The 230,686-nt window shown below is 38.4% G+C and carries 235 protein-coding genes, 2 tRNA genes, 2 pseudogenes and 1 other annotated feature (1 of these 240 only partly in view); of the genes and pseudogenes, 190 read left to right on the top strand and 49 right to left on the bottom strand.

Annotated features, from left to right (window positions below; translation table 11 throughout):
• Positions 1 to 256 precede the first annotated feature (256 nt).
• Positions 257 to 1,279 carry a bacterial Ig-like domain-containing protein gene (locus tag DOK79_RS03680; protein ID WP_206854969.1) on the top strand — a complete coding sequence of 341 codons (1,023 nt, stop codon included), beginning with the start codon at positions 257 to 259 and terminating at the stop codon, positions 1,277 to 1,279.
• 430 nt (positions 1,280 to 1,709) lie between these two features.
• On the opposite strand, the gene DOK79_RS03675 is transcribed toward DOK79_RS03680, so the two are convergent.
• The 6 genes and pseudogenes from DOK79_RS03675 to DOK79_RS03650 form a co-directional block, all read right to left on the bottom strand.
• A complete protein-coding gene (locus tag DOK79_RS03675; RefSeq protein ID WP_206854966.1) occupies positions 1,710 to 1,805 on the bottom strand; it encodes a type I toxin-antitoxin system Fst family toxin in 96 nt (31 codons plus the stop codon).
• Between the two features lie 117 nt (positions 1,806 to 1,922).
• Positions 1,923 to 2,482, bottom strand: a pseudogene (locus DOK79_RS03670) (recombinase family protein).
• 47 nt (positions 2,483 to 2,529) lie between these two features.
• On the bottom strand, positions 2,530 to 3,258 hold the full coding sequence (locus DOK79_RS03665; RefSeq protein WP_206854962.1) for a LytR/AlgR family response regulator transcription factor: 729 nt from the start codon (positions 3,256 to 3,258) through the stop codon (positions 2,530 to 2,532).
• Positions 3,259 to 3,271: 13 nt separating this feature from the next.
• Positions 3,272 to 4,544, bottom strand: a pseudogene (locus tag DOK79_RS03660) (sensor histidine kinase).
• 161 nt (positions 4,545 to 4,705) lie between these two features.
• The gene (locus DOK79_RS03655; RefSeq protein ID WP_206854959.1) at positions 4,706 to 5,113 is read right to left on the bottom strand and encodes a type II toxin-antitoxin system death-on-curing family toxin; all 408 of its coding nucleotides are present in this window, start codon (positions 5,111 to 5,113) and stop codon (positions 4,706 to 4,708) included.
• Entirely contained in the window at positions 5,110 to 5,343 is a 234-nt protein-coding gene (locus tag DOK79_RS03650) for an addiction module antitoxin (RefSeq protein ID WP_206854956.1), read from the bottom strand. Before DOK79_RS03650 ends, DOK79_RS03655 begins: the two co-directional genes overlap by 4 nt.
• Positions 5,344 to 5,613: 270 nt before the next feature.
• Between DOK79_RS03650 and DOK79_RS03645 the strand changes: the two genes are divergently transcribed.
• From DOK79_RS03645 to DOK79_RS03630, 4 genes are all read left to right on the top strand, one after another.
• Entirely contained in the window at positions 5,614 to 5,802 is a 189-nt protein-coding gene (locus tag DOK79_RS03645) for a type II toxin-antitoxin system HicA family toxin (protein ID WP_206854954.1), read from the top strand.
• Positions 5,803 to 5,836: 34 nt separating this feature from the next.
• Positions 5,837 to 6,223: a type II toxin-antitoxin system HicB family antitoxin gene (locus DOK79_RS03640; RefSeq protein WP_206854952.1), complete on the top strand. Its 387-nt coding sequence runs from the start codon at positions 5,837 to 5,839 to the stop codon at positions 6,221 to 6,223.
• A 101-nt stretch (positions 6,224 to 6,324) separates the two neighbouring features.
• Positions 6,325 to 6,537, top strand: coding sequence for a type II toxin-antitoxin system PemI/MazE family antitoxin (mazE, locus tag DOK79_RS03635; protein WP_206854951.1), 213 nt, complete (start codon positions 6,325 to 6,327; stop codon positions 6,535 to 6,537).
• A gap of 262 nt (positions 6,538 to 6,799) precedes the next feature.
• Positions 6,800 to 8,731 carry an acyltransferase family protein gene (locus tag DOK79_RS03630; RefSeq protein WP_206854949.1) on the top strand — a complete coding sequence of 644 codons (1,932 nt, stop codon included), beginning with the start codon at positions 6,800 to 6,802 and terminating at the stop codon, positions 8,729 to 8,731.
• Between the two features lie 112 nt (positions 8,732 to 8,843).
• Here DOK79_RS03630 and DOK79_RS03625 read toward each other — a convergent pair whose 3' ends face one another.
• Positions 8,844 to 9,131: a GIY-YIG nuclease family protein gene (locus tag DOK79_RS03625; protein WP_206854947.1), complete on the bottom strand. Its 288-nt coding sequence runs from the start codon at positions 9,129 to 9,131 to the stop codon at positions 8,844 to 8,846.
• The gene (locus DOK79_RS03620) at positions 9,121 to 9,855 is read right to left on the bottom strand and encodes a tRNA1(Val) (adenine(37)-N6)-methyltransferase (protein ID WP_206854944.1); all 735 of its coding nucleotides are present in this window, start codon (positions 9,853 to 9,855) and stop codon (positions 9,121 to 9,123) included. Before DOK79_RS03620 ends, DOK79_RS03625 begins: the two co-directional genes overlap by 11 nt.
• 131 nt (positions 9,856 to 9,986) lie before the next feature.
• Here DOK79_RS03620 and DOK79_RS03615 point away from each other — a divergent pair, with 131 nt between their 5' ends.
• The 4 genes from DOK79_RS03615 to DOK79_RS03600 all read left to right on the top strand — a co-directional run bounded on the left by DOK79_RS03615 (position 9,987) and on the right by DOK79_RS03600 (position 18,249).
• Positions 9,987 to 10,622 (top strand): lysophospholipid acyltransferase family protein, encoded by a 636-nt coding sequence (locus DOK79_RS03615; protein WP_206854941.1) that lies wholly within the window; start codon positions 9,987 to 9,989, stop codon positions 10,620 to 10,622.
• 156 nt (positions 10,623 to 10,778) lie between these two features.
• Positions 10,779 to 11,897: an exonuclease SbcCD subunit D gene (locus DOK79_RS03610; RefSeq protein ID WP_206854939.1), complete on the top strand. Its 1,119-nt coding sequence runs from the start codon at positions 10,779 to 10,781 to the stop codon at positions 11,895 to 11,897.
• Between the two features lie 6 nt (positions 11,898 to 11,903).
• Positions 11,904 to 15,035: an AAA family ATPase gene (locus tag DOK79_RS03605; protein ID WP_206854937.1), complete on the top strand. Its 3,132-nt coding sequence runs from the start codon at positions 11,904 to 11,906 to the stop codon at positions 15,033 to 15,035.
• Between the two features lie 19 nt (positions 15,036 to 15,054).
• Positions 15,055 to 18,249 (top strand): DEAD/DEAH box helicase, encoded by a 3,195-nt coding sequence (locus DOK79_RS03600; RefSeq protein WP_206854936.1) that lies wholly within the window; start codon positions 15,055 to 15,057, stop codon positions 18,247 to 18,249.
• Positions 18,250 to 18,377: 128 nt separating this feature from the next.
• Here the strand turns inward: DOK79_RS03600 and DOK79_RS03595 are convergent, their stop codons facing one another.
• Positions 18,378 to 19,100, bottom strand: a complete 723-nt coding sequence (locus tag DOK79_RS03595) for an HAD family hydrolase (protein WP_206854934.1) — start codon at positions 19,098 to 19,100, stop codon at positions 18,378 to 18,380.
• Between the two features lie 753 nt (positions 19,101 to 19,853).
• Here DOK79_RS03595 and spxA point away from each other — a divergent pair.
• Both spxA and DOK79_RS03585 read left to right on the top strand, forming a co-directional pair.
• On the top strand, positions 19,854 to 20,252 hold the full coding sequence (gene spxA / locus DOK79_RS03590; protein WP_019723016.1) for a transcriptional regulator SpxA: 399 nt from the start codon (positions 19,854 to 19,856) through the stop codon (positions 20,250 to 20,252).
• A gap of 162 nt (positions 20,253 to 20,414) precedes the next feature.
• Positions 20,415 to 21,065 carry an adaptor protein MecA gene (locus DOK79_RS03585; RefSeq protein ID WP_206854932.1) on the top strand — a complete coding sequence of 217 codons (651 nt, stop codon included), beginning with the start codon at positions 20,415 to 20,417 and terminating at the stop codon, positions 21,063 to 21,065.
• 222 nt (positions 21,066 to 21,287) lie between these two features.
• Here DOK79_RS03585 and DOK79_RS03580 read toward each other — a convergent pair whose 3' ends face one another.
• Positions 21,288 to 22,454, bottom strand: a complete 1,167-nt coding sequence (locus tag DOK79_RS03580; RefSeq protein WP_206854930.1) for an SAM-dependent methyltransferase — start codon at positions 22,452 to 22,454, stop codon at positions 21,288 to 21,290.
• A gap of 181 nt (positions 22,455 to 22,635) precedes the next feature.
• Here DOK79_RS03580 and DOK79_RS03575 point away from each other — a divergent pair, with 181 nt between their 5' ends.
• The 9 genes from DOK79_RS03575 (at position 22,636) to DOK79_RS03535 (ending at position 34,745) form a co-directional block, all read left to right on the top strand.
• The gene (locus DOK79_RS03575; protein ID WP_206854928.1) at positions 22,636 to 23,631 is read left to right on the top strand and encodes a competence protein CoiA; all 996 of its coding nucleotides are present in this window, start codon (positions 22,636 to 22,638) and stop codon (positions 23,629 to 23,631) included.
• Positions 23,632 to 23,756: 125 nt separating this feature from the next.
• Positions 23,757 to 25,568 (top strand): oligoendopeptidase F, encoded by a 1,812-nt coding sequence (gene pepF, locus DOK79_RS03570; RefSeq protein ID WP_206854925.1) that lies wholly within the window; start codon positions 23,757 to 23,759, stop codon positions 25,566 to 25,568.
• A 548-nt stretch (positions 25,569 to 26,116) separates the two neighbouring features.
• The gene (locus tag DOK79_RS03565) at positions 26,117 to 27,148 is read left to right on the top strand and encodes a zinc-dependent alcohol dehydrogenase family protein (protein WP_206854922.1); all 1,032 of its coding nucleotides are present in this window, start codon (positions 26,117 to 26,119) and stop codon (positions 27,146 to 27,148) included.
• Between the two features lie 341 nt (positions 27,149 to 27,489).
• Positions 27,490 to 28,962, top strand: a complete 1,473-nt coding sequence (gene abc-f, locus DOK79_RS03560; RefSeq protein ID WP_206854919.1) for a ribosomal protection-like ABC-F family protein — start codon at positions 27,490 to 27,492, stop codon at positions 28,960 to 28,962.
• A gap of 251 nt (positions 28,963 to 29,213) precedes the next feature.
• Positions 29,214 to 31,253, top strand: a complete 2,040-nt coding sequence (locus DOK79_RS03555) for a BglG family transcription antiterminator (protein WP_206854917.1) — start codon at positions 29,214 to 29,216, stop codon at positions 31,251 to 31,253.
• On the top strand, positions 31,250 to 31,531 hold the full coding sequence (locus DOK79_RS03550) for a PTS sugar transporter subunit IIB (RefSeq protein WP_206854913.1): 282 nt from the start codon (positions 31,250 to 31,252) through the stop codon (positions 31,529 to 31,531). Before DOK79_RS03555 ends, DOK79_RS03550 begins: the two co-directional genes overlap by 4 nt.
• A gap of 28 nt (positions 31,532 to 31,559) precedes the next feature.
• Positions 31,560 to 32,924 (top strand): PTS ascorbate transporter subunit IIC, encoded by a 1,365-nt coding sequence (locus DOK79_RS03545; RefSeq protein ID WP_206854910.1) that lies wholly within the window; start codon positions 31,560 to 31,562, stop codon positions 32,922 to 32,924.
• A gap of 12 nt (positions 32,925 to 32,936) precedes the next feature.
• Complete coding sequence (locus DOK79_RS03540) at positions 32,937 to 33,794, top strand: transketolase (RefSeq protein WP_206854908.1); 858 nt, start codon at positions 32,937 to 32,939, stop codon at positions 33,792 to 33,794.
• A 3-nt stretch (positions 33,795 to 33,797) separates the two neighbouring features.
• On the top strand, positions 33,798 to 34,745 hold the full coding sequence (locus DOK79_RS03535) for a transketolase family protein (RefSeq protein WP_206854905.1): 948 nt from the start codon (positions 33,798 to 33,800) through the stop codon (positions 34,743 to 34,745).
• A gap of 227 nt (positions 34,746 to 34,972) precedes the next feature.
• Here DOK79_RS03535 and DOK79_RS03530 read toward each other — a convergent pair whose 3' ends face one another.
• Both DOK79_RS03530 and DOK79_RS03525 read right to left on the bottom strand, forming a co-directional pair.
• Entirely contained in the window at positions 34,973 to 35,638 is a 666-nt protein-coding gene (locus tag DOK79_RS03530) for a DsbA family protein (protein WP_206854902.1), read from the bottom strand.
• A 114-nt stretch (positions 35,639 to 35,752) separates the two neighbouring features.
• A complete protein-coding gene (locus DOK79_RS03525; protein ID WP_206854899.1) occupies positions 35,753 to 36,328 on the bottom strand; it encodes a CYTH domain-containing protein in 576 nt (191 codons plus the stop codon).
• 130 nt (positions 36,329 to 36,458) lie between these two features.
• Here DOK79_RS03525 and DOK79_RS03520 point away from each other — a divergent pair, with 130 nt between their 5' ends.
• Genes DOK79_RS03520 through mgtE form a run of 4 tightly spaced genes read left to right on the top strand, consistent with a single transcriptional unit; the run spans position 36,459 to position 40,219 of the window.
• Positions 36,459 to 37,163 (top strand): GTP pyrophosphokinase, encoded by a 705-nt coding sequence (locus DOK79_RS03520; RefSeq protein ID WP_206854896.1) that lies wholly within the window; start codon positions 36,459 to 36,461, stop codon positions 37,161 to 37,163.
• Positions 37,141 to 37,938, top strand: coding sequence for an NAD kinase (locus tag DOK79_RS03515; protein ID WP_206854893.1), 798 nt, complete (start codon positions 37,141 to 37,143; stop codon positions 37,936 to 37,938). The genes DOK79_RS03520 and DOK79_RS03515 overlap by 23 nt, the downstream gene beginning before the upstream one ends.
• A gap of 2 nt (positions 37,939 to 37,940) precedes the next feature.
• A complete protein-coding gene (locus DOK79_RS03510; protein WP_206854890.1) occupies positions 37,941 to 38,840 on the top strand; it encodes an RluA family pseudouridine synthase in 900 nt (299 codons plus the stop codon).
• A gap of 17 nt (positions 38,841 to 38,857) precedes the next feature.
• A complete protein-coding gene (gene mgtE / locus DOK79_RS03505; RefSeq protein WP_206854889.1) occupies positions 38,858 to 40,219 on the top strand; it encodes a magnesium transporter in 1,362 nt (453 codons plus the stop codon).
• 65 nt (positions 40,220 to 40,284) lie between these two features.
• Here the strand turns inward: mgtE and DOK79_RS03500 are convergent, their stop codons facing one another.
• Positions 40,285 to 40,926, bottom strand: a complete 642-nt coding sequence (locus DOK79_RS03500; RefSeq protein ID WP_206854886.1) for a copper homeostasis protein CutC — start codon at positions 40,924 to 40,926, stop codon at positions 40,285 to 40,287.
• 188 nt (positions 40,927 to 41,114) lie between these two features.
• Here DOK79_RS03500 and DOK79_RS03495 point away from each other — a divergent pair, with 188 nt between their 5' ends.
• From DOK79_RS03495 to DOK79_RS03480, 4 genes are all read left to right on the top strand, one after another.
• Positions 41,115 to 41,972: a methyltransferase domain-containing protein gene (locus tag DOK79_RS03495; protein ID WP_206854882.1), complete on the top strand. Its 858-nt coding sequence runs from the start codon at positions 41,115 to 41,117 to the stop codon at positions 41,970 to 41,972.
• A 229-nt stretch (positions 41,973 to 42,201) separates the two neighbouring features.
• Complete coding sequence (gene trmL, locus DOK79_RS03490; RefSeq protein ID WP_206854880.1) at positions 42,202 to 42,705, top strand: tRNA (uridine(34)/cytosine(34)/5-carboxymethylaminomethyluridine(34)-2'-O)-methyltransferase TrmL; 504 nt, start codon at positions 42,202 to 42,204, stop codon at positions 42,703 to 42,705.
• 326 nt (positions 42,706 to 43,031) lie between these two features.
• The gene (locus DOK79_RS03485; RefSeq protein ID WP_206854878.1) at positions 43,032 to 43,685 is read left to right on the top strand and encodes a histidine phosphatase family protein; all 654 of its coding nucleotides are present in this window, start codon (positions 43,032 to 43,034) and stop codon (positions 43,683 to 43,685) included.
• Positions 43,686 to 43,703: 18 nt separating this feature from the next.
• On the top strand, positions 43,704 to 46,256 hold the full coding sequence (locus tag DOK79_RS03480; RefSeq protein ID WP_206854876.1) for an ATP-dependent RecD-like DNA helicase: 2,553 nt from the start codon (positions 43,704 to 43,706) through the stop codon (positions 46,254 to 46,256).
• 104 nt (positions 46,257 to 46,360) lie between these two features.
• On the opposite strand, the gene DOK79_RS03475 is transcribed toward DOK79_RS03480, so the two are convergent.
• A complete protein-coding gene (locus DOK79_RS03475; RefSeq protein ID WP_206854873.1) occupies positions 46,361 to 47,365 on the bottom strand; it encodes a diacylglycerol/lipid kinase family protein in 1,005 nt (334 codons plus the stop codon).
• Between the two features lie 765 nt (positions 47,366 to 48,130).
• Between DOK79_RS03475 and DOK79_RS03470 the strand changes: the two genes are divergently transcribed.
• Positions 48,131 to 48,634 carry a QueT transporter family protein gene (locus tag DOK79_RS03470; protein ID WP_206854871.1) on the top strand — a complete coding sequence of 168 codons (504 nt, stop codon included), beginning with the start codon at positions 48,131 to 48,133 and terminating at the stop codon, positions 48,632 to 48,634.
• A 109-nt stretch (positions 48,635 to 48,743) separates the two neighbouring features.
• Here the strand turns inward: DOK79_RS03470 and cbpA are convergent, their stop codons facing one another.
• Entirely contained in the window at positions 48,744 to 49,388 is a 645-nt protein-coding gene (gene cbpA, locus DOK79_RS03465; protein ID WP_206854869.1) for a cyclic di-AMP binding protein CbpA, read from the bottom strand.
• A gap of 158 nt (positions 49,389 to 49,546) precedes the next feature.
• On the opposite strand from cbpA, the gene rpmG reads away from it, so the two are divergent.
• The 10 genes from rpmG to DOK79_RS03415 all read left to right on the top strand — a co-directional run bounded on the left by rpmG (position 49,547) and on the right by DOK79_RS03415 (position 58,778).
• Complete coding sequence (gene rpmG / locus DOK79_RS03460) at positions 49,547 to 49,699, top strand: 50S ribosomal protein L33 (protein WP_005878997.1); 153 nt, start codon at positions 49,547 to 49,549, stop codon at positions 49,697 to 49,699.
• A gap of 17 nt (positions 49,700 to 49,716) precedes the next feature.
• Entirely contained in the window at positions 49,717 to 49,887 is a 171-nt protein-coding gene (secE, locus tag DOK79_RS03455; protein ID WP_206854866.1) for a preprotein translocase subunit SecE, read from the top strand.
• Between the two features lie 100 nt (positions 49,888 to 49,987).
• On the top strand, positions 49,988 to 50,533 hold the full coding sequence (gene nusG, locus DOK79_RS03450; RefSeq protein WP_034687107.1) for a transcription termination/antitermination protein NusG: 546 nt from the start codon (positions 49,988 to 49,990) through the stop codon (positions 50,531 to 50,533).
• 79 nt (positions 50,534 to 50,612) lie between these two features.
• Complete coding sequence (locus tag DOK79_RS03445; RefSeq protein WP_206854863.1) at positions 50,613 to 51,503, top strand: alpha/beta fold hydrolase; 891 nt, start codon at positions 50,613 to 50,615, stop codon at positions 51,501 to 51,503.
• Between the two features lie 342 nt (positions 51,504 to 51,845).
• Positions 51,846 to 52,682, top strand: a complete 837-nt coding sequence (locus tag DOK79_RS03440) for an ABC transporter permease (RefSeq protein ID WP_206854860.1) — start codon at positions 51,846 to 51,848, stop codon at positions 52,680 to 52,682.
• Entirely contained in the window at positions 52,675 to 53,454 is a 780-nt protein-coding gene (locus tag DOK79_RS03435) for an ABC transporter permease (RefSeq protein WP_206854857.1), read from the top strand. Before DOK79_RS03440 ends, DOK79_RS03435 begins: the two co-directional genes overlap by 8 nt.
• A gap of 56 nt (positions 53,455 to 53,510) precedes the next feature.
• Positions 53,511 to 54,551 (top strand): ATP-binding cassette domain-containing protein, encoded by a 1,041-nt coding sequence (locus tag DOK79_RS03430; RefSeq protein WP_206854855.1) that lies wholly within the window; start codon positions 53,511 to 53,513, stop codon positions 54,549 to 54,551.
• A 22-nt stretch (positions 54,552 to 54,573) separates the two neighbouring features.
• On the top strand, positions 54,574 to 55,635 hold the full coding sequence (locus DOK79_RS03425) for an extracellular solute-binding protein (protein WP_206854853.1): 1,062 nt from the start codon (positions 54,574 to 54,576) through the stop codon (positions 55,633 to 55,635).
• Between the two features lie 111 nt (positions 55,636 to 55,746).
• Positions 55,747 to 57,471, top strand: a complete 1,725-nt coding sequence (locus DOK79_RS03420) for an adenine deaminase C-terminal domain-containing protein (RefSeq protein ID WP_206854850.1) — start codon at positions 55,747 to 55,749, stop codon at positions 57,469 to 57,471.
• Complete coding sequence (locus tag DOK79_RS03415; protein ID WP_206854847.1) at positions 57,468 to 58,778, top strand: amidohydrolase; 1,311 nt, start codon at positions 57,468 to 57,470, stop codon at positions 58,776 to 58,778. Before DOK79_RS03420 ends, DOK79_RS03415 begins: the two co-directional genes overlap by 4 nt.
• A gap of 116 nt (positions 58,779 to 58,894) precedes the next feature.
• Here the strand turns inward: DOK79_RS03415 and sdaAA are convergent, their stop codons facing one another.
• Both sdaAA and sdaAB read right to left on the bottom strand, forming a co-directional pair.
• A complete protein-coding gene (gene sdaAA, locus DOK79_RS03410; protein WP_206854844.1) occupies positions 58,895 to 59,767 on the bottom strand; it encodes an L-serine ammonia-lyase, iron-sulfur-dependent, subunit alpha in 873 nt (290 codons plus the stop codon).
• 15 nt (positions 59,768 to 59,782) lie between these two features.
• Positions 59,783 to 60,451: an L-serine ammonia-lyase, iron-sulfur-dependent subunit beta gene (sdaAB, locus tag DOK79_RS03405; protein WP_206854842.1), complete on the bottom strand. Its 669-nt coding sequence runs from the start codon at positions 60,449 to 60,451 to the stop codon at positions 59,783 to 59,785.
• Positions 60,452 to 60,766: 315 nt separating this feature from the next.
• On the opposite strand from sdaAB, the gene rplK reads away from it, so the two are divergent.
• From rplK to rplL, 4 genes are all read left to right on the top strand, one after another.
• A complete protein-coding gene (rplK, locus tag DOK79_RS03400; RefSeq protein WP_016624597.1) occupies positions 60,767 to 61,189 on the top strand; it encodes a 50S ribosomal protein L11 in 423 nt (140 codons plus the stop codon).
• Between the two features lie 104 nt (positions 61,190 to 61,293).
• Positions 61,294 to 61,983, top strand: a complete 690-nt coding sequence (gene rplA, locus DOK79_RS03395; RefSeq protein WP_206854840.1) for a 50S ribosomal protein L1 — start codon at positions 61,294 to 61,296, stop codon at positions 61,981 to 61,983.
• A gap of 79 nt (positions 61,984 to 62,062) precedes the next feature.
• Positions 62,063 to 62,188 (top strand) — a sequence feature (ribosomal protein L10 leader region).
• Between the two features lie 170 nt (positions 62,189 to 62,358).
• Positions 62,359 to 62,862, top strand: coding sequence for a 50S ribosomal protein L10 (rplJ, locus tag DOK79_RS03390; protein WP_206854838.1), 504 nt, complete (start codon positions 62,359 to 62,361; stop codon positions 62,860 to 62,862).
• A gap of 58 nt (positions 62,863 to 62,920) precedes the next feature.
• Positions 62,921 to 63,289: a 50S ribosomal protein L7/L12 gene (gene rplL, locus DOK79_RS03385; protein ID WP_010734285.1), complete on the top strand. Its 369-nt coding sequence runs from the start codon at positions 62,921 to 62,923 to the stop codon at positions 63,287 to 63,289.
• 88 nt (positions 63,290 to 63,377) lie between these two features.
• Here rplL and DOK79_RS03380 read toward each other — a convergent pair whose 3' ends face one another.
• Positions 63,378 to 63,578, bottom strand: a complete 201-nt coding sequence (locus DOK79_RS03380; RefSeq protein WP_422392097.1) for a tyrosine-type recombinase/integrase — start codon at positions 63,576 to 63,578, stop codon at positions 63,378 to 63,380.
• A gap of 181 nt (positions 63,579 to 63,759) precedes the next feature.
• Here DOK79_RS03380 and DOK79_RS03375 point away from each other — a divergent pair, with 181 nt between their 5' ends.
• From DOK79_RS03375 to DOK79_RS03345, 7 genes are all read left to right on the top strand, one after another.
• Positions 63,760 to 64,755 carry an Abi family protein gene (locus DOK79_RS03375; protein ID WP_206854836.1) on the top strand — a complete coding sequence of 332 codons (996 nt, stop codon included), beginning with the start codon at positions 63,760 to 63,762 and terminating at the stop codon, positions 64,753 to 64,755.
• Positions 64,756 to 64,953: 198 nt separating this feature from the next.
• On the top strand, positions 64,954 to 65,631 hold the full coding sequence (locus DOK79_RS03370; RefSeq protein ID WP_206854834.1) for a TVP38/TMEM64 family protein: 678 nt from the start codon (positions 64,954 to 64,956) through the stop codon (positions 65,629 to 65,631).
• An 80-nt stretch (positions 65,632 to 65,711) separates the two neighbouring features.
• Positions 65,712 to 66,905 carry an MFS transporter gene (locus DOK79_RS03365; protein ID WP_206854832.1) on the top strand — a complete coding sequence of 398 codons (1,194 nt, stop codon included), beginning with the start codon at positions 65,712 to 65,714 and terminating at the stop codon, positions 66,903 to 66,905.
• Positions 66,906 to 67,089: 184 nt separating this feature from the next.
• Complete coding sequence (locus DOK79_RS03360; RefSeq protein ID WP_206854829.1) at positions 67,090 to 68,322, top strand: Fic family protein; 1,233 nt, start codon at positions 67,090 to 67,092, stop codon at positions 68,320 to 68,322.
• 193 nt (positions 68,323 to 68,515) lie between these two features.
• Positions 68,516 to 69,217, top strand: a complete 702-nt coding sequence (nagB, locus tag DOK79_RS03355) for a glucosamine-6-phosphate deaminase (RefSeq protein ID WP_206854826.1) — start codon at positions 68,516 to 68,518, stop codon at positions 69,215 to 69,217.
• A gap of 146 nt (positions 69,218 to 69,363) precedes the next feature.
• A complete protein-coding gene (locus DOK79_RS03350) occupies positions 69,364 to 70,077 on the top strand; it encodes an MgtC/SapB family protein (protein ID WP_206854823.1) in 714 nt (237 codons plus the stop codon).
• A gap of 107 nt (positions 70,078 to 70,184) precedes the next feature.
• Positions 70,185 to 71,321: an AI-2E family transporter gene (locus DOK79_RS03345; protein WP_206854821.1), complete on the top strand. Its 1,137-nt coding sequence runs from the start codon at positions 70,185 to 70,187 to the stop codon at positions 71,319 to 71,321.
• Between the two features lie 71 nt (positions 71,322 to 71,392).
• Here DOK79_RS03345 and DOK79_RS03340 read toward each other — a convergent pair whose 3' ends face one another.
• The 3 genes from DOK79_RS03340 to DOK79_RS03330 all read right to left on the bottom strand — a co-directional run bounded on the left by DOK79_RS03340 (position 71,393) and on the right by DOK79_RS03330 (position 75,351).
• On the bottom strand, positions 71,393 to 73,183 hold the full coding sequence (locus DOK79_RS03340; RefSeq protein WP_206856507.1) for a glycoside hydrolase family 35 protein: 1,791 nt from the start codon (positions 73,181 to 73,183) through the stop codon (positions 71,393 to 71,395).
• Positions 73,184 to 73,195: 12 nt separating this feature from the next.
• Positions 73,196 to 74,359, bottom strand: coding sequence for a glycoside hydrolase family 88 protein (locus tag DOK79_RS03335; protein WP_206856504.1), 1,164 nt, complete (start codon positions 74,357 to 74,359; stop codon positions 73,196 to 73,198).
• Between the two features lie 284 nt (positions 74,360 to 74,643).
• The gene (locus tag DOK79_RS03330) at positions 74,644 to 75,351 is read right to left on the bottom strand and encodes a UTRA domain-containing protein (RefSeq protein ID WP_206856501.1); all 708 of its coding nucleotides are present in this window, start codon (positions 75,349 to 75,351) and stop codon (positions 74,644 to 74,646) included.
• A gap of 217 nt (positions 75,352 to 75,568) precedes the next feature.
• Here DOK79_RS03330 and DOK79_RS03325 point away from each other — a divergent pair, with 217 nt between their 5' ends.
• The 4 genes from DOK79_RS03325 to DOK79_RS03310 all read left to right on the top strand — a co-directional run bounded on the left by DOK79_RS03325 (position 75,569) and on the right by DOK79_RS03310 (position 81,257).
• On the top strand, positions 75,569 to 76,492 hold the full coding sequence (locus DOK79_RS03325; RefSeq protein WP_206856499.1) for a PTS mannose/fructose/sorbose transporter subunit IIAB: 924 nt from the start codon (positions 75,569 to 75,571) through the stop codon (positions 76,490 to 76,492).
• Between the two features lie 17 nt (positions 76,493 to 76,509).
• On the top strand, positions 76,510 to 77,307 hold the full coding sequence (locus tag DOK79_RS03320; protein ID WP_206856496.1) for a PTS mannose/fructose/sorbose/N-acetylgalactosamine transporter subunit IIC: 798 nt from the start codon (positions 76,510 to 76,512) through the stop codon (positions 77,305 to 77,307).
• Positions 77,300 to 78,100 (top strand): PTS system mannose/fructose/sorbose family transporter subunit IID, encoded by an 801-nt coding sequence (locus tag DOK79_RS03315; protein WP_206856494.1) that lies wholly within the window; start codon positions 77,300 to 77,302, stop codon positions 78,098 to 78,100. The genes DOK79_RS03320 and DOK79_RS03315 overlap by 8 nt, the downstream gene beginning before the upstream one ends.
• A 139-nt stretch (positions 78,101 to 78,239) precedes the next feature.
• Positions 78,240 to 81,257: a polysaccharide lyase 8 family protein gene (locus tag DOK79_RS03310; protein ID WP_206856492.1), complete on the top strand. Its 3,018-nt coding sequence runs from the start codon at positions 78,240 to 78,242 to the stop codon at positions 81,255 to 81,257.
• 822 nt (positions 81,258 to 82,079) lie between these two features.
• Here DOK79_RS03310 and DOK79_RS03305 read toward each other — a convergent pair.
• Positions 82,080 to 82,511, bottom strand: a complete 432-nt coding sequence (locus DOK79_RS03305) for a thioredoxin family protein (protein WP_206856490.1) — start codon at positions 82,509 to 82,511, stop codon at positions 82,080 to 82,082.
• Between the two features lie 31 nt (positions 82,512 to 82,542).
• Complete coding sequence (locus DOK79_RS03300; RefSeq protein WP_206856488.1) at positions 82,543 to 83,403, bottom strand: hypothetical protein; 861 nt, start codon at positions 83,401 to 83,403, stop codon at positions 82,543 to 82,545.
• A gap of 316 nt (positions 83,404 to 83,719) precedes the next feature.
• On the opposite strand from DOK79_RS03300, the gene DOK79_RS03295 reads away from it, so the two are divergent.
• On the top strand, positions 83,720 to 84,604 hold the full coding sequence (locus tag DOK79_RS03295; protein WP_206856486.1) for a helix-turn-helix domain-containing protein: 885 nt from the start codon (positions 83,720 to 83,722) through the stop codon (positions 84,602 to 84,604).
• 273 nt (positions 84,605 to 84,877) lie between these two features.
• Here DOK79_RS03295 and DOK79_RS03290 read toward each other — a convergent pair whose 3' ends face one another.
• Entirely contained in the window at positions 84,878 to 85,786 is a 909-nt protein-coding gene (locus DOK79_RS03290; protein ID WP_206856484.1) for a cation transporter, read from the bottom strand.
• Between the two features lie 170 nt (positions 85,787 to 85,956).
• Here DOK79_RS03290 and DOK79_RS03285 point away from each other — a divergent pair, with 170 nt between their 5' ends.
• Positions 85,957 to 86,589 carry an NAD(P)H-binding protein gene (locus tag DOK79_RS03285; RefSeq protein ID WP_206856481.1) on the top strand — a complete coding sequence of 211 codons (633 nt, stop codon included), beginning with the start codon at positions 85,957 to 85,959 and terminating at the stop codon, positions 86,587 to 86,589.
• A gap of 270 nt (positions 86,590 to 86,859) precedes the next feature.
• Here DOK79_RS03285 and DOK79_RS03280 read toward each other — a convergent pair whose 3' ends face one another.
• Positions 86,860 to 87,867 carry an NAD(P)-dependent oxidoreductase gene (locus DOK79_RS03280; RefSeq protein WP_206856479.1) on the bottom strand — a complete coding sequence of 336 codons (1,008 nt, stop codon included), beginning with the start codon at positions 87,865 to 87,867 and terminating at the stop codon, positions 86,860 to 86,862.
• A 40-nt stretch (positions 87,868 to 87,907) separates the two neighbouring features.
• Positions 87,908 to 88,936 (bottom strand): AEC family transporter, encoded by a 1,029-nt coding sequence (locus DOK79_RS03275; protein ID WP_206856477.1) that lies wholly within the window; start codon positions 88,934 to 88,936, stop codon positions 87,908 to 87,910.
• Between the two features lie 287 nt (positions 88,937 to 89,223).
• On the opposite strand from DOK79_RS03275, the gene DOK79_RS03270 reads away from it, so the two are divergent.
• From DOK79_RS03270 to DOK79_RS03260, 3 genes are read left to right on the top strand one after another with little or no spacing between them, the layout of a single operon-like run.
• On the top strand, positions 89,224 to 90,564 hold the full coding sequence (locus tag DOK79_RS03270; protein ID WP_206856475.1) for an aminotransferase class III-fold pyridoxal phosphate-dependent enzyme: 1,341 nt from the start codon (positions 89,224 to 89,226) through the stop codon (positions 90,562 to 90,564).
• A gap of 17 nt (positions 90,565 to 90,581) precedes the next feature.
• Positions 90,582 to 91,682, top strand: a complete 1,101-nt coding sequence (gene ald / locus DOK79_RS03265; protein WP_206856473.1) for an alanine dehydrogenase — start codon at positions 90,582 to 90,584, stop codon at positions 91,680 to 91,682.
• 29 nt (positions 91,683 to 91,711) lie between these two features.
• Positions 91,712 to 92,746 (top strand): dihydrodipicolinate reductase, encoded by a 1,035-nt coding sequence (locus tag DOK79_RS03260; protein WP_206856471.1) that lies wholly within the window; start codon positions 91,712 to 91,714, stop codon positions 92,744 to 92,746.
• Between the two features lie 74 nt (positions 92,747 to 92,820).
• Here DOK79_RS03260 and nrdF read toward each other — a convergent pair whose 3' ends face one another.
• The 3 genes from nrdF to nrdH all read right to left on the bottom strand — a co-directional run bounded on the left by nrdF (position 92,821) and on the right by nrdH (position 96,404).
• Positions 92,821 to 93,786, bottom strand: coding sequence for a class 1b ribonucleoside-diphosphate reductase subunit beta (gene nrdF / locus DOK79_RS03255; RefSeq protein WP_010734316.1), 966 nt, complete (start codon positions 93,784 to 93,786; stop codon positions 92,821 to 92,823).
• Between the two features lie 51 nt (positions 93,787 to 93,837).
• Complete coding sequence (gene nrdE / locus DOK79_RS03250; RefSeq protein WP_206856469.1) at positions 93,838 to 95,997, bottom strand: class 1b ribonucleoside-diphosphate reductase subunit alpha; 2,160 nt, start codon at positions 95,995 to 95,997, stop codon at positions 93,838 to 93,840.
• A gap of 182 nt (positions 95,998 to 96,179) precedes the next feature.
• Positions 96,180 to 96,404, bottom strand: a complete 225-nt coding sequence (gene nrdH / locus DOK79_RS03245; RefSeq protein WP_010734318.1) for a glutaredoxin-like protein NrdH — start codon at positions 96,402 to 96,404, stop codon at positions 96,180 to 96,182.
• 640 nt (positions 96,405 to 97,044) lie between these two features.
• Here nrdH and DOK79_RS03240 point away from each other — a divergent pair.
• From DOK79_RS03240 to DOK79_RS03225, 4 genes are all read left to right on the top strand, one after another.
• On the top strand, positions 97,045 to 97,860 hold the full coding sequence (locus tag DOK79_RS03240; RefSeq protein WP_206856467.1) for a GH25 family lysozyme: 816 nt from the start codon (positions 97,045 to 97,047) through the stop codon (positions 97,858 to 97,860).
• A 229-nt stretch (positions 97,861 to 98,089) separates the two neighbouring features.
• Positions 98,090 to 98,725 (top strand): GntR family transcriptional regulator, encoded by a 636-nt coding sequence (locus tag DOK79_RS03235; protein WP_206856463.1) that lies wholly within the window; start codon positions 98,090 to 98,092, stop codon positions 98,723 to 98,725.
• Between the two features lie 196 nt (positions 98,726 to 98,921).
• Positions 98,922 to 100,115: a quaternary amine ABC transporter ATP-binding protein gene (locus DOK79_RS03230; protein ID WP_206856460.1), complete on the top strand. Its 1,194-nt coding sequence runs from the start codon at positions 98,922 to 98,924 to the stop codon at positions 100,113 to 100,115.
• Complete coding sequence (locus tag DOK79_RS03225) at positions 100,108 to 101,838, top strand: ABC transporter permease/substrate binding protein (protein WP_206856457.1); 1,731 nt, start codon at positions 100,108 to 100,110, stop codon at positions 101,836 to 101,838. The genes DOK79_RS03230 and DOK79_RS03225 overlap by 8 nt, the downstream gene beginning before the upstream one ends.
• A gap of 72 nt (positions 101,839 to 101,910) precedes the next feature.
• On the opposite strand, the gene DOK79_RS03220 is transcribed toward DOK79_RS03225, so the two are convergent.
• Positions 101,911 to 102,909, bottom strand: coding sequence for an ROK family transcriptional regulator (locus DOK79_RS03220; RefSeq protein WP_206856454.1), 999 nt, complete (start codon positions 102,907 to 102,909; stop codon positions 101,911 to 101,913).
• A gap of 175 nt (positions 102,910 to 103,084) precedes the next feature.
• Between DOK79_RS03220 and DOK79_RS03215 the strand changes: the two genes are divergently transcribed.
• On the top strand, positions 103,085 to 103,888 hold the full coding sequence (locus tag DOK79_RS03215; protein ID WP_206856452.1) for a Cof-type HAD-IIB family hydrolase: 804 nt from the start codon (positions 103,085 to 103,087) through the stop codon (positions 103,886 to 103,888).
• 184 nt (positions 103,889 to 104,072) lie between these two features.
• Here DOK79_RS03215 and DOK79_RS03210 read toward each other — a convergent pair.
• Both DOK79_RS03210 and DOK79_RS03205 read right to left on the bottom strand, forming a co-directional pair.
• Positions 104,073 to 104,145 (bottom strand) — tRNA-Lys (locus DOK79_RS03210).
• Between the two features lie 346 nt (positions 104,146 to 104,491).
• The gene (locus DOK79_RS03205; protein ID WP_206859623.1) at positions 104,492 to 105,787 is read right to left on the bottom strand and encodes an ISL3 family transposase; all 1,296 of its coding nucleotides are present in this window, start codon (positions 105,785 to 105,787) and stop codon (positions 104,492 to 104,494) included.
• 258 nt (positions 105,788 to 106,045) lie between these two features.
• Here DOK79_RS03205 and DOK79_RS03200 point away from each other — a divergent pair, with 258 nt between their 5' ends.
• The 9 genes from DOK79_RS03200 (at position 106,046) to DOK79_RS03160 (ending at position 116,019) form a co-directional block, all read left to right on the top strand.
• Complete coding sequence (locus tag DOK79_RS03200) at positions 106,046 to 106,621, top strand: DUF1836 domain-containing protein (protein ID WP_206856911.1); 576 nt, start codon at positions 106,046 to 106,048, stop codon at positions 106,619 to 106,621.
• Positions 106,611 to 107,468 carry a DegV family protein gene (locus DOK79_RS03195; RefSeq protein WP_206856909.1) on the top strand — a complete coding sequence of 286 codons (858 nt, stop codon included), beginning with the start codon at positions 106,611 to 106,613 and terminating at the stop codon, positions 107,466 to 107,468. Before DOK79_RS03200 ends, DOK79_RS03195 begins: the two co-directional genes overlap by 11 nt.
• Positions 107,469 to 107,780: 312 nt before the next feature.
• Complete coding sequence (locus tag DOK79_RS03190; protein WP_206856907.1) at positions 107,781 to 108,851, top strand: hypothetical protein; 1,071 nt, start codon at positions 107,781 to 107,783, stop codon at positions 108,849 to 108,851.
• Positions 108,852 to 109,102: 251 nt separating this feature from the next.
• The gene (locus tag DOK79_RS03185) at positions 109,103 to 110,182 is read left to right on the top strand and encodes a DUF1002 domain-containing protein (RefSeq protein ID WP_206856906.1); all 1,080 of its coding nucleotides are present in this window, start codon (positions 109,103 to 109,105) and stop codon (positions 110,180 to 110,182) included.
• A 244-nt stretch (positions 110,183 to 110,426) separates the two neighbouring features.
• The gene (gene yycF, locus DOK79_RS03180) at positions 110,427 to 111,131 is read left to right on the top strand and encodes a response regulator YycF (RefSeq protein WP_206856905.1); all 705 of its coding nucleotides are present in this window, start codon (positions 110,427 to 110,429) and stop codon (positions 111,129 to 111,131) included.
• A gap of 4 nt (positions 111,132 to 111,135) precedes the next feature.
• Positions 111,136 to 112,977 (top strand): cell wall metabolism sensor histidine kinase WalK, encoded by a 1,842-nt coding sequence (gene walK, locus DOK79_RS03175; RefSeq protein WP_206856904.1) that lies wholly within the window; start codon positions 111,136 to 111,138, stop codon positions 112,975 to 112,977.
• Positions 112,974 to 114,281, top strand: a complete 1,308-nt coding sequence (locus tag DOK79_RS03170; protein ID WP_206856903.1) for a YycH family regulatory protein — start codon at positions 112,974 to 112,976, stop codon at positions 114,279 to 114,281. Before walK ends, DOK79_RS03170 begins: the two co-directional genes overlap by 4 nt.
• A 1-nt stretch (position 114,282) precedes the next feature.
• Positions 114,283 to 115,155, top strand: coding sequence for a two-component system regulatory protein YycI (locus DOK79_RS03165; protein ID WP_206856902.1), 873 nt, complete (start codon positions 114,283 to 114,285; stop codon positions 115,153 to 115,155).
• Positions 115,156 to 115,209: 54 nt separating this feature from the next.
• Positions 115,210 to 116,019, top strand: a complete 810-nt coding sequence (locus DOK79_RS03160) for an MBL fold metallo-hydrolase (protein WP_206856900.1) — start codon at positions 115,210 to 115,212, stop codon at positions 116,017 to 116,019.
• Between the two features lie 104 nt (positions 116,020 to 116,123).
• On the opposite strand, the gene DOK79_RS03155 is transcribed toward DOK79_RS03160, so the two are convergent.
• Positions 116,124 to 116,786, bottom strand: a complete 663-nt coding sequence (locus DOK79_RS03155; protein ID WP_206856898.1) for a CPBP family intramembrane glutamic endopeptidase — start codon at positions 116,784 to 116,786, stop codon at positions 116,124 to 116,126.
• 810 nt (positions 116,787 to 117,596) lie between these two features.
• On the opposite strand from DOK79_RS03155, the gene groES reads away from it, so the two are divergent.
• The 7 genes from groES to DOK79_RS03120 all read left to right on the top strand — a co-directional run bounded on the left by groES (position 117,597) and on the right by DOK79_RS03120 (position 123,766).
• Entirely contained in the window at positions 117,597 to 117,881 is a 285-nt protein-coding gene (groES, locus tag DOK79_RS03150) for a co-chaperone GroES (RefSeq protein ID WP_206856896.1), read from the top strand.
• A 36-nt stretch (positions 117,882 to 117,917) separates the two neighbouring features.
• The gene (groL, locus tag DOK79_RS03145; protein ID WP_206856895.1) at positions 117,918 to 119,543 is read left to right on the top strand and encodes a chaperonin GroEL; all 1,626 of its coding nucleotides are present in this window, start codon (positions 117,918 to 117,920) and stop codon (positions 119,541 to 119,543) included.
• Positions 119,544 to 119,760: 217 nt separating this feature from the next.
• The gene (locus DOK79_RS03140; protein WP_277989382.1) at positions 119,761 to 119,886 is read left to right on the top strand and encodes a hypothetical protein; all 126 of its coding nucleotides are present in this window, start codon (positions 119,761 to 119,763) and stop codon (positions 119,884 to 119,886) included.
• 326 nt (positions 119,887 to 120,212) lie between these two features.
• Positions 120,213 to 120,680 carry a type II TA system antitoxin MqsA family protein gene (locus tag DOK79_RS03135; RefSeq protein ID WP_339092899.1) on the top strand — a complete coding sequence of 156 codons (468 nt, stop codon included), beginning with the start codon at positions 120,213 to 120,215 and terminating at the stop codon, positions 120,678 to 120,680.
• A 397-nt stretch (positions 120,681 to 121,077) separates the two neighbouring features.
• Positions 121,078 to 122,484 carry a PTS sugar transporter subunit IIC gene (locus tag DOK79_RS03130; RefSeq protein WP_206856890.1) on the top strand — a complete coding sequence of 469 codons (1,407 nt, stop codon included), beginning with the start codon at positions 121,078 to 121,080 and terminating at the stop codon, positions 122,482 to 122,484.
• A gap of 72 nt (positions 122,485 to 122,556) precedes the next feature.
• On the top strand, positions 122,557 to 122,829 hold the full coding sequence (locus DOK79_RS03125; protein WP_206856888.1) for a hypothetical protein: 273 nt from the start codon (positions 122,557 to 122,559) through the stop codon (positions 122,827 to 122,829).
• A 16-nt stretch (positions 122,830 to 122,845) separates the two neighbouring features.
• A complete protein-coding gene (locus DOK79_RS03120) occupies positions 122,846 to 123,766 on the top strand; it encodes a LacI family DNA-binding transcriptional regulator (RefSeq protein WP_206856887.1) in 921 nt (306 codons plus the stop codon).
• 42 nt (positions 123,767 to 123,808) lie between these two features.
• Here the strand turns inward: DOK79_RS03120 and DOK79_RS03115 are convergent, their stop codons facing one another.
• Positions 123,809 to 124,561 (bottom strand): MerR family transcriptional regulator, encoded by a 753-nt coding sequence (locus DOK79_RS03115; protein WP_206856886.1) that lies wholly within the window; start codon positions 124,559 to 124,561, stop codon positions 123,809 to 123,811.
• Between the two features lie 184 nt (positions 124,562 to 124,745).
• On the opposite strand from DOK79_RS03115, the gene DOK79_RS03110 reads away from it, so the two are divergent.
• From DOK79_RS03110 to nadE, 3 genes are all read left to right on the top strand, one after another.
• Positions 124,746 to 125,105 carry a DUF1827 family protein gene (locus tag DOK79_RS03110; RefSeq protein ID WP_206856885.1) on the top strand — a complete coding sequence of 120 codons (360 nt, stop codon included), beginning with the start codon at positions 124,746 to 124,748 and terminating at the stop codon, positions 125,103 to 125,105.
• Between the two features lie 384 nt (positions 125,106 to 125,489).
• On the top strand, positions 125,490 to 126,962 hold the full coding sequence (locus tag DOK79_RS03105; protein ID WP_206856884.1) for a nicotinate phosphoribosyltransferase: 1,473 nt from the start codon (positions 125,490 to 125,492) through the stop codon (positions 126,960 to 126,962).
• Positions 126,963 to 126,974: 12 nt separating this feature from the next.
• Entirely contained in the window at positions 126,975 to 127,802 is an 828-nt protein-coding gene (gene nadE, locus DOK79_RS03100; RefSeq protein WP_206856883.1) for an ammonia-dependent NAD(+) synthetase, read from the top strand.
• Positions 127,803 to 128,029: 227 nt separating this feature from the next.
• Here the strand turns inward: nadE and DOK79_RS03095 are convergent, their stop codons facing one another.
• On the bottom strand, positions 128,030 to 128,920 hold the full coding sequence (locus DOK79_RS03095) for an ArsR/SmtB family transcription factor (protein ID WP_019723205.1): 891 nt from the start codon (positions 128,918 to 128,920) through the stop codon (positions 128,030 to 128,032).
• 204 nt (positions 128,921 to 129,124) lie between these two features.
• On the opposite strand from DOK79_RS03095, the gene DOK79_RS03090 reads away from it, so the two are divergent.
• The 9 genes from DOK79_RS03090 (at position 129,125) to DOK79_RS03050 (ending at position 140,313) form a co-directional block, all read left to right on the top strand.
• Positions 129,125 to 130,630, top strand: a complete 1,506-nt coding sequence (locus DOK79_RS03090; protein WP_206856876.1) for an alpha-N-arabinofuranosidase — start codon at positions 129,125 to 129,127, stop codon at positions 130,628 to 130,630.
• Positions 130,631 to 130,644: 14 nt separating this feature from the next.
• Positions 130,645 to 131,916 carry an ABC transporter substrate-binding protein gene (locus tag DOK79_RS03085; RefSeq protein ID WP_206856875.1) on the top strand — a complete coding sequence of 424 codons (1,272 nt, stop codon included), beginning with the start codon at positions 130,645 to 130,647 and terminating at the stop codon, positions 131,914 to 131,916.
• Between the two features lie 902 nt (positions 131,917 to 132,818).
• Positions 132,819 to 133,715 (top strand): carbohydrate ABC transporter permease, encoded by an 897-nt coding sequence (locus DOK79_RS03080; RefSeq protein ID WP_206856873.1) that lies wholly within the window; start codon positions 132,819 to 132,821, stop codon positions 133,713 to 133,715.
• A gap of 11 nt (positions 133,716 to 133,726) precedes the next feature.
• A complete protein-coding gene (locus DOK79_RS03075) occupies positions 133,727 to 134,590 on the top strand; it encodes a carbohydrate ABC transporter permease (RefSeq protein ID WP_206856872.1) in 864 nt (287 codons plus the stop codon).
• 4 nt (positions 134,591 to 134,594) lie between these two features.
• Positions 134,595 to 135,170, top strand: coding sequence for a DUF624 domain-containing protein (locus tag DOK79_RS03070; protein ID WP_206856871.1), 576 nt, complete (start codon positions 134,595 to 134,597; stop codon positions 135,168 to 135,170).
• Positions 135,167 to 136,699, top strand: coding sequence for an alpha-N-arabinofuranosidase (locus DOK79_RS03065; protein ID WP_206856870.1), 1,533 nt, complete (start codon positions 135,167 to 135,169; stop codon positions 136,697 to 136,699). The genes DOK79_RS03070 and DOK79_RS03065 overlap by 4 nt, the downstream gene beginning before the upstream one ends.
• On the top strand, positions 136,696 to 137,682 hold the full coding sequence (locus DOK79_RS03060) for a family 43 glycosylhydrolase (RefSeq protein ID WP_206856869.1): 987 nt from the start codon (positions 136,696 to 136,698) through the stop codon (positions 137,680 to 137,682). Before DOK79_RS03065 ends, DOK79_RS03060 begins: the two co-directional genes overlap by 4 nt.
• 247 nt (positions 137,683 to 137,929) lie before the next feature.
• Complete coding sequence (locus DOK79_RS03055; protein WP_206856868.1) at positions 137,930 to 139,786, top strand: LTA synthase family protein; 1,857 nt, start codon at positions 137,930 to 137,932, stop codon at positions 139,784 to 139,786.
• Between the two features lie 95 nt (positions 139,787 to 139,881).
• Positions 139,882 to 140,313 (top strand): hypothetical protein, encoded by a 432-nt coding sequence (locus DOK79_RS03050; RefSeq protein ID WP_206856913.1) that lies wholly within the window; start codon positions 139,882 to 139,884, stop codon positions 140,311 to 140,313.
• 60 nt (positions 140,314 to 140,373) lie between these two features.
• On the opposite strand, the gene DOK79_RS03045 is transcribed toward DOK79_RS03050, so the two are convergent.
• Entirely contained in the window at positions 140,374 to 141,528 is a 1,155-nt protein-coding gene (locus DOK79_RS03045) for an AI-2E family transporter (protein WP_206856867.1), read from the bottom strand.
• Positions 141,529 to 141,891 carry a PTS glucitol/sorbitol transporter subunit IIA gene (locus tag DOK79_RS03040; protein ID WP_206856866.1) on the bottom strand — a complete coding sequence of 121 codons (363 nt, stop codon included), beginning with the start codon at positions 141,889 to 141,891 and terminating at the stop codon, positions 141,529 to 141,531.
• Positions 141,892 to 142,028: 137 nt separating this feature from the next.
• Between DOK79_RS03040 and DOK79_RS03035 the strand changes: the two genes are divergently transcribed.
• From DOK79_RS03035 to DOK79_RS03025, 3 genes are all read left to right on the top strand, one after another.
• Positions 142,029 to 143,048, top strand: a complete 1,020-nt coding sequence (locus tag DOK79_RS03035; RefSeq protein WP_206856865.1) for a lactonase family protein — start codon at positions 142,029 to 142,031, stop codon at positions 143,046 to 143,048.
• Positions 143,049 to 143,059: 11 nt separating this feature from the next.
• Entirely contained in the window at positions 143,060 to 143,221 is a 162-nt protein-coding gene (locus DOK79_RS03030) for a hypothetical protein (protein WP_206856863.1), read from the top strand.
• 331 nt (positions 143,222 to 143,552) lie between these two features.
• Complete coding sequence (locus DOK79_RS03025; protein WP_206856861.1) at positions 143,553 to 143,846, top strand: bacteriocin immunity protein; 294 nt, start codon at positions 143,553 to 143,555, stop codon at positions 143,844 to 143,846.
• 122 nt (positions 143,847 to 143,968) lie between these two features.
• On the opposite strand, the gene DOK79_RS03020 is transcribed toward DOK79_RS03025, so the two are convergent.
• Entirely contained in the window at positions 143,969 to 144,589 is a 621-nt protein-coding gene (locus tag DOK79_RS03020) for an NAD(P)H-dependent oxidoreductase (protein WP_206855227.1), read from the bottom strand.
• Positions 144,590 to 144,705: 116 nt separating this feature from the next.
• Positions 144,706 to 145,014, bottom strand: a complete 309-nt coding sequence (locus DOK79_RS03015; RefSeq protein ID WP_206855230.1) for a rhodanese-like domain-containing protein — start codon at positions 145,012 to 145,014, stop codon at positions 144,706 to 144,708.
• A gap of 194 nt (positions 145,015 to 145,208) precedes the next feature.
• Here DOK79_RS03015 and DOK79_RS03010 point away from each other — a divergent pair, with 194 nt between their 5' ends.
• The 24 genes from DOK79_RS03010 (at position 145,209) to DOK79_RS02895 (ending at position 175,684) form a co-directional block, all read left to right on the top strand.
• Entirely contained in the window at positions 145,209 to 145,853 is a 645-nt protein-coding gene (locus DOK79_RS03010; protein WP_206855232.1) for a TetR/AcrR family transcriptional regulator, read from the top strand.
• A 15-nt stretch (positions 145,854 to 145,868) separates the two neighbouring features.
• The gene (locus DOK79_RS03005; RefSeq protein WP_206855234.1) at positions 145,869 to 147,596 is read left to right on the top strand and encodes an ABC transporter ATP-binding protein; all 1,728 of its coding nucleotides are present in this window, start codon (positions 145,869 to 145,871) and stop codon (positions 147,594 to 147,596) included.
• Entirely contained in the window at positions 147,593 to 149,470 is a 1,878-nt protein-coding gene (locus DOK79_RS03000; protein WP_206855235.1) for an ABC transporter ATP-binding protein, read from the top strand. Before DOK79_RS03005 ends, DOK79_RS03000 begins: the two co-directional genes overlap by 4 nt.
• Positions 149,471 to 149,711: 241 nt before the next feature.
• Positions 149,712 to 150,566: a VOC family protein gene (locus DOK79_RS02995; protein WP_206855237.1), complete on the top strand. Its 855-nt coding sequence runs from the start codon at positions 149,712 to 149,714 to the stop codon at positions 150,564 to 150,566.
• A 196-nt stretch (positions 150,567 to 150,762) separates the two neighbouring features.
• Complete coding sequence (locus DOK79_RS02990) at positions 150,763 to 151,782, top strand: serine hydrolase domain-containing protein (protein WP_206855239.1); 1,020 nt, start codon at positions 150,763 to 150,765, stop codon at positions 151,780 to 151,782.
• Positions 151,783 to 151,826: 44 nt separating this feature from the next.
• Entirely contained in the window at positions 151,827 to 152,783 is a 957-nt protein-coding gene (gene manA, locus DOK79_RS02985) for a mannose-6-phosphate isomerase, class I (protein ID WP_206855241.1), read from the top strand.
• A gap of 226 nt (positions 152,784 to 153,009) precedes the next feature.
• Positions 153,010 to 153,918 (top strand): ribokinase, encoded by a 909-nt coding sequence (rbsK, locus tag DOK79_RS02980; RefSeq protein WP_206855243.1) that lies wholly within the window; start codon positions 153,010 to 153,012, stop codon positions 153,916 to 153,918.
• 22 nt (positions 153,919 to 153,940) lie between these two features.
• On the top strand, positions 153,941 to 154,336 hold the full coding sequence (gene rbsD / locus DOK79_RS02975; protein ID WP_206855244.1) for a D-ribose pyranase: 396 nt from the start codon (positions 153,941 to 153,943) through the stop codon (positions 154,334 to 154,336).
• Positions 154,337 to 154,353: 17 nt separating this feature from the next.
• The gene (rbsU, locus tag DOK79_RS02970) at positions 154,354 to 155,241 is read left to right on the top strand and encodes a ribose/proton symporter RbsU (RefSeq protein WP_206855246.1); all 888 of its coding nucleotides are present in this window, start codon (positions 154,354 to 154,356) and stop codon (positions 155,239 to 155,241) included.
• 367 nt (positions 155,242 to 155,608) lie between these two features.
• The gene (locus DOK79_RS02965) at positions 155,609 to 157,270 is read left to right on the top strand and encodes a PTS transporter subunit EIIC (protein WP_206855328.1); all 1,662 of its coding nucleotides are present in this window, start codon (positions 155,609 to 155,611) and stop codon (positions 157,268 to 157,270) included.
• Positions 157,221 to 159,251, top strand: a complete 2,031-nt coding sequence (locus DOK79_RS02960; protein WP_206855248.1) for a BglG family transcription antiterminator — start codon at positions 157,221 to 157,223, stop codon at positions 159,249 to 159,251. The genes DOK79_RS02965 and DOK79_RS02960 overlap by 50 nt, the downstream gene beginning before the upstream one ends.
• Before the next feature lie 13 nt (positions 159,252 to 159,264).
• Complete coding sequence (locus DOK79_RS02955) at positions 159,265 to 159,708, top strand: PTS sugar transporter subunit IIA (RefSeq protein ID WP_206855250.1); 444 nt, start codon at positions 159,265 to 159,267, stop codon at positions 159,706 to 159,708.
• Between the two features lie 215 nt (positions 159,709 to 159,923).
• Positions 159,924 to 163,034, top strand: coding sequence for a SpaA isopeptide-forming pilin-related protein (locus DOK79_RS02950; protein ID WP_206855252.1), 3,111 nt, complete (start codon positions 159,924 to 159,926; stop codon positions 163,032 to 163,034).
• A gap of 5 nt (positions 163,035 to 163,039) precedes the next feature.
• Positions 163,040 to 164,677, top strand: coding sequence for an immunoglobulin-like domain-containing protein (locus DOK79_RS02945; RefSeq protein ID WP_206855254.1), 1,638 nt, complete (start codon positions 163,040 to 163,042; stop codon positions 164,675 to 164,677).
• Between the two features lie 10 nt (positions 164,678 to 164,687).
• Positions 164,688 to 164,891 carry a hypothetical protein gene (locus DOK79_RS02940; RefSeq protein WP_206855256.1) on the top strand — a complete coding sequence of 68 codons (204 nt, stop codon included), beginning with the start codon at positions 164,688 to 164,690 and terminating at the stop codon, positions 164,889 to 164,891.
• A gap of 14 nt (positions 164,892 to 164,905) precedes the next feature.
• Positions 164,906 to 165,739 (top strand): hypothetical protein, encoded by an 834-nt coding sequence (locus DOK79_RS02935; RefSeq protein ID WP_206855258.1) that lies wholly within the window; start codon positions 164,906 to 164,908, stop codon positions 165,737 to 165,739.
• Between the two features lie 20 nt (positions 165,740 to 165,759).
• Complete coding sequence (locus DOK79_RS02930) at positions 165,760 to 166,143, top strand: PrgI family protein (RefSeq protein WP_206855259.1); 384 nt, start codon at positions 165,760 to 165,762, stop codon at positions 166,141 to 166,143.
• Positions 166,127 to 168,529, top strand: a complete 2,403-nt coding sequence (locus DOK79_RS02925; RefSeq protein ID WP_422392096.1) for a VirB4-like conjugal transfer ATPase, CD1110 family — start codon at positions 166,127 to 166,129, stop codon at positions 168,527 to 168,529. The genes DOK79_RS02930 and DOK79_RS02925 overlap by 17 nt, the downstream gene beginning before the upstream one ends.
• Complete coding sequence (locus tag DOK79_RS02920) at positions 168,526 to 170,451, top strand: peptidoglycan amidohydrolase family protein (RefSeq protein WP_206855263.1); 1,926 nt, start codon at positions 168,526 to 168,528, stop codon at positions 170,449 to 170,451. The genes DOK79_RS02925 and DOK79_RS02920 overlap by 4 nt, the downstream gene beginning before the upstream one ends.
• Positions 170,448 to 170,984, top strand: coding sequence for a hypothetical protein (locus DOK79_RS02915; protein ID WP_206855265.1), 537 nt, complete (start codon positions 170,448 to 170,450; stop codon positions 170,982 to 170,984). The genes DOK79_RS02920 and DOK79_RS02915 overlap by 4 nt, the downstream gene beginning before the upstream one ends.
• Before the next feature lie 50 nt (positions 170,985 to 171,034).
• The gene (locus DOK79_RS02910; RefSeq protein WP_206855267.1) at positions 171,035 to 172,057 is read left to right on the top strand and encodes a hypothetical protein; all 1,023 of its coding nucleotides are present in this window, start codon (positions 171,035 to 171,037) and stop codon (positions 172,055 to 172,057) included.
• Positions 172,058 to 172,298: 241 nt separating this feature from the next.
• The gene (locus tag DOK79_RS02905; protein ID WP_206855270.1) at positions 172,299 to 174,068 is read left to right on the top strand and encodes a PTS mannitol transporter subunit IICBA; all 1,770 of its coding nucleotides are present in this window, start codon (positions 172,299 to 172,301) and stop codon (positions 174,066 to 174,068) included.
• 13 nt (positions 174,069 to 174,081) lie between these two features.
• The gene (locus DOK79_RS02900; RefSeq protein ID WP_206855271.1) at positions 174,082 to 174,519 is read left to right on the top strand and encodes a PTS sugar transporter subunit IIA; all 438 of its coding nucleotides are present in this window, start codon (positions 174,082 to 174,084) and stop codon (positions 174,517 to 174,519) included.
• Between the two features lie 13 nt (positions 174,520 to 174,532).
• Positions 174,533 to 175,684 carry a mannitol-1-phosphate 5-dehydrogenase gene (locus DOK79_RS02895; protein ID WP_206855274.1) on the top strand — a complete coding sequence of 384 codons (1,152 nt, stop codon included), beginning with the start codon at positions 174,533 to 174,535 and terminating at the stop codon, positions 175,682 to 175,684.
• Positions 175,685 to 175,803: 119 nt separating this feature from the next.
• Here DOK79_RS02895 and DOK79_RS02890 read toward each other — a convergent pair whose 3' ends face one another.
• The 3 genes from DOK79_RS02890 to DOK79_RS02880 all read right to left on the bottom strand — a co-directional run bounded on the left by DOK79_RS02890 (position 175,804) and on the right by DOK79_RS02880 (position 179,450).
• Positions 175,804 to 176,505 carry a type 1 glutamine amidotransferase gene (locus DOK79_RS02890; protein WP_206855277.1) on the bottom strand — a complete coding sequence of 234 codons (702 nt, stop codon included), beginning with the start codon at positions 176,503 to 176,505 and terminating at the stop codon, positions 175,804 to 175,806.
• Positions 176,498 to 177,850 carry a Mur ligase family protein gene (locus DOK79_RS02885; RefSeq protein WP_206855280.1) on the bottom strand — a complete coding sequence of 451 codons (1,353 nt, stop codon included), beginning with the start codon at positions 177,848 to 177,850 and terminating at the stop codon, positions 176,498 to 176,500. Before DOK79_RS02885 ends, DOK79_RS02890 begins: the two co-directional genes overlap by 8 nt.
• A gap of 199 nt (positions 177,851 to 178,049) precedes the next feature.
• Positions 178,050 to 179,450 carry a potassium transporter TrkG gene (locus DOK79_RS02880; protein WP_206855281.1) on the bottom strand — a complete coding sequence of 467 codons (1,401 nt, stop codon included), beginning with the start codon at positions 179,448 to 179,450 and terminating at the stop codon, positions 178,050 to 178,052.
• Positions 179,451 to 179,811: 361 nt separating this feature from the next.
• Between DOK79_RS02880 and DOK79_RS02875 the strand changes: the two genes are divergently transcribed.
• The 4 genes from DOK79_RS02875 (at position 179,812) to DOK79_RS02860 (ending at position 182,977) form a co-directional block, all read left to right on the top strand.
• Positions 179,812 to 180,279 (top strand): hypothetical protein, encoded by a 468-nt coding sequence (locus DOK79_RS02875; protein WP_206855284.1) that lies wholly within the window; start codon positions 179,812 to 179,814, stop codon positions 180,277 to 180,279.
• Positions 180,276 to 181,055 (top strand): DUF6681 family protein, encoded by a 780-nt coding sequence (locus DOK79_RS02870; RefSeq protein ID WP_206855286.1) that lies wholly within the window; start codon positions 180,276 to 180,278, stop codon positions 181,053 to 181,055. The genes DOK79_RS02875 and DOK79_RS02870 overlap by 4 nt, the downstream gene beginning before the upstream one ends.
• A 205-nt stretch (positions 181,056 to 181,260) precedes the next feature.
• The gene (gene lepB / locus DOK79_RS02865; protein WP_206855288.1) at positions 181,261 to 181,830 is read left to right on the top strand and encodes a signal peptidase I; all 570 of its coding nucleotides are present in this window, start codon (positions 181,261 to 181,263) and stop codon (positions 181,828 to 181,830) included.
• Between the two features lie 193 nt (positions 181,831 to 182,023).
• Positions 182,024 to 182,977, top strand: a complete 954-nt coding sequence (locus tag DOK79_RS02860; RefSeq protein WP_206855289.1) for a peptidylprolyl isomerase — start codon at positions 182,024 to 182,026, stop codon at positions 182,975 to 182,977.
• Positions 182,978 to 183,110: 133 nt separating this feature from the next.
• Here the strand turns inward: DOK79_RS02860 and DOK79_RS02855 are convergent, their stop codons facing one another.
• A complete protein-coding gene (locus DOK79_RS02855) occupies positions 183,111 to 183,710 on the bottom strand; it encodes a class I SAM-dependent methyltransferase (protein ID WP_206855291.1) in 600 nt (199 codons plus the stop codon).
• A gap of 178 nt (positions 183,711 to 183,888) precedes the next feature.
• Between DOK79_RS02855 and DOK79_RS02850 the strand changes: the two genes are divergently transcribed.
• The 7 genes from DOK79_RS02850 (at position 183,889) to upp (ending at position 191,032) form a co-directional block, all read left to right on the top strand.
• Positions 183,889 to 184,473 (top strand): thymidine kinase, encoded by a 585-nt coding sequence (locus tag DOK79_RS02850; RefSeq protein WP_206855292.1) that lies wholly within the window; start codon positions 183,889 to 183,891, stop codon positions 184,471 to 184,473.
• 2 nt (positions 184,474 to 184,475) lie between these two features.
• Positions 184,476 to 185,549 (top strand): peptide chain release factor 1, encoded by a 1,074-nt coding sequence (gene prfA, locus DOK79_RS02845; protein WP_206855294.1) that lies wholly within the window; start codon positions 184,476 to 184,478, stop codon positions 185,547 to 185,549.
• Positions 185,542 to 186,378 carry a peptide chain release factor N(5)-glutamine methyltransferase gene (prmC, locus tag DOK79_RS02840; protein ID WP_206855297.1) on the top strand — a complete coding sequence of 279 codons (837 nt, stop codon included), beginning with the start codon at positions 185,542 to 185,544 and terminating at the stop codon, positions 186,376 to 186,378. The genes prfA and prmC overlap by 8 nt, the downstream gene beginning before the upstream one ends.
• A 192-nt stretch (positions 186,379 to 186,570) precedes the next feature.
• Complete coding sequence (locus tag DOK79_RS02835) at positions 186,571 to 187,596, top strand: L-threonylcarbamoyladenylate synthase (RefSeq protein WP_206855299.1); 1,026 nt, start codon at positions 186,571 to 186,573, stop codon at positions 187,594 to 187,596.
• Positions 187,597 to 187,783: 187 nt separating this feature from the next.
• Positions 187,784 to 189,028 carry a serine hydroxymethyltransferase gene (gene glyA, locus DOK79_RS02830; RefSeq protein ID WP_206855301.1) on the top strand — a complete coding sequence of 415 codons (1,245 nt, stop codon included), beginning with the start codon at positions 187,784 to 187,786 and terminating at the stop codon, positions 189,026 to 189,028.
• A 215-nt stretch (positions 189,029 to 189,243) separates the two neighbouring features.
• Entirely contained in the window at positions 189,244 to 190,185 is a 942-nt protein-coding gene (locus tag DOK79_RS02825; protein WP_206855302.1) for an alpha/beta hydrolase, read from the top strand.
• Positions 190,186 to 190,402: 217 nt separating this feature from the next.
• Positions 190,403 to 191,032 carry a uracil phosphoribosyltransferase gene (gene upp, locus DOK79_RS02820; protein WP_010736621.1) on the top strand — a complete coding sequence of 210 codons (630 nt, stop codon included), beginning with the start codon at positions 190,403 to 190,405 and terminating at the stop codon, positions 191,030 to 191,032.
• Positions 191,033 to 191,124: 92 nt separating this feature from the next.
• On the opposite strand, the gene DOK79_RS02815 is transcribed toward upp, so the two are convergent.
• On the bottom strand, positions 191,125 to 191,367 hold the full coding sequence (locus DOK79_RS02815; protein ID WP_206855304.1) for a hypothetical protein: 243 nt from the start codon (positions 191,365 to 191,367) through the stop codon (positions 191,125 to 191,127).
• Between the two features lie 120 nt (positions 191,368 to 191,487).
• On the opposite strand from DOK79_RS02815, the gene DOK79_RS02810 reads away from it, so the two are divergent.
• A tRNA-Thr gene (locus tag DOK79_RS02810) sits at positions 191,488 to 191,560 on the top strand.
• 123 nt (positions 191,561 to 191,683) lie between these two features.
• On the opposite strand, the gene DOK79_RS02805 is transcribed toward DOK79_RS02810, so the two are convergent.
• From DOK79_RS02805 to DOK79_RS02790, 4 genes are all read right to left on the bottom strand, one after another.
• Positions 191,684 to 192,853, bottom strand: coding sequence for a tyrosine-type recombinase/integrase (locus tag DOK79_RS02805; RefSeq protein WP_206855306.1), 1,170 nt, complete (start codon positions 192,851 to 192,853; stop codon positions 191,684 to 191,686).
• A 102-nt stretch (positions 192,854 to 192,955) separates the two neighbouring features.
• Positions 192,956 to 193,555 carry a DUF4352 domain-containing protein gene (locus DOK79_RS02800; RefSeq protein ID WP_206855309.1) on the bottom strand — a complete coding sequence of 200 codons (600 nt, stop codon included), beginning with the start codon at positions 193,553 to 193,555 and terminating at the stop codon, positions 192,956 to 192,958.
• A 115-nt stretch (positions 193,556 to 193,670) separates the two neighbouring features.
• Entirely contained in the window at positions 193,671 to 194,444 is a 774-nt protein-coding gene (locus DOK79_RS02795) for a LysM peptidoglycan-binding domain-containing protein (protein WP_206855311.1), read from the bottom strand.
• A gap of 79 nt (positions 194,445 to 194,523) precedes the next feature.
• The gene (locus tag DOK79_RS02790; RefSeq protein ID WP_206855314.1) at positions 194,524 to 195,252 is read right to left on the bottom strand and encodes a helix-turn-helix domain-containing protein; all 729 of its coding nucleotides are present in this window, start codon (positions 195,250 to 195,252) and stop codon (positions 194,524 to 194,526) included.
• A gap of 156 nt (positions 195,253 to 195,408) precedes the next feature.
• Between DOK79_RS02790 and DOK79_RS02785 the strand changes: the two genes are divergently transcribed.
• From DOK79_RS02785 to DOK79_RS02635, 31 genes are all read left to right on the top strand, one after another.
• The gene (locus DOK79_RS02785; RefSeq protein ID WP_206855317.1) at positions 195,409 to 195,651 is read left to right on the top strand and encodes an XRE family transcriptional regulator; all 243 of its coding nucleotides are present in this window, start codon (positions 195,409 to 195,411) and stop codon (positions 195,649 to 195,651) included.
• A 15-nt stretch (positions 195,652 to 195,666) separates the two neighbouring features.
• Positions 195,667 to 196,413 carry a phage antirepressor KilAC domain-containing protein gene (locus DOK79_RS02780; protein WP_206855320.1) on the top strand — a complete coding sequence of 249 codons (747 nt, stop codon included), beginning with the start codon at positions 195,667 to 195,669 and terminating at the stop codon, positions 196,411 to 196,413.
• A gap of 15 nt (positions 196,414 to 196,428) precedes the next feature.
• A complete protein-coding gene (locus DOK79_RS02775; RefSeq protein ID WP_206855322.1) occupies positions 196,429 to 196,632 on the top strand; it encodes a hypothetical protein in 204 nt (67 codons plus the stop codon).
• A gap of 17 nt (positions 196,633 to 196,649) precedes the next feature.
• Complete coding sequence (locus DOK79_RS02770) at positions 196,650 to 196,886, top strand: helix-turn-helix domain-containing protein (protein WP_153830082.1); 237 nt, start codon at positions 196,650 to 196,652, stop codon at positions 196,884 to 196,886.
• Positions 196,883 to 197,299 carry a hypothetical protein gene (locus tag DOK79_RS02765; protein ID WP_206855324.1) on the top strand — a complete coding sequence of 139 codons (417 nt, stop codon included), beginning with the start codon at positions 196,883 to 196,885 and terminating at the stop codon, positions 197,297 to 197,299. Before DOK79_RS02770 ends, DOK79_RS02765 begins: the two co-directional genes overlap by 4 nt.
• A 69-nt stretch (positions 197,300 to 197,368) precedes the next feature.
• Positions 197,369 to 197,860 (top strand): hypothetical protein, encoded by a 492-nt coding sequence (locus DOK79_RS02760; RefSeq protein ID WP_242543254.1) that lies wholly within the window; start codon positions 197,369 to 197,371, stop codon positions 197,858 to 197,860.
• A gap of 140 nt (positions 197,861 to 198,000) precedes the next feature.
• Complete coding sequence (locus DOK79_RS02755) at positions 198,001 to 198,150, top strand: hypothetical protein (RefSeq protein WP_206855326.1); 150 nt, start codon at positions 198,001 to 198,003, stop codon at positions 198,148 to 198,150.
• A gap of 556 nt (positions 198,151 to 198,706) precedes the next feature.
• Positions 198,707 to 199,399: an ERF family protein gene (locus DOK79_RS02750; RefSeq protein WP_194179555.1), complete on the top strand. Its 693-nt coding sequence runs from the start codon at positions 198,707 to 198,709 to the stop codon at positions 199,397 to 199,399.
• A complete protein-coding gene (locus tag DOK79_RS02745; protein WP_206856915.1) occupies positions 199,400 to 200,284 on the top strand; it encodes a DUF1351 domain-containing protein in 885 nt (294 codons plus the stop codon).
• A 32-nt stretch (positions 200,285 to 200,316) separates the two neighbouring features.
• Positions 200,317 to 201,003 (top strand): putative HNHc nuclease, encoded by a 687-nt coding sequence (locus DOK79_RS02740; RefSeq protein WP_206856917.1) that lies wholly within the window; start codon positions 200,317 to 200,319, stop codon positions 201,001 to 201,003.
• A gap of 1 nt (position 201,004) precedes the next feature.
• Positions 201,005 to 201,499 carry a hypothetical protein gene (locus DOK79_RS02735; RefSeq protein WP_206856920.1) on the top strand — a complete coding sequence of 165 codons (495 nt, stop codon included), beginning with the start codon at positions 201,005 to 201,007 and terminating at the stop codon, positions 201,497 to 201,499.
• 2 nt (positions 201,500 to 201,501) lie between these two features.
• The gene (locus tag DOK79_RS02730) at positions 201,502 to 201,729 is read left to right on the top strand and encodes a hypothetical protein (RefSeq protein WP_206856921.1); all 228 of its coding nucleotides are present in this window, start codon (positions 201,502 to 201,504) and stop codon (positions 201,727 to 201,729) included.
• Positions 201,730 to 201,731: 2 nt separating this feature from the next.
• Complete coding sequence (locus DOK79_RS02725) at positions 201,732 to 202,499, top strand: helix-turn-helix domain-containing protein (RefSeq protein ID WP_242543300.1); 768 nt, start codon at positions 201,732 to 201,734, stop codon at positions 202,497 to 202,499.
• Between the two features lie 15 nt (positions 202,500 to 202,514).
• Positions 202,515 to 202,844 (top strand): hypothetical protein, encoded by a 330-nt coding sequence (locus DOK79_RS02720; protein ID WP_206856923.1) that lies wholly within the window; start codon positions 202,515 to 202,517, stop codon positions 202,842 to 202,844.
• Positions 202,845 to 203,039 (top strand): hypothetical protein, encoded by a 195-nt coding sequence (locus tag DOK79_RS02715; RefSeq protein ID WP_206856926.1) that lies wholly within the window; start codon positions 202,845 to 202,847, stop codon positions 203,037 to 203,039.
• Between the two features lie 67 nt (positions 203,040 to 203,106).
• Positions 203,107 to 203,238, top strand: coding sequence for a hypothetical protein (locus DOK79_RS02710; protein ID WP_271523763.1), 132 nt, complete (start codon positions 203,107 to 203,109; stop codon positions 203,236 to 203,238).
• A gap of 10 nt (positions 203,239 to 203,248) precedes the next feature.
• On the top strand, positions 203,249 to 203,563 hold the full coding sequence (locus tag DOK79_RS02705) for a hypothetical protein (RefSeq protein WP_206856934.1): 315 nt from the start codon (positions 203,249 to 203,251) through the stop codon (positions 203,561 to 203,563).
• Positions 203,556 to 203,864 carry a hypothetical protein gene (locus DOK79_RS02700; RefSeq protein WP_206856936.1) on the top strand — a complete coding sequence of 103 codons (309 nt, stop codon included), beginning with the start codon at positions 203,556 to 203,558 and terminating at the stop codon, positions 203,862 to 203,864. Before DOK79_RS02705 ends, DOK79_RS02700 begins: the two co-directional genes overlap by 8 nt.
• Positions 203,861 to 204,268 (top strand): hypothetical protein, encoded by a 408-nt coding sequence (locus DOK79_RS02695; protein WP_206856938.1) that lies wholly within the window; start codon positions 203,861 to 203,863, stop codon positions 204,266 to 204,268. The genes DOK79_RS02700 and DOK79_RS02695 overlap by 4 nt, the downstream gene beginning before the upstream one ends.
• A gap of 6 nt (positions 204,269 to 204,274) precedes the next feature.
• Positions 204,275 to 204,496 carry a phosphocarrier protein HPr domain protein gene (locus tag DOK79_RS02690; RefSeq protein WP_077152171.1) on the top strand — a complete coding sequence of 74 codons (222 nt, stop codon included), beginning with the start codon at positions 204,275 to 204,277 and terminating at the stop codon, positions 204,494 to 204,496.
• 11 nt (positions 204,497 to 204,507) lie between these two features.
• Positions 204,508 to 204,789, top strand: coding sequence for a hypothetical protein (locus DOK79_RS02685; RefSeq protein ID WP_206856940.1), 282 nt, complete (start codon positions 204,508 to 204,510; stop codon positions 204,787 to 204,789).
• Positions 204,786 to 204,917 (top strand): hypothetical protein, encoded by a 132-nt coding sequence (locus DOK79_RS02680; RefSeq protein WP_268745015.1) that lies wholly within the window; start codon positions 204,786 to 204,788, stop codon positions 204,915 to 204,917. Before DOK79_RS02685 ends, DOK79_RS02680 begins: the two co-directional genes overlap by 4 nt.
• The gene (locus DOK79_RS02675; protein WP_206856941.1) at positions 204,914 to 205,255 is read left to right on the top strand and encodes a DUF7694 domain-containing protein; all 342 of its coding nucleotides are present in this window, start codon (positions 204,914 to 204,916) and stop codon (positions 205,253 to 205,255) included. The genes DOK79_RS02680 and DOK79_RS02675 overlap by 4 nt, the downstream gene beginning before the upstream one ends.
• A gap of 13 nt (positions 205,256 to 205,268) precedes the next feature.
• Complete coding sequence (locus DOK79_RS02670; RefSeq protein ID WP_206856942.1) at positions 205,269 to 205,577, top strand: hypothetical protein; 309 nt, start codon at positions 205,269 to 205,271, stop codon at positions 205,575 to 205,577.
• Positions 205,574 to 205,957: a YopX family protein gene (locus DOK79_RS02665; RefSeq protein WP_206856943.1), complete on the top strand. Its 384-nt coding sequence runs from the start codon at positions 205,574 to 205,576 to the stop codon at positions 205,955 to 205,957. Before DOK79_RS02670 ends, DOK79_RS02665 begins: the two co-directional genes overlap by 4 nt.
• Complete coding sequence (locus DOK79_RS02660; protein WP_206856944.1) at positions 205,954 to 206,244, top strand: hypothetical protein; 291 nt, start codon at positions 205,954 to 205,956, stop codon at positions 206,242 to 206,244. The genes DOK79_RS02665 and DOK79_RS02660 overlap by 4 nt, the downstream gene beginning before the upstream one ends.
• Positions 206,241 to 206,612, top strand: coding sequence for a hypothetical protein (locus tag DOK79_RS02655; protein ID WP_206856948.1), 372 nt, complete (start codon positions 206,241 to 206,243; stop codon positions 206,610 to 206,612). The genes DOK79_RS02660 and DOK79_RS02655 overlap by 4 nt, the downstream gene beginning before the upstream one ends.
• A complete protein-coding gene (locus tag DOK79_RS02650) occupies positions 206,609 to 206,845 on the top strand; it encodes a hypothetical protein (RefSeq protein ID WP_206856950.1) in 237 nt (78 codons plus the stop codon). Before DOK79_RS02655 ends, DOK79_RS02650 begins: the two co-directional genes overlap by 4 nt.
• Before the next feature lie 18 nt (positions 206,846 to 206,863).
• On the top strand, positions 206,864 to 207,106 hold the full coding sequence (locus tag DOK79_RS02645; protein WP_206856952.1) for a DUF3850 domain-containing protein: 243 nt from the start codon (positions 206,864 to 206,866) through the stop codon (positions 207,104 to 207,106).
• Between the two features lie 48 nt (positions 207,107 to 207,154).
• Positions 207,155 to 207,442, top strand: coding sequence for a hypothetical protein (locus tag DOK79_RS02640; RefSeq protein ID WP_206856955.1), 288 nt, complete (start codon positions 207,155 to 207,157; stop codon positions 207,440 to 207,442).
• 293 nt (positions 207,443 to 207,735) lie between these two features.
• Complete coding sequence (locus DOK79_RS02635) at positions 207,736 to 208,152, top strand: ArpU family phage packaging/lysis transcriptional regulator (RefSeq protein WP_207699454.1); 417 nt, start codon at positions 207,736 to 207,738, stop codon at positions 208,150 to 208,152.
• Positions 208,153 to 208,547: 395 nt separating this feature from the next.
• Here DOK79_RS02635 and DOK79_RS02630 read toward each other — a convergent pair whose 3' ends face one another.
• Positions 208,548 to 208,760, bottom strand: a complete 213-nt coding sequence (locus DOK79_RS02630; protein WP_081308318.1) for a hypothetical protein — start codon at positions 208,758 to 208,760, stop codon at positions 208,548 to 208,550.
• Between the two features lie 303 nt (positions 208,761 to 209,063).
• Here DOK79_RS02630 and DOK79_RS02625 point away from each other — a divergent pair, with 303 nt between their 5' ends.
• The 28 genes from DOK79_RS02625 to DOK79_RS02490 all read left to right on the top strand — a co-directional run.
• Positions 209,064 to 209,201, top strand: coding sequence for a hypothetical protein (locus DOK79_RS02625; RefSeq protein ID WP_171844990.1), 138 nt, complete (start codon positions 209,064 to 209,066; stop codon positions 209,199 to 209,201).
• A gap of 19 nt (positions 209,202 to 209,220) precedes the next feature.
• The gene (locus DOK79_RS02620) at positions 209,221 to 209,448 is read left to right on the top strand and encodes a hypothetical protein (protein ID WP_066025403.1); all 228 of its coding nucleotides are present in this window, start codon (positions 209,221 to 209,223) and stop codon (positions 209,446 to 209,448) included.
• Positions 209,445 to 209,756 (top strand): hypothetical protein, encoded by a 312-nt coding sequence (locus DOK79_RS02615; RefSeq protein ID WP_206855046.1) that lies wholly within the window; start codon positions 209,445 to 209,447, stop codon positions 209,754 to 209,756. The genes DOK79_RS02620 and DOK79_RS02615 overlap by 4 nt, the downstream gene beginning before the upstream one ends.
• A 28-nt stretch (positions 209,757 to 209,784) precedes the next feature.
• The gene (locus DOK79_RS02610; RefSeq protein WP_206855044.1) at positions 209,785 to 210,240 is read left to right on the top strand and encodes a terminase small subunit; all 456 of its coding nucleotides are present in this window, start codon (positions 209,785 to 209,787) and stop codon (positions 210,238 to 210,240) included.
• On the top strand, positions 210,233 to 211,531 hold the full coding sequence (locus DOK79_RS02605) for a PBSX family phage terminase large subunit (RefSeq protein WP_206855043.1): 1,299 nt from the start codon (positions 210,233 to 210,235) through the stop codon (positions 211,529 to 211,531). The genes DOK79_RS02610 and DOK79_RS02605 overlap by 8 nt, the downstream gene beginning before the upstream one ends.
• A 10-nt stretch (positions 211,532 to 211,541) precedes the next feature.
• The gene (locus tag DOK79_RS02600; protein ID WP_206855040.1) at positions 211,542 to 213,170 is read left to right on the top strand and encodes a phage portal protein; all 1,629 of its coding nucleotides are present in this window, start codon (positions 211,542 to 211,544) and stop codon (positions 213,168 to 213,170) included.
• On the top strand, positions 213,130 to 213,342 hold the full coding sequence (locus DOK79_RS02595; RefSeq protein ID WP_206855038.1) for a hypothetical protein: 213 nt from the start codon (positions 213,130 to 213,132) through the stop codon (positions 213,340 to 213,342). The genes DOK79_RS02600 and DOK79_RS02595 overlap by 41 nt, the downstream gene beginning before the upstream one ends.
• Positions 213,343 to 213,352: 10 nt before the next feature.
• Positions 213,353 to 213,574: a hypothetical protein gene (locus tag DOK79_RS02590; protein WP_206855035.1), complete on the top strand. Its 222-nt coding sequence runs from the start codon at positions 213,353 to 213,355 to the stop codon at positions 213,572 to 213,574.
• A complete protein-coding gene (locus DOK79_RS02585) occupies positions 213,546 to 213,776 on the top strand; it encodes a hypothetical protein (protein WP_206855034.1) in 231 nt (76 codons plus the stop codon). Before DOK79_RS02590 ends, DOK79_RS02585 begins: the two co-directional genes overlap by 29 nt.
• Before the next feature lie 11 nt (positions 213,777 to 213,787).
• Positions 213,788 to 214,741: a minor capsid protein gene (locus tag DOK79_RS02580; protein ID WP_206855032.1), complete on the top strand. Its 954-nt coding sequence runs from the start codon at positions 213,788 to 213,790 to the stop codon at positions 214,739 to 214,741.
• A gap of 1 nt (position 214,742) precedes the next feature.
• Entirely contained in the window at positions 214,743 to 215,012 is a 270-nt protein-coding gene (locus tag DOK79_RS02575) for a hypothetical protein (protein ID WP_142433180.1), read from the top strand.
• A 284-nt stretch (positions 215,013 to 215,296) separates the two neighbouring features.
• Complete coding sequence (locus DOK79_RS02570) at positions 215,297 to 215,917, top strand: DUF4355 domain-containing protein (RefSeq protein ID WP_206855031.1); 621 nt, start codon at positions 215,297 to 215,299, stop codon at positions 215,915 to 215,917.
• 13 nt (positions 215,918 to 215,930) lie between these two features.
• Positions 215,931 to 216,323: a hypothetical protein gene (locus tag DOK79_RS02565; protein ID WP_206855029.1), complete on the top strand. Its 393-nt coding sequence runs from the start codon at positions 215,931 to 215,933 to the stop codon at positions 216,321 to 216,323.
• A 14-nt stretch (positions 216,324 to 216,337) separates the two neighbouring features.
• Entirely contained in the window at positions 216,338 to 217,444 is a 1,107-nt protein-coding gene (locus tag DOK79_RS02560; protein ID WP_206855028.1) for a major capsid protein, read from the top strand.
• 10 nt (positions 217,445 to 217,454) lie between these two features.
• Positions 217,455 to 217,724, top strand: coding sequence for a hypothetical protein (locus DOK79_RS02555; protein WP_206855026.1), 270 nt, complete (start codon positions 217,455 to 217,457; stop codon positions 217,722 to 217,724).
• 40 nt (positions 217,725 to 217,764) lie between these two features.
• The gene (locus tag DOK79_RS02550; RefSeq protein WP_100495087.1) at positions 217,765 to 218,103 is read left to right on the top strand and encodes a phage head-tail connector protein; all 339 of its coding nucleotides are present in this window, start codon (positions 217,765 to 217,767) and stop codon (positions 218,101 to 218,103) included.
• Positions 218,100 to 218,429: a hypothetical protein gene (locus DOK79_RS02545; protein WP_206855023.1), complete on the top strand. Its 330-nt coding sequence runs from the start codon at positions 218,100 to 218,102 to the stop codon at positions 218,427 to 218,429. The genes DOK79_RS02550 and DOK79_RS02545 overlap by 4 nt, the downstream gene beginning before the upstream one ends.
• Entirely contained in the window at positions 218,422 to 218,763 is a 342-nt protein-coding gene (locus DOK79_RS02540) for an HK97-gp10 family putative phage morphogenesis protein (RefSeq protein ID WP_066025442.1), read from the top strand. Before DOK79_RS02545 ends, DOK79_RS02540 begins: the two co-directional genes overlap by 8 nt.
• Positions 218,764 to 218,771: 8 nt before the next feature.
• Positions 218,772 to 219,170, top strand: a complete 399-nt coding sequence (locus DOK79_RS02535; protein WP_206855019.1) for a phage capsid protein — start codon at positions 218,772 to 218,774, stop codon at positions 219,168 to 219,170.
• Positions 219,171 to 219,677, top strand: a complete 507-nt coding sequence (locus tag DOK79_RS02530; protein WP_100495085.1) for a phage major tail protein, TP901-1 family — start codon at positions 219,171 to 219,173, stop codon at positions 219,675 to 219,677.
• A 42-nt stretch (positions 219,678 to 219,719) separates the two neighbouring features.
• On the top strand, positions 219,720 to 220,067 hold the full coding sequence (locus DOK79_RS02525; protein WP_206855016.1) for a tail assembly chaperone: 348 nt from the start codon (positions 219,720 to 219,722) through the stop codon (positions 220,065 to 220,067).
• 77 nt (positions 220,068 to 220,144) lie between these two features.
• A complete protein-coding gene (locus DOK79_RS02520) occupies positions 220,145 to 220,378 on the top strand; it encodes a hypothetical protein (protein ID WP_206855014.1) in 234 nt (77 codons plus the stop codon).
• A 16-nt stretch (positions 220,379 to 220,394) separates the two neighbouring features.
• Positions 220,395 to 223,388, top strand: coding sequence for a tape measure protein (locus DOK79_RS02515; protein WP_206855011.1), 2,994 nt, complete (start codon positions 220,395 to 220,397; stop codon positions 223,386 to 223,388).
• A gap of 9 nt (positions 223,389 to 223,397) precedes the next feature.
• Complete coding sequence (locus DOK79_RS02510) at positions 223,398 to 224,186, top strand: distal tail protein Dit (protein ID WP_206855008.1); 789 nt, start codon at positions 223,398 to 223,400, stop codon at positions 224,184 to 224,186.
• Positions 224,183 to 227,002: a phage tail spike protein gene (locus DOK79_RS02505; protein WP_206855005.1), complete on the top strand. Its 2,820-nt coding sequence runs from the start codon at positions 224,183 to 224,185 to the stop codon at positions 227,000 to 227,002. Before DOK79_RS02510 ends, DOK79_RS02505 begins: the two co-directional genes overlap by 4 nt.
• A 10-nt stretch (positions 227,003 to 227,012) precedes the next feature.
• Positions 227,013 to 228,779 carry a BppU family phage baseplate upper protein gene (locus tag DOK79_RS02500; protein ID WP_206855002.1) on the top strand — a complete coding sequence of 589 codons (1,767 nt, stop codon included), beginning with the start codon at positions 227,013 to 227,015 and terminating at the stop codon, positions 228,777 to 228,779.
• A 14-nt stretch (positions 228,780 to 228,793) separates the two neighbouring features.
• On the top strand, positions 228,794 to 229,564 hold the full coding sequence (locus DOK79_RS02495) for a hypothetical protein (RefSeq protein ID WP_206854998.1): 771 nt from the start codon (positions 228,794 to 228,796) through the stop codon (positions 229,562 to 229,564).
• A gap of 33 nt (positions 229,565 to 229,597) precedes the next feature.
• On the top strand, positions 229,598 to 230,686 hold the 5' portion of the coding sequence (locus DOK79_RS02490; RefSeq protein ID WP_242543243.1) for a BppU family phage baseplate upper protein. Its footprint extends 1,080 nt past the window's final position; 1,089 of the gene's 2,169 nt are visible here — the first part of the coding sequence; it begins with the start codon at positions 229,598 to 229,600; its stop codon lies off the right edge, out of view.

The raw sequence follows: 230,686 nt of genomic DNA, 5'->3' as shown, positions 1-230,686 counted from the left end.
ACGACAATCAATGACTGCACAGCTAAAGAACAGCTGTGTTGAGTGTCATTTTTGTATTTAAATAGCAAAATTTTTCGTCTATAAATGACAAAAATAACAAATTTAATCGGGAATTCATATTGTATGATGCCAATCTGTACGGTTAAAGTCAAATTTATTTTATGCTTTAGATAAAATTTGAGTAATCGCTTACAGTTTATTATAATTAGTCATTATGAATGAGGGGAAAAATATTTATTTTATAGGAGGTTTTTTTATGAAACAATGGAAATGGATAATAGTATTAGGCTTGTTACTTTTAACAACGATTGGTTTGTTAAGTGTTCCCTCACTAAATGTATACGCAGAAGTTAGAGGAATTGATGCTAACAAATCAGCTCCTACAGGTGATCCTAGCATCAGCTATCCACAAATTAGTATTCGTACAAATAGAACACCAGAACGAACAAATTTAAATGAAATCATACAACGTGCAGATGATGCAGCCGAACAATTTCCAATTGAAGAGCAGGATCAGCGAGCACAAGCAGTATTTGAAGAGTTAACTTCTTATTTTGGAAGCGGTAGCTTAGGACATGCTTGGGTTATTATATTTAATAGTGATAAACCTGGTGATTATACTTCTTACGGTTTTCATGATAAGTATGGGTTTGTAAAAAATGGTACTGCAGGGGATCAAAATGATAGACCTGATAGAAAATTTAATGTAGCTCTTACAGTTCCCCTTAAAAATTCAGAAGAAGTTCAAGTAAATTTAGAGAAAAATGTAATACCAAATTTAATTGCACAAAGCAATATGGTTGCAACAGCTATGGGATTACCTATTAATGAGGCCAGCGGTGTTTACACTCCAATTAATAATTGTTCATGGTTTGCAGGGAATGTTTGGAATGCGGTAACAGATGAACAAGTAGTTTTTGAGCAAGAATTTAATGGTTCTGATCATGCTTATAACTGGGGAATGCCATTCTTAAATGATGTAACTCGCATTGGTGATCCTGGAATGATTGCTGAAAGTATTTCTGAAAAAAATACAGCAAAAATCACTTTAAAAGACGTTACTTTACATGTAGGAGATAAATGGGAAAGAAGATTACCGTTTGTTTCTTGTTTAGATGAACATGGAAATTCAGTTCCTTGGGAAGACGGGAGAATAACATCGAATAACTTGAATATTGATACTAGCAAACCTGGAATATATAGTAATATAAAATATACATTCAAAGGAGCACTTGGTAATGTGGATTCAAATCCTATTACTATCAAAGTTATTGAATAAAAGCATATCGAAGACTTAACAAATAATCAATACTTTAAAAGTTAGAGTGTGCAGAAAATGATATTTTCTGGTTTGGATGAAAAAAACTATTCATTAGCAAAAAATGCAATTGATGTGAGATTAAAAAGTACAAATACATTATTAACAGATTTTCAGATAAACTAGAAATATTTATAAAAAGATACCTATGCCACAAACATATGTAAAAAGCCCAACAGGGTATACCTGGATAATCAAAAGACAAATTGAGCATACATTACTAATTATATGAGGTCATTTAAGTTGAGCCATTGATTTATTGATGCTATAATATGAGTGCGAAATGAGATAAGCTATATACGAATAGCACAAAAGCCAACCCTATTGCGAGTAGGGTTGGCTTTCTTTATGTTCGTTGCGACTCCGAACATGTGGGTTAGAGACAACTTGCTTAGTTATCGTCTTTCTCGTCTAACAAGTGAGAAACTAGTTCAATGACCAGCCCAACAAAAATTGGTGCGATAACCAATGAGATAAGCTCTTTCACGAAAAACACCCCCAATCAGGGGCAAGTTGCAAAAAAAGATTATACCATGAAAAAACGCTGGTACAAAAAACTCAGAGAATTACTTTACGATATTTCCCTTTTTATTCGGTACACAGTTTATCTCGTAACATTGTGATCCTTTGCAATCTTTGAAATAGCGACTCCATTCTCAAGATCCTGAACGATGCTTTTATAAACAAGGCGACGTTGAGGATCTTTTGTGGTTACACTGTATAATTTAGGACGTCCTTTTAGACGCCGTTTGCCTTAGCAATCTTAATCCCTTGTTCCTGGCGTCGTTTAGATTCTGTACGTTCCTGCTCGGCAATCATGGCCAAGATCTGAATGATTAAGCCTTTGATGAATTTATCCAGGAGAGGATTTTCGATTGCTTCCGTCATGATTGGTAAACTAGTGATGGTTAGTTGCACATTTTTCTTTTTGAGGTAATTGACTGAGTTAATGATTTCGTCATAATTTCTTCCTAGACGATCTAAACGCCAAACTACGAGAGTATCTCCAGAACGAACAAAATCGATGGCCATTTCTAATCCTGGTCCATTACTTTTTGCTCCAGTCATATGATCGGTAAAAATTTTCTCACAACCAAATTTTTTTAAACTATCTTCTTGTAAATCTAAATTTTGTAATCCAGTAGACACAGACTGAGTGAGCACTTCAGTTTGTGTGGTATTTTATATAAATAGCCAATTAAATTTAATTTTCAAGTAATTAGTTTTTTCAGACCACGAATGGATACTGGAATAATGTCCCCGTTTTCTAAAGTGACTTCCCGTATCTTTTTATTAATCAGTTGAATATTCTGGGTATTTACTACAAATGATTTATGGCAACGAATAAAGTGATGGTTTCTATCTTCAATCTCTTTTATGTTGCCATAGAACTGTAATTGACTATAAGGGAGATGTACCTCTAATTTATGAGGTACACCAGGAGAAGTAGAAAAGTATTGGATATCTTTAACAGGTAAAAATTTGATTTCATCGTTGAATTCGATTTTAAACATCTCTTTTTCTAAAGGAGCTATTTGAAGATCTTTAAATAGCTTGCTTAAAATATGTTCGATATTATCTTTTAAATGTAAACTATCTTTCTTGATAATATAATCAGTGGGTTCAATATTATTTTTTAAAATAATCAACGAAAGATCAGTATAAGAAGTGACATAAATTATTTTACCAGATGGATCAAGATCACGAATTTTTTTACCGAGTTCGATCCCATCCAATTCACTGTCTTTTAATTCGATATCTAAAAAATAAATACCGAAAGGAGATGTATTTATTTGAACACTTGTGAGTAAATCTTGGGAATTTGAAGTGACGAAATGGATATAGCAGCCTAAGTTTTCGATTATGATTCGATTCTTTATGACAGTAGTTATCATCTCCAGTTGTTTCGGATCATCTTCACATATATATATTGGAATCATTAAAAAGCTCCTTTTAATGTGTTTGTATATAAATTGTTTGAGAAAAACGCTGATTTTCAATTGAAGTTTCAATCAATAGATAAGGGTTCGTTTTTGCCAACTCATCCAGAATATGTAGACCTAGGCCTTCATTTTTAGGATTGCTCTTTGTAGAAAAACCCTTTTGTTTTAATTGGTTAAGTGGGAGTGTATTGATAGTTGTATTAACTACTCGAATAACTAACGAATTTTTCTTCTTTAAAATTAACAATTCAATTTTTTTCTTTTTTGTCACAGCAGCGCCTTCTGTTGCGTTATCTAAGACAATACCAAGTATACGAACTAAATTAACCGTATGCTTGGAATCAATTTTGACTTCTTCAGGTATGGTTATCTGTAGAGAGATACCTTTCTCTATTGCCATCATTAATTTTAATGACAATACACTTCTTATTTCTGGTACATTTATTTTATCTAATAAACTAAGATTTGCTGGGGAAAGATTCATTATCTCACGTGTAGGTAATATATTTTGATCGTAATAATTTTTTAGCCCTTCCAGATCCCCTTCACTAATATAACTATTCATCGAAAATAATAGATTCTGATAGTCATGCTTGAATTCTCTAAGTTCTTGATAATTTTTCTCAATATCTCTTATATAATCTTGTTGTAGCTGGATACGTTGCTCCAATAGTTGTTCTTCCATTTTTGCATTTGAAATTTTCCAATAATAAATAAAAATAATTAAACCAATACATAAATATAGAATAAAAAAAGTAGTATTTAACGCAAGTACTTCCGGATTTCCTCCCGAAAAACGAGTATATAATATAATAAGTTGAAAGAATAAATACACCGATTGTACCGATTATTTGGTAATCAATTGCATAAGACCAATTATCAAGGGCTTTTCTAAAACTATAAGCAAGGATAAAAGACAAAAGAGCTGAAAGTGCAATATGAAAGTACTGCGAGGCGTCTCCGGGTTCGATCACGGAAGAACCAAGTACTATAAAGTCTCCTATACTTGCTAGATGATCTCCTAGCAGAGAAGATAATAATCCCAAAGTTAAAGCATAAACTAATTGTCGATGTGATGAAGATAAAAAATGGAATATCATAGCTAACATAAAAATTGCTATTAGTGTAGAAAAAATACCAAATATTGGGTACAAGAAACTTAATAAGATAGCATTTAAGCAAGTAACAATTAGAAAAAGAGATTTATGTACTATTTGATGATTAATGAGTAATATACAAATGGTATAAATGAAATATTGTAAGGCTATAGGCCACAAAAACATAGAATACATCTTCTAATGTGTTTTCTAAAATTATAGCATAAAGCTTATAATGTATTTTTTTAGTAATTAATTTGACCTTTTCAACTGTATAGAAAATTACCGTTTTCTATACAGTTGAATGCAAATTATTATTTAATCATAAAAAACACATACGAAGTCGACTAACTTGGCTTTGTATGTGTTTTTATCATAATCAAGACTTCTTCTTTTAACTGATCAAAGGCACCATCATAAATAGCAATATTTATCACTAAATCAATTGCTTTTTTCTCTGGAATAGTTAGAACGTAACCATTAATCTTTAGGAATACAAATAATGCTAAGAAAGCAGTTCTCTTATTTGCATTATGAAAGGGACGTTTCTTAATCAATTGTAACAGTAGCATCGTTGCTTTCTCATAAATGGAAGCGCTAATTTCCTCACCAAAAGCAGTTACTTGTAGTTGGCCAACACACATTTCTAAAGCATCAGGATCTTTTACACCAATTGGTTCATTAGGAGAGTATTTCTTTATCTGGATCACATTCATTTTTATGATATCTCTAGCTTCAAGATACTTTACGGTCATTTATCCACCAGTCCTTTGAAAGTTGTGTCATAATCCATTAATGCTTGGGCTATTGCCACATCGATTTCATCAGATATAGGCTGTTTCTTTGTAATTGCAGCCTTCAGTTTCTCTTCATCTAAAAAAACTGTATCCCCAGGTTTCAATCCATTTTCTTTAAGAAAGTCTTTTGAAATAGTCAAGACCACTGAATTTCCTACTTCTCTAAATTTTCTTTCTTTAATAGGCATATGAATCTCCCTCTCTTTTTTTGTATATACAGTGTATACGAACAGTTTTTCGAAATCAATTTTGTAGAATCCTTTATTTTTAATTTGTATAGAAAGGTTAAATAAAACCACTAGCCCGCTACTAATATAGAAACTGACTTATCTTACATATTAAGATGTTGTCACTAAAAAAAATGTAAGAGCATTTTTGAAGTTTCGTTGAAGGTATAGTGTGTACCTTCACAGTGCGCCCAGTACGTGCTAATATATAATAGTCAGGAGGTATGTGCAATGCCCATGACAATCAGAGAAGCAGAAAAGCTACTGAAAGATGCTGGCTTTGTTGAAGTGAAAGGTGGGAAGGGCTCACATAGGAAATTCACTAAAAAGGATTATCCTAGACCCGTTATCCTTACTAGCCATTCAAAAGAGTTATCTAGAAGAGTAGAAGATTCTGTTCGAAAAGCAGTGGGCATTTAAGCCAGCTGTGCTTTTACGAAAGAAGGGGAGATGAATGAAAAAAGTTTATCCAGCTATTTTTGAAAAGGATCCTGTTGGATATGGAATTTATTTTCCTGATATCGAAGGAGCAGTGACACAATCAAAAGATATTATCGAGGGGTTAGAAGTTGCATCGGATGCTTTAGGGATCATGCTCGGAGATTTAGTTGAGAATAATAAACCTTTGCCAAAACCAACTAATATCAATGATCTTTCGATTGATTCTGAGCGTGAATTTGCTACTTTGATTTCTGTGGATCTAAATGATTACTTAAAAGATGTCCAACTAGATAAAAAGACAATAAAAATTCCTCATTGGTTGAATGTGCGTGCAACAAACGAAGGCATAAATTTTTCAAAAACAATGTCTGAAGCCTTGGTTCAAAAATTAAAGATATGACACAAAAGAGAACGATCATCTGTCTGCTAAAGGACAGGTGATGTTTTTTCGTAATAAGTATTCATAAGTGCGTACAGTAATCGTAGAAAAGGAGTGATAAGGTGCTTACAACGAAATCAAGACGACAACGCAGTTCTGTAATAATTGATCTACCTACCGAAAATCAAGTATATATTGTCGTCTATTCAGAAGATGGAACAATTAATTTGATTCCCAAGATCAAAGATCCATTCGAAGGCAAAGAAAAGGCGGAGTATTATGAAAAAGATCAATGGCAGGCTTTATCTTGTAAAAGGAAAGAAATTGTTTTCTAATGAAGCCAATATCAGTTGATTTGGTTTCTATTATTCAAAGTAAATAGTTTTTGTTTATGATTTTTTGTCTCCTTCATACGAAATAATAAGTCAACTTGTTATATTTGAAATTTTGTTAAGGTTGCTAAAAAAAGTGTTCTTTTTAGACAAACTATGGGATTATAGTATAAAGTGGCAACTTTTATGAAGTTTTTGCTTGCTATTTTTTTGTAATGCACGTATATTACGAATGAAAAAAGTTTATGAAAAGTTGGAATATTGAATGGAAAAACAAAAAAGATTAAAAAGTAGCCGGTATATCACTGGCTTCGATGGGATTCGTTCATTAGCGGTCATCGGAGTTATTTTGTACCACTTGTTGCCAACAAGTATGAAGGGTGGTTACCTTGGAGTTCCGATATTTTTTGTCGTTTCAGGTTATTTGATTACCGATCTCTTGCGACAAGAATGGGAACAAAATGGTAAAATCAGTATTTGGCAATTTTACGTGCGGCGAATGAAACGATTGTATCCTGGACTCGTTTTCTTGCTTATTACTGCTTCAGCATATATTACGATATTCCAGCGAGGATTATTGAATAATCTTCGGGGCGTTGTACTTAGTAGTTTATTTTATGTCAATAACTGGTGGCAGATCAATAATGGTTTATCCTATTTTGATCGATTTGCAAATGAGTCACCGTTTACTCATATTTGGTCATTAGCAGTAGAAGGGCAGAACTATCTGATCTGGCCGATCATCTTTGTTTTTTTGATGGCAGTTGTCCGTAAGAAAAAATGGATTTTTTATACGATCATGGGAACAGCGATTGCTTCAGCTATTTTGATGATGGTGTTGTACTCGCCAAATGGTGACCCGACTCGTGTCTACTATGGAACAGATACACGTTTGTTCTCGATTTGGATGGGGAGTGCGTTGGCTTTTATTTGGCCAAGTACTCGATTGAAGAAAAACATTCCGAAACAAGCAAAGAAGGTACTGAATATAGCGGGGTTCACCTCATTGATCACACTGATTCTCTTTTTCTTTTTCTTAGATGATCATTTGAGCTTTATCTACTATGGGGGGCTATTTTTAGTCAGCCTTTTATGTATGGTTCTTGTAGCAGTTACAGCGCATCCAGGTGCGAGCTTGAATCGTTGGTTGACCAATCCGATATTTACTTGGATCGGTAAGCGAAGTTATGGGATTTATTTGTACCAATTTCCAGTGATGATTTTTTATGAAGCAAAGGTATCAGGGATCGCGGATCATGTTTTCTTGCATACAGTCATTGAGATCACATTGATCTTATTGATCAGTGAGTTGTCCTACCGCTTTATTGAACGTCCATTGGCGCGTTTTGATTATGGTCAAACGTTTCGTGTTGTCAAAGGTTGGTTTACTAAACCTATCTTCAGCTGGAAAAAGCCTTGGGTGGTTCCTGGAACATTAGTCGTAGCGATTGCGTTAGTAGGGTTCGTAACCGCACCTAAAAATGCAGTGACAGCTGATCAGGAGCAATTACAAAAAAATATTGCTGAAAGTAAAAAATTAGCTGAAAAAAGTCAGAATAACCAAGGAAACAACGTGGCGCCTATTGACCAAGCGATTTTGGATAAATACGATTTGTCCAAAGAGCAAGGTGAAAAAGCGCAACAATTAGAGTTGACTGCATTTGGTGATTCAGTCATGTTAGATGCAGCAGCGGATTTAAAAGAATTATATCCACAAGTAGTCGTAGATGGTGATGTTGGTCGTCAATTATACACAAGTCTTCCGTACATCGAAGAATTAAAAAATCGCGACTTGTTGAAGGATACGGTATTAGTTGGTTTAGGAACAAATGGTTCTTTCTCTGAATCGCAATTCGATAGTTTGATGAGTGCGATCGGGGATCGTAAGGTTTATTGGGTCAATGTCCGCGTTCCAACGAAACGTTGGCAAAATGAAGTCAATGCGATGCTGGCAGAAATGGAAAAGAAATATGACAATATGACAGTGATCGATTGGTATTCGTATAGTAATGCTCATAATGAGTGGTTCTATGATGACCAAGTCCATCCTAATCCAGATGGAATGTTGAATTATATCCATTTAGTCAGCGAAGCGCTATTAGGTGAAACAAAGGGGTCTGAGACAAATCAAACGAGTGAGACTTCTTCAACTAGTACGAGCGACACGACTTCTGATAGTACTCAAGCAAGTGAATAAAAGAGACGATGTTGACCTGAGCAGTCAGATGAATCTCTAAAAAAAGAATGCCTCAACGAAAAATCGTTCTTCGATCTTTTGTTGAGGCATTCTTTTTCTCTAAAAATTTCTTTTACGATGTTTGATCTGGCAAAGGTAGGGAAGGATGGGTCTTCAAATAGCTTTCTTTTTGACGTCGCGTTTGTTTCTTGAATGCTGCTTCGGCTTTTGTGGCTTCACTTCTTGTGGTGTATGCTTCCGCATGGATCATTTTTACAGGACGTCTTTTTTTCAAACGTGTGTATTTAGCACCTATGCCTTTATTATGTTCTTGTAAACGGCGAGCCAAGTTAGTGGTATAACCGCCATAGAACGTATTGTCTTGGCAATGCAGCACATAAAAGTAATGGTTATTTTCCATAAAGCATCTCACGGAGTTCAGGTGTATACTCACCTTGCGCATCATAAGTAAATAAGGGGGGAGCGACTTTAAAACCGTCTACTTTTCCTTGCTTGATTCCTTCAATCAGTAAAATATTGGCTTCTTTTCCTGCTTTAGGATAGACGAACTGGACGCGTTTTGGTGCAATCTGATAGGTTTGCATAAGTGCCAAAATCTCCAAGAAGCGATCTGGCCGATGTACGAGAGCAAAACGACCATTTGTTTTTAATAGTTTACTTGAGATTTGGATCACTTCTTCCAGTGTTGTGTGGATTTCATGTCTGGCGATGGCTAAATGTTCATTTGGATTTTTTTTGTTGGTAGGCAACCCTTTGAAGTAAGGGGGATTACAAACGACTAAATCACAAGAATTATGCCGCACAACTGATAAGCTCTCTTTTAAATCAATGGTATGCACGGTCATTTGTTGTTCTAAGTGGTTCAGTGAGATGCTGCGGCGCGCCATATCAGCTAAACGTGGCTGTAGTTCGATCGCATCGATCTTTGCTTTTGTTTGTTTGCTTAAAAATAGTCCGACTGCACCATTTCCTGCACAGAGGTCAACGACTTGTCCTGTTTTTGGGACACGAGCAAAATTGGCAAGTAAGACGGCATCTATAGAAAAGGAAAAAACTTGGGAACTTTGAATAATCTTAATATCTTTTGCATATAATTGGTCAATACGTTCATGTTCGTGAAGCATCTGATTCCCTCCAAATGAAAAAACTAATCGTATGTAGTATACTATTTTTGATCAAAAGAACCAAGAGAACTTGTCAAATCAGTCTTTTTTAGGCATACTATAGGAACGAGAACCAAAGAAAGGAAGAGGTTATGTTTTATCGATTTATGCGCGGGGTCGTTAAAGTGATCTTAGCTGTTATCAACGGCAATGCCCGCTATGAGAATAAAGAAGTCTTACCTAAAGACGAGAATTACATACTCGTTGCCCCACACCGTACTTGGTGGGATCCATTGTATCTGGCTGTGGCTGCATCACCTAAATCATTTAGTTTTATGGCAAAAGAGGAACTGTTCAAAAATCCTGTGCTGCGATTTATCTTGACCCGTTCAAATGCGTTCCCAGTTAAGAGAGAAAATCCTGGACCAAGTGTGATCAAGACGCCAGTCAAGATTTTGAAGTCCACAGATCTGGGATTGATCATGTTTCCAAGTGGAACAAGACATGCGACTGAATTAAAAGGCGGAATGGCGTTGATTGCCAAAATGGCAAAAGTAAAAATCGTCCCTGCAGTGTACCAAGGGCCACTAACGTTGGGTGATCTATTCAAACGAAAACGTGTGATTGTTCGTTTTGGTGAACCGATCGACTTGTCAGACATCAAAAAAACTGACAAGGAAGGGATGGCGGAAATCGAGCGACGTACCCAAGCGGCGTTTGATCAATTAGACAAGGAAGTAAACCCTGATTTCAAATATGAAATCATTAAAAAGAACGAATCAGAATAAATGAAGATGAAAGCGATAAGAGAAACGGGACGTCTAAGACACCGCTTCTTTATCGCTTTTTTGTTATAAAATGCTCTTTTTCCAAATGATTCTAGCTGTCATGTCCTTGGGGGAAGTGTTATAATAGTTAGAAGGATATTTTTTTGAGGTGATGAGATGCGTTTTTTACATACAGCAGATTGGCATATAGGAAAGAAATTGCAGGGCTACGATTTACTGAAAGAGCAAGAACATGCATTATCTGAGATTTTAGCGATTGCCAAAAGAGAAAAAGTGGATGCGATCGTCATTGCAGGTGATCTATATGATCGAAGTATTCCAGCTGTAGAAGCAGTAGAGATCTTCAATCGTTTGATGATCGATTGGAACTTGAACGAGAAATTCCCGATTTTTGCCATCTCAGGAAACCATGACAGCAGCGTACGGTTATCTGCTGGAACAGAGTGGTTCAGTCAAACGAAATTTTTTTTACAAACACGTTTTGCTGAAGCTTTTGAACCCATTGAGTATCAAAACACTCAATTTTTCTTATTGCCTTATTTTGAACCAATCTCCGCTAGAAGTTATTTTGAGGATGATACGATCCGGACGATCCAACAAGCGATGGAAAAAGTGATTGAGCGGATGCAAGGTGCGTTTGACCCTGAGAAAAAACAGGTGTTGGTCAGTCACTTTTTTGTAACTGGCAGCAAGAAGTCGGATTCAGAAACAAAAATCGAGGTGGGCGGTTTAGATGCGATTCCAGGTGGATTATTAGCTCCTTTTGATTATGTCGCATTGGGACATTTACACAATCAAGCAGCTTTGCAACAAGACAATGCCAGATATAGTGGTTCGCCACTTAAATTCTCACTTTCAGAGATCAATCAGAAAAAAGGCGTTTGGATCGTTGATCTCACTGACGAATTGGTTTTAGATTTTCAAGAAATCACGCCTTTATATGATATTGCGGAAGTGACTGCCAGTTTTAAAGAATTATTAGACCCCACTTTTTACCATACGATCAACCGCGAAAATTATTTGCAGATTTATTTAAAAGATCGCGCAGTTATTCCCAATATGATGAATCAACTACGAGCGATCTATCCACGAATACTGGGTGTCGAACGTGTGAATGGTCGTCATCGTTCCACGAACAAACGACAGACACTTGAAATCAAACAGCCAAAAAAACTCGCGGAAACGTTCTTCACCGAAATGGTCGACGAGCCGATGACAGAACAACAGATGAGTTGGTTAGAAGAAACGTTGCAAGAACTCACAGAAACGGAATGATCAAGCATGAAACCACAGACGTTACGATTGAAAAATTTTGGCCCTTTTATCAATGAAACGATTGATTTCTCAAAATTGACCCAAGCTTCCTTGTTTTTGATCACAGGAAAAACCGGAGCAGGGAAAACAACGATTTTTGATGGCATGACTTATGCACTTTTTGGGGAAACATCGGGAAGACTGCGTTCAGGTAAAGAGATGCGGTCGTTGTTTGCGACACCAGAAGATGAAACGATCGTCCTTTTTTCGTTTGAACATCAACAGTTACGTTATGAAATCGAGCGTAAGCCAGAACAGCTGTTAGCGAAACGCAAAGGCGAGGGAATGAGAAAACAGGCAGCAAAAGTTAGTTTGACGATTTTTGATGAAAAAGGAAAAGAGATCCGACAACTAACAAAACGCAGCGAAGTGGATCAAGAAATTAAAGAATTATTGAACTTAGATGCGAAACAGTTTGCACAAATCGTTTTATTGCCGCAAGGAGAATTCCGAAATTTCTTGATTTCCTCTAGTAGTGAAAAAGAAACAGTTTTACGGAACTTGTTTGGCACACAATTTTTTCAACGATTCAACGAACAATTGAAAGAAAAGGCCAAGAACAAGCAAAAAGAACTGGATCATTTGGAACAAGAATTAGTCTTATTGCAAAGGCAATTTAGTTCCCATGATGAGCAGCAAGAGGCTGGCTTACACTCTTTTGAAACAGTCATCAATGAGTGGGAAGAGCAACAAGCCCAAATTGCAACAAAGATTGCCACAGAGCAAGAAGTGCTCGAGCAACTGAAAGAAGAACAAAAAATCAGCGAAACAGATTATTACCATGGGAAAAATCAACAATCTGCGTATGAAGAAAAGCAAAAACTGTTAGGAGAACAGCAAGAACTCAATGAACAACAGCTAATGATCGAGGAGAAACAAAGATGGCTGACGCGTTATGAACTTGCTCAAGAATTGCGGATGCCACTTGAACGTAGCGAAGAGTACCAAGGATCACTTGCGGAACAAAATGAGGAAAAGCAACAACTGACGACACGTTTCAATGAAGTGGCAAGTGCTTTACAGAACTGGCAGGAACAGCAAGAGACACGAGAAAATCTCGAACAAAAAATAGCGAAAATGAGCCAAGCGCTCCAAGATAAACAACGATTGATCCCAGTTGCCGATGCTTTTAGAGAAAAACAATCGGCGCTTTCGGAATTAGAAAAAGCGTTTAGTGACTTACAGCAACAGACCCAACAGTTGGCAACAGAGCAATTGATCCTCCAAGAAAAACAACAAGAGAGTCAAACGATCTTGGCTACACAAGGGAAATTACAAGAAGAACAGTTAGCCTATGAACGTTTACGTTTAGAAGAGGAGCGGTACTGTGAACAACAGCAACGTCTCGAACAACTCGAGAAAGAGCTAGGACAAAATCATCAACAATTGGAACAAGCTACAGAGCAATTATTAGCAAGTCAAAAATTATTAGAGCAACAGACACAAGAATTCAAGCAATGTAAAAGTGATTGGGCAAAGTCCCAAATTGCTTATTTACAAACACTGCTAGTGCCCGGTGAACCATGTCCGGTTTGTGGTGCCACAGAGCATCCTTTGACACCGGATCATCATGATTCCGTTGAAGAAAACATCGTTGTGCTTGAAGAAAATATGACGCGAGCAGAAAAAGCGATTGAAAAAACGCACCAAGAAATTGGTCGAAAAGAAGCGGAAATCGAAGAAATGAAGCAACAGCTTGCTCGTTTGAAGCAGCAACAATTGGAAACGAGTCAACAGTTGGAGCAACAAGCCGTTTATTTAAGTACAGAATTAAAAGCAATCTTTCAAATTGATGCAAAAGAGGATATTGCTCGTGCGTTTGCAGAAATCGAAAAAAATCTCAAGGATCGTTTACAGAAAATCAAAGAAGCAGAAGAAGCGCAAGTGACGATTGTGGAAGAGCTTGCAAGCAATCAGGAAAAAAGCGAGCAAGTGAAAGCCCAGCAAACTCGCCATAATGAAAAAATCCAACGAATCCAAGGTGAACTTGCAGGATTGAGGCAACAATTAGGAACAGAGAACATCGATACTTTAGCGAAAGAAGCAGATCAATTAGTTGAACAGGTAGTCGTAAATAAGAAAGACTTGGAAGGTCAGCTCGCACAAGGGGAGAAACTTCAACAAGAATCAGCAATTTTGACAACTAAAATCGACACGTTGACCGAACAAATTGCAAAGACAACTGCTCAATTTGAAAAAGAACAACGCAAAATCACTGGTTTCTTGGAACAACATAGTGATTTTTCTTCACAAGAAGCAGTAGCCGCATTGTTAGAGGACACAGCTACTTACGAACATGCGAAAACAATGATCAAGGAGTATCAAACAAAGCAATTAGTGCTTTCTACTCGTTTGGAACAATTGCAACATGTGACCTTCGATGAAAATCCCCAAGATCTAACTGTTTTGAGTGAACAAATCGAAAAAATCAAACAAGCGATTGAAGAACAGCAACAACTGATTTATCACTTACAACAAGAACATCGGAATAATCAAAGAGTGATGGTAGAATATACGACATCTTATCAAAATAGTCAGGAACAATTAGATGAGTTGGTTGAGTTGCAACAATTATCACAGACGATGAATGGGGAAAATCCTAAAAAAACGAGTATTGAACGCTATGTCTTACAAGTTTACTTACAAGAAGTGTTACAAGTAGCAAATGAACATCTGATGCGATTGACAAAAAGCCGTTACCAGTTTGAGCTAGATGAAGAAGTAGGTAGCTACCGTGGGAAGACTGGTTTAGAGATCAATGTGTACGATGACGAAGCAGGAACGACTCGAGGATCGCATACATTATCTGGCGGAGAAAGTTTCATTGCAGCGTTGTCTTTAGCCTTAGCTTTAGCAGAAGTCATCCAAGCACAGGCCGGTGGTATCACGATCGAAGCTTTGTTTATTGATGAAGGTTTTGGTTCTCTCGATGAAGAAGCGTTAGAAATGGCCATGGAAGCATTAGAAACAGTTGAAAGTGAAGGCAGGATGATTGGGATCATCAGCCATGTACGTGAGTTGAAAGAACGAGTCTTACAACAAATACGAATTGATACAAAAGGTAGTGGACAAAGCGAGATACGCTATCATTTTGGTTAAGAAGGGAGATTGATAACAAATGAAATGGAGTATTCCGGAAAAAGTCATTGCAAGAGGGCGTCAATATTTGCAAGAAGACCGTGTGTTATCGGTTGTCCCAGATCCAGAAGAACATGTGTGGCATGCAGAGGTTTTAGGTAGTGAGCTGTATTTAGTCGATTTAGATGGCACGGCAAAAGAAATCGACTACTGTCAATGCCCTTACTGGGAAGAGCATCATTATTGCAAGCACACTGTTGCAGTAGAGTTGTATTTACGATCAAAACAACTGTCTCGCATCATGCAGAAAGATCAAAAAATGATCGAACCGACGAAGAAAACGAGTGAAGGAGAATTATTGACAAAAGGATTTGCCCGACTAAAAGGGAAAAGTTCTACGAAAGCTTTGCAACCTTTAGTGATCGATTATCATGTCGAGCAGATCGAAACCAATCAATACCATCCAGAACTTTCGATTTTAGCGGTGTATCTACGTATCGGCTTTTTAGAAACGCCGAAGAAAACATATATCGTAAAAAATATTTATGAGTTTCTACAGGCTTATGCAGAAGGGGATACCTATACCGTCAATAAGCAATACCAATTTCGTTTAGAACGCCGCGTCTTCCAACAAGAAGATCAACGACTAATGGATCTACTGGCGGGTATTGCCCAAACCCAAACACTATTAGGGGCAAATGGGGTCTTGGTAAAAGGAAAATTGGACAAACGCTACTTGCTTTTGCCAATCGATCAATCGAAATCTTTGTTAGAGCGAATGAATCAATCCACACGGTTGCAATTACAGCTCAACGATCAAAATTACCATGGCATCCAATTTTCTGAAGAGACTAAACCGCTAAGTTTTCAAGTCAAAAAAATTGACAAGCAGTATCAATTGACTGCTGTGAGTGACTTTGATTTGTTCTTGTCTCACTATCAGTGGGGAATCAGGCAAGGGACCTTTTACCATTTGACGAAACAACAACAGGCAGTCTACTTAACTTGGAAACAGCTGATGAAACGATTTGAAGAGCCAGAAGTTGCCTTTCGAAAAAAAGAACTGTCTTCTTTATTCAAAGAAATTTTACCGCTGCTAAATCAAATAGGGACAGTTGACATCGCAGAAGAAGTGACAGCCGAAATCGCTGATATCCCAGTGGAGTTTGTCTTTGTTTTCAAAAAAATGAAAGGAAAGATCCAAGCAAGAATCGACTTTGTATATGGCGACGTTGTGTTCTCGACGGATGAACGCCATGAAACACACGCTGAGCAAACCACCGAGATATTAAGAGACACAGCGCAAGAACAGCGCGTCCTTGATTTGTTCCGCATGTATCGTTATCGGAAAAATCAGACCGGGTATGAACGTCCATTACCCGAAGGCGAAGCATTGTATTTATTTTTCCGGACAGAACTAGCTGTTTTTCGTCAATTTGGCGAAGTGCGTATAGGTAAAAAATTACGCGAATTATATCTAGATGCGCAAAAACATCAACCACAGATCGAAGTAGAAGAAACAGGCTCCTGGCTAGATATCCGTTTTGATGTGACGGGTATCAATGAGCATGAAATCGACAGTGTCTTGCAGAGCTTGCTACGAAATGATGCGTTTTACACGTTAGAAAGTGGGCAAGTGCTATCGTTTGATTCAGAAGAGTTCCAACAAACGAGCAAAATATTGCAACAGTTTAGAGAAACGATCCGTTCAGAAGATGGCATCATCCAAGTGCCTAAAAATCAAGGATTGCTGATCAAAGAACAATTTTCTGGGAGTAATGCCAGCTTTGGTGACTCTTTTCAACAAATGACCCGTGACTTGATCGATCCTACGAATTACGAAGCCGCTTTGCCGAAAAATTTGCAAGCAGAGCTTAGAGATTATCAAAAACAAGGGTTTCAATGGTTGAAAATGTTAGGGCATTATCAATTTGGTGGTATTTTAGCCGATGAAATGGGTCTAGGGAAAACTTTACAGACAATTGCTTTTCTACTTTCAGAGAAGGAAGAAAAAGGTTCACTGGCTGCTTTGATCGTCGCACCGGCGAGTTTGATCTATAACTGGCAAGCGGAAGTGAAGAAGTTTGCTCCGACCTTGAGTGTCCAAGTGATCAATGGGAATAAGAAAGAACGAGAAGCCTTGTTAGCTGAAAAAGTAGATATTCGTGTGACTTCTTATGCGAGCTTACGCCAAGATCTTGCTGAATATCAAGCATCGACCATCAATTATTTAGTGTTGGATGAAGCGCAGATGGTGAAAAACAGCAGTACAAAGACTGCCCAAGCTTTAAGAGAATTGCATATCCCTCAGCGATTTGCTTTGAGCGGTACACCGATTGAAAATAGTCTTGAAGAGTTATGGTCATTATTTGCTACGATCATGCCAGGCTTCTTTCCGAATCGGACACGATTTAGAGAGTTGACAACAGATGAAATCGCACAAATGATCCGTCCATTTGTTTTAAGAAGAGATAAACAAACCGTTCTCAAAGATTTGCCAGAAAAAACAGAGATGAATCTTTATTCTGCATTAACAGAAGAACAAAAAACAGTGTATCTTGCGTATTTAAGACAAATGCGTGAAGAAGTATCAGCGATGGATTCAGAGTCATTCAAAAAGAATCGGATCGGTATTTTAGCAGGATTGACACGGTTACGTCAAATTTGTTGTGACCCTCGTTTATTTGTCGAAGACTACCAAGGGGGATCAGGTAAGTTAGAACAAGTGAAAGATTTGTTATTAGCGGCAAAAGAAAATAACCGTCGTGTCCTTTTGTTCTCACAATTTACAGGGATGCTGACGATACTGCAAGAGGAATTAGCCGATTTAGGTTTGAGTACATTCTATTTACGAGGAAGTACAAAAGCACAAGACCGTTTAACGATGGTCGATGCTTTTAATGCAGGTGAAAAAGACGTCTTTCTGATTTCACTCAAAGCCGGAGGCACTGGATTGAATCTAACGGGAGCAGATACAGTCATCCTTTATGATCTATGGTGGAATCCAGCAATCGAAGAACAAGCTGCGGGAAGAGCGCATCGTATTGGGCAAAAAAATGTCGTTGAGGTCTGGCGAATGATTGCCGAAGGGACCATTGAGGAACGGATGGATTCTTTACAGCAAGAAAAACGGGAATTATTCCAAAAAGTGATCCAAGGAAATGAAGAACAATTGACGAAGCTGACAGAAGAAGATATCCGTTTGATTCTAAGTATTGGTGAAACGGACGAATAAAAGCCAAAGATAGTTATTGCTCAATTATTAGTATAGATTGTAAATAAACCAAGGGAGTTAGCTTCGCAAACCTGCGAAGCCGACTACCTTGGTTTTATGATTGTTTCAAGGGATGAATCCTTTTTTGATCAGACAAGCTGAGCTTCGCCTAAAGCGACTTTGATAGCTGGTAGCAATTGATCGAACTCATTGATCTCGCTATCACACACTGGACATTCATTGATTGAACGTTTCCGGTGATTGAACCACAAGGTCTGCCAATTGGCACTCTTCGCGCCTAACACGTCGTTTTCGTAATTATCACCGACGTATAGTGTTTCATCTGGTGACATATTGAACGTTTTTTCCGCTAATTGGAAAATCTCTTTCTCTGGTTTTTGAAAGCCAGTTGCTTGTGAAACTAACATGCAATCAGCAGGAATCCAATTTGTTAATTGAAGTTGATTTAATTTTTTGGTTTGGTGGTCCGTTGGGCCGTTCGTGATGATCCCTAATGGAACATTATTTTCTTTAAGATAATCAAGTGTTTTTTTCACTTCAGGGTGAAGGCAGATATTCGCCAACTCCTCTTCGTACACTTCTTGGAAAAAGAGGCATTTGTCATCTGGGATAGGTGAATAACCTAAATCGATCAATGATTGGCTGATCCGGTGTGCACGCATATAATCAAGTGTCCATTCTCCAGCCATGACTTTCGGGAAATTCTCGTCACTATGATGACGGAAACGGATATATAAGTCATGCATATCTTCATCTGTTACTTGTGGTATTACGTTTTTGACTGAATTCTTAAATGGTTGTTGCTGATCATACATTGTATCGTCAACATCAAATACAACTGATTTAATCAAATTATTACACGCCTTTCAATATTCTATCTTTTCACAAATCCTCGCTTATTGTATCAAAAAAAAGGCGGTAAAAACGTTGAAATTTAAAGGTTTTTCTTACTATATTTCTAATTGCTTGACAGAGTAAGGTTTATCGTTTTTAGTTTTTTTAACTAAAAATAATTAATTTTATTATAAAGAAATCAACAAATCCATTTCGTCTTTATCAAATGGATTATAATTATAAAAATAAACAAAACAAAAGATAACTTGTTTTTTTAATACAGAAAAAATAAAATTAGTAAAATATAAAATAACGTTAACGTGTAAGATAACGAGTGATTTTTGACTTTTTGATCGAATGATTATGTACGTACGATTTTGTTGTAGCGTTAAAATAAGCTTTTTTTTTAATTTCAATATTTTCTGAGTTTTTTAAATTGTTTGTTATTAAAATAAATAAAAAACATTTAATGTAGAAAAAACGTTCTCATTTTTTGAGATTTAAAAAAGATTGGTACAGATTTACATGCTGTTATATATATATTTTACATTGTGAAAGTATTTGAAAACTCTAATTTTTTAACTGCGAATAAAGGAGAAACCTTGGTTTAACTGTATATCTATCTTAGATAACTTTCATTTTTTTAAAAAATAATTTTAAAAAAAGCTAGCTATTTAAATGTTGATTAGGTATAATAGGGACAGATAGAGGAATTTCATGATCCTCTGTTACAAAAATGTGGCTATAATCACAAAAAGGAGTGATGCACGTTGTTAACACTATATACTTCCCCAAGTTGTACTTCCTGCAGAAAGGCTCGTGCGTGGTTGCAAGAGCATCAGATTCCATTTGTAGAGCGAAATATTTTTTCAGAACCACTTAATAGCTCTGAGTTAAAAGCGATCTTACAAATGACGGAAGACGGAACAGAAGAAATTATTTCTACACGTTCGAAAGTTTTTCAAAAATTAAACATGGATCTTGATGAGTTACCATTACAAGAACTTTTAGAACTTGTACAAAACAACCCAGGATTGTTACGTAGACCAATCATGATCGACAACAAACGTCTACAAGTTGGTTTTAATGAGGATGAAATTCGTCGTTTCTTACCACGAGATGTTCGTCAGTTAGAATTACGTCAAGCCCAGCTAATGGCTGGCTTATAGAAAACACAGATCAAGCTTAGGAAGATAAGAAGTCTTCCTAAGTTTTTTTTTATTAAAAATAGATTGTGTTTTTTGAGGACTTAATTATTTTTTCTTTACATTTATTCTTATTTCGCTACAATTAATCTATATGGATAGTTGGGAAAAAGTGAGGTGTAGCAAATGGAAATGGAACATATCAATGAGAATACGATTCGTGTGATGATCGGTCATGAGGACCTAGAAGAACGAGGTGTCTCATTTTTAGATTTATTAGGTAACCACAGAGAAATAGAAAACTTTTTTTATAGTATCTTAGAAGAAGTGGATATTGAAGAGGAGTTCCAAAGTAGCGAAGCTGTCACTTTCCAAGTTTTGCCAAAAGGAGATGGCCTAGAACTGTTTATCAGTAAGAACATGCCAGACGAAGAGCTGGGCCAAAACAATGAATCGACATTGAATAGCGCAGATGTTAGTGAGTTTCTTCAAGGGCAAATGCTTGCGAATGAAGAGGAAAGCGACTTAACAGAATCTACTACTGCAAGTGAGCAACGAGCAATCTTTGTGTTCAGTGACTTTGAACAAGTGATCCAGCTTGCGAATGACGTTCAGTTAGAATCAGCTTGGACAGATCTATACCAATTAGATGGACGCTATTATTTAGTCGTTCACTTCTGGATGGAGAATCTAAACCAAACGGACGTTGAAAATCAATTTGCACGTATTTTAGAATTCGCCGAAAAAAGTACACGAACCGCTGAAGCATTGAATGAATATGGGCAACAATTGATGGAACGAAATGCTTTGGAACGTGTGAAATTTTATTTTGAATAAAGCAAAGATAAGTTACCATAGCGACAGTTGGAACTGCTAGGTAGGCTTTATCGTGGAGACTGAGACAAAAAACATATAGAGTCTCTGCTTGACCAAATAATTCGTTATCAATAATGAATGAAGCGTTTAATCGAAAAAGATCCGGAAGAAAAGTGAAACAACTTTTCTTCCGGATTTTCTATGTTATAAACGAGATCAAAGTAAATAGACACGTACCATTAACTATATACGACGCATGGGAATCTCGTTATTAGCAGGTTTTACGATTAAATATTGCACTACATCAATATTACTTGATTGAAACCCGGCTGCACTGGCTTGTAGATATAGATCCCACATCCGATAGAAAGTTTCTCCCTTCATAGAAATCACTTCTTTTTTGACTGCATGGAAGTTACTTATCCAATGTTCTAATGTCAGTTGATAATCTCTTCTCAAGCTTTCGAGATCAATAACATGAAGATTATTTGTAGTGATTGTATCAACCAATTCTACGACCCCAGGAACATATCCCCCCGGGAAGATGTATTTGTTCAACCAAGCATTCGTTGCTCCGCCTTGTTGCCTGCTGATGCCATGGATAAGTGCTGTTCCCTTTTCTGCTAGTAATTGATCAATACTCATAAAGTATTCATTCAACCCGTCTTGACCAACATGTTCAATCATTCCGACACTTGTTATATGATCAAATTTTTTCCCTTTTAGTTCACGATAATCTGCTAAAATCACTTCACATTTATCTTCTAATTTTTCTTCTTTTATCCTTTGTTTAATATAGTGATATTGTTCGCTACTCAATGTAACCCCAGTTGATTTCACATGGTATTCCTTCGCTGCTTTAAGAATCAATGTTCCCCAACCACATCCTATATCAAGTAAGGTATCCCCTTTTTTTATAAATAATTTATCTAAGATACGTCCAATTTTATTTAATTGAGCAGTTTCTAGTGAGTCTTCAGGATTTTTGAAGTATGCACATGAATAAGTCAATGTGGGATCTAGCCATAAGCGATAAAAATCATTTCCTAAATCATAGTGATGTTCAACATCCTTTTTATTCTGTGTTTTGGTGTGTCTAGCTAATTTAGGTAGGAATTTCATATATTTACGTGATCGCAAGAAGCTATTTTGTTGAAGATAAGCATCAGCAATAATTTTTTGGATGTTCCCATTTATTTCAATTTTCTTATTCATGTATGCTTCTCCAAAAGTAATCGATGCATTGTTGATCACTTCTTTGATAGCTATTTCTTCATTAAAAGTAATTGATGCTGCTAAATCTGTCGTTGGTGATCCGTATCTCTCATTACTGCCATCCCAATAGGTTACTTCTATAGGGATTGAAAAAGATTCCGAAAATAATTTTCTATATATTTGTTTATCTAACATATGTTTTGCTCCCTCGCTCTATTAATAGATACAACTAAATTTATTTAGATGACTACTTTTATAGTTTAGAGGGTAGAGTGGCTCTAATGTCAATTTTTTTTGCACCATTTCTAAAATTGCTTACTAGTATGAGTATGATTTTAATGGCTTGCGTATTTACCCAGTGAAAGGGAGTGAGTAGATGCTGCTTGCAAAAGACAAAGAAGGTTCTGTTTTTTTAGCAACTGAGGCGAGAAAAGAGCGCAAGTACTATTGTCCAAGTTGTGGGAATCAAGTCTTTTTAAAAAGAGGAAAGAAAAGAATCGCCCATTTTTCTCATCATGATCCAACGAACTGCCAAGTGTTCAGTGAGGCAGAATCTGAAGAACATCTTTATCTGAAAAAACAATGTTTTGGCTGGTTAAAAAAAAGCTATCCAAGAGTAGAGATGGAAGGTTATTTATCACCATTGGCACAACGAGCTGACATTATAGCTGGACATCATGTGTTTGAGATTCAATGTTCGCAACTATCCTATACTCGAATGATTGAACGGACAACCAACTATCAAGCAAATGGTTATATTGTCTGGTGGCTGTTAGGAATGAAGTTTTTCAAAAAGAAAGATCGGTTGATTCCAGAAAAAAAGTTCTGTTACTACGACCATTTACGAGGTCTTCATTTTTGGCAAATCGATTGGTCCACACAGATGATTTACTTATATAGTCAGATCATTACAGATTTATCGGGAAAGATCAGATTTGAACGGTTTTCTTGGGCCTTTTTTGAGAAGGATCTATTAACGGTGTTAGAACGAGGAAGTGAATCTTTGCGAAAAGCAACAAACGCTCATTCAGTGAAAACAAAAGACTGGTTAGCAAAACAAATTCTTCGCAAAAACAAAAGAGTATTAGCAGTGCAAGAACAATGTTACCTAAGAAAGAAGCACTTGCTTTATCTTGAATCATGGATCTACGAAGAAAGTGATTTCTTTTTCTTTTTTACTGAACAAGTCTTCTTTTATCGGCTGTTGTTTTCACAGGTTATAAGTAAAAAGACTGATTTAACAACAAGTTATTTCAATACATGGTATCAAAAAATCAAGGAGTATAAAAGCGAGTGGTTATTTCCTTTGATCGAGGAGGAAAACATTTATCGTTTATTTTATGAGGAATGTAAACGATTGGTAGAAAAATAGGAGAAGAATTCTCTATACAAAACATTAAGGAGTTATGATAAACTCAAGAGAGTAAATAAAAAAGTAACTGATATTTTCTAGGAAAATAAGTCTGGTTACAAAGATGATCAAAAGGAGTGGAACAGATGAGCGAAACAACAAAGTTACCAAAAAGAGAAGATTTGCCTGAGAAATTGACGTGGGATCTAACACCGATCTTCTCAAGTGATCAAGAATTTGATAAAAAATACCAAGAATTGACTGAAGAATTAAAAAATTCTGAGCATTACAAAGGTACATTGGGTAATGGCGCAACAGCATTTTTGGATGCGCTTGAATTTGTCTTAGCGATGTATCGTAAAGTTGAGCTTATTTATGTCTATTCCCATTTGAAAAATGACCAAGATACGACAAACACAACGTATCAAGCACTATACGCACGCGCAGGAAGCTTACTTTCAAAAGTCAGTGAAGCGATTGCTTGGTATGAGCCAGAAGTACTACAACTTTCTGACGAGCAAATTTGGCGCTATTTTGAAGAAGAGCCAAAATTAGAGGTTTATCGTCATTACGTCAAACAAATGGTCGATAACCGCAAACACGTCTTATCAGCGGACCAAGAAGCGTTACTTGCTGGAGCTGGAGAAATTTTTGGCGCCTCAAGTAGTACGTTTGCAGTATTAAATAATGCTGACTTAGAGTTCCCAACGATCACTGGTGAAAATGGTGAAAAAATCCAGCTGTCACATGGTGTATATGGTCAACTATTAGAGAGTACCGATCGTGAAGTACGTGAAGCGGCATTTAAAGGTCTATACAGCGTATATGAGCAATTTAGAAATACCTTTGCTTCTACGCTTGGCACACATATCAAAGGGCATAATTTCAAAGCAAAAGCACGTAACTACACTTCTGCAAGAGAAGCATCATTGAGTAATAACCATATCCCTGAAAGTGTGTATGACACATTGGTGACTGTTGTAAACAAACATTTGCCACTATTGCATCGTTATATGGAATTACGTAAACGTTTATTGGACGTAGATACATTACACATGTACGATCTATATACCCCAGTATTAGGTGAAGCGCCAATCAAATTCACGTATGAAGAAGCAGTGGAAAAAGCGATTGAATCACTTGCACCAATGGGCGAAGAATATCTTGCGGTTGTCAAAGAAGCTTTTTCAAGCCGTTGGATCGATGTGGTTGAAAATAAAGGAAAACGCAGTGGCGCTTATTCTTCTGGCAGCTATGATACAAATCCATACATCTTGATGAACTGGCATGACACGTTGGATCAATTATTCACGTTGGTCCATGAGATGGGACATAGTGTTCACAGCTATTTCACACGTTCGAATCAACCTTTCGTCTACGGTGATTACTCAATCTTTTTAGCAGAGATTGCCTCAACTACAAATGAAAATATTTTGACTGAACATTTATTAGCGACCGAAGAAGATCCTCGTGTCCGCGCCTATGTGTTGAATCATTATTTAGATGGCTTCAAAGGCACGATTTTCCGTCAAACACAATTTGCTGAGTTTGAACATTTCATGCATCAAGAAGATGCAAAAGGAACACCTTTGACTAGTGAATATCTAAGTGAAAGCTATGGCGAATTAAATGCCAAATATTATGGTCCAGCTGTTGAGAAAGATCCGGAGATCAAATATGAGTGGGCACGTATCCCTCATTTTTACTATAATTATTATGTCTATCAATACTCAACTGGTTTCTCTGCGGCATCTGCTTTAGCGAAAAAAATCTGGGATAAAGAACCAGGTGCGTTAGATGCTTACCTAACTTATCTAAAATCAGGAAATAGCGATTATCCAGTAGAAGTAATGAAAAAAGCGGGTGTCGATATGACAGAAGCTGCTTACATTGAAGATGCGATGGCTATGTTTGAACAACGATTGAATGAATTAGAAGCATTAGTGGAAAAGCTATAAAAAGCTTGAGCTGAGGGATTTTGTTGATTTGATCATTAATCATTCTTTTTAATCTTAGCAAAAAACGGAAAAGTATGGAGTGAGGAACTCGCAGGCTTTTCCGTTTTTGCATCATTAAAAATAACATGAAAATCTAAAAATTAAGGTTTGGATTTTCAGTTTGTAGTATACTGACAAAGATAGTATAGTTTATGCGGTGGCTAGCCTTTAAGAAAGAGGTGATGCCTATGTTGATCTATGGCTTTCTCCTGGAAAGGAATAAGCATGTCTGTGTTTGAGGCATTGATGTTTGCATTATCATTTGCAACATTGGTTCTGATAATCAGCGACAAGATAACCAAACTAGCCACCAGTCAAACGGTGTTATCTGAAGAGAGAGTTGTTGGCGCAACGCTCTTTTTCAAGGCCATAATACCATAGCGAATACATAAAAGCGAAGACATTTTCTCCCGTCTGGTTGGTAATAAGAGGATTATAATTGTTTTCATTTGACTTGGAGTTGACTCAAGGGGCTATACTAGAAGCAATCAATCGAAGGAGTGGAAGCTATGAAAGCAACAGTATTTTTAGAGCCAGGGAAAATGGCCATTAAAGAAATTCCAAAGCCAGAGTTGCAACGAGAAAACGAAGCCATCATTCGTGTGGTACGAGCGAGTGTCTGTGGTTCTGATCTATGGTGGTATCGGGGAATCTCTAAAAAAGAAGCAGGTTCTTCAGCAGGTCATGAAGCGATCGGTGTTGTGGAAGAGGTAGCGAAAGATGTAACAAATGTTCAGCCAGGAGATTTTGTCATTGTGCCATTTACTCATGGCTGTGGGGAATGCGAGGCTTGTTTAGCTGGGTTTGATGGCGACTGTTTATCAGATACTTCGGGTTCAACAGGTTATCAGGCAGAATATATTCGTTATCGTAATGCGAACTGGGGATTGGTGAAGATCCCAGGAAAACCAGAAGATTATTCTGAAGACATGTTAAATTCGTTTGTTACGTTGGCGGATGTCATGGCGACTGGCTATCATGCAGCAGTGAGTGCTGAGGTGAAAGAAGGGGATACGGTCGTTGTGATCGGCGATGGTGCTGTAGGTTTATGTGGCGTGATTGGCGCAAAATTGTTAGGCGCATCAAGAATCATTGCGATGAGTCGACACGAAGACCGCCAAAAGCTAGCTTTGACATTTGGGGCAACAGATATCATTGCGGCTCGCGGGGAAGAAGCAATCGCTGAAGTCATGAAAATGACAGGGGCTGGCGCAGATGCAGTGTTAGAATGCGTTGGCACGCAACAAGCGGTTGAAACGGCAGTAAAAGTCGGACGCCCTGGTGCGGTAGTTGGACGTGTAGGTGTTCCTCATGTAGATGAATTGGATACGAATGCTTTGTTCTATCGAAATATTGGCTTACGTGGAGGGATCGCTGCGGTAACGACCCACGACCGAGCTTCACTATTAGAAGCAGTCTTATCAAATGAAATCGAACCAGGAAAAGTCTTTACGCAACAATTCGAGTTAGATCAAATCCAAGCTGCTTATGAAGCGATGGATGAACGAAAAGCGATCAAATCCTTGTTGGTCATCTCGTAATCCTTAAATTTGAACAATTGAGGAGTTAAGGATCTTGTTGCTTAACACACTTCATCAGCCCTGAAATCGTTTGTCAAACGGTTTCAATCATGATAAACTGAAAGTATATTAGAGAAAAGGAGCGATGTGACATGTGGTTGTTTTATTTGGATCAAGTATTTTTAAACAATTAATTGAATCGTTTAAAAACAACTTGTAAATGACAATTCACGGGAACCTTGCTGTTTTTCTATGCTTATTTTAGTATGGACAAATTTCTTGAAGAAGTAGTCTTTCACAGGCTGCTTCTTTTTTGTGTTTCCGTCAGAAAGCTGTTCATTTGCACAAAAGGAGTGCAAACAATGGAAGCATTAGCAGTAAAATTAAAAGATATTGAGATTAGTTATGATGGAAAAGAAATTTTAGCAATCAAAAAACAAGCAATTTATGAAAATGCGCGGATCGGTATCGTTGGGGATAATGGCAGTGGCAAATCCACGTTACTTAAACTGTTAGCTGGAGAAATCGATGCTGAAAAAGGAAGAGTGGATCGAAGGGTGGATTTCCACTATTTTGCGCAGATTGAAGCGTTGGAGCAAAATCCAATCGCAGAAATCGATTTTGAATTGCTTAGTCGTTTCCAAGTGCCCGATCAAACTGCTCATTTTAGTGGCGGAGAAGAAACAAAATATCGTTTGGCACAAGTATTATCTACGTATACACCAGGTATTTTACTAGATGAACCGACAACTCATTTAGATCAACGAAGTGTGCAAATGCTGATTGAGGAACTCCGTTATTATTATGGAACCTTAATCTTCGTGAGCCATGACCGCTTATTTTTAAATGAGTTGGCTGACAAAATATGGGAAGTATCGGAGCAGACGATAAAAGAATATCAAGGCAACTATGATGATTATCTCAAGCAAAAAGAGCAAGAAGCAATTGCGCAAGAAAACGCGCATGACGACTATTTAAGAGAACGAAAAAAGTTAGAAAACAGCATCATCAAAAAAGAGCAGCAAGCGAAAAAATTAGCGCAATCGGCTAATCAAAAAAGCAGGAGTAATAAAAATAGTCGTAAACCTGATCGTTTGTCAGGGACCAAGCAAAAAGAGAGCAGCCAAAAAAGTGTAATGAGAGCGGCTAAATCAATCGAGAAACGTTTAGAAAAATTAACGGAAGTAGCAAGCGTACAGAAAGACCGTCCGATTGATTTTCCACAATCTAAAACGACCGTCCTACACAATAAATTTCCGGTGGCAGGAGAATCCGTGACCCTCCGGTACGAAGAAAAAATCTTACTTGATCAAGTTGATTTTGCTTTTGACCGAGGGAAAAAAATTGCCATTATTGGATCAAATGGGAGTGGGAAATCTAGTTTATTGCGTCATATCTTGCAACAAAAAAATGGGGTCAAAGTAAGTCCTAAAGTAATCTTTGCTGTCTATGAACAAATGGATTATCACCTTGTTGAGGATGTGAGCGTTTTGCAGTATTTGCTACGTCAAACGGAATATCCAGAAAGCTTGATCCGCAGTATGCTTCATCATTTGGCTTTTTCATCAGAGACGATCCATCGATCTGTTTGTGCGCTAAGTGGAGGAGAAGCAACACGATTATCCTTGGCTGTACTATTTGCAAAGCCCTCGAATGTTTTGATTTTAGATGAGCCAACTAATTTTATCGACTTACGGACAATGAATGCCTTAGCGTATTTTTTAAAACAATATCACGGAACTGTTTTGTTTACTTCACATGATCCGTATTTTGTTCAACAAGTGGCAGATCAAATTTATGAAATCAACGACCAGAAATTGATTCGACGAGATTGAATGAGTCATGCTAGAGAGGTCTAGATAATAGAAGCAGTGGAATCCAAATTAGGAAAAAACTACTTTGGATTCTACTGCTTATTTCAAAGAAAATATTTTTGAGAAATTTCATTTTTGTTTTTATTTTTAACGTAATCACGCATGATTGATTCTGTTCGGTCCATCGAAATAGAAAGTCAGGAATCAAACTGCGCTGAAATGTGATAGCGTTTCCAACAGAGAGGTACTATAGTTGAAATGGGGGGACGGGAATGATCAATTACCGCTTGAGTTATCTGTTTGAAGAAACAAATCTACAGAAATTGATAGATCTAACGAAGTTGGAGGAAGAAACACTAAAAAAGGAATTAACAAGGATCAATGTTTTTTCTGAAAAAACGTTTGGGCAAAAAATAAGAGTCAATGGTGACGAATTGCTGATTCCAGAAGGGATTAGACGACGATGGTCAGAAGTGCTTTTCGAAGTACCGAAGCAAGAGCTGTACTTTTCAGAAGAAGAAAGGCAAGCCATGATTTATCTTCTTGCATTCTCGATGGTTGAGGACCTATCCGTATATTATTTTCAAGAATTCTTTAATGTAAGTAAGAATACGGTTTTGAAAGATGTCAAGAATTTAAGAGTCAAACTTCAAGAGGAGCATATCCGTTTGCTTTATTCGAGAAAAAAAGGCTTCTACTTAGACGGTGATGAATTTGCACTGCGACGTGTCGCTTCTTCTTCTGTTGAGCTACTAACAGATACTAAGACGGGTCACTGGTTACTTTTTGAGGGAATCTATGGTAGTTCAAGAACGAACTATGTTGTAGTGAGAGATCGACTGATTCGCATTTTAGAGGAATTCGATTTAGTTATCGTTCCTAGTCGATTTGAGGAAATGTTGTATCTGATTAGTTTCTTATTGTCACGTATCACCAAAAAAGAAGTTTTTCTAACTGAAAAAGACAAGCAAATGTTGACTTCTTTGACTGTCTATCAAGCCAGCAAGAAATTTTTAACAGACTTTGGACAGATCAAAAACCAAGCAGAAGAAGAATGTTACATGACTGTGCTATTAAAGACCGTGATCCAAGGGGATATCGAAGACCATTCTGTGGAGTTTCTATTGGAATGTGCAAGAGAGATCATCCACGAGATGGAACGTTTATCAGCGGTACGGTTTGTCGATTATCGGAAATTGTTGATGAATTTCTTTTATCATCTTGTCCCAGCATATTTTCGTATCCGCTATCGATTCACATTGAATAATGTGTTGATCGATGAAATCAAAAATCAATATCATGAATTATTCGAATTGACTCGTTTAGCCCTTTATCCGCTCAAACAATTAGTTGGTGAGATCCCTGACGCAGAAATCGGCTATTTTACGATTCTGTTTGGAGGAGAGATCAGAAAACAAAAAGAGCGACACCATTATCAGCGATTAAAGGCGATGATCGTTTGTCCAAGTGGCATCAGTTCTGGTTTGATCATGGAATCAGAATTACAAGAGTTGTTTCCACAAATCGAGTTTTTGCCGGCACGATCGACAGAAGAATATCAGATGCTTCGTTTTTCAGAAGATATTGATATGGTCTTTTCCAGTGTCCCATTGAAAACGCCGGTGACAAGTTATGTCGTGAAACCCATCATGACACCTTTAGAGAAAAATGAGTTAGTAAAAAAAGTCCAACAAGCATTTTATGCTTCAGGAAGAGGCGTTCATTCAATCGAAGAGATTTTGGAAGTGATTTTTCCTTATATCGAATTGAGAGAAGGAATGACAAAGACGAAACTACGACAGATCGTCGAAAGAAAAATTAATAAAGAATTAAACAGAAGGGAAGATCAACGGCCGATGTTATCTGAATTATTAACAAAAGAAACGATCCAATTTACGAACGAACAACTGACATGGCAAGAAGCTATCACTGAAGCAGCACAGCCTTTGTTAGCGACCAATAAAATTGAAGAAAAGTATGTGGGAGCAATGATCGAAAAGGTCAATGAACATGGGCCTTTTATCCATATTGGGCAAGGGATTGCTTTACCTCATGCACGACCGGAAGAGGGGGTCAAAGAAATCGGCATGTCCTTATTGAAGGTAGCCGATCCAGTCTTGTTGAACGATGATGAAAAACATCCGATCCAGTTATTTATCTGCCTAGCCGCAGTGGACAACGAGATGCACTTGAAAGCTTTAGCTAGCTTGACGAAAATTTTGTCGAATAAAGAACGTTTAGCGTTATTACTCGAAGCAAAAGATGTAGAAGAAATAATCAATGTGATCAAAGAAGGGGAAGATGAAAAATGAAATTTGCAGCAGTATGTGGGTCAGGATTAGGATCAAGTTTTATGGTGGAGATGAATATCAATTCAGTATTAAGTGATCTAGGCGTGAATGGCGTGGAAGTCGCTCATTACGATTTAGGAAGTGCAGCACCAGAATTGGCGGATGTCTTTTTTGTAGGGAGAGACCTAGCAGATAGTGCCCAGCATTTAGGCGAAATCGTCGTGTTAGAGAGTATCATCGATCTAGATGAATTGAAAGAAAAAGTAGCTGAGACATGTAGACAAAAGGGATTACTATAAACAATTTTTTTGGGGGGAGGAAAAATAAATGAGTAGTATTTTAGATGTGTTAATCGATATTGCAAGTACACCAGCGATCTTAGTTGCATTGATCGCGGTACTAGGGAATATGTTGCAGAAAAAAGACGTTGCAACGATTGTTAAAGGTGGAATCAAAACATTTGTAGGTTTTCTTGTTGTCACTGCTGGTGCGGGGGTCATCGAAAGTTCTTTGGCGCCATTTGGAGAGATGTTTCAAGTAGCGTTCAACATGCAAGGGGTTGTTCCTAATAATGAAGCCATCGTTGCTTTAGCGCTAACGACTTATGGAACGTTAACTGCTCTTATTATGTTAGCGGGTATGGCATTCAACATCTTGATCGCTAGAATCACTCGTTACAAATATATCTATTTGACAGGACATGCCACACTATATATGGCATGTATGATCGCAGTTATTTTAAATGTTACAGGGATGAGCACTTTTAGTCTTGTTTTATTTGGTGGATTAGCACTAGGGATTTGTAATACGATTTTCCCAGCAATTGCCCAGCCTTTCACTCGTCAAATCACCAAAAATGACTCTGTTGCTTTAGGACATACAGGGAATTTCGGTTATGCGTTGAGTGGGTTGATCGGTAAATATGTGGGAAATAAAGAAAAATCAACCGAAGACATCAACTTTCCTAAAGGTTTAGCTTTCTTACGTGATTCAACAGTAAGTATCACGATTACGATGGCGATCGTTTATGTGATCGTTGCGTTGTTTGCTGGAAGTGACTATATCACTAGCACATTGAGCGATGGCACGAATTATATTATTTATGCCTTACAACAAGCTGGTTCATTTGCCGCAGGTGTTTTTGTCATTTTAGCCGGTGTCCGTTTGATCTTAGCAGAAATCGTGCCTGCATTTAAAGGAATCTCTGAAAAATTAGTGCCAAATTCAATTCCAGCATTGGATTGCCCAATCGTATTTCCATATGCACCGAATGCTGTCTTGATTGGCTTTTTAACAAGCTTTGTTGGTGGCTTGGTAAGTTTGGTGATCATGGTCTTCACAGGAACAACAGTGATCATTCCTGGCGTAGTGCCACATTTCTTCTGCGGAGCGACAGCAGGCGTTTATGGAAATGCGACTGGCGGTGTACGTGGAGCGGTCATCGGTTCATTTATCCACGGGATCATCATTAGTTTCATGCCAATCTTGTTGATGCCAGTTATGGGCGATCTTGGTTTCCAAGGATCGACTTTCTCAGATACAGATTACGGTGTTGCAGGGATCTTTTTAGGAAACTTAGCAAATATGGGCGGACAAATTGCAGTTATTTCTGGTGTGGTCGCTGTACTTGCTGTCTTGATCGGTTTGACGCTTTTAAAGAAAAGTAAAAAAACAGATACAGTAGCAGAGTAAGGAGGAATTACTTTGACCGTCAATGAGGAACAGTTAAAAGAGCTGGAACGATTAGCGACAAAAATACGATTAGATACGTTGATCAGTATCAAACATATGGGGCAAGGACATCTAGGTGGATCATTTTCGATTGTTGAATTGCTAGCGGTTTTATATGGCAAACAGATGAAGATCGATCCGAAAAATCCACAGTGGGAAGAACGTGATCGATTAGTCTTATCTAAAGGACATGCAGGTGCCGGTTTATATAGTACATTAGCCAATGTTGGATATTTCGACAGAGAATGGTTATTGACGATCAATGAAGGTGGAACACGCTTGCCTTCTCATCCAGATCGCCAAAAAACGCCTGGTGTTGATGCAACTACGGGTTCTTTAGGACAAGGCACTTCTATAGCTGCGGGAATCGCTACCGGTTTTAAGCACGCAAAAAAAGATAACTATGTATACTTGATCGTGGGCGATGGAGAATTGAATGAGGGGCAATGTTGGGAAGCATTCCAATATATCGCTCACTTTAAATTAAATCATTGCATCGTGATCATCGATGATAATAAAAAACAATTAGATGGGGAAACAAAGGACATCCTTGACCCGTTCGATATACAGAAAAAAATGGAAGCATTCGGTTTCTATACCTTAAAAGTAAAAGGGTCAGATCTACAAGGAATCGATGCTGCAATCAACGAATGTAAAGAAGTGACTGATCAAGCAGTGTGTATTGTACTTGATAGCGTGAAGGGACAAGGGATTCCTTATTTTGAAACGTTAGATGCCAATCATTCTGTAAAATTCAATACGGAATCAGTCAATCAAGCCGCAGATGACGCCATTCGAATGCTTGAAGAAAAAATCGAAAGGATGAGATAAGGGATGTTCCATTTAAGTAAATCAACTGCTATTGAAAAAGAATTACGAACTTGTGTAGTAGAAACAATCAATGAACTGATGGACATCGATGAGCAAGTCATTGCGTTAGATGCTGATTTAGGTTCGGCAAGTGGCTGGACTGCAATTGGGAAAGAACACCCTGACCGTTTCATCAACATGGGCATCGCCGAAGCAAATATGGTAGGTGTTGCTGCTGGATTGAGTTTGACGGGATACACACCATTTATCCATACTTTTGGTCCATTTGCGACACGGCGGGTATTTGATCAACTGTTTATTTCAGGTGGTTATGGCGGAAACACGATCAACATCTACGGTTCAGACCCAGGATTTGCAGCCGGCCATAATGGTGGGACTCACACGACTTGGGAAGATGTTGCACTGATGAAAGCCATTCCTCATTCTGTAGTCTGCGATGCCGCAGATGACGTCCAAATGGCATGGATTCTCAAAGAATTCCATCAAATGTCAGGCATCCATTATGTTCGTGGAAATCGTAAAGGTGTCAAACCTGTGTATGAAAAAGGCTCAACGTTCGTGTTAGGAAAAGGCAATGTTTTGCGTAAAGGTACCGATTATCTGCTGATTGCGGCGGGACAACTTGTTTCTGAAACGTTGCAAGTAGCCGAACAATTGATGGAACAAGGAATCAGCTGTGAAGTGATTGATATGTTTACAATCAAACCAATTGATCGAGAGCTGATTCTCAGTGAATCAGTCGGTAAGAAAAAAATCGTAACCATTGAAAACCATTCGATCACGGGCGGGTTAGGAAGTTCAGTCGCTGAAGTTCTTGCCGAAGAAGGGGTTGGCGTTCCGCTGAAACGAATCGGCGTCAATGAACGTTTCGGTCAAGTGGGCACACCAGATTTCTTACAACAAGAATTTGGGTTGGATGTTGCGAGTATACAAAAGCAAATCATTGAATAAGTCAGAGTGTTGCTGAACACTATTATTCGATATCGAAGAGGAGTAACTGAGGAGCTGATCCTTTGTTACTTCTTTTTGTCATTGGTGAGGAGCTGATCCATTAGTTATAGAAATGAATGAGTAAAAAGAGCGGCTTTTGTAGTTAATGATCAAAAAACGAAAAAAGACATAAAACAGTTTACCTTGTTTTGTGTCTTTTTATTTTGTGTGATACACACATCTATGATTTAATTTGAAAGCAAAGATAAATGGCTATTTCCGGAATGGAGTTGTGCATTCGTTGCTTGTAATGAGTGGCTGTCAAATAGGTGATAATTGTCTTCGCCTTGACAAATTGCTTTGATTTGGCGAACGCTATTCAAGCCTTCTACTAATACACCAAAATTCTGTTCACGATCATAATTGTAAATAACAGCTGATGGATGTTTCTTTATTCCCATTTCACGGGCCATTTTTTGGTCTGAGAAAAATGCTTCTTTGACAAACTCAGATTGACGATCTTCCTTGAACATGTTTAGATCTCCGATTTCTGAAAATATCGATTCAGCAAGATGTTGAGAATATGGAATTTTTTTACAGCTGACGGCTTCTTGTAATCGACTAAGAAATTGTCTTCCTTTTTTCTTTCCTTGGAAATGCGCCGCTTTGCAATCTAATGCGGCTGAATAAGTCGTTGAAAATAGTTTGTTACGCTCTTCTAGATTAGTTTGAGAAATTCCGTTAGTTTGCATGACATCCCCGATTGTCTGCAAGTTAACTAGTGGAAGAAAACGAAATTGTATTTTGAATTTAGGTTTCTTAGTATATTCCTCATCAATAAACTGAACAAGCTGTTGCTCTAAATGAAAGCAGTTTTTCCCCAATGGATTAACAAAAAAATAGATTTCGATCATACGAATCTCCCCCAAATTAGATTCTATGCAAATGATGAATAATATTCACATCGTATAACTTACCAGAAAAACTCGAAAAAATGAACTCAAGTGCCTTGGGAAAATGATAGAATTCTAATTTTTAGCCTCGAACATTCGTTGGATTTTATTTTTGGAAGGATGATAAGGAATCGATTGTCGCTGAAGAAAGTGCTCAAATGCTTTTTTACCGCTTTTAGCATCAGTGACTTCTAGTTCTAATTCATAGTCGTGAAGTTGCTCTCCCCAACTTTCGTCAATCGCTAACAAGCCTTCTTCAATAGGAAATTCGGCACGCTTCGTCGTGAGATGCCCAATGTTGATCAGTTGGCTTGAATCGATCGAAAACTCCTGAAGTTTTTGAAAGACAGCTCCAGTTCGTGGCAACCTGTGTTCTTCGATCATTTTAGTGGCTTCTTGGACCGTGTAGGAATCCGTTGTTTCCAATTTACCTTCTATAGCTGGCGTTTTTAACGTGTATTCTGCATAATTATCTAACACACGAATACGTAAGCCGCAGCCATTTTGTTTTAGTTGGAAATCGGGCGTGTCGTAATAGAAGTTCGTTTGGCTATGGAAACGGTCTGCTGTAAGCTGATAGTGCGAAAGCAAACGCATGTAATCCTCTTTTGTTAGTAGTGTTTTAAATTCGATCTCTACCATTTCTGTCATTGGCTTCGCCCCTTTCCTTTTATTTTGCCTAATTTTTTGTTTTTGGTCAACTTCAAAGACAGAAGGTGCAAAAAAACTATGTTTATATGTTAGAATAACTATGAATGTTAACAAAGTAGAGGTAACGATTATGGAACGAGACTGGGAAGAGTTTTTAGCACCTTATGAACAGACAGTGTCAGAGTTAAAAGTAAAATTACGAGGAATACGAAAACAATTCAGAGAACAAAACCGACATGTTCCGATTGAGTTCGTGACGGGACGGGTTAAACCGGTAGAAAGTATCATTACTAAGTCCCAATTACGCCATATCCCAATGGCACGTTTAGAAGAAGAAATGTCAGATATCGCTGGGTTGCGGATCATGTGTCAATTTGTGGAAGATATCCATCAAGTGGTTGACATCATCCGTAACCGTAAAGATATGAAAGTCATACAAGAACGAGATTATATCACCAACAAAAAAGCGAGTGGGTATCGCTCGTATCATTTAGTGATCGAATATCCAGTCCAACTGATCAGTGGTGAAAAGAAAATCTTGGCAGAAATCCAAATTCGCACATTAGCCATGAATTTTTGGGCAACGATCGAGCATTCCTTGAATTATAAATATCAGGGAGTATTCCCAGAAGAGATGAGTGAACGATTGCAGCGTGCAGCTGAAGCCGCTTATCAACTGGATGAAGAAATGTCGAATATCCGAGAAGAGATCCAAGAAGCACAACGATTATTCTCTCATGGAAGAGGACGATCTGAAGATGCCTATTACCGATCTTTGATCGACCAAGAGAATAAACAAGAGGAGGCCAAAGATGAAGGTAGCGATCGTTCATAACAAAGAACCGAAAACATTAGCAGTCACCGAACGATTGAAAAATCTTTTGGCTCAAGCAAATATCAAAATCGATGACCAACAACCAGAATTAGTGATCTCTGTGGGCGGTGATGGGACGCTGTTAGCGGCGTTCCATCGCTTTAGCCATGCTTTGAACGATGTGCGTTTTTTAGGCGTCCATACGGGCCATCTAGGCTTTTATACGGACTGGCGCGACTATGAGTTAGAAGAATTAGTCGATAGCTTGAAAACCAATCGTGAACAAAGCGTTAGCTACCCTTTGTTGGATGTCCGAATCAGCTATTTAGATGACAAACCCGACCAACATTTTTTTGCGTTGAACGAGTCCACGATCAAACGTTCCAACCGTACAATGGTCGCGGATGTCTATATCAAGAACGAATTTTTTGAAAGCTTTCGGGGAGACGGCTTAGCATTATCTACGCCTACAGGATCGACTGCTTATAATAAAAGTGTGGGTGGAGCCGTGATCCATCCAAGTATCAATGCGTTTCAATTAGCAGAAATTGCTTCATTGAATAACCGTGTGTTTCGTACGTTAGGTGCGCCGATGGTCATCGCTCAAGATGAATGGGTAGAGATCCGTTTAGAGAATACAGCAGATTATTTAGTTACGATCGATCAACTGGATGTCTCAAAAGACAATATCCGAGCCATTTATTATCGGATCGCAGAAGAAAGAATCCACTTCGCTTCGTATCGGCACATGCACTTTTGGCATCGCGTGAAAGATGCCTTTATCGGTGAGGTCTAGCAATGGAGTTTACATGGACCTACGAAAAAGAACAGCCGCAGCAAGTGAAATATTTTTTGAAAGAAAAAGGGATATCGAAAGGCTTGCTAGCAAAAATCAAGTTCCAAGGCGGTACGATCATGGTCAATGATCGGGTGGAAAACGTCTTGTTTTCTCTGACACAAAATGATAAGGTAACCATTGTGATTCCGGCTGAAGGTGAACATGAAACTGTTCTGTTAGATGAAACACCGATCGTGATCGTTTATGAGGACGAGCACATTTTAGTCGTGGATAAACCAGCTGGGATATCCTCGATACCAGCACAGTATCATCCGAATAGAACAATGGCGAATCGAGTGAAAGCATATTATCAACAACAAGACTATGAGGATCAGGTAATCCATGTGGTGACTAGACTGGATCGCGATACTTCAGGGTTGATGCTTTTTGCAAAGCATGGATTTGCTCATGCGAAGCTGGATGTACAGCTTCGTGAAAAGAAATTCGTCAAAAAATATCAAGCATTGGTCAGTGGGGTTGTAGATACTTTGCAAGATCACGGGCAAATCGATTTACCAATTGCTCGGGATATGACATCATTATTGAAACGCAAAGTTTCTCCTACAGGAAAAAGTGCGCAGACGGAATACTGGTTAGAAAATAAATCAACGGATGTAGCACTAGTGGATATCCAACTGCATACAGGTCGCACGCACCAAATCAGAGTGCATTTCTCTGAAATCGGCTGCCCTCTTTTAGGGGATGACATGTATGGCGGAAGAATGGATCTAGGTATTGCTAGACAAGCCTTGCACTGCTATGACTTACGGTTCTATCATCCGTTTACAGAAAAATTATTAGAATTCAAACAGCCTTTAGCAAAAGATATGGCGACAATAGTGAAACGATTTGAAGATTAAGGTGAGGTGAGATTGGTTTGGACGAAAATCAAGAATTAGAGGAAAGATTTGCCCAGTTGGCTCTGGATCTAAGAGAAAACAACATCCAGGATTTTAGAAACAACTTCCTAGAGATGCACATCTATGAGCAGGGGCAATTCTATCAATCCCTTAAGGAAGCAGATCGTCAACAGATTTATACCTATCTTTCGCCTAAGGAATTGGCGGATATGTTCGATGTCATTGAAGAAGACAACGAATACATGAAAGAATATTTGGCAGAAATGCGCCCTAATTATGCAGCAGACATGCTTTCTGAGATGTATACCGATAACGCGGTCGACTTGCTGAATACATTAGATAAGAAACAAGTGGCGAAATATCTTAGCCTGATGCCAGCAGAAGATGCAAGCGAGATCAAAGACCTCTTACATTATGAAGATGAAACAGCAGGGGCGATCATGACGACCGAATTTATTTCGATCGTTGCTAATCAAACGGTTCGTTCGGCGATGTATGTCTTGAAAAATGAAGCTGATGTAGCAGAAACGATTTATTATATCTATGTCGTCAATCAAGACAATCAACTGGTTGGAGTTATCTCATTACGTGATTTGATCGTCAATGATGATGATGCCATGATTTCTGATTTAATGAGTGAGCGGGTGTTGTCTGTTCACGTAGGCGACGACCAAGAAGACGTAGCACAAACCTTCCGTGACTATGACTTTCTTGCTTTGCCCGTAACTGATTATGATGATCATTTGTTAGGGATCGTTACGGTCGATGACATCATTGACGTTATCGATGATGAAGCAGCGAGTGACTACTCCGGGTTGGCGGGGGTCAATGTCGAAGAAATCAATGAGAATCCAGTGAAATCTGCTTCTCGACGGTTGCCTTGGTTGATCACTTTGTTATTCTTAGGTATGTCAACAGCTTCTTTGATCAGTCACTACGAAGCTTTGGTCAGTGAAGCGAGTATTTTAGCTGTCTTTATCTCTTTGATCACAGGTACTGCTGGGAATGCCGGCACGCAATCGTTGGCGGTCGCTGTGCGGCGTTTAGCGATCTCTGATGATAAAAATCATGGCTTTGTCCGCTTGATCGTAGCAGAAGTGTTGACTGGATTAGTCACTGGTGCTGTGACTGGTTTAACGATTTTCTTGATCGTAGGGATTTGGAAACAAAACTTTATTTTAGGCTTTGTCATTGGTATTGCGATGCTCTTTGCGATCACAGTGGCGAATCTTGCGGGAAGTTTGATCCCTATGTTGATGGATCGCTTAGGCTTTGACCCTGCCGTTGCGAGTGGGCCATTTATTACCACTTTGAGTGACTTGACCAGTGTGTTGATCTATTTCAATATCGCTTCTTTGTTTATGGGGTATTTTATGTAAGAGATAAAAAAGATAGGCGAAGCTTCTCTTGTTTGAGACAAGGAGGTTTCGTCTATCTTTTGGTTTTACTCAGATAAAGGAACGATCTTTGTGCCATGGACTTCGTGGACTTCTAAAGCATCTGCAACTGCTTGTGCGTTTTCAGAAGTGATCCCACCGCCAGGTAAAATGATGATCCGGCCATTTGCATGAGCAATCAATTGTTTTAAATGCTCCAAATTCTCTTCGATGTTCGTGCCGGCAGCGCCACCGTGTGTCAAGATGCGATGAACACCATGTTCCACTAACCAATCGATTGCTTCGAATTGACGCTCTTGAGGAATCGCATCGAAAGCCATATGAAAGGTGATCTGCAAGCCTTCTGCGGACTCTATAAGGACTTCCAAAGCTTCTTCGTCTAACCAGCCAGAAGGCGTTAAACAACCGATGACCACACCGTCAGTTCCTAGTTTTTTTGATTCAATCAAGTCAGTGTGCATGATTTTCAATTCGATATCGTTATAAACAAAATCACCGCCACGTGGTCGGATGATCGTCATGACTGGTACGCTTTTTTCACTTGCGTAGCTTAGGACTTCTTCGATCACACCAGTACTTGGCGTAGTGCCACCTACTGCCAGATTGTCGCACAATTCGATTCGATTCGCACCTTTAGCAATCGCTAAGGGAATCAATGTATAATTCTCCGCACAAAATTCTTTGATCATATTCTTACTCCTTTGTGATGCCTGCTTTTTTGAAAGTATACCATAGTTTTTACAGTTGCTAAAGCGTTCATCAAACGGTAAGATGAAGTGAATCGTACAATCGCACTAATACGTAACGTATGTTTTAAAAAGCTATTTTGTCTTGTTATTGCTTTCTCACTAAGTTTTTAAAGGAATGAATAATCATTATGTTAAAAAAAATAGACCAAGGTAGACTATTTTTATCAGAGAATGCTCAGTTGTTTCGCTGTCCGTTGTGTCATGAAGCGATTACTTCAACAGCGAACGGGCTCATTTGTCAAAACAATCATCGTTTTGATTTATCAAAAAAAGGGACGTTGTATTTTTTGTCCCATGCTGTTAAAACGGACTATGACCAAGGAATGTTTGAACCAAGACGGCGAATGATCCAAGCGGGTATGTATCAGCCTGTGATCGAATTATTAGCACAACATCTGCCGGCTGATGCAAGTGTGTTAGATGTCGGTTGTGGAGAAGGCAGCTTTTTGACTGCCATCGATCAATTACAGCCGTTAAAACAAGCAATCGGCTTTGACATTTCTAAAGAAGGCGTCTACGCAGCAACTGAACAGCCAGTAAAGGCGTTTTGGTGTGTCGCAGATTTAACGAATCTCCCTTTTGCTGATCAGCAATTTTCGACGATATTGAATATTTTTTCGCCTTCTCATTATCAGGAATTTCACCGAGTGCTTGCAGATGACGGTGTGGTGTTGAAAGTTGTTCCGCAATCAGGCTATTTAAAAGAATTACGCCAAGCCTTTTATCCCAATCAACCAGAAAAACACCATTATTCGAATCAGCGTGTCGTTGACAAATTCATGGAATCAATGGAGTTGGTAGAACGTCAGCGTGTGACTTATGAGTTTTCGATCCCTGAACAGAATCGACGAGATCTCTTAGCAATGTCGCCGCTCGAATGGCAAGTAACAAAAGAAATAAAAGAGGCACTTATGGCAGAACCTCTTAGAAAAATTACAATTGACATAGAATTGTTAAAAGGAAATAAGAGAAAACGATTCCAATAAGAATATTGTAGAGTTAAGGTTGCAAAATGCGTTTAATGGTGATATAGTAGCAACAAGTTGTTTTTTCATTGGTTTTTATCAGGTTCCTGTTCTGATAAAAGATAGTGAGAAGAGCTTCACTAACGTAACGACTCGCAGTGACTGACACCGAGTTGATACGTTTTTTTTTATGCAAAAATCAAGATTTAGTCTAAAATGGATTTCACATATACATGAGAGGATGGATAGTATGAACCATATTGTTTTATTTGAACCTTTGATCCCTGCAAATACAGGAAATATTGCGAGAACGTGTGCGGCGACGAACACCCCGCTACACTTGATCGAACCACTAGGATTTTCAACAGATGATAAACAGTTGAAACGAGCAGGGCTTGATTATTGGCATGATGTAGATATTACGTACCATGCCGATCTACCAGCTTTTATGTCTTATTTAGGAGATAGAAAGTTGCATTTGATCTCTAAGTTTGCGAATAAAGTATATAGTGATGAAAATTTTGCGGATGGCGAAGAGCATTTCTTTTTATTCGGCAAAGAAACAACTGGATTACCGGAATCCTTTATGCGCGAACATGCAGAAAAATGCTTACGCATCCCAATGAATGACACCCATGTCCGCTCATTGAATCTATCGAATACAGCTGCGATGATCGTGTATGAAGCATTGCGCCAACAAGGTTTCCCAAATTTAGAGTTAACACATCACTACGAAAATGATAAGCTAGACTAAAGGTTGTGAGAAAGGATTTGCTCCTAATATCAAGGCGAAGTGAAGGACTTTTTGACCTTCGCTTGGCGTATAGTAGGAGCTTCCTTGCGAACACCGCTTATCGACACTGAGAATGAAGTGTTGCTTCTTGCGTATCGCTGATTGAAAACGAAACTACATAATTGGCAGAGGAGCTTCTTTACAATTGATTTCAGTGAGCATCGGTTGGCGAAAGCTTCTATTTTTTTTTGAAGAAACAAGCTTTTCTACACAATCCACTGGCAAAATCCTATATGATAGATAGTATAGCGAAAAAAAGGAAGTACAGAGTGAGGAGTCTAAAACCTATGGAACTATACTTTACAAGACATGGTAAAACGGAATGGAATCTTGAAAGACGCTTTCAAGGGAGCCAAGGAGACTCACCGTTGTTACCTCAAAGTTATGAGGAAATCAAAGCATTTGGTCAAAAGGTCAAGTCGATTCCTTTTGAAGCCATCTATTGCAGTACAGCAAAGCGTGCGAGAGATACGGCAAAAGGAATCAATCAAGAATTAGTACATCCGACAGAAATCATTTATACAGATAAATTAAGAGAACTAGGGTTAGGAAAACTGGAAGGGCAATCGATCGAAGCGATGTACCAAAAATTTCCAGAGAATTTACCTAACTTACGTAACCATTTAGATAAATATGACCCAACACCTTTTGATGGTGAGCCGATCACTGAAGCAATCACACGGATCGAAGCAGTCGTTGCTGATGCGGTATGTCAACATCAAGGGCCCATTCTCTTCGTTGGTCACGGGGCGTCATTGACGGCTGCGATCCAGTGGATGACTGGGAAAGACTTGAGCCAATTGCGAGAAATGGGCGGACTGTTTAATAGCAGTTTGACGATTTTAGAAACAGGAGAACCCAATAACCTTTTACCATACGAGCTGAAAGTATGGAATGAGGTCGATTTTTTAGGTAATGGACAGCCAGAGCCTTTACTATAAATGAAGGAGGCGGCCTCGATGCAGCCAGAAGAAATGCCTTATTTTGTCGGCACAGTTGCCGCTATCTTTTTTCAAAATCCTAGCAACTTTTACAAAGTCTTGCTGATCCAAGTCAGCGAGACAAGTGCCGATTATCGAGAAAAAGAAATCGTCGCAACGGGTAGTTTTGGCGATGTTCAAGAAAACGAGTTGTATCGCTTTTATGGCGAGTTAGTCGATCATCCAAAGTATGGCAGACAGTTGAAAGTAGAACGATACGAACAGGAAAAACCAACGACAGCAAATGGGATCGTCAATTATCTATCAAGTGACAAGTTTCCAGGTATTGGCAAAAAAACCGCAGAAAAAATCGTGGAATTGCTTGGTGAAGACGCGATTGAAAAAATCATCGAAGATCCGTCACAATTACAACAGATTTCTGGGTTAACAAAACCAAAAAGAGAGATGATTGCTGAAACGATCCGCTTGAATCATGGGATGGATCAAGTGATCATGGGATTGAACCGCTATGGTTTCGGTAGTCAACTGGCCTTTAGTATTTACCAAGCCTATAAAAACGAAGCATTGGATATCATCCAGGAAAATCCTTATCAATTAGTTGAAGAGATTGAAGGGATCGGGTTCAAGCGTGCAGATAATTTAGCAGAACAGATCGGTATAGCGGCGGACTCGCCGCGTCGAATCAGGGCTGCGATCTTACATCAGATCTTTCAACAGGCGATCCAAACGGGGGATACGTATGTCCCCGCAGAATCTTTATTGCAGCAGACGATCAAAATCTTAGAATCGAGTCGTCCGATCGAAATCGAACCGGATCAAGTCGCAACGGTCATTATCCAATTAGTCGAAGAGGGAAAGATCCAACAAGAAGAAACGAATCTATATGAAAATAGTTTGTATTTTTCTGAATGGGGTATCGGTAACTCGGTCCAGCGCTTATTGAGTCGGAAAAAAGAAATCAAATACGAATCAAAAGAAGTCAAAAAAAATATTCGACGAATCGAGAAAATGTTCGGCATCCAGTATGGAGATTCGCAAGAACAAGCAATTTCTGAAGCCATCCGCTCGCCACTGTTCATCTTGACGGGGGGCCCTGGGACTGGGAAAACGACGGTAATCAATGGGATCGTTCATTTGTTTGCCGAATTGAATGGCTTGGATCTTGATCCCACAAAATACACGCAAGAGATTTTTCCGATCTTATTAGCGGCGCCAACGGGACGAGCCGCTAAACGAATGAATGAAACCACTGGATTGCCGGCTAGTACGATCCATCGCCTCTTAGGTTTGAATGGACGTGAAAAAACGCCTTCGATCAGTACGAAAGAGTTAGACGGAGGCTTATTGATCGTCGATGAAATGTCGATGGTCGATACTTGGTTAGCGAACACGTTATTCAAGGCAATCCCCACAAATATGCAAGTCATACTCGTAGGGGATAAAGATCAATTGCCATCAGTAGGACCAGGTCAAGTACTACATGATCTATTAGAAATCGACCAGATCCCTAAAATCGAACTGAATCAGATCTATCGACAAGGAGATGGCTCGAGTATCATCCCATTAGCGCATGAAATCAAAGAAGGAAGATTACCAGCGGATTTTACCAAAAATCAAAAAGATCGCTCGTTCTTTGCAAGTGATGCGTATCAAATCGAACCACTGATTTCTAAAATCGTGGAAAAAGCCAAAAACAAAGGGTTTACAGCACAAGATATCCAAGTGTTGGCACCAATGTATCGAGGGGCAGCTGGTATCGATGCTTTGAATAAAATGATGCAAAATATTTTCAATCCAGGTGGAGGAAATCGCAAGGAAGTCCATTGGAATGATACGATTTATCGGATTGGCGATAAAGTCCTTCATTTAGTCAACACACCGGAATTAAATGTGTTCAATGGGGACATGGGCGTGATCACTGGGATCGTTTTAGCAAAGGATTCGGAAGATAAAGTAGATGAACTTGTCATCCAGTTTGATGCCAATGAAGTCACCTATAAACGAAATGAATGGAATAAGATCACCCTTTCTTATTGTTGCTCGATCCATAAATCGCAAGGTAGCGAATTTAAGATGGTGATTTTGCCGATGGTCCATCAATATCAACGGATGCTTCAACGAAATCTGTTGTATACAGCCGTGACTCGAAGTAAGGAGTTGTTGATCCTATTAGGGGAAGAGCAAGCGTATTTGACTTGCGCTAAAAACGAATCAGCCGTTCGTTTGACGACACTAAAAAAACGGATCGAAGACAACGAAATGACGCTTCATTTGCGGACGAAACTAGCCGCCTATGAAGATTCTTTGACAGGTGATGATCCATTTGAAGAAGGAATATATTCAGCCTCCATTGAACAAGCAGCTGAGCCTAAAAAACAACTGGTTGACCACAATGAGACCACAGAACCAGCACAAGAAGTGTCACTTTTTGCTGTGGAAGAAGAAAAAAATGAAGCGAAAGAAGCTGAAGCGCCACAGTTGCCTGAAAACTATATCCTGACAACCGAAGCTGTAGAAAAACAATGGATCGATCCGATGATCGGTATGGAAAACATCAAACTACAAGCGTAAGTTGAGATTGTAAATCATAAAAAACGAAAAGACATCCGAAACTATAAATTTCGGATGTCTTTTTTAGACGGTATGATTAACAAGCAATCTTAGGACTGAGCGTATCAAGAATTTGGATCTTCCTCACGGATGACTATTTTTTCACACCATAATAATTGCGTTTTATTCGCTAATTGTAGATCGAAAGATTGTTTTTCCAAATCCTCGCCATCTTCTTGGCCATATTGAGGAAGGGTGGAAACGATTCGAAGCTTACTTGTTGTATAGTGATGAAAATACTTAGAGTTCATTTGTTTTTTTTGGAGTAATAAAAGAAACAGCCAGATGATTTTCAATAGGTTGATACGTTCAACTACGACAAAATCAATCGTCGGTTTTGTGATATCCGCCGTAGGAACGATTGAGATCCCCCCACCAAAATAGGGATGATTGGTAGCTGTACATAAGAAAGCTTTTTTAAAATTAACCCGTTTCCCACCGATATCGACAAGAATCGGAAATCCTTTTTGTGTGAAAAGGACATGTAATAAAGAAAATAAATAAGAAAGTGAGCCTAGATTGTATTTATTCAGTCTTTTTTTTGCATTCGAATGATTCGTTGCATGGACGATCGCTGCATCTAAACCGATCCCAAAATTATTGAGCGCAAGACCTTCTCGATCGCTGACTTTTTCTTCATAGTGCAAGACATTTATTTCTTGGGGTTCATTGGTCGATAAAATCGCTTCTAATGCTTTTTCAGGGTCTCGACTGATACCAATGCCCCGAGCAAAGTCATTACCTGAACCGGCTGGAATGAAGCCTACAGGAAATGATACACATAACTGATGAAAAGTGTTCAGTACTTGATGAAGGGTGCCATCGCCGCCAACAACGATTAGAAGTGGAAACCACCCTAAAGAATCAGTAACTTGTTCCGCCTCCCACTCCATAAGTGTATCTTTTGCTAATTGTTCCGCTATTAGAGCGTCGTGTCCTTTATATTCACTGTAGTGGGCAGTATAGGAAAGTTGCTTTTTATCGAGAATCGGTAAGATCTTCTCAGCTGTTTTCTTTCCGTTTCCGCTACCAGCGGCTTCGTTAATTAATAGGTGATAATGAAAATTCATTTTTTCCTCCTGGAATACACCAAAGTATCGAACGTACGGTTGGTGGAAACAAGCCTTTCAAGATTTTTCGTTGGCATACGCTAACAACGTAGCAAAAGGAAAAGCAATCATTGCCCTGTTTATTCAGCATCCGTGAATACTTGTGGTTTTAATCATGTAAATAGATTGACGAAACTTCGATCAATGTTTTCGCAACAAAAAAAGCTTTAAGCTTTTAAGGGTGAATCGATCATTGAATAGTTAACGATACGCCTCGTCAATGTGATCAAAAGAATTACAATCTTGGTTATTATAGCAGAGGTTTAGGCAAATGAAAAAGAAGTTCAATTAGAAAACAGAATAAAGAACAAGCAAAAAACGTAGGTAAAAGAAAGGACTGGGATAATCATTCAAGCGTCGTCAGCCAATACTTAGGCTGATTTTTTTGTCATGAATGCTAACATTCCTTGACTTAGCAAGCTTTGCGCTTTGCTTTGTGTATAGACATTCGTTTTGACATTGGCTGATCATTAAGAGTCACTGCTCGTTGTTGTTTTGCTTTTTATAACATTTTTCACAAACGCCTGTTTTTGCCTCACTATTTCTGCCAATTTTTGGTCTGAGAAATGTGCGAATAGTCACTGGGATAATTTTTCTGAATGAAAAACATACAGAGAATCCCTTTTTAGAGTGAAGGTTGTAATCTTCATTTGGTGTGTTATAATACGCCTTGCGGTTCGTCGACCATCCCGCGTTAACAAAACTAGGAGAAATGAGGAATAGAAAATGGAGAGAACAAAAAGTAGGCAACGACTGATGGTAGTAGTTGTCAATGGGCTGATCATGGCCTTGTATCTAGCTTTAACGATTTTGGTTGCACCAGTGTCTTCAGGACCAATCCAATTTCGGATTTCAGAGAGTTTGAATCATTTAGTTGTATTCAATCGGAAGTTATTATGGGGTGTCTTAGGTGGTGTGATCGTCTATAATGCGATTTATGGTTTTGGTGTCATGGATGTGATTTTTGGCGGTGGCCAAACATTGTTGGCATTGGGATTGACTGCACTTATCCAGAATAAAGTAAAAAATGTCAAAGTACGTTTAGCATTAAATACAGCTTTCTTTACAATCAGTATGTTTATGATCGCTTATATGTTAGTACCAACCGGAGGACAAGCATTTTGGACGACTTACGGTACGCTTGCATTAAGTGAATTTATCGTGATGGCTGTCTCTGCACCATTGATGTATTATTTAGATCGAGCAGTAAAATTCAACGATCGAGTATGATTGTTTGCAAAAGACTAAAAAAGCCAGGAATTCCAAAATCTATCGATGATTTTGGGGTTTCTGGCTTTTTTGGCATGCAATCAATAACTATTTGTGATTGTTCAGATTCTTATTTTTCAGAATCTTGTAAGTTTTCAATTTCGATCACTTTGTAATTTTTCTTCTCTAAGTGATTAACGATCGAATCACAGACACTTTTTTCTGTATCCGCAGGCAGTGTGATCAAAGTACGACGGATATATTCGTCTTTTTCGACATCTAAGGTGATACAACTAGCAATACTGCTATATTTAGCGATGATTTTTGAAATCGCCGCTAAGTCGCCTTGTTTACCTGTTGAAGCAATCGTCAAAACATAGCTACCTTGCTCTACACTCCAAGATTGAGACAACATGCTCAATAACGTGCTGTGTGTCAAAATCCCATAGAAATGGTTTTGGCTGTCAAGTACAGCGATGTATGGAAGCTCTTTGATCGTAAAGAATACTTTAAAGAAAGAGGTATCCAAATAAATGAATTTTGTTGCGTTTTTCAATAGGTGAGTGACCGGTAAAGTCATATCGCCACCGTTTGCTTTATGACGATAGATGTGCATTTTATAGATGTTCCCACGGAAAATATTACCGGAAGTATCAAGGATCGGTACACAACGGTAACCGGATGATTCTAAAATTTCTAGTGCTTCTTCTAAGTTGCTTGTCTCAGAGACAGTCGTCAAATCTTTTTTCTTGTAAACAAGTGTTTTTAATAGCATAGTCATACCTCCAGATTGCTCATTTTTAAAATCCTTTAAGTAATCATATCATAACTAAAATAAAAACAGTAGAGCGTACGATCACTAATTGACATAAAATAATTTACATGATAATGTAGTATGGTATAAATTTGGATTTCAGTGAGGAGGGGAAACGGATGGCAAAGAAAAAAGCGGCATTAGCATGTTCCGTTTGTGGTTCTCGAAACTATACGAAGTCGATTAGTGAAGGAAAAAGCGGCGAACGTTTGGAAATCAATAAATTTTGTAAATATTGTAATCAATACACATTACATAAAGAAACAAAATAACAAGGAGGAGGATTACGATGAAATTTCTTAAAAGTGTAAAAGACGAAATGAAACAAGTAACTTGGTCAAGTAAAAAACAACTACGTAAAGATACGTTAGTCGTTATCGAGACTGCGATCATCTTCGGATTGATGTTTTTCGTGATGGATACAGCGATCCAAAGTCTGTTTGCGTGGATCTTGCAATAAGTCACTAGTAAAAACCAACAAACGGTGCTATAATCAAGTAGAGGAAAAACTTCGGGGAACTGAGGTTTTTTTATTTTACAAATGAAATGAGGAGCCTTCAATGGAATCTTTTGAAAAAAATTGGTATGTATTGCATACATACTCTGGATACGAAAACAAAGTAAAAGCAAATATCGAGTCACGTGCGCAAAGTATGAAAATGGCTGATTTTATTTTCCGTGTCGTTGTTCCTGAAGAAACAGAAACTGAAGTAAAAAATGGGAAAGAAAAAGAAATCGTTCATAAAACATTCCCTGGTTATGTCTTAGTAGAAATGATCATGTCAGATGCTTCATGGTATGTTGTCCGTAACACACCTGGCGTTACTGGTTTTGTTGGTTCTCACGGTGCAGGAAGCAAGCCAGCACCTTTATTACCAGAAGAAGTCAATCATATCTTACGTTCGATCGGCATGAGTTTACGTCAAAACGAACTTGAAGTAGAAGTTGGCGAAGTTGTGAAAATCATCGAAGGTGCATTTGCTGGTTTAGAAGGGCAAGTGACAGAAGTCGATGAAGAAAAAGAAAAACTAAAAGTAAACATTGACATGTTCGGTCGTGAAACAAGTACAGAGCTTGATTTTGATCAAGTAGACAAGATCGACTAAACAGTGATCAGGATAATGGAGGAGTTGGGATGCCTAGTCATCTCAGCTCTTTTTGTCTTGTACGAAAGGAGTGAGTGAAATGGTGCAACGTAATAAAGGAAACATCAATCTCGTGTTAAGTGGTGTAGTGTTGTTTGTGTTGCTGTTCCTAGCGGGGTGTCAAACGCAAGAAAACACAACCTCAAAAGAAACTACATCCACTGAAACAACAACGACAAGTCAAGTAGAGTCAGTAGAAAAAGGGACTGTACCGACGCTATTTATTCATGGCTATAAAGGGACAGTCAATTCATTTAAAGGAATGCTGGAGCGCTTAGAGACGGAAAACAAAGGGCAGCAAGAAATCGTGTTGACTGTGGATGTCAATGGAAACGTTCAAGCGCAAGGTGCATTATCAAAACAAGCAACGAATCCAATGGTCCAAGTGCTTTTTGAAGATAATGAAAATAATGAATGGAATCAAACGGAATGGATTCGTGCTTGTCTGGTTTATTTGCAGACAACTTACCAAATCGACAAAGTTAACATTGTTGGACATTCCATGGGCGGTGTCAGTGGACTGCGCTATCTGGTCACTTATGGACAAGAGCAAGCTTTACCGCAAGTCGAAAAGTTTGTAGCATTAGGTGCGCCCTTCAATGATTTCGTGGATGATAGCGGTCAGGGGTTGGCGGAGCTACTCGAAAATGGACCGGCTGTAGTGTCTTCGCGGTATCAAGACTATCAATCATTGATAGGAAATCTCCCTAGTGCTACAAAATTTTTATTGATTGCAGGGCAGTTGAGTGAAACGGACCTAAGTGACGGAACGGTTCCGTTGAATAGTGCATTAGCGGTTTATGCCTTATTGAAACAGCATGGAAATCCTGTAACGGAAAAGGTCGAAGAAGGCGAAGGGGCTTCACATAGTATGCTTCATGAAAATGAAGAAGTGGATCGAGAAGTTAGCCAGTTTTTATGGGATATCTGATCGCGATAAAAAGAGCAATTAACGAACGTTTTTAAATGAATGTTCGTTAATTGCTCTTTTTGCTTTTTCATTTGCTTATTTTTTAGTTTCGATTGCGATGTATTTCTCAACACTTTTGATAGTTAAATCGCATATTTGATAAATAATCGTTTAATAAATAGAGTTAGATTACAAAAATCCAATAAAACTCTCAAAAGTGTACCTGTATAAAACGGATAAATACAGGATTTTTAGGATTTATTTCATATAACTAGTGTTTTTTCTGAATAAATTACAAAGTTTTCTTGAAAATGTTCGTATTTTTTCTTATAATGAGACAGAACACGAATGAGGGGGAGAGAAATGAAGAAGAATGTTCCGTATTTGATCATTGCACCTGGAACGATCTTACTATTATTTTTTATGATTTTGCCACTGGTCAATATTATATGGCCAACCATTTTTACTGAAGCAGGAGCTAGTCTGAGTGCTTATACTAGTTTTCTGACAGATGATTTCAATTTGAGGATCTTTCTTCGAACGATTCGCGTTTCGGCGATCGTGACGTTGATTTCTGCCGTTTTAGGAATTCCAACTGCCTATTTTATTGCAGGTGTGGGGAAAAAGTGGAAAAGCCTATTGATGGCGATGACGATGTTTCCATTATTGACGAATTCAGTTATCCGTAGTTTTGCCTGGATCAATATTCTTGGAAGATCAGGAGTGATCAATAATTTCTTGATGCGAATCGGACTGATCGAACAACCCATCGCCTTACTATATACAGAGTTTGCAATTATTATCGGTTCTGTTTATTTATTCTTACCTACCATGGTCATGACACTTGTAGGTGTGATGGAAAATATTGAGAAAGAAACACTTGAGGCTGCTGAAACATTAGGGGCAAGTCCGTTTAAAACGTTCTACAAAATCGTGATGCCACTTTGTATCCCTGGCGTGATCGTTGGCAGTATTTTAGTGTTCACAGGAACATTGACTGCTTACACGACACCGCAACTTTTAGGTGGAAACCAAAATATGATGATGGCGACTTTCTTATACCAGAAAGCATCGACTTTAGGTGATTGGACTTCAGCCAGTGTCATTGCATTGATCATGATCGTGACTACCTTGATTGTGAATAAAGGCTTGAATATGATTGCTGCACGTTTGGATCGGAGGGAAATGAATCATGCGTAAGCAAAAAGGGATGACGATCATCGCAGTATTAGTTTTTGCGTTTTTATTTTTACCATTAGTGATTATTGTTGTGACTTCTTTCGGTCAATCATCAACGATACAATTTCCTATTGATGGATTTTCATTAGAATGGTACACAAAAGCACTAAGTTCTGAAACATTCATGAACAGCTTTAAATTGAGTTTAAGTATTGGGGTAGGTGCGACTTTGTTAGCTTTACTAGTCGGTGTGCCAACTTCTTATGCCCTTTCTCGTTACCACATGAAAAGCAAACAATTATTTAAAAATTTCTTTTTATCACCAACGATGATTCCGGGAATAGTCGTCGGCTACTCCTTGTTCCAATACATCGTGATCAAGTTTAATCTACCGGTGATCCAAGCTTTATTGATTGGCCATTTTTTGATCAGCTTACCGTATATCATTCGGGTGGTCGGTTCAAGTATGGAGCAGTTAGATTTTTCGATTGAAGAAGTTGCGTGGACACTAGGATGCACCAAAACACGCGCATTTATGCAAGTCGTTTTACCAAATGTTTCCTCTGGAATATTTGCTGCATTTATGTTGGCTTTTGTAAACTCATTCAATAATGTACCAGTTTCGATGTTTTTATCTGGACCTGGAGTAACGATGTTGCCTACTTCATTATTGAGCTACATTGAATATACGTATGATCCGACTGTGTCGGCGATTTCAGTGATGATCATGGTATTAACAGTTTTCTTGATGTTTATTATTGAGAAAACGTTAGGTTTAGCTTCGATCGCTTAAATGTGAAGGAATCGAAGAATACTTGAGAATGACTGGAAATTATGAGGGGGAGAACCGTGAGTTTTGTAAATTTGAACAACATCCGTGTGAGTTATGACGGAAAACAAAATATATTAGAAGATTTATCGATTTCAATGGAAAAAGGAGAGCTAGTATCTTTATTAGGTCCTAGTGGTTGCGGGAAAACAACGACGCTACGTGTGATTGCCGGCTTGATTTCACCAAATGATGGCTCTTTTGTTTTGGAAGATCAAGAACTAGTGAAAGTTCCTGTGCATAAACGCAATTTTGGTATGGTATTTCAAAGCTATGCGTTGTTTCCTCATTTAACAATTGCTGAAAATGTCGCTTTCGGTTTGAAATTGCGTAGAGAAAACAAAGCAGATATTGCGAAGAAAGTAGCAGATATGTTAGCGATCTGTGGCTTAGAACAGTTAGGTGATCGTTACCCGAAACAACTCTCAGGTGGACAACGCCAACGAGTGGCCTTAGCCCGAGCATTGGTTATTGAACCTAAGTTACTATTGTTAGACGAACCATTAAGTAATTTAGATGCGAAACTACGTGTCCAAATGCGGATCGAGATCAAACGTATCCAACAGCAACTTGGTATTACCACAGTTTTTGTGACCCACGATCAAGAAGAGTGTTTCTCTATTTCTGATAAAGTAGCGGTCATGAATAATGGTGTAATCGAGCAATATGATACACCTGAAATGATCTATCGCCATCCCAAAACACGCTTTGTTGCACATTTTATCGGCTTTGAAAATTTCTTTCCAGTTGAGCAGATCGAAGGTATTCGCTATCAAGCTGCCGGAAATGTCATTGAAACACCTTATGAACAACCAGTAGCGGAGCGATTGGTAGCAACGATCCGTCCCGAAGATATCGAAATTGCTTCTGATGCGACACATAATCTTGTAAAAGGTGAAGTAAAAGTCAGAACATTTCTAGGGAAAAGTTACCAGTATGAAGTAGAGACAGATTTAGGCAAATTCTTAGTAAACGGTACGGATAAACAAATTTACCAAGCAGGAGATCAAATCGACCTGCATTTCCCAAAAGATAAAATCGTTCTTTTGGAAGATAAATAAGTAAAGAAAAGGGGAAAAAGAAGTGAAAAGAGGCTTTCTAGTAAGTTCAGTAGTTTTAGCAAGTATGTTTGTATTAACAGCTTGCGGAGGAGGATCTGAAACCAATTCTTCAGAAGCAAAAGAGTCAAAAGATTTAGTTGTATCGACATTTGGATTAAGCGAAGATATCGTGAAAAGCGATGTCATGGATCCTTTTGAAAAAGAATTTGATGCGAAAATCACGATGGATCTAGGGAACAGTGGCGATCGCTTCAACAAACTAATCAGCAATCCTAGAGGAATTGACGTGATTGAGTTAGCACAAGCAAATTCATCGGATGGTGCTTCTCAAGAATTATTTGAAAAACTAGATGAATCAAAAATCCCGAATTTAGCAGATTTGACTGAAGGTGCGAAGGAAGTCTTTGATAGTGGTGCGGGTGTGCCGATTGCAGTCAACAGTGTGGGTATCGTTTACGACAGAGAAAAAGTCGGTAAAGAAATTACTAGCTGGTCAGACCTTTGGGATGCTGCATTAGAAGGAAAAATCTCGATTCCTGAAATTACAACAACTGCTGGCCCATTGATGATGTACATTGCAAGTGATCATGCAGGTGTAGCGATCGAAGATGACAATGGTGAAGCAGCATTTGAAGCTTTAGAAGAATTGAAACCAAACATCGTTAAGACCTATGCACGATCTTCTGACTTAGCAAACATGTTCCAAGCAGGAGAAATCGAAGCTGCAATCGTCATGGATTTTGCTTATGATATTGTCAAAGGAGACTCCGATACGATCGAATACGTTGTTCCTGAAAGTGGCACATACGCAAACTACAATACGATCAACATTCCAAAAGAAGCAGCGAATAAAGAACTAGCATACTCATTCATCAACTACAGAATTAGTGAAGAATCACAAAAAACAAAAGCACTTTCATTAAATGAAGCACCGACAAATGATAAAGTCGAATTAAGTGAAGAAGAAGCTGGCAATATGACTTATGGCGCAGTTGCTGATCGTGCAAAAAATATCGACTTTGATTTCGTTAATAGTCAAATGACTGATTGGATCGATCGCTGGAATCGTTTGATCAACCAATAAACAGTTTCCTGACAACGGAAATCATTGAAAAAATACACATTGGGGTGGTTGTGACGAAAGCGCACAACCCCCTATTCTTGTCTAACGGGAATAAAAGAGAGGAAGACAAAGGTGAAGATTGACTTACTGATTAGAGATGCTCAAGTATTCAACACAGCCAAACAATGTTTTGAAAAGAAACATGTCACTGTCAGTGGTGAAAAGTTTTATTATGTTACAGCAAAGGATATTCGTCACTTGGAGATTCTTCAAGAAATAGATGGACGAGGCAAATACATGATTCCTGGTTTGATCGACAGCCATATGCACATTGAAAGTTCGATGACTACGCCAAGTATTTTTTCAAAAGCCGTTTTGCCGTTTGGCGTGACGACGGTGATTGCGGATGCGCATGAGATGGCAAATGTTTTTGGGCTTGAGGGCCTGACTGAATTCATGAATGCCGAAACGGAGCTTGATATTTTCCATGCGATTCCGTCATCTGTTCCTTCCACCACACCGGAACTAGAAACAACTGGAGGAATCATCGGGTTAGCTGAAACAGAAAAACTGTTAGACAATCCAAAAGTGATTTGTTTAGGAGAAGCAATGAACTTCCATGGTATTGCACATGAACCAACATCATTGATCCGTCAAATCATTGATCTATGTAAAGAAAAACGACCAACGATGCCATTGGAAGGCCATTGCCCTAAGATTTACGAAGAAGAATTGGCCGCGTTTATGTATAGTGGGATTTCTTCCGATCATACGCATCAGTTTCCAGAATCTTTAGCAGAAAAAATTGAGAACGGTATGTTCATCCAATTTCAAAACAAATCGATCACACCAGAAAACATGGCGGTGATCACAGAAAATGAGTACTATGACTATGCGTGTATCATCACAGATGATGTGATGGCGGACGATCTGCTGACTGGGCATTTAAATGAAAATCTGAAAAAAGCAGTGGAGGCAGGCCTACCGATTGAGCAAGCAATCTATATGACAACTTTTACGCCAGCTCGCAGAATGGGGTTGAATGATCGTGGATTGATCGGTCCGGGTCGATTGGCTGATTTTATTCTGTTGGATGATTTAACGTCATTCTCTATTTCTGCGGTCTTTAAATCGGGAAAAGAAGTCTACCAGAAAGGTGACACGATCCGTTATCCAGAAAAAATCGAACAGTTTCCTGATTCATATAGTCAAACAGTTCATTGTAAAAAACTTTCGTTAGACGATCTCCGCTTAGCAGTCAAAACAGAGTTACCAAGTGTCCGTTGTAATGTCATTCGGAAACATGAGATTGGAACATTTACGGAACGAATCACGAAGGAAATTCCGGTCAAAGAAGGGTATCTCGATTGGGAAAATTCGGACTGCGACCTGTTGATCGTCATGGAACGCTATGGAAAAAATGGCAATGTTGCTTATGCTTTGATGGAAGAACCTATTACAAAACCAGGGAGTATTGCGACAACTTGGGCGCATGATCATCATAACGTGATGGTGATGGGGAATAACGCCCAAAATATTCTGTTGGCGCAGCAAAAATTGTTGGAATTACAAGGGGGCTATGTGGTAGTCAATGATGGGGAATTAGCAGCGACCTGCCCTCTGCCAATCGGAGGGATCGTTTCGCAAGCGCCGATTGAAGAGTTAGGACAAGATTTGAAATCTGTGCGTAGAGAAATGCAAAATCTAGGCTACAAAAATATGAATGAGATCATGTCGTTTTCTACATTGTCATTGCCAGTTTCGCCTGCAATCAAAATGACTGATAAAGGGATGATGAATACGAAAACACAAGAATTTTATCCATTGATTTTCCCAGAAGATGGGGTTCTATTATGAGAACCTTGATAAAAAATGTTCATATCCTAACAATGGATGATCAACTGACTGAATATAAAAATGGTTATCTGTTAATAGAAGAAAACCGTGTACTTGAGTTGGGCAAATGGCAAGAAGGGATCGCCTCTGCGGAAGAAGTAATTGATGGAGAGGGTGGTATCTTATTGCCAGGGTTCGTGAATACACATACGCATGCTGGCATGATTCCTTTTCGATCTTTAGGTGACGATGTCCCAGATCGGTTGCGCCGTTTCTTGTTTCCATTAGAAGCTTACATGACACCAGAGCTAGTGGCAGCAAGCACCGCTTATGCAATCAGTGAAATGTTACTTAGTGGTGTGACTGGTTTTTGTGATATGTACTATTTTGAAGATCAAGTCGCGCAAGTGTGTGATCAATTTAAGATTCGTGCGGTCCTTGGCGAAACGATCATTGATATGCCTGTCTGTGATAATCCAGAGCCATCTGGCGGGTTGACCTACAGTGAAACGTTCCTGCCGAAATGGCAAGGGCATCCGTTGATCACGCCAGCTCTTGCGCCACATGCGCCGAATACCAATACGTATGAAGGATTGAAACAGACAGTTGAATTGAGTAAACGATTCGATGTGCCGATCACTTTACATGTCGCAGAAATGGATTACGAAATGAAAGAATTGGCGGAACGTTATCAACAAACGCCTTTTGAGCTATTGAAAGAACTGGGATTTATGGAACGACCATTGATCATGGCACACTGTATCCATATGACAGAAGCAGATATTGCTTTAGTTGCTGCAGCAGGAGAGAAAGTCGGTATTGCCCATTGCATCGGCGCAAATACAAAGTCGGCTAAAGGGGTAGCGCCAGTAAAAGAAATGCTTTCTGCTGGCTTGACTGTCGGTTTAGGTACAGACGGCCCAAGTAGTGGCAATACGTTAGATCTCTTTACGCAAATGAAGCTATTTGCTAATTTCCATAAAACCTTTGAAAAAGATCGCGCACTTTTTCCAGCGAAGGAAATCGTCCGCTTAGCAACAAGAGGAGGGGCAGAATTGCTGGACTTTAAAGAAACTGGCCAGCTTGCGGTAGGGAATAAAGCCGATTTTATTATCGTTGAAACACAGTCTGTGAACATGTTTCCGATTTTTGATCCTTATTCTGCGTTAGTTTACTCAGCGAATGCTTCCAACGTGGCACATGTATGGGTGGATGGGAAACAGCTCGTACGTGATCATCAATTGGTCCATCACGACTTTAAAAAAATCAAAGCAAACCTTTATGAACAGATGGAGCAATTTGTTTTTGAAGCAAAGCAGAGAATGTAAAAAGAAACCGAATGACCATGGGAAAAGCAAATCTGCTCCCATGGTTATTCGGCATGTCTTTAGGAGATAAAAAACTTGTTGTGCAGTCTTTGTTCCAACTTGCAGAAAAAGGATGACTATACTTGCCTTTCTAAGATTTCTTTCGTCAATCGTTTCGCTGTAGGGGTCACTGCCAGTCCACCTTCTGCGGTTTCTTTAAAAATAGAAGGCATTTGTCGACCCACTTGATACATGGCAGCCACCACTTCATCAGGTGGGATCACGCTTTCGATGCCAGCTAAAGCCATATCAGCTGAAATGAAAGCTTGTGACGAACCTAAAGCATTTCGTTTAACGCAAGGCACTTCTACAAGCCCGGCAACAGGATCACAGATCAAGCCCATCATATTTTTCAATGTGATCGCCACCGCTTGAGCCGCTTGATGAGGTGTCCCGTTTTTCGCACAAACTAAGGCAGCGGAAGCCATCGCACTCGCAGAACCGACTTCTGCTTGACAACCGCCTTCAGCTCCACTGATCGACGCATTGTTTGCGATGACTAAGCCAAAAGCACCAGCTGTAAACAAAAAGTCGAGTTGCTGTTCATGTGTTAATTGCAAACGATCACGTACGGCCATCAAAACACCAGGAACGACCCCTGCACTACCTGCAGTAGGGGTTGCACAGATCAACCCCATTTTTGCGTTGACTTCATTCACCGCAATCGCATTACGGACGGCTGTCAAAATCGTTTCGCCGCTCAGAAAATCACCATGAGAAAGGTAGTCGTCCATTTTCTTTGCGTCACCACCCGTGATCCCTGTAACGGAGGTCACTCCTTCATTGCCTTCTGCAATCGACTGTTCCATTACCGCTAGATTTTTTTCCATGATGGAAATGATCTGTTCACGAGAACGGCCATTCATCTCCATTTCGATCGCAATCATCAATTCAGCAACGCTAGGGTAGTGTTGTGCTTGTTGGACTAATTCTTCAATTGATAAAAACATACCTCGTCTGCTCCTTTACTCGAAATAATTGACACTGTCAATATTTGGCAATTGCTTCAGTTTTTTTACTGTGTCTTCTACTTGGCGATCATCTACTTCAATGATCATGATGGCATTTTCCCCTTTTGATTCACGGGTAACCGTCATTGTTCCAATGTTGGTGTTGGTTTCTGAAAGAATATTCGTCACTTTAGCGATCATTCCAGGAACATCTTGGTGAACGATGATCAAAGTTGGCGTTCCCATGCTTAATGAAATCTTGAAACCATTCAATTCAGAGATCTGGATATTGCCTCCGCCAATGGAGATACCTGTCACAGACAATTTTCGATTCCCTTTTTTTAGCAACATTTTGACCGAATTGGGATGATCCGCTTTCTCATTTTTCGGCACAAACAAAACTTCCATGCCAGCTTCATGTGCTAATTTCAAAGAGTCAGCTAAACGAGAATCATCTGGTTCCATACCTAACAACCCGCCGACCAAGGCAATATCGGTGCCATGTCCACGATACGTTTTTGCAAAAGACTCATAAAGGTAGATGTCAACAGAATCTGGTTGCTCACCAAAAATACTTCGGACGATTTTTCCGATCCTTGCAGCCCCAGCGGTATGCGAGCTGCTTGGCCCAATCATTACAGGGCCGATAATATCAAATACACTTCTGTACTTTAATTCTTTCATTATTTCACCTCATTAGAATAGAAGACTTGGTTATTTTTGAACATATTCGCTTCATACAGGCGTAAGTTTAGCATAAATAAGCGATTTATAAAGACTTTTCTACATGTTTTAACGAGAAATTTAGCTTTTATTTGGATGAAGCTGAAAATAATTAGAAAAAAATGTTGAAAAAAAAGAAAAATTTGCTATACTGTATCAGTGTGCATTCGTTATGTACATGATATGTCGATTGATTTTAGGATCAACTGACAGTACGTGGGAGGAGAAATATGCATCTCCAATTAACCACATCACGGACTTAAGGAGGTATGTCTCGTGGCAAAGAAAGTAGAAAAAATCGTTAAATTGCAAATCCCTGCAGGTAAAGCAACTCCAGCTCCCCCAGTAGGTCCTGCGCTAGGTCAAGCGGGTATCAACATCATGGGATTCACAAAAGAATTCAATGCTCGTACAGCTGATCAAGCAGGTTTGATCATTCCAGTTGTGATTTCTGTATACGAAGATCGTTCATTCACATTCGTTACAAAAACACCACCAGCTGCAGTATTATTGAAAAAAGCAGCGAAAATCGAAAAAGGTTCAGGCGAACCAAACAAAACTAAAGTTGCTAAAGTTTCTAGCGATCAAGTAAAAGAAATCGCTGAATTAAAAATGGAAGACCTAAACGCAGCTAACGTTGAAGCAGCAATGCGCATGGTTGAAGGAACTGCACGAAGCATGGGGATCACTGTAGAATAATCTTCTGCACCCTAAGAAAGTAGCTTCTCAGTTGGCTCTGTATTGAAAGATACGGAACACGTGGGAGGTACAACCGTTATAACCACAATCAAGGAGGAACCAAAATGGCTAAAAAGAGCAAAAAAATGCAAGAAGCATTGAAAAAAGTTGATTCAAGTAAAGTTTATTCTGTTGCTGAAGCAGTAGCATTAGCAAAAGAAACAAACATTGCTAAATTTGATGCAACAGTTGAAGTTGCATACCGTCTAAACGTAGACCCTAAAAAAGCAGACCAACAAATCCGTGGAGCTGTTGTATTACCAAACGGAACTGGTAAAACACAAACTGTTTTAGTATTTGCTAAAGGAGACAAAGCAAAAGAAGCTGAAGCAGCTGGTGCAGACTTCGTTGGTGACGACGACATGGTTCAAAAAATCCAAAATGGATGGTTTGACTTTGACGTAGTTGTTGCAACACCTGATATGATGGCTACTGTAGGTCGTCTAGGACGTGTATTAGGACCTAAAGGCTTAATGCCAAACCCTAAAACTGGTACTGTAACAATGGACGTAACAAAAGCTGTAAACGAAGTAAAAGCTGGTAAAGTAACTTACCGCGTTGACAAAGCTGGAAACATCCATGTACCAATCGGTAAAGTTTCTTTCGACAACGAAAAATTAGTTGAAAACTTTGCTGCGATCCATGATGTATTAGTGAAAGCTAAACCATCAGCAGCTAAAGGTCAATACATGAAAAACATTACTGTAACAACAACATTTGGACCTGGTATCCATGTAGACCAAGCTTCTTTCTAATCCATCGATTAGGACGTTGATTGATCCAACTGAAAAATAATTCTTGACTCAACTAGCTTAGCGTGCTAAGCTAGTTGAGGTTAATAATTAACTTGTACCGAAGACAGTAGGTGGCTTAGCCTTAATTTCCTACCGAGGACGTTTATTGAATATATTCAATAGTCCCTCTATGTCTACGGTGGCATAGAGTTTTTTGTTGTGAATCACTAAGAATGAAGTGATTAGATGATGAACAATACTCGTTGAGTGGAACGAAAGGAGTGTCCTTTCGAGCGTTGGCGAGCGGAATCACTAAGAACGTAGTGATTAGATGAGGCACAAACGATTCAATCGTAAGAAACTCTTCCATCAAAATTCAGGAGGTGAAACTCAAAAATGAGTGAAGCAATTATCGCAAAAAAAGCAGCAATCGTTGATGAAGTAAGTGCAAAATTTACAGAAGCAGCTTCTGTAGTCGTAGTTGACTACCGTGGATTAACTGTTGATGAAGTAACACGCTTACGTAAACAACTTCGTGAAGCGAACGTTGAAATGAAAGTTATCAAAAACTCTATCCTTTCACGTGCAGCTAAAAAAGCAGGCCTAGATGGCATGGACGAAGTTTTCACTGGACCTACAGCCGTTGCATTCAGTAACGAAGACGTAGTAGCACCAGCGAAAATCATGGACGAATTTGCTAAAGAAGCAAAAGCATTAGAAATCAAAGGCGGTATCATCGAAGGTAAAGTATCTTCATTGGAAGAAATCACGGCATTGGCAAAATTGCCAAACCGCGAAGGACTTCTATCTATGTTGCTATCTGTACTACAAGCGCCAGTCCGCAACGTGGCTTACGCTATCAACGCAGTCGCAGAAAAAGAAGATGGAGATGCAGCTTAATCGCCGCATAGCATGATCAATAAATAAAAAAAGAACATTTAAAATGGAGGAAACAAAAATGGCATTGAACATTGAAAACATCGTTGCTGAGTTAAAAGAAGCAACTATCCTAGAACTTAACGACCTAGTTAAAGCTATTGAAGAAGAATTTGGCGTATCTGCTGCTGCTCCTGTAGCTGCAGTTGCTGCTGGTGGCGGTGCTGCTGCTGAAGAACAAACTGAATTCACTGTAGAATTAACTGCAGCTGGAGACCAAAAAGTTAAAGTTATCAAAGCAGTTCGTGAAGCAACTGGCTTAGGCTTGAAAGAAGCTAAAGCAGTAGTTGACGGCGCTCCTGCACCAGTTAAAGAAGGCGTTTCTAAAGAAGAAGCTGAAGAATTAAAAGCTAAACTTGAAGAAGTTGGCGCTTCTGTAACAGTTAAATAATTTTCATTAATTATTATGCACCGGAATCCTTGATATGAGAGGGTTTCGGTGTTTTTTATTTTTTTTGACCAAACTTTTGACCATACTTCTAGAAACTTAATCTATTGTGCAAATTTATTGGCAGATTGTTTTTTTGTTTTTTGATTGCATGGGTGTAAATATTCATTGTTGTATGAATATCTGAATGGCCAAGACGTTCTTGTACCTCTTTTAAAGATAAAGCAGCTGCAAATAATGGACTACAATGAGTATGACCAAATCCATGAACATTATTATCTTTTGAATTTATTTATTTTTCAGTAGGATACGTATTAAGGAAAAGTTGATATAATTTCAAAATAGCAAATTTTTTTGAAAGTTAAGTAGATACTCTAGATTTATTTTTAATAGTTGATCTATACTTCTTTTAAGTGCTCAGTGAAAAATTTATTTATAACTACATCTATTTTCATGGAGAAAGGAAATCAATGATGGATGATAAAGTCAAACAAAAATTATTTACTGTTAAAGAAGCATTAGAAGAGAAGGGAAAGAATGAAGCAATACTAAGACATCCTAAAGCATCTTTTGAGGACCTTATAGATGAGTTAGTTTTAAAGGGGATAGGATTTAATATAATGAATAAGGGTGAGGCTAAGAAAATTCTAAGCAACTTAAATTACTATTATAAATTGACTGTGTATAGGCGAAATTTTAAAAGAGATGCGGATGGCAAATATGTAAATTTAGAATTTAGCTATCTAACAGATTTAGCGAGTGTGGATATGCAATTAAGATATATACTTTTAACAGCAACTTTAGATATTGAGCATGCGATGAAAACTTTCCTAATAACACATATCACTGAAAATCTAAATGAAGATGGGTATAAGATAGTTAATAAATTTTTTCACTCTACTTTAACAACTTCTTACGAAATGAACAGAGAAAAAATTTTACATAAAATTAAAGAGAAAAGTCATTATCAAAGGAAATTATACGAAGCACATAAAGATTCCCTTTCAATTTGGGTTCTTGTAGAGGTAATGAGTTTTGGTGAATTTACTAGATTATTTGAATTTTATTTAAAAAAATATTCTATAACTGAATTTGAAACCCGACGCATGAGTGGAATCATACACGCTGTAAAAAGAATTAGAAATTGTTGTGCTCACAATAATCCATTACTATTCTATTTAAGTAGAAATGAATTAGAACATCCAAATAGGATTATTAGTGATTATTGTAAAAAAGCCAAGATAGGCGAAGCTTTTTATAGATGTGTAAAAGTTCATGATATTGTAGCAGTTCTCTATGCACATGATTTTTTTGTTAAAGGTATAGGAACTAGAAAATTTCGTCATAAAGAATTATTAAATTTAACTATCAGAAGTATCGATCGATTTGATTATTTACCAAAGGATAATGATATCTATTATTTTTTCCGTTTATTAAGGATGGTGCTTAATTCATATAAAATCGAGTGATTTTCTCTTGACAATACATATGTATAGCGATAACATAAAATATGTAGAAACAACGTGTTGGAACGTTGGGCGTGGAAGGATTTATTCTGAAATGCTTAAATAATTTTATTATAAAAGTGTTAACCTCAAGAGGTTAACACTTTTTTTATATAATGATAAACTAACAATGAGTATGACTAAGTAGAAGGAGAAGTCGTTATGAAAAAGCAACATATTCGCTATATATTGATTGGGATAGGTTTACTGTTGATTCTGTTTGTTGGTTATCATCTTTATTTACAATATCGAACAGATATCCATTTATTGCTCGATCCACAAGCAAGTCGGAAAGAGTGGATGACGGAGATCCGTTCTCATGGGGTTACGGCAGCAATCATTTTGGTTGTGCTGATCAGTTTGATGTGCGCGGTTCCCGGTATTCCAACTTCTGTGATTGGCGTACTCGTCGGTTTAAGTTATGGACCATTGCTAGGAACAGCGATCAACGTATCAGGCAATGCACTTGGAAATATACTATCAATCGCCTTGATGCAACATGTATCTTTTATGGACCATAGCAAAAAAGAGAATCGTTGGGTCAAAGCAATCAGACGAATGAAACATCCAAAAATAGGTGTGATGATCGGTTATATGGTGCCAGTGATCCCATCTTCCGTGGTGAATTTTGCCGCCACATCTTTAAATCTTTCGATTCGTGAGTTAGTCTTGTCGATCCTTATTGGTGTCGTACCATCCTCACTTTTATACGCATGTGGCGGAGAAGCATTGTTTCATGGGAAACATATAAAAGCGATTCTGTTGGTAGCTAGTGTGTTAGTTTTAACTGTTTTAGTGATTATTATCTATCGAGATCGTAGAAAACACGCTGTTAAATAACTTACACTATTTTATTTAAGCCTTCCTGTTTTCAATTATTCTTAGAAGTTGTAAACTAAGAAAGGAAATGGGGGAATCTGATGGAAACAAATAAGCAAACACCGCTTTCGAAATCATTGATTTTATTATTAGCGATCACCTGTGGGGTAGTCGTTGCCAATATGTATTACATCCAACCGATTGGCACTAAAGTAGCGGCGAATTTGTCAGTTAATACGAGTGCTGTCGGTTTATTGACCATGCTGACTCAACTTGGCTATGCTTTAGGTTTATTATTTTTAGTTCCACTGGGAGATGTCGTGGATCGACCTAAATTGATCATTCGTATGGCAGGGTTATCTGCGCTATCTTTGTTAGCCGCTTTCTTTGCACCAAACTTTGCTTTATTTGCGGTTGCATCTTTCTTGATTGGGCTATTGTCGATCGTACCGCAAATCATTATTCCTTATGGAGCGGTACTTGCTGGACCAGCTGCACGAGGAAAAACGATGGGCGTCTTACTGAGCGGTTTACTGATGGGGATCTTGCTTTCTCGAACAGTCTCGGGATTACTTGCTAGTTGGTTCTCATGGCGTAGCGTTTATCTGTTTGCGCTTTTCCTAGTCGCAGCGTTGACTTTTTTACTCTATTTAAAACTGCCGAGAACACAAGGGACGTTAGAAAAAGAATCAACAGTGTCTTATCTTGACTCGTTAAAAAGCTTACCGAAGCTTGTTAAACATCAACGATTGTTGCGTGAAGCAGCGATCAATGGCTTTTTTATGTTTGGTACGTTTTCACTTTTTTGGTCGACCTTGATTTTTTATATCAGTAGTCCAGCTTATGGTTGGGGAACCTTTGAAGCAGGAATCTTGGCGATTTTTGGCTTATCTGGTGCGGTAGCTGCGCCAATCGTCGGTCGATTGGCAGATTCATACTCTGAAAGAAGAATCGTTGGAATGGGCTTAGTGATGCAGACGATCAGTTTTCTTGCCCTATTCATTGCTGGTGATTATATCGCTGTTTTATTAGTTGCAATCATATTGTTAGATGTCGGCAATCAGTTTGGACAAGTAGCGAATCAAAGTAGAGTGCAAGGACTTGGGGAAGCAACGAGCAATCGAAACAACACGATTTTTATGTTTATGTATTTTATTGGCGGAGCGACAGGTTCTTTATTAGGCTCAGTGATGTGGCAACATTATGGTTGGACAGGCGTAACTGTTACAGGATTGGTTTTTCAGTTGTGTGCTTTTTGGTTTCAAGCAGTTGTCTATCCTAATAAAAGAAGATAGAGATAGAATAAGATCGGTATAATAAATCTAGAATACCAACTAAAGTAGAGGACCAACCCTTTGTTTAGTTGGTATTTTTTTTTAGCATAATTATGAATTTATATGTAGATTACTAAACCAATATTGCAATCTATTTTAATAAATGCTATTTTTATTAAAATAGATTGAGGGAGAAGTGATAAAAATGAGCTATAAACCATTAAAAATTACTTTTTATGAAAATAGAAATAAGTTTGAGGAAGAATATCAGCTTAGGTTTAACTTTTTTTCCACTTTTAAGACTGGACTTAATATCCATCCTTTTGATCGGCAGCAGCGGATTACAACAGAAAGTTATGAGTTGTTTTACATACCATTATTAGAACATGAAAACCTGAAAGAAAAAATTCAAAAAAATTCATCAGAAATTGAAAGATATATTAGTATGCTTCCCCCAATTATCCAGAGAAATATTTTTAATTCTCAAATTATTGATGAAATAAAGTCAACAAATGATATTGAAGGTGTGCGAAGTACAAGAAAAGAAATCGGAACAGCAATTAGGAAAAGAAATAGTGATGAAATAGTTAGATTTAAAGGAATAGTAAATATGTACATGAACTTGGGTGAATCTGAGTATGAAGAAATTCATGATATTGTGAAAATAAGAAATATATACGATGAATTATTTAGTAAAGATATTCCAGAAGAGGATCAACCAGATGGTCAGTTATTCAGAAAGGAAGTAGTCTATATAGGATCTGAGGATAAACGAGTTCATCAAGGTAATCCTAATGAGGAAACAATAATAAGAGATTTAAATAATCTCGTTTTATTTATGAACAGGAAAGATATTCCTTTTTTATTAAAATGCGTGATTACACATTACTATTTTGAGTATATTCATCCTTTCTACGATGGTAATGGTCGGATGGGAAGATTTTTAATTTCAAATTATCTTTCTAGAAAATTAGATTTTTTAACAGGAATCACAATTTCAAATGCGATCACACATGACAAAAAAACTTATGGAAAGTTATTTGCAGAAGTTTCAAATCCGAGAAATAAAGCGGATTTGACTTTGTTTGTCCAAAATATGTATCAATTGATTATTAATGGACAAACAAAAGTAATCGAAGAGTTACAGACAGCAAAAGCTAAATTAGATAGTGCAGTTAATGTCCTTAATAAATTAGATTTGAAAGACAAAGATACGGTTGAAGTACTATTTGTACTGATTCAAGGTCATTTATATAATGAGGTAAATGAATATATTACGGATATAGAATTAAGAAAGCACCTTAACATATCTTATCCTAAACTAAAACAAATCAGTCAAAATTTAATCGAAAAAAAACTAGTTGTACAGATAAAAAAGAAACCATCGATCCATATTCTTTCAACAGAATTTCAAGACCAGCTAGAGTCATTCTCTTAACTAGAAGATTATGTGATCAGTTTTGTTTATCTACTATTAATTTTCAAATTATCAGGTAATTATTATAGTAAGGGAAATAATGCTAATTACTCGTGTAATAAATATTTTTTCTCTATTTGGTCTATACAGATATTGTCATTTTGAAATAAAGATGCTATAATTGGGCTATACCAAAATAAAAGGAGTAATCGTTATGGAAATCATTCGTGTGAAAAATGCTGAAGAAGGCGGAAAAAAAGCTTTTGAGATAATTAAAAATGGAATGGAAAATGGTGCGAAAGTTCTAGGTTTAGCAACAGGAAGCACGCCAATCACTTTATATAAAGAAATGACTTCAAGCGACATGGATTTCAGTAACATGACTTCTGTTAACTTGGATGAATATGTAGGATTAGGCGGATCAGATGATCAAAGCTACCGTCATTTTATGAATGTTGAATTATTCGACAAAAAGCCATTCAAAGAAACGTTTGTACCTGATGGAAAAGCAGCTGATTTAGTTGAGGCTTGCCAATCATACGATCGAATCATTGAAGAACATCCAATCGATATCCAAATCTTAGGAATCGGTCAAAACGGCCACATCGGGTTTAATGAACCTGGCGCGCCATTTGATGGAAAAACAAGCGTTGTCGATTTAACAGAATCAACGATCAATGCAAACAAACGATTCTTTGACAAAGTAGAAGATGTACCAACAAAAGCCGTTTCTATGGGGATTGGTTCAATTTTAAACAGCAAAAAAATCGTCTTGATGGCGTATGGAGAAAATAAAGCAGAAGCGATCAAAGGCATGATCAACGGTCCGGTTACAACAGAGATGCCGGCAAGTGCTTTGCAAAATCATGCAGATGTTGTAGTCATTATTGACGAAGAAGCAGCAAGCAAATTATAAAAAAAGACAGCAGTCACTGGGAATCATTTGATACAAATCAGATGATTCGCCACAGTGGCTGTTTTTTTATTTGATCAATAAACAAATAGTTATATTTTGTTTGTTTTTTTTACTCGTGCTATATTTGATAAGGGGAGGGGATAGTTATGGAAGATATGGTTTTATCGATACCAGAAATTATTATACGATTAAGTATTGCATTGCTGTTTGGCGGAGCAATTGGTTTTGAACGACAATATAAAAATCGACCAGCAGGGATGCGTACACATATTTTAGTTTGTATGGGTGCTTGTATCATTGCGTTGATCCAAGTTGAAATTGCCAGTGGTGCGTTGAGAAATGCGTTAGAGTATCCTGAATTAGTAGGGACCCTCCGTTCAGATGAAGCACGTCTGATCGCACAAGTTGTTAGTGGCGTCGGTTTTTTAGGAGCAGGTACGATCATTGTCACGAAACAATCAGTGACCGGCTTAACGACCGCAGCGTCTCTTTGGGCAATTGCAGGCTTGGGGATCGCGATTGGCATGGGCTTTTATGCGATCGCACTCATTAGTTTTGTGGGCATCGTCTTTGCGTTGACTGTGGTGAAACGAATCATCCACGTACCAACAACAAAAAAATTAGTCATCCAATTTATTCATCGAAAAGAAACAAAGGATTTTTTGAATGAATACTTTGAGAAAAGAAACATCACGATCGAGGATGTCAATTTTGATGTGAAATTTATTGATGATTACCGTATTTATAAAAATGTTTATACGATCGATTTACCAAAAGGCTTGACTTATGCAGAAGTGATCGAGGAGTTATCCACCTATAAAAATATCACCAAATTACATCTGGTTAGTCTGACAAAGTGAGTAATCACTTTTTTTAAATAACAAGAAATTAATGGAAAAATAGCGCTTTATCGATGGATAAATGATAAAATAGAAGTATCTGTAAGAATGAAATTTGGAGGATATCTATGTATTCAAGGTTCAAAGAGTCAAAATTATTGTTTTGGACAGTGGAATTAGTCTTAACGATTATTGGCGTTTTCTTTATTTTACGTATGCCAAATGTGTTTCACCCTATCCTAAGAATGGCATCTGCAATCATCATGCCATTGATTATTGCTGGATTTTTTTATTACATGTTTAATCCAGTTGTCTTGTTTTTAGAAAAACATCGAGTTCCTCGAGTGTTGGGCTATATCCTGACGTTGATCGTTTTATTAGTGGTCGTCTTTTTGACAATCATGAACGTCTTACCACAGTTGGCAGATCAAGCGGTGCAATTGACTAGGAGCATCCCTGCATATGCTGATGAAACCAGTCGTTGGTTGACTGATATCATGCAACGAGAAGAATTTCGCTCATTGAATCTGGAAGAGCAATTTGCTTCTGCAAATTTATCGTTAAGTAACTTGTTCAATATTCTGTTAGTTAGTCTGACAGGTAGTGTTTCAAGAATCTTTTCCTTTATGATGCAATTTTTCATTTTGTTGTTTACCGTACCGTTTATTTTGTTATTTATGTTCAAAGATGGACATAAATTCATTGATGCGTTATCCCCGTTCTTTCCACAAGCAATACGAGGAGAGTTGCGACAAACGGTGAGAGAGTTGAATGAGACTTTGTCTGCTTATATCAGCAGTACGATCGTTGATGCGGTGATCATTGGTGTCATGAGTTTTATTGCGATGACGATCTTTAAGCAGCCGTATAGTTTGCTGTTGGCAGTTATTTGCGGGATCACGAACATCATCCCGTATGTTGGCCCTTTTATCGGCGCAGTACCAGCCATTATTGTCGGCTTGTTTGTTTCACCATTCCAAGCACTTTATATGGCACTTTCTATTCTCGTGATCCAACAATTGGATGGGAATGTGATCAAACCGTTACTATTTGGAAAAACGATGAACATCCATCCGCTCACGATCATCTTGGTATTGATCGGTGCTGGAAGTGTTGCTGGAATCATGGGAATGTTGATCTGTATCCCTGTGTATGCGGTAATCAAAACGCTAGTATTGAATATCCGTAAGATTTACTTATTACGCAAATTCGAACAAGTGCCAGATGAAGAGCAACCGAAGAAAATTGAATTAGAACATGAGTAACTGATAGTAAAAAAAGACGAGGATCATCATCCAATGGTTAGGATGATGATCCTCGTCTTTTTTGCTTTTCTTTATTTATCACTTTGTTCAACTTTCGGTTCTGCCAGAAAATCCAATGAATGGATCTCAACGCCTTCTGTTTCGAAAATCACTACTTCATTTTTTCCTTGATTAAGAAAATCTTTTGGACAATAAAGCGAATAGATCGGTCCGCGGTTCCAATAGCGACCAAGGTTGATTCCGTTAACAAAAACTACCCCTTTGCCATAGGCGGAACAATCAATATACGTATCCACAGGCTCTTTTACGTCAAATGATACTTGGTAAAACGAAGGATGAGCCGGATTTTTACCAGCTTGATAGTCGATCAACTGAAGTTGGTCGGCTGTTAGTGGTAAAGGATAGTGAAGATACCCTTGATGGAAATGGATATCTTGCATGATTCCACCACGGATCCCTTTGGTTTGGGTCGGATTATTCAATTTTGAGCCATAATTGACTCTTCCATGATTTTCTACTAAGACATCTAATTGAATTTCTTGGTTTTCTGTCTTTCCTTGGATCATGAACTCTTCACCAATCGTTGTTTGGTCTTGCGTCAATTGATAGGTTTCGTCCACATAAACAGAAACTCGATCACTTGCCTCAATGATCCGAACTTTATTTTCATGGTGATAGTTTTTCAGTGCTAAGGAATATAAGACGTAGCCATACCCATTACTGACTTGCTCCATCGTTAAAGGATAGGCAGCAGGTACAGGTTTTGTTAGTTGTTCTTTTGTTTTGAATAATGAAACACTTGCATCCACTGGATAACTTCCAAGAGAATCTAATCTTTTTTTTCGTGGCTCTGCCTGCCAAACGTCTGGGCAAACTTCTTTGATTGCTTTTTGGACAGCATAATATTTTTCTGTAGGCTCACCAGCTTCAGTGAGTAACGCATCGTAGTCGTAGCTAGTCAATTGTGGCAAATCGGTATTTCCACGAGCGGAACAACCATTGTTAAACCCAAAATTGGTTCCTCCATGGAACATATAGAGATTCAAAGAGCCAACTTCCAACATATCTTTGACTTCATTGGCTAGATCTTGCGCTTCTCGCTTGATGATCGGCTCACCCCAACGGTTGAACCAACCATCCCAATATTCCATACACATCAATGGCCATTTTTTTCCATGTTTATCAAAAAATGCTTGTAATACCGCACTGTTCTCCTTTGAATGACTACCAAAATTACCAGTGACGAACACATCATCTTCAATCAAAGTTCCAGCGTCCAATACTTCGTTCCAAGCGCCATCGGAAGTAAATAGCGGAACAGTGATCCCTGCATTTTCCAGTAGTTTTTTCGTTTCACGAAGATACGCTTTTTCCATTCCGTACGAACCATATTCATTTTCGATTTGGAACATGATGACAGGGCCACCGTGTGTGATTTGTAGAGGAACGATCTTCGGTAGTAACACATCATAGTAATTTTTGACTTTTGCCATGAATCGTTCATCAGTCGAACGTAAACGGATTCCTGGTTCCTTTAATAACCAAGCGGGTAGACCGCCAAATTCCCATTCTGCACAAATATATACAGAAGGGCGTAAAATGACCATCAAGCCGAGTTGTTGAGCTAGTTCAACAAAAACAGTAAAATCGTTCATTCCTTCGAAGTCGAATTGCCCTTCTTTTGGCTCATGGATATTCCAAGGAACGTAGGTTTCGACGGTGTTTGCTCCTAAAGCTTTCAAGTTATACAAGCTATCTTCCCATTGTGAGCGGGGAAGACGGAAATAGTGAATCGCGCCACTGATCAATTTGATTGGCTGACCATCTAAAAGAAAGTCTTCTTTTATTTCAAAAGTTTGCATGTTGGGTTCTCCTTACCAATATTTTTTCCACGAAGGTTTTGCTAAACGCATCAAGGCTTCTAAATAGAAATAGTCGCCCCAAAGATTTGGTTCATCGATTCCTTTTCCTTCTGCATGTGCATAGACGCCATGTAGTAATAAGCCTTCATTATCAGGTTCTGACTGTGAGGTGTAGTGTTCGCCTAATTGATAGACCATGCCTTTGGCTAGTGCTTCCGCGTGAGGATACGCTTCCATTTTTGCGGCTTCCAATAATCCACAGGCGGTGATCGCTAAAGCGGAACTGTCTTTGTCAGAAGGCTGCTCGTCATTGAAATCAAAATCCCAATAAGGAACAAGATCATTTGGCAAATGAGTTAAAAAGACATCGACGATTGCTTCGTAGTTCGCAGGAAGAGCCGAAGATTTCAAGTAACTTTCATTTAAAGGAATACCAAGTACAGCCCAGCTTTGTCCACGCGCCCAAATCGAGTTATCGCTATTTCCTTGATGTGTAGCACCGTGAGTAGGCTTGCCAGTTAAGGAGTCAAAATAATACGTGTGGAAAGTTGTTGCGTTTTCTCTGACCACTGTGCGCAATACTGTTTCGTAATGTTTCTTAGCTGTTTCTCGATAAAGATCGTTCCCTGAGATTTCAGAAGCTTGGAATAATAAAGGCAAGTTGATCAATGAATCAATGATCAAACGATATTCTTTTGGATCACCGTAGGCACCCCAAGCTTGAATGAACTGCCCTTTTTCTTGAAATCGTGCCAGTAACACGTCTGCGGCTTGCAGTAGTTCTTCCTTGCATAATAAGCTGTCGGTTAAACGGTACCCTGCGCCAGCAGATAAACTATATAAGAATCCGATATCGTGATGATCTAATACGTGATGTGTCGTTAAACGATCTTTAAAACTATGGATGTTTTCCATTGCACGCACAAGGAATTTTTCCTTGCCCGTCCATTCATAAGCTAACCACAGCATGCCTGTCCAAAAGCCATTCGTCCAGTCATCGTTAGGTTTGATCCGATAGATACCATTTGTTGCACAAGCCGACGGGAAATCGAGTCCGTAGCGAGTCATATTATGTTCGATTTTTTGGCAACACCAATCGATTTGATTCGATAGCCAGGTGTCGTCGATAGACTTACTTAGGGAAATAAGGGAATCTTTTGTTTGTTGTAGTCCCATCATACCACTCCTCTTAATTTGTTAACATATTAACTTTAAACTAGTATAACCTAAATAATCAGAAAAAGCGAATGGCAAAATGAAAAAAACATAAAACTTACCATATAAATAACTAATAATTTTTAAAAGAGATGAATTTTATAGTATAAAAATAGTAAGAAGGAATCGACGAAAAAGCTCTGAGAACGATTTCGTTGATTCCTTCTAGTGTTGTTAAAAAAACAGTGATAGTCCATCGTCTATTTAAGTCGAGAGGAAACAAGAGGACCAAGGCTTAGCCTTGATTATTCTGCTTCTACTTCGATTTTTGTTTTGAAATATTTCCAGTGTTTGTAGCTAATGATATATTCGGCTACGCTGCGGTCAGCAAGGTAAGAATGCTTGACTTGTTTGACGACTGGTTCGCGAAAGCTTAATTTCAATAGATTCAATAACTCAGGATCATCAGGAAAGACGATCTCATTTGTTTCGACAGAAGAAAGTGAGAAGAGATCGATGCCGAAATCTTTTCTCACCCTTTCATAAATGCTTGAGTAATGGGCTAAGTCTTTATTGATAGGTTCCTTGACCAAACGTTTTGGCAGATGAGTGATATGCACAAGGAAAGGGATATCATCAAAATACCGTACTCGTTTGATGCGATAATAAGAACCGTTTTTAGGTAATCCTAGTTCCTCTAAGATTTCAGGTTCCTGCGCTTCTTCGATTGAAACGACATTCACCTTTTCTTTATCTAATGAGTGTAATTCGATATCAGAGAATTTGACGGATTGAGAGACTTTTGATTTTGATACAAAGGTTCCTTTTCCTTGCACACGATAGAGATAGCCAGCTGTTGTTAGTTCGTTCAATGCTTTAACGGCCGTGATCGAGCTGACAGAATATTTTTTCTTGATATCTGCTTCTGAGTAGAACTTATCTCCAGGAACAAATAAATGGTTTTTGATTTCAGCTAATAATTCTTGCTTAATTTGTTCATATTTAGGAATCACCAAATAAAACCTCCTTTTTTAGCGGTATCCAATTAATCATACCATAACATGTTAACTTATTTGTGGCAACGTATTTATTCTCGAACAAAATTTTCTAAGAAAAAAATATAATATGTTAAGATGTTAGGTTTACGTTTCAGTTGATATGTGATATAGTGTACGTAATCAATAGCTAACATGTTAAGTAGCTGAGATGTTTATTTAAGGGGGAAGAGAGATGAGAAATATCTTATTGGTCAGTCATGGCAGCATGGCCGAAGGAGTCAAAGCCAGTTTAGAGATGATCGTAGGCGTGCAAGAACATGTCCATACGCTTTCTTTAAGACCAGATGGCGATAATTTACAATTTGAAGCTGAATTAACAGAGAAAATGAAAGCCCTTAACGGATCGACCTTGATTATTGCGGATCTATTAGGTGGCACCCCATGTAACACTGCACTGAGACATTATTTAGAGGATGAAGAAGTGACGATCATTGCGGGGATGTCGTTACCTTTAGTTATGGAAGCGACGCTTAATCCACAAGCCACTTCGGAAGCGTTGATCGACCTGGCACGCGGCGGTATCGTTGATGTCAAAAATAAGATGATCGCAACTGAAGCGGAAGAAACAAAAGCGGCAGAGGAAGACTTGGATCAATACAAAGAATTTAAAGGCAAAGCGAATATTGTCAATGTGCGGATCGATGAACGCTTGATCCATGGACAAGTGGCAGGGATTTGGTCTACGAGTTTGAATACACAACGGATCATCGTGATCAATGATGAGGCAGCAATGGATTCGTTGCAAAAATCTTCATTAAGAATGGCAGCGCCTACATCTATGCGCCTATCCGTGTTAACGATCGCTGCAGCAGCAAAAAACATTCAATCTGGCAAATATGGAAAACAACGTATATTTCTACTTTTTAAAAACCCAACCGATGTCTTGCGGTATTTAGAAGCGGGGGGCGAGCTAGCAGCAATCAACGTAGGAAACATGAGTCATAAAGAAGGTGCAAGAGAAATCACGAAAAGCATCAAAGTTATGAAAGAAGAAGAGGCAGTGTTTGAAGCAATCGCCGCCAAAGATGTAAAAGTGACTGCTCAATTAGTGCCAAATGATCCAGTCGTCGATTTTATGGAAAAACTAAGAAAGTGATTTAGGAGGAAATAATCATGCAACATTTAGCCATGTATCAAATTATTCTTATTACAGTTTATGCTTTTATTGCAATCAATGATTCACTTATTTCAAATACGTTGACACAACCAGCAATTGCGGGAATGATCGCCGGTATGATCATGGGAGATTTAGAAACTGGATTGATGGTAGGGGGAACCCTTCAATTGATCCGGTTAGGGATCGCGGCTTTTGGTGGCGCTTCTGTACCTGACTTCTTTACAGGTGCTGTCTTAGGAACGGTTTTTGCTGTGATTTCTGGCAAAGGTGCCGAATACGGTATCGGTCTGGCAGTACCAGTATCGCTACTAATGCTACAACTGGATGTCGTTGCACGTTTCTGTAATGTCTTTTTACTCCATCGTGTGGATCGTGCGATTGAAGATATGCGGATCAATAGCATTCCACGTTTAGTATTATCTGGCTCATTTCTATGGGGGCTTTCTCGAGCAATCCCGATCTTGTTGATGTTATTAGTCGGTGATGCGGCAGTATCTACGATCACCGAAAATACACCTGAATGGTTGATGAACGGATTACGTACAGCAGGTGGCGTACTACCAGTTGTCGGGGTAGCTATCCTATTGCATTATTTACCAGCGAAACAATATATTCCATACTTGCTTTTAGGTTTCTTCTTATCCGCTTATTTACAAGTACCAATGCTTGGTATTTCGATCATCGGTGTCATTGCTGCAATGTTAGTATTCAAACGTGATAACGAAAAAGAAGCAGTTACTCAAACAGTAGCAACGACTGGAACACTTGAAGGAGGTTTTGATGGCGATGAGTAATCAAAAGTTAACGAAAAAAGAATTGAATGTTATCAGTTGGCGTTATATCCTAGGAAGCCAATTGAACTGGAACTATGAACGTATGATGAGTACAGGGTACCTATACGGGATCTTACCTGTCTTGAAAAAATTCTATGGCGACGACAAATCACAGTTACAAGATATGATGAATACCCACAATCAATTTTTCAATACGAATGCGATTTTCGGGAACTTGATCATGGGGATCGACGTGGCGATCGAAGAAGAGGATGGATACAAAGCAAAAGATACGATCGTGGCGTTGAAAACAGCGTTGATGGGTTCACTCGCAGGGGTAGGCGATTCATTATTCCACGTCATTTGGGGAACGATTTTTGGTTCGATTGCTGGTACGTTGGCGCAAAGCGGATCAGTCGTTGGCTGTGTGATTTGGATCATCGCAAATATTGCTTTACTCTTTGGTCGAGCAGCGTTATTGCCACTTGGGTATAAACAAGGAGTAAAATTAGTTACGACATTAAAAAATAAACTAACTGCATTCACGAATGCCGCAACTGTTTTAGGGATCACTGTTATTGGTGCGTTGATTCCTTCTGTCATCAAAGCAACGGTTCCTTTCGTTTACAAACAAAACGGCGTAGAGTTGGTTGTTCAAGATACACTAGATGCCATCTTACCTTCATTAGTACCAGTTTTATTAGTCTTATTGACTTACTGGATGTTAGGGCAGAAGAAATTGAACTCTACACGTGTGATCTGGATCATTTTGATTCTTTCGATTGCATTAAGCGCAGCTGGAATTTTAGCTTAAACGATCTGTAAAAAATGAATGAAGTACTCGTAAGGTCGTAATCAGATCTGCAAGAAAGAATCGTTCGTAATAAGAATGCTCCTTTCTTGCAGATTTTTTTGCTTCAAAAGTATACTTAATAACCAAAAAGGAGAGAAAAATGAAGAGTTGGTCAGCTAAATTAGCAGTTACATTAGGGTGTAGTTTATTAATTGGTATCGGGTTGGGGAACAATCAACAAGTAAGTGCAGAAGGAATACAAACTAAAGTACAAAAAAATGTGAAATCAGCAAGCTATGAATCAAATTTTTCACAGCAATTAGGCAATTGGCAAGATATCGTTGGCAAAGCAGAGAAACATGCCAATGGGAATGGATTGCAGATCGCAAATCAGAAAATCAATCAACAATTTGAGTCCGTCTCGCTGTTATTAGATGCTGGTGTTCGCAATTCAGGCGATTTAGAATACACATTTTTATATGAAGGACAAACCAATTTTGGCCTAGTCTTTCGTGGCGATCACCAAGCAACATCGAACTGGCAATCTTTCGCCTATATGCGTGAGGGTGAATGGCAGTTGGGACAGCCTGGTGGGAAATGGGTGACATCGATCAAAGGTCCGACACTGATTTCTGGACAGACCTATAAGTTGCTGCTTAGATATGAAGGAACCTCGATCCGAGCATATTTGAATGATCGTTTACTCTATGAAACCCAAGAAGTCGTTTATCCTGATGGGACAACGATCAATGGGGATTGGTCAGGGTATTCAGGGATTCGTTTATTCGGAAATGAAAGCAAATTAACGATCTATTCTATGCGTAGCGGAGAAGTCAACAGCCTACAAGTGGAAGAGCCAACAGAAGAATTCCAAACAATGAAAGCAAACTGGAAAGAGCAACTCGTGTCAACAACGACTGATCTATCGAATCCAGCGATTGCTAATTACGTCAATGCGCTATCCAGTGAGGCGGAAAAACTATACAATACAATGAATCAAGATTCTGACCGTGCTTATTTATGGCCGTTAGAATCTGGGAATACCGCTTCGGCAGATTTAACGACACAATTTACAAAACTTCAAAAATTAGCATTAGCGTACGGAACGAAAGGCACAAGTTTTTATCAAGATAAAACCATCAGTGAAGCGATCCAAGCAGGGATCGATTTTATGATTTCGAAAAAAGGCTATGACGGCACAAAATATCATGGGAATTGGTGGGACTGGCAGATCGGTGTCGCTCAAAAATTTGTATCGATTTTGATGGTTCTGGATGAAGAAGTACCAGCAGAGAAGCTTCAACAGTATACAAGTATATTGAGTAAGTATGTACCAGATCCATTTAAACAACTCTACACGAAGCCTCAAGAAAACTTTGTAGCACTGGATTTTATTCCTAACTTTTCAACTACAGGTGCGAATCGAACGGATTTGGCACAGACAGTTTTGGGACTCGGTCTTTTACAAAATGATCCGGCGAAAGTCACACAAGCAGTTGCAAGTATTACTGATGTCTTCAAACTAGTAACACATGGCGATGGATTTTATCAAGATGGTTCATTTATTCAGCATGAAACGATCCCTTATACAGGTTCTTATGGGAATGTATTAGTCAAAGGCGTAGGACAGATTTTATCGATCGTCAAAGAATCACGCTACACTTTAGCAGCAGATCAGGTGAAATCTTTTGTTGATAACGTACAAGCTGCATTTATCCCTTTAGTGTATCAAGGTGAAATGTTGCCTTTAGTAAATGGTCGCTCGATTTCCCGTGCGGCATCTGCGACAAAAAATGGGTACGGTTCTACTACGATGTACAATTTGTTGATCGTGGCGAGATTTGCGCCTGAAACCCAGCAAAAAGCATTAAGAGAAGCAGTGAAATATTGGATGTTAGGTAATCCAGATTATTATTTAACGAACACAAGAGATTACAATGATTTGATGATGACGACGGAACTATTGGATAATGCAACGATCATGGGTGATCAATTGCCATTTATCGGAACGAAGATGTATCATGCCATGGATCGCTTTGTGCAACGTACAAAGAATTATCATCTAGGATTAAGTATGTATTCGAAGAGAATCTCTTCATTTGAAGCAGGGAATCTGGAGAATCAACGTGGTTGGCATACTTCAGATGGGATGGTTTATCTTTATAATGATGACCAAGTCCAATTCGGTCCAAGTTATTGGCCGACAGTCGATCCTTATCGTTTACCTGGTACGACAGTTGATACAGTTCCTTTAGCAGATGAAGTGTCAGCATTTACGACAGTGACCTCAAATGAAACCTGGGTAGGCGGTGCAGCGGCTGAAAATCAAGGCGTGGTCGGTATGGCGCTTAATAAAGCAGGAACAAAGAATAACGGCACGCTCTTACCGATGAATGTCCAAGGGAAGAAGTCATGGTTTACATTGGATGGGCAAATCATTGCCTTAGGAGCTGGTATCACGGGAGACACAACTGCTTCAATCGAAACAATCGTCGATAATCGTTTACTAAATGACTCATACTCCTATCAAGTACTTTCGGATAAAGGAATGATCGAGCAGTCACAACAAACGAAGGAGGCATCTTGGCTGCTGCTAGAATCAGACCAGCAACACGCATCGATCGGCTATTATTTCCCACAAAAAGAAACAGTGGATGTGATCAGCGAAACACGTACCGGAACGTATCGAGAAATCAATGAAGCATTTCCTAGTGACACGCAATATACTGGTGAATATCGTACGTTTTCGATCAACCATGGACAGCAACCAAAAGAGGCAGATTATGCTTACGTGATGTTGCCAGGAACAACTCAAGCGGACTTAGAAGCTTACGTAGCAAAACAACCGATTGCTATTTTACAAAACACCAAAGAGATCCAAGCGGTAGAAGTTCAAACAGCTGGTTATTTAGGCATCAATTTTTGGCAAGAGCAGGGAGGAGAAATTGCCGGGATCAAAACGAATAAACCAATTTCTTTGTTGAAACAAACGAAGGCAGAACAAACGGTTTATACGATTGCTAATCCAACGCAACAAACGGAAGCAGTTACCCTTAGCTTACCAAATGACTTTACTGACGTCGTTTCGATGAGTGACGGAGTTGTCTATGATCGTCAAACCAACACATTCACCATCGACTTCGGTCAATTTGAAAGTAAAGAGATGATTGTTAAATAAATCAATCTTTCTAGGTCACAGTGACACGTAGATCAATAAAAAAAGAAGCTCCCCAATTTTTTTTCTGATTGGAGGAGTTTCTTTTTTTTCATAAAGAAGTTTTTATCTTATGCCCACTTGAGGTCACCGATAAAGTTGATATTCAGCCATAAAGAATACTCAGAAAAGCCTTCTGTTACTTTTCGGTTGAGTCCATCACTAAGTCACTTGTGCCTGACAGTTCAATTCTCTTTCTCAGCATTGTTTTAACAAGGTTTGAGCTATTACACTCGATGAGTGAAATAGTCATTTTTTTTGGCCCAGTTTGGTAACAAATTTTTTTGCTCTGAAATTAGTTTCATAGTTTCTCTTTTTTTCTAAAATGATATGCTCCCAAGTTTTCTTTGTAACATTAGAAGTATGTTTATGGACGAGAATAGATTTCGAATATAAACCATCAACTTCATAAGCGATTAAGTCAGAAATGAAAATATATCGTAATTTATGTGAAACTATTTTTGGCAACTGTATTTTTGATATTTTCGTGCATATTCCTTATTTGATAGAATTTACTGTAGATGATATAACGTAAAATATTGATATTAGTGAAAATAATATTTCCAAAGTTATATAAAAATACTTTTCTATAACTTTCAAATTGTAATATCTAAGAATATGTAGAAAGCAGACACCGAATAATAGATTAATATAAAGTAATCCGCCACTATCTTTTATATTAGTAACTAAATTTCCGACAATATTTATAATAATTGATAGTTTTAATAGTGCTAAAAACATTTCATTTTTAGTCCAATTTTTATCGTGTGCCAAATGTCCACCTACTTACTTTATAATAAATTCATATATAGCATCTATAGTCTTTACACCTACTATTTTATCTATGGTCTTTCCTTTTGAAAGTTTAATGACTGTTGGGACTGTATCCACGTCTAACTTAGATGAAAAATTACTTAGTTTATCTGAGTTGTCTTTTCGCGCTTCATCAGTATTGTAATAATAAATAGAGGTTTTATTTTTTGCTAGTGTTTCTCTTAATAAAGGTTCAAATTCCTGACACTGAGGACAAGTAGGTCTACCAAAATAGATAATCGCATCCTCCTTCTCGTCTACCATTACCTGCAATTGAGAATTACTAATTAGAGTTAGTTCATTTTTGGGTTCTAATAGCTTTGAATAAAAGAAGAACCCAATGATTATTAAAAGGATGCTCATGATTGAGTAGATAGTAAATTTCTTGTTTACAATACCTTTCATTTTATAAGCCCTCGATTAAAAATAAATTTTTTTATAATTTAAAACAGCCGATAACGCCTGTAATTGATGCGCCACCTAAAGCAACAAAACCTGTTACACAAGCAACGCATACTGGAACTACTGATAAACAAGCAGCTGCACAGACGGGAGCAAGAATATTTGCGATTGTGCGACTAATATTTAAAACGATTACTAGACAAGCAACTTTCTCTGCTAAACCTCTTGTTTGCTGTAATTGACTTGCTTCTTTTTGTACATCTTGAAGTTGTTGCTGTAACTCTTCATTGGGAACAAACTTTTCTTCAAGAATTTGATGATTCGTTTGAGTTCCATTAGAATACGAATTGATTTCAAAGGTATCTTTTACTGATTTAGAAATAAGAGTTTCTTGATAACCTTTTAAATGTTTATTCATATCGTACACCGCAGTGACATTACTAAAGAAATTGAGATTACTGTCAACTACTGGAACAGTGATCGTATAGTAATCTTCTGTTCCAGTTTCACCAGAAACTTGAAAAACAGATACATTAGTAAAATCCATCGCAAATTCGTCTGTGTGTAATGAAAATGTATTTCTTAAATCATCTTTAAACGCATTAGTGATATTAGATTTTTCCTTATCACTTACACCTTTTGCTGTTTCGGACAAAGTTACCATGCTTTCAACAATTTTAGTTGCCTCATTTGAACTCATCCCAGGAACATTAACTGGATTTTTGGAAAAGTAATCGTCAATTGTAGCCTGGGTACTATTGGTACTCTGAAATGTCGAAGTAGTAATTTCTGAAGCATTAGCAATTTCTACTACAACTGGCAAAAAAAATGATCCTAAAGTTATAATCGATACCATACCTGTTAATAATTTTGTTTTAATTTTTTTCTTTACCATGTGGGTTATCCACCTTTCTATGATTTTTTTCTTCCTTTCAAAATCGTTTAGGTCACATAATTTAAAATTTTTACTTTTACTATCTCAACGTAATCAACCTATACAAATCACTCCCAACACTTCTCCTGAAATTTTAAGCTTATTTAACTTCCAACCATCCAAAGTATGAGACCCAAGATTAAATTTATACTATATCTCATATCATTCTCCTTTCCCTTTTCTCTACAAATATATAATATATAAAAAAAATGATATAATTTATCATGTGGCTCAAAGTCACATAGTTAGAAAATTCAGAGAAAGTGAGAAGAAAATTATGATTTGGAATTATGGAAATGTATATAGAATGATCAGAAAATCTAAAGGTATTTCTCAAAATAATATATGCAATGGAAATCTAGAACGTTCAACCCTTTCTAAGTTTGAGAGCAAGAATAGAGTACCGTCATTCGATACAATGCAGTATCTATTAGAACAAGTCAATGTATCGTTTGATGAATTTGAATATATTTGTAATGAATATAATAATAGTGAAAGACAAGCTATATTAGTTGATTTTTATTCTTTAGTATCCAATGCACAGCGAAGTAAGATAGATACGCTAATTAAGCGATGTGAACTATATTTAAAAAATAATAATGATTATAAAATTAATGAGATAAACCATATTTTACATATTTTTATAGAACTAAATGAAATAAATAAGTTAAACGTTTCAGATATAAGTGTCAAATTGGCGACTATTGTGTGGGATAGGATTTCTTTGATTGACACTTGGACATACGATGATATGAGAACCATCAATTTTATTTTTTACTTTTTACCTTTAGAAACAATCAAAGCTATTGTTCCAAAAATGCTACGAAGTTTGGAGAAGTATAATACATTAAAGGAAATATCAATTCTACGTTTGTCAATATTAACTAATTTTTCAACAATATTTTTAGAGAACGCGATGTATACTGAATGCAAAAATATACTAGATTATGCACATAGTTTTGCTGAAAATGCGAAAAGATATGATTACCTTGGAATCATTATGGTTAGAAAATCTATCTGTGAACAAAAATCGGCAGAGGTGACTAAGTGGCTAGAATTTTTATCTATGGCGAGTGAAGAAGATATTGTTACCGAATTGAAAAAAGAGATTGACCGACATTTAGTAGGGTATTCTTCTAAATACGATTTTAAAACAATGTGAATCATAAATTAATTTATGTGTATTGGGCGAGAAGAATGTAGGATTTTAAAGCAATAATACAAGAAATAGAGTAACAAGTCTCATACATACGTTTGCATGCGGATACGAGCTAATTCACTAGGGCATAGCCTATGGTAGTCAAAAAAATATTCTTTTAGGTTAGGGATGTCGAAAAAATAGAGATAATGAAATGTAAGATCAATAAAAAACAGAAACTCCCCAATCTTTTTCTGATTGGAGGAGTTTCTGTTTTTTTGTAAAGAAGTTCTTATTTTAAGCCCACTTGAGGTCACCGATAAAGTTGATATTCAGCCATAAAGAATACTCAGAAAACCCTTCTGTTACTTTCTGATTGAGTTCTTCTCGTAGACGATCTTGCGCACGGATACTGTCCATCGCACTATCGGGTAAAATCACGATATCCAATTCAAGAATGACTTGATCGCCTACTTTTGCGATTCGTAAAACTGACGTTTCAATCTGAATGTCTTTCAATATCTTATCAACTAATACTAGTATTTTTTCGCGTAACTCATACTTCGGCGGTGCATAAGTAAGCTCTAATGTTGCATTTTTGATTTCAGTGACTGAAAGATAAATATAAAAAATGGTAATGCCAATGGAGATCACAGGGTCGATCAGTTGTGCGATTGCAATATAAGATGTTTTTGCGAGTAGTCCGGAGACAATGATGGAAACCACTACCCCTAAACTAAACAGAAACCCGAAGCGCCATTGTTCCAATTCCACTTTATAAAAGGAATGGTTGATTGGATTTTTTTTCAAATAAACATAAAAAGCAAAACTAAAGAACATCCCAAATAAGGAAAAGGGCAAGCCGATCGATAGATCAACGTAAGTGTCTGCATAAATCAAACTGAAAAAAGACTCAATCAGACCATAGGAAGAAATCAATAAGATGACACTGTATTGGATAAAAACAACTAAAGGCATCAGAGATTCCTTACCAAAAGGAAAGCGTTCAAAATCTTGTGTCTGGATAAACTTAGCAATATATAAAGCAATCAGGGACATCAATGCACCGACCATCGTGTAGACCCCATCAAGCAAGAGGACGTTGTAATTGACCATCAAACCGGTGAGTAGCGCCAAGAGACCATAAATCGTCCCAGCGATGGTGGAGGCGGTCAATAGTTTTTTGATTTTTTGCGTATTTTTCATATAGATAAAATCCTTTCTGGAATAACTGCTTTTTTGAGAATAATACTCATTATAATAAAAAATTCGAATAAATACTTGCGGTTAGAGTCGTTCTAAGCCTTACACTTAACTCATCTTACCAAAGGAGGACCGTTGTACAAGTTAAAAAATTAAATTAGAGGTGGAATAAATTGAAAAAGAACGTATTGATTCTTGGTGCATCGGCACCAATTGCTAAATATAGCTATGAGTTTTTAAAAAATGATCCGAATGTGAACTTGACTTTATTCTTGAGAAATCCGGATAAAGTATTTGATAAAGAGAGAAGCATCATTGGTGATGCGATGAATCTAGAAGATTTAGTCCATGCAATGAAAGGCATTGATATCGTCTATTCTTGTTTGGGCCCATATAATATGGTGCCTTTAGCTAAAAATGTGATCGAAGCGATGAATCAGAATAAGATCAAACGTGTGTATTGGATGGCAACACTTGGGATTTACGGTGAAGTTGACTTCAATGATGAAGAAGCTATTTCAGAGTTAGGTGATTATCGCGATCCCGACACTTACCTAGGTGATCAACGTATTGCAGCAGATCTGCTTGAGAACAGCAATCTAGATTTTACCATTATCCGCCCCAATTGGCTAACCGATAAAGAGATCATTGAAGATATTCGCATCGAGAATCGCAATGGCATGAGCTTTATTGGTGAAATTAGTCGCAAAACTGTAGGAAAATACCTGGCAACTTTGATCAATGAACCAACTACTCATATGTATGACTCCATTGCATTGACAGCAAAAGGAGAAAAAACAGAGTAAAAAAATCAATTGAGATTGACAAAAATGTTTAACTTTGAATAATAAGGCAGGATCCCCAGAAATCGTTCTTCAAATTTTTGGGGATCTTGCTTTATTCTCTCACACATCGATAAAGAAAAGAGGTGATGACATTAGTTAGCTCATACCTCCAAAAATAAGCGCGAAAGCCCAAAAATTTGAATGATTTTTGGTTTTCACGCTTATTTATCCGAGCTGGATAATTCTTACAGAACTTCAGGGTAGCTAGTTCTTTGCTATAGACATTCCAGTCTAAACGGACAGTGTGTTGGCACAGTCTAATTGATTGAACATTTTATAAAGGTTGTCAAAACTTGTTTCGACCATATTAGATACTGCTTCATCAGTATTAGAACCGATATGTGGTGTAACGATCACTCGCGGATACATATCGATCAGCGCCTTAGCTGTTGCATCAATCAATAATGGATCTTCATCAAAATTTTTGTTGAAAATCAGCGCTTCATTAGGCAAGACATCTGTGCCAAATCCAGATAATTTTTTGCTCGTCAACGCATCAAGAATTGCTTGATTATCCTGTAATTCCCCTCTAGCAGTATTGATCAAAATCGCATCATCCTTCATTTTGTCGATGAACTGCTTATTAATGAAGCGTTCATTTTTACCGGGGATGTAAGGGATATGGATACTGACGATATCACTTTCTGCCAGTAATTCATCAAGCGACTTAAATTCGATGAATGCTTTTGCTTCTTCACTTGGATACAGGTCGTTGCCGATCACCGTTGCGCCTAAACCTTTAAAAAGTTTTGCTTCTGTTAAACCGATGTTGCCAACACCAATGATCCCAACTGTACAATTTCGGACTTCTTTACTGAACATAAAGCGATCGATCGTAAAATTATAAGAAGCTGTTTTATTGGTAGTGTGGGTCGTTCTGCGTAAAAGCATCATCGCTAAAGTAACAGATAATTCAGCAATTGCGTTTGGTGAATAGAATGGCACATATGCTACTTGCATACCGTGTTCTTTCGCTGCTATTACATCCACGTGATTTGTCCCAACTGTACGTGTGAGTAAGAACTTGATGCCAAATTGGGCAAAGCGTTCGATATTTATGCGATTTGCTAAACAGTTTCCTCGAACGATGACGGCATCCATGCCTTTTGCTTCGGTGTAGTTTGTCTCATTTAATAAATCTTCTACTAGTTTCAAGTTGAATCCGTGAACGTTCAACTGCTGAAAGAGAGATCTTTCAGCAGGGCGAACACCATAACATACAACGTTTAAATTTTTCATAGTAAAATTTCCTTTCGTTCAATTAATTATATAATGTGCTTTAATTTCCAATCAAGTTTAAGACAATGATCCAGATGGGGATCAAGACGATTGAGAAGAGTGTCGAAAGCAACGAGGCATTTGAAGCAAGAACAGCTTCTTTCTCAAAGTTGATCGCATAAGCGACTGCAACTGTTGCGGCAGGTGTAGCCATCATAATGATCATCGTACTCAAACCAACCGAATTTACCGGTAAAATATTCATTGCGTTGAGCAATAAGAGTGAAAGTAAAATCACAAGTGGGAAAACAACGACTTTGATGAATGAATAGTACCAAGAGGTTTGACTGCTGAGGGTTTTTCCGAATGGCAGATCGCCTAATGTGATCCCGATTGCCAACCAAGCAAGTGGAGAAGCTAGACTAGAAAGGAACGTCAAAGGTTTAAATAACCACGGTAACGTCTGATCTATTCTTAAAAAGGCAACAGATTCAGAGCTAGACTGAGCAATCTGTGGTAAGCTATCTTGGAAGAGCCAAATAAATAACCCGATAAAAGTAGCCAACACGATGGGATTCAAAATCATTTCTCGAATATTCTTGCGTGCCATCTTCAATCCGCTCATTTTTAGATAAGCATAAGAGTATAAGAAGATGCGGTAGCCGATATTAAATATCGATGCATATAAAATTCCTTCTGCACCAAAGACAGCGCCAACGACAGGAATCCCGAAAAACGTTGTCGATCCGAAAATAGAGAGTACGCGCAACGTATCTTCTTTATTTGGTGCATATCTGAAAAAGAAGAATTTACTTAGAAAAATCAAGAAAACGTGGACTAATATCCCAAGTATCAAAATGTTGATTCCTTGATTCAATACTTCATCATTTAAATCCTGCATAAACGAATTGAAAGCTAGTGCAGGGATAGCGACAGTTAAGACAACTTTCGATAAGGTCTTCCCGACATCTGATGAGAAAACCTCACGCTTTCTTAAAAAATACCCTAGTAATATGATAAACAGTGTGGAAGTGATCGCACTGATGATTTCCATGTTAATGACATTGCTTAATGTTTCTGATAGTGACATTTAATTTTTCCTCCTCGATTTTGTGAATGTTTTAATTAGTTTATTTACAATGGCTGTGCATGTTTACCAATCCCCCTCAACCACATGCTAGAGGGTAGAATGGTTCTAAGGTCAATACGATTTATAAATAAAATTACAAAAGTATTTTTTCTTCTATATAAGTACTTTTTTTTCTTCTTTTGAATGTAAACGTTTTTAAAAAAATATCAAAAAAAGATTGACCTTAGAGTTGTTCTACCCTTTAGTCTTAACTTGTAAACATGAAAGACTAAAAAGGAGAGATTATTATGAACAATCGAAAGAAAAAGTATTTTTGGCATCCTATGACTGATACAAGAGCAAGTGAAGAGGAAACGATCGTTATCGAACGTGGAGACGGAAATTTTATCTATGATGATACGGGAAGAAAATTACTTGATGGCGTTGGTGGATTATGGTGTATGAACGTTGGTCATAATCGCCCTGAAATGAACCGAGCGATTTCTGAGCAAATGGAAAAATTATCTTATTATCAATTGTTTACGAATATTGCCCATCCAAAGGCATATGACTTGGCAGAAAAAATCATCCAAATGACGCAAGAAGAAGAGATGGCGAAAGTATTCTTTACTTCTGGAGGAAGTGATTCAGTAGATACTGCTTTGAAAATCACAAGACAATACTGGCAAGCGGTGGGTAAACCAAATAAGAAAGTCTTTCTTTCCTTGGAAAAAGCCTATCATGGGATGCATTATGGTGGAACATCGGTAGGAGGCAACCCGATCTACCGGGAATTTATCGGTCCTGGTCTACAAGATTGTGTACGTGTTTCTTCCCCGCATTTGAAGAAAAACAAATGGAATTGCCAAGATCCAGAAGAATTGACAAAATTATGTATCGCTGAATTAGTTGATACGATCGAGCAAGTTGGCGCAGATAATATTGCTGCATTTATTGCTGAACCGATCCAAGGTGCTGGAGGCATCATCGTTCCACCAAGTTCTTACTGGCCAGCTTTACGTGAGGTCTGTGACAACCATGATATTTTATTGATTGCAGATGAAGTGGTGACAGGATTTGGCCGTTCGGGTCATCTATTCGGAAGTCGCGGCTGGGGTATCAAGCCAGATGCCATGATTTTAGCAAAAGGCTTGTCTTCCGGTTATGTCCCATTAGGAGCGGCTGTGTTCAACAAGCGAATCGTTGAAGGCATCGAATCAGCAACTAACGGAGCAAATGTTATCATCCATGGTCATACGTATGGTGGACATCCACTAGGCTGCGTGGCTGCATTAGAAGCTTTACGGATCGTTGAAGAAGAAAATTTAGTTATGAATGCGCGTGAAGTTGGTGCTTATTTATTGGAACGTCTAAAAGGACTTGAAGGAACATACGACTGTATCAGTGATGTGCGTGGAAAAGGCTTGATGATCGCCATCGATTTTGAGAATACAGGGAAATATGATGTGGAACAAACATCAAAGAATGTACAAGCCGTTGCTGATTATGCTATTAATGCAGGTGTCTTGCTACGTGATGAATTACAAACGATTATCATTTCACCATCGTTGACATTTTCAAAAGAAAACGCAGATCAACTATTTGATGCGATCCATATGGGATTTGAGGAGTGGCAAAAGCAACAATAATTTAAAGGAGGATCAATATGACAATCATTGGCGTACCAAAAGAAATCAAAAATTCAGAGAAACGTGTAGGTTTAACACCTGCAGGAGTCAAAGAGTTAGTAACAGCAGGTCATATCGTTTATGTGGAAGAACGTGCAGGGGAAGGCTCAGGCTTTACAGATGAACAATACCGCGAAGCTGGCGCTCAAATCAAAGCGAATCCACAAACAGTCTGGTCGGCAGAAATCGTCGTCAAGGTCAAAGAACCATTAACATCAGAATTTCAATACTTTAGAAAAGATTTGATTTTATTTACGTACTTGCATCTAGCCGCAAATCTTGAATTGACTGAAGCATTGATCAAGTCTGGGACAACCGCGATTGCGTATGAAATGGTAACGAAAAACGGAGCATTCCCATTACTCGCACCAATGAGTGAAGTCGCTGGTCGTTTAGGTGGTCTATTAGGTGCTGAGATATTAGCGAAGCAAAGTGGGAAATTGATTTCAGGTGTAACCGGCGTTTCACCGATTCAAGCAGCCATTTTAGGCGGTGGGATCGCTGGTGTGAGTGCGGCGCATTACTTGCACGGATTAGGGGCAGATGTGACGATCTTAGATATCAATGTCGATCGCTTACGTGAACTATCTGAAATGTTCAACGGACAAGTTAAAACCCTCTATTCAAGCCCAGCGAATATTGAAAAAATGGCGTTAACGAGCGATATCGTGATTGGTTCAGTTTTATTGCCAGGTAAAAAAGCACCACATCTTATCACAGAACAATTAGTGAAGCAGATGAAAGAAGGAACAGTCTTGGTTGATATTGCAATTGACCAGGGCGGCTGTTTTGAAACAAGCTATCCAACCACTCATGAAGAACCAACTTTCGTCAAACATGGCGTGATCCATTACTCTGTAGCAAATATGCCAGGATTAGTGCCACAAACATCTACGCTTGCTTTGACGAATGTCACGATGAGATATATCAAAGGATTAGCCTCTCAATCACTGACTGACGTGATCCAAACCTATCCAGAACTGATACCGGGTATCAGCACACTTGACGGGAAATTGACCTGCCTTGAAGTAGGCGAAGTGTTTGAGCGAACAGTTGCTGATGTTCGTGAATTAATTTAAAGATTTTAAAGAAATGTGAGGGAAATGAAATGCACAAAAAGATTCGTATGGTACAAGTCGGCTGTGGAAAAATGTCGAAAGAAATTATCAAATATGCCATGGCAAAAGGAATTGAAATCGTTGGAGCGGTTGACAATCGCCCCGAAGCAATCGGTCAGGATCTAGGGCTATATTTAGGATATGACCAAGCTTTAGGAGTGAAAATCTCTAACGATCCCCACGAAGTATTTCAAAATTGTGATGCAGATGTCGCTTTAGTAACGATTGCTAGTTATATCAAAGACTTCATGCCAAGTTTAGAGATTCCTTTAACCTATGGCGTCAATGTTTTAACGATTAGCGAAGAAGCCTTGTATCCTTGGACGACTTCTGTTGCAGAAACTAACCATCTAGATAAAATCGCAAAAGCCAACAACGTCACAATTTCAGGTACAGGAATGCAAGATATTTACTGGGTATTGTTCCCAGCGTTGATGGCTGCTGGAATGAATGATGTACAAAAAATCAGTGGTGAAGTTAGTTATGATGTCGAACACTATGGTAAAGCGTTAGCTGAAGCCCATGGGGTAGGCTATGATCAAGAGAAATTTGCAAAAGAAATTGCGAACGCAACAGATTTACCTTCTTATTCTTGGATGACGGCAGAAGCAATCTGTTCGAAAATGAATTGGTCGATCAAACGCATTTCTCAAAAGAATGTCCCAATTGTTTTAGATAAAGATATTCCATCGAAAACAATGGAACGTACGATTAAAGCAGGGGAAGCAATCGGGATGTCTGCTGTTGCGACTGTTGAAACGCTCCAAGGACCAATCGTTGAAGTCGGTTGTACTGGAAAAGTGTATCAAGCAGGCGAAGGCGATCTATGTACTTGGTCGATCGAAGGAACACCAAGCATGCAATTTGAAGTAACAAAACCAGATACACCAAAACATACGTGTGCAACGTTGATCAACCGCATACCAACGGTGATCAACTCTGCCGCAGGTTATGTCACGATCGATCAATTGGCACCTGTTCAATATATGACTTACCCAGCACATCTTTATTTGGATAATAAATAAGAAGAACTACGTTTGTCAGTTAAAGAAAAAGAAACAAAAAAGAGCGAGGATTTTATATCCAAGCTCTTTTTTGTTTAGTCTAAACCAATCAAGTAATCTTCATCTTTCATCGCTTCGACATTACCTAATAGGTAGCCATTTCCGACTTGTGAGAAGAAATCATGGTTACTTGTTCCAGTAGAGATCCCGTTCATAACGATTGGGTTGACATCGTTTGCTGTATCAGGGAATAGTGGGTCCATTCCTAGATTCATCAATGCTTTGTTCGCATTATAACGTAAGAAAGTTTTCACTTCTTCTGTCCAACCGATTGGGTCATACAGTTCTTCCGTATAGCGCTCTTCATTTTCGTATAATTCATATAAAAGATTGTACATCCAATCTTTTAATGTTTCTTGTTCTTCCTCAGGTAATTCGTTATATCCTAATTGGAATTTGTACCCGATATAGGTGCCATGGACAGATTCATCACGAATGATCAGCTTGATGATCTCTGCTACGTTGGCTAATTTATTATTCCCTAAATAATAAAGTGGGGTATAGAATCCTGAGTAAAATAAGAAAGTTTCTAAAAAGACACTCGCGATTTTTTTCTCCAAAGGCGTACCATTTTTATAGATCTCATTGATGCGCTCTGCTTTTTTCTGTAGATAAGGATTCGTATTTGTCCATTCAAAGATTTCTTCGATTTCCTTTTTTGTATTCAATGTACTAAAGATCGAAGAGTAACTTTTCGCATGGACAGACTCCATAAATTGGATATTGTTCAATACTGCTTCTTCATGAGGCGTGCGGACATCTTTGCGCAATTGATCCATACCGCTTTCTGATTGGACTGTATCAAGTAAAGTCAGCCCACCAAATACGTGACCGACTGTATCTTTTTCTAATTGAGAAAGCGTACGCCAGTCGTCTAAGTCATTTGACAAAGGGATACGTGTATCTAACCAAAATTGCTCGGTTAATTTCTCCCAAGTCGATTTATCGATGATATCTTCAATTTCATTCCAGTTTATCGCTGCATAATAAGTTTCTGACATGAGAATGCTCCTTTATTAAAATCCAGTAACGGTTCCGAACACTAAGTGAAATTAGATCACACAGCTTTCACATTGATTGCTGCCGATTTCTTCTGCGTCATCTGTAAATGTACGTACATAATAAATCGATTTGATTCCTTTGTGGAAAGCATAGTGTCTTAAAATATTCAGGTCACGTGTGGATTGTTTTGTCGTGTCTTTCCATTCATATAAACCTTCTGGGATTTCTGAACGCATAAACAACGTCATACTCATACCTTGATCCACATGTTTTTGTGCTGTTGCATAGATATCGATCACTTTACGCATATCCATATCATATGCAGAAGTATAATATGGGATCGTTTCATTTGATAGATATGGTGCTGGGTAATAGATCTTACCAATTTTCTTTTCTTGACGTTCTTCGATCATACGAGTGATTGGGTGGATACTTGCGCTCGTATCATTGATATAAGAAATAGAACCATTAGGCGCTACCGCTAAACGATTTTGGTGATACAAGCCATCTTTCATGATTGCTTGCTTCAAGTTTTCCCAGTCTTGCGCAGTAGGAATAAAGATCCCTTCAAACAAAGCAGCGACTCTTTCCGATTTTGGTTGGAATTCGCCAGTCACATATTTATCAAAATACGTACCATCTGCGTAAGCTGATTTTTCAAAGTTATGGAAGACTTGTTTTCTTTCACGTGCGATATTGTTACTTTCAACAAGTGTCCAGTAATTCAACAACATGAAATAGACATTCGTGAAATCAAGCGAATCTTCAGAACCATACTCCATTTGTTCTTTAGCAAAGTAAGTGTGAAGTCCCATTGCACCAAGTCCGATCGTATGATTCAACTTGTTCCCGTTTTGGATTGGAGGAACGACATCGATATCTGAAGCATCAGTGATATAAGTCAAAGCACGAGTCATCGTGCGGACAGAACGACCAAAGTCAGGACTTTCCATCAAGTTGACGATGTTTGTCGAACCTAAGTTACATGAGATATCTGTTCCCAACTCTTCGTATTCTTGTTTGCCATTGATGACAGAAGGTGTCTGTACTTGTAAAATCTCAGAACATAAGTTACTCATGATGATTTTACCATCTACAGGATTTTCACGATTTGCTGTATCGATATTGATGATATATGGATAACCAGATTCTTGTTGTAATTTAGAGATCTCGTTTTCTAGATCACGCGCTTTGATTTTTTGTTTGCGGATATTTGGGTTTGCCACTAAGTTGTCATATTCCGCAGTGATATCCACGTAAGAAAACGGTACGCCGTATTCTTTTTCGACACTGTATGGGCTGAATAGATACATTTCTTGGTTTTTACGCGTCAATTCATAAAATTTATCTGGGACGATCACGCCAAGAGATAAAGTTTTTACACGGATTTTTTCGTCCGCATTTTCTTTTTTAGCTGAAAGGAACATCATGATATCAGGATGGAAGACATTTAAGTAAACGACACCTGCACCTTGACGTTGACCTAGTTGGTTCGAGTAACTAAAGCTGTCTTCAAACAACTTCATTACTGGAACAACACCGCTGGCTGCACCTTCGTAGCCTTTGATCGGAGCGCCGGCTTCACGCAAGTTCGAAAGAGTGATCCCCACACCGCCACCGATTCGTGAAAGTTGTAAGGCTGAGTTGATCGAGCGACCAATCGAATTCATGTCATCCGTTACTTGAGTCAAGAAACAAGAAACCAATTCACCACGACGTTTACGTCCAGCATTCAAGAATGAAGGAGTTGCCGGTTGGTAACGTTGATGGATCATTTCGTCAGCTAAAGCCAAAGCTAGTTCTTCATCACCATTCGCAAAGTACAATGCGTTGAACGCTACACGATCTTCATAAGATTCTAAGTAAGCAGAACCATCATTTGTTTTTAAGGCATATTGGGAATAAAACTTATATGCCGCCATGAATGATTTGAATGTAAAGTTTTGTTCGAATAGGAATTGATAAAGTTTTTCAATAAATTCACTACTATATAATTGAACAAATTCAGCTTCTAAATACTGATTGTCGATCAAATACTTGATTTTGTCGATCACTGTCGGAAAAGTCATGGTATTTGGTTTGACATTTTCTTCAAAAAAAGCAGCTAAAGCTTCTTTATCTTTATTTAAAGGGATTTGCCCGTTGACTGGTCGATTGATTTCATTGTTCAGCTTAAAGTAGCTGACATCTTTTAAATTTTTAAGACTCATACATACGCCCAACCTTCTTTATGATTTTGATGATACGTGTTTGACCACAACATATAGTGATATTCACTGCTGTAAAAAAGGATTTGGGGAGGTTACGGTCAAACACCGTAAGTCCATCAAATCCAAGGTAGTGGAAGGATCAAGTTGATCCTCGATCTATTTGACAACTGTTTGAATTATTCTTAGCTAGCTAAGTGACGTAGTTGGTCTGGTCTGAAGCCGATGACAGTTGCTGCGTCAGAAGTGATGACCGGAACACTTTGGAATCCTTGGTCTTTTAACCATGAGATTGCTTCAGGTTGCTCGTCGATATTTACTTCTTCAAAGTCGATTTTATTTTCAGCTAAAAAGCGTTTCACCATTTTACATTGCATACAATTATTTTTAGAAAAGATTTTTACGTTCATTATTGTTTGCCTCCTTGTCCATGTGTTTTCTCTATAATCAATAGTATAAATCTATTAGTAAAAAAGTCAATCAACAAACACTACATCTTGTGTTGTGGATATTGTGGAATACTATGTTTTGTGGTTTTTGAAAAACAATGAAAACAAGTATCTCGTGCAAATCAGCTTGTATTAATACAGAAAAGCTTGTGGAAAACTCCGTTAAAAAATATTTTTTTAACCATATCTTATTAATAAATGAATGTTCGATCGAAAAATCACAAATGAAAAAAATATGCAAGATGACAGTAAAAACAAGCAGAATAAATAGTGTCAAAACTTAAAAAAGCAAAAAGTTTATACATTTTTTTATAGAAATTATTTCACAAAAGGCAAAATAGTAGAAGAGTGTTTGAAAGGATCAACTTGGAATTTAGAATAAAAAAATAGTAGAAATCGTAAAAGCACATACTATATATAGTAGTCAAAGCATCATTTGAATGAACCGTAACGGGCGATATTTTTTTAATAACGATGTTATGATTAAAAATTATTAAATTGTCATGTTATTTGTTTTTTTATCACTAGGTTTTTGGTTAAATAGAGCCAACAGGACGTCTTGTTGATGCTTTGAAAATTCAATAAAAGGAAGCGATTCAAGATGGGTACAATGATCAAATGGATAGGTGTTATTTGTTTTACTTTATTGGTTTTTACCGGAGGAACAGCACATGCCACTTCACTTGCGATCAAGCCAACGATCACTGAAAAAAATCAACATGTACTAGGTAGTAGTCAACTTCCAGAACTAAGCACGCGGACTGTGACGGATGACTCCGGCATATCAGCAGCAGAACCGGGAAGACCAGCCAAAGATTTTATTGATATTTCTTCTAACAATGGTCCGATTACTGTCGAAGAGTTCCAAACGATGAAAAACTACGGCATCAAAGGTGTAGTCGTGAAATTGACTGAAGCAGACTCGTACAAAAATCCGCTGGCTCCTGAACAGATAGCTGCGGCAGTTGCAGCAGGGTTAAAAGTGAGTGTCTATCATTATGCTTGGTTCAATGAAGAAGCAGATACCAAAGCCGAAGCACAATTTTTATTGGATTATATGAAAGAACTGCATCTGCCAGCCTCAACTGTTGTTGTCAACGATAGTGAAAATCCAAAAATGAATGTGGAGAAAGCAACAGACAATGCGCTGATCTTCCAAAAAATGATCCAACAAGGCGGTTATCAACAAGTTGTCCACTATTCCAGTGCTTCTTGGTTTACCGAAAATAAACTAGATATGACACGTCTCGGAAAAGAGAACTGTTGGGTTGCGCAATGGCCATATGATCCTTCTGATAAAAATCCATTGCATACGGATACAGCAGCTTGGCAGTGGGCAAGTGATCTTTATTTCCCAGAATTTCCTACCAGATATTTTGATATAAGTAGTGATTATTTAAAAAAATTTACAAGTTAAGCTTAGTTTTTAGCATAAGGAACAAAGCGGCAGCTACGAAGATCTGTGGATTTTCGTAGCTGCTGCTTTATTTTTGTCGTGAGTGATATGCATGAGCTCATTCGGTGAATCAACTATAAATACAGGATTTTTTACGATAGAAGAAAAAAATAAAACCAGTTTACTTTTGCTTCTTTACAGATACCATAGTAAGATGTTAGCTGACAAGTAGGTGAAAGAGGGGGATAAAATGAGCGAAAAAACCAAGGTGGTGCGCCCACGTTATCAACAGATCGCCGTTGATTTAGCTGAACGAATCGTCGAAAATCGCTATCAGATCGGTGAGAAGATCCATGCAAGATCAACTTTAGCAAGCACATATAACGCTTCGCCGGAAACGACTCGTAAAGCAATCAATGTTCTGGTCGATCTGGGTATCATGGAAGTGCGCCATGGGAGTGGTGCATTTGTAGCTTCTAAAGAAAAAGCAAAGGATTTCTTGTTGCAATACCAAGATGTGCAATCGATCCAAGAAACGAAAGCAGAAATCATGGAAAGTGTGAAGAAACAACAAGAAGAATTGAACCATTTTTCGCAACTGTTAGATCAACTCGTGAGTCAAACGAAGCGAATACATAAGATGAACCCACTTCTTCCTTTTGAACTTGCGTTGACAGAAGAAGCGGCTCACTTAGATCAATCAATCAGTGAATTGAATATTTGGCAAGCAACTGGTGCCACAGTTATTGCGATCTCCCATGAGCAAGAGCTATTAGTCTCGCCTGGTCCATATGCTAAATTCTCAGCAGGAGATACCGTCCACTTTATTGGGAACGAGTACACGCTGCAACGAATGACAAACTTTTTTTATCCAGATGGGCAGTGAGTGGGCCTATAAGAAAATTCTCATTTTATTCTAATTTTGGTCAATCCCTATAGTGATAAGGGATTGGCCATTTTTTTGTGTATGCTGATTAATAATGGAGATACTTCAATTTTGACAAAGTGACTACATGGTGTTATCGTAGTGTGGTCACTTTTTTCAGAAAGAAAAATGAATTTACATACAAAGGAGAATTTGTTTGGTAAAAGTAGAAGTCAAAAACTTAACGAAAATATTTGGTAAACGAACACAAGCTGCTTTGGAAATGATGAAAAAGCATCAACCGAAAACAGAGATTTTACAAAAGACTGGCGCCACTGTCGGTGTCTATGAAGCAAGTTTTGATGTACAAGAAGGCGAGATATTCGTAATTATGGGACTTTCAGGGAGTGGGAAATCAACCTTGATCCGTTTATTGAATCGTTTGATCGAGCCGACATCAGGAAACATCTTGATTGACGGAGAAGACATCTCGAAATTGAGTAAAGAAGAACTGCGCGAAGTTCGCCGTCACAAAATCAATATGGTTTTCCAAAACTTCGGTCTCTTCCCTCATCGAACGATTTTAGAAAATACAGAATACGGTCTTGAAGTTCGTGGTATTCCTAAAGAAGAACGTCAAGCAAAAGCAGAAAAAGCGTTAGAAAACTCAAGTTTGCTAACCTTTAAAGATCAATACCCTAGTCAATTATCTGGGGGGATGCAACAACGTGTGGGGTTAGCCCGTGCATTGGCAAATGATCCAGAGATCCTCTTGATGGACGAAGCTTTTTCAGCACTTGATCCGTTGATTCGTCGGGAAATGCAAGATGAATTGTTAGAACTACAATCAAATGTACAAAAAACGATTATCTTCATCACACATGATTTAAATGAAGCGTTGCGTATCGGGGATCGCATTGCGTTGATGAAAGATGGCGAAATCATGCAAATCGGTACTGGAGAAGAAATACTGACAAATCCAGCCAATGATTACGTGAGAGAATTCGTTGAAGAAGTGGACCGTTCGAAAGTCTTGACAGCTCAAAACATCATGGTACCAGCATTAACAACAAATATTGAATCAGATGGACCAAACGTAGCGTTGACACGTATGCGTAATGAAGAAGTCAGCATGTTGATGGCTGTCGATAAGAAACGCAACTTAAAAGGGATCATTACAGCAGATCAAGCATTAGAAGCAAGACGTCAAAAACGTCCACTGATCGATTTCCTTGATGAAAATGTTACAGTGATCGGCAAAGATATGCTTGTTAGTGATATCTTCAATATTATTTATGATTCGCCAACACCATTAGCTGTGGTTGACAACGGTAAATTAAAAGGCGTTGTTATCCGAGGTAGCGTGATCGAAGCGTTAGCAGAAACAAGTGAGGTGAGCGAACATGAATAATCTATTAAACTATCAGGTACCCGTCGCTGACTGGGTCGAAACGATCACTGATTGGTTGACCACAACGTTCGCAGGACTGTTTTCATTCCTACAAACGATTGGTCAAGCAGTGATGACAGCTATCACGAATCTTTTATTAGTGATACCAGCACCACTATTTATTCTTTTAATGACAGTTGCAGCATTCTTTATTTCAAAAAAACGTCCTGGGTTGACATTATTTACTTTGATTGGGTTATGGTTCATCTATAATCAAGGGCTATGGACAGATTTGATGAACACCGTCACATTAGTTTTACTGTCTAGTGTGATCTCGATCATCATTGGTGTGCCACTGGGTATTTTGATGGCGAAAAATGATAAAGCACAAGGAATCATTAAACCAATCCTTGACTTTATGCAAACAATGCCAGGTTTTGTCTACTTGATCCCAGCAGTTGCCTTCTTCGGAATCGGAATGGTTCCAGGGGTATTTGCTTCTGTGATCTTTGCATTACCACCAACTGTTCGTTTTACAAACTTAGGGATTCGCCAAGTGCCAAGAGAGTTAGTCGAAGCTTCTGATTCATTTGGTAGTACGAGTTGGCAAAAGTTAGTGAAGCTTGAATTGCCTCTAGCAAAAGGAACGATCATGGCAGGGATCAACCAAACAACCATGCTTTCTCTTTCAATGGTCGTGATTGCTTCAATGATCGGAGCACCTGGTTTAGGTCGCGGCGTTCTTTCCGCTCTGCAACGTGCACAAGTCGGAAATGGTTTCGTCAATGGGGTAGCATTAGTTATCTTGGCCATCATCATTGACCGTTTTACACAACATTTGAATCAACCAAATGATCAAAAAGCAGCAAGTACTTCGAAACAAAAAAATAAAAAGCGTCAAGGACTGATCATCGGTGCAGTCGTGGTTGTACTATTAGGTGCGATCGGTGTCGGAAGTTTTACTTCTTCAACAAAAGACACAAACACGATCAATCTTTCTTACGTGGAATGGGATACAGAGGTAGCTTCAACGAATGTCGTAGCAGAAGTCTTAAAAGAGATGGGCTATGATGTAAAAGTGACGCCTTTAGATAACTCGATCATGTGGGAATCTGTTGCAAAAGGAGAATCAGATGGGATGGTTGCCGCTTGGCTACCTAAAACGCATGGTTCTCAATATGAGCAATACAAAGATCAAGTTGATGATCTAGGTGCAAACTTGAAAGGCGCTAAAGTCGGATTAGCTGTTCCAGCATACATGGACGTAAATTCGATTGCAGATCTAACCGATGAAGCAGGCAAAAAAATCACCGGTATCGAACCTGGTGCAGGTGTCGTGAATGCAGCAGAAAATACGATTGCCCAATACCCTAATCTGGACGGTTGGACAGTTGAGACCTCTTCTTCAGGAGCGATGACTGTTGCTTTAGGCCAAGCAATCAAAAATCAAGAACCAATCGTCTTTACTGGTTGGACACCACACTGGATGTTTGCGAAGTATGACTTGAAATATCTAGAAGATCCAAAGAATGCTATGGGAGATGCGGAAGAGATCCACACGATCGTTCGCCAAGGCTTGAAAGAAGATCAACCAGAAGCATACGCTGTGTTGGATAAATTCAACTGGACAGAAAAAGATATGGAAGAAGTCATGTTGGAAATCAACAACGGCAAAGACCCACAACAAGCAGCCAGAGAATGGATCGATAAGAACCAAGAAAAAGTTGCTAGTTGGAAAAACTAAGTACACGATAATAAACGGCTTTTTCGAAACACATCGTTGGTTTCGGAAAAGCCGTTTTTTGTATGAAAATTATCAATAGCAAGCAAGGTCAAAAGGCGTATGGTGATAAATCAGCCAGTGAAGACCTAAAACGATACTGGTCTCTAAATCATCCAGATAGATAAATAGAGGAGAATTAGGTTGTTTTGCTAAATAAAGGTTTTGTGCTAAAGATTCCTCTACAAGAGGCTTGATATCTGGGTCAATTGCCAAGACGAATTTATCTGGGGCAATCAACGCATTATACGTAGCAATCAAAGAAGAAAGATTTTCAGCTAGTTCGCCAGGCGTTTCAGGACTTCCTTGATCTAAGAACATCGGGAAATATTTCGCTTCGCCAGCAAGCGAGTCATGGCCTTCGATCAAAGAGGACTTGGCAAGCAATGTGACACCCGGCATACTATTTTGTGGATAGTAGATGCCAACGATCGTTTCAGACAATGGCAGTTGTTTTAAAAGACAATGACCAATCGTAAAAAGGTGGGCATCATTTTGAATATGATAAGGAAGATCCGTCACTTCCTCAATCAACTGATGAATCGGCCAATGATCCATTTTTTCATACCAACTAGAAGTGATCATTCCCTCTGAAATTTTAGCAGGAATCGAAAATCCAAGAGAGGCAATCGTTGATGCGCTCTTTAGATGATTAGCAATCAGCAACTGAAAGGCAGAAGGAGAGACATCAAAAAAAGGGCGTGTTTGTTTTGCCAATCGTTCACCTTTTAAGTCAATCGTAAAAATATCTACATATAATTGTTTGTTTTCTTCTCGAAAAACAAACAGCAATGAATGCTTTCTATCATAATTGAATTCATATTGTGTTGCCGGACGCCCGATTTCTCTTGGTTTGTTAGGATGTTCAAATAAAAAGCCATCATCCACCAACTCCTTCACTAAAGAATTGATCGTCACCATACTGATCTTTGTTGCTTCAACGATTTCGGATGAATATAGCTTTTGATGTTGATAAAGCAAGGAAAGTACGCGATTTAAATTGGTTTGCCGTATTAGATTTTTTTTAGTTGTCATCATTCATTATCCTTTATTAAGACATTTAATTAAGTATATCGGATGCCCATCTAAATGTAAATCTATAGCTAAAATAGGCATATTTGAGTATTTTATTCATTTAATACTTGACGTAATCTTATTAATTGATAAACTTAATAAAGGAACTTAATTAAAGCGTTAAGGAGGATCACATATGATTAAATTGATCTTAACAGACTTAGATGGCACGTTTTTAAATAGTAAAGGGGAATTTGATAAAAAATTATACACAGAAGTGAAAGCGCTTATGGACGAACAACAGATATTTTTTGCACCATGCACAGGAAAACAATGTGAACGTGTCGAAGAGTTATTCGGACCTGAGCTTTCCCAGGATTTATGGATTCTCGGCGATAGCGCTACTCGAATCAAGCACCAAGATGAATATGTTTACGAATCTTTATTACCAAATAAAGTCGGAACTGAAATCCTTCAAAAACTAGAGGAAATCTCTGATGAATACACGATCATCGCTTGCACACCAAGTGCAGCAATCATCAAAAATACCGTACCTGAAGAAGAAGCCAAAGTGGTTCGTCGCTCCTATGCCAGGGTCAAGACGGTTGAAAGTCTAAAAGAAATAACGGAAGACTTTGTAAAAATCACCGTGTTTGATCCGCAAAAAAAATGTTTTGAACATGTCAAACAGTTAGAAGAATTTAAACAACAAGCCTATATCGTTGCTTCAGAAGCTGCTTGGATCGACATCTCAAATCATAATGTCCATAAAGGAACAACAGTGGCAGAATTGCAAAAAATCCTAAACGTCACACCAGAAGAAACGATGGCATTTGGTGACGGCCTAAATGATATCGAATTATTAGAACGCGCAGCTTACAGCTTTGCGATGAGCAATGCCTTTGAGCAAATCAAAGAAGTTGCCCAATTTGTAACAAAATCAAATGACGAAAATGCGGTGCTCCATACGATCAAAAAAATGATTGCCTTACAAGCGTGAAAACCAGTTTGTTTGATTTTGGAGAAAGAGCCTTCAACCATTTAATTGGAAGAAGGCTCTTTTTTATTCAAATTATAGGGAAATCAAGAGTATGCCCGAGCACAAAAAAATGCCACCACGCACACTCTTTTCCAAACTACCGTAGTAGCCAAGAGTGTACTGGTGACGTGGGTTTGGCACCCAATGGGCCGTGAGGGGCTCGAACCCGCGACCCGCTGATTAAGAGTCAGCTGCTCTACCAACTGAGCTAACGGCCCATATGAAAAAGTACTTAATTATAGTAGCACTAAGTATTTTAAATTGCAAGAAGCGAATAATAAAAATACGTCAAAACTTTACTACTTCCTAGAAATTCATTCATAGTTTATTCATAAATAACCGCTAAGATAAAACTATCCCAACCAACAAAGTTCTTGCAAAGGAACAACCCATAACACTTTTTCATTTTTTACTCCTTTCCCGCCGTTTTACGGCGGGTCTTTTTTGTATTTAAAATAACTAATATATCAGCTGTTTAACGGCTCTTTGTCAATAAGGACTGATGAGTGCAATCAAGTGAAATCCGGAAGAAGAAGTGAACACTTCTTCTCCGGATTTTCTTCGTTATTTGACGTGAATGACTTGATTCGTCAAAAAGATTCGGATGCGCATGTTCTCAAATGATTTAAAGCCATAAGACACTCGTTTGAGTGTTTTGATGTGGGTGTTTTTTGCTTCAATTTTCCCATTAGAGTAAGGATAAATCAAAGAATGACGAATCCCTTCTTCATAGCTCAGAAGATTTTGTAGTTTTAGCCGAAATTCTTTATCTAATGTTTCTGGTAACTGATGCAAGAGAGTGAAAAATGACTCGTGGTCTTTGTCACGAAAGGCATCCGCTAGTTCATGGAACGCTTGATAGGCGACTTTCAAGGCAGTTGAAGCACTTAATAAACGGTCAAGCACCATGGCTTCTGTCAGGTAAGGATACTTTGGGGCACGAAAGCTACGCCAAGTTTTATATTCTGTGTGGTTGATATTCTTCCGATTTTTGGTGAGTAAGCGCCAATGGCTTTTTAATTTCCTTGGCATTGTCCGATTGCCCGAAGCAATCAGGCGTTTCATTTCACGGACACGAAAATCTTGGAACGCTTGATTCATGTGTTTGATCACATGAAAACGATCAATGACCAGTTTGGCATGAGGAAATACTTTTTTTGTTAGTTGAAAATACGCCGCATTCATATCAGTAACTAAATAGTCGACGTCAGATGGATTCACACATGTCTGGAAATAAGTGGTCAACCGAGACAATTTTCGAGTGGGTAAGATATCAACTAATTGCCCGGTTTCCCCATCGGCACAAATAAAACTCATCTTATCTTCTGAGGATACATGGGAACGAAATTCATCGACCATCAATACTTTGGGCAGGTGGCGCTTGGCTTGTTTTGGTAAATAGGTTTTTAACGACTTCAAAATACGCGTCACCGTTGGAATAGACACCTGGCAATGCTTTGCGATAAAAGATAAGGAGACCTTTTCGGTGAGTAAAGCAATGATTTTCATTTTTACATGCTCGGCAATCGAATGATTTGGCCGAACAAAATAGCTTTGGGCTGTCCAATGGGTATGGCAGTTTCTACAGTGATAACGTTGTTTCTTCAGCCGCATGATTAGCGGTAAATGGTTGAATTGATCGAAACGAATGCAGGTCATTTTCTTGCCATTTTTGACAATGACCGTTTTCCCCTTCGAATCTCTCACGGCAGAGCCACAAGTCAAACAAGCAGAAGTAGGAGGAGCTAACACTGCGTCAATAACTAAAGTATTGGTTTGATGGAACGTTTCGTAAGAAACATCTTGGATGGTTAAATATTTATCTGTTAATCGGAGCATTTTTTTGATAGAATTTTCCATAGAGCATATCGTCCTCTCAGTTGTTTATTTTGTGGTGATTTAATCATACTAGAGAACGATATGTTTTTTAATACCCAAAAAGAAAAAGTGGACTGACGAATCAGAATTGATTCATCAGTCCACTTTATTATAGAGCCTGTTTAACGTTTATAAAAAACGAAAGTTCTTGTTATTAAATAATCTAGTCAAGGAAACTAGATTGCATGTTTTTTGAAACTTTGATAAGATATTAATGAGAACATTAAAGGAGCTTTCATAATGGAAAAAATGCGACAGCAGTTAGTCGATTGGGGAGAGAATCTCGAATCCTTTCGATTACCTCATTGGGAAGAGCTTCCCGACCTAGAGCTTTATATGGACCAAGTGAAAACATTGGTAGATCGCTATCTCTCACCAGTGATCCAAGGAGAAAAACATCCTTTGCTGACTTCATCCATGGTGAATAACTATGTGAAGTTAGGCATGATACCGGCGCCAGTCAAAAAAAAATACAGTAAACAACATGTGGCATTTTTGATTGCGATCACGACGCTCAAACAAATCTTAACGATCCCCGAGATCAAAGAAGGGATTTTATTCCAAGGGAAAACGATTGGGATACGAGAAGCGTACAATCTTTTTTGTGATGAGCAAGAAAATGCGATACGAATGGTTAGTCAATTAGCCCAAGGAAAACAACTTGAACAATTATTAAATAAAGAAATTCCATTAGAATATGTTGCTGTTCGTTCAGCGACGATTTCTTTTGCAATGAAGCTACTAGCGGAAAAAACCATCAGCCTGGAAAGCGAATATTTACAAGAGGCAAAAAAGGAGAAAGAAAATGAAGAATAAAATTGCAATTTTAGTAGATTCAGGAACAGATGTGCCACAAGAAATCATTGATATGTACAATATTTATGTGATTCCTTTGAAAATCATCTATAAAGATAGAGAATATACAGATAAAGTTGACATCACTCCTGAAGAAATTTATAAGCGTTTACCTGAAGAAATTCCAGGCACATCTTTACCCGATGGAGAATCAATCACCAAAATTTTTGATCAAATCAAAGATGATGGCTACGATAAAGTACTCGCAATCACTATCTCAAGTGGTTTAAGTGGAACGAATAATGTCGTTCGTCTTGTTGCACAAGAACAAGAAGGACTACAAACGCATGTGTTAGATACAAAAAATATCGGTATCGGTGCTGGATTCACAGCAATCCAAGCCGCGAAATGGATCGAAGAAGGCATGGAATGGGAAACGCTGATCGATGAATTAGTTGCATTAGCAGAACGTACGAAAGTCTTCTTCAACGTAGCAACACTTGAATACCTACAAAAAGGTGGACGTATTGGTTTAGTTGCTTCAATTTTGGGAAATGCTTTAAAATTGAACCCAATCATCTCTTGTAATGAAGAAGGTATCTATTATACAGTAGGTAAAGCACGTGGAAGAAAGAAAAGTTTAGAGAAAACGATGTCCTATGTGAAAGAAGTAGTCGGAGATGCGAAAGTCTTTAACTTAGCGGTTGCACATGGTGATGCAGAAGAAGAAGCAATCGAAATGAAGGCACGTTTTGAACGTGAATTTCCAAATGTCCAAGAGATTTATTTTGGACAAATCTCACCGGCATTAGTCGTCCACACTGGTCCAGGTCTATTGGGTATCGGTATCCAAATACTTGAAGCATAGGATGACCAACGACAAGTATCGTCAAAGAATAGATTTATTTTTTATCGTTCACAACTAGAGATAAAAAATAAAAGAATACTAAAAGAATTGCAAATGAAGACCCGCTCTTTAGAAGTTAGATCAGCATCTAATTTCTAGAGGGCGGTATTTTTATAGGCAAACTTAATTTTGGATTCAAATGATAAATTCTTCAAAAGTAGCTTGACCTTAGAATCGCTCTAACCAATATCATTAAAGTAGACATAGAAATACGAATCATATCGATTGATCACTATGTCAGTTTATTTATAGGTAGAAAGAAGGAGTTTCAAAATGAATTATGTAGAATTAAGTGCTCACAGGGAAAATCCGGCGGTGACGATCATGTTAGGGATGCCAAATGACGAGAAAAGTGCTGAAAAATATAAACTAGTGTTAAAAAATCTTGTAAAACAGATTATTTTAGAGTTGGAAGAAATGGCAGGAACAGCGGCGAAAACAATGATTAATAAAATTGATCAATTGCTAGAAGACTTTCAACCTACGCATAAAAGAGGAAGTATTGTCTATTTTGTTTCGCCAAGTATCAATGAACAAATCGAAGTACCATTTGTGTTGGAGAGTCAATACGTTATCGATGAGTATTTCCATACAAAAGAAATCTTAAGAAGCGAAAGTAAAATGAATCACTATTATGTGTTGACGATTGGGATGGATTGTTCACGTCTACTAGAATATGTCGATCATATTTTAGTACAAGAAGTGAAAGATGCGCATTTCCCAATCAGGAATAAAGGCTATTGGACAAAAGACCGTGTATTGAACTCAATGGGAAGCGTACAAACGAATTACAAAAAAGAGTTCTTTAAATGGATCGATTCTGAGTTGCAACCTTATTTGAATCGTACGCCACGTCCAATCATTTTAGCTGGAACAACTGAAAATATTGCTGCGTATAAGCAGATTTGCCATAAAGATGAACTGATCGTTGGTGAAATCTATGGAAACTTTACCGCTGATAGCGGCGAAAATGAGTTGGCAATAGGAGAGCAAGCAAATCAGGTGATCCAAGAATATATTCGTCATCAAAAAGAAACGTTGTTGTACACTTTAGCAGGAATGGAAAATCAAGGACGTTTAGAGCGAGATGTAGCCAATATCTATAGACAAGTAATCAAAGGAAAAGGACAAAAATTGATCGTTGACCACGATTACTACCAAGAGGCAGTGATTGTCGATCATCAAGTCAAATTATTAGATATCTCCTCAACCGACGAAGGCTATGTCGAAGATATCGTGAATGAGATCATTTACGAAGTAATGCGATACGGAGGAGAAGTTATTTTCGTTGAATCGAAAGTGTTAGAAAATCAATCGCCGATCCTATTGCAATTACGCTACTAAAATCAAATGATACAAAAGTAAAAAAAAGCCTAGAAGGCGAGGTCCAAAGCCCAACATTCGAAAATAGTCGGAGGTTGGGCTTTTTTTATGAACGATGAAAGAAAGGCTAAAAAGGTTATAACGGTAAAAAAACACCAGTAATATTAAAAGATAGTATAAGATTCTTTTCAAATCAGCCTTGAGGCGTAGGTTATCTTATAGACCTTATAGTACAATGTTTAAAACAGAAAACAGCTACATGGAGGTTATGTATGAAAAAAACAAAAATAATTGCCACTCTCTTGGTCTCAAGCCAAGTTTTACTAGCGACACCAATCGTATTAGCAGAAGAAACGGCGACAACACAAAGCATTGTCCCAATTTCAGGAACTGTTGACCCGGCAGTTGCAACGGACTCTTCTGAGACAGGTACAACACAAAGCATTGTCCCGATTTCAGGAACTGTTGACTCGACAGTTGCTACTGATTCTTCTGAATCATCAACATCAAGTAGTTCGAGTGAACGTTTGCAGATCAATGCAGTAGCAATCGGTAATGCGTTAACGAAAGAACAAGAAACTTATACATTAGACAAACTAGGGATCAAAGGTGAGACGCCGATTTATAAGACATCTGGTACAGATTTAATGACCTATATCCCTGATGGTGGATTTACCGCAGACTGGGCAGTTTATAGCTCTGTCCGCATGCAGACACTTTCTGAAGGTGAAGGAATCACTGTCGATATCGCCACACCAGAAAATATCACACGAATCACTGCTGCGCAATATCAAAATGCAGCGTTGACAGCTGGGATCACTGATGCGAAATTGACAGTCGCATCCGCAGTGCCGATCGATGGCTCAGGAGCTTTAGCAGGCGTGTATAAGATCGTTGAAGAATCTGGTGGGATCATCAATCAGGATAGAGTATCTGTCGCTCAAAATGAAATGGATGTTTTATCTTCTATCACAGAAGAAAACAAAGATAAAGACGGCTATTCTGACGAAGCGTTAAACAAAGCGCAAGAGCAAGCAAAAGAAGAATTGGCGGCTAAAACTGCTGATGGAAAAGAATTGACACAAGCAGATATTCAAACGACAGTTGAAAAAGCACTGAAAGATAATGGATTAGAAGATGTTATGACAAGCGATCAAGTCACAGAAATAACTTCATTGATGAGCGAGATGAAAGATAAAAATATTTTTGAAGACTTCGTGAAAGAATTGGACTTAACTGAGGCACGCAAACAAATTGAAGAAAGATCAAAAGGTCTTTGGGAGAATATCAAAGGATTCTTTAGTGGGATATGGGATTCGATCACTGGCATGTTTTCTGGCAACTCCCAATAATTGAAGGGATATTTTTACCCGAATGAAATAAATATTTGGATCTGTCTTATGTGGATCATGGATAACAGAAACATAAATAAACCGCTAAAACTTTAACGAGTTAGCGGTTTATTTTTATCCGCATCCATGTTTTCTGTCAGGAGATTTTTATTAATAACGTGCTATTTTTTAAGAAAGATGAAACCTGATAAGAAATGCGGTATAATGGAACAGAATGACAATACTAACTAAGAGGTGGCTCTTTATGAAAAAAATACTAGTTGTCGACGACGAAAAACCGATTTCGGATATCGTCAAATTTAATTTAGCAAAAGAAGGCTATGATGTTTATACAGCGTATGATGGGGAAGAAGCTTTAGTGAAGGTAGCTGAGGTGGAACCTGATTTGATCGTCTTAGATTTGATGTTGCCAAAAATGGATGGCTTAGAAGTGGCTCGTGAAGTGCGAAAAACGTTTGACATGCCGATCATCATGGTGACAGCGAAGGATTCTGAGATCGACAAAGTTCTAGGTTTAGAACTTGGAGCAGACGATTATGTGACCAAACCATTTTCTAATCGGGAATTAGTGGCTCGGGTGAAAGCAAATCTTCGACGTGGGGCTTCTGCTGCCAAAGAAGTAGAAGAAGTAACTCCTTCTGAATTGGTCATTGGGGATTTGACGATCCATCCCGATGCCTATATGGTGACAAAACGTGGCGAAACGATCGAATTGACTCATCGCGAGTTTGAACTTCTATTTTATTTGGCAAAACACATTGGTCAAGTAATGACACGTGAGCATTTGTTACAGACCGTTTGGGGATATGATTATTTTGGAGATGTCCGTACAGTAGACGTGACCGTTCGTCGTTTACGTGAAAAAATCGAGGACAATCCAAGTCATCCTAGCTATTTAGTTACACGCCGAGGCGTAGGATACTACTTGCGTAATCAAGAACAGGAGTAATTGGATGAAAGGAAAAGTCCGTTTTTTTCGATCAGTAAACTTCAAAATAGCGATCACATTTATTTTGATTTTACTGATCTCAATTGAGATCATTGGTGCGTATTTTATTAGGGGATTGGAACGTTCAACGATCAATACCTTTATCAAAGATATGAACCAAACAGTAGAAACGTTAGCGACAACGATCAGTCCGGAGCTGAACCGTAAAGGAAATGACAGTGCTGGTATCGATGACGCCAATACGAATATCAAACGTTTTATTGAGACCAGTGCCTCAAGCGATATTATCGAGATTCGTGTCGTGGATGAAAGAGGGATCATTCGTGCAACGACAGAAGTCAGTGAACAAGGCTCGGTCGGCAAAAAGAATGACTATGTCGATATCAATGATTTTACAACCAAACGATATGTCGCCTTAGACGACGATGGAAAACGAGTAAATATCAATATCCAACCCATTTTGTCCCCGACCGGCGATGCCGTTATCGGGGCTCTTTACGTCAAAAGTGATATTGAACAAAAATATTCAGAGATCACTAATACAGCGTTGATTTTTTTCACTGCTTCATTGATCGCCGCATTCATTTCAATGATCGTTTCTGTCTTGGTTGCGCGTTCGATCACGCAACCGATTGGGGAAATGCGTGAACAAGCGATCCGCATTGCTCGTGGTGACTATAGCCGCAAGGTAAAAGTCCACGGACAAGATGAATTAGGGCAACTCGCTGAAACGTTCAACCAGTTAGCAGAACGGATCGAAGAAGCGCAAGACACCATGGAAGCCGAACGAAATCGTCTTGATAGCGTCTTGTCACATATGACGGATGGTGTTATCGCAACCGATCGTCGTGGGAAAATCATTACGATCAATGATATGGCTGTCTCATTATTAGATTTGAAAAAGGAAGAAGCAATCGGTCAATCCATCTTGACACTATTAGCGATCGAAGAAGAATACACGCTACGTAAGCTTTTAGAAGACCCGAATGAAATGATCTTAGATCGCTCGACAGGAGCGCGAGAAGCAGACCAAATGATCTTACGTGTCGATTTTTCGATGATCCGACGAGAATCTGGTTTTATCAGTGGGTTAGTTGCAGTGTTACATGACGTTACAGAACAAGAGAAAACGGAACGGGAACGTCGAGAATTCGTTTCAAATGTCTCGCATGAATTGCGTACGCCATTAACTAGTATGCGTAGCTACATCGAGGCACTAAGTGAGGGCGCTTGGAAGGACGAAGAAGTCGCACCGAACTTCTTGAAAGTGACCTTGGATGAAACCGACCGTATGATCCGTATGATCAACGATTTGCTGAATCTCTCTCGTATGGATACAGGGAATACCCAGTTACAATTAGAGTATGTGAACTTTAATGAACTCGTCAATTTTGTGTTAGATCGTTTTGATATGATGGTAGGGAATCAAGAGAAGAATTATACGATCCGTCGAGAGTTCACTCAACGAGATCTTTGGGTCGAGATCGATACGGATAAAATCATCCAGGTCATCGACAATATCATGAACAATGCGATCAAATATTCACCTGATGGAGGCGCCATTACCTGTCGCTTACTTGAAACCCATAACAATGTGATTTTAAGTATTACGGACCAAGGGCTCGGTATTCCGAAAAAAGATTTGAACCGTGTATTTGAGCGTTTTTATCGAGTGGACAAAGCAAGAGCTAGAGCACAAGGCGGAACAGGACTCGGTTTAGCGATCTCTCGTGAAGTAGTGAAAGCACATCGTGGCGCAATCTGGGCAGAAAGTAAGGAGGGACAAGGTTCAACCTTCTATATTTCTTTACCTTATGAACCGTATGAGGAGGAATGGTGGGAATGAAGATTTCTGAAAAATTTATACGAATTGGTTTGATCTTGATGGTTGCATTAAGCCTATATTTCTCTTATGCGATTTGGCTAAGTCCAGCTGGGAAAACCTCAATCAACTTGGAGGAGACCACTTCACAAGTGGTTGAATCACAAAGCTATCGTAAAGCATCAGAAATTTATCTGCCTTTACACCTCACTTGGTTCCAAAAAGAGACAGCGAAAGAAACGAATAGCGAGAACTTGATTTCTAGAATCCATGGATTGATCGAAGGCGCACGTTTCGGCAAGTTGACAGAAGTCGTGGAAGCAGATCAAGAAAAGTTCGATCAGAAGAAGGCACTCAATGAAGGAATCGAATTCTCATACAATGCTCCATATCTGCTGAGCGGCTATGTCAAAGCATTTGGATTGAACATTGATCTAGGAGAAGTTCAAAACGAAGATGTCTACTTTACGAGTGTCCAGTTTGATGAAAAAGGAGATAAAGTCAGCTTTATCGATTATGATCAACAAACGATTTATGAAGCTAGTCTATCAATGGATTGGAATGTGGTAGAACATGATTTAAATTCTTCGGATGTCAACTGGACACCTGTCTTCAACACACCAACAAATATCGAAACACAGCACAGCATTAAAGAACCAATGAAATTGAAAAAATACAGTTATATTTTATCTCAGCAACCGTATACGGTCTTTCGAAATGCCTTCTTTTCTCAGGCAGATGAGGTAAAAAATAATGATGAAAGTACTGAATTGATCTTTTATGATGGCAATGAAACGATGACGATCCATTCTGAGAATCAAATCGTTGATTTTAGAGGTGAGTTGCCGACGACTGAAGAACCTAACAATATTTTTACGGATAGTTTTCCTTATGTCAGCAAATTAGGCGGAGCTTTAGGAAATGTTCGTTATTTCGATCGCAATAAGAATCAAATCGATTATCGTATTTTTGTGGAAGGTTTCCCTGTTTTTGGTTCAGACAGCAAAGGGAAAGTCGGGATCGAAATCGGTAATGAGCAAGCGAGTAACCAAGTAAGTATCCAAACAAGCTTAAATACCATTCAAGTTCCTATCCCTTCAGATGAAGAAGTCGAGTTGCCTAGCACGGATGAAGTCTATCAAGAACTGATTGATAAAGGAGCGGAAGAATCGAAAATCGAGCTGATCATCGTTGGTTATACATGGCAAAATATCGAGGAAACCAATCGCGTCGTTGATCTCTTCCCAGAATGGTATGTGAAATATCAAGGAGAATGGCATTCTGCGAATGAATTGTTAGCCAAGTTACCTGAGAAGGAGGCGGAGTAATATGGATTTCAAAAAAATTGAATGGATTTTCTTCGTCGCCTTTTTAGGTTTGAATGTCTTTTTGTTTAGCAGCTATCATGAAGCAATCAATCAAGAGCATACAGTTATACGATCGGATCAGACTGAAACGATCCAAAAGCGTTTAGCAAATGATGATATTACCTATACTGGAGATTTTTCTTCAGAAAGTAAACAAGGATACTATTTAAGTGCAGAAGAAACAGAACTCAGTCAAGCATTATTTAAGCATCGTCAAGAAAACAATCGACGTGGCCTTTTAGAGAGTGGGGTTTCGATCAACGATAATATATTGACTAAAACATTAACGGACTCTGAAGGGGAAAGTAACGCACTTGATCCAGATCGTATGGCGAGCTCACTCAATGACTTTTTGGATAATGAAGAAGATGTTTTATTTGGCAGCGAGTATATTTACATGAAAAATTTTTCTGTGTTAGAAGGTGATTCTCCTGAAATCACGGCAAGTCAAACCTATGAAGGGCTACCATTTTATGATGATACAGCGAAGATCATTTTCTCGCTCGAAAAAAAGGGGGATGAGTATCGTATTTCAAAGTTTACACAAACCCACTTATCGAGTATTGAACAATTGCGGGAAAAAACAGAATTACATACAGAAGAAGAAGCTATCAATACATTGTATGTAAATAATAAAATCTCCCGAGGTTCTAAAATTCTTTGGCGTCAGTTGGCCTACTCTCGTATTTTGAAAGTACGTGAGAAAAATGTGTATGTCCCAGTATGGTATGTCGCAATTGAAACCCCGGATAAAACGTATCAGATCGAAACGGTCAATGCGTTCAGTAATACGATTATTACAAATAATGCGATCCCAAAGGTGGAAGATCATTAAAAAAGTAGGTATAATGAAAAAAGTTTACAAAGTAAGAAGGGAAGTAGTAGTAAAATGGCTGAAGGAAATACAGCTTTTAAAATCAGTATCCTTGCAAGTGGGAGTTCAGGAAACTCATTATACATCGAGAGTGACAAAAAGCGACTCTTAGTAGATGCAGGACTGAGTGGGAAAAAAATTACTTCCTTGATGGCACAGATCGGACGGACACCGGATCAATTAGACGGTATCCTTGTTACGCATGAACATCGGGATCATATCCACGGTGTAGGTGTTTTGGCTCGTAAGTACCATTTAGATATCTATGCAAATGAAAAAACATGGGAAGCCATGGCACCGATGATCGGGAATGTTCCAATCGAACAAAAGCATCTGTTTCAGATGGGAAAAGTCCAAACATTTGGTGATTTAGATATCGAAAGTTTCGGGGTGTCTCATGATGCAGCTTCACCACAATTCTATCGCTTCCATAAAGAGAATCGTTCGTTTGTGATGTTGACGGATACAGGTTACTGTAGTGATCATATGCGAGGAATCATTGAAAATGCCGATGGCTATTTGATGGAAAGCAATCATGACTTAGAAATGTTGCGCATGGGTCCTTATCCATGGAACTTGAAACAACGTATTTTAGGTGATCGTGGTCATTTATCCAATGAAGACGGCGCACTAGTCATGACAGATGTCATTGGAGATCGTACAAAACGTATCTATCTAGGACATTTAAGTAAAGAAAACAATATGAAAGAATTGGCTCATCTGACGATGGAAAATATTCTTAAAGAAAAAGATCTGGGCGTTGGATACGATTTCGATGTGTATGATACGGATCCAGATGCTGCAACAGAATTATTCTCCATTTAATCAAGAGTCTGTGACGGTAAATATCAGCGCCTATACAAAAAGCGGTAGATCCGAAAATTTTAAGGAAATTTCGGATCTACCCTTTTTTTGTTTTGTAGAGTTACTTAGATCAAACCTCTTTGTATAGCCAGCTGAACGAAGACAACTAAAGTGTTCATACCAATGTGCGTGATCATTGGCGTCCAGATTCGGCCAGTCGAACGATATTGTAAACTAAAGAAAAATCCTAAAAAGAAGTAGACCAATAAATGCCCATCATTATGTGCCAAGGCAAAAAGGAATGAGCTGACACCCGCACCTACCCAAAAGTTTGTATAATGACCGACGATTCCTAGGATACTCCGACGGAACACAAATTCTTCCATGATTGGTCCTGCTATCGTGGTGGCGATAATAAAAGCAGGGGTGTCTAAAATCAATTGAATGATATTTTGCGTATTTTCAGATGGAGACACTTCTCCAAAAAAAAAGCTCTCGATCATCACGGCGATACTTTGTAAAATCAGAGCAATAAAGATACCGATGATTCCATATAGGAAGATTTTTGAGCGAGAAGCGACAGGTACTTTTGCTTCGATATCAATCGGTTCTTTATGCTTGTAGTACAAGAACCATAGAATCACTGCACCCAAAATATAGGTGATCGTTGTTGCATTGATCAAACCCGATGTTGAATTGACAAGTCCAACCGATGTCAAAAGCAAAGGTGAAACAAATACTAGACCGTAACAAAAAATGCTAAAAAAGCTGTATTTTTTTAATGACATAAAAAACCTCCTTGAGACAAGTGGATAACCAAGTGTAGTCATCTTCCTTGCTCGAATTAAATATAGCTGAAGTAACTTTTCCTCGAACTTTAGTGATTCAATGAAAATATATGTTACTAAACTTTATCTATTTTTCATTATACCATATCGGATTATTTCTCTGATTAGATAGTACTGATCGATTTTTTAGAAGTTTGATCAGCAGTGTTCCCAAGCCAGCTCCTTCAATAGTAAGTCAAAACTTGAAAAAATATGAGAAGCTATTTTCCCGCGTTCTGCCTTAATACTTGGAGCTGAACGGCTTTCTCACAACCTGTGATAAACGGTGTTCAAGAAGCAACACTTCAATAATAAGCCAAAAAAATCAAAAATGAAAAAGCCATTTTCGATTTTTCTGTCTTATTACTCAGTGCTGAGCGCTTCTTTCACAACCTTGATAAACGGTGTTCGCAAAGCTGACCTTCAACATTAAGCTGAAAAATCAAAAAATATGAGAAGCTATTTTCTGATTTTCCAGCTTACTGCTCAGGTCAAAACGCTTTTCTCACAACCTTGATAAACGGTGTTCGAAAGCCAGCTCCTTCAATATTAAGTCAAAACGTGAAAAAATATGGGGAGCTATTTTCCCACATTTTGCCTTAATACTTGGAGCTGGACGGCTTTCTCACAACCTAGTAAAAAAAATTTTTTTCTATGATTTAAAAAGCTTGCAAATGAATAGGAGAATGAGTATTATTAAAAATGTAGGTTAGCACTCGATGTGATAGAGTGCTAATGGATTCAAAAAAAGAGTTATCGGAGGGATTTATCGTGTTAAAACCATTAGGTGATCGCGTCATCATTGAAGTCGCGCAAGAAGAAGAAAAAACTGTTGGAGGAATCGTTTTAGCTTCATCAGCGAAAGAGAAACCTCAAACTGGAACAGTTGTAGCAGTGGGTGAGGGACGTTTGCTAGAAAACGGTGAAAAAGTTCCTACAGCTGTCAAAGCAGGCGACCAAGTAATGTTTGAAAAATATGCCGGTACAGAAGTGAAATTCGAAGGAACAGAATATTTGATCGTCTCTGGAAAAGATATCATGGCGATTGTTGAGTAATTACGAAACAAAAATAATTGATGAGGTGACGAAAAAATGGCAAAAGAATTGAAATTTGCAGAAGATGCACGTGCAGCAATGTTACGTGGTGTAGATAAATTAGCGGATACAGTAAAAGTGACATTAGGACCAAAAGGCCGCAATGTCGTTTTAGAAAAATCATATGGCTCTCCATTGATCACAAACGATGGTGTGACAATTGCAAAAGAAATCGAATTAGAAGATCATTTTGAAAACATGGGTGCAAAACTTGTCTCAGAAGTTGCATCTAAAACAAATGATATCGCTGGTGACGGTACAACAACTGCGACTGTATTGACACAAGCAATTGTTCGTGAAGGCTTGAAAAACGTAACAGCTGGTGCGAACCCATTAGGCATTCGTCGTGGGATCGAATTAGCAACTAAATCAGCAGTCGAAGAATTACACAACATCTCAACTGTGGTTGATTCAAAAGAAGCAATTGCACAAGTTGCGGCTGTTTCTTCTGGTTCAGAACAAGTAGGTCGTTTGATTGCAGATGCAATGGAAAAAGTCGGCAACGACGGTGTTATCACAATCGAAGAATCTAAAGGGATCGAAACAGAATTAGATGTCGTAGAAGGTATGCAATTTGACCGTGGTTACTTATCACAATATATGGTAACAGACAACGACAAAATGGAAGCTGTTTTAGAAAATCCATACTTGTTGATCACTGACAAGAAAATTTCAAATATCCAAGATATCTTACCTTTATTAGAACAAATCTTACAACAATCACGACCTTTATTGATCATTGCCGATGATGTAGACGGAGAAGCTTTACCAACATTGGTATTGAACAAAATCCGTGGTACATTCAACGTTGTAGCTGTAAAAGCACCAGGATTTGGTGACCGTCGTAAAGCAATGTTAGAAGATATTGCTGTCTTGACTGGTGGAACAGTGATCACTGATGATTTAGGGCTAGAATTGAAAGATGCAACAATCGAAAACTTAGGGAATGCTTCAAAAGTAGTTGTGGATAAAGACAACACAACGATCGTTGAAGGTTCAGGCGATAAAACAGCCATCGATGCACGTGTTCAATTGATCAAAAACCAAATCGCTGAAACAACTTCAGACTTTGACCGTGAAAAATTACAAGAACGCTTAGCAAAACTTGCTGGCGGAGTAGCTGTCGTGAAAGTCGGAGCAGCAACTGAAACAGAATTAAAAGAATTGAAACTACGTATTGAGGACGCGTTGAACGCTACTCGTGCTGCCGTTGAAGAAGGTATGGTCTCTGGTGGTGGTACAGCATTAGTGAACGTGATCAACAAAGTAGCAGCAATCGAAGCAGAAGGCGACGTAGCAACAGGAATCAAGATCGTTACTCGTGCGTTAGAAGAACCAATTCGTCAAATTGCTGAAAATGCTGGTTATGAAGGATCAGTCATCGTTGATAAATTGAAAAATGTTGATTTAGGAACAGGATTCAATGCAGCAACTGGTGAATGGGTAAACATGGTGGAAGCCGGAATCGTAGACCCAACAAAAGTAACTCGTTCAGCATTACAAAATGCAGCATCTGTTTCTGCATTACTGTTAACAACTGAAGCAGTTGTTGCAGACAAACCAGAACCAGCAGCACCTGCTGCACCTGCAATGGACCCATCAATGATGGGCGGCATGATGTAGGAGTACTGGTAAAAACATCATATTGTATCGACCTGCTAGAGTCAGCTCTTGACTCTAATAGGTCGATTTTTTTTGCTAAGCAAGGCTATTACAAATTTGGTATCTTTATGGGCAAAAATTTAGGTTTTAGGATTGCTTTATATTACCATGCATGGTTTAATATATGAAAAGATGTTACTGTACGATAACAAATTATCTCTTGTGGAGGAGGTTCAGAATGGCAAATACTGATTTGATGCTCGTTAAGAAAAAGTACACAGTAGAAAAATTCTTACAAGAATTAAAAAAGAGAGTATATCGCAGGAAATTTTCAGTTCATCAGAAGAAGAAATCAAAAAATTGATTACTTGAGAAGTTTTGGATGGACACCAACCATCTTTTTTGAGTACCTTTGCGATAATTTGTCTTACAAAGATTTTTTGAATGGTCCAGTATGTGATTATAATGGAACACCAGGGGATATATGGGAGTTTGGGAAGTACATAAATGAAATCGAATTTTACATAAAAATCAAATCTTATAAAGGAATGAAATGTCTTTCTTTTCATGAGGCAACTATGCCTTGTATTTATCATTTGAGAAGGGTGTAGTAAAGTGAATAATTATTTTTGCGAAGCGTGTGGTATTGATTCAAGTTTTACTAGGACGACGCTTGTAGAGTATACGACGGTGAAAGAATTAGATTTTAAAAATACACACACATATTATAAGTGTGATAAGTGCGGAGAAATGTTTGAACCATTTGATAATTATGATTTAAATTATTTATCTGATTATGAAAAATATTGTGAAATCAAAGGTTTATTGACTTATAAAGAAATAAAGGCAATTCGTAAAACTTATGGTCTTAGTCAAAGAGATCTCAGTAAACTTTTAGCAATTAGTCATGCAACTATTTCAAGACTAGAAAAAGGTGAAATTCTATCTGAGCAACAAGATGTATTATTCCGATTAGTCGCTGAACCTTATGCGTTTTATAAATCGATAGTTAGAACTAGAAAACATGTATTAAAAAAAGAAGTAGCTGAAAGGTTAGAAGAAAGATTAAAATATTTGATTGCCGATGACTATGTAGAACACAAAAAAGAAGCTGAAAAGTGGTATGAGCAAGTAAACGAAAAGAAAAAGATTATCTAAATTTTTCCTCATTTGAATTTAAAATCGAGTCTGATTATCACTGGAGAAATAATCTTTAGATATAATAAGAAAAAAAGATTTATCTATTGTGTGAAAATAGATAGATCTTTTTTTGTGATTATTCGTTATAAAGTCACAAGCGATTGGTATTTTAAATGCGGGATAATTATCATCTAATACAAATCTTTTAAGTAATAAATCGATAGAATGACGCTTTAATTTGTCAGTTTTTTTGTCTATTTATTTCGCATATATTATCTATGCCAGAAAATTCATTTCTCATCACTTTTCTTTTGTTATTTCTCTAGCGAATTTCACAAAGTTATGCTATATTTGTAATATCATTATAATGTATGCGCATTCATATTGATAGAGATTGAATTATAGGAGGATTAAGATGAATAAATTAATGGAATGGATGGAGAGATATATCTTGCCAGTTGCCACGAAAATTGGTTCGGAAAAGCATCTAGTCGCTTTACGTGATGCGTTTATCGGAACCATGCCGGCAACGATGGCGGGAGCTATTGCTGTGTTACTGAATGCGTTTATGCGTGACTTTCCTAATACGTATTTAGGAGAAGGAAACGCCATTACGACTTTCTTTACACCGGTTATTGGCGTCAATGGTTTGATTTGGAATGGGACGCTAGCAATCATGGCTGTCGTATTCGCACTGTCTTTAGGTGCAAACTTAGCAAAAGCATATGAAGTGGACCCTGTATCAGGAAGTATCGTATCATTAGTTGCATTTATTATTGGATTACCTGATGCTGCCACAGCTGTTTTGACGTTGCCAGAAAAATTGTCACAAGATGCGATGGACATGATCACTACAGCAGGTGGTGTGATTGCTGATGGTGCCGATGGTGGACAGACCCTTTCTATGGGCGCATGGGGTTATTTCAACTTTGGAAAATACATGGGCGGTTCTGGTCTATTTACAGCCATGATCTTTGGTTTTATTTCTGTCATCATTTTTGCGATATTGATGCGTAAAAAAATTATTATCAAAATGCCAGAATCAGTTCCACCGGCAGTTGCTCGAGCTTTTGCCGCAATTATTCCAGCAGTTGTTTCTTTATATGTTGTAGGTACGATCAATTATGTCTTTAGACAAACAGCAGGCGTACCATTGATCGACTGGATATCCGAAGCGATTCAAAAACCTTTGATGAACTTATCGCAAGGTTATGGGGCAGTCTTTATTATCGTATTATTGGTTCATGTTCTTTGGTTCTTTGGATTACATGGAACAAATATCATGTCGCCAGTGTTACAGACTCTTTATGGTACAGCGATGGTCGAAAATACCAATGCCTTTCAAAATAATGAACCGATCCCGTTCAAATGGGTAGCAGGTTCTTTTGAAGCATTTGTATGGCCTGGTGGTGCAGGTGTAACATTAGTACTGATTGTCATGATCTTATTTTTATCAAAACGAGCAGATTACAAAACGGTAGGTAAATTAGGGATTGCTCCAGGTTTGTTCAATATCAATGAACCAGTAATGTTTGGGCTACCAGTCGTATTGAATCCGTTGTTGATGATCCCATTCATCTTGGCGCCACTTGCAACTGCTACGATTGCTTACTTTGCGACAATGGCCGGTCTTGTTCGTCCGGTAGTAGTAAATGTGATTTGGGTCATGCCGACGATCATTAGTGGGTTCTTAGCAACAGCTGGTGATTGGCGCGCAATCGTCCTGACGATCGTCAATCTTTTAGTGGCTGCACTAATTTGGGCACCATTTATCTTGGCTGCTAACCGCTTAGATCCTAATCTAGGTGAACCAGAAGAATAAAAGAAGCAAACTCCTTGCTATGAGACGCGTTTCATACCGTATACTCAAAGCATAAATAAAGGAGGGCTTCTTATGAATACCTATATCAAAACAACACAAGGTTTAAAGAATCAATGTTTCTACGCATTTGTCGAGTTTAAAGATTCCATGCTCGTGTTATCTAGTTTTCAAGGTCTTAATCGATCAGTAATCAGAAAAATCAATTTAGCAGATATTTCTGGCTTGACCAAGGATGATTATTGGGGCGGTCAACGAATCAGTTTTTACGATCAAGGAACGTTGTATCAATTTTTCGAATGTGGGCCAGCTGTGGTAGACTATCTACAAGAAAATCTTTTTGTATAGGTGGCGAACAGCAGTCATGGCAAACATCCGCGATATAGCCAAAAGAACAGGCTATTCTGTTTCAACGGTCTCTCGTGTAATCAATCAACATCCGTATGTTGATGAGACAAAGCGAGCAGAGATCTTGAAAGTGATCAAAGAATTAAATTATGTACCGAATGCGAATGCCAGACAACTAAGTTCTGGAAAAACAAAAAATATCGGTGTCATTTTACCATACACCAATCACCCATACTTTGATCAGCTATTAAGTGGAATCATTGAAGTCGCTTTTGGCGAAGGGTATAAAGTGACGTTATTACCAACAAACTATCAAATAACACGTGAGCAACAATATTTGGAAGAGTTTGCGGCAAAAGCATTTGACGGATTGATCATTACATCAAGAGCGAATCCCTTAGAATTGTTGCTTGATTATCAACAATACGGTCCTATCGTCTTTTGTGAAAAGATCGAAGGGTTAGAGACTATGAGTGTCTATATTGATCGAAAACAATCAATTACTGATGGGTTAACCTTTTTAAAAACTCAAGGAGTCAAACGCTTAGGTGTTACTTTGGGACGAACCGGACGATTAAGTTACAATTCGAAAATCACGTTGAAACTATGTAAAGAGATTTTTCCTGATTTTAACGAGACGGATGTTTACTGGCAGTGCATCGATACCGAACAAGGAAAACAGGCAGGGAAATTTTTTGAAGAACGAGGAATCGATGGTATTTTTACGAATTCAGATACGGTAGCGGCTGGTATTCTCCAAAGTTATCAAAATAAAAAAATTCCCATAGTTGGTCGGGAAAATATGCTGATCAGTGAGCTGTTGAATTTTTCGACGATCGACCATCATTTGAAACAATGTGGTGAAACCGCTTTTCGTTTGTTTTTGAATGGCACAATTGAACAGGTGAAAATTCCGTATACTTTTATTCAACGTTAGTAAAAAAAAGACAAATCTCAAAAAAGATTTGTCTTTTTTCTTTTACGCATTTGCTTGGATGATTTCATTCAATGCTTCCGCTGCCCCTTTGCCACTGCGAGAATCATAGTATTCAGTGAATCGTTCATCAGAGATATAAAGTATACCTAATCCTTTATGCGCTTCTGCTTGATAGGTTGGCCAACTAAACAATAACCATTTTTTATGTGCGTCAAAAATTTCTTTAGCGAGTGCCTGATTAGATTTATCAGACAGGTAAGTTGTTAAATCACTTAGTAATCGTTGTTCCACTGCTTGCATCTCTTGATACACTTCTTGCGACATGTTTTGCCATTGTTCGTTTGCTTTATCGATGGTTCCTTCTCCGTACTTCTCGCGGATTTCTTTACCATAATTTGTTTCGTTTTCTGTTAGTTTTTGTTTTTTAAAGCCTTCAAATTTTTCTTGATCAGTCATTTTTTTCCCTCCATCGTATTGTGCTAATGTTTGTTGGACCGTTGCCAGGAGAGTATCGATTTCTGCTCGTTTTTCCAATAGCTTTCTCTGATGATCGATGAGTGCACGTTGATGATCGAACGTAGGCTCATCTAACAATTCTCGAATTTGATTCAATGGAAAATCTAAGGAGCGATAAAATAAAATTTGTTGCAGGCGGTCGATTTCATTAGAACCATAGATGCGGTAACCTGCTGAGTTGATTCGTTTTGGTTTGAGGAGATCGATTTCATCATAAAAACGAAGTGTCCGACTGCTCACTCCTGAAAGCTGCGCCATTTTTTTGATTGTGTATTCCATTACTTTCCCTCCTGACAAAACTAGCATAATCCTTGACGTAACGAGAAGGTCAAGAAAAAAATCATCTTTTTTATCTGCTTGATTATATGTTATACTATTATCAAAAGAGAGGGAAATGAAATTGTTTTTTTAACCATTTATGAAAGCGATTCATTTTAAGCTAAAAAGAGAGAAGAGGATCACTATGAAATTGATTGAAACGCCGATAACAAGCAACTTGAATATCAAAACCTTTTATCCTAAAATCGTTGATTTCTTTTTTAGAAATTCTGCCATTCGATTTTATAAACTGTTTTCTCTTGATCGTACGCAAATTTTGTTGATTGATACGTTCGATCAAGTCCAATTAGTGATGATCAATACGAAAAAGAAAATTTCTAAACAAGAGATTGATTATGCCATCAAAAAAGTACTGAAAACAGAACGAGAATCTGTCAATATCCATGTAGGTGTCAAGCAAGAATTAGAACAAGCAGGGGTGAAGTTCAAGCGACCGAATAAGGACATCGTCATTGTAGAACAAGCGATTGCTGCGATCGCCTAGCAAAATAAATATGGCTAAGCTACTAGATAATCCCAAAAATGAATACAATAAAAAGTAAAGCGCTGAGATCCCAAGATAGTAGAATCTTTTGGGATTTTGGCTTTTTTTTAAATTTATCTTTTTACTCAGGTCAAAGCGCTTTTCTCACAACCTAGATAAACGGTGTTCGAAAGCCAACTCCTTCAATAGTAAGTCAGAACTTGAAAAAATATGAGAAGCTATTTTCTCAAGTTCTGACTTACTACTCGGAGCTACCCGGCTTTCTCACAACCTTCTGTCTTATTTCTTTACTTTATACAAAATAAAACAAGATTTCTTTTACCAGGGTATTTTTTTGTTATAATAGATAAGAAATGAAAATTGGCTTAGAGGAGCAATAAAAAGATGACGACAACTTACTCAGATGACAGTTTGACGCTACATACTGATCTTTACCAGATCAACATGATGCAGACATACTGGGAACTAGATAGAGCAGATAAACATGCAGTATTTGAATGTTACTTCCGCGAAATGCCATTCAATCATGGTTACGCTGTTTTTGCAGGGCTAGAACGGTTAGTAGACTACTTGGAAAATTTGACATTTACTGATACAGATATTGCGTATCTTCGTGAGATGGATGTATATCCAGAAGGCTTTTTGACATATTTACGTGAATTCAAATTCAAAGCGACTGTTCGTTCAGCTCGTGAAGGCGAGCTCGTTTTTGCGAATGAACCGTTGATCCAAGTAGAAGGTCCATTAGCCCATTGTCAATTAGTGGAAACAGCATTATTGAATATGGTAAACTTTCAAACGTTGATTGCAACGAAAGCAGCTCGTATCAAATCAGTGATCGGTGATGATCCATTATTAGAGTTTGGTACACGCCGTGCGCAAGAATTGGATGCTGCGGTTTGGGGTACTCGGGCAGCTTACATTGGTGGTGCTGATGCGACGAGTAATGTTCGGGCAGGAAAAATTTTTGGTATTCCAGCAAGTGGTACCCACGCACATTCTCTTGTTCAAAGTTATGGGAATGATTATGAAGCGTTTATGGCGTATGCAAAGACGCATAAAGATTGTGTTTTTCTAGTGGATACCTACGATACATTGAAATCTGGTGTTCCTAGTGCGATCCGTGTGGCGAAAGAACTTGGTGACAAAATCAACTTCCAAGGAGTGCGTATCGATAGTGGGGACATGGCGTATATCTCAAAAAGAGTCAGAGAACAACTAGATGCTGCTGGTTTTACAGAAGCGAAAATCTATGCCTCAAATGACTTAGATGAAGCGACTATTCTAAACTTGAAAATGCAAAAAGCAAAAATCGATGTTTGGGGCGTTGGGACGAAGCTGATTACAGCTTATGACCAACCTGCATTAGGTGCAGTCTTCAAGCTAGTATCGATTGAAAATGAAGAAGGCGAAATGATCGATACGATCAAATTATCCAGCAATGCAGAAAAAGTAACCACACCCGGTAAGAAACAAGTATGGCGTATCACTCGTAATTTTGATGGAAAATCAGAAGGTGATTATGTGACATTATGGGATGAAGATCCTCGTCAAGAAGAAGAGATTTTCATGTTCCACCCCACACATACATTTATCAATAAAACTGTTCGTGACTTTACTGCTCGGCCAATTTTACAAGATATTTTTGTGGAAGGAAAGAGAGTCTATGACTTACCGACTTTAGCAGAAATCAAAGAGTATACTAGAGGAAACCTAGATTCTCTTTGGGAAGAATACAAACGTGATTTGAATCCACAAAAATATCCAGTGGATTTATCCACAGATTGCTGGAATCATAAGATGGCAATCATGGAACGAATGAAAAAAAGCGTCACACAATTAACTAGCGAACTATAGGAGGAAGAGAAGATGAATCATTTACAACAAGCAATCATTGAAGAACTAGGCGTGAAATCGGTCATCGATCCTCAAAATGAAATTCGTGTCAGTATCGATTTTATGAAAGAATATTTGAAGAAAAATCCCTTCTTAAAAACGTTAGTATTAGGGATCAGTGGCGGACAAGACTCTACTTTAGCTGGACGTTTAGCGCAATTGGCGATGGAAGAAATGCGAGAAGAAACGAAAGATGACAGTTACCAATTCATCGCTGTACGGTTGCCATATGGCGAACAGGCGGATGAAGAAGATGCGAAAGCTGCGTTAGAATTTATCCAACCAGACGTCCAATTACGTGTAAATATCAAACCTGCAGTTGATGCACAAACACAAGCATTGACTGAAGCAGGTGTGGAAATCAGTGATTTCAATAAAGGAAACATCAAAGCACGTCAACGTATGATCACCCAATATGCGGTTGCTGGACAACGTGCAGGGGCTGTGATCGGTACCGACCATGCAGCTGAAAACATTACTGGGTTCTTTACAAAATATGGGGATGGCGGAGCAGATATCCTTCCGTTGTTCCGTTTGAATAAACGCCAAGGCAAAGCGCTATTGAAAGTCTTGAATGCACCAGAACATTTATACACAAAAATCCCAACGGCTGACCTAGAAGACGGCAAGCCAATGGTTGCGGATGAAGTCGCATTAGGCGTCACTTATGATGAAATCGACGACTATTTGGAAGGAAAAGAAATTCCAACAGATGCGCAACAAAAGATCGAACAATGGTGGAATAAAACACAACATAAACGTCATTTACCAATTTCGATCTTTGATGATTTTTGGAAATAAATGAAGTGAAAAAAAATCAAATAAACCGTGAATCCTTTGTTGAATAAGGGAATCACGGTTTCTTTTTGTTTTTGAAATTGATTAGGTTAAAACGCTTTTCTCACAACCTAGATAAACGGTGTTCAAAAAGCTGACCTTCAACATTAAGATGAAAAATCAAAAAATATGGAAAGCTATTTTCTGATTTTCCATCTTACTGCTCAGGTCAAAACGCTTTTTTCACAACCTCAACTATAATACACCTTCATCTTTATATCTTGGTCGTAGTTGCCGAAGCCTTTGCCAAATAAGGTGCAGCCGCCGACGTTTTTTGCGTCTTCTTTGACTTCGATGCGGAAAGTCCAGACATCTTCGTTTCTTGGGATGTCATTGATTGTGATTTCAGATAAAGGTTCACCGTTGATATTGGTCAAATGTTTGGTGATGCGGATCGTTTTCAACAATCCATACTGATTTAAGTTATCTGGATACCAGTCAGGTGTGTGTTTTCCGCGAATGTCTGCGAAATCTCCCGGACTTGTCCAGTTACCTAGTTCCACACCGTTTAAGCTAAATGTGATATCAGATGGCCAATTGTCATTGGAAAATGGAAATTCAGAAGAAAGTTCAACAGATAATTCTAACATTTCCAAAGTATCTTCTTCGTTCAAAAAATTCGGAGTTTGATATTCTACGAACCCGCTTGTAAACCATAAGATCCGTGCATCCATGCGACGTGGATCGGCAAAGTAACGTGGTTCATCGACTTTGCCAATAAAGTCATGGATCGTTGCCAGACCGCATGTCGGCTCGATTGAATAGCGAGTGTAATGACCAATAGGGATCGATGTTTCTTTTGTGTCAAACGCATTGAAGATTTTTTCTGGAAACGTGATGTTGATTTTATCGACACGTAAGCTGGAGATTTTTTTTTGGCCGATTTTCTCAGATTTGATGATGTTCGCTTCCTCAAGTTTTTTTACATGCATCGTCGTAATGGCACTACTGATTCCGAGTGCTTGGGCGAGCTCTTTGATATTCATTTTATTCTTTGAAAGTAGCTGGATGATTTTTATCCTTGTTTTACTAGCTAATGCTTCATAGACAGGTAACGATTCTTCGTTGATTTGTAGTTGCATGGTTTACACCTCATACTTAGGTTTTTTATTTAGTTTTATATTAACATAAATATTAATTTATAGCAGTTAAATATAATATAGATATTTATAATTAACAAATACATTAATTATTATACAATAATAATTTTATATTTAACAATATTATTATTGACAACGCTTTCAAAGAAAGATATGATTCACTTATGAATTAAAGGAGGGGAATATATGGATGCTGTAATGTCAGTTAGTCGTGGGCAAAAGATAGGGGAAATCGATCGTCGTTTGTATGGCTCGTTTATTGAACATATGGGACGTGCAGTATATGGGGGGATCTATCAACCGGATCATCCTACTGCAAATGACCAAGGATTTCGCCAAGATGTCATGGAGCTAGTCAAAGAATTATCTGTACCACTGATTCGTTACCCGGGTGGGAATTTTGTTTCTGGCTTCAATTGGGAAGACAGTGTGGGACCTGTAGAGGGGCGACCGAAAAGATTAGACCTTGCATGGCGTTCCTTAGAAACGAACCAAGTCGGTGTACATGAATTTGCTGCATGGTGTCAAGAAGTGGGTGCAGAGATCAATATGGCGGTCAATCTTGGGACTCGTGGTTTAGATGCGGCAAGAAATCTAGTCGAATATTGCAATTATCCCGGTGGTACTTATTGGAGTGAGAAAAGAAAAACGAATGGGCAAATCGAACCGTTTGCGATCAAGACTTGGTGTTTAGGAAATGAAATGGATGGGCCTTGGCAAATCGGTCATAAGACAGCAAAAGAGTATGGAAGGTTGGCAGAAGAAACGGCGAAAGCCATGAAACTTGTTGATGAGTCGATCGAAGTGGTTTTATGTGGCAGTTCCAATAGTCAAATGCCAACATTTGGCGAGTGGGAATTAACAGTCCTTGATCAAGCCTATGACCAAATCGATTATCTGTCATTTCATCAATATTATGGCAACCCTACAGATGATCTTGGAAACTACTTAGCTCGTTCACTGGATATGGATCAATTTATTTCAGGCGTTGTCGCAATGTGCGATGCGATAAAAGCGAAAAAACACAGCAAGAAACAAATCAATCTATCCTTTGATGAATGGAATATTTGGTACCATTCTGCGGAACATGATTTAACAGTCAAGCCATGGCAAGTTGCTCCGCCATTGTTAGAAGACCACTATAATTTTGAAGATGCCTTGGTGTTAGGCTGCTTGTTGATCACCTTATTGAAGCATGCCGATCGGGTGAAAATTGCTTGCCTGGCACAGCTTGTCAACGTGATTGCACCCATCATGACAGAAGAAGATGGTGAAGCTTGGCGACAAACGATCTATTATCCATTTATGCAAGTTGCTACATTAGGGCAAGGCGTGGCTTTACGACCTGAAATCACTGTAGATACGTATGCGACAAGTGAATTTGTCGCAGTCCCATATTTAGAAAGCATTGCGGTGATCGATGAGGAAAAAAATGAGTTGGTGATCTTTGCGGTGAATCGTGGAGAAGAGGAGATGCACTTGGATCTACATCTTCCTGACTTAGAGATTGCGGAAGTTATCGACTTTTCAGAGATGAGTGGGTACGTGATCAAAGCGGTCAATCAAGCTGGAAATGAGCAAATCAAACCAGTATCCTCTCAGGCGTATGAACGAAAAGAAAATCAGCTTCACTGTTTATTGAAACCGTTATCATGGAATGTGATCCGAACAAGCTTGACCCCGAAAAATTAAGGAGGAAATTCAACATGCGAGGAAAAAAATTCATTATTGGTTCATTATTGTTAGCTGCGACTGGAATATTAGGTGCTTGTGGTGGCGGTGCTTCATCTCAAAGTAACGAAGAAGGAGATGTCACCTTGACTTTTTGGAATGGGTTTACTGCTTCTGATGGGGAGATCTTGCAAGAAATCGTTAACGATTTTAATGAAAGTAATGACAAAAATATCAAGATCGAGATGGACGTGATGACTTGGGCGAACTTGAATGAAAAATTGCCAACGGCTATTTCTTCAAGAAAAGCGCCAGATTTTGTCGCACTGAATTACGCTGATTTTGCGCAATACGTTGAAAATGGTGCGGTGCAACCTATTGATGATTTCTGGGAATATGAAGGGGTGGATAAAGGAGACTTTCAAGACACCGCCATTGATCTAGGGACGGTCGATGAGCAACAATACTTCATCCCGATGCAGGTACAAGGGATGTACATGTATTGGAACAAAGAGCTATTCAAACAAGCAGGTATGGATGAAACGACACCACCAACGACTTGGACAGAATTGACAGAAATGGCACCACAACTAACAGATAGTAGTAAAAATGTTTCAGGTTTTGTTTTCAACAAAGATGGTACTGCTCCTCTTTACAACTGGATGTTGGCAAATGGTGGAAAACTTGTCAGCGATGATTATACAAAATCTGAGTTTGCTTCACCAGAAAACTTAGAAACATTAAAAGCAATCCAAAAAATGATCCACGTTGATAAAGCAGGGCCAGAATCGATTTCAGGAGCAGAAATGGATAATTTGATGAATGCTGGGCAGTTGTCGATTATCATCAATGGACCGTGGTTGAATAATGGCTTGAAAGCCAACGAGATCGATTATGGAGTGACGACCTTGCCACAAGCTAGTGCTGACGGTGAGAAAACCGCGATTTTAGATGGTGTGGGTTATGCCATTCCAGCAAGTACAGATAGCAATAAAAAAGAGGCGATTTACGAATTCCTAAAATATTGGAATACAAGCGAAATCGGTAAAAAGTGGAGCATTGAAAATGGCTTCCCTGCATATCTATCCTCTGTTGCAGAAGATGAAGAAGTAAAGAATGATCCTATCGTTTCGGAACTATCGAAACAAATGGAATATGCTGAACCTTTCCTCCCAGGATTCACGAAGATTGCAGCGATCAATAATGATATCATCAATCCGTTGATCGAAAAATTATTGGCGGGTGAAGATCCAGAGAAATTGATGAATGATGCAGATGATAAGATCAATGACTTATTGAAAGAATGATCGAGGAACAACTTCCCATGGCATCGAATCGACGAAGAGAACAGAAATGACCTCGTAGTAAATAAGGCGGAAGAGATTAAAATGGAAAGCAGTTTTTATCGCTTTCGCCTTATTTCATATAGGTCACAATTCCTATGTTTTTTTCTTGGTTTCATAGCTAGAGCTGTTTATTTAGGAAATCATTCGAATAAAAAAGAGGGGCTACAATAGCTAATTTAAATCTATAAATACCTATAAAATTAGTGGGTAATCTTTTAAATATGCGTATTTTAGTTTTGAGAGGAAAAAGTAGCACTCGATTTCGTTGAAGAATTTCCAATGAAAATGAATATACCAATTTACGAATTTCTTTCGCTGGTAAACTATCCTAATATCAAAGCTAGAGCAGTTCTATCGAATGGCAGCATCTACAAAAGCATTGACTAAATAGAAACAAATAAGCAAATTGAGCGCTTTTGCGTGGTTACAACGCAAAACTTCTCAAAAATACAAGATGAATAAGGAGGGAAACCGATTTGTCAAACTTGTAACATCTATAAATTAAAAAAATCGACAGATACATCGAAAACTAGCAAATCTTCGTCAGAACCACAGCCAGCAATCAACGACAAAAATCGTGAAAACCAAACGATCAAAAATCGTTGTAGAAACATTGGATGACAATACCAGTCTGAACTTAGCGAGTTATCGTGCTTGATCTACATGTTTTTAATCAAATTAAAATCGTAGAATGATAGGATTCGTTGTATCCGAATTGACGCCTGTGGAGTGTTAAATCAAACGAGAGTAGCGAGAACATGGCAAAATCGGACACAGAGAAACAGGAAATAAACATTGATCTGACAACTTTTATAGTTGGTTAGAAATATTTATAGATTTTTGGCAACGGGGAATAGACGAAAATGAAAGCATTATCCAGATATTGGAACCGACCGGATCGAGCGGCGTATTTGTTTTTAGTGCCATCCTTTTTGATTCTACTGTTATTCACAGTAGTACCGCTGATTGGTACATTCGCAATCAGTTTTACTGATTTGAACATCTTTTTTACTTCCAGAGAGTTTGTAGGCATGAGTAATTTTTTACGGATCTTTGAGGATGAACGTGCAGTCAATTCACTTTTGCATACATTGTATTTTACCTTACTTGAAACTCCTACACAGATTATCGTTGGCTTATTAGCAGCGGTTATTTTGTCGAAAAATACCCGTTTCAATCGTTTTTGTCGGTCAACATTTTATATTCCTGTGATTTGCTCGCTCACTTCTATTGCGATCATCTTTTCGATGTTGCTTGATCCAAACGTTGGAGCGATTCCTTATCTCTTTTCACAAGTAGGTTTGCCGATTCCGCAATTTTTCCGTGACCCAACCTTAGCGATGCCAACGGTGGCGCTTATGACAGTTTGGAAAAATTTCGGGGTCACCATGACGATCTTGATTACTGCAATTCAAGGGATTTCACCTTCGCTTTACGAATCGGCTCAAATGGATGGCGCAACGAATCGTCAACAATTCTTTAATATCACATTACCGCAGATCGTTCCATCCCTTGGTTTTTGTATATTGACCAATCTGATTGGTTCCATGCAAGTATTTGACCAAGTCTATGTGGCGACGAACGGTGGTCCACAGTTCAAAACGGAAACAGCTGTCCAATATATTTATAGTCGAGGTTTTACTGCACCGTATGAATTGGGCTATGCGTCCGCATTATCTTCCGTATTGTTTGTCATCGTTGCGGCGATCGCCATTTCGACAAACTTGTACATGGGCAGAAAAGAAAAACAAATGAAATAGGGGGAAACAAGATGCTTTCGGAAAGTTATACAGCAGTTGAAGCGAATCGACGGAAAAAGTTCGATGGGAAGAAATGGCTACGTGTCGTGGGAATGTTGCTTGTATTGTTGATTATTGCATTTCCTTTTTTATGGTTGATCATTTCCTCGTTCAAGTATGAAAAAGACATCATTTCATTTCCCCCGAGAATTTTTGCAGATGAATATACGTTTGACAATTATATCAAGGTCTGGACGACGATTCCGTTATTGGACTATATCAAAAACACTGTAATTTTTGCAGGTGGGACAGTGATCACTTCTGTGTTCTTTGATTCTCTCGCAGGATATGCGTTTGCACGAATGCGTTTCAAAGGGAAATCGGTGTTGTTTTACTTTGTTTTGTTAACGATGATGATCCCTTTTCAAGTCTTCATGATCCCACTGTTTATCCAAGCGAATTTTCTAGGCATGTTAGACACGTATGCCGGATTGATCATTCCTAGGATGACTACTGCTTTTGGGATATTTATGATGCGGTCGTTCTTTGTGACCTTACCTGATTCATTGGAAGAGGCCGCACGTATCGATGGTTTGAGTGAGTTCAAGATTTTCTTGAAGATCATGTTGCCGTTGAGTAAGCCGACACTGTTGTCATTGGCGATTTTCACGCTGATGAACAGTTGGAATGACTTACTTTACCCATTGATCTTGACAACAAGTTCGAGAATGCGGACGTTGCCTGCGGGATTGGCGTTATTCACGGGACAAAACATCTCGTTTTATGGACCAGTAATGGCTGGAACAGTGATTTCGATGTTACCGTTATTGATTATTTATGTTTTTGCTCAAAAATACTTTGTACAAGGAACTGCTATGTCTGGCATGAAAGAGTGAGAAAATGAAATTAGTCGAAACAAAGTGGTATGGTCAATTGATCCAAATTTCCGATCATATCTTATTAGGTATTTTGTGGGTAGTCGTTTCTCTACCTTTGGTCACAGTGGTATCTGCTACTACAGGAGTGTTTACGACGTTGGATAAATGGAAATCTGGGGAATCCGGTCAGGTTTGCTATTGGTTTTTACAAGGTTTCAAAAGAAAGTTTATTCTCCAAACATTGATGAGCGCTTTAACGATCATCATTTTTTTCTCGATCAATCGTATGTTCCAAGAATCTGATGTGCTTTTAGTGATTAGTGGTTACATGGCAACGATGGTCTTTACGATGTTCTTGCTTTCATGGAGCTATCGTCTGGCAAAAGATGAAACGATTTCTTTGAAGCAGCTCTTTCAGGAAAGTACGTTATGGGTATTGTTCAACTTTTTGAGAAATCTGCTTTGTTGTGGGGTGTTGTTGGTTTTTATGGTACTTGTTTTTATGTTTCCCCCGATTATTTTTGTGTTAGCCGGTGGGGTTTGGTGGTTGATCGATCAGTTGATGGGGAGTAGGAAGAGAAAAGGAGTGTGGCAATGAAAAAAGTAGAGATAGACGTGCGGAAAGGTTTCTCTAAAGGGACGATCAGTCCAAGACTTTTCGGTTCATTTATCGAACATATGGGAAGTGTGGTCTATAACGGGATCTATGAACCAGATCATCCAACCGCTGATGCGAATGGATTTAGACAAGATGTACTTTCTTATGTGAAAGAGCTGTCTTTAGGTGTGATCCGTTATCCTGGAGGAAACTTCACGTCAGGCTATGATTGGCAAGATACGATTGGACCAATCAGTGATCGTCCAAAAAAAATCGATCTTGCATGGCAAGGGATCGAACCGAATACATTCGGGCTACATGAATTTTTCCAATGGATAGACATGGTAGAAGCGGAGCCGATCATGACAGTGAATCTAGGGACAAAAGGAATCGATGATGCGCGTAATCTAGTAGAGTATTGTAATTTTCCTGAAGGTACCTCGTGGAGTGAATTACGGCAAAAAAATGGGCAGCAGAAGCCTTTTGATGTGAAGCTTTGGTGTTTAGGGAATGAACTAGACGGGCCGTGGCAAATTGGCGCAAAAAGTGCGTATGAGTATGGTCGCTTAGCTAATGAAGCTGCCAAAGCGATGAAATTAGTGGATGAATCCATCGAAACGATTCTAGTGGGCAGTTCAACACCGCGTTTAGCCTCTTATCCTGAATGGGACCGAATTGCTTTAGAAGAAGCCTATGAAAATGTGGACTATATTGCTTTACACAATTACATCGATAAATATGACGAAGACGATTTGACGAAGCCACCGAAAAACGAACGAGCGGATACAAAGGTATACTTAGCGAAAGCCGAGCGATTTGACCGACAGATTGAAGAAATCATTGCGACATGTGATTACGTCAAAGGCTATTTGCGTAGCGATAAGACAATGTACTTAGCTTTTGATGAATGGAATGTCCATAGCCAACCAGACCAAGTCCATCAAAAATTTCAAGTCGGCTCACCGATCGATTGGTGCCATTTCACAATGGAAGATACCTTATTATTTGGAACGTTGGGCCTTGCGATTTTGCGACATGCTGGCCGTGTGAAAATTGCTTGTCAATCCCTCCTAGTCAATACGATCCCGCTTATTTTAACGGAAAAAAATGGCAGTGCCTGGGTGAATCCGACGTACTACGTAATGCAGCACTTGGCAAACTATGCGAAAGGGGAAGTATTAGACCAACAGATGGTTTGTCCTACTTATGAGTGTGCGGATGGGCAAGTGGTTCCGATCATTGACAGCGTAGTGGTCGAAAACGAACATGAAATCGTATTGTTTTTAGTGAATCGCACAGAAGAGGAAGTAACGATCACGACAACACATGATTTTGATCTGGAAACTAAGGCGGTCCAACTCGTCTTAAAGAGTAATGATCTGCTTGATAAAAATACGAAAGAAGCACCGGATACGATTCAACCATTGCAACAAGAAATCGCTGTAAACGAAATGAACAAGATCCACGTAGTGCTTGAAGCATATTCTTGGAATGTCATCAGACTAAAAAAATGCGAGGGACCTTTATGAAAAAAACAATGTATATGAATCCAATCGTTCTTGAAAGAGCTGATCCTTGGATCTACAAGCATACGGACGGATACTATTATTTTACGGGTTCTTTACCTGGTTACCAGTCGATTGAAGTGAGACGTGCGAAAACGATCGATGGCTTGAAAGAAGCAGAAACGTTACTGGTTTGGCATGCGCCGGAAACTGGACCGATGAGCCAGTTAATCTGGGCTCCGGAGATCCATTATATCCAAGAAAAATGGTACATCTATTTTGCAGCGAGTGATCATGCAGAGATACGTGACCGAGAGCATCACCATCGAATGTTCGTCCTTGAGAACTCTTCAATTGACCCTATGAATACCGATTGGGAAGTGAAAGGACAAATCATTACTGCCGCAGACACATTTAGTTTAGACGGGACGACTTTTACACATCAAGGGAAGTTGTATTATGTGTGGGCGCAATTAGATCCTCGGATTCCTGGGAACTCCAACCTCTACTTATCAGAAATGGCGAATCCTTGGACGTTGACTGGCAAACAATTGCTGTTAGCGATCCCAGAATTTCCTTGGGAGAAACGAGGATTCTCAGTTAATGAAGGCCCCGCCGTATTGATTCGTAATGGGAAGGTATTCATCACTTACTCAGGTAGTGCCACAGATGAAAATTATGCGATGGGGCTATTATGGGCAGAGGCGTCAGCTGATTTATTAGACGGTTATTCGTGGCATAAACATTCTGAACCGGTCTTTGTTTCTTCTGAGGAAAATAAACAATTTGGACCAGGACATAACTCCTTTACTCTCTCAGAAGATGGTCAGGAAGATGTATTAGTTTATCACGCACGACCAGAAAAAAATGAAGGAATCGATCCACTGAATAATCCGAATCGCCATGCCAACGCACAAGTATTTTCATGGGATACAGAAGGGTTCCCGGTTTTTGGTGAACCAGTGGCATATGCGGCAGATGTGCGCGCGTCATTTCAAGCAAAGTGACAGAAGAGATCAACTTCGAGAAATAAGCGGTAATAGCCGAATTTGTTCTTCAAATTTTGGACTATTACCGCTTATTCTTTGTGTTGGCAGAAGCCGAAGACAGCGTTCGATTTCTTTTGTTTTCTATTTATTTTTTTATAAAATTGATAGTAAAAATTGTTTGTTTTTTGAACTTTACTTTCATTTGAGGAGCGACTAGAATAAAATAGGCGTTAAAGTAGTTTAGAAAAAGTGAAGGAGCGCTCTCTTGAAAAGATATTTAGATAAGCTTTCAACCAAACAACAAAATATTCTACGAATCACTACTCTTGGGGTAGTAACAGTCTTAGTGATCCTTTTAAGTAATTTATATTTGCAATGGTGCCAGAATAATCTTTCTGTTGATCTAGCCTTGAAATTTGCTTTTTCTTGGCACACAGAAAAATTCTTACTTGCTTGTTTCGTGTTACTCACGGTCTTTTTATTTATGGTCGCTTTTGCAGGTTCTTATATTTTCGGTCTGCTTTTTTATCTCGTAAGTATCGGTATTTTAGGTTTTGCGAATTACTTGAAAATGAGCTATCGTCAAGAACCGATCTATCCAGATGACCTCAAGATGATCACAGAGTTCAATTTATTAAAAGACATGACAGGAACACCGATTTTTATCGGGTTGATGCTAGTAGCGGCACTCGCCTTTGGTGGTGTAGTTTGGGCAATTGTCCGTAGTTTCAAAAAAGACCGGACATTCCAAATCTACCGTGTGTTAACTTTAGTCATGACAGTCGCAATGATGGGCTATTTCAGTAATTTCAATAATCCAAATAATTTATTGCGTAAAGCCTACAATCAAACGGCGTTATGGATTCCATACAGTCAGAAAATGAATTATTATAATACAGGATTTATTGGTGGCTTTTTGTATAATCTAAGAGTCGAGCCAATGGAAAGACCTGAAGGCTATTCAAAAGAAAAAATCAAAGAGATCACTGAGAAATATCAAGCAAAAGCAGATGAAAAAAATCAAACGGCAAGCGATGAGCAGCCAAATATTATTTATGTGATGAGCGAAAGCTTTTCAGATCCAAGTCATCTAAATGGTGTAACAGTGACAGGTGATCCGTTAGCTGACTATCGTGAAGTGGCGAATCAAACCTATAGTGGCCGGATGCTTTCTCAAAATTATGGTGGTGGAACAGCGAATATTGAGTTCGAAGCGTTGACAGGTCTATCAATGGCATTATTCAATGGTCAAATGACCACGCCTTATACGATGCTCGTTCCAAAGCTTGATCAATTACCATCGCTTGTGTCGACACTCAATGCACAGAACTATCAAACAACGGCGATCCATCCGTACAATACATCTATGTATAAGCGTGAAGATGTCTATCAGACATTAGGTTTTGATTCATTTATCAGTGAGAGGAATATGACTTATACGGATACCATTGATAATAATCCTTATATTTCCGATGAATCTGCCTATAAAGAAATCTTGGATTTATTGAAAGATGAAGAAACACCGCAATTTATCCATCTAGTCACGATGCAGACGCATATGCCTTATGCAGGCAAGTATTCGCAACTAGATTTTTCTGCTACGACAGAAGATAATAATGGAACGGATACCCTCAATAATTATTTGCAAGATATTGCTTATAGTAGTGAAGCGTTGAAAGCATTCACTGAAGCGCTGAAAGATACTTCAAGGAGAACATTGGTCGTGTTTTGGGGCGATCACTTACCTGGGATCTATTCAGATGAGATCAAAAATAAAAATGAGAAGCAGGCGTTACATCAAACAGAGTTTTTAATGTTTGATACAGCTGGTAAGTTAGAGAAACGAGAAACAAATGATGCAGTCACTAGTCCATTTTATTTTGCAGCAAGTCTACTAGAACAAACGAATCTAAAGACCACTGGATTTTATCAATTATTACTTGAAATGGAGTCAGCCATCCCAGCATTTGAACGCGAACTGTATTTTCAAAATGGCCAGTGGGGAAAAGAAGCTCAGCTGAATCGGGCACAAGAGGAAGTCTACGAGGCGTATCGCTTGATCCAGTATGATCTAGTTTCAGGGGAACAATATAGTTTGGATACAGGTTTTTATGAGAAATAAACGATAAAAATAACATTTTATTTATAGAATGACTTGTTTTCTACTAGAAAAAACAGGTAAAATAGAGAAAGAAAATGAAGAAAGTAGGAGAACCTATGTTACCGAATCTCGGTTATTATGTGCAGACTGTCGATAAAATCGTCAAAGAAACAGAAGCAATCGGCGAAACGATGCACCCTAAATACGAAAAAATCAGAGAAGCAATCGATCAAAACAAAACAGCTGATCTCACGCAAGAAGAGTTAGTTGAGACTGTCGATTTATTTGAAAAAGGCACTGAAAAATATCGCACGATGCTGAAGAAAATCAGTACATTGCGTCCGCCAGCAAAAGTGATGGGTATCCATAAGAACTTTGAAAAAGCGTACAAAAATTATGTAGCTGGTTGTGAAGAGATGACTCAAAGTATCGAACCGGAAAAAGGCATCGATACAGCACAATTTGATGCGTCAGAAGCAAAACAAGACCAAGCAACAGATGATATTTCAGCAGCTATCCAAAAAATGACTAATCTATTAATGAAATAATCAAAAATCCGAGACGACTGAAAATAGGTTTCCTATTCTCAAACGTCTCGGATTTATTTATTATTGATGTTTTTCTTCGTAAAGAGAAGAAATCGTGGTGTACCACTCAAAGATGTGAGAAATCAATACTTTCGCTGCGGCATAGACAGGAATCCCTAAAATCACACCGATCACACCAAATAATTTTCCAGATGTCAATAAGACAAGTAAAATCGTCACTGGATGGATCGACAGCTGATTTCCTAGTACAAGCGGCGAAATCAAACGGCCCTCAATCGTTTGTTCTAATGCAAAAACGATCAGTACTTTGACTAACATGACTGGACCTGCGACAATCGCTAAAAAGACAGCAGGTATCATGGCTAGGAATGAACCGAGATAAGGAATCAAATTCAAGAAACCAGCAATTATCCCTAAGGTAACAGCATATTCTAAGCCGATGATCGCAAATCCAATCATAAACATGATTGCAACCGCAAAAGCGACAGTCAGCTGTCCTCGAATGTAAGAAGAAACTTGATCATTCATCTCACCTAATACTTTCAAAGTTGGTACTCTCATCCGAGTAGGCAAGAATTTCACCAAGTAAGGCGCTAATTGTTTCCCATCTTTCAACAGATAAAACAAAATAAACGGCATCGTCAAGACAGCAACGACGATCGTTGCTACTGCACCAACAAAGCTACCTAAGCTTTGGACAGTCGTTTTCGATAGATTCTGTAAAATATCTCCGGCAGAATTCATAAACTGATCGCCAGTTTTTTCGAGTTGTTCTCGAAATTGATTGAATAGTGGGTCACGTAAGATCTCTGTTAACTTGTCATCGATCGTTTCAACATATTGTGGGAAATTGCTAACAAAGCTGACGGTCTGTTCCTGGATTTTAGGAATGATCACGACACTTCCCCATACGATCAAAGCGACTACAAGTATAAATAGTCCGATGATGCTATAAAGTCTGGGGATCTTTTTCTTTTCCAAATAATCGACCACAGGATTCATCAGGTAATATAGGATACCCGCTAAAATGATCGGTAAACCTACAATTGCTAGAAACTGCCAAATTGGTTCGAAAAGATAAGAAACTTTGGTGAATAGGAAAACAATCAGTAGGACTAAAAGAACAACTAATAAAGCTGTGACTACTTGATTGTTTAAGAACCAACGCCAAAACCAAGAGGCAGGTTTGATTTTTCTCTTTTTGTCCTCTGCCATTTATTTCACCTGCTTATAATTGATTATTGTGCCAACATTGATTTCTGGCAATTGATAGGGGGACAGATAGATCCCATTGACGATTTTGTCCCCTTTTGGCGGTTCTTCAAAAACCAAAGTCACGTGGCCAACCGTTGTTAGATTTTCATTGGCTAACGGACCAACATGTTCGATCGTATATTCCTGATGATCAAAAGAAATCCGATCATTTGTTTCAAGAGAAAAATTCTCTTTTGTGCTAAATTCTTGAATGATCGTATAGTCACGCAGCGCAGAGGTTGCTGACTGATCAAATAAAATCAGCATCGATTCTTCTGGGTTGATTGCTGATGTCCCTATTTCTGTTATTGTTGCTTGAGTCATTTCATTTCTCTCCTTTACTCCTACAAAAATCAATGATTCTATCGCTACAAAAACAGTATAACATATTCTCTTTGATTACCGTCATGAATGGATGTATGATAGAATAAATTAGAATTCTTATTTTGAGGAGGATCAAAATGTTAAAAAAAATCATTCTAGGAACATACACAAGACGAAAAAGTGAAGGCATTTATCAAATCGAATTAGATACAGATAAAGGAAGTTTAGAAAATCTAACATTAGTGACAAAAGAAAATAGCCCCACTTATGTAGCAAAAAGCGAGGCAGGAAATCTTTACACGGTAACAAGTGTCGATGGCTTAGGTGGCGTAGGTGCGTATGATCATTCGTACAATTTTTTGAATGCGGTAACAGAAGCCGGTGCCCCATTGTGTTACGTGACAGTTGATGAAAAACGTCAACTTATTTATGGCGCAAATTACCATAAAGGAGAAGTCAATGTTTATCGTATCTCTGAAGACGGTAGTTTAGAGGCGACAGATGCAGTCTTTCATCAAGAACCAACTGGCCCACACAAAAATCAAGATCATGCACATGTCCATTACACAGATTTAACACCTGATCAACGATTGGCAGTGTGTGATCTAGGAACGGACCGCGTATACACGTATGATGTAGATGAACATGGCAAATTGACTTTGAAAGCAGTCTTAGAAGTAGAGCCGGGAACAGGGCCGCGTCATTTAGTTTTCCATCCGAATAATCAATTCGCCTATTTATTTGGTGAGTTAGATAGTACAGTCCGCGTACTTTCATACGATGAAGAAACGGGCGAATTCAAAGAGGTACAAAAAATCAGTACATTACCTGAAGGATTCACCGATGAAAACGGTGGTGCTGCCATCCGTATTTCCAAAGATGGACGCTATGTCTACGCATCAAATCGTGGACATAATTCAATTGCCGTATTCGCTGTGAATGAAGATGGCTCACAGTTAGAAAACGTACAAACGATCTCAACTGAAGGGGATTTCCCAAGAGATTTTGCTTTAGATCCAGCGAATGACTACGTGGTATGTGCGAATCAGAATACAGACAATCTTACTTTGTACAAACGTGATGCTGAGAATGGAAAATTAACATTGATCCAAAAAGACATTTATGCACCCGAGTGTGTCTGCGTTTACTTTGATTAAGGAGTATTAACATGAATAAAGAAGAAGTATTAGACCGATTACGTGAAGAATTAGAGATTCCATTTTTTCAAGGAAAAATAGAAGACAAAGAGTATAGTGAAGAAGAATATCAAAAAATCAAAAATGATTTGATCAAGTATTTTGATGACTATGTTCGCAATGTTGAGAATTAAAGCGACAAATATCGTTTAAAAGAAAGTGATTTTTTCTTATCTTGAACCAACTTGACCCTATAGTATAAAAATGGAGGACATATGAAAGAGTGGAAAATGATTTTTTGCGCTTTTCTTTTAACGCTGCTCTTAAACTTTGGGCTAGCTTATCTGTTGGATAGACCATTCAAATGGTGAATCACTTTAGGTATGTTCATAGGTTTCTCCATTGCCTATTTACTTGGTTCAAGAAGGAATAGCAAAAAGAATTAGTTCTGTTAGAAACACTTTATTTTAAGTATCAAAAATCACGATATTCTTCCTTGAAAAGCTAGATAAGGAGCATAAGTAAATGAGTAATCTAAGCTGGTTTTCTGGTGGAGACGATCGACGCAAAAAAGCAGAAGCGTTAATAACGGAATTAATCGATGACTTAGAGGTAAATTCGGAAAGCCAATCGCTTAGAGTGGTACTAAAATCCAATCTAAGAAATCTACAAAATGAAGGAGCGTCAGCGCCATTACTACTAAGCCGTATGAATGTAGAAATAGCGAATGCAATAAAAAAAGATGGCGTATCGTTAGATGAAGCTTATTCCAAAAAACTGCAGGAACTGATATCTCTATCAAATATTAGATATGGTTAATCGTTTTTTAGATCAATCAACTCTGTCTAACCAATAAAAAAGACTTCATGAACATTCGCAATGAATGTTCATGAAGTCTTTTTTTCTCCACAAGTTCAAGAGAAACAGTTAATCGATCGTGACTAGAAGTCTTTACCGAATGCGGTTGCTTTATCTAATGCAGCTTGCATCAATTCTTCTGCACGATCTGGTGTATAGTCGATACCTTCGATAAATAATTGGTCGACTTGTTCGATGCCGACAAAATTCAAGATTGCTTTTACATATTGAGAAGCAAAGTCTTGTCCATTGTAGACGCCGCCATTTGATTGGATGTGTAATGCTTTCTTTCCAGTAACTAGGCCAACAGGACCGTTTTCTGTATACTTGAAAGTTTTACCAGCAACATTGACCGTATCAAACCAAGCTTTTAATTTTGTAGGAATATTCAAATTCCATAAAGCGTTGGCAATAACGATTTTATCTGCTGCTAGGAATTGCTCTGTCAATTCGTTGAAACGAGCAATTTTTTGTTGTTGGTTTTCAGATAGACTAGAGAAATCTGCACCTGCACGAAGCGCTTCCCATCCAGAAAGCAATTCTTCATCAATTTCTGGGATATCATCACGATAAAGGTCTAAAACAGTTACCTCGTCGCTTGGATGATTTTCTTTGTAGCTAGTTAAAAAACTAGTTAATGCGTTAACTGAACGTGATTCTTGTGCAGTTAATGGATGTCCTTTGATTACTAATACTGATGCCATAATCTCTCTCCTTTAGTCGTAATTGTTAACTTTACCGCTAACAATACCAGTTTACTTTAAACAGAAAAGGCTATCAAGTATTTTTACTGATAAAAAGTAAGTTATTTTTTTGAATATCAAAAGGAGCTAGTTAGTTCGCGGTTTTCAAACAACTTCATGTTGTCGATAACATACGTCGCTTGAAACCCATTTTCTGATAGATAAGCAGCAATTTGTTGTGCTGAATCATTCGATGCCCCAACGATATAATAATGTTTTTTTACATCCAGATTATTTAATTGTGCGGATAAACTGGTAACAGGAATGGATATGGAATGGCTTAAGTGTTTTTTTATATACTCGTTTGTCTTGCGGATATCTAAAATCATGACATCTTTTTTCTGATAGACAAAATAGAGTTCATGGACGGTTATTGATTTGATCATGGCGTTCATCCTTTTTTTATAATGACCCTATTTTAGATGCAGAGAATAGGAGAAACAAATCTTTTTACTCAACTTATTCTTTTTTTAATAAATATGAAAAAAAGTTGTAAATGACTTGCAAAACAATCGGATGGTGTTATAATGACAAGGTGTCATATGACAGTGTGTCATTTTTATGTGGGGAGGAATCAACGATGCCGACACAGACTTTTTTTCATCTACCAGAAGAAAAACAGCAAAGATTATTAGAAGCTGCCAGGGTTGAATTTTCAAGAGTACCATTGAATGAAGCTTCGATTGCTCAGATCGTGAAACTTGCTGGGATCTCTCGTGGTAGTTTTTATCAATATTTCGAGGATAAAGAAGATCTCTATTATTATTATTTTGAAACTGTACGTAGTGACAGTACAAAAAATATGATCCAATTGATCAAAGAGTCAAAAGGAGATTTATTTATCGGTTTTGAGCGGTATTTTGGAAAAATGATCCGAGATATTCTAGAAGGTGAAAATGCCGCGTTCTATAAACATCTGTTTATGCATATGGATTATCGGGCTTCACGAAAAGTCGTGCCGCATCCACAAGGACATCGGCCATCACCGCATAAAAATCATCAAAAAACGTCTAAAGAGTTGATTGGTTTGATTGATCGTTCCAAGCTTAGAGTAAAAGACGATCACGAAATGGAATTATTGTTTCAATTAGTCATGAGTACAGTATTTACAACGATTGCCCATGCCTATAAATCACTTTCAACTTCTGAGGAGTATTCTGTTGAACAAGCCATTGCAGAATTCAATCTAAAACTGTCATGGATAAAAAATGGCGCTGATAAATAGAAAGAAGGGGAACGAATGCTAAAAATTGTCAAACGAATTTCATTGACCTCAGCGATCGCTGCCACGGTCTTCATGGTTATTCAAGTGTTAGCAGATCTTTATTTGCCAACATTAACATCCAACATCATTGACAAAGGAGTAGCAAAAGGTGACGTAGACTACATTTGGCAGACGGGATTTGTCATGATCGGATTTTCTTTGATCAGTATTTTTGCCGCTATTGCTAATACCTTTTTTGCTACACGCGAATCACAAAAATTAGGGAAACAATTGCGAACAGAAGTCTATCAAAAAGCCGAAAATCTAACGAAAGACAAGTTCGACAAGTACGGAACTGCTTCATTGATCACTCGTACGACCAACGACGTGACACAGATCCAACTTGTTATGCAAATGTTTTTACGCATGATGATCAATGCACCGATCACTCTTGTTGGAGCAAGTATCCTTGCTTATCAAAAAGATCATGAATTAACAAGAATATTCTTAGTCGTGATTCCTGTGATGGTTATTTTGATCGGCGGAATCATGTATTTTGCAGTTCCTCTATTCAAAAGTATGCAAAAGAAAACTGACCGTTTAAACCTTGTTTTTCGTGAAGGATTAACAGGTGTACGTGTGATCCGAGCATTCGACAAAACGCGTTTTGAAGAAAATCGTTTTGACATGGCGAATAAGGATTATACAAATACGGCAATCAAAGTCAACACGATCGTCGCATTGATGATGCCGTTGATGACGTTGATCATGAGTGGAACGAACGTAGCAATCACTTGGTTTGGTGGGCACTACATAGCAGATATGACATTAGAGGTCGGAAATCTGATTGCCTTCATGACCTATGCGATGCAGATCTTGATTAGTTTCATGATGCTGTCCGCCATCTTTATCATGGTTCCTCGTGCCCAAGCTTCGGCTGATCGGATCAATGAAGTGTTGGAAGAAGATGCTGGTATCGTTGACCCAGAACAACCAAAAACAGTCGGTTTAGCGGGCAAAGATGCAACGTTGTCATTCAAGCAAGTTGATTACCGTTACCACGGTGCAGAAAAACTAGCATTGGAAAATATTGACTTTGACGCATCATCCGGAGATATCGTCGCTATCATTGGCGGAACAGGTTCAGGAAAAACGACATTAGTGAACTTGATCCCACGTTTATATGATATCGAATCTGGTGAGATCGCCATCAATGGAACGAGTATTTCTGACATGACGCAATACAACTTGCGTGAATTGATGGGCTTTGTCCCTCAAAAAGCTGTTCTGTTTTCCGGAACGATCCGTGAAAATATGCAATACGGAAAAGAGGATGCAACAGATGAGATGATCTGGAAAGCCTTAGAGATCGCTCAAGCAAAAGATTTTGTCTCTGAACTTGAAGATGGATTAGACAGTCACGTAGAACAAGGTGGCGGGAATTTCTCTGGTGGTCAAAGACAACGTTTAGCAATCGCTCGTGCCTTAGTAAAAGAAGCAGACATCTATGTCTTTGATGATTCATTCTCCGCATTAGACTTCAAAACAGATGCGAAACTTCGTCAAGCACTAAAAGAAAATATGAAAGAAAGTATCACTGTCTTAGTGGCTCAACGAGTAAGTACAGTCATGGATGCAGATACGATCTTAGTACTAGATGAAGGAAAACTTGTCGGAAAAGGCACGCACAAAGAGTTATTAGCGACAAATGAAACCTACAAAGAAATCGTCAACTCACAATTGAGAGAGGAGGATTTAGCATGAGCAAAACAAACAACCGACCTCCTCAAGGCCCAATGGGTGGTGGACCAGGACGAAACATTGGTGCTAAAGGAGAAAAAGCAAAAAACTTTTGGGGGACTGTTCGACGGTTATTTGGCTATATGTCTAAGCGTTCAGTAGCGATCATCGCTGTATTTGTCTTAGCGATTGCAGCTGTCGTCTTCCAGATCCAAACACCAAAAGTCTTAGGGAAAGCAACAACAGAAATCTTCAACGGCGTCATGCTTGGTGCAAGACAAATGCAAGAAGGGCAACAAGTCACGAAATTCCCGATCGATTTTGACAAGATTGCTCAGATCATTGCGACAGTTATTGTGATGTATTTGATTTCGGCAGTGTTCAACTTCTTACAACAGTTCATCATGACACGCGTATCTCAACGTACGGTCTATGAGTTACGCCATGATTTAGAGACAAAAATGAACCGTGTACCGATCTCTTACTATGATACACATACGAATGGTGATATCATGTCTCGAGCAATCAATGACATGGACAACATTGCCAGCACTTTACAACAAAACTTGACTCAATTTGTTACAAGTGCAGTCACACTGATCGGGGTCATCGTCATGATGTTATCCATCAGCTGGCAATTGACATTAGTGGCATTGTTGATGATTCCATTAAGTTTGATCATTGTCATGGTCATTGCACCCAAGTCACAAGTTTTCTTCGCAGATCAACAAAAGAGTTTAGGGTTGCTAAACAACCAAGTAGAGGAAACTTATGCAGGACATACGATCGTCCAAACGTTTAACCATACAGCAAAAGACCAAGCAGTCTTTGAAATTGAAAATCAAAACTTATATGCTGCTGGTTGGAAAGCGCAGTTTATCTCAGCAATCATCATGCCACTGATGAACTTCGTCAAAAATCTAGGTTACGTCTTTGTGGCTGTTCTCGGTGGGATCAAAGTAGCAAATGGGAATATGGCATTAGGGGATGTGCAAGCATTCCTACAATATACGACACAATTTTCTCAACCAATCACACAATTGGCAAGCTTGATGAATACGATCCAATCAACAGTCGCTTCTGCCGAACGTGTCTTTGAAGTCTTAGACGAAGAAGAAATGACGAATGAAAAATCTGGTCTTCCAGTCGAAGAAAACACACCGTACAAAGTTCGTTTTGAAAATGTACAGTTTGGTTATACACCAGACCATTTATTGATGAAGGATTTCAATCTGGATGTGAAGCCGGGAGAAATGGTTGCAATCGTTGGTCCGACTGGTGCTGGTAAAACGACCTTGATCAATTTATTGGAACGTTTTTATGATGTTTCAGGCGGAAGTATCCGTTATGACGGTGTCGATACGAGAGACGTTTCTCGTGATGTTTTACGTGCCCAGTTTTCAATGGTCCTTCAAGACACATGGCTGTTTACTGGAACGATTTATGATAATATCAAATATGGGAATGATGATGCGACAGATGAACAAGTGATCGAAGCCGCTAAAGCTGCCCATGTTGATGAATTTGTTCGTAAATTGCCTGATGGTTATGATACGATATTAAACGAAGATGCAAGTAATATCTCACAAGGGCAACGTCAATTGATCACGATTGCTCGAGCTTTCTTAGCAAATCCAGATGTCTTGATCCTAGATGAAGCAACATCAAGTGTTGATACACGTACGGAGATCTTGATCCAAAAAGCGATGAACCGCTTATTGAAAAACCGTACCAGCTTTGTAGTAGCTCATCGCCTATCAACGATTCGTGATGCGGATAATATCATCGTGATGAATCAAGGCTCGATCGTTGAAACAGGCAATCATGATACGCTCATGGAAAAAGATGGGTTTTATGCAGATCTATACAACAGTCAGTTTACAGAAGAAGCTTCATAATAAGATATAATAGGTTATAATAATCCTTATAGGGTTATCAAAGCGGCGTTTGAAAGATAAAAAGTTTTATCGAAAAGACGCCGCTTTTTTTACATAAAGAAGATTTTTTGTCTGCCGAATCGGATAATTAGATGAAAAATAAGACAATCTGAGAATTAATTCAACAAAAACTAAGATATTGCTTGAAAGAAAAGAGAAGCATCGTTAAAATAAAGCTTAACGTAGAGGGGAGCAAGAAATTATGAAAGTTTTTGATTTGGGGTCTACTACTTATTTGAAAAGTATTGCAATACGTGTAAAAGACCGTGATAAAATGATCGAATTTTATAAAGACACGATCGGTTTTGATTTAAAGAGGGAAGAAAATGAATTAGCGATTTTCGGTACGGTAGAAAATGACAGCGAGCTGTTATTATTAGAGGAAAGTCCACGAGCAAATGATCACTTTGGGGAAGTCAAAAAGCTCAATCGTTTTTCTTTGATCATTCCAACGTTAGAGGAGATGGCAGATGTGCTTTACCGCATTCGTCAAACGAATCAAACGATCGAAGAAGCATTGGAAAGTGACGGACGCATCGGTATCTTATTAAAAGATCCTGAAGGTAACTTTTTAGAGATCTATCATGAGGCACCAGAAGCTTTACAGCAACAAGCGGTGGAACAATTAGATCAAGAAGCACTATTGCGACAATCAAATGAGCGCTTCACGAAATTATCCGCTGGTACTTATTTCCAAAAAGTCCACCTAAACGTCTTAGATATGGAAAAGGAACAAGAGTTTCTATCAGAACTTTTAGGTTTGACCGTCCATAAAGAGGAAGAAAAAGAATTTATCTTGAATAAAGGTGATTTTCATGTAGGACTGACTCAATCTGACAGCCCAGTGATCGCCTTACCGACGGATGAGGTCCTAGGATTAGACTTTTTGAAATTTGTCATTGATCCAGAAAGTATGCAACGTTTGATTGAACATTTGAACAAAGAAACGATTGATTTTTACATCGACAAAAAACAAAAAGTTTTGACTTTGTATGATGCTGTCGGCATCGAATGGTGGTTCGTAGACGAAACAAAAGCAACCAATATCATCCAATGAACAGTTGCTAGGCTTTGTCGATTGCTCGACCGTTGGAAAAAGCAGGAAAAGTTCAGCTGAGGCTGAGGATTTCCTGCTTTTTTTATTCCAGAAGTTAAATAGCGGATCAAACATGAAAAACAATTGATTCTGATCGAAGAAAGAATTATGCTTGGATAGAAAAATAAGTACATCCAGAGACAAACAAGGAGAAACTATGTACCCTAAAACAAAAGAAGCGATACTAAAAAAAATGAATGAGGGATATTACCCAGGAATCGTTGCCGCTTTTATCAAAGGAGAAGAGGTTGAAAAGGTGATCGCAGGTGATGCACGAATCATTCCGACAACTAAACCGATGACAGAAGACTTACTCTTTGATGCGGCTTCACTGACAAAAGTGATAGCAACGACAAGTCTTGTCTTGCGATTGCTCGAAGATGGAAAAATCGAATTAGATGAACCGTTGCATACGTATTTGCCAACTTTTGAGAATCAAACGATCACGATTCGTCATTTGTTGACGCATACCTCAGACATCCAAACATTTATTCCGGATCGAGATCGTCTTTCACAATCCGAGTTGATTGCAGCTTACTTAAAACTTCAACCTGGCGATCAATTAGGGATAGACGTCCGTTATACGGATGCAGGCACGATTTTATTAGGCTTGATGTTAGAGGAGATTTTTCAAGAAGATGCAGTCGTGCTTTTTGAAGAACAAGTATTGGCACCATTAGGCATGATGAACAGCTTGTTCTTACCCCGTCCTTCAGAAAAGATCGTTCCGACTGAACAACTCCCTTCTGGTGAGGTGATCCATGGCTTGACACATGATCCAAAAGCGCGAGTATTGGCAGAACATGCGGGAAATGCAGGTCTATTTATTGATCTGGCGGATTGTCAGAAATTCGTCCAAATGTATCTCCGTTATGGCAAACTTGATGCAGGCCATTTTTTAGAGGAAACAACGATCCGTTCGTTATTAGCGGATCATACCCCGACTGGAAAAGGTGGTCGTTCACTAGGATGGGATCTAAAACAAGATAAAAAAGATGGACATCCACTATTGTTCCATACAGGGTATACAGGAACCTTTTTCCTGATCGATCCGATCGACCAAGAAGCGTTCATCTTTTTATCGAATCGCTTGCATCCAAACGATCATCGTGAAGCATATCTTCAATGTCGCGATGAAATCATTGAAATTTATTTAGAAGAGAAAGCGTTACACTGAAAATAATGCTATAATAGCATTGAAAATCGAGAGGAGTTTGACGTATGCAAGAACCATTATTTTTAAAACCTGTTTTTCAAGAAAAAATCTGGGGAGGCAGTCGATTACGTAGTGTTTTTGGCTTTGATATCCCAAACGATAAAATTGGAGAGGATTGGGCGATCAGCGCACATCCTCATGGCGTCAGTGTCGTTGAAAATGGCCCATTCAAAGGTTGGAAATTAGATGATCTATGGAAAGAACATAAAGAATTGTTCGGTCAACCAACGGAACCTGTTTTTCCTTTATTGATCAAGATCCTAGATGCAGAAGATGATCTATCTGTCCAAGTACATCCTGATGACGCTTATGGTATGAAGCATGAAGGCGAGTTAGGAAAAACAGAATGCTGGTACATCATTGATGCGGAACCAGGAGCAGAAATCATTTATGGTCACCATGCAAAAACTCGAGAAGAGCTAGCTGAAATGATCAAAGACGGTCGCTGGGATGATCTGTTGAAAAAAGTTCCTGTCAAAAAAGGTGATTTTTTCTATGTTCCAAGTGGAACGATCCATGCCATCGGTAAAGGGATCATGATCTTAGAAACACAACAAAGCTCAGATACGACTTATCGTGTATACGATTATGATCGTAAAGATGACCAAGGGAACACACGAGAATTACACATCCAACAATCGATCGATGTGACAACCGTGCCAGCACAAGCCCCTGAATTGCAGATCAAAGAGATCCGTCAAGGAAACTCTTCGATCGTGACTTATGTGGAAACAGAATTTTTCAATGTTTACGAATGGGACATCAAAGGAATCACATCCTTCAAAAAACAAGCGCCTTATACATTGATGACAGTGATCGATGGGGCAGGCGAATTGGTCGTAGACAATCAAACATATCCGTTAGAAAAAGGAACAAGTGCGATTTTACCAAGCGATATCACAGAGTGGAAAGTTCAAGGCGAATTGTCGATCATCGCTTCTGAACCAGGAGAAAAAGAATAGGAAAAAAGTTGTGACAGAAGTGTTCAGCTCCGAGAACCCCGAAAATCGATTTTCAAATTTTCGGGGTCCTCGTTTTTTTTATCAATAAACCAAAGACAGTGAATGAAATTTCATTGGAAAAATATCACTTCTTGAAATCACTTACAAAGTATGTTATATTCTTGTCGTAGAGTTAAAACGTTTTAATAAAACGTTTTAAAGATTTTTCCAAAAGGAGAGGGAAACGATGAATACTGTTACAGTTATCGGAAGTATCAATTTAGATCGGACGATTCGTGTGACCTACATGCCAAAACCGGGTGAAACGATCCACACGAAAGAAACTTTTTCAGCTGGCGGAGGTAAAGGAGCGAATCAGGCTGTTGCTGCCAGACGTTCTGATGCAAAAACTTACTTTATTGGTGGCGTTGGAAGAGATGAAGCAGGAAAAACGATGACAGAATTGCTTGAACAAGAAGAAATCGATATAAGTGGTGTAGCGACATTAGACAATCAAGCGACTGGTCAAGCCTATATCATTGTTGATGATCAAGGCGAAAACAGCATCATGATCCATGCTGGTGCAAACAACGCGTTTACCGTAGCACAAGTTCAAGAAAATAAAGAAATCATCCAAAAAAGCGATTTTATTATTGCCCAGTTTGAAAGCGCTATAGAACCAACGGTCGAAGCATTCCGGATTGCCCGGGCTAATGGAGTGAGAACGATTTTGAATCCCGCACCTGCTCTAGAAAACGTTCCTGACGAGTTATTAGCAGTGACAGACATGATCATTCCAAATGAAACAGAAACGGAAATCTTAACAGGTATTACCATTACCGATGAAAAGAGTTTGAAAGAGGCGGCACAAGTCTTTCATGGATTAGGAATTGAAGCCGTGATCATTACGATCGGCAGCAAAGGCGCCTACTACGATATTGCTGATGGTGCAAGTGGGATCGTGCCAGCTTTTAAAGTCCATGCGGTGGATACAACGGCTGCCGGTGATACATTTATCGGAGCGATGAGTAGTGTATTAACGAAAGATTTCAGTAACTTAGAAGAAGCCATCCGCTATGGAAATCAAGCCTCTTCTTTAACGGTTCAACGTTTTGGCGCACAACCTTCGATTCCGTATAAACATGAATTAATTTGATTGACGAAAGGATGAAACAACAATGAAGAAAACAAAAGTAATCAATTCAGATATCTCACGAGTGATTGCTCAAATGGGACATTTTGATAAATTAAGCATTGGGGATGCAGGGATGCCTGTACCGATGACGACTGAAAAAATCGATCTGGCAGTCACACAAGGTGTTCCTAGCTTTATGGAAGTTTTACGCAATGTATTATCAGAATTAGCTGTACAGCGCATTTATTTAGCAGAAGAAATCAAAAAAGAGAATCCTGCTATTCTTTCAGAAATCCAAAAAGAAATGCCGGATACACCGATTACTTTTATCCCACATAGTGAAATGAAAGCAGAGTTAAACAATTGTCACGCGTTTATTCGCACAGGTGAAATGACGCCGTATGCGAATATTTTATTAGAAAGTGGCGTCGTATTCTAAAAAAGGAGATGTAACGAATGAATGCAACAGCATTATTGATCGGTTTAGGGCCATTATTAGGGTGGGGGCTTTATCCAACGATTGCTTCGAAAATCGGCGGCCGTCCTGTAAACCAAATTCTAGGATCAACGATAGGAACTTTGATATTTGCACTTATTTTTGCCATGATCAATGGGATGGCATTGCCATCTGGAATGGATCTAGTGTTTTCTATTCTTTCAGGTGTTGGTTGGGCAACTGCTCAAATCATTACCTTCCAATCCTTCACGTTGATTGGTTCGTCTCGCGCGATGCCGATCACGACAGCTTTTCAACTACTAGGAGCTTCCTTATGGGGCGTGTTTGCGTTAGGCAATTGGCCAGGAACAACAGCTAAAGTGCTTGGTGGCTTAGCATTGGTCTTGATAATTTTAGGCGCATGGATGACTGTTTGGACCGAGAAAAAAACCAAGGAAAACAGCAGTTTATTGAAGAAAGCTGTTTTATTATTAGCAGTCGGTGAAATTGGTTATTGGGCATATTCAGCCGCACCTCAAGCAACATCGATCGATGGAATGCACGCTTTCTTGCCACAAGCAATCGGTATGGTTTTGGTAGCAGTCATCTATACGGCCGTATTAAGTATGAAAGGACACGAAAAATCAGCTTTCACTGAAATTGTTTCTTACAAACAAATTTTTTCTGGCTTCTTTTTCGCTTTTGCCGCTTTGACTTATTTGATCTCAGCTCAACCTAATATGAATGGGTTAGCTACTGGCTTTATCTTGTCTCAAACTTCGGTCGTTCTAGCAACATTGACCGGTATCTGGTTCTTAGGACAAAAGAAAACGAAAAAAGAAATGACCGTCACGATCATTGGTTTGGTCCTTATTTTAGTAGCAGCCACAATGACTGTTCTTATTTAAGAAAAAATCAGTGTCATCAAGTAGTGATCATTTTCTAGAATCGAATAAAAGATTTATTACAATTTAGACAAATACCTCGATAAACGGTGATCAAAAATATACATCTTCGCTAATCACTGCTTATCACCACCTCACCATAGATCCTATTTCAAAGATTGGGCAGTAACAGATGTTACTTGCCCAATTTTTTTTGTGGAAAAAAGATAACAGAAACTGTTAGAATAGAGCTATCTGAAAAAAGCGAAAGCGCAGTCTGCTGAACAAGAAAGGGCAGGTGGTCAACGTGGGGGAGAATTTGAATGCGCTTCCTGCTCATTATGGCTCGAAATTGAAAGGATTTCGCCAGTTATTACATTATTTTAAACAAATGATCATGCCAAATCTTAGTATTTTTATTGCTTGGGGTTTGTTATCGATTCTGACAACGATCACATCAGGGGATTTAAAACAGACACTGGTTCATGTTACTGACTGGTTGATCTATCTGTTACTGCCCATTTTGATCAGTTATTCTGGGGCAAAGATTTTTGATCAAAAAGCGGCGGTAGCAGGCGGTGTTGCGGTTATTGGGATGGTCGTCGTTTCTGATCTGCCACAAATATTTGGCGCGATGATCATCGGTCTGATTACGGGAGGCATTTTTTATCGGGTAGATCGCTGGTTGGTCCCTAAAGTCAAACCTGGCTATGAGATGTTAGTGAATAACTTGATGATTGGACTAATTGGTGGTGTTGTTTGTCTTTTAGGCATACTAGTGATCCAACCACTTGTGGAAGGAAGCTTATCCTATGTTGGTCGCTTTGTTCATTGGCTTATTGCGCAACATTTATTGCCCGTCGTCAGTTTAGTACTAGAACCGTTAAAAATCTTCTTTTTGAATAATGTCATCAATCATGGGATCTTGACACCTTTAGGGATGGAAATGGCGCAACAGGAAGGACATTCGATTCTATTTTTGATGGAAGCCAATCCTGGTCCTGGAATAGGGATTTTAAGTGCATTTTTATTTGCTGCTGATCGAGAAAAAAGTCTCAAAGCAGGCGGTGCATTGATGATCCAAGCCATTGGAGGAATCCACGAGATTTATTTTCCTTTTGTCTTGATGCAACCCGCTCTTTTTTTTGCAGTCATGGTCGGTGGGGCAACAGGAACGTTTGTGTTCCAACTATTTGACAGTGGTTTGAATGCACCCGTTTCCCCAGGATCATTGGTGATTATTTTAGCAAATACGTCACCTTCACAATTTGCAGGTGTCATTTTGGGGATTGTCCTCAGTGCGTTTGCTACATTTATATGTGCCCTACTATTCATGGAAAAAAGAAAACCTGGGGAGTCAGTCATTCCGGAAAGGAGCCAACCGATGAATCAAGAACCAATCAATCAAATCATCTTTGCTTGTGATGCTGGGATGGGTTCTAGCGCAATGGGCGCAGCTATTTTGAAGAAAAAGCTGATGGCACAAGGGATAAACATGCCTATTGATTATCGATCGATTTACGATTTAAGGAATCATGAAAAACAATTGGTGATCGTCCAAAAAGCACTTCTCCCCACAGCAAAAGAAAAAGCGAAAGAGAGCCAGCTCATTGCTGTTGAGCATTTTTTAGAAGTTGAATCGTATCTACCATTGATCAAACAACAACTCCATCAAACGATCGCTGAAGAACAGATCAAAGAGAAACGAGAAATCAAAAAACAAGAGGGAATCACAGTTGTTTTTCTGTATCAAGAAAAGCGGCGAGGCTCCCAAACGATGGGGATGACGATTTTAATGGATCTAGCAAAAGAATATCAAATCGATCTAACCGTGAAAAAAACAGCTGTTGAAGATTTGGTACCTGAGGAAGAAGCCATCTATCTTGCGAGTGAAAGCTTGGCAAAAGCGTATCAGCTTGAACAATTCGTGGATCATTTGTTGATCATTGATCATTTTGTCAGTACTAAATCGTATCTATCATTAGTAAAGGAAGTGGATAAGGATGTATTTGTCACCAAGAGAAAAACAACTATTGACAGAACTCATCAATAGTCCGACACCCGTTTCCATCCAAAAAATGGTCAATGTTTTACGTGTCAGCAAACGTACCGTGTATCGTGAATTGGAGCAGCTAGAGCAATCTTTACACGAAGCAGATGCTTCATTGAAAAAAATAGCGCGTGGCTCATTTGCGATTGAAGCAACACCAGAAACAATGGCACAACTGCGTCAACTAGTAAATGAAACAGAGTTGGAATTATCGACAACTGAAAGACAACATGCGATTTTATTGGAAATATTACTCACCAAGGAACCTTTATCTTTAGGTTATTTTTTAGAAAAGTATTTGATTAGTAACACGACTTTTTATGCTGATATCAAGCAACTGGAAACAAGTATGCAACAACTTCCATTAACGATCACGCGCAACCGTGGCTATGAAATCACTGGACCAGAAAAATATCGAAGATTATTGATTGCAAATATCTTAGAGTTGGAAATCAATGCATATGAAGTATTTCATTTGCTGCAATTTGAGCAGACAACCAATTTCTTTTTTCAATTCATCACGACAGAGAGTTTACTCCTTGCGCGTCAAGTAGTACGTGAAGAATTGGTTCAGCAAAAGAAAGAGCTAAGTGACCGTAAATTGGAACATTTAGTTTTGATCCTCAGTATCACGATCGATCGTGTCAAACAAAATCAAGTATTAACGAATGAAACCTACACAGGGCTAGTAAATAAAGAGTTATTACGTATTGCAAAAGCTTTATTTTCCAAAATTGCAAAGGAGACCCAACAACTCTATCCAGTAAATGAAATCGTCTTTTTTGCTAGTATGTTAAATGATTTCTCCAATTCGTTTGATCAGGATTTCTTTGAAGAAACCTTTGATACGCAGCTCGCTTATCTTGTGAAGCAATTGATCCAAGTCGTGAGTGAAGCAACGAATAATCCATTTTATCAAGATGAAACACTATACAAAATGTTGTTGACGCATTTATCAGGCGTATTTTCTCGAGCAGTCCTTCAAGAAGAGCAGTTGACTAACCCAATCTTAGAAAAAATCATGGTCCAGTATCAAGACATTGCACAAGCAATCCGTCAAGGAATCGAACGGATCTTCCAAGAAAAGAAACTATCTGAAGAAGAAATTGCTTATATGGTTCTTCACTTTGCCAACTCATTGGAAAAAACGCCAAAGGACAGTACGATCAAAATCGCAGGTTTTTCCCCTAGTGGCTTAGCTTCGACAAGCATGCTTGAATTAAAACTAAAAAGATATTTCCCATTTATTCAACACATCCATTTTTATCGAATCGCTGATTTAAAGAAAATCAATTTAGAAGAAGAATATGACCTGGTCATTTCTACTTCGATTTTAAGTGGCTATGACGGGAAATATCTGTTGGTTTCACCATTGCTTCTTGAAGAAGAAATCAAGCAATTAAAAGCAGAATTTGCACGTTTGACCGAACACCGAACGGCAAACGTCCGGTTAGGCGATCAGCCTACGGTTATCGAAGATACGTATGAAGAGACGGTATCGATGATGAGTAAAATCAATCGATTACTCCAGCATTTCTTCATTCAAGAGCTAGACAATCCAGCAACAGTCGAAGCGACTTTAAACAGTATTTTTGACTATTTACCTACAGGATTGGTGCAAGATAAGGACAAAGTTTTTCATCGTTTAATAAAAAGATATCAACAAGCGCCAATTGGATTACCTCATACCAACATGGGACTGTTCCATACGTCTAGTTCTGAGATCACGGCACCATTATTTTGTATCTTTCAATTGAAACAGGTATTAGAAATTGAAGGAATGGATAAAACAAAAGTCGATTTATCAAGAATGCTTGTGATGTTAGCACCGTCCCCGATTGACGAAGCCACAGGGAAATTACTTGGAAAAATCAGCGGTGCATTGATCATGAACGACTTGAATACAGAAATTTTTCGTTCAGGTAATGAAGCAATCATTTATCAGTTATTATCTAAAATTTTAATCGACGAAATTAAAAAATAAAGGGGGGATAGAGATGCTTGAAATTCCAACGGAACACATTTGGCTGAACCAACAGTTTAGTAGTTGGGAAGACGCGCTCCAAACGATTGGCGAGCAGTTACTGGAAAAAGGAGTCATCCAAAAGGAATATATCGATGCGATGATTGCCCGTCAAGAAGCAACAAGTGTCTATATCGGCAATTTTGTGGCACTCCCTCATGGAAAAGTACAAGATGAACAGATTGTTGAAGAAGGTATTTTTTTGTTCCAAGTGCCTGATGGCGTTGATTTCGGGATAAATGGTGAAAAAAAGATCGCAACGATTTTGTTTGCTGTGATCATGAGAGAAAACCAACAATTAACAAGTTTACAAGAACTTGCATTCTTTTGTTCCGATGTCGATCAAGTAATGGCATTGAGTGATGCACAAACAGTAGTGGAAATCCAACAGATTTTAAAACAAGCTGAGGAATTTTGACGTAAAATACGCGACGACCAATCATTTGATTGGTCATTTTTTTTCGATTTTTTTGGGAGAATCTCGCCAAAATCGTAATTATATAGTGAAGGAGGTGCTCCGAAACGAAGTGAGATTTCTTACTTGATTTCAATAAGCAACAGCTGGGTGATTGAATCAACTTTCTCACTTTACAAGATCAAGCGACCACTTTATCAAATGAAAGGAGCTAAAAAATGAGGAGATACTCTAACTTGCTATTCTTGATTTTACCACTCATCATTTTATTTTCTATGATGACTCAAGTAAAAGGCATACCAGTCTCAGCAGAAACGTTGACTGGTGTCCCCGCCTATCAACCAATCACTGCATCTTTCCCCAACTATATGACACGCACGAGCTTACAACCAACCGCACAAGAAGACACTTGGGAAAACTTCAAGAAAGACCACCAACTGATCCAAGGACCGAACGGAAAATTGATCACCATAGGCTCTACGAATTATATCGAAGAGGCGATTCATAAACGCTCGCCAAGATTGCTTGACCCATTTGCCAATGAAAGTGTCGTTGTTGATCCAGCGATCCATATCCCTAATATTGATATCCAGCTATCAAACGGTGGCAGAGAATACGGGTGGTACGGAAAACGAGTGAATGGTGAGATTGCTCTATGTTTGGAGCAGGGTGTGGCTCTCAATATCGGTGAAAATAATGGCTACACTTCAAGTATCCAGAATACAGAATTATTAAAGAAAATCTCTTTGATCAAGTACTATGGCGTCATTGCGACAACTTACACGATGGAAAAAGAGTTGATGACTCAACTACTTGCTTGGGAGCAACAAGGGATCACACCTATCAATATCTCCGGCGTTTTGACCATGAGTGATTATCAAACATTCAAACGAACAGTGATGGAACAAGTGGAACGGTTCTATACCCAACCTAGTTTTCATGGACATGTTATGAATGTAAAAGTCGGCGAAAGCCAAACATTCACCGATACGTCTGGAGCATTTTCAAATTATGCCTCATCTCCCGTGCAATCAATCAATGGAGTCACCATTGAAAAGCAAGGGAATCAAGTAACCGTTACTGCGACTAAAGAGGCACCAGAAGCAAGCGAGATCGCATTTGATTATCATATCCCTAGTAGTTATCAAGGCGCGATCGTCGTGTACCAACACCCTTATACACAAAATATGGTGGTAGGCAGAGTGCCACAGCTCACAAGAACTTCCTTTCAGCTTCGCGTACAAAAATATGGCCATGCAGCTATCCGAAAAGTCGATCAACAAACGAAACAACCATTAGCCGGAGCTGTTTTTCGTTTCACGACTTCAGAAGGACAGCAAAAAGAATTGACGACAGATGTCGAAGGAATTGCTATTTGGCATGATTTGTTGGTCGATACGATCGTTACGATCCAAGAAATCAAAGCGCCAGACGGCTATGTTTTAAATCCAGCCCCCCAGACAGTCACTGTAAAAGTGAATGAATTGACCAGTGTCACGTTAGACAATCAGGAACAGACCGCCAATTTGATTGTTATTAAAGAAGACGAAGAAACCGGTGATCTGCCTCAAGGAGGTGCTCAGTTGATTGGAGCAGTTTATAAATTAACGGATGAAGATGGTCGAACCGTGGCTGAATTGACGATGGAAGAGATGGATGGGCAGGCATCAGCTGAGCTCAAAGGATTGAAACTAGGAACCTATCATTTACAAGAAATCATTCCACCAAAAGGCTATAACTTAGATCCGACGATCTACCCGATCCATTTGACTTATGCAGGACAAAATGAAACAGTAGCTATCCATCGAAAAACAGTCACAGACCGTGTCATCAAAGGTCATATTGAAGGGTATAAATTTGGATCAAAACCACTTATCCCTACTTCTATCTTCGAGGCATTACAAGCATTGACAACTAGTCAAACGAACCAGAAACCACCACTTGAAGGCATTGAGCTGACAGCCTCCGCACATGCGACAGGAAAAGAATATGTCCAAATCACTGAAAAAAATGGCTATTTCAAATTTACAGATTTACCCTATGATACGTATACGATTGCCGAAACAAAAGGAACAGATGGCTATTTGATCATCGAACCTTTTGAAGTGACGATCAGTGAGGAAGGTTATACCCATTTCTTTTTGTTAGAAGATGAAATCATCGAATCACGCGTACATCTCATCAAGATTGATCAAGAAACAGGTGAACAAATCCCATATGCAGGTGCACAGTTCAAGATTTTTGATACTTGGGCAAATGAGGGTCAAGGAGCATTTGTATTCATGACCCGTCCGAATGATACAGAAAAAACTGAGATTTTTGAAACCAATCAAAAAGGAGAACTAGTCACAACCGAGAGTCTACCTTGGGGCGTCGATCGCTATGAGCTTCATGAGATCAAAGCACCAGCAGGTTATCTGCCAATAGAAGAACCATTGATTTTCAGTGTAACGGCAGAGCACCATCACGCGTTGATTCGTATAGAAGTTCCGAATCGTTTAGCAAGGCAATCGATTGCGTTGATCAAGCGGGATCGGTTGAATGAATCTCCTTTGGCGCATGTACCATTTGGTTTATATAAGTTAGGAAAAGCAGAAAATGGCGAGCAAACACTTCAATTCATTGAGGAATATTTAACGGATGAAGAAGGCCGAATCGACGTAAGAGATTTGCCTTATGGAGAGTATCAATTGATCGAAGGAAAGCCCTTAGAAGGGTACTTACCATTAGAAGAACCGGTTGATTTTTCAGTGACTGTTGAGAAAGATGGGGAGTTGATCGTATTAGAAGCTTATAACGAACGAGAAAAATTAGCCTTAACGAGTTTGTTCACCTCCATTGATGGAACCAAGGAACTTGATCCGACAAAAGACAATCGCTTGAAAGATGTGGTTTGGGTCGAAGGAGCAGCCATCGAAATCGGTCATGTATATACCGTAGTGACGCAGTATCGCAAAGTTGGCACAGAAGAACTCATCGCCGAAGCAATCTCAACGTATACAGCAAAGAGTAAAGAAGATCAGTTTGAAGTGTTTTTTGAACTGAAAGCCAATACGCTAAAGGATAAGGACCAATTGATTGCCACGCATATTTTATACTATGAGCCTGAGCAAGAAAACGAAGTTGCCAGAGAAGATGACTTAACCAATAAGGAACAAACGGTTCACTTCAAAACACCAAAAGAAGAGAAAAAAGAAGAGACTAAAAAGCAGGAAAACACTCGAGAACTACCGAAAACAAACAGCAGGAGCTCTTCGTTTCTTGTAGGGATAGGTACCCTATTTCTAGGAATAGGTGGCGTTGTATTCTATAAACAAAAAAAGGAGTGATATGAATGCCTGAGAAACACACACATATGAGATTAGGATTATTCCTATTGAGTTGTTCAATTGTATTGCTGATCAGCGGCTGTAAACCAAGAGAAACAGAAGTCCCGCAAACGGCTGACTCCACAGTAAGCAGAAAGAATCAAGAAATCAGAGTGAAAGGATCAGAATCAAGTGACCTAAAAAAAGAGGATCACACTGCTTATTTGTTTGAGTTTGCTGCTCAATTGAGGAGGCCAATGAATCAACCCTCTGAAGCCACGATCAGAGATGAAACAAAGCGGCTAAGAATCGCGTATCTTGAAGCAACAACAGTACCTCAGATCGTCGAAAGCACAGTTGTAAAAAGTAACCAAACGCATCAGCCAAGAGAATTCGAGCAAACAATGACTCCTAATATACCTGTTACTCCAGAGGCATTAGATCAGTGGCAAGGGCCTATCGTTCATGTCAATGACCCATTGCACATTTTACCTAGAGGAACAGCGATTGATCCACTTGCATATGTTACTTTCATTCAAGGGAGCGATCCCAATCCGCTGATCCATTATACGCCCATCGATCCGAACCAAACGGGTTATCAAACCATGCAGATTTCAGCAATTGATTCAAAAGGAAACGTGAGTGTTGCGACTGTGACTTTTCTTTTTAATCACTCGCCAATCATTCAACAGGAAAAGAAAAGTCAACACGTAGCGATCGGTTCGAGTATTGATTTATTGGCAGGGGTTTTTGCTTACGATGAAGAAGATGGTGAATTGACCGCAGAAATCCAAGTAGAAACGACACTCCAAACAGAAAAAGAAGGAAGTTATGAAGTCATTTATTCTGTAACAGATCAATTTGGTGCAAGTACCAGTTTGACAACCAATGTGACGATCACGAATGAAGCACCGATGATCGTTGGCCCCAATCAGCTCGTCTTTCCTGTCAATCAGTCATTCTCTTTATTGGATTATTTCTCAGCAAGTGATCAAGAAGATGGGGCGATCAATCTTACTTCGGAAAATATCTTGGCATCTGATTTTGATCCCCAGGTACCGGGAAACTACTCTGTAAGAATCGGAAATGTGATGGATCGTTATGGCAAGCGAGCAATTGAGCGCACCGTCCATATTCATTTGACGAACGAAGCGCCCACAGTCACAAATACGCATATGACGCTCCCTGTTTTTAGTGAATGGAATAAAGAAAGCTATTTGGCAACACTGATTCTAGGAGATCGTGAAGATTCGGTGAATCAACTACAAGTGATGATCGATGTGCCACTTTGGCAGAAAGTCGACACTTCACGATTAGGTATCTATCGTTTTCCTCTTCAGGTCCAAGATACACATGGAAAAATCACTCGGACTTTTGGGAGCGTCCACGTAGTCAATGAGCCTCCTGTATTTTCTGGAATTGAGGATAAGAGAATCGTTGTAGGTGAAGAGAAGCTGGATCTACTAGCAGGCATCTCCGTGACCGATCGTGAAGAGTACTTGAGCATAGCAGATGTTGAAGTCATAGAAGAAATCGCTTGGGACATACCTGGAAGCTATCCTGTTTATTTGTCGATCAAAGATTCGTTTACAGAAACGCGAGTGTCTTTTCATGTCATCGTGTTAGAAAAGAATCTAGAAATGCCAGAGATAACAAGCGAATAAGGAGAAACGAATGGAATATTTCAATCAAGCAATGTCACTATTTTCCAATGGAATCATTACCGCAGGCAGTTTACTGACTGTCTGGGGCATCATCCAATTAGGCGTTGCAATCAAGGAACACAATGGTCCAGGTATGCAACATGCCATTTTTCAAATCGTTGGTGGAGCAGTGGTTTTAGCTGCCGGTGCGTGGATCACGAATATTTCGATGTGAAAGGACAGAAGTGAATGGACGGTGCGATAGAATTTCTACTACAAACAATGGCAGAACAATTAAGTTTATCGACGAATCATAAAAACAGTCTGTTGCAAAACCTAGAACATTATTTGCCGGAAATCTATCGTTACAGCGTGACGATCATGGAAAGTGTCGTCAAACCTATCGCGTATTCACTGTTAGGTTTCCTACTATTGATCGAATTCCAACAACTCACGCATCGCTTATACGGGAAACAGTCAGAATTTGGTGGTCTGGAACTATTCTTGCCATTGTTTATCAAAATCGGCTTGACCGTATTGCTTTTACGACATTTGATGGTTTTTCTCAATGCCATTATGGATGTGGGTATCTTTGTTAGCCAAGGCATCAATCAATTGGAAATCCCAGGTGTTACGGATCAAACAATGGATATTGTCGGTGTGATGGAGCAAATTGCTCAGTTAGGTTTTTTCGAGAAAATGACGTTGTTGATGATCTTACTCGTTCCATTAGTCCTATCGATCATTGTCAGCGTCCTTGCGCAAGTGCTGATCTTTTTACGCTTTTTGGAAATGTATCTTTATTTGAGTATTTCACCTTTACCGATCGTTGCTTTAGTAAACACAGAAATCGGACATGTCGGAAAGAATTTTTTAAAGCTTTTTGGCGCGGCATCTTTACAAGGAGTCTTGCTATTTATCGTGTTGAATATCTATCCGCTTCTAGTGAGTACTGTTTTTTCATTTGATGAGAAGCAAGGAATGATTGCCGTGATCAGCGCAATCGTTGGCAATTGCCTGGCACTATCTATGTGTTTGTTCTATACATTGAAATGGTCTAAAGCGATCATCGTTGCAGCATGAGTGAAGAAAGGCGTGGAAATATGGCAGTAGAAGTAGTAATTAGAAAAGAAATCAAAGAATACCAAGAAAAAATCTTTTTTGGTTTCTCACTAAGGCAGATCATCGTGATCGCTTTAACACTAGTAGTGATTTTGCCGATCGGTCTGCTCAATCATTTTGTTTGGGGATATTCTATCGATGATCTGGGCTTTATATTGATGTTTTTTACCAGTCCGATTCTATCTGTTGGTTGGATCAAAAAAAATCAGTTACCTTTGGAAAAATATCTCTTTGTTCGTTGGCGTCATTTTATCGCAACAAAGCACTATCCTTATCAAAATGCTCGTTTGGAGGAAGAACATGAGGGGATTTCAACGAGGAAAAACAATAAAACAGAGAAACATCGAAGTGAACAAGGGAACTAAGAAATCTTCATTAGCCAAATTATTACACAAGCAAAAGAAAAAAAGAGGAAAAAAAGAGCGGAAATCAGCACCTCCCAAACATGCACAGGGGAAGATCCGTTATGAAAAAATGTATGAAAGTGGGATTTGTGAACTTCCTTCTGGCTACTACTCCAAAAGTATCCAGTTTTCTGATGTCAATTATCAAATTGCACCGAAAGAAGAACAACAAGCTATTTTTCAAAGGTATTGTACCTTGCTAGATAGCTGTGATGAGCGAACGCACCTAACGATCACCTTGCGAAAGAAGCGCATCGAACAAAAGGACCTGGAAAAGCAATTGTTTTATGAAGAAACAGGGGAAAGACAGGATATCTATCGACAGGAATTGAATGAAATGCTTCGGCAAACAATGACAGAAGGCGGCAGGAACTTTAGTAAACAGAATATAGTAACATTCACCACACAAGCCACTGATTATGCTCAAGCCAAACGTTCGCTTGAGCGCATCGAACAACAACTCAGCAATAGCCTGTCAGAAATCGAGTCGAGTAGTCAACTTCTTTCTGGAAAAGAACGGTTGCAGCTTCTCCATGAATTGATCAAGCCCAATGAATTATTCCAATTCAATTATATAGATTTGGTTTATAGCCGTTTATCCACAAAAGCAGTTGTGACGCCATCAAGTTTTAACTTTAAAGCAAAAGACTATTTCGAACTCGGTTCAAATTACGCCCAAGTACTTTATTTGAAAGAGTATCCCACTAAGCTGTCTGATAAGCTGATTTTAGAATTGATGGATATTGGTGAAGAGCTATGTTTATCGATCCACATTGATCCAGTGGATTCCGAAAAAGCGAATCAACTGATCCAAATAAAAAAAGCGTACATGGAAGGAGATAAAACGGCTGCGGAAAGAAGAGCAACACAAAAAGGGTATGATCCTTATTCGAGCATTCCCTATGAATTGACCAATAGTATCAAGGAAGCTGAAGCTTTATTAGATGACTTAGTCAAAACAGGACAGAAATTATATTTTGTCACCTTCTTAGTTTATTTTCGCGCTCAGTCAAAAGAACAACTTGCTGATATTGCGGAACAAGTACAACATATCGGACGTAAAAATCGTTGCACTTTCAGTGCGTTGGACTATCTACAAGATGAAGGGTTCAATTCAGTTTTACCTTTAGGCAAGAATTGGATCGAGCAGCAACGAACGCTGACGACAGAAAGTACAGCAATCTTTATCCCTTTTTCCGCACAAGATCTCGACCATAGCGATGGGAAATACTATGGGCAAAATCAAACAACCAAGAATAGTGTCAGAATCAATCGTAAATTGCTAAACACGCCGAGTGGCATGATTTTAGGTAGTTCTGGTTCAGGGAAAGGTGTAGCCAAAAAATATGAAGTAATCACGACGTTACTTAAAAATCCAGAAGATGAGGTCATTTCGATTGATCCGGAAGACGAAGATACGGTCATCGGTAATGATTTTGATGCTCAAATCATCAATATTGCCCCAAATACAGATACATTCATCAACTTATTAGATAGTTCAGAAGACTTAAAGGGAGAGGCTGATCCGATCAAATTGAAAGCTGATTTTTTGTTGACTGCTTGTGAAGCATTGATTGGTGGCCCCACTGGGTTAAATTCAGCACAACGTTCAATCATCGATCGAGTCACTCGCTTGACGTATTTCAATTTCCAACCAACCTTAGAAAAGACAGCGCCGACACTCGCGGAAGATTGGTTTCCACTTTTAAAAGAACAACCAGAAGCAGAGGCGCAAACACTAGCGTTAGATCTAGAGTTGTACATCGAAGGTTCACTGTCGATTTTCTCTCAAACAACTAACGTTTCTTTGAATAAACGTTTTGTGATCTACAATACGAAACAACTAGGAAGCCAATTGAAAACATTTGGGATGATGGTTGTTTTGGAACAAGTATGGAATCGGGTTGTTCGTAATCGTGACCGAGGCATCACTACTTGGATCTATATCGATGAAATGCAGCTACTGCTAAATGATCCTTACTGTGAAAATTATTTTTTTGAACTCTGGAGTCGAATCCGAAAATGGGGAGCGATCGCTACCGGGATTACTCAAAATGTTGAAACATTATTATTGTCAGATAAAGCCCGCCGGATGTTAAGTAATACGGAATTTATCATCATGCTCAAACAAGCAAAAAGTGACCTAGATGAGCTGTCTACTTTATTCAGTCTTTCTTATCAGCAACAAAAACAATTGATCAATCCAATTAAAGGAGCCGGACTGATACGTGCGGGGAATGCGATCGTTCCTTTCTCAAATACTGTGGACGCAACAACAAAACTTTATGAATTGATCACCACCGATCCTATTGAACGTCATAAATTACGACAGGAAGTATCGCCATGACTCAATCTAAGATAGCGACAGAAGCGGACAAGAGAGAACGAAATCAACGAAGGAATATCAGGCATTTTCTGCGTAGAAAAATTGGCGATCCTATAAGAGGGATGAGTGGTTCCCATCAAAAAACAGCTGACTTTTCTTTGGTGGAAAATAAAAGCCTACGCATCAATAAAGTCACTCCTTATATATTTATTGGTGCAAGCAGTCTAATATTTTTTATTTTCTTCAGCATGATCGGGTTTGTTTCTTCTGCCACCGTCAAAACTAATGAGTTTGAATTGACACATGTCTGGAAATACTTAACCGAATTAGACGCTGAATTGACATTGGAATTAAAAACAACAGAGAAACCGATTTTAGTGAATGATCGAGTGGTAACTTCAAATGAAGTTGTGATAAGAACTGATATAGATGAGGTGTTAGTATATTTAGATTTGGCTTATGGGGATTACCGATTGGACACACCAGATGGACTCAAAGAAACGATCAAAGAGCTACATCAACAGTTGTGGCAAATAGATAGCAAGGAGGAACAAGTGAAAGTAATGTCACGACCATTGTCTCAAGTGATCACTTGGACGCCAGAGTGGCAAGAAAGACGGCAGTTGTTAGCGGAAATTGGTCTTTATGCCAGTTTGACTGAATTGAGTAATCCATTGAAAGAGGAAGATTCAGTGCGTATAACACAACGTTTTGGGTATTACGCAACGGATCGGGAAAAGCGACTATTTGAGGGAATAGTTATCCAGACAGAACCAAACGAGATCTTAGTCGCTGCCATTGGAGGAGATATTACAAGAGATCAAGAGAATGTAACAATCACAACAAATCACCAGAAAATTACTTATCACGATGTCGTCATTACAGCAACTGAGGGACAAACTGTTTCGAAAGGTGAAGAAATCGGTCGCGTGAAACAAGATGAATTGCACTTGTCTTATCATAAAAAAGGTGACACAGTCAATCCAGCGTTTTATTTCCCCAACGTAATCGATAACGATCAGGGGCTGTTCGATTCAAGTGGCATAGGGACTACCTTCAATGAACAGAAATTTCGAGAAGTGATTTTACTTCATTGTCATGCATTTAGCAATCAGGCAGAGACGATCATCCAAGCAGCTAAAGACAATGGGATTTCACCAATCGTTTTAGCTGCGATCATGATCCACGAAACTGCTTGGGGGACGAGTAAAGGGATTCGTGAAAAGAACAATCCAGGGGGCTTGATGCGAGAAAATGAGTTACTTTCCTATCCCACACTTGAAGAAGGGATCGCGGCCACTGCCCGAACGTTGAATCAATTGATCGTCGTTCAAAGACTGCTGACAGTAGAGCAACTTGGAAGTGTCTACTGTCCTGTAGGTGCAAGTAATGATCCTCTTGGCTTAAACCAATATTGGGTACCAACGATCAAAGAATTATTTGTCCAACTAGGCGGCAGTAAAGATATGAGCTTACTCTGGCAAGCAGATCACACGCTTGGTCAACAGGTGTTGGCGCAAGCAAGAACATTGTATCGTAAAAATGTTCAATACTCGCAAGGATTTGAACGCGGAACCTTTCCTTATCATGATTGCTCCTCTTTTGTTTTCTGGGCGATGAGAGGCGTAGGTCTGCCTGTTCAACTTGGGAGCACTGAGACATTATATTCTTTAGAAGGAACGCTCCTAATGCCAATCAGTCGTGAAGATGTAAGAGCGGGTGATTTGTTTGTTTGGGGAAAGAAAGGACACTCTTTAGGCAGTTATGGTCATACAGGCATATTTTTGGATGAAGGAGGTAAAACGATCCTTCATTGTACTCCTGCTACTTCTCGCGGCTATGGTCAAGAAGGAGATATCGTCATCACACCATTTGAAGGATATGCGGGTGACTTCCAATTGGCTCCTGTTTATTTCTATCGATTGATGGGAGAAATCAAATGAACCTAACATCCAGTTTTCGTTCTTTTGTTCTTGTTCTTTTACTGATAGGGGGGATTACTTTTAGCATTGGCTGGTCTGTCGGTTCTCGTTCACAAGAAAAAAGGCAAGAATCTGAACAGAAAGCCGGCCAACTTTCAGAAGCACAAGTGAAAGAATTTTTGCAAGCATATTATACGTTTGAAACAGTCGGTGAGAATTACACCACATACGTTGATTTTCTATCGAATAACATGCAGGAAAAGGCAAAAGCAGAACAGCTTAAAAAAGCGCATATCCCGCAACGTTTTGGATTTAGTCGATGGCTGACGAGCGAGCATTATTTCAAAAAAACAAATGATGAAGTGATCGAAGTTCTGTGTCTGGTTGATTTTACGACCTCTTTATTGAATGAAGAAGGGGATGTTGTAAAAAAAGAGATCCGCCATCGTGTGGGCGTAAAACTAACGTATCTTTATGAGACTGACGATCATCGCTTTTTATTAGATGATCTTGAGCAGTTGGTTTTGTTTCAAGATGACGTGACAGTTGGATGATGGACACGATGTTCGATGGAAAAAACAAAATGAATAAGGGAGGGCAGCGTATGGCGAAAGAAACTGCAATCATCGACCAGATTCATCACTTACAAGTAGAAGAAACCCAGTTAGATTTGTTTCAGGCTTTGGAATATTTAGAAACTGAAAACCGCCGGGTCTTGATGGCAAACATACAAGGACATTGTCGTCTACGAATTTATGATCGTAAAGGAGTACTTCTGCTGGAGAAGATTCTACAATTTCCATTAACTGAGGAGATTGAAGAAGTATTAGATTCAGACTGGGAGCAAGTCAAAGAAACAAATAAAACAGAAAAGAAGATGCTTTTCACTGATCCAAGCAATAGGTGGAAAAAGTATCAGTTATCACGAATTGATTGGAAAAAGATCATCCAGCGATTACTTCTCAGTGGAGTAATCGTTTTTGTTGTTATACGAGGTGCCAGCATGTTTGTCGGACAAAGTGCAAATAACGAACCAAAAGTAACTGAGGACTCTCAGAACATTTCATGGCAGTCACTAGTCGAAGCAGGAGCATATGACGAAGCTGCTGAAAAATATCCGGATCAGTATCAACAATTGCTCGATCATTTAGTGGAACAACAGGAATTTTCTTGGGTTGAGAAGCTGAACGAGCAAAGACCAACAGGAAATGCGACGTTCGATCTAGCTTTTTATCAGAAAGATTGGGAAACAGTGATTGTGACCCACGTGGAACAATTAACAGAACAACGCCAAGTCAAGTTGGCAATTGCCTATTTGGAACTTGAACAAATCGAAGAAGCAGTTGTGTTGAATCGCCATATAAACCAGCCAGAGATTACTTTGACAATCGATCAGTTTTATTTGCAAGAAAGTCTTGATTGGTTGAAAGAAAAAGAAATAGACAAGGCGAAAGAGCTGTCTCAAAATATCCAGACGGAAGAATTGAAAGCGGTGATGGCGGCTTATATCGAGCAAGCAGCCATTATCTTAGATTTTATTCGCTTCTATGAGGATTCTTCTGATCGTTCTGACAGTGTAAAACTTTGGGAAGAGCGATTGGCTCGTTTGGGGGAATCAGTAGAATGAGAAGAATGACCGACAGCACAACAATGCTACAGCCTGTTGGATGAGGTTTTTACAATATACCCAAAGATAGAAAAAGAGCTATTGTTTCTATGTCTTTAAGAAATGTCAAATATCTTGCATCACCACAGTCCTTTTCAATCCTCCATATTTTGGCACAAATGATCGTGCCAAAGTCCGACTATTTATCTCGTTAGTAAGCGGATACAATTTGGTTAAAGAAAGAGAAAAAGGAGCGGTTGAAGTGGAAAAGACGATGCCAAAAAATAAAATTTCATTCAAAGCAAAAGTACAAAAGTTAGGAAGTACCTTATCCAGTATGGTGATGCCAAACATTGGAGCATTGATTGCCTGGGGTGTCCTTACGGCATTATTTATTCCAGATGGCTATTTACCAAATGAAGCATTTGCTTCGATGGTAGGCCCGATGTTGACCTATCTGATCCCGCTATTGATCGGCTATACCGGAGGGAAAGTCATCGGTGGTGATCGTGGTTCAGTCGTAGGAGCCATCGCAACGATGGGTGTGATTGTCGGAACAGATATCCCGATGATGCTTGGTGCGATGATCATGGGTCCATTAGGTGGCTATGCCATCAAGAAATTCGATCAAATTTTTCAAAAGCATATCAAATCAGGGTTTGAAATGTTGGTCAATAACTTCTCTGCAGGATTGATCGGTTTTGCGCTAGCATTGCTTGGCTTTTCTGCCATTGGTCCAGTGGTCGATACATTGACGCAAGCGATGGCAACAGGCGTTGAAGCAATTTTAAATGCAAATTTGATTCCATTGACAAGTATTTTTATCGAGCCAGCTAAAATTCTATTTTTGAATAATGCGATCAATCACGGTATTTTGACACCTTTAGGCACAGAACAAGTAGCTTCCGCAGGACAATCGATCCTTTTCTTATTGGAATCAAACCCTGGACCTGGGCTAGGTGTATTGTTAGCTTTCACAATGTTCGGTAAAGGGGCAGCAAAATCTTCTGCACCTGGCGCAATCATCATCCACTTCTTAGGTGGGATCCATGAGATTTACTTCCCATACGTGATGATGAAACCGTTATTATTCTTATCAGTGATTTTCGGTGGGATGACAGGCAGTTTCGTTTTCCAATTGATGGATGCTGGATTACGCGCACCGGCTTCACCGGGTTCGATCATTGCAATTTTAGCAATGGCACCGCTAAGTGCATACCTACCAGTTATTCTAGGGATCGTCGCTGCAACAGCTGTTTCTTTCGGGATCTCTGCGGTCATTCTAAAAGCAGATGCAAAAGAAACCAGTGAAGACTTTGAAAAATCAGTCGAAGCGACTCGCCAAGCAAAACAACAAGCCAAAGGAACTGGAGCAGCAACTCAAGGACAACCTGCGCTTTCAGCAGTCAAAAAAATCATTTTCGCCTGTGATGCTGGTATGGGATCAAGTGCAATGGGCGCTTCCTTATTAAGAAAAAAAGTACAAGAGCATCACTTACCTCAAACAGTGACCAATCAAGCAATCAGTCAACTGTCTGATGAAGCAGACGTATTGATCGTGACACAAGTGGAGTTACAGGAACGGGCAAAACAAAAAGCGCCAAATGCTCAGTTCGTTGCAGTTGAAAACTTTTTGAATTCACCAAAATATGATGAAATCATTCAAGCTTTAGGGAGTAAAGAAGAACAACAAGTAACGGAACAAGCCGCGCCTTCACCGGAAGATCTAGATTTAGCTGAACTTAAAAACGTCAAAGAGATTTTACTTGTTCATGATGATCGCTCCGGTTCTGCCACAATGGGACTATCATTACTAAAAGATATCTTGAAGAAAAACCAATTAGAGATTCCTTTGAAAAAAATCAATATCGATGATTTGACGGAACATCCGAACACGTTGATCGTATCAAAAGAATCGTTATCTGAGGAAGCACGTTCAGTGGCTCCGCATTCGCTTCATTTTTCTGTCGCAACAATGGTCAGCCCGCAAAAATATGAAACGATTGCTCATTATTTGAAAAAAGTAGCTTAGAGGAGGAAGTAAAATGTCTGAATTAGCATTTGATATGATCGAGTTGAATAAGTCTTTTGCAACAAAAGAAGAGGCAATCAGATACTGTGGTAGAAAATTAGTCGAAGCAGGTTGTGTCGAGGAACCTTACATTGACGCGATGGTGGAACGTGATGCAATGTTGTCTGTTTATATGGGGAATTTCATTGCGATCCCTCATGGAACAGATGAAGCTAAAACCTTTGTCAAAAAATCAGGGATTTGTGTGATCCAAGTACCAGATGGCGTCAATTTCGGGACAGAGCAAGAAGAAAAAATCGCGACCGTTCTGTTTGGGATCGCCGGAGTAGGAGAAGAGCATTTACAGTTGGTCCAACAAATCGCTCTATACTGTAGCGATATGGATAATGTCGTCCAACTGGCAGATGCGTTGAGTAAAGAAGAAGTCACACAAAATCTAGCAATTGCCTAAGGAGAGAAGAAGAATGAGAGCAGTACACTTTGGGGCCGGTAATATCGGCAGAGGATTTATAGGTGAGATTTTAGCAGAAAATGGCTTTGAGATCACATTTGTTGATGTCAATCAACCACTCATTGATGCTTTGAACAAACAAGGACGTTATAAGATCGAATTAGCCGATGAATCTAAAGAGCAGATCATCGTTGAACAGGTTCGAGGATTGAACAACCAAAAAGAGCCTGAACAAGTAATCAAAGAAATTGCGCAAGCAGATCTTGTCACTACAGCAATTGGTCCAAATATTTTACCATTCATTGCAGAGTTGATCGCAAAAGGTATCGAACAAAGAGAACAAGTGGGCAATGAGCAACCCTTAGACATCATCGCTTGTGAAAACATGATTGGCGGCTCACAGCACCTAAAAACGGAAGTATATAAGTACCTAACTGATAGTGGATTTGCGGATAAATGGATTGGTTTCCCAAATGCAGCAGTGGATCGTATCGTACCGATGCAACACCATGAAGATCCTTTATTCGTACAAGTGGAACCGTTCAAAGAATGGGTCATTGATGACACTCAAAGAAAAAATAAAGAGATTTCGTTAGATGGCGTACTATACGTCAAAGACTTGGAACCTTACATTGAACGTAAACTATTCAGTGTAAATACAGGACATGCGACAGTGGCTTATACCGGTGCCTTATTAGGATATGCCACGATCGACGAGGCAATGCAAGATTCACTAGTTGTTGCTCAACTAAAATCAGTACTTCAAGAAACAGGAAGTCTACTTGAGGCAAAATGGGGCTTTGATAACAAACAACACGAAGCATATATTGAGAAGATCATCCAACGCTTCCAAAATAAATATATCTCAGATGCGATCACTCGTGTTGCACGAACACCTTTACGTAAATTAGGGTATCAAGAACGCTTTACTCGTCCCGTTCGTGAGTTGCAAGAATACAATTTGACTTGTCCGCATTTGACAGCTACGATGGGCATCATTTTTAACTACTATGATCCAGAAGATGAGCAAAGTCGTCAGCTACAAGAGATGAAAGTCCAAGAGAACATGGAGCAGTTGATCCAAGAAGTCACAGGTATCCATGATCCAACGACCATCAGTAACATCAAGCAAAACGTGATGCGTTATGCGAAACAAGTCGCTTGATGATCGAGAAGATCGATAGGCGATAAAAGTAGACAGTGAAGAAACCTCCCACAATATCTCAGATATTTTGGGAGGTTTTTAGCTGTTTTATTTTTTCCAGTTGATCATTCAGCACCTAATCATTTGATCGGGGCTGCGGCAACGGTCGGTAGATCAAGTTCTTTTCCATAACGATTCTCTAACGCTAAGCGAACCAGACGTTCTGCTAAATGCTCATTGCGGGCTAAGATCGGACCATGGAAATAGGAGCCGAAAACGTTGCGGTAAATGACACCTTCTGATTGATCTTCGCCATTATTGCCTTGACCTTTGACGATTTTTCCAAGTGGGCGTTCGCCTTCACCAAGAAATGTTCGACCATTATGATTTTCAAATCCATAATAAGTTTCGTTGAATTCTTCGTTGTGGATCACGATGTCACCGATAAAGCGATTATTCTCTTGGCTCAACGTATAATGATCCAACGCACTGATTCCTTGGATTTTTTCGCCGTTTGCGCCCATATAATAATGGCCAAGAAGTTGATAACCGCCACAAATGGCAAGGATCACACCATCATTTTCAATATAGTTGATCAATGATTCTTTCTTTTCTTGAATATCTTTTGAGATGATCATTTGCTCAAAGTCTTGACCACCCCCAAAGAACACTAAATCATATTTGTCTGCCTCAAAGGGTTCATGGATGCTGACGATCTCGGTGTGAGAAGTGACGCCCATTTTTTTGGCGATATATTGGAGCATCAATAGATTCCCGTTGTCGCCGTAAGTATTCATCAGATTCCCATAGAGATGGGCAATACGTAATTCATAGTTAGCCACGATTCATGCCTCCTTTGATAAAGCCTTGACTCGCTAATTCTTTTCGTAATTGTAAAACGGCTGTATATGTCGCTAAGATGTAGACATGGTCTGTCGGTAGTTGTTTGATTTTTTCAATGACTTCCGTCAATTCTTTTGATTGTGTCAATCTGTCTTCTGCGATACCAGCTACTTTCAAACGTAGTGCCATATCGGTGTGGCGATCACCACCAGCAATCACAGCAGGAATCTCCATCTCTGCAAAGCGTTCGAATTCACCATCCCAGATCCAGCTCACATCGATCCCATCTGCGTAGTTCGCATTTAGTAGGGCGACTAATGAGAATGGATAAGGCGCATGTCCCATCATATCGATGACTTGGTTGATCCCTACAGGATTTTTGACAAGGACTAATGTGCAAGATTTGCCGTCGATCTGGATCACTTCTTGACGACCAAATACTTTTTCATCGTAGCCTAAGCCTTGTCTGATTTTTTCTGGAACGACCCCATAGTATTCAGCAACCGCTGTAGCCGCTAAAGCATTATAGACATTGTACATCCCGCCAACTTCGATGCCATATTCATTGCCATCGATGACGAAATCAGCTGATTTATTGTCCATGCGTTTCATTTCTGTCAAACGATAATCCAGTTCAGGACGTTTGAAATCACAATTTGGACAGTAGTATTTACCTAAGTTTGCATAAGTGATCATTTTGTAATGCAAGATATGATGACATTTTGGACACAACACGCCATCTGTATTGTAGTGCGCCATCTGTTCGCGGTCTTCTTCGTGATCAAATCCATAATATTTTCTAGGATTGACTGTCTCGACTGAATTGAAAATCGGTGAATCACCATTACTGATGATCGTCGCCTCTGGTGATTTTGCCGCACCATCAACGATCATTTTATAAGTAGTATAGATTTCACCGTAACGATCCATTTGGTCACGGAAAATGTTTGTGAACAAGAATAGCTCAGGTTTGATGTATTCAGTCACTCTACTTAGACTGGCTTCATCGATCTCTAATACTGCAAATTTCTTTTTCCCTTTTCCAGCTTTTGCTTGTAAAAAAGTTGAAACGATTCCTTGGACCATATTTGCGCCAGTAGGATTCGTCAAGACTTCATCAAATTGTTGTCGTAAAATATTGACCGTCAAAGCGGTTGTCAACGTTTTGCCGTTTGTTCCGGTTACGACAACGACTTGATAGTCTTTTGCTAATGTATCTAAAATGTGAGGATCGATCGATAAAGCAAGTTTACCGGGTAAGCTTGATCCTCCCTTGAAGAATGTTTTTAGTCCCCATTGTGCGGTTTTACCAACTGCAATCGCAAACTGACTGCGTATTCCCATTATGTAACCTCCAAAACGTCATAATTACTAATAAATTCAACTAATCATACCATATGTTGAAAAAAAGGTTAAATTGCTTTGTCTTATTTTACAAAACTTTATATTGTTAGCAAAACAAAAAAGAAAGAAGCGAGAAAACGAATAATCATCGCTTCCTTGCTTCTTACCATCGTTTTTTCCGGACGAATCATAGGTTTGCTTAACCGATAATGATTTTCTCGGTCGGATATTCATAACCTAAATCTCGTGTTTCTTTTGGTACAAATAACATTAGTGTGTACAACATACCGATACGCCCAATGAACATCAAAGCACCGATCGTGATTTTACCGAGTGGCGATAGATCACCGGTGATACCTAGTGAAAGCCCAGTTGTTCCAAAAGCAGAAGTGACCTCCACGATAATCGAGATGAGCGGTTGCTTCTCCGTAGCGGAGAGAAAGAGGATACAGAAAAAGCACATCCCTAAGGAAAGCATAAAGACGACCACTGATTTTCGGACATCATCTTCATCGATTCGGCGACCAAAAATATTGATATTGTCTTCACTTTTCAAAAACGAGTAAAGATACAAACCAATGATCGCTACCGTCGTCGTTCGGATACCCCCGCCGACAGAACTCGGACTACAACCAATAAACATCAATAAAGAAAAGACGATCAATGTAGTGATTTGGAAGTCACCGAGATCATGGATCTGTAAACCGGCATTTCGAGTTGTCATGGAATAAAACATGGAATTGATCCACTGGACACTCGGATGCAAATCTTGGAACAGATGATTTTTTTCAAGTAAATAAATCAAGACAGTCCCACTTACGAATAAGATGACAAAAGCCAACACCGCAAGCTTCGTAAATAAGGAAAACCGAAAAGGAATCTTCGCTTTTGTTTTTCGATACAAAAGCCATTCTCTAAATTCCATCAATACTGGAAAACCGATCCCACCAATAAAAATCAGAAACATGATCATAAATAAAAAAGGGTAGTCATGTTCAAAGGGTTTGATCGAATCGCCAGTGATGTCAAAACCGGAATTGGTGACCGCAGAAATGGCTTGATAAAATCCATGGAAAACAGCCTCATGCCAATGATCAAAATAACCTCGCAGATAAAAATAGACTGAGAACAAGGCACCAAATAGTAACTGGAACCAAAGCAGTATGACAAAAGTGATCCGGATCAAACGAACGATACCAGACAAGCGTGGTTGGTTCATATCTGTCATGATCAATTGTCTCTGACGTAACGTGATCCGACGTTTAGAAAAGATAATAAATGCTGTTGAAATCATCATGATCCCGAGACCGCCTACCTGAAACAAGACCTCAAGTAAAATAATACCGTTATTGTTAAAAATCGCATGGATGTCAAATGTTGAAAGCCCCGTTACACTGATCGTACTAATCGCCATAAAAAGCATATCGATAAATGGAACGTGACTATCTGGGTTTCGAAAAAATGGGACGTAAAACAAGCCCAAAGAAATCAATGTCATTAAAATATAATAAAATACGATGATTTGGATAGAAGAAAAGTGACTAGAAGCGTATCTTTCGCTCCGCCTTCGCCATTTTCGAAAAAAAAGATTCAATTGCACAAATTCGATCCTCCTTGTTAAGTGTTTCTTCCAGTATACCGACATTAAAATAAATACACAAAGAAATAATAAAACTAAAATTTACCAGAATGTTAGTTATTGGAAAAGTCGCTTGTAATGAAGAGGATTTTGCTAGAAAACTTCGAAGGCAATCAGTGATATAATGAGAGTTATCAACAAAATAAAAAGTGGTCTAATCACTTTTCAAAAGCTCAGCGAGTAAATCTACACAAAAGTTTCATGAAAAAATAAGAAAAAAATAAGAAATTTATGGTAAAACTAAAGAAGAACTGTGAGAAAAAATAAACTTTTGCCAGAAAATCAGGACTTTAAAGGCAACAAGAAAAAAGGATGAGAGAATATGCGGAAAGTAGCACCTATATTAAAGCCGATCGCTGTATTGACGATTTCGACGATTGTTGCTACCACGACAGGCATCGTTAATAGTTCCAGCTATCGTGCGCCAAGCCGTTCGACGACAGAGACTACCACGACTTCCACAAATGAAGGAGTAGGACAAACGACTGATACGGTGGAAACAACACCGACGACGGTCGAACAAGAAACAACTAATTCAACATATAATCAACACTCAATACCGGAAAGTTCGGTCAACGAGGGTGATTCAAGCTATACAACCGACTCGATACCTCAAAGCCAAGAAGAAAATGATATCGATTCACAGACGACACCAAGTGAAACAACACCAAGTAGCACAACGCCAAGCTCTTCTACACCAAGTGAAGGCAACATGAATGAAAATAATACACCTACAGAAAATTCAGCTGAAACACAGATGTATAATCAACAGGCAGGTGACGAAGAATGACGTTTATATTAGATATCATCAACGGGATACACAAGTTTTTAGGCTATTTAGATATCAGTCCTAAATATTTGAACCGAGGCTATACTGTATTAAGTGTGATTCCAACCGTCTATCTTTTACGAATTGTTTACGGGTTATGGCAAAACCAAAACTATTTGCAATTCTTTTTATATGGATTAGGCTTTTTAGCACTTTTATACTTCACCGTTTTAAATGTGTTTTATTACTTTTTTGATAAAAACTCAAAAGCCGATGTGACCCAAGTGATCGTGAAGTATCTACCCGATGAAGCGTTCAATATCGAAGGGGAAACCGTTCGTGGGAATAACGGAAGCATCGACAAAGTCAACACGGAAAAAGCAAATGTTCTATTTGATGAAGACTACCAATTGAAGTTAGCAGAGAATATGCACTATTTGATTGAAAAAGGGGAAATCAGTGTCAATGAACTTGGACGGATGGACGGATTTTTGATCGATAGAAATACACTTTATCCGTATTATTACGTGAAAAAAGTCTCTGACAAAACCTATCAGTTAAGTATCGGTCGTAATTATTCCAGCATGGAAAAAGTCGGAACGATCAAGGTCGACTCTCCAGAAGATCATATTGAGCCAGTTGGCTTGTTCATTGCGGGTGGTGATTTCGTCAAAGATGGTCTTAGATACCACGAGCCTTATCGTTTGAAGTTGATCATCAAGAAAAATCAACCACAAGAACAAGAAGGTGAAGTCACTTATAGTCGAAGCCAACGAAGAAAAAAAGCTAAGATATAGTTTGGGATTCGCCCCATGAACGTTTATTCAGCTCTTGTACGGAGAATACAGGGTAAAGCACACTGCTTTCACAATACTAGGCTCATTATCGATACATGAGCTGATACTTATTCTTTCTTTTAATTGATAAAAACTGTAAAATAGAGAATAGTTAACAAGTAAATAAAAATAACATATGAATCTTTGATTAAATAGGAGGTACAGAGTGAAAAACTTTTTGAAAAATTGGGGCATCCTCATCGTTGTGTTAGCAGCCATCATCTTGGCAAGAGTCTATGTCTTTACACCAGTCACAGTCAGTGGTCACTCAATGGATCCCACATTACATGACGGACAACGTTTGATTTCATCAAAAATTTCAGATCTTGATCGTTGGGATATCATTACAACAAAAGAACCTGGGGACGAAGAACGGATGATCGTGAAACGAATCATTGGTATGCCAGGCGATACGGTAAAAATGGAAAATGATCAGCTATACATCAATGGGGAAAAGCAAGATGAACCTTATTTAGATGAGTACAAAAAAGAATTTTCAGAAGATAAACTGCAAGATGAATATTCGTATAATTCAGCCTTTCAATCTCAAGCTGAAAATTCTGAAACATTCACTAGTGATTTCGAATTCACTGTTCCTGAAGGACAATACTTGGTACTTGGGGACAATCGCTTGATTTCAAAAGATAGCCGTATGTTTGGGTTAGTCGATGAAGACTTGATCCAAGGAAAAGTCGTTTTCCGTTATTGGCCATTGAATAGAATCAACATTATTTAAAAAAATCTAGAAGAGCGTGGAACGAACGACTAGGGCATTGATAACCCTCAGATGTTTGTCTACGCTCTTTTTAGTATGCACACTGATTTTAAAATTTCGATAAGATTGACTCATCTTCAAATTTTGTTCAAAAAATACATATAAAGTAATAAAAGAATCAATGTAATTATAAATAGTTAATAGGAGTGACCGCATGAAAAAATTTATTTCAGTATTAGCCGTATCATCAGGATTAGTTTTATTTTCTGCATGTACACCAAATTCGACAAATCAAGCCGCAGTGACCTATAAAGGGGGTACGATCTCAGAACAAGAATTGGTCGACCAATTGAAAAAAATAAATGGTGCAGAAACAGCCGTCCAAAATTTGATCATTTTCCAAATTTTTGAAGAAAATTATGGCGACAAAGTTTCAGCTGAAGATGTGGAAAAAGAATACAACGATAGTAAAGAAGCACTCGGTGATTCCTTTGATTCTCAATTGAAATTAGCCGGATATACGACTGAAACTTATAAAGAAGAAATAAAAAAAGGATTAGCTTATAAAGCAGGTCTACGAGCAAATGTCGATTTGACCGATGAAGATCTTAAAACAGCCTGGGAATCCTTCCACCCAGAAGTAGAGGCGCAATTGATCAAAGTAACGAGTGAAGATGACGCCAAGGAAATCAAAAAATCACTTGATGATGGTGGCGACTTTGCGAAAATAGCGAAAGAAAAATCGACGGATGAAGCGACAAAAGAAAATGGTGGCACCATCACCTTTGATTCGCAGTCCACAAGTGTGCCGACGGAAGTCAAACAAGCGGCATTCAAGCTTAAAAATGAGGAAGTGTCTGATGTCATCACCGCAGTCAATTCCTCTACGAATGCAACGGAATATTATCTAGTGAAAATGATCAAACAACAAGAAAAAGGCAATGATATGTCGAAATATAAAGAAGAACTAGAAAAAATAGCAACAGAGACAAAAATAGCAGATCCAACATTCGTACAAGAAGTTGTGCGTAATGAATTGAAAAAAGCAAATGTCAAAATCAAAGATGAAGATTTCAAAAATGTATTAAGTGGGCTAATGACAGAACCATCAACAAGCGGAAATTCAACCGATGCGTCCACAGATTCTTCAACAGAAACGTCAAACTAGTTGATCCTCGCGATGACAACATTCAACTTAGGAACGCACATATAAATACACAAAAGCCGAAAATAGCTTCGTATATTTTCGGCTTTTTGCATATTGTTGAGATGCTTCGTTTTTTCCTCTGAATAAAAAATCCCTATTCTTTGTTAGCTATTGCTAAAAACAAAGAAGCATCTTGTTTCATAAACAGTTTTTTTCCGTGATGAAATGTTTGGATAGAAATTGAGTTGAATCCAGCGAGTTTTAATTGTTCGCTCAACTCCTCATGGTCAAAGCCATTATGGACTTTTGGATGTTGGATGTTTTCGTTCTTATCGAAGTCAACGATATAAAGTTTTCCACTTGGCTGAAGCATGTGAAAAAGCTGTTTTAAAATGACATTCGTTTCTGGAATATGCAACAAGACTAAAGATAGTAGAAGGATATCGGCTTTCTCTTCCGGTAACTCCATTGTGGCTTCCACTTCGACCGTTTGCACATTTGCTTGATTTGTCTCTTTAATTTTTTTGTCAGCCATTGCCAACATTCCTGCGGCTGAATCAATGATGATCAGTTCTTTAAAACGTGAGGCAAGAGGTAACGTGACGAGACCAGTTCCTCCACCGTAATCGATCAATTTCTGGTCATGAGTCTGTTCAGAAAATTCTTTTTCAATCGCTGAACGAATCGTGGCTGCTAATTGGATTCGTTCGGGGGTATCATAGTGGTTCGCCATTTGGTGGAATATTTCGGACATAAGTGCCCTCCTTTATTTTTCATTCGATTATACCAAAAGAATCGCGTCTGAGTTCTTTTTCTATAATATAAATTTGGCTATTTCTTCCATAGAAAATCCCTTTCAAAAATTCTCACTGTAAAAATGATTGAAAATCAAGTATAATACCATAGGAACAAACTGGAAGGTGAATGAGGACATGGCACAACTATTTTTTAAGTATGGCGCAATGAACAGCGGCAAGACGATCGAAATTTTAAAAGTTGCACATAATTATGAGGAACAAAATAAACCGGTTGTTTTGATGACCAGCGGAATCGATACGAGAGATGGCGTTGGCGTAGTTTCAAGCAGAATCGGCCTGAAACGTGAAGCAATCCCTATTTTTGAAACGACCGATGTATTTGAAGTCATCCAGCAGATGGAACATCCACCATACTGTGTGTTGATCGATGAAGCGCAGTTCTTAACAAAAGGACATGTCTTAGCATTCACGAGAATCGTTGATGAACTAAATATTCCGGTGATGGCATTCGGATTAAAAAATGATTTTAGAAATGAATTATTTGAAGGATCGAAGTATTTATTGCTTTATGCAGACAAAATCGAAGAAATGAAAACGATCTGCTGGTTCTGCCATAAAAAAGCAATGATGAATTTACACTATATAGACGGAACACCGGTATACGAAGGCGACCAAGTCCAAATCGGCGGAAACGAAGCCTACTATCCAGTATGTCGGAAACACTATTTTCATCCATTGATGATCACAGAAGGAGATTAAGCATGTACGATCAATTACAATCAATCGAAGACCGTTACGAAGAGCTTGGGGAACTACTGAGTGACCCAGAAGTGATTTCAGATACGAAACGTTTCATGCAGCTGTCAAAAGAAGAAGCAAACACACGTGAAACGGTTGAAGTCTACCGTCGTTACAAAGAAGTTGTTCAAGGTATCAAAGATACGGAAGAACTGCTTGGTGAAAAGTTAGACGATGAGATGGCAGAGATGGCTAAAGAAGAATTAGCTGATTTGAAAAAAGAAAAAGAAGAGCTAGAAGAAAAAATCAAGATTTTATTATTACCAAAAGATCCAAACGATGATAAAAACATCATCATGGAGATTCGAGGAGCTGCTGGAGGAGACGAAGCTGCACTATTTGCTGGCGATCTATTCTCGATGTATCAACGATATGCGGAAGGACAAGGCTGGAAAACAGAAGTTTTAGAAGCAAGTGTTACAGGAATCGGCGGCTACAAAGAAGTCATCATGATGATCTCAGGTGAGAATGTTTACTCGAAATTAAAATATGAAAGTGGCGCACATCGTGTCCAACGCGTACCTTCAACAGAATCTCAAGGACGGATCCATACATCAACAGCAACAGTCGTCGTCATGCCTGAAGCAGAAGAAGTAGAAATCGAATTGGCGGACAAAGATATCCGTATCGATATTTACCATGCTTCTGGAGCTGGTGGACAGCACGTCAACAAAACAGCATCTGCGGTACGTTTGACACACTTGCCAACAGGGATCGTGGTAGCGATGCAAGATGAACGTTCACAATTGAAAAACCGTGAGAAAGCGATGAAAGTCTTACGTGCGCGCGTCTATGATAAAATCCAACAAGAAGCGCAAAGCGAATATGATGCGAATCGTAAATCTGCGGTAGGAACTGGCGATCGTTCAGAGCGTATCCGTACCTATAATTTCCCGCAAAATCGTGTGACAGACCATCGTATTGGTTTGACGATCCAAAAATTAGATCAGATTTTAGCTGGAAAACTAGATGAGATCGTTGACGCATTGATCGTGTATGATCAAACATCTAAGTTGGAAGAGATGCAAAATGGATAAAACCTATCGAGAAGTCCTCACACGGGCTTCTTCTTTTTTAGAAGAACAAGGCGTGGAAGGCTATAATATCCAATTTGTCTTTCTCGAAAGGAAGCAGTGGACAAAGCTTGATTGGCTCATGCGGATGAATGAACCAATCACAACCGAGGATCAAGCTATGATCGATGCAGATATGAAACGACTAGCGCAACATTATCCGCCTCACTATTTATTAGGTTATGCTGAATTTTTCGATCACCGCTTGAAAGTCACGGAAGCAACCTTAATCCCTCGACCAGAAACGGAAGAATTAGTTGCACTTTGTTTAGCTGAAACAAGTGAAAAAACATTAAATGTAGTAGATATCGGTACAGGGACAGGAGCAATCGCAATCAGTTTAAAAGCCGCAAGAAAGAACTGGCACGTCTCAGCCATTGACTTATCTTTAGAAGCACTAGCTGTAGCGAAGGAAAATGCAGAAAATGAACAAACGACCATCGATTTTTATCATGGCAATACGTTAGAACCTGTCATGGATCAAACCTTTGATGTCATCATTTCAAATCCCCCATACATCAGTCGCTCAGAATGGGCAGTGATGGATGAAAGCGTGCGAACCTTTGAACCCAAGATGGCATTATTTGCTGAAGAAGAAGGTTTAGCGATCTATCAAAAAATCGCACAGGAAGCTGCACAAGTCTTAGCCAGTGATGGACAACTATTTTTAGAGATCGGTTTCCAACAAGGAGAAGCAGTCAAAGAAATCATGCAACAAGCCTTTCCTACAAAAAAAGTACGGATCAAAAAAGATCTGTCAGGCAATGATCGCATGATTTTTGTCACTGATTGATTTGTGGATGAAAAAATTTTTTTCTGTTTTTTTATAATAAAAAAACACTGATTTGATAAGGATGAAAACGAATATTTTAGTTATCAACATACTTATCCACTATTGACAAACTAGTTATCAACAATTTGTGTATAACTAGAAGAAGAAATGGGATAAAACAAGGATTTTGAAAAAAGAGGATGTGGATAGACTGTGGAAACAAGAAAATATGATGAAACACAACTGAATGAAGCTGCCAAGGAATTAGCAGCAGGAAATCTAGTCGCTTTTCCAACGGAAACTGTCTACGGACTAGGCGCTAATGCTCTTTTACCAGAAGCAGTCAAGCAAGTCTTTACAGTGAAAGGTCGGCCACAAGACAACCCATTGATCGTCCATGTGGCTTCGTTTGAACAAGTAAAAGAGTTTGTGGACAACTTTCACCCACTAACAGAGCAAATTGTGAAAAACTTCTGGCCAGGACCACTGACTTTGATCTTTCAAATCAAAAAAGGGAGTTTACCGGGGATTGTCACAGGAGGGTTATCCACAGCTGCATTTCGTATGCCAGATAACAAAAAAACATTAGAATTGATCCAATTAGCAGGTGTACCACTTGTAGGTCCAAGTGCCAATACTTCAGGGAAACCAAGTCCGACCACAGCAGACCATGTCTTTCATGATCTAAACGGAAAAATCACAGGAATCATTGACGACGGGGCAACAAGAATCGGTGTGGAATCGACAGTGATCGATTTAAGTGATCCATCTGCACCACCAATGATCTTACGACCAGGAGCGATCACGAAAGAACAGCTAGAAGCAGTAGTCAAGAGTCCAGTCGCAACAGATCGGCATTTAGTAAAAGAATCAGAAACGCCAAAATCTCCTGGAATGAAATACAAACATTACTCACCAGATACACGAGTATTGATGGTCGAAGAAGAGGATTGGTCAGAGGCGATTGCCTGGACGAAAGAACAAGGACTACGGACAGGAGTTTTAGCTGGACCGATGATTGCTGAACAAGTCCGTAAAGACGTCGCAGCAATTTACATGTATTACGATGATTCAGTAGAAGCTGCCACAAAAGGACTATTTGCAGGATTACGTGGCTTGGACGATGAGCGATTAGCACTTGATTTGATTTTAGTGCAAGTCGCACCTGAAGAAGGTCTAGGAATTGCGTATATGAATCGGCTGAAAAAAGCCGCAGGACAAAATTATTTTAAAAAATGATCCAGAAGTGATTGCTGCAAAATCATTCTATGATACAATCTAGGAAACAAACTAAAATTGCTATTTGAGAATTAATGTTCGTATTCTTAACTAGTAAGCGCAGGTTAGCATCAAAAAAAGTCAAATATACTGAACATTCATTTGAAATTTAGAGATGTTGACACATAATGAAAAGGAGTTGTTGTTTGTGGTAGACTACAAAACGTTTGACCCTGATCTATGGGCGGCAATCGCAAAAGAAGAGGAAAGACAAGAATATAATCTGGAACTGATCGCTTCTGAAAACTTTGTCTCTGAAGCTGTGATGGCGGCACAAGGAAGTATTTTGACGAATAAGTACGCAGAAGGTTATCCAGGTCGTCGCTATTATGGTGGCTGTGAATTTGTGGATATCGTTGAGAATCTGGCAATCGATCGCGCAAAAGAATTATTTGATGCGAAATTTGTCAACGTCCAACCACATTCTGGCTCACAAGCCAATACAGCGGCATACCTTGCTCTAGTTGAACCAGGAGATACGATCCTCGGAATGGATCTTTCAGCTGGTGGACATTTGACACATGGCTCTCCTGTCAATTTTAGCGGAAAAACCTATAACTTCGTGGCTTATGGCGTAGATCCAACAACAGAAGTCATTGACTACAACGTTGTACGTATCTTAGCTAGAAAACACCAACCAAAGCTGATCGTAGCAGGAGCAAGTGCATATGGCCGAACGATCGATTTTGAAAAGTTCAGAGAAATCGCCGATGAAGTCGGAGCAAAATTGATGGTCGATATGGCACATATTGCAGGTCTAGTGGCAGCTGGCGTGCATCCAAGCCCGATCCCTTACGCAGATATCACAACAACGACTACACATAAAACATTACGAGGACCTCGTGGCGGGATGATTTTGACTAACGATGAAGAATTAGCGAAAAAAATCAATAGTGCCGTTTTCCCAGGAATCCAAGGTGGACCTTTGGAACATGTGATTGCCGGAAAAGCAGCCGCATTCAAAGAAGCATTGACTCCTGATTTCAAAGAATACAGCGAACAGATCATTGCTAATGCAAAAGCGATGGCAAAAGTATTCAATCAATCGATCGGTACACGCGTGATCTCAGGTGCTACAGATAACCATTTGATTTTGATCGATGTACGTGATTTAGAATTGAACGGAAAAGAAGCAGAAGCTATTTTGGATAGTGTCCATATCACTGTCAATAAAAACTCGATTCCGTTTGAAACACTTAGCCCATTCAAAACAAGTGGTATCCGTATCGGAACACCAGCCATCACTACTCGTGGCTTCCGTGAAGAAGATGCAGCAAAAGTTGCTGAGTTGATCGTCAAAGCCCTACAAGCAAAAGATGACGAAGCTCAATTAGCAGAAGTCCGTACAAGCGTACGTGAATTAACAGAGAAATTCCCTTTATATAAAAAATAAATCGTATCAAACAATAAAGATGTTAGAAATCAGAAAAGGTGAGTCGATCAAACATGCAGATGTTCGATTGGCTCACCTTTTTTTCTGTCTTATGCCTTGGTGTTGATCGCTTCTTTCACAACCTCTTCAATCTGATTTTTTGACTTTTGTTTGGTTGCTCTCTAGTATATGAGGTGTAATTTTATTTGTTGCATTCAATTTAGGGAGGAATCCGTATGACTGATCGAATTTCATTAGAAAAAGAAGCAATTGAGTTTAGTGATGCTAATGCACCGCACCCGCGAATCTATGAGTTACCTCCAGAAGAAGGACGTGATCTTCTAGAAGAAGTTCAAGGCTCCTCTGTGGAAAAATTACCTGTGGATATCGAAGATTTGAAAATCGATACCAATGAATGGGGACAAATCAATGTGCGCTTTATCCGTCCTGAAGGAAATGTTGAAAAATTACCTGTCATATTTTATATACACGGCGCTGGTTGGGTATTTGGCAGTGCCAAGACACATGATAAATTGATTCGAGAATTGGCTGTTCGAACGAACTCGATCGTGGTTTTTCCTGAGTACAGTCGATCACCAGAAGCAAAATATCCGATTGCCATTGAACAAAACTACGCTATTTTACAAAAACTTGCGGAGCTCGCTGAGTCGAAAGGCTTGGATCTTGAGAACCTGACAGTCGCAGGCGATTCCGTTGGTGGGAATATGGCAACAGTAATGACGATTCTTGCAAAGCAACGTCAAGGATTACCAATCAAAAAACAATTATTATACTATCCAGTAACTGATGCGAATTTTGATACCGATTCTTATAACGAATTTGCAGAAAATTATTTCTTAACAAAAGAAGGAATGCAATGGTTCTGGGATCAATATACGACAGACGAAGAGAAACGAGCAGAAATCACAGCCTCTCCTTTACGTGCAAGTAAAGAAGAACTAGCAGGGCTACCACCTGCAATGATCTTGACAGGAGAAGCAGACGTGTTAAGAGATGAAGGAGAAGCATATGCTAGAAAGCTTCGTGAAGCAGGTGTTGAAGTGACACAAGCACGTTTCCAAGGCATCATCCATGATTTTGTAATGGTGAATGCGATGGATCAAACAAATGCGACACGAGCAGCGATGACTCTTTCGACAGAATGGATAAAAAAATAGTTGTTTTTTTGTCATCTTTACCCAGTAATAAAATAAAAAAATAACAAAAAACGTCTGATTTTCAGGCGTTTTTGTTATTTATTGGTGATTTTTAAAAGAACACGCCTTTGTTTTTTTATTTCTTCGATTTTCTTTAGAAAAATGACGGGTAATACTAGTCAAGCCAGTGATTTTGTTTTACAATTAAAAAGAAACGAGAGAAAAAGGAGACAAAAAAATGGGCAAATTTCAAGTAATCGACCATCCATTGATCCAACACAAATTAACGATTATTCGCGACAAAAATTGTGGTACAAAAGTTTTCCGTGAGGTTGTTGATGAAATCGCTATGCTGATGGCATATGAAGTATCACGTGATATGCCACTTGAAGATATCGTCATCGAAACACCAATCACAGAAACAACACAAAAAACATTGTCTGGTAAAAAAGTAGCCATTATCCCAATCTTGCGCGCAGGTATTGGAATGGTTGACGGAATCTTAGAATTGATCCCAGCGGCTAAAGTCGGTCATATCGGATTATACAGAGACGAAGAAACATTGGCACCTCATGAATATTTTGTTAAATTGCCAGAAGATATCGATGCACGCCAATTATTCGTAGTTGACCCAATGTTAGCGACAGGTGGCTCAGCGATCATGGCAATCGATGCCTTGAAAGCACGTGGCGCTTCAAACATCAAATTTGTTTGCCTTGTTGCAGCTCCAGAAGGTGTTAAAGCCTTGCAAGAAGCACATCCAGATATTGATATCTATACTGCTTCATTAGATGAAAAATTAAACGACAAAGGTTACATCGTTCCTGGTTTAGGCGATGCTGGCGACCGTTTGTTTGGCACAAAATAAGAGAAAGCAATGACAAGAAAAATCTGGGATTCCTCCCAGATTTTTTGTCATTTATATAATAAAAACCATCCAATTGCTGGATGGTTGAAAAACTAAATCTTATGCATATCTTTGTAATTGATAATGATGACACCTTTACTTTGGGTCATCAAATCGGCATTCTCGTTCGTTTCATCAATTGCAACAACAGCAGAATTTTTCAATTGCTTGGAAATCGTTCCGGTTTGCGTTTTTCCATGAAGCATAAAGGTAACATGTGTATCAGTGGTAAATTTTTCTCCAAATTCTGACGGTTCGACCTTTGTCTCAAATTTTCCAAAAGTTGCCATTTTCATAAAACCTGCCTTTCATTTATAATTATAGCACATTTGTTGAAAAAAATCATGAAAGCAGAAAAAACTTCCAGATTACTCTTTACATTTTCTAACATAACGACTATAATTTCATTTGGAAACGCCAGCTTAGCTCAGTTGGTAGAGCAACGCACTCGTAACGCGTAGGTCGTAGGTTCGATCCCTATAGCTGGCATAACTATAAAAAGTTGTCACATCAAGGTTTATCCGAGATGTGACAACTTTTTTTATTTCAATTTTTTAGGTCGTGGGCAGAGACGTGGGCAGGAAATTTGAACTTTTATAAATAAATAACATATCAATCTTTGAACAATTTTGAAAATCTATCACTGGCAGCACGCTTAGATTCTTCGAGAGCGTGACCATAGATGTTCATTGTTGTCCTATAATCTTTATGTCCTAATATTTCTTGTACTGCTTTTATAGGTATGTTCGCATCCGCAAGTAAATATGAGGCAGATGTATGCCGTATGTCGTGGAAACGAATATCACGCAGTTGGGCACGTTTGATAAATCTTTTCCAATTTCGGTAAAGGGAAGTAGGTAGTTCGAAGCTTCCTTCTGGCGAACCAAAAATATACTTGTGTTCTGGATCGATATCTAGTTTTACACGAGCGTTTTGGTTTTGCAACATAAATTGCTTCATATAATTCATATAGCTTTCAGGGACTGGTATTGTCTTCGAATCAGAAGCTTTTAATCCATCTCTTCTCTGATACTTCTTATTCTCGTCTAAAACAACACGCTGATGGAAACACACCGTATTATTAGCGAAATCAAAATCCTGTTCTTCGACAGCAGCAATTTCCCCTTCTCGAGCACCTGTAAAAAATGCAGTCAATACTAATGCTTTTGTTTTATCTGAAGCATGTTCTTCTAATGCTAAGAACATTTTATTAACCTCTTCGATAGAATAAGGCTTTGGTGTTTCAGATTTAAGTGAGGTCTCTTTAGGTAGTCTAACATCTGATACAGGATTATGATTAATTATCCTATATTGATCTTTAGCAACATTAAAGACACTACTAAGAGCGTTTAAAAAACGCTTTTTAGTCTTTCTGGATATTGAATCTTTATCTTTGCGAAATGACTTGGCAGCAATAACAATTTCTTTTATTTGGTATGGTTTAATTTCCACCATCTTTTTTGTTTTTAGCGATGGCAAAAATCGTTTCTCGATAATATCTGAGTATTCTCTTAAAGTTCTTGGCTCAAGCATAGACCGAGCTTCTTTTTTCCACATATTCTCATAAAAATTCTCGAAGGTTATTGTTGAAATATCTTCATAGCCATGTTCTTCTATTTGCTCGATCCAAGAATCGAGTTCTATGTAAGCTTTACGTCGATTTTTCGTATCGATGGTTTTATTCAACCTTATAGGATTACCATTTTCATTATAACCCACGGTTACCCTAAGTCTAAAATTACCGCTTGGTAATTTTTCTACAGTACCTTTTTCAATTGCCATATTGTTACCACTCCTTATTTTTGCTACAATAGGCATAGCAAATAAGCCTATATGTTTATTGCTGAACACGCTCTTACTGTCCAAGGTGAGGGGCGTGTTTTTTTAATTTAAATCAAAATCAACTTCATGATCAGATAAAAAGAAATTTCCTTGATAACGTAGTTTTAATTTCGAGTTTGGATTTGCTTCGCCTACAAGATTACCTGTAACACTAGCACCTTTATCCAAGTCGCCGCTACTTAGAGAGTCAACACCGTCTGCGTAAGTAAAGCCAGTTGAACTTGAAACGCCGTCTTCATTAAGAGAATAGTCTAGAGGATTGAATGATTGTTTCTCGTCAGTATTGTTGGTAATTGTTATATTAATGATTACAAACTGTTTACCTTCAGCAGGTTTGTTATATTCACTGCCATCTTGGAACTCCACGCTATTGACTTTAATTTCATAACCATCAATACTAGCGGTGTCGCCAATTTTAAATGTTTCTTCTTTTTGTCCCTCTGTTGTAGATTCAGTTGAAGTTGACTTTTCTTCAGAATCTACTTTTTTCACATTTGATCCACTTTCGTTATCTCCACCACCCAATGTTCCGACACCGATGAAAACTACTATAACTGCAATCAACCAAAACCAAACTCTTTGATAAAAAGGTTTCTTAACCTTATACATCTTTCCGTCTGATCCCATTACTTTCTTTCCCATTTTTCCATTCCTTCTTTCTAAAAATATTTTGAAGCTAAGCTAAAAACTCCATAGGAGTTAATAACATTGTCAATTTTTTTGAAACTAAGATTATATCAATTGAAGTGAACTGGACTTATTTAACTTTCAATTCTTGCCCAGGATAGAGAAGATAATTATTTGGGTCTATCCCGTTCAGTGAAAATAATTGATCAACAGTGATACCAGCACGTTCTGCAATTTGTCTGGGATCTTCACCACTTTGTACTATTGTTGTAGTTTCTGAGGGTGTTTCCTTATTTATAGAATCAGCTGGTTCTGAATCCGGGGAATTAGCACTGTTTGTAATTTGTTTGTTTTCTTGATTAGAAAAATAAGCTAGATATTCCCCAACAATCTTCTGTGACTCAATAGTATAAACATCAGTTAGTTTTGTTGCCCAACTTTCGTAGGTTGAATATTCATCGGAAAGTAAATAATATAGATCAGACATTTTGCTGATTCCTTCATTTGAAATTATCGCTAGCTTTTCAACTTTGTTATTTGAGATTGCGGCTAGACCATCAATGCCACTAGTATTATTTACAGATTCGTTTTTAAATTCCTGAATCAAACCGGGTGTAGCGCTTTGTATTTTTGTAGTGTATTCATCCAGTATGTTTTGATAAGTTGTTGAACCATGTGACGTATTTGTGGATGTTGGTTCTGGAGGCTGGCTAGTAGTGGTCTCTACGGTTTGGTCAGTGCTTTTTTCAGTACTGTGTTGCGTTCTAACATTAGAACTTAATTCAGTTGAATTTATATCGGTGCTAGTTATATCTTTTTTACCTTCAGAACTTGAGTTGTTATTGCAACTAGCTAAAAATACAAGGAAGCTTAAAAGTATAAGCTTGAAAATTTTTTGTTTCACTTTTTCACCTCATTTCTTAATATACATTTGTATTAAATTTCACAATATAGAGGAAGACTTTGTTGAAACAAAGTCTCTATTACATTACTACTTTACCGACAATTCTAAAATCATCATGTTCCGTAACCACAATATCTTCATACTTCTTATTGAAGGATTCCAAACGAGCAATATTGTTTTCAAACCATACTCGTTTTAATAGCCCTTCGCCATTCAAAATGACAACCGCTACAGTCCCTGAGTGAACACCGTGTACAACATTAATAAACGCATAGGTACCGTTTAAGAAACTAGGTTCCATAGAATCTCCGTTGACAAGCAAACAAAAGTCAGCTTCTGGTGGAATAACACTTGAAGGCAATGGTATATACTCTGGCTTTTCCTCTTGTAAAGCTTCACCTAATCCTGCTCCTGCAAAACCGAAACAGGGGAAATCAGTAATCTTTTGAGCTTTTCTTTTCCGATTTCTATAAGCCTCAAGTTCTGAGATATTAGTGTTGTTATCATTTTTTTGTTCTTCAAGTTCCTCAACTGCAAAATTGTAAACCTTTGCTTGTCTCGATTGTTCAAGTTGATTGTAGACTGTTTCTATATGAGTAACACTTTCACTCTCCCAACCCATCAAAAAAGCTGGGGTGGTTTCTAAAACTTCCGCAACACTGTCAAGAATATTAGTTGGAAGTTTCTCTATTTCTCCCTTCTCATATCTAAAAACAGTTGACCTAGAAACTCCGAGTTTTTCAGCAACAACATCTGCACTCAATTTTAGTTCCTTTCTCCTTGATTTCATTCTTTGCCCTATGTCCATTGCAATCACCTCTTAAAAATATTATAAATCATAAGTTGCAAATATGCAACAAAATAAATCGCGATAATGCAACTTTTTTGTTGACCGATAAATAATAGGGTGGTATATTAGTTATAACAAGTCGCGTTAATGCGACTAAAGAAGGAGTGAATATCCATGATTAATACAAACAAGTTAAAGGGTCTTATCGTAGAGCGTGGTACTACTCAACAAGCAGTAGCTGATTCGATCGGGGTTGACCGTAGCACTTTTTACCGAAAGATGAAAAAAGGTGGAGCTTTCTCAATTGAAGAAGCTCAGAAAATGAAGATTGAGATTCCGCTAACTGATCAAGAAGCGATCGAAATTTTTTTTAACGGCAAAGTCGCATTTACGCTACTAAGTAAACAAACAACTTAAAAAGGAGGAAACAAAATGAACCAACCAAAAATTTTTGATTTTGAACAAAATGAAGTCCGGACTATTTTGTTGGATAACAAGCCATACTTTGTCGGAAAAGATGTAGCTAATGTTTTGGGCTACTCAAATACTCCTAAAGCAATTCGTGACCATGTAGATGAAGAAGATAAAACGCAGAACGAATCGTTCACCGTTAATGGAACAGCATTAATGCTGATCAACGAATCAGGGCTATATAGCTTAATACTTAAATCCAAGCTTCCAAACGCAAGAAAGTTCAAACGTTGGGTGACAAGTGAAGTCCTTCCAGCAATCAGAAAAACAGGAAGCTACACGAACGTCCCTCAAAGCTTTGCTCAAGCATTGCGATTAGCAGCTGATTTAGAAGAAAAAAATCAACTACTCGAACAACAAATTGCTGAATACGAACCCAAAATCAGCTATCTGGATACGATTCTATCATCAACGGATACAGTAGCGACTTCTCAAATTGCAGCTGATTATGGAATGTCAGCTATCGCTTTGAATAAATTGCTTAATCAGTTAGGCGTACAGCATAAAGTTAGCGGTCAATGGTTACTCTATCGTAAGCATATGAATCAAGGATATACAAAATCACACACAAGCGAGATACCAAAATCAGACGGTGGTGTGAAAGTCGTGATGAATACTAAATGGACGCAAAAAGGCAGAGTCTTCATATACAACTTATTAATTGCCAAGGGATATTATCCTCAAATGGATTTAGAGGAAATTAATTAGGGGGGGTTGTGAATTATGGCTGACATTGCTGAAATCACACAAAAAGATAGAGAAAAAATTAAACAATATGTAGAAAATTCAAACTTTCTAACATATACGATGCTTGCGAACAGATTCAATATCGACAAAAGCTACTTATCTTTAATCTTAAGCGGTAAAAGAACTTCTGCTGAAGCGAACAGAATTATTGATTCAATTATTGCTATGTATGAACTATAGAAAGAGAGGGATCATTCATGACTAATCTAGCTTTAGTCAATTTAGAAGATTTAAAGATTTTGTTATCAGAACATTCCATTCCAAATGAAATTTGGAATTCGAAAAAAGCAGCTGATTTTTTAACAGTCAGTGTTCCAACTTTGCATAAAGAAGCTGAACTTGGAAAAGTTCCTGGAGTAAGAATTGGCAAAGATTGGAAGTTTTCTTCAATCGCTCTATATCAATATGTATCTAAAAAGGAGGAATCAAAGTGAAAGACAGCATAAAGAAATACGAGGAATTTTTGAAGGAAAAAGGAATACAGGAAGAAAAAAATACACTAGCAATTATGTCTGCCGTGCAACAAGCGATTGGGGAAATTTTAATCGATAGCGAAAAAATGAAAGGAAGAAAAATGATGGATAACGAAAAAGGTATTTTAATCACGATGAAAATTGGAGAGAACGAAATGAGAGGTTTTGTTTCCAAGGTTTCAGATAAAGAAGTTTCAAACGAAGAAACACTTGAATTTTACAACTCTACGTTTGAAGGTTATGAACAGCGATTAAGCCTTGTAGCAAGCCGAGTATATACCAAGTTGGAAAAGATGGTTAAAAAAGAGGAAATCCACACGATTGCAGAAATACTCAAAGTTTTAGCCAATGCTCCATCTTTTTCTGAATCGTAAACCGAAAACAACAGTAATTACGACTGGAATGCAGATGGAGAACTAAACAGAAAGGCTGGTATTAAAAAAATGGATAAGAAAGAAGAGTATTTAAAAAAGTTTCAGCGACAACAGGACCTTAATGAATTTGGATTTAACGAAGAAATTGCGGAAATCGGAAAAGACATTGTGGATTTATTGAAAAATAGAGATCTAACGTACGAGGAAGCATACGCAAGTCTCCAGTTCGCTTACAACGACTTGAAATATAAATCAAACTTTATTTCGATAAGCGAGGAAGATGGAGAGTCTTTAATTAGCAAAAATGAAAAGCCTACTAATGAAAAAAAGGGCATTGAGGATGTGCTTAAGGGAGTTGATGGAAATTTTGTGTTCGGTGGAATCGAATATGATCCAGCAACAGGTGAAGGAGCTTTGAAAAACATGGAAAGTAAAGAGAAAGTCGAAATTACAGTGAAATCGCAAGTCGATACATTTGAAAAAACAAAAGAACTCCTAGCCGACCTAGAAGTTCCAAATGAAAAGTATGACATTGTAGCCACTGTCACTGTTTATCCTTAGTGAATTTAGGAACGGAGTTTTGATTCTGAATAACCCCACACGAAAGGAGGGGCTTAATATGACAGTAATCTATGTACTTATTTTAATCTTACAAATAGTCAATTTAGCTATGTTGATTAAAATTCATAGGAGGTAATTTGATGGCATACACAGTACAACAAGAACACCAAATTCTCAATCTTATTAGGCTACGTAGAAAAGAATTACAAGATGATCGTGCAGAGCTGATTGAGATGGAGCTTGAAGATTTACGGATGCTGGAAATCAAAAATAGGGAGATAAGACTATGACAAAATTTGACACGATAGTAATAGGGTTGATTATAGCAATGCTCATTTCAATCACTCATTTCAGCCTAACTATGGGTACCATCTACGGAACACTAATGGTTTTGATAAACCTAATAGATTCGAAAGGAAGGAGAACATATGAATCGAAAAGAAGCTTTGAAGAAAGGAAAAATGATTGCTGATAGATGGTGGTATGACAATAAGTCAACAGGTAATCAACAAACAAAAGAAATGGCAGGAAATTAAATGAAATTAAGACAAAAAATAAAAGAGTATCTATTTTATAGACATGTTTTTTATTGTCCGGATTGTCGCTACACATTACGTCTTAACAATAAACTACTACAACAGTGTCATCCATGGGATGGACCGTATTGTCCAAAGTGCGGAGAAAAAATACAAAAAAAGTGACTCAGCCGTCCAAAGCAATGAGTCACAAACTAAACATATCTAAGGAGATTTTAGCATATGAATAATGAACTTTCCACTTTAGATGAATATTTAACTAATCCTGATTGGGGTAAACCGACTATTAATGAAGTGGAGGATGAAGTAGATGAAGACTAGTGAAGAAACAAATGAGATTTATAAAGGGCTATATCAATTGAAAGGTAAGCTACAACAACCTAAATTCGATGCCTCTGTAAATTATGGAACAAAAAACGGTGGGGAAATGAAATTTGAGTACGCAACACTTAAATCTATTGAATCAGCTATAAGAAATGCTGCTCAAGAGTCTGATAGTGGGATTGATTTTGGTCAAGATGTAGTTACAAGTGATAACCATGTTGCAGTAACAACGTGCGTTTATCATTCAAGCGGTCAATACATTCTATATGGTCCTTTAGGCTTTCCGTGTAATACAAAAAATCCACAATCTTTAGGTAGTGTAATTACTTATGCAAAAAGGTATTCGCTGGCTAGCTCATTTGGAGTTGTCGCAGATGGGGATGATGACGCCAAAATTGGTGCTGATGAGAATGAAAAGATTCAGAATGACAATGATTTAGATTCTGAGTTTAAACAGACATTTGATGATTATGTTCATCGAATCGCTCAGTTAACTAATCAAGAAAAAGAATTCATAATTGCTACAACGCTAGAAAGAAGCGGTTTTAGTAGCTTTAAACAAATCGACAGAAATTCCTATTCGAAAATCATTGGATTTCTTAAACGCTATGCATTGAAAGCAGAGCAGAAGAAAAAAGAATCGGAAAATCACAATAAACCATCTTGGGAGGATTTATAAATGAGCAATGAACTATCAACAGAAGTCATCTTTGATGTTAATTATCAACCAAGTGTAATTGAAATTATCAATGAAGATCAACTAGCGAATTTAATCAATGCAACTGTTAAGCGTTTTGAAAATTTGATTTTTAAAGAAGAGGATATTGCAGATGCTAAGAAAGCAAGAGCGGAACTAAATCGAATTTTTGATTTGATCGATTCTAAACGAATAGAAGTGAAGAAGGAGTTTAGTGAACCTCTTGCTGTATTTGAAAAACAAATTAAAGCCTACAGCGATGAGATCAAGCTAGCATCTGAAGGTATTGCTGACCAAATCAAAGAATTTGAAGCTAAAACAAAGGAAGAACGAAAAACAATTGTTTTGGCATTCATCAAAAAACAAGCAAGTAAGGCTGAGATTGAAGCTAATGAAATCAGCCTCCAAAGTAATTGGCTGAATGCTTCAAGTTTTACAGCCAAAAACAATTTAACGAAAAAAATTGAAGAAGAAATAATTGCTGAATGCACAGCAATAAAACAAGAAAAAGAAAACTACGAACAGCAAAAATCGTTGGTTGAAAGCTATGTAAAAGCTTATGGTCTTGAGTCAATGGCTTGGATCTCTTTAATTGATGAAGGACTAACTGCAGCACAGATTTTTCCAAAGATAGATCAAGCTGTCAAAGAATTAAGAGAAAAAGAAGAGAAAGAAATAGAAAAGACAGAAAAACAGATCAAACAAACAGCAACTCCAGAAAGAGCTGTGGTAACAACACAAGAAATAGACACCGATGAACCCAAGTATTCCTTTGCTCTAAATATTACAGGCACTGCTAAACAACTGTCAGTTATCAAACAAACGATTGAAAGCTTAGGTGTAGAGTACTCCGTTGAGATGAATTGATCAACGAATCAGAAGAAAAAGAAGTGATTTAATTGTTTAAACCGCTAATCGATTCATATTCTGCGATATTAAAGCATTTCAAAGGACAAGAAATTAGCGCAACAATCAACGAAGAAATAAACATCGAACGACTTAAAACGATGTACGAAGGTTATGAAGGCGATCGGATCATTGAAGTGCGTTTTATCGATCCACGTCGCTTCACAGCCCAGCAAAGAAACTTCATTTATGCGCTCATAGGGGATATATTCATCGATACAGGCACGCCAACAGATTTCTGGAAGGAATTCTTCTACTTTCGTTTTGAAGGTGTCACAGGGCGAAAAATAAGCCTCAAGGACGAATCGGATACAACTGTAAGTGACGTAAACATCCTAGCAAATATCATCTTAGATTTCATCTTTGAACATCATATTCCATTCAAAGAAGGGTATGAAATCTTACCAGCGAATCAAGAATACTACTTGTACAAATGTATTACGAAAAGAGTCTGTTGTATCTGTGGAAGAACAGGAGCTGACATTGATCATTTTGATAAAGCATTGGGTAGACGAAAACGTAAGAAAATTGATCATTCAGAATACACTTACGCAGGACTTTGTAGAATCCATCACACGGAAAAACACAAAATAGGTGTGACCAATTTCAAAAATAAGTATCAAATCAAAGGAATCAAGTTAAACCAGGAGACAATCAAAAAGTTAAATATCGGAGGGTAAAGTGAGAACAATTAATGATAATTTTAAAAAATTGAAAGAAGCCGAAGATAGACTAAATAAACTCAGAAAAGAGTTTGTAAAAAATGAAGAAGAACTCCTAAAAGAGATTAAATTGCAGAAGTCATATATTGAGCAATTTAATAGCCATGATGAGAATGTAGCTATCGGTATGCAACTAGTTGAAATAAGACGATATAAAGAATGGGAAAAAGAGCTGCGTTCACTTTTAAAATTCGCTATAAAAACTATTGAAGAAGGAAATCTACCTGTAATGCTCGAAGAAAAAGAGGTATTTGGTTATTGGTATAACGAGGGGTTTCGAAGCGGTCATTCGAGAACAATCCGTAGATGGTGTGGTCAAGATTATTCGCATGAACGTGCTCAAATCAGGTTTATTGATGAAATGTACGAATCTGAGTATCAACTTACTTCACAAGATACATTAGCAGTATTGGCACATTTATCGCATACATTATGTCAGCTAGAGGAGAAATAATGATGATTAGTTTAAAAACAGCAGCATTTGAACGAGCATGGCGCACTAAATATAAAAAAATGAGTCCGAGAGACAGATTGTTCTTAGAAATCATGACATTTGCTTTCATCGGTACACAAGCTGAACAAAGTGATATTAGTGTTGAAAAAATTAAGACCAATAGATTAGTTAATGGAATTACAGAGACTTGTTACCAGTACACGATTACTGTTGTGGATGAGGAGGAATAATTTTGGCAGAACATCGAAGTTATTACGCCATCATACCTGCAAATGTTAGATATGACGATTCATTGATACCTAGTGCAAAACTTCTTTATGGAGAAATCACAGCTTTGTGTAATGAAAAAGGTTATTGCTGGGCTAGTAATGAATACTTTGCCAATCAATACAAAGTAAGTAAGCCAACAATTCAGAATTGGCTAAAGTCACTTGAAGAAAAAGGCTATATATATCGAGAAGTTAAGTACAAAGAGGGTAGTAAAGAAATCGAGGCTAGGTATATAAGAATTCTTGGTGGGGGTCACCAAGAAAATTTGGTGGGGGGTCACCAAGAAATCTATCAAGATAATAATACATCTATTAATAATACATTTAATAATACAAAAGAATATATAAGAGAGTTACCGCCTTCGAAAAAATCGAAGGCTAAGCCCATCCGTCATAAATACGGAGAGTACAAAAATGTTCTCTTGTCAGATGACCAAATGGAGAAACTCAAAACAGAATTCCCTAATGATTATCAAGAACGGATTGAACGGTTATCCGAGTATTGTGAATCAGCTGGTAAAACTTATAAAAACTATTTGGCGACTATTCGAAGCTGGGCGAGAAAAGAAAAAAATGAATCTAAGAAGAACCAAAAGACATTCCCTAACTCCCGAGCGAAGCATCATGTCACTCGAAAAGAGCCAGAGCCAAAATGGTTAGCGGACTATAACGAACAAGAAAGGCTCAGAAAAGAAAGAGAAGCACATCAATATGACGATGTTCCTTTTTAAACGTGAGGTGATATTTTGAAAGAATATAACTATCTCAAGCTGTTAAATAAACTCGGCGAGTGTAAACAAGGCGATGAGCATAAATGTTTGCAGGCAGTTTATAGACAGCTAAAAGATTTGACCGAAGACCAAATAAAAAACGATCGTTCAAGTTGGAGTAAGTTGCGTGTTTACTATGCGCTATATGTAGACTCTACAAAACTAGAACATATTTTGGTAAAGGAAAAAAAGAAAAAAGAGGAGCTTTATGTACAAAAGATGAAATATTCTCTTTTGTCATTCGAAGAGTGTTACCGAGGTCTACAGAAATATTTGAGAGATCAGTCAAAAGGAGCGATTGTGTAGGTGGGACAGCCAAAAAGAACAGGTGGGACACCTAAGCAAAGGCCAAGATTTTCTCTTGACGATGAAACCTTGGCACAACTTGCTTGGTTGTATGCGCAAGATACCAAAAAGACAAGTCATCGAATCTATCCATCGGATACGTTGAAGAAAATCATTAATGAAGCGTACACCGTGCGCAGGGCATTTAGAAATTAGTAAATGGAGTTAATTTTATGAAACTAACAGAAGATTTTGTTCCTTTTGCAGAAATGAGGGAATCGGAATGAATGGTTTGAAAAGCTTACTAGATATCGCATCAGCTTTTCTAGGATGCGGACTTATTTTAGCAATGGCAATGCTTGTAGTAGCAGGAGTAGTCAAATTAGGCGTGCTACTTTGGCAAATGATTTTTTAGGAGAAAGAAAATGTTAGCAATGAAAATTGAAAACTATCGAATCACTGAAACGAGTGATTGTAAAAATATTGTTCTATCACGAGTCATTCTTGATGAAAAAGGGAATATCCAATATACCGAAAATGAGAAAGGTGAAAAAATAGAATCGACTTCCTTTATTGGGTACTATCAAACACTAACTATGTGTTTAAGAGCCATACAGCGTGACTACGTGCTGAGAGAAGGTCACGTGATAAAAAGTATTATCGAGTATAAAAAGGCGCTTGAGCGTATCACTAGATACTTTGAGAGTGAATGTGAGATTGAAGGTGTAAAAAATGAATAAGAAAACAAAAATCAAACGAATTGCTGCGCTGACGTGTTCGGAGAAGTGGCAAGAAAATGAGGAGACAGTCGCAGAAGTTCAGAGAATTGCTAAAACGATTTGGCCCAAGGAAAAGTCTGGACGAAAACGACCAGGTCGAAAAATAGCGATTTGGCATGGTGACAGAATTCTAGTTACAGGCACAGCTGAACAGTTAGCAGAAATTACTGGGCTGTCAAAAAATATCATATGGAGTAGAGCGAAGCATATGGATATTGAGTCTAAGGGTCGTCAATTTAAATACATGGAGGAAGAAAAATGAAATTAACATCAAATTTTAAATTAATCGAATTAGGTACCCAAGAAAGAGAACCTAGCGTGACTCTATCAAAGTATGGCTTGAATTTTAGCAAGTCTGCAGCAGCATGCTTAAAATATTCCGAATATGCGTTACTTTACTTGAATGATAAAGAACGAATCATTGCGCTTGTACCTGCCACTAAAGGAGAAAAAGGTGCTGTACGATTTTATCGACCTAATAACAAGACGACAAAGAATCCAACAATCAAGAGTGAACGTTTTATTGCAGTAATCGGCAAATTATGTAAATGGGATATTGAAAATAAATCATATTATTTAAAACCGCAATTTTTAGAAGGTGGAAAAGGGATCTATCTTGACTTGAATGACGCTGTGGAAAGAGAAAGACGCAGATTTGGGAGGTAGGAAAGAATGGTCGGATTAACAATATTTTGGTGTGTAATTGGTGGAATCCTATCATTGGTGGGTTTCTATTTTATCAATCATAAGAGTAAAAACCAAAGAGATTACACAGTACTAGGAATCGTTCTACTGGCTATTGGAATAATGGTGGCAGTTGGAGCACAATTAAACATTTATATAAATGGCACGCAAGAAGATTTGGTGCGGTTTCTGTTTTGGACGAGAGATTAGGAGGATAGCAAATGAGTGATTTAGCCGAATACTGGAGAGACGTAAAACCCTATCTTAAAGAACGTCGAAAACAGCATGTTAAAAGAATGGGGGATTCAGCTACAAAAAATATTAAAGCGCTGGGATTCGAGTTTACCCATTACCCAAGCAATCACCAATTTTCAATCCATACACATAAGGGGACCATTGACTACTGGGGAACAACAGGAACATGGATTGAACGTAAAACGAAAAAACGTGGCAAAGGGTTACGTAGTTTAAGAAAGTATCTTGATTTGGAGGACGGCAAATGAAACGAATATCAATTAGTAAAGCCATTCGTCGATTAAGAAGCTATCTATACGCATGCGCTACTGGAGAAGAGCGAAAAGGCATAGAAAAAGCTATTACTATTTTTGAGAGTATGGAGGAAAACGAATGAAATCAATTAACGAGATATCTAAACAACCACGATTAAATAATATTGTGATTGGCAAAGATGGTCTTTCGTTCGTGTGGAGTGATGGGAAATGGAATTACGCAGTAATAGCGAGCAACGGCATGGGTTGGGATCATGTTTCTGTATCATGTCACAACAAACGGATTACTCCTTCTTGGGACGTGATGTGTAGAATTAAAGATATTTGTTTTGAGCAAGATGAAGTTGTAGTGCAATTCCATCCTAAAAATAGCGAATATGTCAATATTAAAAACAATTGTCTGCATCTATGGAAACCGCAAAATGTTGAAATTCTAACACCACCGATAATTTTAGTTTAATGGAGGACAGCAAATGAACTATACACAACAAGAACTGGCTGATTTATGTCCGGAAGATGTGGCTGAATTCATCGATAATGAAGTCTTGCCTGAATATGCAGATGGCTTAAATACAGCAGAAAATGTTGCAGATTTTATGATTGATGAGGCTATTGACCGTTTGAGAATGTTAGAAATAGATTGCGCTGCTTATCATCGTTTACATGCAAAAGTTGCTTTGATTGATCCATATATAGCTTTAAGCCAAAATCGAAAAATACTCGTAGCTTTTATTCAGACTGTTTTTGACAATTGGTATGAGGAAAGAGAGGACAGCAAATGATACCGAAGTTTCGAGCATTAAATATAAAGACAGGATTTTGGTTTGATGAACAAGAATTAGTTTTTTGTGATGGTAAATGGTTCCAGGATTGGCGTAGTTTTGAAGACGACTTTCCGTTGGATATGCGAGATTGCGTTGTTATGCAATCCACAGGACTGAAAGATAAGAACCGTGTAGAGATTTTTGAGGGGGATATTGTGAAAACCCTCGGAGCTGATTTGGAAGAAACTTTATCAACAATAAAGTTTGCTGAGGGAGCATTTTGTGTTGATCACAAAAATCTTGGCACGGAATTTGAGTTTTTGTACTTTGTTGATTCACCTTTGGAAGTCGTCGGAAATATATACAAAAATCCTGACTTATTGGAGGTAGAGCGATGAAATATAGAAAGAAACCAGTAGTTGTTGAAGCAGTGCAATTCAACCCTAGTTATTCAAAAAATTGGAAAGAGTGTCATGATTTCATCGGTGGTTTTAGTGGCGAACGTAATTTTATTGATGAAACTTGGCGTGAAAAAAATAGAAGCGAAAGAATACCTTGTGTTTCCACAGACGATGGAATAAAACAACTTACTAATAAAGATTACATTGTAAAAGATGGATTTGGAAACTTCCATATATGTAAACCAGATGTATTTGAAAAAATGTATGAGGTGGTAGAAGGATGAGCAAGGCGTTGAAATGGCTAGAAGCAGATAGACTTGAAAAAGAGTGTGATAAAAATGTCGATCCGTATAAAACAGTAAATCATAGTTTTTTAGACGGATTCAATTACGCGTTAGCAAATATTCAGATGTCTGAAGAAATAGAACTCAACGACAATCAAAAAATCGTGTTGGAGTATTTGAAAGAAAAGTATCAAGAAACAGACAGCAAAGTATTTTTACCATTCTGGACATTAAAAAACAATTCTGTATTAAGTTGGCGAAGAGAGGAACAACTGTATGCAGTTTATATAAAAATGTCTGGTGAACAGCAATTTGAGATCTTGGCGGCATTCGCAGCATGGGGATTAGAACAGGAGGAAACGGAATGAAATATGTGTATATACCAGTGCTATTTACCGAAATAGCTAAGGGATTAGAAAACAAAGAGTTAAAAGCTAGTAACGTCTATTTTGAAACCGATAAATTCAACGGAGTTCGCTCTCTTTCAGATACAAAATTAGATTTAGAAGATTGTGCTAAAACAATCTTTTATCTGAAAAAAGAGTATAGCGCACCGACTGCAAGAACTGACTTAGCGCAAAAAAAACATAGAAGAACTTGATTTGGAGGAGGGATAATCATGATACACGAACTAAAAATACTACCAGAACACTTCGAAGCTGTCACAAGCGGACGCAAACAATTCGAGATTCGCAAGAATGATGGTGATTACAAGGTTGGTGATCGATTGTATTTAAGAGAATGGAACGGTGAGAATTTCACAGGTGACTCATATAAAGCAGAGGTAACTTATATTACTGATTATGCGCAGAAAGATGGATATGTTGTGATGGGGATTGAAGGACTGGAGGGAGCAAAATGAAAATCAATGAAGCTTTAGAGTTAATGCGATGGATGCGGAGGAGACGTAATGAAACTCAAAGACGAATTTTACACTGATACTTATGGAATTGGTGGCTTGATGATGGATCTACCAACTAAAAATCCTATAAAGCAAGTGGAATCAGAAATTAAAGTCGGCGATATGGTTCGTTGTACAGCAGAAGAGTTCATTTATCCAATCAGAGGGTATGTAGAACGTGTGTACAATCATTCAGCAGTTATTCGCATTGAGAATACGATGGATTGTGACAAAGAACTAGCAAAGAGCAAATCGAATGTTGCAGTGGCTCGATTAGTGGATATGGAAGTTCTATGATAAACACAATATATTGTATGCGAAAATACGTTCCTACAATATATCGTGGAAAAACCTGTGGATACTGTGGATAACAAAAACGACAGCCGACCACTGGCTGTCGTTGGAAGAATATTGAAATAATGAGCCATCTGTTTTCCGCCAGACGGCTCAACATAGATATAAGTAACGAGTGTAATCTCGCTACTTGAAAAGTTTAGCATAAGCATGGGTATAAAAAAAGCCGGATCGCTCCGACTGATGTAATAAACCCGACAAGTTTATTATATCACAAAAAGGAGCGGTTTGACTTAATGCAATTACTAAGAGATGTGGACTTTAGGCAGACAAGATGTAATGCGAGAGATGTGTTGAAAAACTTCCGACGGTTGGAGCGGATGGCAGGTCGTTCCTTGATAGACATTAAGTCACCGATTATAACTGACATGCCTAGGTCGCCAAAACACGGTAACAAAACAGAAGATGCGCTTATTCAAATGATGGATATAGAAGCAGAAAGGGATGCGATTTTAGTAGCTCTGATGAGTTTGAGCCTTATCAGTCGTCAAATACTCTATTATAGTTTTTGCGATGTTAATAAGCACTCTAATTATGAAATAGGACAACTAATTCAGGGGTATGGAGAGAAAAACGTAGAAAAGCTAAAATCCAATGCATTGATCGAATTTGCAGAAGCGTATAAAAAAGGTTCATTGATTAAGTATCGGTAATTTTTTGTAGGGTTTTTGTAGGGATATTGTAGGGTTTTTGGACGAAAAAGCGTGTTAATATGATATTGTCGAAAGATTAGGAAACAGGACTTCGACAAAATAAAAATAATAGAAACATCGTTTGTTATTGTTCCACAATTAAGCTTGAATAGACAGCAATCGAAAAAACTACTCACATGTGTTTTCTCTATACGATTGCTGTCTATTCTAAAATCGTTAATAAACAGACAACAGCTAAAAATAAATCAAATCAAAAAATAGTTCGTTTTCTCCATATGAGCTGTTGTTTGTTTTTCTAATAGGCAGTAGCTAAAAATAAACGACTCTTTGATTGTTTCAACAAGTTACTGTCTATCAAAAATAATAAGTGCTAGCATGTACTATTCCCTAAATAATTAGCCTTTGTGACAAGAAGAGCAGCAATGCTTGCAACCGTCAAAATCCGCATTCGTGTACATCTTTTTCAATGCTAAAATAGCTTGAGAGCAATCCGAATGATTGCCAGCCGATAATTGATTTTGTTTCAAAGGAAGGTAATTGCATGTGCTTTCATGAAGTTCGTGACGGCCTTTGTCATCTTTATTTTTATTAGCAATATAATAAGGCAAGAGAGCATCTCCTTTCGTTTATTTCAATGGTCCCTTTTCATTGATAGTAATATTATACACCAAGAAAACGTTCTCTCAAGTTGTTTTTTGATCGCCGTAGCGAAATTGGTAGACGCAATAAAGGGTGAATATGAGTAATCCATGCAAGGTTCGATTCCTTGCCAGCGACTTTGGTTTACGGTGATCCTACCAGTTATCAAAACCGTACAGAGGTATAGCTGCATCTCATTGCTGAGGTGTTAGTTTTTACATATTAGATCACTCGTTGAGTGGTCTTTTTATTTTGTGAAGGGAGGTCATGTTGTGAAAGAGGGCAAAACTTTTGGCGAAACGCTAGGTGACCTTACCCACGCTTTGGATAGATTTAAAATAGGGATTGGTATGATACTTCGCTTAGATAAATTTATGAATTGGTTAATAAAAACTATAAATATAAACTAGCAAGCAAGGAGGTTACATAATGAGAAACTACTGGTACGTTTCACTATCTAATAGATATCCACCACCAAATGAAGATGATCCATTAAGGGTCGTCCAATCAGTCCAGATAAAAAAGGACTATTCCATCGTTGAAATGACTAGAGAAGCTACGCCGGAAGAAATTGATAAGTGCAAACTTGTTTATTGTGGTCATGGTTATTGGAAAGATGATTATATCCAACAAAATATAGGGAGGTATTTATCATGAAGAATTTTTATGAAGCGGTTTTAAAAACTAATGTTAGCAAAGAGCTATCAAAAGCTTATAAGAAAGCATTGGAAATTGAGAATGGACGTAAGTGGGTAGAAAATCCAATTACCATAAATGGAGAAACTATCACTAATGTGAAACCAGTCTGGGGTGGCTGTTATGCGCATGTAGATATCACAGAAAGCAAAGAAGAAGGTAAAGCAGAATTGATCCTCACTATAGTATCAAGAACTCTGCCTAACTTAAGGGAAGCAGTAAGAAGTTATGAGCTTGATGGAATGGAAATTAGTAACACTAGTTATTAGTCAATATATATATAGGTGGTGATGGAAAGTGAGTAAGTTAAATCCTAAACAACAAGCATTCGCTGATGAGTACATCATCACAGGGAACGCTTATCAATCAGCACTTAAAGCCGGTTATAAAGAAAACTACGCTAAGAATGCACAAGAAAAATTGGTGGAAAAAGGTGGAAAGGTATCCGAATACATCCAAGATAAACTTAAAGAAGTTCAAATTAAAAGACATTTATCTATGGAGGAAGCATTGGCAATCACTGCTTCTATTGCGAAAGGAGAACCGCAACGTTTTGAGGTTATTAAAAGAGATCCGCTTACCAACGAAATACTAGAACGTGAAGTGAGTGAATATTCAGCAGGATTCAAAGAACGTAATCAAGCACTTGAGCATTATTATAAAATTAACGCAGCGTTTGTAGACAAACAGAAAGTTGAGATTACTGAAATACCTACTTTCATAGATGACATAAGCAGTGATGAAGATGGCTAGGAAATTATCTGAATTTCTTCCACCTACGTTTCATTCAGTTTGGAAAGCTACTTTGAATCAAAATATTCTTAATATAGTTTGTAAAGGTGGACGTGGGTCAGGTAAATCATCAGATATAGCGCATATAATTACTCAGTTGCTTATGAGATACGCAGTGAATGCTGTAGGTATACGCTATGTCGATAATACACTTGAGCAATCTATATACGAACAAATGAAATGGGCGATCGAAGAGCAAGGAGTATCACGTTTGTTTAAGTTTAATAAGTCACCTTTAAAGATCACTTATCTTCCAAGAGGTAACTATATGATATTTCGTGGCGCTCAGAATCCAGAACGAATTAAATCTTTAAAAGATAGTAAATTTCCATTTGCTATAGGATGGATTGAAGAACTAGCAGAATTTAAAACAGAAGACGAAGTCACGACTATTACTAACTCTTTTTTACGTGGGGAATTAGGTGATGGTCTTTTTTATAAGTTCTTTTTTAGTTACAACCCGCCCAAGAGGAAACAATCATGGGTAAACAAAAAATATGAGACTTCTTTTCAACCACATAACACTTTTATTCATCACTCGACTTATCGAGATAATCCGTTCATCTCTAAGGAATTTTTGAAAGAAGTTGAGGAAACTAGGAAAAGGAATAAAATTAGAGCTGAGTGGGAATATGATGGTAAAGCTGTGGGATCAGGGGTTGTACCATTTGATAATTTACAAGTGAAAAAAGGTTCTATTACAGATGAAATGGTAGCTAATTTTGACAATATACGACAAGGGCTTGACTACGGTTACGCAACAGATCCGCTTGCTTTTGTGCGCTGGCACTATGATAAAAAAAGAAACAGTATATACGCCATCGATGAGCTTTACGAGGTGAAATGTAGCAATCGTCGTGCGGCACAATGGATCAAGAACAAGAGATATGATTATCAAGATATCATCGCAGAAGTTGAGCCAAAATCAAATGCTGAGATGAGAAATGAACATGATATATCAAAGATAAGGCAAGTTACAAAAGGGCCAGATAGTGTCGAATACGGCGAAAAGTGGTTAGATGATTTAGATGCGATTTATATTGATCCGCTTCGAACACCGAACATAGCCAAAGAGTTTGAAAACATAGACTATCAAACAGACCGAGATGGAAATCCTAAACCTCGCCTTGAGGATAAGGATAATCATACGATAGATGCTACTCGTTATGCCTTCAATGATGATATGAGAAAACAACCAAAACCAGTTAACGTCAAGCGGACGATCGAAACATATAGAAAACTAGGATTGTAGAGGTGATACAGTGGAACAGAATATTCAGTTTTTAAGTGGCAAGCGATTTGATGATGAAGCGAACCTTATTTATAAAGTGCCGGTTAATCAATTACCGAAAAGAGAGATGCTGAATCAGCGTACTGGCGAAGTTGAACAGGCAATCGACTTTGAACATGAAGACGTTTGGAAGATGATTGTTGAGTTCATTAAACACCACCGAGCCAAACAAGTGCCAAGGTTGCAGGAACTAAAACGCTATATGTTAGGAGACAACAACATCAATTATCGTCCGAACAAACCAGAAGGCAGATCGGACAATCGTATAGCAAGTGGCTTTGCAGATTTTATCGTCTCATTTAAGTTAGGCGTATTGTTAGGGAACCCATTGAAATACAGTGGGGATCAGGCGATTGCAGAAAAAATCAACAGATTTGCTAGTCAATCGAATGAAGACTATCACAATCAGTTGGTAGGCAGAGATATGATTGGATTAGGTAGAGCGTATGAATGGATCGGGCGTGATGAGTACGGTAAGGAAACACTAGCTAAGTTTGACGCAGAACAAACATTCGTAATCTATGATAACACCAAAGATCGCAATTCATTGTGTGGGGTTCATTACTATAAAGAAAAGTACCTAGATAAGTCGTGGACACGAGTTGAACTATATACAAACAGCGGATTCAATTATTATCTCATCGCAGAAAACGATGACTTAGAACATGTCAAAATTGAAGATGGTGAAAGTATTGAAAGTTACTTTGACTCGGTTCAAGTTAATGAATGGATCAACAACGAAGAACGTTTGAGCGACTTTGAGCGCGTACTTGATTCCATAGATGCCTATGATCTTTCTCGCTCTGAGATGGCCAACTTCCAACAAGATACATCAGAAGCTTACTTGGTAATTAAAGGCAATCCAGATACTGCAGACGATGAACAAGGCGACAACAGCAAGTTAGATGTACTCCAAGCTATGATGCGAGCGAGAATGCTTGTTTTAGGCGATAAGAAGATATATGACGGCAATATAGCAGGCGCTGAACCTGATGCATATTATCTTAAGAAAGAGTATGACGTTGCCGGAATGGAAGCTAACGATAGTCGAACGGTTGCAGATATCCTTCGCTTCACATCTCTTATTGACTTTACAGACGAGAACATAGGGTCCAACCAGTCGGGCATTGGATTCCGTTTCAAGGGTTGGGGGTCAGACAACGATCGCAAGAATAAAGAGCGTATGGTCAAGAAAGCTATTATGCGCCGTCTACGATTGCTCACTCACTCTTGGAGCATCAAAGATGAATTGAATAAACCTCAAGGCTTGATTGATACAGTCAAAGCCTTTTTTGTTTCCGATGAACAGCAACAAGAGCAACTATACAACAAAGTGAACGAAATCCAAATTCAATTTACACCGAATGTCCCGCAATCAGATGAAGAAATCATGAAAGTTATTGCAGGAATGGTTGGCATCGTATCAGATCAAACGTTGTGCGAAATGGCTGAGCGCTTGACTGGTGTTCCGTTTGAAGAAGAACTGAAACGATTGAAGGAACAAACTGGTTCTGGTGTGTTTGATAGTGATAAAGAAACTAACACGGAGGTAGAGGAAGATGAACGAGAAGAAGATGAAGCAGATAATCGAAGCAATTGATGCTATGAATACAAGCGACCCAGCAGAAGCGGCTGAAAAGCTCTGCAACTATTTAGACGGAATGTATGGGCTAACCGCAAGAGCGTTGCGGATTTTAATGGATAAGTTGGTTGAAGAAGGATTCTCAGAAGAACAGGCCTTTCAATTGGCTTTGGTTATGTCTAAATCCTAGGAGGATATTTATGTTAAAAAATAGATTGAATCGGCTTAGTTATTCCGATGGATTTAGGGTTTTTAAACTTTTTAATTTTGCGTTGACCGTCATATTCTATCGTCTTTGTGGAATTGAGTTGGCGCTTATTTATATTTTATCTAACATCTCGGTATGCCTTATTGCGTTAGAAATTCACACGAGACCAAAGGAGGTTTCTAAAGATGAATCTAAAAGAACAGCTGGTGAATGAGTATCAAAAAAAAGATATCGAAAAGCTTAAAGAGGCTATCGCTGCAACGATGAAAATGGGGAAAACTGAAATGTATTATAGAGCAGATCAAATCAATGATGAGATTCGAAAAGAATTTCAAGAGGGTGGTTTTACTGTTGAAGACTATTCCGATGTACATTCAGAAAAAGCGGGTTTAAAGCTAGTTAGATTTGCTTGGTAAGGAGTGATTAAGTGAAATCACAAGATTACTTCATCAAACGTGAGAAAGCTTGGCAACAGCAACAGATTAAAGATGATAAGAAACGCATGAACGAAATCAAGAAGCGCCTGCAATACGCTCAGGATGCGATACAAAAAGAGATAGACGCACAGTGGGACAGTTTTTCTAATGGACAGAAAATCACTCGTAGCGAAGCGATGAAGCGAGCTGACGAAATGGATGTAAAAGCATTTGCTCGCAAGGCTAAGAAGTATGTTAAAGAAAAAGACTTCTCTCCAACAGCAAATAAGGAATTAAAGCTATACAACCTTACAATGCGTGTTAATCGATTGGAATTGCTAAAGGCGAATATCGGACTTGAACTGATTGCTATGTTCAACGATATGGATAAATATTTCTCAGGAGAGCTTACTAGTGCTGGCTTGAAAGAATTGCAACGTCAAGCGGGTATCTTAGAAATGACGATCGCTAAAAGAGGTTATGCCAAGCTAGTAGAACAAGTAATCAATAGTTCGTTTCGAGCGGAAGGTTTCGCAACGTTTAGCGAACGGCTTTGGATGTACCAAGCAGAGCTGAAAGCTGATTTGGATAAGTTACTGGTACGTAGTGTGACTTTAGGACGTAATCCCAAACAGTTGGCACCTGAACTGAAGAGATTCCTTACTGAAAAAGGTAGAGAGAATACTCGTTTCAATACGGAGCGATTGATGGTCACAGAAACGACTAGGGTTCAGATTGGTATCCAAGAGCGAAGTTATCGTGATGCTGATATTACGAAGTACACATTCATTTCTGAGCCTTCCGCATGCCGTTTATGTTTGCCGTTGAATGGGAAAGTGTTTGATGTTGATAAAATGGAACCAGGAACAAATGCGCCGAATATGCATCCATTTTGTAGATGCAGTACGGCACCATATGTTGATCGTATTGCTTTTGAAAAGATGTTGAAAGAAAGAGGGTTATAAAATGTCTGAACAACTGTTTGTATGCAATAAGTGTGGCAATTATACACCGCTAGTACAAAAAAGTGACAGATTACCAGATAATGTAGAGCATCATTACGCTGAATGTCAATCATGTGGGTATCGGTCAACTTTCTTTTATACTAACCCTAAAATCAAAGCTTTGTTGAATCAACAAAAGAACACCCCATTTCTTACGAAGAAGAAAGAACGATTAACCAAGGAAATCAAAAAGCATATGGATGAATTAAGAAATAAAATTGAATCAGAATAAGTATGTGAAAATATTTAAAGCGAAGCCTTAGTATATTGGGAAAAGGCTTCTTTATTATCGGGGGCTTTGGTAGGTGACAGGCGGCACCTAGGTTCGAATCCTAGCATTCTCGCCCATGTACACCAGAGATAACCGCCTATTTTTTAAACATATAAATTTAGATCGAATAAAGCCTTAGCTTGTTAACTAAAGGCTTTTTATTTTTGTCTAAGCATTGAAGACGTTAAAAGCTATGGAAGTGCAAGCATTTATCCACGTTAAAAGATATGGAAGGAGAAACAAACATGAAGAGTAAACACTTTTTACCTATGAACTTACAATTCTTTGCAGAAGACGACACAACTGATGTAACTCCGGATAATGCATCAGATACAACTGTGGATGGCGAAGAAAAAGGCGGTTCAGACCCAACAGAAGCTGACAAAAAATACACTGATGCTGAAGTTGACAAAATCATTGCAGCGAAATTCGCTAAATGGGAAGCAAAGCAACAACAGGAAAAAGACGAAGCTGCAAAACTTGCCGAAATGGACGACAAGGAAAAAGCAGATTACGAGAAGCAACAACTTGAAGCAAAGTTGGCTGAGTACGAACGTAAAGAAGTGCTATCCAAGATGTCTGAACAAGCAAGCGAAATGCTGTCTGAGAAAGGCGCTAACCCTACGAAAGAAATGCTTCGACTGATTGTGTCGGAAGACGCTGAAACTACGTCAAGCAACGTGAAGACGTATTTAGCATCTGTTGAAGTGGAACGTGAAGCAATCAAAGCGGAATACGAGCGCAAACTAGGTGGTCGAGTACCTTTAGATGGCGGAACCGGCGGATCGGTACAAGGTGAATACGGCAAGCAATTGGCGAAAAAAGCGACAGTGGAAACGCCAAAGCAAACTTATTTTAAAAATTAGGAGGAACTAACAAATGGAAAAACGAGTTTTTGGTTCAAAAAATCAAATTTTAGCTGATGTAAGTAATTATAAGAGTTTATCAGTAGTAGTTGGAGCAACAGGGGTCACAGCAACAAACGGACAGGGTAAGAAATATATCCCAGCTGGTACGCCAGTCGGTGGTGGTGATCCTTTCACCAACGAGCAAGCAGTTGTGACTGTAACGAACACCGCAGAAGTAGCTGAAGGCACAAAAGGTGTATTAATGCATGACGTTGTATTCGATACAGGTGCTACGACTGCTAATGGTACATTACTATACTTCGGTACAGTCAATGAATTCCGTTTAGAAGATACTTTAACAATTGTAGATGAAGCGAAAGAAGCGTTAGACGGCAAAGTTTACTTTGTTAAACGCAATAAATAAGGGGGAAACGAAGAATGAAAGTGAAAATCCATAAAGAAACATTAATGAAAATGAATTTACAGTACTTTGCAACGCTTAATATCTTTGACCTAGTGCAAGCACCAAACATTGCCACTTATTGGGCAGAACGAGCGAATGAGCAACAGCCTTATCTTGGCGAAGAGTTGTTCCCTGCTGATAAACAACTAGGCATGAAGTTGTCTTGGTTGAAAGGTAAAACTGGTTCTCCGGTAGCGTTGCGTCCTTCTGGATTAGATGCTGATGTTATCCCTCGTGGGCGTGAAGGATTTGAAGAATTGATCCAAAAAATGATTTTCTTCAAAGAATCTTACTACATTGACGAAGAGTTGCGCCAAGAGTTGAATATGATTAACCAAACAAATAACCCAGCATATCGTGATGTAGTTGTAAATCGTGTATTTGATGATATTACAGACTTGTTGCGTGGTGCTGCAGTACGTCGTGAAATCATGCGTATGGAACTATTAACCACTGGAGCAATCACAATCCAAGAAAATGGACAAGATCATGTAATCAAATATGACTTACCTGAAAACCACATGGGAAATGCTGATGTTGCATGGAGTGATGTGGCGAATGCTGATCCAGTAGAAGATATCGATAAAGCTATTTCTGTATTGAAAGAAGAAGGCGTGAATCCAGCTCGTGCCATTATGAATAGCAAGACTTTCCGCTATTTACGTCAAAATGCAGCGATCAAAGCGACTATTTTAGGAAACAATGCCAATGCTCAAGCGGCTAAATTATCGAAACAAGCTTTGTTGGATTACATTTCAGAAGAGTTTAACCTAGAGATCGTTATTTACGATAAAGTTTACACTGATTCAAATGGTACGAATAAATTTATCCCAGATAATATGTTTGTTTTATTGCCAGCTCAAACATTGGGCAAAACATGGTTTGGTACTACTCCAGAAGAATCTGACTTGATGTCTAGTCCGAATGTAGCAAATGTATCAGTTGTCGATACTGGTGTTGCTATTACGACTATGAAGAAAGCTGATCCAGTAAATGTTGAGACAAAAGTTTCTATGATCTCGCTTCCTTCTTTTGAGCAAGCAAATGCTGTGTACATTCTTGAAACAATTCCAGAAGGGTAAGGTGATTTAATTGGCTCAATATAAAGTGTTGAAAGAATTCAAAGACACCCACACCAAAGACTTGTACAAAGTCGATAGCACGATTGACATCACAAAAGAACGTGCAGATGAAATCGAAGCTAATCTCGCACGTTTAGGCGGCGAGTTTATCGAACCTGTAAAAGTCAAGCTGACGATCGACGATTTAAAAGCTGAATTGGATGCGCTTGGAGTGGATTACAAAGATGCCAAAGTCAAAGCTGATTATGAAAATTTGTTAGAAACTGCAAAAGAAGGTTAGTCATTCGACTAGCCTTTTTATTTTTTGAAAGGAGGCAGTCATGAACGAAACCTTAGAAGAAGTGAAACGGTCGCTCGAAGTTGATAACGAAGAACTGGACAACCAACTTGCTGACTTTATCAAGCGAATTTCAAACCAGTTATGTGTGCGTTTGGGCTTCTTAGAGAGTGTTCCCGTATCTTTAAACTATATCGTAGTTGAATGTACGATCAAGCGATTTAATCGCAAAGGTAACGAAGGTATGAGCTCGTATGGGCAGGAAGGGGAGTCAATCTCCTACGGAAAACTTTTAGATGAGTTTGAAGATGACATATCAGCATATAAAGAGAAGCAAAGAGAGAATAGCATTCCTCGTAGAGGGGTGGCTAGGTTCTTATGAGATATGACACAGAAGTAACTTTCGTTATCGAAAAAGATGGCTATTATGATCCTGAATTGGGCGAACATGTCGAACCAACTTTAGTAAAAACAGTCAAACTAGGTAATGTTACCGATTTAGGAACTGACCGATCAAAGACTTTGTTTGGAGATATCAAACAAGGAGCTAAAGTCATTCGCTTGCTTAGACCTTATACAAAAGAATGGGATTACGTTTTAATTTTCAACAAGTTAAGGAGAAAAAACGAGAAATTCGAGATTATTACTGAGCGCAACCTTCGATTGAAAAATACTTTTATTGTTCAGGAGGTTTTTAAGGATGGTTAGAAGAGGCGTAAGCATTTATGGAATAGATGCCCTTAGTAAAAAGCTAAAGGAAAATGCAACATTAAAGGACATCAAAGAAGTAGTCAAACTAAACACTGCGGAAATGCAAACCGAAGCTGAAATTAATGCTCCTGTCGATACTGGATTTCTTGAGAGGAGTATTCAATTAACGCTTGATCCAAGCGGTCTTGCTGGCAGGATTCGTGCTACAGCAGAATATGCGGGATATGTTGAGTTCGGAACAAGGTTTACCCCGCAGCAACCTTTTATATATCCAGCATTTACCAAACAGAAAAAAGCTTTCAGAAAAGATCTGAAACGTCTCGTAGAGTAGGGGTAATAATGATTAAAACAAGAGACCAGTATATTTTTGATGAAATGTTCAAGAGAGTAACAAGTTTGGGATATCAAGCCTACGACTTTAAACCTGTGAATGAAGTGGGTTATCCATTTGTTGAGTTTGAGGGAACAGATACAGACCATGAAATCAATAAAACGAATATATTCGGCAATGTAACCCTTGTAATTTCAGTTTGGGGTTTACAAAAGAAGAGGAAAGAAATATCAGACATGGGAGCTAATATTTTTAATGCTGCTATGCAAATAAAAGAAACTGACGGCTATTCTTGGGCCTTAAACATTCAAACAAGCGGAATTCGCATTTTGGATGATGTTTCGACAAATACACCGCTTAAAAGAGCAAGATTATCGCTTGAATTTAAGCAAACAGGAGGAATTTAAATGGCGCTAAAAAAAGGAATTGATGTTGTCCTTTTGTATCGACTTTTGGATAAGCAATCAGAAGAAGATGCAAAAATCGTAACATATCAAACTGAACATACACTTGGAATGTCTCGAAGTACTGATGCAACGGAAACAAAAGATGGAACTGCGCAAAATATTGGAGCAATCGAATATGCTTTTAGTTCGACTGCTTTATATGAACGAGATAGCAAAACAATCAAGATGCTTTATGACGCTTTTATGCAAAATAAAGAAGTTGAAGTTTGGGCTATTGATAAATTAGATCCTCAAAAAGGGGACACAGGTAAATTCGCAGCTAAATACTTCCAAGTATTTATTTCGAATTATGAAGAATCGGCAGCCGCTGAAGACAATGTTGAAGTAAGTATCGAATACGCTGTTCAAATGGTCCATCAAGATGGATACGCAACACTCACTACAGAACAACAAAATGCAGTGCAATATGCATTTACAGACACAAAAAAACAAACACCAGAAGGCTAGGCACTCTTAATTGAGTGCTTTTATTTTTAGGAGGATGAATAAATGGAATTAACGATTAACGGAAAAGAATACAAGTTTATTTTTGGATTTGGTTTTATCCAAGAAATGAACCGTAGATATTCAGTGGTAGAGCAAGGTATGACAATGAAGCTGGGGCTAGATTCTACTTTAATCAATTTCTTTAATGAGGAAATCGAAACTCTGATTGAAATATTAAAAGTAGCAAACGCAACAGAGTCACCACGAGTTGCTGAAAAAGAATTGATTGCCTTGGTTGGTGAAATGGGCTCAGAAAAATTATTCGATCTAGTTCTTGATGAACTAAAAAAGTCGGAATTTACAAAGAAAAAGACAACAACGTTCGAAAACAAAATCAAAAACAGCAAATAGAAGAAGATTTTTACACAACTGTCCAAATAAATTGTCTACGTTATCTTGGGATTTATAACTTTCTAGACATCGATCGAATGACAATAGCGGAATATGAAACAAGGATTATTGCCTATCGTCTTAAGAGGTTAGATGAACAAGAGCTTATACATTACCAAGCATGGGCGAATAGGCAAGTCAAAGCTACTAAAAAACGTGGTAAATACGAGGTTCCTTTATTTGATACCTTCGAAAAATTCTTTAACAAAGAAAAACTTGAAAACAAAATCTTGGGCAAGGATGAAAAAACACCTAGATTTGTAAACTCCTGAGGAAAGGAGGAAAACTATGGAATCATTTACAGTCGAAGCAATTCTCTCGGCAGTCGATAAAAATTTCACATCTACAATGAAGGACGCAGATAACTCAATGGGCGGCCTTAACGATAACACCAAAAAAACAAACACTTCTATCCTCGACATCGCAAAAGGTGTCGGGGTTTTTAAGTTGGTTGATTCGGCAATAGGTGTTGTCACAAATTCATTAGATGGAGCTATTAATCGTTTTGATACATTAAAGCGATATCCTAATGTGATGCGCCAACTCGGTTATTCAACAGATGAAGTCGACCGTTCGATGTCTAAACTAACAGAAGGTATTGATGGATTACCAACAACTCTAGACGACATTGTAAAAAACGCTCAAAGCCTAACGATGACTACTGGTGATTTAGATAAAGGTACTGAGTCAGCAGTTGCTTTGAACAATGCGTTTTTAGCTAGCGGGGCAAGCTCTGCAGAGGCAAGCAGAGGATTAACTCAGTATACTCAAATGTTGGCTAAAGGAAAGGTCGATATGACATCTTGGAATTCCCTTACTGATACTATGGGTCTTTCATTGGGAGAAGTAGCGAAAAGTTTTGGCATGACTGGTGCGGCTGCGAAAAATGATTTGTATGATGCGTTGAAAGAAGGAACGATAACTTTTGATCAATTTAACGATAAAATGATCGAAATGTACGGCATCGGGACCGAAGGTGCTGAGTTGGCTAAAGCTAATTCAAAAGGTGTTGCGACTTCAATTGAAAACTTGAAAACAGCGGTAAAAAACGGAATCGCTGGTATTTTAGAAGAAATCAACCTGTTGTTAGGTGGAAGCGAGGACTTCAATGCTATTGCCGCTACAATAGACAAAGCAAAACCAATAATAACTAATGCGTTTATAGCCATTAGGGAAGCCATTCCACCGGTTATAGAAGTTATAAAACAGCTAACCAATATCCTCAAACCCCTTACTCCCGTAATTATTTCGGTCACAGCAGCTTTTGTAGCTTATAAAACTGCTATATCAATAGTAAGTTTAGTTACTAGTCTATCAAAAGCTATGACAGTTCTAAAGGTTGCTTTTGCTGTAGGTAACGATGTAAAGTTACTCTCATTTGCGTTGGGAAACATGGCCAATGCAAGCAAACTAGCAGCGGCAGGTCAAGCAATTTTAAATGCAGTTATGAGCTTAAATCTGTTTGCAGTTGTCATTGCAGCAGTTGTAGGATTAGTAGCCGCATTTATTTATTTTTGGAATACAAGTGAAGCGTTTCGAGATTTTTGGATTGATCTATGGGAAAGTATTCAGGAGATAGTTCACGCCTCTGTAGAAGGGATTAAAAATATTTGGGTTGGCATTTCAGAATGGTTCAAACAAGCTTGGAACGGGACGACTGAATGGTTTAGTGATCTATGGAATGGGATTAAGGATATTTCAGATAAAGCATGGACAACTATACAAAAAGCACCGGAAAACGCTGCGAGTTTTGTCCGAGAAAAATGGAGTGAGCTAACTTCCTTTTTCACCAATTTATGGTCAGATATTACTCAATCGGCGTCTGAAGCATGGGAAAACATAAAGCAAAGCACCTTAAATATAGTTGATGGGATGATTTCCAGCGTCAATAAACAATGGGATAACTTGAAAAATACAGCATCAAGTATTTGGAAAGCAATAGCTGATCAAATTAAAAGCTCACTTGATTTTATATTGAAATATATAGGGCCTTTTGTCTCAAACTTTTCTAAGGTATTTTCTAATATCATCGATGCAGTAAAATCAATTTTTGCCGAAGTGAAAAATATTATCTTAAATGCTTTTGAAATTATCAAAGCATTGATTGCTGCGCCATTGCTTTTCATTATCAACTTAATTACTGGCGACTTTCAGCAAATGAAAGATGACTTAGACATGATATGGGGAACACTGGTCGAATCGGTACAAAATATTTGGTTGTCGATAAAAAATATATTCACCGTATATATCGGGACCATCATAAATAGTGTATTACTATTGTGGGATGGATTCAAACAATCGGTGATTAACATCTGGACTGAGGTTTATAATCAAGCAAATATTATCTGGAATCAAGTGAAGTCATTCTTCGCTAATTTATGGATAACCATAAAAGACAATGCCGTACAAATGTGGACAGGGCTGAAGCAATCGATTGTTCAAACATGGGAAGACACTAAAAATAGTGCAATTGAGATCTGGACAAATCTAAAAACATGGTTCTTTGAAACGATTGATACCATCGTCCAAACGATTATTGATAGTTGGACAGGATTAAAACAAGGTACGATTGATTTATTCAATAATACAGTCGAAGGATCAAAAAATATTTGGAATGCTTTTAAAGAGTGGATAAGTAACTTAGTGACGCAGACAAAGGATGGCGTTGTCCAAGGTTGGGAAAATCTAAAACAAGGGACCATCAACATATTTAATCGTATGGTCAATGGTGTCCAAGAAATCTGGGATAGACTTGTAAATGCTGTTAACGATACCGTTAAAAAAGTTACTGGATTGTTTGACACGCTTAAGGAAATTAATCTGTGGGAAGCTGGAAAAGCAATCATGGATAGCTTTCTAGAAGGGCTACAGAATGCTTGGAAAGCAGTTCAAGATTTTGTCGGTGGAATTGGTGATTGGATTCGTGAAAACAAAGGACCGATACAGTATGATAGAAAACTTTTGATTCCGGCGGGTAATGCGATTATGGAAGGTTTAAACAAAGGTCTCACATCGGGATTTGATGAAGTTCAAAGTACTGTTGAAAGTATGGCTAGTATTATTACGGATACTTTTGATAATTCACCGGAGATTGATTTAGCTTCCAACCTGCAAAAAGCCAATAGCAGTATTTCTACTCAGGTCGAACATAATGTGAATATGGGTGGTTCAACTAAACCGGCGATATTTAATGTTAATTTAGGTAAACAATCATTCCGTCTGCTTATCGATGATATCGCGCAAGCGATGGGCGAAGGTGCAGAACTTAATTTAGAATTTTAGGAGGGAAATATGGAGAAATGGGAGAATAAGATGTATGGATTTAATGATACAACGATTAACCGAGAGAATCCTAACCGCTTCCTTCCTACCTCTGCAATGATGTATGACGGAATGTACTTAGAAGATCTTGTGGAAGGGTATCAAACGTTGAAGGTTGAAGGGAGAGAGATGTTGTCTCTGGAAATTGAGCAACAAGGGATCCAAATTGGCTCATTTATAACGAATCAATCATTACCGTCTAGGACAATCTCTGTTACGTATAGGTTAGAAGATAACAATCCAGAAAAGCTTCAATTCAAATTCAAAGATTTATTGAATTTTTTGTATCGAACAGAGGATGTAGAGATCAGATTTCGAGATGAAAGTGATTATTACTACTATGGTCGTTACGCAACGGCAGATAAAGTTGCAGGTGATTCTAATTCCATTATATCTACTTTTACCATCTATTGCGCAGATCCGTTAAAGTACACACGAGAAGTTGTAACGGATGGTTATATTGGAAATACGATGCGATTTCCAATAACTCCAACCAAGATAAAGGTTACTTTAGAAAAGAGTAATGCTATAAGAGTTACAAATGGGGAACAAACAATTAGTGTGAATAATGCAGCGATAAAACCAGGAGATCAATTAGTATTTGATTTTGTGGATGAAAAACTAATGGTTAACGATGAAGACTGGACATCTGTCATTGATTTAGAATCTGATTTTGAGAATTTTATTTTGCGACAAGGTCAAAAAGTTGTCTGCAACAATGGAAAACTTAGTGTTTTTTACAGGGGGGCGACAATTTGAGCGAAACAGTCTATTTTTTTGATCATCTACAAAAAATGATTAAAAGAAAAAACAAAAATAAACTAATTGAAGTCACTCAAGAAAAGGAAATAACGAAGGATCAAAGTGAGCTAATGAAAGATATTCTATATGTAACAGTGGCTTACGATAAAGAAATTGAAGATGCTCGTTTTATGGCGGTTCGTGAAAGCGAATCGTCATTTTCGTTGTATCGAATAATTAAAACAAATGATCCGAAGGAAATGTTGGAATTCACGGGGATTGGGTTTGCGCCTGATGAGCTAGATGGCTATATTATCAGAGATATTAGGCCAAGTGGACAGCCAGTATCCTTGTTGCTAAATCGGTTAATCGAATTTACTGATAATAATTGGCGTGTTGAATATGTAGCCCCCACATTACCAGCAATTACAACCAATTTTTACTACGTTTCTGTGCGAGAGGCTTTGAAAGAACTACAAACATTCGGTATGGAGTTTTCTTTTCGTTGTTCTCTAAGCTCAGACGGAATTAAAGATAAATGGATTGAAGTGTATAAGCAAATAGGTAAGCATTCGAATATGCGGTTTACTTATGGAAGTAAAGCACTCTCTGTTGTAAAAGAAGTTGACAGAAGCTCAATTGCGACTTCTATTATTGGCAGAGGACGTGGTGAAGAAGTCGGCGATGGTTATGGTCGAAGAATCGAATTTGCGGACATAGAATGGAAAAAATCAAATGGCGCACCTTTAGACAAACCGTTAGGAGAAAATTGGATTGAAGATCCGGAAGCAACAGCAAAATTTGGTATACCGCAACCTAATGGAACAATGAGGAAACGAGAAACAGTTGTGATTTTCGATGATATTGAAGATCCAACAGAGCTATTACAAAAAACTTATGAGACATTGGTGGATGCTTCCAGACCTTTGGCACAGTTTAAAGCTGAGGTGACAGGAAGTGATGTCATTGGAAATACAGTGACAATTCATAGACATGATCGTAATTATCACTATCGTACTAGAATCTTCAAAGTGAGAATTAACCGTTTAACTGGCCAGACTTCAATTGAGTTGGGTGACAATTTAACCAAAGATGCACGCAGACAATCAGCGCAGATTTCGAATAGTATTTCTAATCTGGAATCAAATAAGATGACCTTCTACGAATCAACTGAAATCGGCAAATTTCAAGATGACATCATGCGTGGCGCAGGGAAAAATGGTGGTTCGATCCTTTTGATGAATGGTCAAGAAACTGGTATTTCTGACGGCAGAGAGCCGTATCAGATGGTTTTTATGAATGGTAAAAGTATTGATACATCTGACCATTTTTTAGTTATGAACTCAGATGGAATTGGTTTTATCGAAGGTGATTTCTGGACCGATGAATTCAAAACTGCATGGACGATTGCTGGTGTGTTTAACGCCAATTTTATTCAAGCCGGAAAGATTAGGGCAGATATCTTTGAAACTTCGTTCAATGGCGCTGGCGATCAATTGAAAATGGCTAATGGCATTATCCAAGCCATCAACAATGGCGCAAAAATTATGGAGTTGACAAAAAATGGGATGGAATATTTTTATGAAGGTTCGAAAGTTGGTGGCATGTCCACTATCGGCAACCCTTTTCCAGAACTTATTCTTCCAGAAGGACAAAAAATTGAAGGGAATTCAATATTTTTAAGAACTGAAGGAAACAACCGATTTATTGGATTATCTGCAAGGAACGGAACTGGAATCATCGTTGGAATGAATCAACTATTTATGATTCAGAGAAGGCTGGATATGATAATCGATCAAGTTCAAGTGACTGGTAGATTAGATGTAAAAGAATTATATGTGAATGGTGTAAAGATAGACAGTAATGGCGGAGGTGGTAGTGGGGGTGGAAATGGCGGTAGTTGGAATGGTCAGTACCCACCAGAAATTACTTCGGATCGTGATAAACGCTATTGGCAAATTTGGGCAATGGCAATCGGCGCAGGATTCACACAACAAGCCGCTGCCGCTCTTTTAGGAAACGCTCAAGGAGAATCTGATGCAAATCCTACTGCCGATGAAGGAAATGGTAAACCAGGATTCGGTTATGGCGTATGGCAGTGGACAGATAGTACAGGGGCAAGTAGTGGTCGTGTATATATGATTAATTTAATGACTCAAGCAGGAATCACTGAAAATCCTGATACAATCACTGCACAGTTTCAATTGTTAATGTGGCATGCACCAAATGGCCAATGGATGGCAACCAACGCCTACCCTTATACATGGACACAATTTATGGGACTAACAGATATCGCTACCGCAACAAGAGCGTTCGAAAAGAACTTTGAACGACCATTAAATGATCACCCTGAAAGAGTCGGCTGGTCAACTAATTGGTACAACCGGTTTAAAGATTTATCTATCCCGCAATCAGCTGGATATATTACGCCAATTAGCGCACCTGTTCAAGTGACTAGTGAATTTGGATGGCGTACAAGTCCTATCACCGGTGCCCAAGAATTTCATAATGGAATTGACTTGGTGAATAACAATCCGAATACACCTATCTTTGCTTCGAGTGAGGGAGAGGTCATTGTTGCAGGAGCAGAATATTTTAGTTGGTACGGTAATTATGTAGTCATCAGACACTCAGATGGTATTTACACGGGTTACGCTCATTTAAGTAGAGTAGACGTTTCTGTGGGGCAAAAGGTTTCGCAAGGGCAACAATTAGGATTGATGGGAACAACTGGTCCATCTACAGGAGAACATCTTCACTTTCAATTTATGGATGAATTTTATCCTTCTTCAAACGCTCGGTTCCATAATCCCCGTAATTATATAAATTTTTAGGAGGTAGGGTATGACACAAACACAACATAAAATTATCTTATCAACAACCGAACCTAATAATGGAATCAATCTAATCCGTATTAGGCAGGGGGATACGATGACGCAGAAATTTGTCGTCGAAGTAGTCGAAAACGGCGAATTAAAACCATTTGGTGGGTTAGTTCCATTTTTTATTAACACGACAAAATTTCATGAAAAACAACCAGTCGAACAAAGAGTGCAAGAAGTTTCTCCAAGTCAAGGGAGATTGATCTATACATTAAGCGAACCAGATTGGCAATGGGGCGGTGAAAATACGGCCCATTTTAGCTTCCGATCACTAAACGGTGACGGAACTTGGAGCGAACAGTTCAGCACACAAGATTTTAATTATCGTGTGATGTCAGGGATTACACAAAGTGATATTAGAGATTCAGCTTACGTGTGGACCTTCGAAGATTTATTGCGAAAATTTAGAGAGTATATGACCAGTGGGCAAAACGACTGGGAACAGTGGATAAAAGATAATAAAGAATTATTAGATAGTGTGGACCCAGGTGGCGTGATTCTGAATATACTGAATGATGCGAAAGGGGATCATGCGACCTTAGCAGAGCGATTAAATGAATTTGAGTTTAATGAGTTTGATGTTGCTGTTGAAACGAGTCAGATTCAATATGGACTGACAAATAATTTTTTTGATACAGCAAACAACAGTTACGAAGAAGTAAAACCAAGAGATGCGGAAGCTGTCATTAATTCAATTGATGATAGCAAGTTTAACATGGCATTCATTACTGATATTCACGCTGATTCACATGTACCGACACCGGCAGGCGATTCGTGGGACAACGGACGCACAGAATTCGTTTCTACACGTCGTTGGAAAGCAATCACTCAATTCCAAGAATTAGGAAATGAATGTGACGTAATGGTGTACGGTGGAGATAATGTAGACGGACGAGATTCAGGTATTACCTTTACGCAAGAAGTGCCAGGTAATGGAGTAGTCAACCGATACAAAACGCTAAAAACTGTTGAAAGATTCGCTCGAGCAGCTACTTTTTTACAAAGTAAACCGGTGATGATCTGTTGGGGCAATCACGATCGTGGTGGTGTACCTCACAATGGCAATCGAACACAGTTCAATATGTTAGCACCTGCCGATTTAGCTAAGAACTTTGAAGGTGCTTACGGAGGGATAATTTTTCCTGAAAAGAATGTAGCAGTTTACCGATTAAATACAGATGATTTTAGCTCCCAAGTCGATGAAAATGGCAAATGGTTGGAGGCTTACGGTCAAGGTCCAGCCGGGGCTGGAAAACAAGGTAATTTTAACAAACAACAATTAGTTGATTTTGGTCGTTGGCTAGAAAAGCTCGATCGTAAGTATCATGTAGTGCTTGCAGGTCATTTCCCACTGCACAATGAAGAAACGATAGTTGCAAATAAAACTCAACTACAGATGCTAGTTGACGGTTTCAAACAAGGTGGGAATGTCACAATCGATTTTACAAATTGGGATTCAGTTGACGATTCAAATATTACAGGTGAGTACACGTTTTACATGAGCGCAAAAGGTCCAGGAGTCGTTGTAGGTTACTTCTGCGGACATTATCACGCATTTAGTCTGAGACAAATGGGAACAACAAGAGTTGTGATCGGTAACTGCTCAATGACAACAGAAGTGAATACACCAACTGAGACAGGTTTTTATAAAGTTGAAATTGATGTCACGAAACGTTTAGTTAATGCACGTGGCGTTGGTCGATGCAGTGACTTTACATTTTCTTATTAGGCGGAGGTGAAATGATGAATTTAGAGAAAAAACAAAGGGACAAGTCAATTGACTGGCTTTTGCGACAAGCAGCAATTCATTTTGATGGTGATGATCAAAACCCTCATTTATTAGCTACTGAATTCAATGCGGGACTTGCTACGCCTGAAACTGTTCGCTTGGCAAAAGGTCAATATCTTATAGATAATGACCTAGGTGCAAAGTACCCGAATATGTCAGACATTCCGCCTGGTAAATATTGGACACGTTGGGCTTGGGGAAGCAATGATATGCCGGGTGTAGATAATGGTAGTTTCATCAAGTTGCATATATATGCTGCGACAAGCTTTTACAAGTTGTACGTAGTGATTTCTGGCTATTTTGGGGATACTTACTACAAAAATACACATACTACGCCTAATGAAGGAAATAATGATGGGTACAACCCCCAAGGTTGGCGTAAACTAGTCACTGAGAGAACGTTATTCACTGGTTCTGCCTCAGATCCTGGACGAGTAATCCAGTTAAATGATGAAATCAGATATTATCGGAATTTGGAAATCACTATAAATGGTAATGGCGGACAGATTTTCAAAGTACCTGTTTTAAATCGAATGGCGTTCCAAGGATTGAACTTGAGCGACGGAAATTCTTCAACAACATATTTCTGGGAAATTGAGTTGGAGCAAACGGGATCGAATCAACTAACTATCCGGCGTAATGACGAAACATTCATAAATAATGCTGGCTTACAAGGAAAGGTCCCTGGCAGTGTGTCAATAGGTTTAATCAAAGGAATTAATTAAAAGTTAAAATAGAAAGTGTGAGAGAGGTGCGGAATGAGGAAAATAGCGAATATCGGTGTACCGACCCAACCTTTTAGCAGGGCCACAAAGCTTACTGGTTTCACCTTTAAGTCCTACGATAAGAATTCCGGTGTTTTAAGATTCGAAATTAAAAATCAAGACGGCAGTCCTACTGATTTACTCGGTGCGACTGTACGTCTTTTTATGTACATTTATAAAGGGGAAGAGAAACAACTATTCCCGATTTTTGACAATCAAATCATTACTGAAAGCTATATGCAAGGTATTGTTAAGTATCCTATCCCCGACATGCTATTAGCGTATGAAGGAAAAGTTGATGCTTTTATTTATATTGATTTCCCAGACGGTAGCCATACAGATAATTTAGCCTTCACATTCAATATCGAAAAATCAGTTATTGATGGCGATGTTCAATTGAACGGTGAATACTATTTTAAAGACTTTCAACAACTTATTGATACTATGTCGCAAGAAATAGATACAAAAATCGAACTTGTTGAAGAAATGGTGAATGATTCAAAAAATCAGATGGGCACTGTACAGCAAAATATCAATCGAGTTGAAGAAAAGGTTGATGAGATCAATCAACAAATAGGCGAACTAGGTAAACTTAAAAAAATATACTCAAACAATATCGATTTTGGTAATTACGACTATTCAGGGAATGCCAATTTGTTACCAAAGATTACAGCTGCTCATTTTACATCTGGAAATGGAGCTACGGTTGAAGATGGACCAGGTGGCGAGATCATTTTCACGTTAGATGGATCTGCACAATTAACTAAATTTAATACAAGCATGCGTTTACCCGCTCTTCAAAATGGAAAGAGATACACCATCAGCGCTGAGATTATGCTACATGAAGGTTTAGAAGGGGATGCCTCAAATATTCGATTAACTAATAACTACGTTCCAGGCGGAAATATCATGTTATCTACAGTTAGACCTTCTCCAACGGCTACTAATATTTGGCACACGATTAGAGGTACGCAAATAGCAACTTATGCGACTACACTGCCTCAGCAGTGGTATTTAGTCTTACAAGATGTTACAGCATCAAGTCGAATTAAGGGTAAAATCTCTCTTCGAAACATAAAGATA

The sequence above is a fragment of the Enterococcus sp. DIV1094 genome (assembly GCF_017316305.2).
GTDB classification, from domain to species: Bacteria; Bacillota; Bacilli; order Lactobacillales; family Enterococcaceae; genus Enterococcus_B; species Enterococcus_B mangumiae.
Note: the sequence above shows the minus strand (reverse complement) of the source record. Positions and strands in the feature narration are given on the sequence as shown.

What these genes read in the sequence shown, in the direction of transcription:
- DOK79_RS03680 (WP_206854969.1), top strand. Translation starts at nt 257, where the DNA reads ATGAAACAATGGAAATGGATAATAGTATTAGGCTTGTTACTTTTAACA.
- DOK79_RS03665 (WP_206854962.1), bottom strand. Translation starts at nt 3,258, where the DNA reads ATGATTCCAATATATATATGTGAAGATGATCCGAAACAACTGGAGATG.
- DOK79_RS03655 (WP_206854959.1), bottom strand. Translation starts at nt 5,113, where the DNA reads ATGACCGTAAAGTATCTTGAAGCTAGAGATATCATAAAAATGAATGTG.
- DOK79_RS03650 (WP_206854956.1), bottom strand. Translation starts at nt 5,343, where the DNA reads ATGCCTATTAAAGAAAGAAAATTTAGAGAAGTAGGAAATTCAGTGGTC.
- DOK79_RS03645 (WP_206854954.1), top strand. Translation starts at nt 5,614, where the DNA reads ATGCCCATGACAATCAGAGAAGCAGAAAAGCTACTGAAAGATGCTGGC.
- DOK79_RS03640 (WP_206854952.1), top strand. Translation starts at nt 5,837, where the DNA reads ATGAAAAAAGTTTATCCAGCTATTTTTGAAAAGGATCCTGTTGGATAT.
- DOK79_RS03630 (WP_206854949.1), top strand. Translation starts at nt 6,800, where the DNA reads ATGGAAAAACAAAAAAGATTAAAAAGTAGCCGGTATATCACTGGCTTC.
- DOK79_RS03625 (WP_206854947.1), bottom strand. Translation starts at nt 9,131, where the DNA reads ATGGAAAATAACCATTACTTTTATGTGCTGCATTGCCAAGACAATACG.
- DOK79_RS03620 (WP_206854944.1), bottom strand. Translation starts at nt 9,855, where the DNA reads ATGCTTCACGAACATGAACGTATTGACCAATTATATGCAAAAGATATT.
- DOK79_RS03615 (WP_206854941.1), top strand. Translation starts at nt 9,987, where the DNA reads ATGTTTTATCGATTTATGCGCGGGGTCGTTAAAGTGATCTTAGCTGTT.
- DOK79_RS03610 (WP_206854939.1), top strand. Translation starts at nt 10,779, where the DNA reads ATGCGTTTTTTACATACAGCAGATTGGCATATAGGAAAGAAATTGCAG.
- DOK79_RS03605 (WP_206854937.1), top strand. Translation starts at nt 11,904, where the DNA reads ATGAAACCACAGACGTTACGATTGAAAAATTTTGGCCCTTTTATCAAT.
- DOK79_RS03600 (WP_206854936.1), top strand. Translation starts at nt 15,055, where the DNA reads ATGAAATGGAGTATTCCGGAAAAAGTCATTGCAAGAGGGCGTCAATAT.
- DOK79_RS03585 (WP_206854932.1), top strand. Translation starts at nt 20,415, where the DNA reads ATGGAAATGGAACATATCAATGAGAATACGATTCGTGTGATGATCGGT.
- DOK79_RS03580 (WP_206854930.1), bottom strand. Translation starts at nt 22,454, where the DNA reads ATGTTAGATAAACAAATATATAGAAAATTATTTTCGGAATCTTTTTCA.
- DOK79_RS03575 (WP_206854928.1), top strand. Translation starts at nt 22,636, where the DNA reads ATGCTGCTTGCAAAAGACAAAGAAGGTTCTGTTTTTTTAGCAACTGAG.
- pepF (WP_206854925.1), top strand. Translation starts at nt 23,757, where the DNA reads ATGAGCGAAACAACAAAGTTACCAAAAAGAGAAGATTTGCCTGAGAAA.
- DOK79_RS03565 (WP_206854922.1), top strand. Translation starts at nt 26,117, where the DNA reads ATGAAAGCAACAGTATTTTTAGAGCCAGGGAAAATGGCCATTAAAGAA.
- abc-f (WP_206854919.1), top strand. Translation starts at nt 27,490, where the DNA reads ATGGAAGCATTAGCAGTAAAATTAAAAGATATTGAGATTAGTTATGAT.
- DOK79_RS03555 (WP_206854917.1), top strand. Translation starts at nt 29,214, where the DNA reads ATGATCAATTACCGCTTGAGTTATCTGTTTGAAGAAACAAATCTACAG.
- DOK79_RS03550 (WP_206854913.1), top strand. Translation starts at nt 31,250, where the DNA reads ATGAAATTTGCAGCAGTATGTGGGTCAGGATTAGGATCAAGTTTTATG.
- DOK79_RS03545 (WP_206854910.1), top strand. Translation starts at nt 31,560, where the DNA reads ATGAGTAGTATTTTAGATGTGTTAATCGATATTGCAAGTACACCAGCG.
- DOK79_RS03535 (WP_206854905.1), top strand. Translation starts at nt 33,798, where the DNA reads ATGTTCCATTTAAGTAAATCAACTGCTATTGAAAAAGAATTACGAACT.
- DOK79_RS03530 (WP_206854902.1), bottom strand. Translation starts at nt 35,638, where the DNA reads ATGATCGAAATCTATTTTTTTGTTAATCCATTGGGGAAAAACTGCTTT.
- DOK79_RS03525 (WP_206854899.1), bottom strand. Translation starts at nt 36,328, where the DNA reads ATGACAGAAATGGTAGAGATCGAATTTAAAACACTACTAACAAAAGAG.
- DOK79_RS03520 (WP_206854896.1), top strand. Translation starts at nt 36,459, where the DNA reads ATGGAACGAGACTGGGAAGAGTTTTTAGCACCTTATGAACAGACAGTG.
- DOK79_RS03515 (WP_206854893.1), top strand. Translation starts at nt 37,141, where the DNA reads ATGAAGGTAGCGATCGTTCATAACAAAGAACCGAAAACATTAGCAGTC.
- DOK79_RS03510 (WP_206854890.1), top strand. Translation starts at nt 37,941, where the DNA reads ATGGAGTTTACATGGACCTACGAAAAAGAACAGCCGCAGCAAGTGAAA.
- DOK79_RS03500 (WP_206854886.1), bottom strand. Translation starts at nt 40,926, where the DNA reads ATGATCAAAGAATTTTGTGCGGAGAATTATACATTGATTCCCTTAGCG.
- DOK79_RS03495 (WP_206854882.1), top strand. Translation starts at nt 41,115, where the DNA reads ATGTTAAAAAAAATAGACCAAGGTAGACTATTTTTATCAGAGAATGCT.
- trmL (WP_206854880.1), top strand. Translation starts at nt 42,202, where the DNA reads ATGAACCATATTGTTTTATTTGAACCTTTGATCCCTGCAAATACAGGA.
- DOK79_RS03485 (WP_206854878.1), top strand. Translation starts at nt 43,032, where the DNA reads ATGGAACTATACTTTACAAGACATGGTAAAACGGAATGGAATCTTGAA.
- DOK79_RS03480 (WP_206854876.1), top strand. Translation starts at nt 43,704, where the DNA reads ATGCAGCCAGAAGAAATGCCTTATTTTGTCGGCACAGTTGCCGCTATC.
- DOK79_RS03475 (WP_206854873.1), bottom strand. Translation starts at nt 47,365, where the DNA reads ATGAATTTTCATTATCACCTATTAATTAACGAAGCCGCTGGTAGCGGA.
- DOK79_RS03470 (WP_206854871.1), top strand. Translation starts at nt 48,131, where the DNA reads ATGGAGAGAACAAAAAGTAGGCAACGACTGATGGTAGTAGTTGTCAAT.
- cbpA (WP_206854869.1), bottom strand. Translation starts at nt 49,388, where the DNA reads ATGCTATTAAAAACACTTGTTTACAAGAAAAAAGATTTGACGACTGTC.
- rpmG (WP_005878997.1), top strand. Translation starts at nt 49,547, where the DNA reads ATGGCAAAGAAAAAAGCGGCATTAGCATGTTCCGTTTGTGGTTCTCGA.
- secE (WP_206854866.1), top strand. Translation starts at nt 49,717, where the DNA reads ATGAAATTTCTTAAAAGTGTAAAAGACGAAATGAAACAAGTAACTTGG.
- nusG (WP_034687107.1), top strand. Translation starts at nt 49,988, where the DNA reads ATGGAATCTTTTGAAAAAAATTGGTATGTATTGCATACATACTCTGGA.
- DOK79_RS03445 (WP_206854863.1), top strand. Translation starts at nt 50,613, where the DNA reads ATGGTGCAACGTAATAAAGGAAACATCAATCTCGTGTTAAGTGGTGTA.
- DOK79_RS03440 (WP_206854860.1), top strand. Translation starts at nt 51,846, where the DNA reads ATGAAGAAGAATGTTCCGTATTTGATCATTGCACCTGGAACGATCTTA.
- DOK79_RS03435 (WP_206854857.1), top strand. Translation starts at nt 52,675, where the DNA reads ATGCGTAAGCAAAAAGGGATGACGATCATCGCAGTATTAGTTTTTGCG.
- DOK79_RS03415 (WP_206854847.1), top strand. Translation starts at nt 57,468, where the DNA reads ATGAGAACCTTGATAAAAAATGTTCATATCCTAACAATGGATGATCAA.
- sdaAA (WP_206854844.1), bottom strand. Translation starts at nt 59,767, where the DNA reads ATGTTTTTATCAATTGAAGAATTAGTCCAACAAGCACAACACTACCCT.
- sdaAB (WP_206854842.1), bottom strand. Translation starts at nt 60,451, where the DNA reads ATGAAAGAATTAAAGTACAGAAGTGTATTTGATATTATCGGCCCTGTA.
- rplA (WP_206854840.1), top strand. Translation starts at nt 61,294, where the DNA reads ATGGCTAAAAAGAGCAAAAAAATGCAAGAAGCATTGAAAAAAGTTGAT.
- rplJ (WP_206854838.1), top strand. Translation starts at nt 62,359, where the DNA reads ATGAGTGAAGCAATTATCGCAAAAAAAGCAGCAATCGTTGATGAAGTA.
- rplL (WP_010734285.1), top strand. Translation starts at nt 62,921, where the DNA reads ATGGCATTGAACATTGAAAACATCGTTGCTGAGTTAAAAGAAGCAACT.
- DOK79_RS03375 (WP_206854836.1), top strand. Translation starts at nt 63,760, where the DNA reads ATGGATGATAAAGTCAAACAAAAATTATTTACTGTTAAAGAAGCATTA.
- DOK79_RS03370 (WP_206854834.1), top strand. Translation starts at nt 64,954, where the DNA reads ATGAAAAAGCAACATATTCGCTATATATTGATTGGGATAGGTTTACTG.
- DOK79_RS03365 (WP_206854832.1), top strand. Translation starts at nt 65,712, where the DNA reads ATGGAAACAAATAAGCAAACACCGCTTTCGAAATCATTGATTTTATTA.
- DOK79_RS03360 (WP_206854829.1), top strand. Translation starts at nt 67,090, where the DNA reads ATGAGCTATAAACCATTAAAAATTACTTTTTATGAAAATAGAAATAAG.
- nagB (WP_206854826.1), top strand. Translation starts at nt 68,516, where the DNA reads ATGGAAATCATTCGTGTGAAAAATGCTGAAGAAGGCGGAAAAAAAGCT.
- DOK79_RS03350 (WP_206854823.1), top strand. Translation starts at nt 69,364, where the DNA reads ATGGAAGATATGGTTTTATCGATACCAGAAATTATTATACGATTAAGT.
- DOK79_RS03345 (WP_206854821.1), top strand. Translation starts at nt 70,185, where the DNA reads ATGTATTCAAGGTTCAAAGAGTCAAAATTATTGTTTTGGACAGTGGAA.
- DOK79_RS03340 (WP_206856507.1), bottom strand. Translation starts at nt 73,183, where the DNA reads ATGCAAACTTTTGAAATAAAAGAAGACTTTCTTTTAGATGGTCAGCCA.
- DOK79_RS03335 (WP_206856504.1), bottom strand. Translation starts at nt 74,359, where the DNA reads ATGGGACTACAACAAACAAAAGATTCCCTTATTTCCCTAAGTAAGTCT.
- DOK79_RS03325 (WP_206856499.1), top strand. Translation starts at nt 75,569, where the DNA reads ATGAGAAATATCTTATTGGTCAGTCATGGCAGCATGGCCGAAGGAGTC.
- DOK79_RS03320 (WP_206856496.1), top strand. Translation starts at nt 76,510, where the DNA reads ATGCAACATTTAGCCATGTATCAAATTATTCTTATTACAGTTTATGCT.
- DOK79_RS03315 (WP_206856494.1), top strand. Translation starts at nt 77,300, where the DNA reads ATGAGTAATCAAAAGTTAACGAAAAAAGAATTGAATGTTATCAGTTGG.
- DOK79_RS03310 (WP_206856492.1), top strand. Translation starts at nt 78,240, where the DNA reads ATGAAGAGTTGGTCAGCTAAATTAGCAGTTACATTAGGGTGTAGTTTA.
- DOK79_RS03305 (WP_206856490.1), bottom strand. Translation starts at nt 82,511, where the DNA reads ATGAAAGGTATTGTAAACAAGAAATTTACTATCTACTCAATCATGAGC.
- DOK79_RS03300 (WP_206856488.1), bottom strand. Translation starts at nt 83,403, where the DNA reads ATGGTAAAGAAAAAAATTAAAACAAAATTATTAACAGGTATGGTATCG.
- DOK79_RS03295 (WP_206856486.1), top strand. Translation starts at nt 83,720, where the DNA reads ATGATTTGGAATTATGGAAATGTATATAGAATGATCAGAAAATCTAAA.
- DOK79_RS03290 (WP_206856484.1), bottom strand. Translation starts at nt 85,786, where the DNA reads ATGAAAAATACGCAAAAAATCAAAAAACTATTGACCGCCTCCACCATC.
- DOK79_RS03280 (WP_206856479.1), bottom strand. Translation starts at nt 87,867, where the DNA reads ATGAAAAATTTAAACGTTGTATGTTATGGTGTTCGCCCTGCTGAAAGA.
- DOK79_RS03275 (WP_206856477.1), bottom strand. Translation starts at nt 88,936, where the DNA reads ATGTCACTATCAGAAACATTAAGCAATGTCATTAACATGGAAATCATC.
- DOK79_RS03270 (WP_206856475.1), top strand. Translation starts at nt 89,224, where the DNA reads ATGAACAATCGAAAGAAAAAGTATTTTTGGCATCCTATGACTGATACA.
- ald (WP_206856473.1), top strand. Translation starts at nt 90,582, where the DNA reads ATGACAATCATTGGCGTACCAAAAGAAATCAAAAATTCAGAGAAACGT.
- DOK79_RS03260 (WP_206856471.1), top strand. Translation starts at nt 91,712, where the DNA reads ATGCACAAAAAGATTCGTATGGTACAAGTCGGCTGTGGAAAAATGTCG.
- nrdF (WP_010734316.1), bottom strand. Translation starts at nt 93,786, where the DNA reads ATGTCAGAAACTTATTATGCAGCGATAAACTGGAATGAAATTGAAGAT.
- nrdE (WP_206856469.1), bottom strand. Translation starts at nt 95,997, where the DNA reads ATGAGTCTTAAAAATTTAAAAGATGTCAGCTACTTTAAGCTGAACAAT.
- nrdH (WP_010734318.1), bottom strand. Translation starts at nt 96,404, where the DNA reads ATGAACGTAAAAATCTTTTCTAAAAATAATTGTATGCAATGTAAAATG.
- DOK79_RS03240 (WP_206856467.1), top strand. Translation starts at nt 97,045, where the DNA reads ATGGGTACAATGATCAAATGGATAGGTGTTATTTGTTTTACTTTATTG.
- DOK79_RS03235 (WP_206856463.1), top strand. Translation starts at nt 98,090, where the DNA reads ATGAGCGAAAAAACCAAGGTGGTGCGCCCACGTTATCAACAGATCGCC.
- DOK79_RS03225 (WP_206856457.1), top strand. Translation starts at nt 100,108, where the DNA reads ATGAATAATCTATTAAACTATCAGGTACCCGTCGCTGACTGGGTCGAA.
- DOK79_RS03220 (WP_206856454.1), bottom strand. Translation starts at nt 102,909, where the DNA reads ATGACAACTAAAAAAAATCTAATACGGCAAACCAATTTAAATCGCGTA.
- DOK79_RS03215 (WP_206856452.1), top strand. Translation starts at nt 103,085, where the DNA reads ATGATTAAATTGATCTTAACAGACTTAGATGGCACGTTTTTAAATAGT.
- DOK79_RS03205 (WP_206859623.1), bottom strand. Translation starts at nt 105,787, where the DNA reads ATGGAAAATTCTATCAAAAAAATGCTCCGATTAACAGATAAATATTTA.
- DOK79_RS03200 (WP_206856911.1), top strand. Translation starts at nt 106,046, where the DNA reads ATGGAAAAAATGCGACAGCAGTTAGTCGATTGGGGAGAGAATCTCGAA.
- DOK79_RS03195 (WP_206856909.1), top strand. Translation starts at nt 106,611, where the DNA reads ATGAAGAATAAAATTGCAATTTTAGTAGATTCAGGAACAGATGTGCCA.
- DOK79_RS03190 (WP_206856907.1), top strand. Translation starts at nt 107,781, where the DNA reads ATGAATTATGTAGAATTAAGTGCTCACAGGGAAAATCCGGCGGTGACG.
- DOK79_RS03185 (WP_206856906.1), top strand. Translation starts at nt 109,103, where the DNA reads ATGAAAAAAACAAAAATAATTGCCACTCTCTTGGTCTCAAGCCAAGTT.
- yycF (WP_206856905.1), top strand. Translation starts at nt 110,427, where the DNA reads ATGAAAAAAATACTAGTTGTCGACGACGAAAAACCGATTTCGGATATC.
- walK (WP_206856904.1), top strand. Translation starts at nt 111,136, where the DNA reads ATGAAAGGAAAAGTCCGTTTTTTTCGATCAGTAAACTTCAAAATAGCG.
- DOK79_RS03170 (WP_206856903.1), top strand. Translation starts at nt 112,974, where the DNA reads ATGAAGATTTCTGAAAAATTTATACGAATTGGTTTGATCTTGATGGTT.
- DOK79_RS03165 (WP_206856902.1), top strand. Translation starts at nt 114,283, where the DNA reads ATGGATTTCAAAAAAATTGAATGGATTTTCTTCGTCGCCTTTTTAGGT.
- DOK79_RS03160 (WP_206856900.1), top strand. Translation starts at nt 115,210, where the DNA reads ATGGCTGAAGGAAATACAGCTTTTAAAATCAGTATCCTTGCAAGTGGG.
- DOK79_RS03155 (WP_206856898.1), bottom strand. Translation starts at nt 116,786, where the DNA reads ATGTCATTAAAAAAATACAGCTTTTTTAGCATTTTTTGTTACGGTCTA.
- groL (WP_206856895.1), top strand. Translation starts at nt 117,918, where the DNA reads ATGGCAAAAGAATTGAAATTTGCAGAAGATGCACGTGCAGCAATGTTA.
- DOK79_RS03140 (WP_277989382.1), top strand. Translation starts at nt 119,761, where the DNA reads ATGGCAAATACTGATTTGATGCTCGTTAAGAAAAAGTACACAGTAGAA.
- DOK79_RS03130 (WP_206856890.1), top strand. Translation starts at nt 121,078, where the DNA reads ATGAATAAATTAATGGAATGGATGGAGAGATATATCTTGCCAGTTGCC.
- DOK79_RS03125 (WP_206856888.1), top strand. Translation starts at nt 122,557, where the DNA reads ATGAATACCTATATCAAAACAACACAAGGTTTAAAGAATCAATGTTTC.
- DOK79_RS03120 (WP_206856887.1), top strand. Translation starts at nt 122,846, where the DNA reads ATGGCAAACATCCGCGATATAGCCAAAAGAACAGGCTATTCTGTTTCA.
- DOK79_RS03115 (WP_206856886.1), bottom strand. Translation starts at nt 124,561, where the DNA reads ATGGAATACACAATCAAAAAAATGGCGCAGCTTTCAGGAGTGAGCAGT.
- DOK79_RS03110 (WP_206856885.1), top strand. Translation starts at nt 124,746, where the DNA reads ATGAAATTGATTGAAACGCCGATAACAAGCAACTTGAATATCAAAACC.
- DOK79_RS03105 (WP_206856884.1), top strand. Translation starts at nt 125,490, where the DNA reads ATGACGACAACTTACTCAGATGACAGTTTGACGCTACATACTGATCTT.
- nadE (WP_206856883.1), top strand. Translation starts at nt 126,975, where the DNA reads ATGAATCATTTACAACAAGCAATCATTGAAGAACTAGGCGTGAAATCG.
- DOK79_RS03095 (WP_019723205.1), bottom strand. Translation starts at nt 128,920, where the DNA reads ATGCAACTACAAATCAACGAAGAATCGTTACCTGTCTATGAAGCATTA.
- DOK79_RS03090 (WP_206856876.1), top strand. Translation starts at nt 129,125, where the DNA reads ATGGATGCTGTAATGTCAGTTAGTCGTGGGCAAAAGATAGGGGAAATC.
- DOK79_RS03085 (WP_206856875.1), top strand. Translation starts at nt 130,645, where the DNA reads ATGCGAGGAAAAAAATTCATTATTGGTTCATTATTGTTAGCTGCGACT.
- DOK79_RS03080 (WP_206856873.1), top strand. Translation starts at nt 132,819, where the DNA reads ATGAAAGCATTATCCAGATATTGGAACCGACCGGATCGAGCGGCGTAT.
- DOK79_RS03075 (WP_206856872.1), top strand. Translation starts at nt 133,727, where the DNA reads ATGCTTTCGGAAAGTTATACAGCAGTTGAAGCGAATCGACGGAAAAAG.
- DOK79_RS03070 (WP_206856871.1), top strand. Translation starts at nt 134,595, where the DNA reads ATGAAATTAGTCGAAACAAAGTGGTATGGTCAATTGATCCAAATTTCC.
- DOK79_RS03065 (WP_206856870.1), top strand. Translation starts at nt 135,167, where the DNA reads ATGAAAAAAGTAGAGATAGACGTGCGGAAAGGTTTCTCTAAAGGGACG.
- DOK79_RS03060 (WP_206856869.1), top strand. Translation starts at nt 136,696, where the DNA reads ATGAAAAAAACAATGTATATGAATCCAATCGTTCTTGAAAGAGCTGAT.
- DOK79_RS03050 (WP_206856913.1), top strand. Translation starts at nt 139,882, where the DNA reads ATGTTACCGAATCTCGGTTATTATGTGCAGACTGTCGATAAAATCGTC.
- DOK79_RS03045 (WP_206856867.1), bottom strand. Translation starts at nt 141,528, where the DNA reads ATGGCAGAGGACAAAAAGAGAAAAATCAAACCTGCCTCTTGGTTTTGG.
- DOK79_RS03040 (WP_206856866.1), bottom strand. Translation starts at nt 141,891, where the DNA reads ATGACTCAAGCAACAATAACAGAAATAGGGACATCAGCAATCAACCCA.
- DOK79_RS03035 (WP_206856865.1), top strand. Translation starts at nt 142,029, where the DNA reads ATGTTAAAAAAAATCATTCTAGGAACATACACAAGACGAAAAAGTGAA.
- DOK79_RS03030 (WP_206856863.1), top strand. Translation starts at nt 143,060, where the DNA reads ATGAATAAAGAAGAAGTATTAGACCGATTACGTGAAGAATTAGAGATT.
- DOK79_RS03025 (WP_206856861.1), top strand. Translation starts at nt 143,553, where the DNA reads ATGAGTAATCTAAGCTGGTTTTCTGGTGGAGACGATCGACGCAAAAAA.
- DOK79_RS03020 (WP_206855227.1), bottom strand. Translation starts at nt 144,589, where the DNA reads ATGGCATCAGTATTAGTAATCAAAGGACATCCATTAACTGCACAAGAA.
- DOK79_RS03015 (WP_206855230.1), bottom strand. Translation starts at nt 145,014, where the DNA reads ATGATCAAATCAATAACCGTCCATGAACTCTATTTTGTCTATCAGAAA.
- DOK79_RS03010 (WP_206855232.1), top strand. Translation starts at nt 145,209, where the DNA reads ATGCCGACACAGACTTTTTTTCATCTACCAGAAGAAAAACAGCAAAGA.
- DOK79_RS03005 (WP_206855234.1), top strand. Translation starts at nt 145,869, where the DNA reads ATGCTAAAAATTGTCAAACGAATTTCATTGACCTCAGCGATCGCTGCC.
- DOK79_RS03000 (WP_206855235.1), top strand. Translation starts at nt 147,593, where the DNA reads ATGAGCAAAACAAACAACCGACCTCCTCAAGGCCCAATGGGTGGTGGA.
- DOK79_RS02995 (WP_206855237.1), top strand. Translation starts at nt 149,712, where the DNA reads ATGAAAGTTTTTGATTTGGGGTCTACTACTTATTTGAAAAGTATTGCA.
- DOK79_RS02990 (WP_206855239.1), top strand. Translation starts at nt 150,763, where the DNA reads ATGTACCCTAAAACAAAAGAAGCGATACTAAAAAAAATGAATGAGGGA.
- manA (WP_206855241.1), top strand. Translation starts at nt 151,827, where the DNA reads ATGCAAGAACCATTATTTTTAAAACCTGTTTTTCAAGAAAAAATCTGG.
- rbsK (WP_206855243.1), top strand. Translation starts at nt 153,010, where the DNA reads ATGAATACTGTTACAGTTATCGGAAGTATCAATTTAGATCGGACGATT.
- rbsD (WP_206855244.1), top strand. Translation starts at nt 153,941, where the DNA reads ATGAAGAAAACAAAAGTAATCAATTCAGATATCTCACGAGTGATTGCT.
- rbsU (WP_206855246.1), top strand. Translation starts at nt 154,354, where the DNA reads ATGAATGCAACAGCATTATTGATCGGTTTAGGGCCATTATTAGGGTGG.
- DOK79_RS02965 (WP_206855328.1), top strand. Translation starts at nt 155,609, where the DNA reads ATGATCATGCCAAATCTTAGTATTTTTATTGCTTGGGGTTTGTTATCG.
- DOK79_RS02960 (WP_206855248.1), top strand. Translation starts at nt 157,221, where the DNA reads ATGTATTTGTCACCAAGAGAAAAACAACTATTGACAGAACTCATCAAT.
- DOK79_RS02955 (WP_206855250.1), top strand. Translation starts at nt 159,265, where the DNA reads ATGCTTGAAATTCCAACGGAACACATTTGGCTGAACCAACAGTTTAGT.
- DOK79_RS02950 (WP_206855252.1), top strand. Translation starts at nt 159,924, where the DNA reads ATGAGGAGATACTCTAACTTGCTATTCTTGATTTTACCACTCATCATT.
- DOK79_RS02945 (WP_206855254.1), top strand. Translation starts at nt 163,040, where the DNA reads ATGCCTGAGAAACACACACATATGAGATTAGGATTATTCCTATTGAGT.
- DOK79_RS02940 (WP_206855256.1), top strand. Translation starts at nt 164,688, where the DNA reads ATGGAATATTTCAATCAAGCAATGTCACTATTTTCCAATGGAATCATT.
- DOK79_RS02935 (WP_206855258.1), top strand. Translation starts at nt 164,906, where the DNA reads ATGGACGGTGCGATAGAATTTCTACTACAAACAATGGCAGAACAATTA.
- DOK79_RS02930 (WP_206855259.1), top strand. Translation starts at nt 165,760, where the DNA reads ATGGCAGTAGAAGTAGTAATTAGAAAAGAAATCAAAGAATACCAAGAA.
- DOK79_RS02920 (WP_206855263.1), top strand. Translation starts at nt 168,526, where the DNA reads ATGACTCAATCTAAGATAGCGACAGAAGCGGACAAGAGAGAACGAAAT.
- DOK79_RS02915 (WP_206855265.1), top strand. Translation starts at nt 170,448, where the DNA reads ATGAACCTAACATCCAGTTTTCGTTCTTTTGTTCTTGTTCTTTTACTG.
- DOK79_RS02910 (WP_206855267.1), top strand. Translation starts at nt 171,035, where the DNA reads ATGGCGAAAGAAACTGCAATCATCGACCAGATTCATCACTTACAAGTA.
- DOK79_RS02900 (WP_206855271.1), top strand. Translation starts at nt 174,082, where the DNA reads ATGTCTGAATTAGCATTTGATATGATCGAGTTGAATAAGTCTTTTGCA.
- DOK79_RS02895 (WP_206855274.1), top strand. Translation starts at nt 174,533, where the DNA reads ATGAGAGCAGTACACTTTGGGGCCGGTAATATCGGCAGAGGATTTATA.
- DOK79_RS02885 (WP_206855280.1), bottom strand. Translation starts at nt 177,850, where the DNA reads ATGGGAATACGCAGTCAGTTTGCGATTGCAGTTGGTAAAACCGCACAA.
- DOK79_RS02875 (WP_206855284.1), top strand. Translation starts at nt 179,812, where the DNA reads ATGCGGAAAGTAGCACCTATATTAAAGCCGATCGCTGTATTGACGATT.
- DOK79_RS02870 (WP_206855286.1), top strand. Translation starts at nt 180,276, where the DNA reads ATGACGTTTATATTAGATATCATCAACGGGATACACAAGTTTTTAGGC.
- DOK79_RS02860 (WP_206855289.1), top strand. Translation starts at nt 182,024, where the DNA reads ATGAAAAAATTTATTTCAGTATTAGCCGTATCATCAGGATTAGTTTTA.
- DOK79_RS02855 (WP_206855291.1), bottom strand. Translation starts at nt 183,710, where the DNA reads ATGTCCGAAATATTCCACCAAATGGCGAACCACTATGATACCCCCGAA.
- DOK79_RS02850 (WP_206855292.1), top strand. Translation starts at nt 183,889, where the DNA reads ATGGCACAACTATTTTTTAAGTATGGCGCAATGAACAGCGGCAAGACG.
- prfA (WP_206855294.1), top strand. Translation starts at nt 184,476, where the DNA reads ATGTACGATCAATTACAATCAATCGAAGACCGTTACGAAGAGCTTGGG.
- prmC (WP_206855297.1), top strand. Translation starts at nt 185,542, where the DNA reads ATGGATAAAACCTATCGAGAAGTCCTCACACGGGCTTCTTCTTTTTTA.
- DOK79_RS02825 (WP_206855302.1), top strand. Translation starts at nt 189,244, where the DNA reads ATGACTGATCGAATTTCATTAGAAAAAGAAGCAATTGAGTTTAGTGAT.
- upp (WP_010736621.1), top strand. Translation starts at nt 190,403, where the DNA reads ATGGGCAAATTTCAAGTAATCGACCATCCATTGATCCAACACAAATTA.
- DOK79_RS02815 (WP_206855304.1), bottom strand. Translation starts at nt 191,367, where the DNA reads ATGAAAATGGCAACTTTTGGAAAATTTGAGACAAAGGTCGAACCGTCA.
- DOK79_RS02805 (WP_206855306.1), bottom strand. Translation starts at nt 192,853, where the DNA reads ATGGCAATTGAAAAAGGTACTGTAGAAAAATTACCAAGCGGTAATTTT.
- DOK79_RS02800 (WP_206855309.1), bottom strand. Translation starts at nt 193,555, where the DNA reads ATGGGAAAGAAAGTAATGGGATCAGACGGAAAGATGTATAAGGTTAAG.
- DOK79_RS02790 (WP_206855314.1), bottom strand. Translation starts at nt 195,252, where the DNA reads ATGGACATAGGGCAAAGAATGAAATCAAGGAGAAAGGAACTAAAATTG.
- DOK79_RS02785 (WP_206855317.1), top strand. Translation starts at nt 195,409, where the DNA reads ATGATTAATACAAACAAGTTAAAGGGTCTTATCGTAGAGCGTGGTACT.
- DOK79_RS02780 (WP_206855320.1), top strand. Translation starts at nt 195,667, where the DNA reads ATGAACCAACCAAAAATTTTTGATTTTGAACAAAATGAAGTCCGGACT.
- DOK79_RS02775 (WP_206855322.1), top strand. Translation starts at nt 196,429, where the DNA reads ATGGCTGACATTGCTGAAATCACACAAAAAGATAGAGAAAAAATTAAA.
- DOK79_RS02770 (WP_153830082.1), top strand. Translation starts at nt 196,650, where the DNA reads ATGACTAATCTAGCTTTAGTCAATTTAGAAGATTTAAAGATTTTGTTA.
- DOK79_RS02760 (WP_242543254.1), top strand. Translation starts at nt 197,369, where the DNA reads ATGGATAAGAAAGAAGAGTATTTAAAAAAGTTTCAGCGACAACAGGAC.
- DOK79_RS02755 (WP_206855326.1), top strand. Translation starts at nt 198,001, where the DNA reads ATGGCATACACAGTACAACAAGAACACCAAATTCTCAATCTTATTAGG.
- DOK79_RS02750 (WP_194179555.1), top strand. Translation starts at nt 198,707, where the DNA reads ATGAAGACTAGTGAAGAAACAAATGAGATTTATAAAGGGCTATATCAA.
- DOK79_RS02745 (WP_206856915.1), top strand. Translation starts at nt 199,400, where the DNA reads ATGAGCAATGAACTATCAACAGAAGTCATCTTTGATGTTAATTATCAA.
- DOK79_RS02730 (WP_206856921.1), top strand. Translation starts at nt 201,502, where the DNA reads ATGATTAGTTTAAAAACAGCAGCATTTGAACGAGCATGGCGCACTAAA.
- DOK79_RS02710 (WP_271523763.1), top strand. Translation starts at nt 203,107, where the DNA reads ATGAATGGTTTGAAAAGCTTACTAGATATCGCATCAGCTTTTCTAGGA.
- DOK79_RS02705 (WP_206856934.1), top strand. Translation starts at nt 203,249, where the DNA reads ATGTTAGCAATGAAAATTGAAAACTATCGAATCACTGAAACGAGTGAT.
- DOK79_RS02700 (WP_206856936.1), top strand. Translation starts at nt 203,556, where the DNA reads ATGAATAAGAAAACAAAAATCAAACGAATTGCTGCGCTGACGTGTTCG.
- DOK79_RS02695 (WP_206856938.1), top strand. Translation starts at nt 203,861, where the DNA reads ATGAAATTAACATCAAATTTTAAATTAATCGAATTAGGTACCCAAGAA.
- DOK79_RS02690 (WP_077152171.1), top strand. Translation starts at nt 204,275, where the DNA reads ATGGTCGGATTAACAATATTTTGGTGTGTAATTGGTGGAATCCTATCA.
- DOK79_RS02685 (WP_206856940.1), top strand. Translation starts at nt 204,508, where the DNA reads ATGAGTGATTTAGCCGAATACTGGAGAGACGTAAAACCCTATCTTAAA.
- DOK79_RS02680 (WP_268745015.1), top strand. Translation starts at nt 204,786, where the DNA reads ATGAAACGAATATCAATTAGTAAAGCCATTCGTCGATTAAGAAGCTAT.
- DOK79_RS02675 (WP_206856941.1), top strand. Translation starts at nt 204,914, where the DNA reads ATGAAATCAATTAACGAGATATCTAAACAACCACGATTAAATAATATT.
- DOK79_RS02670 (WP_206856942.1), top strand. Translation starts at nt 205,269, where the DNA reads ATGAACTATACACAACAAGAACTGGCTGATTTATGTCCGGAAGATGTG.
- DOK79_RS02665 (WP_206856943.1), top strand. Translation starts at nt 205,574, where the DNA reads ATGATACCGAAGTTTCGAGCATTAAATATAAAGACAGGATTTTGGTTT.
- DOK79_RS02660 (WP_206856944.1), top strand. Translation starts at nt 205,954, where the DNA reads ATGAAATATAGAAAGAAACCAGTAGTTGTTGAAGCAGTGCAATTCAAC.
- DOK79_RS02655 (WP_206856948.1), top strand. Translation starts at nt 206,241, where the DNA reads ATGAGCAAGGCGTTGAAATGGCTAGAAGCAGATAGACTTGAAAAAGAG.
- DOK79_RS02650 (WP_206856950.1), top strand. Translation starts at nt 206,609, where the DNA reads ATGAAATATGTGTATATACCAGTGCTATTTACCGAAATAGCTAAGGGA.
- DOK79_RS02645 (WP_206856952.1), top strand. Translation starts at nt 206,864, where the DNA reads ATGATACACGAACTAAAAATACTACCAGAACACTTCGAAGCTGTCACA.
- DOK79_RS02640 (WP_206856955.1), top strand. Translation starts at nt 207,155, where the DNA reads ATGAAACTCAAAGACGAATTTTACACTGATACTTATGGAATTGGTGGC.
- DOK79_RS02635 (WP_207699454.1), top strand. Translation starts at nt 207,736, where the DNA reads ATGCAATTACTAAGAGATGTGGACTTTAGGCAGACAAGATGTAATGCG.
- DOK79_RS02620 (WP_066025403.1), top strand. Translation starts at nt 209,221, where the DNA reads ATGAGAAACTACTGGTACGTTTCACTATCTAATAGATATCCACCACCA.
- DOK79_RS02615 (WP_206855046.1), top strand. Translation starts at nt 209,445, where the DNA reads ATGAAGAATTTTTATGAAGCGGTTTTAAAAACTAATGTTAGCAAAGAG.
- DOK79_RS02605 (WP_206855043.1), top strand. Translation starts at nt 210,233, where the DNA reads ATGGCTAGGAAATTATCTGAATTTCTTCCACCTACGTTTCATTCAGTT.
- DOK79_RS02595 (WP_206855038.1), top strand. Translation starts at nt 213,130, where the DNA reads ATGAACGAGAAGAAGATGAAGCAGATAATCGAAGCAATTGATGCTATG.
- DOK79_RS02590 (WP_206855035.1), top strand. Translation starts at nt 213,353, where the DNA reads ATGTTAAAAAATAGATTGAATCGGCTTAGTTATTCCGATGGATTTAGG.
- DOK79_RS02585 (WP_206855034.1), top strand. Translation starts at nt 213,546, where the DNA reads ATGAATCTAAAAGAACAGCTGGTGAATGAGTATCAAAAAAAAGATATC.
- DOK79_RS02575 (WP_142433180.1), top strand. Translation starts at nt 214,743, where the DNA reads ATGTCTGAACAACTGTTTGTATGCAATAAGTGTGGCAATTATACACCG.
- DOK79_RS02570 (WP_206855031.1), top strand. Translation starts at nt 215,297, where the DNA reads ATGAAGAGTAAACACTTTTTACCTATGAACTTACAATTCTTTGCAGAA.
- DOK79_RS02565 (WP_206855029.1), top strand. Translation starts at nt 215,931, where the DNA reads ATGGAAAAACGAGTTTTTGGTTCAAAAAATCAAATTTTAGCTGATGTA.
- DOK79_RS02560 (WP_206855028.1), top strand. Translation starts at nt 216,338, where the DNA reads ATGAAAGTGAAAATCCATAAAGAAACATTAATGAAAATGAATTTACAG.
- DOK79_RS02550 (WP_100495087.1), top strand. Translation starts at nt 217,765, where the DNA reads ATGAACGAAACCTTAGAAGAAGTGAAACGGTCGCTCGAAGTTGATAAC.
- DOK79_RS02545 (WP_206855023.1), top strand. Translation starts at nt 218,100, where the DNA reads ATGAGATATGACACAGAAGTAACTTTCGTTATCGAAAAAGATGGCTAT.
- DOK79_RS02540 (WP_066025442.1), top strand. Translation starts at nt 218,422, where the DNA reads ATGGTTAGAAGAGGCGTAAGCATTTATGGAATAGATGCCCTTAGTAAA.
- DOK79_RS02535 (WP_206855019.1), top strand. Translation starts at nt 218,772, where the DNA reads ATGATTAAAACAAGAGACCAGTATATTTTTGATGAAATGTTCAAGAGA.
- DOK79_RS02530 (WP_100495085.1), top strand. Translation starts at nt 219,171, where the DNA reads ATGGCGCTAAAAAAAGGAATTGATGTTGTCCTTTTGTATCGACTTTTG.
- DOK79_RS02525 (WP_206855016.1), top strand. Translation starts at nt 219,720, where the DNA reads ATGGAATTAACGATTAACGGAAAAGAATACAAGTTTATTTTTGGATTT.
- DOK79_RS02520 (WP_206855014.1), top strand. Translation starts at nt 220,145, where the DNA reads ATGACAATAGCGGAATATGAAACAAGGATTATTGCCTATCGTCTTAAG.
- DOK79_RS02515 (WP_206855011.1), top strand. Translation starts at nt 220,395, where the DNA reads ATGGAATCATTTACAGTCGAAGCAATTCTCTCGGCAGTCGATAAAAAT.
- DOK79_RS02510 (WP_206855008.1), top strand. Translation starts at nt 223,398, where the DNA reads ATGGAGAAATGGGAGAATAAGATGTATGGATTTAATGATACAACGATT.
- DOK79_RS02500 (WP_206855002.1), top strand. Translation starts at nt 227,013, where the DNA reads ATGACACAAACACAACATAAAATTATCTTATCAACAACCGAACCTAAT.
- DOK79_RS02495 (WP_206854998.1), top strand. Translation starts at nt 228,794, where the DNA reads ATGAATTTAGAGAAAAAACAAAGGGACAAGTCAATTGACTGGCTTTTG.